This is a genomic window from Bradyrhizobium sp. SZCCHNS1050 (assembly GCF_032484785.1).
GTDB lineage: Bacteria > Pseudomonadota > Alphaproteobacteria > Rhizobiales > Xanthobacteraceae > Bradyrhizobium.
The window spans coordinates 3,850,653-4,075,242 of record NZ_JAUETR010000001.1; the positions used below are offsets into that span (position 1 = coordinate 3,850,653).

The following is a 224,590-nucleotide window of genomic DNA, read 5'->3' on the forward strand; positions in this document are numbered from 1 at the left end:
CTGATGCCGCGGTCGCGCATGCGCTGCGGATCGAGCACGACGTTGTACTGCTTGACGAAGCCGCCGATGCTCGCGACCTCGGCGACACCCTCGGCCTTGGCGAGCGCGAACTTCAGGTTCCAGTCCTGGATCGTGCGGGTGTCGGCGAGATTCAGCTCCTTCGACATGACGGCGTATTGGTAGACCCAGCCGACGCCGGTCGCGTCCGGGCCGATCGTCGGCGTGATCCCCGCCGGAAGCCGCGAGGCCGCGCTGTTCAGGAACTCCATCACGCGCGAGCGGGCCCAGTAGATGTCGGTGCCGTCCTCGAAGATGACGTAGACGAACGACACGCCGAAGAACGAGAAGCCGCGCACGACCTTCGACTTCGGCACCGTGAGCATGGCGGTCGTCAGGGGATAGGTGACCTGGTCTTCGATGACCTCAGGCGCCTGACCGGGATACTCGGTGTAGACGATCACCTGGGTGTCCGACAGATCGGGAATTGCGTCGAGCGGCAGGTGAATGAGTGCGTAGAGACCGGCTGCTGCGGCGAAGCCGGTCCCGAACAGGACCAGCAGCAGGTTGCGCGCCGACCAGGCAATGATGCGGGCGATCATTTGTGGTCTCCCATGCCGGCGTGGTCGCTGCCGGCGGATTGCGCTTCGTCGGAGTCCGCGAAGCTCTTCAGCGCGGCCTTCAGGTTGCTTTCGGCGTCGATCAGGAAGTTGGCCGAGGTGACGACCGCCTCGCCATCCGACAGGCCATCGCGCACCTCGACATAGCCGGCGCCGCGCCGGCCGAGCGTCACGGCGCGCGGCTCGTAGCGGCCGCCGCCCTTGTCGATGAGGACCGCCTGGCGCCTGCCGGTGTCGAGCACGGCATCAGCGGGCACGGCCAAGAGCGGCGCCGGGTCCGCCGTGTCGATCTCTGCATCGACATACATGTCGGGGAGCAGCGCGAGGTCCGGATTGGCGAGCTCGATCCGTAGGCGCGCCGTCCGCGTGTCCTTGTTCACCTGGGGATAGACGACTGCGATCGTGCCGGCGAAGGTTCGGCCCGCGAAGCTGCGCGCATGGATCGTCACGGGCTGTCCGACGGCGATGCTGCCGAGGTCGCGTTCGGCGACATCGACCAAGGCCCAGACCGTCGAGATGTCGGCGATCCGGAACAGCACGTCGCCCGGATTGGCGCGCATGCCTTCGGTCGCATTGCGCTCCAGCACGACGCCATCGCGCGGCGCCGACCATTGAACCGTGATCGGTGCGACGCGCGACCTCTCCATCGCCATGATCACCGGCTCCGGGACGTCCAGATTGGTCAAGCGCTGGCGCGCGCCGCGTCCGTAGGCTGCGTTGCCGCCGACGATGTTGGAATTGATGGTGGAGAGATACTCGGCTGCGGCCGCGGCCATCGCCGAGCTGTAGATCTCCATCAGCGGCTGGCCCGCCTTCACGCGCGTGCCCGTGGTCACGTCGGCGACCTTCTGCACGAAGCTTTCGGCCCGCATCGCGATCACGGAGACTCGGCGCTCGTCGAGCTGGATCGTTCCCGGTGCCTTGACGGCGATGCGGAGCGTGCGCCGCTCGACCGGCGTGGATCTCACGCCCGTCCGCTGGATCTTGCCGGGCGACAGCTTCACCACGCCATCCTCGGCATCGTCGCCCTCGTAGACGGGAACGTAGTCCATTCCCATCGGGTCCTTCTTCGGAGAAGGCGACGTGTCAGGTAGGCCCATGGGATGGCGGTAGTAGAGAATCCGGCGCGAGGAGTCCGCCTGCTGCTTCGGCTTGGCGGGGGCGGGCGCGGCTTGATCGTCGTCGTAGACCGGCAGGTAGTCCCGCCCGCGCTCGTCCTTCCTGGGGCCTGCCGACCAGGCAGGGGCGCCGCTGGGATCGCGATAATACAGCGGCATCCGCTCCGCCGCCGTGGCGGCAAGATGGGGGCGGAGCGACGGCGGCGATGTCTGGATCGACCAGAGACCACCCAAACCAAGGCCGGCGCCGAGCGTAACGGCCGCGAGCAGACGCAATGTGTTCATGACATCACCGTGAGGCGCGCGACGCGCGCGATCCGTTGGGAAGGGCGGGGCGCTCGTCGGGGAGCGCCCCGCAGGCTCACTTCGTCGCCTTGACGACGACCTTGCCGGTGACCGTCTCCGGCTCGCCCTGCACCTTCGCGGAGAGTGTGACCTGGTAGCGCCCGGCCATCGGCAGGTCGGTCTTGAAGGCGTAGACGCCGGGCTCCTTGGACGGCAGCGGCGCCACCTCCGACACCATGTCGGCCATCCCATCCGGCGCCATGTCGACGCGTGTCTTGAAAATGACCGCGTCAGTTACGGCCTTGCCGGTCTGCTTATGGGTGAGACGAACGGCGACCGTGACGTCGTCGCCCTTCTTCATCTCGGCCGTGACGGGCTCGAAGCTGTAGTCGGCGGCGCCGGCGATGGCGGCCGGTGCGGCGAGCGAAAGGGTGGCGGCGAGGGCCGCGGTGCTGATTCTGGAAAGCATGGTCCTGTCCTCATGAATGGATCTCGGCCGTGGCGCCCGCGGCGCGCACGTCAGTCATCGGCGCGCAGACATTGTGCGCGTCGGCTCGTGCGAGATCAGACTCGAGGAGGTCGGAACGGAGGACTGCCGCTGTGAAGAGAAGCGACCTGATCGGCGGGAATGGCGATCCTGGTCGCGCTCACGGCGAGGGGCGCGAAGGCAACGGCCCTGACATCGCCGAGCGCAACCGTCCCTCCCGCGCAGCAGAAACCCATGCTGCATTTGGTGTTGTGCGACGGGGAGCCGGTGCCCTTCATGTCGTCGGGGCAGCATTCGTCCATCGACATGCCGGCCCCGTCGTCCATCTGCATGCTCGTCTGCATCTCGTCCGACGACGCCATCACAGCCGCCGATGCGCCGATCGGCAGCATCGCCACGGACAGGGCAATCGCGAACGCCAGGATGGTACGGACGAGCCGCATCGAGATGGAGTTACCTTTCCGGTCGCAGAGCAAGACAGCTAACATAAGCCAGGCGCCGACGCAGTCGTTGATCCCGCTCAATCCTGCGTGACCATCGCGTCGCCGGAGGCATGACGACGGGCCAGACCAGCACAAGCGATCGCATGAAAGGAAAAGGATGGCGACGGCAAATGGTGGGCGCACAAGGGATCGAACCTTGGACCTCTCCCGTGTGAACCACAATCCCTAGATCACGATCAGCCCAATCCCGCCACAGTCGAAACCTAGAAAATGTACGTAATGGCAATGGCTTGTGTCCGTTTTGGCCACAGCAGGCCATAGCACGCCTTACTGCATTTTGTGTGCCCCTGTTGTGCCCCCGGCGGAATTTCCCCGGGGGCACACAAAAGAGGGAGAGTTTCAGACCCGGTTTGTTCTGGGGCTGTTTCGGCCTCGTCGCGGGGCACACGCGGGACATGGAAAGGACCGGGTTGATGGCGAAAGCAGCGAGCCAGCTGACACTCACGGATGCTCTCATTCGCACCGCCTCGTTGCCGGCGGGCAAGGCGCAGCATTATCTCCACGACGACAAACTGCCTGGCCTCGCCCTGCGCATGCGCGCCACTGGCGCCCGGACGTGGGTGTATCTTTTCACCAAGCCGGGTGTGAGGGGGACGCAGCGCAAGACGCTCGGTCCGTGGCCCAAGTTCAATGAGAAGGCCGCGCGCAAGGCGGCGACGATCGCCGCGGGCGAAGTCATCCGCGGTCTCGACCCGAACGACGACAAGCGTGAGGCGAGGCGGCTGCAGGCTGCTGAGAAGCAGCGGACCACTCTCGCAAACCTGATAGTCGAAGACGGACCCTACGAGACATCGTTGACTGGGCGGCAGGTCGTCAATTGGAGGCCGGCGATGTCCGCGCTGAGACGTGGGCTCAAGGATCATGTCGAGGGTAGCGCCGCGGATCTCACGCGCAGAAACATCATGGCGGCTGTCGACAAGATCGCCAAGACCGGGAAGCGTGGGGCCGCCAAGGACTTCCGTAAGCACGCGCACACCTTCCTCGAATGGTGCGTCGGCGAAGGCTATGTCGAGCATAATGTGCTGGCCGGCTATCGCGCGCCGAAGGAGACGCGAGCGCAACGGGTCGGAAGGCGAATGAAGGGGCGAGCTCTGACCGATGCCGAGATCGTCAAGGTCTGGCAAGCATGCGGCAATCTCGGGACTTTTGGACTCCTGACGCGCATGTGCCTCCTCGGCGGCGCGCGTCGCAGCGAGCCAACGATGATCGAGTGGAAGCGGCACGTTATGCAGGACCGCATCACCTTCGATGGCGCCTGGACGAAGATGGGTCTGCACCACGATGTGCCGCGCACTCATCTCATCGACGAAGTGCTGGCAGCTGCCAAGCATTTTCAGCGGGCAACCTCAGACTATGTGTTTCCCTCGCCGAAGACAGGCGGGCAGATGTCGGGCTTCACCAAGATGGTGAAGCGCCTCGTCAAGGAAGCCGAGGTGGATAAATTCACCATGCATGACCTGAGACGCAGCCTGCGCACCATCATGTCACGCTGCGGCTACGACAATGAGATCCAGCGGCTCTGTGTCGGTCAAAAGCCGGGCGGCATCGACCAAGTTTACAATCACGATGAGCAGTGGATCATCCGCAAGATGGCGTTCGAGGCTGCTCACGATTACATCGCGGAGCTCGTCGGCGCAGAACGTACCGGCAAGGTTGTACGTCTGCAGAGGACGAATCCGCTCGATCCCATCAAGACTGAGCTGCTCGGCCGTCTTCGTGAACATTTTGCGGCTGGGGGCGTTTAGCCGCGCTGGAGCCAGATAGATACTCGCGCACCGCGTCCACCCGATAGAGTGGGCGGCCATCGACGTATCGCCATTTGAGCGGATGGTCCGGATTGCGCCGCCACTGCTCAAGCGCGCCTGGCGTCCGCCGAATGACCGCCGCCGCCTCCAGCGCGGTCAGGTTCGAGCTGCCCGGTAAGGCATCGATGTCGAATCTGGCCGGCGGGGGTACGCCACGGTGCTTGCGCTTACGCCTAGGGGCGGTCGCGCTTTGATCCGGTCCTGTCGATCCAGTTGCTTCGACTGTGGTCGTATCGGTTTTGCCGCCCATACCGGTTTCCACGGTTGCGTTACGGCCGATAAGATCGCAGGCGGCTTGGAGAGCAAAGCAGCTGGCAATTGACGTAGGGGTGGCGGCGGCCTTGGCGTGCAAACGGATGGATCGAGATGGCCGATGGTTGCATCAAACCAGCGCGCCCGGGAACCGGCGGCAAATAGGACGGGTCAAATTCCAAGGCCTCGGCCTCTGCCGAGATCGATGCCATGAGCGAAGGCCAGTTCCTGGCCGAGCCGGCGGCCTGTTTCGAATGCGATGCCGAGGTCTTTCTTGCGACTGGCGAGGATAGATTCCAGTTGCGGATCGCGCTCGAGGCTTTTGGCCATATCGCACATCGCGGAGCGGGCGGCCTTATAGCCGGAGATGTCGCCAGCTTGATACAGGCGCTGGCTGGCGTGGTCGAGCTTCTGCCAATGTTCCACGAACCCGTCGGCCCGACGGCTCGGATCGATGCGTAGTTCGGTTTCGATCTGGAGCGCGCGAACCGCGCGGCTGACCTGGCCCCCAGCCGCCTCGCGAGCCAGTTCTGGGCTTTGCTTGTACGCGGCCTCAGCATCATGCGAGCCATAGGGCCGCACCGCCTCGAAGGCCTGGCGGGCCTTCTGTAGCTCTTTGACTTGGTCCGGACTTGCCACACCGCCTGTCTCCTTTGCCGTGAAGATCGCATCCACGGCGCGGGCATGGCGCACCAGCGCTCGGGTCCGCACGCGACGCAGTTCCTTGTCCGCCTCTTCGGCCACCTTCCTGTCCGCCGCTTCGGTGGCGCGTGGCTCGGCTCTTGCAACGCTGCTTTCCCTTTCCGGCGATCCGCGCTCGGGCCTCCGTCCGCCATCCCGGTCGCGCACCTCTCCAGGGACGCGAACGCCGTCGAACATCTCGCGCAGCTTCTCCGGCACAATCTTGCGCACGATCTCGGCCACGCGCTCGCGGAAGGTGATCCCACGCCGCTCGGCGTAACTCTGGACCGGATCGACGCGCTCGTAGTCCGAAGCCATGTCCTTGGCGCGATCGAGCGACAGGACTCGGCTGAGCCGGTCCTGACCCGCAAAATCGTCACGGCCATAATGCAGGTCTACGCCGTCGCGATGCCGCGACAGCGCGACATAGCTGCTGTGGGCGTCCATGCCCGGCGTCGCCAGCACATAGACGCGGTCCACCGTCATGCCCTGCGCCTTGTGGATCGTCGCCGCATAGCCATGGTCAATCCGGTTGTAATCCTTCAGGTCAAAGCGCACAGATCGGCCATCGTCGGTCTGCACGGTCAGGAACCGCGCGCTGACCTGTTCGACGGTCCCGAGGGTGCCGTTCTTCACGCCCAGGCCGCGCTCGTTCTGTAGGAACATGATGCGATCCCCGCAGGCGAAGGACCTCGCGCCGCGCTCGACCGCCACACGCACCTCGTCGCCGAGATCGCCGGCGGCCCGCATTCGCTCGCGCGCTGACTCGTTCAGCTCCCGCACTTCGTCGTTGGTGTGGGTGAGGATGATCCGACTCCGGTCCGGTGACGCCTGTCGGTCGCGGTCCCAGCGCGCGATCAGATCGTCGCGTGCCTGCTCGCGGGTCTGGACCTCATGCACCATCCCGTGGGAGCGGTAAGCTCCGAGCGCTTCCCCCACTTTGCCGGTCGCCAGATCGCGCGTGGCATCGCGCTGCCAGTCCTCCCGCTGACGCCGCACTTCACTGATTTCCGCCCCGCTGTGACGCTCATGGATAGACCGGAACGACGCGCCCGCTTCGATCGCCTGCAGCTGCTGCGGATCGCCGACCAGCACCACCTTGGCGCCAGCTTCCGCCGCATGAGACAGCACGCGATCGAGCTGGCGCGCGCCGACCATGCCGGCTTCGTCGATGACCAGCACATCGCTCGATTTGAGCAGATCACGGCCCTGTCTCCAGCCATGCTCCAGGCTGGCAATCGTGCGTGACGCAATGCCCGATCCGCTTTCGAGATTTTCCGCCGCAATGCCGGACAGCGCCACGCCACGAACCTCGAAGCCGGCCGCTTCCCACGCCTCCCGCGCCACCCCCAGCATCGCGCTCTTTCCCGTCCCGGCATGGCCGACGACGATGCTGAGGTCGCGTCCGTCCGTGACATGCGCCAGCGCCTCGGCCTGCTCGGATGACAGGACCAGGCCGCGCGCTTCCGCATGCGCCAAAGCTATCCTGCGCTCCGCGTCGCGCACCTCATGAAGCTCCCGGTCAGCCATCCGTTCAGCGGCCCTGTGCAGGCGCTGTTCGGCCTCGATCATTCCGCGGGTGGTGAACCGATCCTCGCCGCGGGCGTCCTTACCGAGTTCGACCAGATCGGGCGCTCCCTGCATCGCGCCCATGACCTGGTTGAACTGGTCGATCCCGTCACTGTGACGGTGGGCGAACTTGGCCAGGTCGCGTCGCGTGAAGGTCGATTGCTGCTGGGTGATCGCGTCCAATCCAAGCGAGGGATCCGCGATAATCCGCGCGCCATTGCCGCGCGCGATCTCCCGGTGCATCTCGGCCCGGTCCGCCTGACCGACTTCGCCCGCGGTGCCTCGGACCTCGATCCGTTGCGCCGGTGCGCCGATCTGAGTCTGTGGCTCCAGCGCGATGCCCTGGGCTTCCAGACTGCGATGGTCGATCCGCGCGTCGATGTCGAGCTCGGCCAGGCGTTCATTGGCAAGCTCAGCCCAACGCTTCCGCCAGCGCTCCACCATCTCGGTGCGGTTCCAGTCCCGGACCTTCTGACCAAACCCATTCCCGTCCACTGCGCGCATGGTCAGCATGACATGGGCATGGGGCTTGGGCATGCCGTCCTCGGCTCTGTCCCAATGCACATTGAGGTCGGCGATCATGCCAAGACCGACGAACTCGCTCCGAACGAAGTCCCGAGCCAGCTCGATCCCCTGCGCCTCAGTCAGCTCGCGAGGAAGGGCGAACTCGACCTCACGGGCCAGCTGCGCATCCTTCCGGACTTCGCACGCCTCGACATCGTTCCAGAGCCGAGCGCGGTTACTCCAGGCTTCCGGCGTGCCTTCAGGCAGCATCACCTCGGAATGGACGACGCCGTGCTTTCCGGAAAAGTCCTGCTCACGGCCCAACCGCTCGTCACGCAGCCGTGAAGCGGAGCGGTAGGCGGCCGACGCCACCGCGCTGCTCCCGGCCTTCCGGCCAATGATCTTGACGTGAAGATGATAGATCGCCATAGCGACCAGAGCATCTACACAGCGAAGCGTACGTCGGCACGACGTATAAGCGCGCCCTCCCTCGAAAAAATCTCGGGAGGGATTACCGCGTCCCAGGGTGTCCTGACGACCCTACAGCTTTGTGCTGGGTGTCGAGCTATCATTTCTCCATCAAAATTCACGGAGACTATGATGCGCAAACCACGAGACTTCGATGCAGATCTCAAGGCACTCGAGGACAAGGCGCGAGGCATGAAAGCCAGCAAAGTGCGACAGCTCGGCGAATTGGTCATCGCGACTGGTGCTGATACGCTCAGCGTCGATGAACTGGCAGGCGCACTGATTGTACTGGCCGAGACGAAAGATGCCGGAAAGAGAGAGGCATGGTCCAAGCGCGGGGCCGCATTCTTTCAAAGCCGGTCGCGGCGAACTGCGCCAGCAATTGTTCGCAACATCGATGGTGCTCCTGTGTGCCACTTCGTTGGCGATCGGGAGATTTAGGAGGCAAGCCTTTGTCTGGGTAGGCGCTAGGAGCGCTAGCTGTATCGGCCTTGGTCACGTTTCTCGTCTGATCAAGGGCTTGCCAGTTACAACAAGTCCACTTCGGACTTTCTCTTTTATGAGGCGTCGCCACTCGATGCGTCCTCTATCTGGTTCAACAATTTGGAGGCACGGACAAGGTCTTGCGTACCAAAACCTTCAGTAAATTCCCCAAAAATTGGAGTGAGCAATTGGACTGCGTCCTTCTCGCGGCCTGTCGTCGCCCAATGAGCCGCGAGGTCAGTGGCGGTCCGAAGTGCGAAAGTCAACGCGCCGATAGCGCGGGCCTCGGCAATCGCCTGCTTGAACAGCTTTTCAGCGCGGACAGTTTCGCCTGCGTGGAGAAAGATCGATGCATTGACACGAAGGAGTTCCGAGCGGCACCAGCGTTCGCCTTGGCGTTCCTGATAAGCGATCGCTCGCCTGACGGCGTCTCGCGCTTCGGCGACCCGTCCCTGCCGAAGATAGGCGCGAGCGAGGAAAGCCAGATAGCTGCCGATCCGCATCAAGAAGCGGCATTCAATCAGTTCATCGATCGCGTCGCGAATATCCTCCACCGCCCGCCGATCGCCGCGCAAGTTGCGCAGGCAGGCGGAGAAATAGCGCTCGACTGAAACCCAGCGAGAGATGCGCTCTCGTTCCAGGTTACGACGCAAACGTTCTGTGAAGAACGCGAGCGCATCAAGATCGCCAATTTCCAGGGAGATGGGAAGAGCGGCCAGCCCGAGTGCGTTCGACTGTGATACCCAATGGCCGCCGCGGTCTGCAGCATCCACGGCGTCGCGCGCCAGCTTGGCGGCGTAGTCGGCCTGCCCCTGCATCCACGCGACGAAGGGCAGGTTGAAGCGGACGGTGATGAAGCGGTAGACCTCATTTGCATCCTTGCGCGAACGTCCCTGGGCCAGCGAATGGGTGGACGCGAGACGATCGAGAACTGGGCGGCTTTTGCCTAATTCGCCTGCGAAGGCGTGGGCCCAGGCTAAGGCCCTGTCGGCTTCGGATGTGGCCGTTGAATCGGGGTCCCGGCCAGCCAGCGAGGTAGCCTGCTCAAGATAGGTTATGGCACGTGCGATTTCTCCGATCTGGAGCAGGTAAAACGCAAAACCTACCAGCGCGCGCTGCTGATAATCGACGTTGCCGGCGCGTGTCGCGAACGCGATGGCATCAAGCCAAGCGACCTCGTTCTCATTCGAACTCTTGCGGGCGTAGAACAGACTCCATCCGAGGGCACAGGCGAGCTTCGCTTTTGACAGATCGTCGCATGGGACGCACTTGGCCAAGGCGAGTGCGACCTCCAGCCGCGCCTGCGCCTCCGACAGGATGGAGGTTTCCGACCAGAGAGTGATAGCCGCAACCGCAAGCCTGATGCCGAGCGTGGGATCGCCTTGATCGCCGAACGACCATGATAGTGCGCTTCTCAGATCGGCAATGCGGCCGAGGTAGCGCTCGGTCCAATCGGCCGGCTCGCGCCAATTCCACTCCTCCTCGGACTGCTCGAACAGCGCTATCATGCGTTCCGCATGCCGGCGCATCGCCGAGCCGCACGCTGGATCGCCCCGACACCGCTCGGCAGCGTAGCGGCGTGTACTGTCGAGCAGCCGGTAGCGCAGGCTCGCGCCACGGGCCTGCGCGCTCAGCAGTGACTTGGCGACGAGGCTCCCGAGTGCGGTCACAACATCGATTGGCGTGAGCCCCGCCGCTTCTGCCACGAAGACCGCATCATCGTGCTCGAATCCGTCACTGAACACGGACAGTACGGCGAACAGCCTGGCTTCCTTCTGCGAGAGCAGCCGGTAGCTCCACTCAATCGTGGCCATCAAGGTTTCGTGACGGGGCAACGAGGTGGCGATCCCGGCCGCGGTAAAACCGAGCTTCTGATCGAGATTGACCAATAACTCCCGTGGAGTAAACCTGCCGATCTGGGCTGCAGCCAACTCGATGGCCAATGGAAGTCCGTCCAACGAATGGCAGACCGCGGCGATTGCGTTGCAATCGTCGTCGACGAACTCGTAGTCCGACCATTCGGTGGCGCGCCGGACGAACAGCTCCACCGCCGGAAACCTCACAGCGTGATCGACCGACAGCCCGAGATCGGAGCTCGGAAATGGGAGAGAGCCAATCCGAACGACATGCTCAAGGGTGGTGCCGAGCGGCTCGCGGCTCGTGGCAAGCAGCCTCGATGGCGATGTGTCCGTCATGAACTTGCTGGCAAAGATCGTGGTGGCGGGCAGCACATGCTCGCAATTGTCGAGGATGAGCAGCATTTGCCGCGGCCTCAGATAGTCGAGGACAGCAGCCAGACCAATGTCCGTATTGCCTCGGATACCGAGCGCCGTCACCAGCGCCGCGCCGAACAGAGTAGGATCGGAGATCGTCGCGAGATCGACGAAGCAGACGCCGTCGCGATATCTTGAACCGTACGCCTGAGCAACGGCTAAGGCGACGGTTGTCTTCCCTATTCCCCCGGCGCCGGCCAGTGTTATGTGTCTGTCCTTGGCGAGTAGATCGGCGATGGCGGCGATATCGGCTTCCCGGCCCACGATTCCGCGCGGCAATGGCGGCTGCGTAGGCGGGAGCGGATCGGCCAGCGTAGGCTCCTCCTCGATATCGCCGATCCCGACCCGGACATCGGCGATAAATTTGTACCCGCGCCGTGCAACGGTCGCGATGTAGATGGGCTCTATCTGGGTGTCTCCCAGCGAGCGCCGCAAGCTCCACATATTGACCTTGAGATTGCTGTCATGGACGAACGTGCCCGGCCAGGCGGCCGCCGTCAGGTCGTTCTTGCTGACGAGCTCGCCCCGGCGCTGCACCAGCAGCCGCAAGAGTTCGAAGGCCCGTCCGCCCAGTTTGACGGGGCGCTCGTCCAGTAAAAGGAGCTGACGGCCGGGGACAAGTCGAAAAGGACCGAAGCTGAACGTCAGCTCCTGTCGGGGGACGCCCAGTTTCTTTGTGGCGGTCCGCATTGAGCAAAGCCAATCGGTCGACGAGATCGACTGGTAATATCATGACCTGAAAAGTTGTTAAAGCGAACCATTTGCAATTGCACGAGTGCAGCGCAAAATTCCTCGTCCGAGGCCCAACTGGCTACTTTTTGGGCACACTGCGAACGGCCGTGCTTATCGGCCCGATGGCTCGTCATGGAGTTGCGGAAACTTGGCGGAGCACTCTTTCGAATTGCACTTCAGTGAGGAAGCGGAGCTGGGGGTTGAAGAGCGCTTCGGAGCGCAGCTCGCGCCAGATTCGGCGGGGATGACTTCCGCAAGCGCCGCGCCACCCTCGGCAAAGCGGCCTGGGCGGCTCGCGCGGGAATGACGGCTGCCACGACCGGGTTTGCCAGTGCGTACCGCAGACCCGACGCCTTGGCAGCAAATGAAAACGTAAGCAGTTTCATAGCTGGTCCTGATCCTTGGCGACATTGCCGTTTGATACGCTCTTTAGCGCGCGTGATCAGTTCCGATATTTCTCAGTCCTGCGCGACGATGATCGCATCTTCCTCATCTGCGGTGAGGGCAGCTTCCAGGCAGCGGCGCGCGAGTGCAACCTGTTGCTCGCCTTTAACCCCTTTTAACCGAGCCACGTCTGGACTTCGCTGTCGCGCCTTGTGAGAATTTCAGCATCGGCGTCGCAGTGGCCCGGGGCTGCACTCATTGACCGGACGGGATGATCGCTCTTGCGGTAGGAGGCCGGAAATCACCTCGCTTGCGCAGGCCGTGATGGCATTCGTGGCTCATGGAGATCAGAAGTACCGAAACAGCGAGAAACTCGCAGCGGCCGACGACTGGCCAGGGCTGAGCATAGAACATCGTAAGTTTGCAGCAGGATGCCAGGCGACGCCGATTCCCTTCTGCACCGAGCTGGTGATGCTGCTGTCAGGCGGCGGAATTGTCTGTCGCACCGGAAATGGAGAAATCCAGAAGAGCCTAGCGCGGCGCGGCATGAGCTACCTCGTCCCAATCGGGACGCAAGAAAGTCATGTCGAGCTTTCGGACTGGCCTGTCTCAGCCCCTATCATTTCTGCAGGCTGTTTCGCGAAGCGATCGGATTGTCACCGCACCGATACGTAACTGACCGGCGCGTTCGGGCTGCGCAGCACGAACTCGCGCGTAGCCGACCCTCCCTGGTGGAAATCGGCCCTGGAATTCGGTTCTGGCTCGCAAGCGAACTTCACGCGTGTCTTCCGCAAGGCTGCAAACCTCGCTCCGAGGCAGTACGCGAATTGTGCTTCGGCCAGATCGAGGCAATTGCCGATAGGCCTGATCCGAATGACCGCAGGGATTGCTCATGATCCCGCAGGATTCGCAAATACGGTTCTGGGACCAGGCGATAGTGTCACTGCGAGATCTTTCTTTATGGGCCTTACAGGAAGCCGATCATGACCCAACACGTCCTGTTTATCGTCAGCAACGCAGCAGTGATCGGCCCACAGAACCGCAAGACGGGCTTCTTTTTCGCCGAGGTTGCGCATCCGTTCGATGTTCTTGACAAGGCAGGCATCGCGGTTGAGTTCGCTTCCTTGAGAGGCGGATGGACGCCCTATGACGCCTACGACGAGAAAGATCCTGCGCAAAAAGCCTTCCTTGAAAGCAAGGCTTTTCGCCGTCTCAATCGCAGCCGCAAGCTGGCCGAGGTGGATGCTGCGGATTTTGATGCGATACTGGTGCCAGGCGGACTTGGGCCGATGGTCGATATCCAGCGAAACCCTACCGTTCATGATGCGGTTGTGCGTGCGTGGAGCACGGGAAAATTCGTGACGGCCGTTTGTCACGGTCCATGCGCGCTTCTCGGAGTAGACCTTGGCGACGGCAAGCCGTTCGTGCGGGGAAGAAAGCTAACATCGTTCTCGAAGAAGGAAGAGTACGACTACGCACGTGAAGATGTTCCTTACGAGCTTGAAGATGCTTTGAGGGCCGAGGGCGCTGAATATACGTCTGCGGAAAACTGGCAGCCCCACGTCGTCGTCGATGGGCGCCTCATCACCGGGCAAAATCCTGCATCGGCCGGGCTCCTGGCAAAGGAGCTGCTGGCGGCACTCAGAAGCAGCCGCGCATAGCTGGACCGCTGAGGTAGCAGTCTCAAAAAGAGGTCGGTTCAAACAATGCCGTCAAAGATCACTGCCATTCTGGTTGCCCACCCTGGCAAGGGCCTCGAGCTTAGAGAGCTACTTGTCGGGATGGCGCCACATTGCAGAGCAGAGCCAGGAAATCTGCGTTGGGACATTTGGCGCGACAGTGTGGATGATCATCGTTACGTTCTAGACGAACTCTATCGAGACGGTGCTGCGGTCGAAGCGCATCGGAACTCGCAGCATTATCAAGAGTACCTGGCCAGGGTGCCAAAACTGGCCGAACGTACGGCAGTCGTCGCGGAGGCCGTGGACGTCAGATAATCGCTGTAATCCGCATGTCGGCAATGTCGCGGAGCTTCAGTTGCCACAACGCGAAGACAGCCGAGCCGGACAGATCACGCACGCAATCGCGCTTCCTTCACGGAGTTGAAGGTCGACCGATAAGCAGATTAACGAGGTGATGTCGCTCACACTCGGCTATCGCGAAAGAACCCGGGTGTACGACCGAAGGAGTTGCGATGCGTCTGTCTTGCACGATTGTCATCGGCCTGATCATGGCGAGTGCACATCCATCGTTCGGGGAGTCCACAGCGTCCGAATGTGGGCCGGTTGCGTCTGCTCATCGCTGCACGTTGCCAATGCCGAGCTGCGCAGCCGGCGCTTCAACGGTTCACTACCACACGGCCGCTATCAACGGCGTGAACGTGTTCTACCGGGAGGCTGGGCCGGCAGATGGGCCGGTCGCTCTCCTTTTGCATGGCTTTCCGACGTCGTCACATATGTTCCGCGATTTGATCCCGAAGCTGGCTCACAGATACCATGTCATTGCGCCGGACTATCCTGGCTTCGGGCAGAGCGACGCTCCAGACCGCAGCCGGTTCTCGTATTCGTTTTCGAACTATGCCGAGATGATCGATGCTTTGCTGGATCAACTCGGTGCAAAGCGCTACGCCATGTACGTCATGGATTACGGGGCGCCGGTCGGCTATCGGCTCGCTCTCAAACATCCTGAGCGTGTGACTGCCCTCATCGTTCAAAACGGCAACGCCTACGAAGAGGGTTTGCGAGACGCTTGGGATCCGATCAAGGCGTATTGGAAAGAAGGCACGGAGGAGCGGAGGAATGCGCTTTCGTTCCTCGTCTCGGCCCCGTCGACAAAATTCCTGTACACCGACGGCGTACGCGATCCGACCCGCATCAGTCCCGATAATTGGGTCAATGACCAGGCACTCCTGGATCGTCCGGGCAACAAGGATATTCAGCTCGACCTGCTGTACGATCACGCGGCCAACGTCCCGCTCTATCCGGCCTTCCAGGCGTTTTTCCGCGAACGTAAACCTCCGACCCTGATCCTCTGGGGCAAGAATGACAAAGTCTTCGCTGAAGCAGGCGCGCACGCCTATCTGCGCGATTTGCCAGCAGCCGAGCTGCACATGCTCGACACCGGCCACTTCGCACTCGAGGACCAAATCGACGTGATGGCGCCGTTGATCAACGACTTTCTCGACCGAGTCTACAATTGATACCGATGCAAGGCGATCGCACGACGCCGACGTTAGCTGATTGTTTATGCCGCCCCAGAAGACGAAAGGAAAACATATGAAGTACCTGGCACCTTTGCTGGCCCTCTCCGCGCTTGCCATGACGTCGACCTCCTCGGGAGCTCAGCAGCAGAAAGCGACATCCGTCGTCCTCGTCCATGGAGCGTTCGTCGATGGCTCAGGCTGGCAGGCGGTCTACGATCTTCTCAAGAAGGACGGCTATGAAGTATTGGTGGTCCAGAATCCCACCATCACACTCGAAGGCGACGTCGCCGCCACAGAAGCGGTGATCGCAGCAGCCAAGTATCCCGTCGTGCTCGTGGGGCACTCCTATGGCGGCATGGTGATCACGCAGGCGGGCGAAAATCCGAAGGTCAAAAGCTTGGCTTACATCGCAGCTTTTGCGCCGGACACGGGCGAATCGGCCGCATCGCTAAATTCGTGGCCAGCAGAGCCTGGCGAAACGAAGGCGCCGCTGCTGCCCCCGCAGAACGGCTATCTACTGGTCGATCCCGCGAAGTTCCCGACCTCCTTTGCAGCGGATTCCCCCGTGGCGCTCACCGAGTTCATGGCGGTAGCGCAAGTGCCGTGGGGATTACAAGCCGTTGAAGCGAAGGTCACGAAGGTGGGCTGGAAGGCAAAGCCGAGCGTCTTCCTGATCCCGTCTCAGGATCGCATGATAACCCCGAGTTCGCAAAGAAAGATGGCCAAGCGAAGCGGTGCGCGAGTGGAAGAGATAAGCAGCAGCCATGCGGTGATGCTGTCTCATCCGCGGGAGGTCGCCGCGTTCATCGAGTCTGCCGACCGATGATCGAAGCGGAACAGATCATCTTTCGTTGTGACCCGCAGTGACTTCCGCTGCGGGTCGTCGATTGCAGGAGCACGCAGCTAGGCCGTCAAGTGAGCGGACGATCTCCGAAATCTTGCCAAGGGCGTCGGAAAACACTTGCCGGGTCCTGGCAGCTGAGCGCAGTTTCGTGCTGGTCTTTCCTACGATGTCATCTCGCGGGCTTGCCGCAGGAGGTGCGACGCTCTCACGAGATCCCGCGTAGCGAAACCCTCCCGGAACTGCCGATAGACGGGTGACAGAATGGAATTGGCCTTCTCTGGATAGCCAGCCTCGAGATGATGCGCCGCAAGTTCGCTGGCCGCGCGCAGTTCGAACGACAGCGCCTCGATGCTGCGGGCCTCGTCGATCGCGTCTAGGAGGAGACGGTGGGCGCGATCAGGCTGCCCAGAGGCGCGATGGATAAGGGCCTGGATTCGCATCAGCTCGGAGCGGCACCAGCGCTCATCCTGTTGGGCCTCATAGCGTGCCGCCACTGCGATCGCATCGCTCGCGTGGGCCAACTCTCCGCGAAGGAGATGTCGCTCGGCCGCGACACCCATCATCGCGGGAATTCGCATGACGAATCGTGTTTGAATGAGATCATCGATCGCCTGCCTGATCCCGAGTGTGGCGCCGGGATCGCCGCGGGAGTCTGCGAGGACGGCCGTGTAGAACCGCTGGATCGGCAGCCAGATTCCGATGGTTTCCTGCTCGAGAATGCCGCCGAGCTTTCGCGTGTAGCGTTCGAGGTCCGCAAGATTTCCGTTCAGAAGGGAGACCGGACAGCAGGCGAGCGCGAGCACGTTCGACTGCGACGCCAGGTGCCCCTCGGACAGCTCCGCCGCCTCGCGAGCAAGAGCTGCGGCGAGATCGGGCCGCCCGCTCACCCAGGCAAACCTCACCGTGTAATTGCGAATGCCGATCGAGCGGTCGACCTGGAAGCCAGCCATGCGCGAGCCCTTGCCGATCCCCGGGAATTGCGCTGCCAGCCGTTCGAGCGTCGCGAGACTGTCGGTCAGCGCTCCCGTGTGCGCCCGCGCCCAGGCCAAGGTCCGCTCGCCCTCGGGCGACAACGACCAGTCCTGGTGCTCATCGCAAAGCGCACGAAATTGCTCAAGTCGTTCGATCGCCGCGTGGATGCGTCCGACGTCCATCAAATAGACCGAGAGGCCAAGCAGGGCAAGCAGCTCCGAGCGGAGGTCGGAGGCCTTGCGCGAATACGCAACGGCCTTGATCCAATATTCTTCGGTCTCCGGCGGAAACTGGCGCGCATACATCATGCTCCAGGCATACGGGATCGTGAGTTTCGCTTTGGTGAGATCGTCGATCTGCAGCGCCTCGGCATGGTCGAGCGCCACTTTCACCCGCGCCTGCGTATCCGAGATGAGCGAGGTCTCGAACCACAATGGGATCGTCAACATAGTGAGGCGGACGCCGAGCGCGGTATCGCCACCGTCCGCGAAGGCCCAGGCCAAGGCCGCCTGCACGTCGGCGAGCCGGCCGCGATAGGTCTTCGTCCAATCATCGCTGTCACGCCAGCCCCATTCGGTCTCCGACTGCTCGAACAGAGCCGCGATGCGCTCGGCGTGCCAGCGGCGCGCCTGCGGCTGCAAGCCGGCGTCCTGCAGGCGCTTTGCGGCATATCGCCGCGTGCTGTCGAGCAGGCGGTAGCGAAGATTGGCGCCCTCGACTTGGGCTGTCAGCAACGACTTGATAACGAGACCGCCAAGGCCGATGGTCACATCGATGGGGGACAGGCCTCGTGGCGCCGCAATGGCGATCACGTCTTCCAGGTCGAACGCGTCGGCGAACACGGAGATCAGGCGGAACACCTCCACCTCGTGTGGCGACAGCAGGCCGTAGCTCCAGTCGATGGCCGCGAGCAGCGTGTCGTGGCGGCCCGGCGTCTTGGTGGTATCGTCGGCATGAAAGCCGAGATAATCGCTCAGCCGCGCGGCCAGCTCCTGCACGGGATGATAATCGAGCTCGCCCGCCAGCAGCTCGATGGCGAGCGGAAGCCCGTCCACCGAGCGGCAGATCTGACTGACCGCATCGCGATCGGCTTCGATGATCTGATAGCCGGTCCATTCCGAGGCCCTGCGCGCAAACAGCTCGACGGCGGGAAATTTTAGGAGCTCGTCGAGCGTGGACAGGTCGTGCGCTGGAAAGGCGAGCGGATCCAGCCACATCACGTGCTCGCCGGGGACGCGCAGCGGCTCGCGGCTCGTCGCCAGGAGTCTGGACCGCCCCGGCTGACGCGCAAAGCTGCGCGCGAAGATGGCCACGGCGGGCAGCACGTGCTCGCAATTGTCGAGCAGCACCAGCATCGCCCTGTCCTTGAGATGGGCGACGGCGGCGTTGAGGGGGTCGCCCATGTCGCCGCGAAGTCCGAGCGCTGCGACGAAGGCCGAGGGCAGCAGCGCGGGATCATCGATCCTGGCGAGATCGACGAAACAGACGCCGTCGGGATAGTGGCCTTCCAGGCTGTGCGCCGCGGAGATGGCGATGGTGGTCTTGCCGACACCGGCGGGTCCGATCACCGTGACCTGGGGATGCGTCTGCAGCAGCTCGATCAGGCGGGCGATCTCGCGCTCGCGGGCGATGACGTCCTCCAGCACCGGCAGACGGCTCGGGCGTGCCGCGACGGGGGCGGCAGCGACTTCGGCGGTAGCAGCGTCAGTTCTCTGCACCTGCGCCACAAAACGATAGCCACGCCGGGCGACGGTTGCGATATAGGTCGATTGCTCCTGCGTGTCGCCGAGCGAGCGACGCAGGCTATGCATGTTGACCTTGAGATTGCTCTCGTGGACGAACGTGCCAGGCCATGCATAGGCCATGAGCTCGTCCTTCGAGATCAGTTCGTTGCTGCGCTCGACGAGGAGGTGCAGCAGTTCGAATGCTCTCCCGCCGAGTTTGACGGTGGCGCCGTCACGCGTGAGCAGTTGCCGCTCCGGAAGCAGCCGGAACGGTCCGAACGAATACACGACCTTCTGACGCATGAGCTCCTTTGAGGTCGAACCTTGGATCGAGGCTCGCGGCCTCCGTTCGACCATCTATCAATTGAGCCGGTTATGCGCCAGTCGCGGCCGCCCTGGAGGCCGTCGGCTGGTTCGACGTGACGTCCGTCTCGTACAATGGAACCTCAGGCGATACAGGCGGCTGCCTTGCTTTGCCAAAGCTCGCCTTTCGCCGGGAATTCGATCATTGCCGCGGCGCGGCTAAAACCGTCATCCGCATGACATCGACGCCGCCATCGGCAAGCTCCGGCAGCTTGGCGAACCACGCCTTGACATAGGGCATGGCATTGTGGGCATCGAAATCGGCCTGGCTGGCAAAGACCTCGTAGAAGACGAAATGTCCCGGCTTGGCACGATCCTCCTGAAGGAAGTACACGAGGTTCTTCGGGTCGCCGCGGACCAGATCGATCAAGGGCAGGGTGGCCGCTCTCAATGCATCCTCCTTGCCTGGCTTTGCCCGCACCTGCGCCACCACGGAGTAGGCGCCGTTCGGAATGGCCGCATAGCTCGGCGACGAGGTCTGCTGGGCGGAAGCGGCCGAGCCCGTGAGCGTCGATGCAGCGACGAGGAGGGCAGTGAATAGCTGAGCGTGCAAGTAATTTGGCATCGAATGTCCTTTTCGCGTGGGATGTCCGCGATGAGCCGGTGCAGGCCGAACGGCCGTCGAACGCACCAGCAACCGGGTGGCTGCTGGTGCCTTTGGCGGATCAGCGCGTGATGGTCTGCTGGCGCTTGGCGAGCGCCTCGCTGAATCGCTGCTTGACCGGGCCGAGCGCCTTGACGAATTCGAGCTGCTCGCCCTCCGGTCCCTTGCAATAGATCAGCTCCCAGCCGTTCGACGGCTCCTCGGTCACCCGGTTGGTGTTGGCGCTGCGCGGCGCGGCCTTGCGCTCGGCCTCGGTCCGCACCCGCACGGTGCGGTTGGCCCTGACCTGCGTCATGCCGCGCTTGGCGGATTCTGCCTCGAGGTCGGCGATGAACTTGTTGAAGTCGACCTCGTCACGCACGTAGAAGCAGATGTGCATCATGCGCGGGAAGGCGGGGCTCATGTGCTGCACCGGCTCGGCGAAGCTGACGGCGCTGCCCATCGGCTGGTCGGACTCGCGATACTGCAACAGTTCCAGCACCATGTTGTCGAACTGGATGAAACGGACGTCGAGCCGCTGGGCGCCGCTGCGCAGGTCCGGAACGCCGATCGTCCGCGGATTGACGCTACGGCTGTTCGCCTCGATCTCCTGATCGGCGAGCAGGGTGTTCTGCACGCCGTCGCCCTGGAAATCGCCGTGGCGAAAGACCTCCGTGCCGCCGAGAACCTGGGTGTAGAACTCGTAGGCGCGCTCCATGTTCTGGACCGTCAGGCCGAAATGCTGCACGCCCTGCAGCCGCGCGCCCAGCGGAGCATCGTCCCGCGCACCGTCTGACGCGCCGGCGCCTTGAGCGGCGGTGGTGCTGACCGCAGCAACACTGCTCGCTGCAAGTCCGGTGATCACAGCAGCGCTGGCGGCACGAAGCATGGTCCGGCGTTCAATGTCGGCGGCATCGTTCAAATCGTTGGTCATCTGCAATCTCCTGGCTGTCAACGGGCTGTGTTGCGGCCGTGTGGGCGAGAGTGGGGGGCCGGCCGCAGATCAATGCCCCCAACTCGGAAGCTGGTTAGTTCGTCTCCGGGAGCGGAGCATCCGGATGGATGAGGCAGGCGGCGCGCAGCTCGCTCCAGAACTCGGTAGGAATGACTTCCGCGAGCGCGGCATGATCGGCCGCGATACGGTCGGGGCGGCTTGCTCCGGGAATGACAGCCGCAACGGCGGGATTAGCGAGCGCGAACTGCAGGCCGGCCGCCTTCATGCTGATGCGATGGCGATCGGCGATGGCCTTGATCCGTGCCACCTTCTCGATGATCTCAGCTGGAGCCGGCGCGTATTCGAAGTTCGGACCGCCAACGAGCGCCCCGGAACTATAGGGGCCGCCGACGATGAGTCCGAGCTCGTGCTCGGCCACCATCGGCATCAGCCGCTGCAACGCCTGGGTATGGTCGAGCAGCGTGTAGCGGCCCGCCAGCAGGCAGCCATTGGGGCGGGGCGCATCGAGGGCGAGCAGCAGTTCGATCGGCTCGACCCGGTTGACGCCGAGCCCCCATGCCCTGATCACGCCCTCGTCGCGCAGCCGGTCGAGCGCCTTGAACGCCCCTTTGCGCGCGGTATCGAACACGCCGAGCCAATCGTCGCCGTAGAAGTCCTGCGCGACGTCGTGAACGAAGACGATATCGATACGGTCGAGGCGCAGCCGCTTCAGGCTGTCCTCGATCGAGCGCAGCGTTGCGTCGGCCGAGTAGTCGTTGACGATCCTGTTCGGACGTCCATGCTTGAACACGCCGCCCTTCTCGCCGAGGTCACGCGCGTTCACGTCCTCGATCTCGTCGAGGATCAGACGGCCCACCTTGGTGCTGATGACATAGTCGGCCCGCGGTCGCCCAGCGAGCGCCGTGCCGAGGCGCAACTCGGCGAGGCCAGCGCCGTAGAACGGCGCGGTGTCGAAATAGCGGATGCCGCTGTCCCATGCGGCGCTCACCGTGGCCAGCGCTTCGTCTTCGGGAATGTCGCGGAACATGTTGCCGAGCGGTGCGGCGCCGAAGCCCAGTTTGCCGGGCAGGATGGTCTTGAGTGACATGCTCTCGTCTCCTTAGATTCCGGGCGACGCCGGCATGCGGCAAGGGGATTGACTGAGACGCACGATGACCTCCGATCGCGATTGTGGACGTGGCTGATTGGCTCAGCCTTCACTACGGCGGATTGGCGCGGACATATTTTCGGATTCTGCGCGATGACGGACCGATCTTGCTGATTGCAGCGCAGTTTCAACAATCGTCCGAGAAGAATGGGGTCGTCAGGAAGCCTTTGTGCTTATTGCGATTTACCTCTTTTAACCGCGCGCCCGCTGGACTTTGCCGGCGCTGTCGCGAACAAGTGGCAAGTCAATGCAGACGACCGGCAGCGTTAGTCGGGATACCTCAGACCGAGCGGAGGCCACGATGCCGCTCCCTACGCATGGGGATGAGAAATATCGGAACAGTGAGAAGCTCGCGGAAGCCAAGGATTGGCAACACCTCGGCATCGAGCATCGCAAGTTCGAGGCCGGTCGTCAGGAGACGCCCGTTCCGATCTGCAACGAACTCGTGCTGCTGCTTGCAGGTGGAGGCATCGTCTCGCGCACCGGCAATGGCGAAGCACAGACGAGTCTCGCCCGGCCGGGCATGACCTATCTCGTTCCGGTCGGCACGCAGGAGAGCCGTCTCGAGTTGTCGGACCGGATGGAGTGCCTGCATCTCTATCTTCCTCCAGCCCTCATTGATCACAGTGCGCTTGCCGATTTCGATGTCGATCCGGACAAGGTCGAGATCGTCTATGCCGACGGCCTCGCGGACCAAGTGATCTTCCAGATCTGCTCGCCGCTGCGCGATTTGTTGTATCGGCCGCGCCAGCCGACCGACGCGCTGTTTGTCGAGGGCATCCAGACTGCGCTTGCGGCCCATCTCATCGGCTGTTACACGATCGATCGCTGGCGGCCGCCCGAGAGATCGCCTTCGCTCGATCCGCGACGGCTGCAACGTGTGATCGACTTCATCGAAGCTTCGCTTGGCACCGATATCCGGCTCGACGAGCTTGCCGCGCAGGCCTGTCTCAGCCCGTTCCATTTCTCGCGCCTGTTTCGCGAGGCGACCGGCCTATCGCCGCATCGCTACGTCACCGATCGCCGAGTCCAGGCGGCGCGGCATGAGCTGGCGCACAACGACGCACCGCTGGTCCAGATCGCGCTCGACTTCGGCTTCGGATCGCAAGCCAATTTCACGCGCGTCTTTCGCAAGGCCACCGGCTTGACGCCCGGACAATATCGCGAGTTGTGCTGCGGCTCCTCGCTAGCGAAGTCGGGTCGTCGCGCACTCGATCGGCGCACAGATTGTCCATAATACCGCAGGATTTGCCAATACCGTCGCGTCCCCATGCGGCAGACTACATGCGTCAGCTTCGCCGAACTAACTGCCGGCCGCATCCCAATGCGGCTGCTTCTGTAACCGTCGGCTTCAGATCGCAAGTGCGGCAGGCATCTGAGAGGAGGAGTCATCGACATGATCGAGTTCACGGTCAATGGAACTAAGCGTCAGGTCGACGTCACTCCCGACATGCCTTTGCTTTGGGTGCTCAGGGATGAGCTTGGGATCACAAGTGCCAAATATGGCTGCGGCGTCGCGCAGTGCGGCGCGTGTACGGTTCACATCGACGGCTTGGCGGTCCGCTCCTGTCAGTCGCGGATCGGCGATCTCGCCGGCAAGTCGGTCGTCACGCTCGACGGCGTCGACGGACGCGATCAGCATCCGGTCGTGCAGGCCTGGATCGAGCATCAGGTGCCGCAATGCGGCTACTGCCAGACCGGGCAGATCATGCAGGCGATTTCGCTGCTGGACCTGATCCCTAAGCCGACCGACGAACAGATCGACCAGGTCATGTCCGGCAATCTTTGCCGCTGCGGCACCTATCCTCGTATTCGCGCCGCGATTCACGCGGCGGCCGCAAAGAAGATGGCGGAGAAGTAACATGGATATCGCGCAAGGTCTTTCCCGTCGGTCCTTCCTCATCGGGTCCGCGGCGCTGGCCGGCGGTGTTGCATTCGGCGGCTACGGCGCGGCCGTGCAGGCGGCTGAATCGGCCAGCGACAATCCGCTGGCCGCGGGCCTTGCGCCCGATGCGGTGACCTTCAACCCATGGGTCGAGATCAGTGCCGGCAAGATCACGCTGATTGCCCAGCATGCCGATATCGGCCAGGGCACCGGCTCGGTGCAACCGATGATGATCGCCGAGGAGATGGACCTCGATCCCGGTCAGTTCGAGATCCGGTTCGCCGGACCGCACCCCGCCTATTTCAATACGGGCTTCAAGGAAGAGCTCGCACCCTTCCTGGCTGCGGACCAGAGCCCTGCCGCCGAGAAGGCTCGCGCCGCCGCGCTCGAAGGTCTAAGGAAGTCCGGGCTGCAGATGACGGGTGGGTCGAGCACCATCCCTGACACTTATGAGAAGCTGCGGGTGGCCGGCGCCGTCGCGCGCGAGACGTTGAAGCTTGCGGCGGCCAAGCGCACGGGCGTGCCGCTGGCCGATCTCAGCACCCAGTCCGGTCATGTGGTGCTGCCGAACGCCACGCGGATCGCCTATGTCGATCTCGCAGCGGACGCGGCGCGCATTCCGCCGGTGCTCGACGCCAAGCCGCGCGATCCCTCGACGTGGAGGATTCTTGGCAAGCCGATGATGCGGCTCGACATCCGCTCGAAAGTGCTGGGCGAATTGAAGTTCGGCATCGACATGAGGATGGACGGGATGCTGTACGCCGCCGTCAAACTGAACCCCAACAAGGGGCAGCCGCTGAAATCCTACGATGCCTCCAAGGCACGGACAATGCCGGGCGTGAAGAAGATCCTGCGTTTGAAGAACGGCGTCGCTGCCGTCGCGACAAATAGCTGGTATGCCATGAAGGCGGTCGAGACGATCGACTGCGAATGGGCACCGTCGACCTATCCTGCCGAACAGGCCGATCATTGGAAGACGCTGGAGGCATCTTTCAAACCGGAGTTTCTCGGCAAGGAGTGGCGCAAGATCGGTGATGTCGAGGCCGGTCTCAAGCAAGGCAAGCGGGTCGAGGCCGAGTATCGCGCACCTTATGTCGGTCACCAGCCACTGGAGCCGCTCAACGGCGTCGCCGTCGTAACCGATGCGGGCATGGAGATCTGGGTCGGGCATCAGAGCCCGCAGGCGGTGCAGGCGATCGCGGCTGCCAATGCCGGCCTGAAGCCGGAGCAGGTGACGTTTCACAACCAGTGGACGGGCGGCAGCTTCGGGCATCGTTTGGAGTTCGAGAACGTCCGCGTGCTGGCGGAGATCGCCAGCCAGATGCGCGGCACGCCGATCAAGCTGGTGTTCTCGCGCGAGGAGGATTTCCGTCAGGATATCCCGCGCCAGATCTCGATCGCCCGCCACAAAGGCAGCGTGGCCAAGGGCAGGATCATTTCGGCCGACCTGAAGCTCGCGGGCACGATGCCCTATAACGGACTGCTCGAGCACATGGGCATGCCGACCAAGGATCCCGATCCGCAACTCGCCGCCGGGCTGTGGAACGTCTACTACGATATCCCGCACTTTCGCGCTACGACCTTCGAGGCGCGCAACCTGTCGCCGTGCACGACCTGGCGCTCGGTCGGTGCCTCCACGGCCGGCTTCTTCACCGAGAGTTTCATCGACGAGATGATTCATGCGGCGGGGCTCGACCCGATGAAAGCTCGCATCGAGATGTGTGTCGTGCCGCACTATCGCAAGGTGCTCGAGACGGTTGCGGAGATGTCGGACTGGAAGGGACCTCTCGGTCAGGGCAGGGGCCGCGGCGTCGCCTTCGTCGAGTCGTTCGGAACGCCGGTCGCCGAGGTCGTCGACGTGACGGCGACGCCGCGCGGCATCCGCGTCGACAAGGTTTTCGTCGCCGTCGATGTCGGCAAGATAATCGACCCCGTCAACTTCGAGAGCCAGGTGCAGGGCGGCGTCGTCTGGGGGCTCGGTCACGCAATGAACTGCGAACTGACCTACGCCAAGGGCGGGGTGCAGCAGACCAACTACAATCATCACGAAGCGATGCGAATGTACCAGTGTCCGGTGATCACCGTGCGCGGTCTCGAGAACGATCCGAAGGTGAGGGGCCTCGGTGAGCCGCCGGTGCCGCCCGTGGCGCCCGCCCTCGCCAACGCGATCTTCGCGGCCACGGGCAAGCGCATCCGCGAAATGCCCTTCAACAAGTTCATCGAATTCGTGTGAGGCAGGCCATGAAACGCTCTTTGACTGCGATGGTCGTCGCCACGTCAGCTATTGCGGCGCTCACTGGCATCGTTGCCGCCAAGGACGAGACCAACAAAGACGCGCTGCCGCCCGGCAGCGTCAGCCGCGCTGAAGGACTGAAGGCCTGGAGGCGGATCGAAGCGGTCATCACTCATCCGCGCTGCGCCAATTGTCACGTCGATGCCAGGGCGATTCCGATCTGGACGCCGGCGGGTGAAACCAAACCGCGCGTGCACGGCATGAACATCCATGGTGGCGACAGCCGCATCGGTGCCGAGGCGGTGCCGTGCTCGACCTGTCACATGACCTCGGCTATGCCGAATGATCCGGCGCCTGCGCCGCCGCACGCGGGCATTGACTGGCAACTCGCGCCAGTCGAGTTCATCTGGTTCGGCAAGAAAGGCGCCGAGATCTGCGCGCAACTCAAGGATCCCAAGCGCAACGGGGGCCGCGACGCCGTCGGTCTGCTCGAACATCTGCGCCATGACGCTTCGCAGAACGGCTTCATCCCGCGCGGCTGGGCGCCGGGCGCGGGACGCTCAACGCCGCCGGGCACGTTCGAGGATCACGTCAAGGATGTGGCCCTCTGGGGCGCGGCAGGACAGCCTTGTCCAAAGTGACACAGCCACGCGGCGGTTCCGAGGGCGTGAATAGCTGTGCGCCAGAGCTTCCGCAGCGCGGACGCGCTGACATCAACATGTGAACCGATTGCGAGATCGTCGCGCCGTGATCGCCGCGATCTGACCTTCCTTGTGAGTGGAGACAGTGATGCTCGAGAGCGCCTACCGAGCGCAATGCGCAGCCGTTGAGGACCATTGCACGGATGATGCCCAGCAGCGCAGGCGCGGCCTGACGCTGTTTGCGCTCGCGTTCGGAAGCTTCTGCATCGGCACGTCCGAATTCGCGAGCATGGGAATCCTTCAGTTGCTCTCGACCGGGCTTGGCGTCGACATTCCGGCCGCGACCTACGCAATCACGGCTTACGCGTTCGGTGTGGTGGTCGGAGCGCCTCTCGTGACGCTGATGGCCGCGCGGCTAAACCGGCGGACGCTGCTGCTCTGCCTCATGGCGCTGTTCGTGCTCGGCAACGCGCTGTCGGCGATTGCCCTCAATCTGCTGCTTCTAGCCCTCGCGCGTTTCGTGAGCGGACTGCCGCAAGGTGCCTACTTCGGCGCGGGCGCCATGGTCGCGTCCTACATCGTCGGTCCCGGTCAATCCGGCAGGGCGTTCGCGCAGGTCATGGGCGGACTGACGATTGCAACCATCATTGGATCGCCGCTGGCGACCTTCCTGGGTCAGGCGATTGGCTGGCGGCGGACCTATGCCGTCGTCGCATGCGTGGGGCTGCTTGCGCTGCTGGCTCTTTGGGCTTGGGTGCCGGTTAGTCGGGCGCTTCGCGGCCGTCCCTTGATGCAGGAGCTCGGCGCGCTGCGCCGGCCCGCCGTGTGGGGCACCATGCTGGTCGCGGCGCTCGGTGTTGCCAGCATCTTCGCGATCTACACTTTCATCGGTCCGCTGGTGACTGACCAGGCCGCACTTGATCGCGCCTGGATCCCATTCGCGTTGGCGCTGTTCGGGTTCGGCATGACCTTCGGCAACTTCATCGGCGGGCGACTCGCCGATGCCTATCCCGCGCGTGGCCTCGTCGTCGGATTCGGTTGCGCTCTCGTGGTGCTCGCTGTTCTGGCGATCGCAGGCAGCCATGTCTGGGTGCTCATGCCCGCCTTGTTCGGCGTGGGCGCCACGATGATGACCGCGATCCCGACCATTCAGGTCCGGCTTACGCGCCTGGCCCCGGAAGCGCCCACTTTGATGGGCGCCATGAATCTCGCCGCGCTCAACTTGTCTAATGCGATCGGCGCATGGGCCGGCGGCCAGGTGATCGCGTCCGGTCACGGACTGCTGTCATGCGCATGGGCTGGTTTCGGTTTGACAATGCTCGGGCTCGCCGTCTTCGCGCTGACCCTGGCAAAGGTGCCGCAGCTCGCGCGGGCATGAACGAAGCCGGCTTGGCTGCATGGAACGGGTGTTTGACGCCATGGCTATCAGTGAGACTCGCCGCGAGCAGATCTTCCCGACGCTTTCGGAGTCGCAAATCAGCGTGGCCCGGCGCTTTGCAAGCGAGGATGCACGCCGCTTCGACGCTCATGAGACGATCTACGACATCGGTGCCCGCAACATTCCAGCCTGGATGATCCTGGAGGGATCAGCCGATGCGCGCATGCGCGGCGCGGCGGGCAAGTCGTCGCTGGTGACGACCTACCGCCGCGGGCAGTTCACTGGCGAGACCAATCACCTGTCGGGCCGTCCAACGCTGATGTCGGTCGTCGCAGGCGAACAGGGGGCGCTGGCTGTTCCATTCGATGCGCCGCATTTGCGCGCCCTCGTCATTGCCTCGGCCGAGGTCGGCGAGATCATCATGCGGGCGTACATTCTTCGTCGCATCATGCTGATCGAGGAGGGGCAGGGCGGCAGTGCCGGCTCGGTCCTGGTCGGTCGCAGCGATGCACCCGAAATCGTGCGCCTCGCGGGCTTTCTGGCACGCAACGGCTATCCGTTCACCACGATCGATGCGTCGGAATCGGAGGGACGTGAACTGGTGCAACGGCTCGGCATCGCGGCCGACGATCTGCCGTTGATGATCTGTCCCAACGGCACGTTGCTGGCGAAGCCGAGCGATGCCGACGCGGCGTCCTGTCTTGGCATTTTGCCGGTGCTCGACCCGCAGACGGTGTACGATGTCGCCATCGTTGGCGCCGGGCCGGCGGGACTGGCGGCGGCGGTCTACGCCGCATCGGAAGGGCTCTCTGCCCTGGTGCTCGATTCCCGCGCCTTCGGCGGCCAGGCGGGTGCGTCCGCGCGGATCGAGAACTATCTCGGCTTCCCCACGGGCATTTCAGGTCAGGCCCTGGCCGGACGCGCGTTCAATCAAGCCGTCAAGTTCGGCGCCGAAGTCGCGATCCCGCTCACGGTCGACCGGCTTCACTGTCACGGGGATGAGTCGGGTGCCGACTTTACGCTGGAGCTCGGCGGCGGAAGCACGGCACGTGCGAAGACCGTCGTGATCGCGTCGGGAGCCCGGTATCGGCGGCCGGACATTGCCGGCTTGGGCGAGTTCGAAGGTGCCGGCGTTTCGTACTGGGCGTCGCCGATCGAGGCACGTCTCTGCGCGGATGCCAAGGTCACGCTGGTCGGCGGCGGCAACTCAGCGGGTCAGGCGGTTGCCTATCTCGCGCCCCTGGTCGAGCGGCTCGACCTCGTGGTTCGCCGGCCGCTGGCGCAGACGATGTCGCGTTATCTGATCGACCGGATTTCCGCGCTTCCAAATGTCGAGCTGCATCTTGGCTCGGAAGTCGTCGTCCTGCACGGTAACCGCGCGACGGGCGTGACCGCCGTGACGCTGCGCGACAACGGCAGCGGCACCACTCGGACGCAGGAGGCGCGCCATCTGTTCCTCTTCATCGGCGCCGATCCCAATTCGCAGTGGATCAACGGCTGCGTTGACATCGACGGCCGCGGCTTCGTGCTGACGGGCGAGCAAGCCGGACCGGGGCACAGATTGCCGCTCGAGACGAGCAGGCCCGGGATCTTTGCGATCGGCGATGTCAGGGCAGGTTCGACCAAGCGCGTCGCAGCCGCCGTCGGCGAAGGCGCCACCGTCGTCTCGCAGATCCATTCGGTCCTGACGCGAAGGCGCTGACCCGGCGGGAGCGAGCAGGATGGCTGCTGCGCCTCACAGAACGACTCGGCCGGTGTCGACACCGAGATCTACCGGCGCGAAGCCGCCCCGCATCGCCACGCGGCGCTCGAGGATTTCCGATTGCTTGCGCTCGCCAAGGCGATGTGAGCGCCTCGACGAGGCGACGGGCGGAGGCGTGGGGCTGAGGTCCGCCGGATCCGCTCGGCGAGCGCGTTGCCGGTGAGTTCGAGCAGGTTGAACAGCCGTTGATAGGCGATATGCCTGTGCAGCCGCCGCGTTGCGCGCAGCGGGCCGATGACGAACTGACCGCGCGGCGGATCACGATTGGCACGGCTTGACCGCTCGCGGCGACGGGAGCCCTGAGGGACGAAAGCGAGCAGGTGAAACAGATTGTCCAGCTTGGTCTGATCGTCGCTGGTGGATGGCGGCGTCAGGCGCTTCCCCGGGGTGCCAACCCGGTTCCCGCCTCTTGCCGAGCGCTTCCGCCTGATTGTCCCACAGCAGGTGCGCTCTGAGGAACCGAGGTATATTAGACGGTGCCGATTGCTCAATTTCCGGTGTGCCCAGATTGTGCCCCGGAGCAATGGGGGCACATCGTTAGGGAAAAGGCCTGCTAACCTGTTGGCATATCTTGCTTAATGGTGGGCGCACAAGGGATCGAACCTTGGACCTCTCCCGTGTGAAGGGAACGCTCTCCCGCTGAGCTATGCGCCCGGTTGCCGGTGGCGGTCGTGGCTGTGAGCCAGCGAGCCGCCGAAGCAGTCCGTCGGAGCCCGCGATTTACGAAGCGCGGGCAGGGGGTGTCAAGGATTTGCGGCGGAGATGGCGAGGAAAACTGCCGGGGTGCGGTGGCCCGTCCTCGATCGGGGCCGAAACCGGCCCTCTCGCGGGCCAGCCTCCATACTGAAGCGAGGGGCAGATATCCGCCGCACTCGGCTCCGATCCGGCGGCCTCAGGCCCCGAGCTGCCGTGCTCGCGAGGCATGAGACTGCAGCGCGCGGATGCGGTCGGCCAGGGTACCGCCCTGGGGCGCACCGCCGGCCGCAGCAGCCGGCGCCGCGGCAACGCCATTGGCGTTGGCAGGCTTGGCGGGGGCCGGCTCGGCGGCCAGCATGGCCTCGATCGTCGAGTTCGGGCCCTCGATCTGCATCGCGAGCTTGGCGACCTCGGCGGCGATGTCGTTGATACGTTCGCGCAACAGCGCGTTCTCCATCCGCTCCTGGGCCCAGGTGCTCTCGGCCTGCTGCTGGATGGCGTTCATCTCGCGCTGCAGCTTGGTGCGCTCGTCGCGGGCGGCCTGCAGCTGCTGTTCGAGGGCGGCCTTCTCGGATTTGAGCCGCTCGAACGCGGCCGACTTGCCGCTGCCCATGCCGGCCAGCTCCTCGCGCAGCTCCTTCAAGGCGCGGTCGGCGGCCACGTTGGCCTCGCGCAGCTGGTTGTTCTCGAAATCACGTTCGGCAAGCAGCTTGCCCTGGGTCGACAGCCGGCCCTCGAGGTCGGCGACGCGGCTCGCCAGCATCTCGGCTTCCTTGACCTGGACGATCAGCTGGCGGTCGAGCTCGGTGACGCGCTGGCTGAGATTCTCGACCCGCGCGCGGGCGTCGTTGAGCGCCTTGGTCGCGGTGTCGGATTCGTCGCGCTCCAGCGCGAGCCGCGTCTGGGTCGCGGAGAATTCCTTCTCGGCGTCGGCCACGCGGCTGCGCAGCTCCTCGACCTGGGTCCTGACCGACACCAGCTCGACCTGCCGGCTGTCGGCCAGCAAAGCCTTGTCGTTGAGCTCGGCAGTCAGGCGCACCTGCTCGGCCTGCTTCTCCTTCAGCGCCTGCTCGGCGGCGCGCAGCGCCTCCGTCTTGGCGGCGAATTCTTCCTCGGTGGCGCGCAGCTGATCCTTCAGCGCCTTCTCGCGCGCCTCCAGCGCAAAGATCGCGGCGTTCTTCTCGCCGAGCTCGATCTTCATGCGGTTGATGGCGTCGGTCTTCTTGCCGAGGTCGGCGAGCTGGCCGGTGGCCTTGTTCTTGAGCGCGTCGACGCTCATCTCCAGCCGCCGCGCCGACATCGCGAACTCCGCGCGCAGCTGGTCCTTGTCGGCCTGGATCTCGGCCATCGACAGCGGCGTCGCCGCCTCGAGCCGGCGCGTCGTCAGCCGCACCGCACGATTGTGCACCAGCGGCACGATCATCAGCGCACAGAGCATGGCGATCAGAAAACCGATCGCAAAATACATGATCGGCTCGACCATGACGCACAACTCCCGGTCAGAAATGATTAACGGAATCACAATGCACGGCGGGCTGATTCAACGCCAGCCCAATGCCGTGTTAACCTTGATCCGTCACGGGAGAACGTGTCCTCGCGGCATCAATTGGCGGTATCGGCGGCGGCCTCAGAACGGGTTCCAGGTCGCGCTCGGCGTGAACTTGAGGTAGCCGACATTGGCGCCGAGCCGCAGGCCGATGCCGGACCTGATCGGGACCAGCACGATGTTGTTGGCGGTGAGCGCCGTCATGCCGAAGCCGCCGACGATATAGGCCGAGCCGTCGATGCCGACGAAGCGCTGGTAGATCGCGCTGGTGGCCGGCAGGTTGTAGACCAGCGTCATGGTGCGGGCGCCGTCGCCGCCCCAGTCGAAGCCGAGCGAGGGGCCCTGCCAATAGACGCGGAGGTCGCCGGCGTTCTTGGTGTAGAGCGTGCCTTCGCCGTAACGGAGACCGGCGACGAAGGCACCGGCGCCTTCCTCACCCAGGATGTAGCCATTCGGCAGGCCCCATTGGCTGACGGCGCGCTCGATCACCGAGGCGAGGCCGCGCGAGACGTTGCCGAAGAAGCGGTGGCCGGCATTGACGAGCTCGTCCGGGTTGAAGCTGTCCGGGCTCGGCGCAGGGCGCGGCGGGGGTGCGGGCTGCTGATACGGCGGCGCGGCAGGCGGGGGCGCCTGCTGCGCGGCGACCGACGCGGTCATGGCCAGCACGGCCGCGAAAGTCGTGGCGGCAAGGCGGGATGCGAAACTCATCGATGGAAATCCCCTGCTATCGGCTGCCCGAGCCTCGCCTTAACCTGACGCCAACCACATCGGGCGATTGTCGGGCGAGGGGCGATGCCCCTGCGACTCCCATGTTATCGGCACCAACTATGACCGCACAACGGCAACAACCGCCCCAGACCGGGTCAAAGTCGCTGTTTCGCCTTGTAATTGCCGCTATCGCGCTCGCTGGGCTGCCGCCGGTCGGCGCGCCGGCGGCCACGACGCAGCGCATCATCTCCGACCGCTTCAGCGGGCTGGCGATCGACGGCTTCGACCCTGTTTCCTATTTCGTGGATGGCAGGGCCATGCCGGGGCTGCCGGATTTCGAGGCGTCCCAGGGTGGAGTGGTCTGGCGGTTTCGCAACGAGGGCAATCGCGCCTCGTTCCTGGCCCATCCGGAGGTCTACGGCCCGCAATTCGGCGGCTACGACCCGACCGATGTGGCTCGCGGCGTGACGGTGGCCGGCAACCCGCGCTTCTTCGTCGTGGTCGAGGAACGGCTGTTCCTGTTCAACCGAGAAGAGAGCCGCGACGCTTTCGCGGCCGACCCGAGCCGCTATCTGCCGGGTGCGGAGGCCCGTTGGCCGGCGCTCGAGGGCGACCTGCCGCAATAGCGCGGCAGCGCTGTCTCAAACCTTCACCGCAGCCGGGTCGCCCCAGGCGATGAAGGACGGCACGATGAAGCCGTCGGGGCGCTCGCCATAGCGCAACGGCGCGCCGGTCTCGCTGGTGACGGTGCCGCCGGCGGCTGCGACCACGGCATGGCCTGCCGCCACGTCCCATTCCGAGGTCGGGCCGAGCCGCGGATAGATGTCGGCCAGACCTTCGGCGAGCCGCCCGAACTTCACGGCCGAGCCGAGCGGCAGGCGCACCGCGCCCGGACGCGCCGCAATGAAGGCTTCGGTGCGGGCATCGCCATGCGACCGGCTGACCGCGGCGACCCATGCCGCGCCTTGCGGCGGCATCGGCCGGGTGCGGATCGGCTCGGCGGCCGCCAGACCCGCCTCCGTGAACGACAGCCGCTCGGCGCCACGGCCGACCAGGCCGCGCCAGATCTGGCCGATGGCCGGCGCGCAGACGATGCCGAGCAGCGGGCTGCCGTCGGTAACCAGCGCCAGATTGACCGTGAACTCGCCGCGCCCGGCGACGAACTCCTTGGTGCCGTCGAGCGGATCGATCAGGAAGAAGCTGCCCTCGAACGGTCCTGCGCTCGTTCCGACCCGCTCCTCCGACAGCGCGGGGATCGCGGGCGCCAGCCGCGCCAGCCCCTCGGCAATGACCCGGTCGGCGGCAAGATCGGCCTCGGTGACCGGCGAGCCGTCGGATTTGTCGGTGACGGCCATGGCGCGCCGGTTGACGGCGAGGATCGCGTAGGCCGCCTCGACGACGAGTTCCGTCAGAGGCGTCATCAGCGCCGCGGCGGCCTCGACCCCGACGGTTCCTGCAGTCGGTGCCGTCGTCATTGCGCGGTGCTCCTTCCGGCCATTCCGTACGCAGCTGGCATCATCGTATCCCTGTTCTGGCGCCCGGCGCATCCGGGTACGGCCGTTCGCACGTTCATTGCGGCTGCCGGGAAAACCGCTACGTACTTTCCCGTGTGCCGCTCTCAGTTCGGTGGCGGTCCATGCTTTCGCAGTGTATCAAGCGTTAACGCAAGCATGATTCGCCCAGGTTCGCGGATTTCAGGAACATCGAATGTCCGGCACGTCCTCTCCCGAGATCGCCAATCCGATACCCGCTCCCGATACGCTCGAACTTGCCGCTCTGCTCTGCTCGAAGGTCTGCCACGACCTGATTAGTCCGGTCGGGGCCATCGTCAATGGGCTCGAGGTGCTCGACGACAATCCGAAGCCGGAGGATCGCGACTTCGCGCTGGAGCTGATCCGCAAGAGCGCCAAGACGGCGTCGGCCCGGCTGCAATTCTGCCGCCTCGCCTTTGGTGCGGCCGGCTCTGCGGGCGCGCAGATCGATCTCGGCGACGCCCAGACCATGGCGCGCGGCCACATCGAGGACGCCAAGACCTCGATCACCTGGAATCTGCCGCGGCTGCTGTTGCCCAAGAACCGGGTCAAGCTGCTGCTCAACATGATGGTGGTGGCGCAGCAGACGATCCCGCGCGGCGGCATGCTGACCGTCGACCCGATCGGCGATGGCGAGACCATGAGCTTCCGCGTCGCCGCCACCGGGCTCAATGCCCGGCTGCCGCAGAACATCGTCAATCTGCTCGGTGGCGACTTGCAATCGACCATCGATGCCCACGCGGTGCAGCCCTACTACACCCGTCTGCTCGCCGATGCCTGCGGCCTCAAGGTGACGCTCACCGCCGACGGCAATGCGATGGTCGTGCAGGCGGCCTGATCGGGCGGACGTCCTGCCGCGTCAGTCCCTGCGACCTCGTGTCGTGGGACAGACGCAACAATCCCTTCACCATGGTTAATCAAGCCTTGCCGATGTGTCCGAACTTGTCCGGATGCATCTTATCTCTTTGTTGAGTCCGTTCATTTGCGCTTACTCAACTAATATTAAACGCTTTGCACCGAAACTGGCCACGGTTTGAAGGGCGCGTCATGTCGCGTTCCGTTGCGTGCGAAGGCCAGTTTCATGGATGACCTGTTGCGTGAGTTCCTGACGGAGACCAGCGAGAGCCTGGACACCGTCGATAATCAATTGGTGCGGTTCGAGCAGGAGCCGAACAACGCCAAGATCCTCGATAACATCTTCCGGCTGGTGCACACGATCAAGGGGACCTGCGGCTTCCTCGGCCTGCCGCGGCTCGAAGCACTGGCGCATGCCGCCGAAACATTGATGGGCAAATTCCGCGACGGCATGCCGGTGACCGGCGAGGCCGTCACGCTGATCCTGACCACGATCGACCGCATCAAGGACATCCTGGGACAGCTCGAGGCCAACGAGGCCGAGCCCGAGGGCGAGGACCGCGACCTCATCAGCGAGCTCGAGGCCATGGTCGAGCGCGGCATGGCGGCCATGGCCGCCGGCGAAGCGGCCCCGCCGCTGGTGCCGGCCGCGCCGCCCGCCCCCGCGGTGACGCACGGCTCGCTGATCGACCAGACGCTGGAGCGTCCGCTGCGTCCGGGCGAAGTGTCGCTCGACGAGCTCGAGCGGGCCTTCCGCGAGACCGCGATCGAGTTGCCGCCCGCGCATGAGAAGGCGCCTGAGCCCAAGGCCGCTGCCCCGGCGCCGGTCGCCAAGGCCGGGCCTGCCAAGGCGGAAGCAGAGGCCAAGGCCGAGCCGAAGAAGGCGGCGCGGCCGAAGGTCAATGCCGACGGCGAGGTGCACGAGAACGACAAGGTCGCCAACCAGTCGATCCGCGTCAACGTCGACACGCTCGAACATCTGATGACGATGGTCTCGGAGCTGGTGCTGACGCGCAACCAGCTCCTGGAGATCGCCCGCCGCAACGAGGACACCGAGTTCAAGGTGCCGCTGCAGCGGCTGTCCAACGTCACCGCCGAGCTGCAGGAGGGCGTCATGAAGACGCGCATGCAGCCGATCGGCAATGCCTGGCAGAAGCTGCCGCGCATCGTCCGCGACCTCGCCACCGAACTCGGCAAGCAGATCGAGCTCGAGATGCACGGCGCCGACACCGAGCTCGACCGCCAGGTGCTCGACCTGATCAAGGACCCGCTCACCCACATGGTGCGCAACTCCGCCGATCACGGCCTGGAGACGATGGCCGAGCGCGCCGCGGCCGGCAAGGCCGAGCAGGGCACCATCCGGCTGTCCGCCTATCACGAAGGCGGCCATATCATCATCTGCATCGCCGACAACGGCCGCGGCCTCAACACCGAGCGCATCAAGGCCAAGGCCTTGGCGAACGGCCTCGTCACCGAGGCCGAGCTCGAGAAGATGACGGAAGCGCAGATCCACAAGTTCATCTTCGAGCCGGGCTTCTCGACCGCGGCCGCCGTCACCTCGGTCTCGGGCCGCGGCGTCGGCATGGACGTGGTGCGCACCAACATCGACCAGATCGGCGGCACCATCGACATCAAGTCGGTGCTCGGCGAGGGCACCTCGGTCACCATCAAGATCCCGCTGACGCTCGCGATCGTCTCGGCGCTGATCGTCGAAGCCGGCGGCGACCGCTTCGCGATCCCGCAATTGTCGGTCGTCGAGTTGGTGCGTGCGCGCGCCAACTCCGAGCATCGCATCGAGCGCATCAAGGACACCGCGGTCTTGCGCTTGCGCAACAAGCTGCTGCCGCTGATGCATCTGAAGAAGCTCCTGAAGATCGACGACGGCTCGTCGACCGATCCGGAGAACGGCTTCATCGTGGTGACGCAGGTCGGCAACCAGACCTTCGGCATCGTGGTCGACTGCGTGTTCCACACCGAGGAAATCGTGGTCAAGCCGATGTCGACCAAGCTGCGTCACATCGACATGTTCTCGGGCAACACCATCCTGGGCGACGGCGCCGTGATCATGATCATCGATCCGAACGGCATTGCGAAAGCGCTCGGCGCCGCCGGCTCGGCCTCGCAGGCGGTGTCCGACGAGCACGCCGCGCATCACGCCATCGGCGGCGAGCAGCTCACCTCGCTGCTGGTGTTCCGCGCCGGCACGGCGCAGCCCAAGGCGGTGCCGCTGGCGCTGGTCACGCGCCTGGAGGAGATCGCGGCCGACAAGATCGAGATCTCCAACGGCCGCTACATGGTGCAGTACCGCGACCAGCTGATGCCCCTGGTGCAGATGGAAGGCGTGTCGGTGCAGACGTCGGGCTCGCAGCCGATCCTGGTGTTCGCCGACGAGACCCGCGCGATGGGCCTCGTGGTCGACGAGATCATCGACATCGTCGAGGAGCGGCTCAACATCCAGGTCTCCGGCGCCAAGGACGGCATCCTCGGCTCGGCGGTGATCAAGGGCCAGGCGACCGAGGTGATCGACGTCGGCCACTTCCTGCCGATGGCCTTCGCCGACTGGTTCATCCGCAAGGAGATGCACACCGACGCGCAGACGCAGTCGGTGCTGCTGGTCGACGACTCGCCGTTCTTCCGCAACATGCTGGCGCCGGTGTTGAAGTCGGCCGGCTACAAGGTGCGCACGGCGGCCTCGGCGATCGAGGGCCTGGCCACGCTGCGCTCCGGGCACAGCTTCGACATCGTCGTCACCGACATCGAGATGCCGGAGATGAACGGCTTCGAGTTCACCGAGGCGATCCGCGCCGACCAGAACCTGAGCCAGATGCCGGTCATCGCGGTGTCGTCGCTGGTGTCGCCGGCGGCGATCGAGCGCGGCCGCCAGGCGGGCCTCTACGACTACATCGCCAAGTTCGACCGGCCAGGCCTGATCGCGGCGCTGAAGGAACAGATCGAGGAACGGGCCCGCGCCGAAGCCAACCGGCGGGCCGCGTGACAGCAAGCGGACAGGAGTAGCGTGCGATGAGCAGCAAGATCGAAACCACCGAGGGCGCCGCCGTCGAATACGTCACTGCGATGATCGGCGGCCAGCTGTTCGGCCTGCCGATCTCCCGGGTACAGGACGTGTTCATGCCGGAGCGGGTGACGCGGGTGCCGCTGTCATCGGCGGAGATCGCCGGGGTCCTGAACCTGCGCGGCCGCATCGTGACCGTCGTCGACATGCGGGCGCGGCTCGGCCTTGCCCGCGCCGAGGACGGCAAGCCGCCGATGGCGGTCGGCGTCGATCTGCGCGGCGAGTCCTACGGTCTCCTGATCGACCAGATCGGCGAGGTGCTGCGGCTGCCCGAGGAGGGCCGGGAGGAGAACCCCGTCAATCTCGACCCGCGCATGGCGAAGCTTGCCGGCGGCGTGCACCGCCTCGACGGCCAGCTGATGGTCATTCTCGACGTCGATCGCGTGCTCGAGCTCGCCGCCGACAAGATGGCGGCCTGAACACTGCAACGTGCGGGCAGCGGCGCATCATGCGTCGTTGCATTGGATCCTGATCTCGTGAGGCTGATATGAGAACGTGTCTGGTAGTTGACGATTCCAGCGTCATTCGAAAGGTGGCGCGACGCATTCTGGAAGGTCTGGATTTCCAGATCGTGGAAGCGGAGGACGGCGAGCAGGCGCTGGAGATCTGCAAGCGGGGCCTCCCGGATGCGGTGCTGCTCGACTGGAACATGCCCGTCATGGACGGCTACGAGTTCCTCGGCAATCTCCGGCGCATGCCCGGCGGCGACGCGCCGAAGGTGGTGTTCTGCACGACCGAGAACGATGTCGCGCACATCGCGCGCGCGCTGCACGCCGGCGCCAACGAGTACATCATGAAGCCCTTCGACAAGGACATCGTGACGGCGAAGTTTCAGGAAGTCGGGCTGATCTGATCTCCGTCGCGTGCGTCGGTCCCGTGGTCGTCCGGGCTTGCCGTCACCCCGTGCCTCTGTCCTGTTGGTGAACTATGAGCGTCGCGTTGGCCAGTTCTTCGATCCCAAGTTCGACCAGGCAGGAACCTCTCCGCGTGATGGTCGTGGACGATTCCGTGGTCATTCGCGGCATGATCTCGCGCTGGATCGCGTCTGAGCCCGACATGGTCGTGGCGGCGTCGCTGCGCACGGGCCTCGAAGCCGTGAACCAGATCGATCGCGTCAATCCCGACGTCGCCGTGCTCGACATCGAGATGCCCGAGCTCGACGGCATCGCCGCCCTGCCGAAGCTGCTTGCCAAGAAGAAGAACCTCGCCGTCATCATGGCGTCGACGCTGACCCGCCGCAACGCGGAGATCAGCTTCAAGGCGCTGTCGCTCGGCGCGGCCGACTACATTCCGAAACCCGAGAGCACGCGCGAGGCGTCGGCGGCCGACAATTTCCACTACGATTTGATTCAGAAGATCCGCAATCTCGGCGCCAAGGCGCGCCGCGCCGCTCCCGCCCCGCATGCGCCGGCCGCCTCGCCGATCGTCCCGCAAGTCCAGGGGCTCCGGCCTGCGTCAACGGCGCGGCCGATGGTCGCTCCCGTGGCGCCCGCCGCGCCGACCCAGCTGGCGCGCCGCTCCTTCAGCACGCAGATGCCGAAGGTGCTGCTGATCGGATCGTCGACCGGCGGCCCGCAGGCGCTGATGTCGCTGGTGACCGAGCTCGGTCCCGTGATCGACCGCTTTCCGGTGCTGATCACCCAGCATATGCCGCCGACCTTCACCACCATCCTCGCCGAGCATCTGGCGCGCTCGAGCCGCAGGCCGGCCCATGAGGCCGTCGACGGTGAAGTGGTGAAGCCGGGTCAGATCTACCTTGCCCCCGGCGGCCGCCACATGCGTGTGGCGCGCCATGGCGCCGATGTGGTGATCGCGCTGGACAACGGTCCTCCGGTCAATTTCTGCAAGCCCGCCGTCGATCCCTTGTTCATGTCGGCGATCGAGGTCTGGCAGGGCTCGACCCTGGCCGTGATCCTGACCGGCATGGGATCCGACGGCATGCGCGGCGGCAAGGACATCGTCGCCGCCGGCGGCAGCGTGATCGCGCAGGACGAGGCGACCAGCGTGGTCTGGGGCATGCCGGGCGCAGCAGCCAATGCCGGCATCTGCGCGGCCGTCCTTCCCTTGAATCAGATTGGACCGAAGCTGGTTCGTCTGTTTGCTGGAGACCGTTCGTGACACCCCTGGACTATGAGTTCTTGCGTAAGGTCCTGAAGGATCGCTCCGGCCTCGATCTGTCGGCCGATAAGCAGTACCTGGTCGAAAGCCGGTTGCTGCCGCTGGCCCGCCGCTCCAACCTGCCGGGCATCACGGAGCTGGTGCAGAAGATCAAGAGCGGCGCGGAGCAGCTCACGACGCAGGTGGTCGAGGCGATGACCACCAACGAGACGTTCTTCTTTCGCGACAAGATTCCGTTCGATCATCTCCGTGAGGGCATCCTGCCGGCGCTGATCCAGTCGCGCGCCAATCGTCGTTCCCTGCGCATCTGGTCGGCCGCCTGCTCGACCGGACAGGAGCCGTATTCGATCGCGATGTGCCTGCGCGAATTCGGTCCCGCTCTGGCGGGCTGGCGCATCGAGATCGTTGCCACCGACCTGTCGCAGGAGGTGCTGGAGAAATCGAAGGCCGGCCTCTACAGCCAGTTCGAGGTGCAGCGTGGATTGCCGATCCAGCTGCTGGTGAAATATTTCACGCAGCTCGGCGAGCTCTGGCAGCTCAGTGCCGACATCCGCGGCATGGTCCAGCATCGCCAGCTCAATCTGCTGCAGGACTTCTCGCATCTCGGCAAGTTCGACATCATCTTCTGCCGCAACGTGCTGATCTATTTCGATCAGGAGACCAAGGCCTCGATCTTCGAGCGAATGGCCAAGGTGATGGAGCCGGACGGCACGCTGTTGCTGGGAGCCGCCGAATCGGTCGTCGGCATCACCGACGCGTTCCGGCCCAACCAGGAGCGGCGGGGTCTGTACCAGATCAATCCGGTGCGCAGCCCGCGCGGCGGCGCGGCGCTGCTGCCCGGCCTCAAGGTGGTCGCGGCGCGCTGACGCCGGCCGGAGCCGTCTGTGACCGGGGGGCGCCGGTCGGGCGGTCGGCCGTTCCGTCCCGCGTGCGTCCGTCCCGCGTGGGCGGCCGGTCCTTTCTGCGCCCGCAGCCTCCTTCCGAAGCAAATCTCGCCGACCCATGGAACTTTTCGGTTCCTGACGCGTCTATTCACGCCTTGGTGTGGACTCACGCGTGTTGAATTGGTGGCGGGGGATTGGATGAAAACGAGTGTGCGTCCTCGAATCGTGACGCGGGATCTCCCTGTCATCGCCAAATCGCCGACCGGGATCGACGGCCTCGACGAGGTCACCTTCGGTGGCCTGCCGCAAGGGCGGCCGACGCTGCTGTGCGGCGCGGCCGGTTGCGGCAAGACGTTGTTTGCGATGACGTTTCTCTACAATGGCGCGGTCGCCTACGACGAGCCGGGCGTGTTCATCGCGTTCGAGGAGCAGCCCGAGGACCTGATCAAGAACGTCGGCTCGCTCAGCTACGACATCGATAGGCTGATCGAGCAGAAGAAGATCGTGGTCGATCACATCCATCTCGATCGCAACGAGATCGAGGAGGCCGGCGACTACGATCTCGACGGCCTGTTCATCCGCATCGGCTTCGCGATCGATTCGATCGGCGCCAAGCGCGTCGTGATCGATACGATCGAGACCCTGTTCGGCGGCCTCGACAATCAGGCGGTGCTGCGCTCCGAGTTGCGCCGGCTGTTCGAATGGCTGAAGAGCAAGGGCGTCACCGCCATCATCACCGGCGAGCGCGGTGATGGTACGCTGACGCGCTACGGCCTCGAGGAATACGTCGCCGACTGCGTCATCCTGCTCGACAACCGCGTGCACGATCAGCTCTCGACCCGCCGGCTGCGCGTCGTGAAGTATCGCGGCACGGCGCATGGCACCAACGAATACCCCTTCATCATCGACCAGGAAGGCATCACGGTGATGCCGATCACCTCGTCGGGGCTCGCGCATGATGCGTGGACGGAGCGGGTCTCCACCGGCATTGCCGATCTCGACGACATGCTCGAAGGCCAGGGCTACTACAAAGGGTCGAGCATCCTGATCTCGGGCATGGCCGGCTCGGGCAAGTCGACGGTGTCGGCACACTTCGCCAATTCGATCTGCAAGAGCGGGCAACGCTGCATCTATTTCGCGCTGGAGGAATCCCCGCAGCAGATCATCCGCAACATGAAGTCGGTCGGTCTCGACCTGCAGCAATGGGTCGATCGCGGCCTGCTGCGGTTCTCGGCGCGGCGCCCCAATCTGTACGGACTGGAAACGCATCTCGCCGCCATGCATCGCGAGGTCAAGGAGTTCGATCCCGCCGCCGTCGTGGTCGATCCCATCTCGGCGCTCATGGGCGCCGGCATTGCCGGCGACGTGCATTCGATGACGTTGCGCCTCATCGATTTCCTGAAGGCGCGCGGCGTCACGGCGCTGTTCACCAATCTCGGCGCCGGCAGCGCGGAGACGGCGACCACGGAGATGCAGATCTCGTCGCTCACCGACACCTGGCTGCTGCTCTACAATCGCGAGAGCAACGGCGAGCACAACCGCCAGCTCTATCTGCTGAAGTCGCGCGGCATGGCGCATTCCAACCAGGTCCGCGAATTCCTGATGAGTGCCGACGGCATCTCGCTGCGCGAGGTCTATGTCGGCCCGGAGGGCGTGCTCACGGGATCGGCCAGGGTGGCGCAGGAGGCGAGAGATCGCGTCGAGCGCCTGCTGCGCACGCAGGATACGGAACGACGCGCGCGCGAGATCGAACGTCGCCGCCGCGACCTCGCGGCTCAGATCGAAACGCTCAAGGCTCAGCTGGCCAACGAGGAGAGCGAGATGGAGCTCATCAATCTGGAAGGCGCTGCCCGCGAGGATCAGCGCGCAGCCGCTCGCCTCGCGCAGATCGAGAGCCGCTCGTCCAGGCCTCGTCCGAGCTCCCCAGCCAACCCGCTGACATCCAGAAAATGACGGCGGCTCCGATGGAACAGGATGGCTACAATCTCCGGCTCTATGTCGCCGGTCAGACGCCGAAATCGCTGGCGGCGCTCGCCAACCTCAAGAAGCTGTGCGAGACGCATCTGCCGGGCCGCTACACGATCGAGGTGATCGACCTGATGAAGGATCCGGCCCTCGCACAACGAGATCAGATCGTCGCAATCCCGACCTTGATCCGTCAACTGCCCGAGCCCCTCAAGCGAATCATCGGCGATCTCTCCAATGCGGAGAAGGTGCTGGTTGGTCTGGACATCGCACCGAGCTGAACGGAGGACGCGTGGCATCAACAGACGCGATGCAGGCGGGACGGCCGCGTAACGAGGCGGAGGAGACGGTCGAGGCCATTCATCGCGGCAACGTCGATGCCGTGGTGGTGCAGGGCCCGACCGGACCCCAGGTCATCATGCTGCAGGGCGCGGACGCGCCCTATCATGTTCTGGTCGAGCGCATGAGCGACGGCGCTCTGACGCTCGATGCCGACGGCTGCATCGTCTATGTCAATTCCAGGCTGTGCGCGCTGACCGGCCTCGGCGTACAGCAATTGGTGGGACGCAGCTTTGCCTCGCTGTTTGCGGGAGCGGTGCCCGAGCAGCGCGCCGACGATGCGGCAACCGACGCTCAACTGTGCCGCGCTGACGGCGGCCAGCTGCCGGTGTCGGTGTGGATGCGCCAGATGGCGATGGGCGGCGTGGTGGCCACGCTCGTGACGCTGACCGACATGTCGATTCAGCGGCGCGCCGAGGAGGTCGCCAATGCCGAGCGCTTTGCGCGCTCGATCCTGGAGCAGGCGACCGATGCGGTCGTGGTGCTGGCGCTCGACGGCCGGATCACCCATGCGAGCTGGGTCGCGGAGCAGCTCGCGGAACGACCGCCGGTCGGCCAGTTGTTTTCTGAGGCGTTCCCGCTCGATGGGCAGAGCGCCAGCCAGCGAGGCACGTTGACGCGCTTCTCGCGCGAGAGCCTTGATCAGGCGCTGGCGACCAAGCCCTTCCATGGCGTCGAGGTCGCCTTGCGCAACGCGCAGGCGTCGGGGCGGTCGTTCCTGCTGTCCGGCGGGCCCCTGGTGAACGATCTCAAGGAGACGGTCGGCTCGATCGTCACCCTGACCGACATCACCGAACGCAAGCGCGCGGAAGAGCAGCAGACCGTGCTGGTCGCCGAGCTCAATCACCGGGTGAAGAACATCCTGGCGATCGTGCAGTCGGTGGCGGGGCAGACCTTGCGGACCTCACCGTCGCTGCCGGCCTTCAACAAGGCGTTCTCCGGGCGCATCCAGGCGGTCTCGATCGCGCATGACATCCTGACGCAGACCCGTTGGATCGGCATCGGACTGAACGAACTGCTCACCACCGTGCTGGCGCCCTACGGCATCGGCGAAGGGCGGATCGCCATCGACGGCCCTCCGGTGCTGCTGGAGGCACGGCTGGTGCTGCCGCTTTCGATGGTGCTGCACGAGCTTGCGACCAACGCCTCCAAATATGGCGCGTTGTCCGCCTCCCACGGCCAGGTCACGATCTCCTGGCGCCTGCGCGACGATGGCCGCCGGCTGGAGCTGGTCTGGCTCGAGCGCGGCGGACCGCTGATCGAAGGCGGCGGCGGGCGCGGCTTCGGCACCACGCTGATCGACCGCGTCGTCCGCTTCGATCTCGAGGGCGAAGCCCTGCTCGACTTCGAGCCCGCGGGCATTCGCTGCTCGCTGACCTTTGCGCTGACCGCGGAGACGACCCCCGAGCATCTGCCGGCATCGGCCGTGCAGCCGGACTGATCGGATGCCCGCCTCAGCGCGCGATCGGAACGGAGCGTGCCGCCTTGCGGCGCCAGACGTCGTGGTCCCTTTCCGTCGCCTCACGCGCGGCGCGCGCTGCTCGGCGCAGCCAGCCTGAACCGCGCTGCTTCAGGTCCGCCGCGATCCCGGCGCCGGCGCGGCGGTCGGCGGCATGGATGGAGGCGAGGTCGGTGCCCATGCCGCGCAGAAGCTCCAGCTTGAGATCGGCGCCGGCTTCCTCGCCGAGATCGATCTTGCGTGAATCCGCCGACAGGCGTCGGACCACGTAGTCCCCGTCATTGGTTCTGTGAACGTGCAGGAATGGATCGGGCGCGCGATAGGTCCCGGTCGACAGCTCGACGAATCTGTGCGGCGGCGCCGGCTTTGGTTGCATCCTGCCCTTCGTCCTGTTCTTGGCCCAGGTCCAGGCCGAAGGGACCAGCGCCTTGGCCTCGCGGACGACGCGGCCGCCGCGCCATGTCGCGACGACGACGTAGCGCGGACGTCCGCGGCTGCCGCCGCCGGCGAAGCGATGGAAGAATGCGGCATTCTTCGCCTGCTCCGGAAGGCTGGCGGTGAGCAGCTTCCGCACCGCGGATGGAATCGCATCGGCGGCCGCGAGGCCGTTGATCTCCTCCCAGAACGCGCGGCGGCAATCATCCGAGCATTTGACGTAGGGCCTGATCCAGATCTCGTGTTCGTCGAGCAGCGCCGGCCGCGGGTGTTTGAGACCGTCGCGATAGCCTTGGAGGATCGCGTCTGCGGCGTCGCGGCTGTCGATTGCCATGTCGGGCGCGAGCTCGATGCTGGTCGTGAGCCGGACCAGATCGAAGGCGTAGGGCATCCTCGCAGCCTCGTCGAAATCGTTGACGCCCCACACCCAGCGCCCGTCGGCATCACGCCACGTGCCGAAATTCTCCAGATGGATGTCGCCGACGCACAGCGCGACCGGCGCCTCGGCCAGCTCCGGGCAGATCTCCTCGATGCGCCGCGCCCAGCGATAATAGGTGGCGCGCAGCAGGGCGAACGGAGACTTTCGCATCCGCTGGTGCTTGGCGAGAAGGTCGTCCTCGACCACTTTGCATTGGCTGCGAAGCCAGGCCTCGTAGGCCGCGGTATCTTCGATGATGGACACGCGATGCCTCCCGATGCGCCGGGCGTGAGCGAGGCGTTATGAGTTGCGTTGACGCCGAACGAACGTGGCCTCGCACATCGCGCGCAGCGCGCGCTCGTCGAACGGCTTGGCGAGCCGGGCCAGGCTGCGGAACTCCGGCGGAAACAGCGTCGCATCGTCATAGCCGGAGGTGATCACGATCTTGAGCTCGCGCGCGATCAGCTGCGGCAGGACGGCGAAGATCTGCTCGCCGCGCAGGTTGACGTCGAGCAGCGCGCCGTCCAGGCCGCCGCGCTCGGCCTCGCGCAGCACGTCGCCGACGCGCGAGACGGGACCAACCACCTCGCAGCCGAATCCCTGCAACACCGTTTCCAGCTCGAGCGCGATCAGGCCCTCGTCCTCGGCGACCAGGATACGCAAGCCTTCGAGTTCGGGTTTGTCCGTCGCCATGCCTCGTCCCGGTCATGCGCGCCCATCGCGCAGGGAGTTCACCCTCGGTCTATCTAATCCTCTCGACCGGCGTGTCGAGGCGTTTTCGTCGGCGGTCGTTAATATCCTACAGGATTGCGTGCGGCAAAAAGCGCGAGCGGTTGCCCGTGATCGGGCTCGTGTCTTCGCGGATCGACAGGCCGCAGGGCTGATGGTCGACGAGCCAGCTGCCGATCACCGGGAACACACCGCCGAAATCCGGCAGCGGCGCCGGCGCCTGGCGGATGAAGCCTTCGGCGCCGTAGGGACCCTCCTGCGTAGAGACGGCGACGCCGTCGGACACCAGGCTGACATTGGCGCCCTCGCGCGAGTAGATCGGCTTGCGCACGAAGCTCGGGCCGAGGCCGGCGGCCTTCGGATCGTCCTCGAAATAGGCCGGCAGCAGGTTCGGATGGCCTTCGTGCATCTGCCAGAGCAGGGGCAGGATGCCCTTGTTGGACAGGATGGCCTTCCACGGCGGCTCGATCCATTGCGTCGGCGCCTGCGCGAGCTTGACGCCGAACGCATCGCGAAACATCCACTCCCAGGGATACAACTTGAAGGCGAGCGCGATGTCGCCGTTCTCGAGATCGACGAAGCCGCCGCCGCTCTCGCGCCAGCCGATGTCGGCGACGTCAAGGATGGTTGTCGACAGGCCCGCTTGGGCTGCCGTGTCGGCCAGATAGGCCAGGGTCGTGGCGTCCTCGGCGTTGGCGGTCAGCCCGGCCAGATGCACGCGGCGCCGCTTGCCGAGGGCGCGCCAGCGTTCGATCAGGCGCTCATGGATTGAGTTGTACTGGTCCGCGCGCCCCGGCAGGATGCGGCGCTCGATCGCTTGCTCGAGCCACGTCCATTGGAAGACGGCGGCCTCGAAGATCGACGTCGGCGTGTCGGCGTTGTATTCGAGCAGCTTCGCCGGCGTACGGCCGCCCTGATAGCTGAGGTCGAACCGCCCATAGAGGCTGCCGTCCCTCCGGCGCCAGCTCTCCGCCAGCAGCGGCCAGACCGCTTGCGGGATCTTCAGCTGGCGCAGCAGCGCCTCGTCACCGACGACGCGCGCGACCAGCGCGAGGCACATCTGCTCGAGCTCGGCCGTCGGCTCCTCGATGCCGAGCTCGATCTCGGCGATCGTGAATGCGTAGTAGGCGCGCTCGTCCCAATAGCGCTCGCCGTCGAGTTCGTAGAAGTCGAATCCGCATCGTGCCGCGGTCTCGCGCCAGTCGTCACGTTCGGGACAGGGGATGCGCTGCATCGGCGTCAGCCCAAGGCAGCAGCGAACAAGCCGTGCCCGTGGCAACAGGGCGCAGCACGACCGCGGCCGCCATCAATGATGCGGCCATGATCACGTCCGCGCGGTCCCGGCGCCATCCCGCGCCGGCGACCACGCGATCGCCTGCCAGCAGATTGCTGCGAGGCGGCGGCGGTCGCCGCAGCCCTCATCGTCGCCGGCACCATCAGGTGCCGACATTGCATCGGATCGCTTCCGATCAGTAGGTAGGCCAGTTTTTTATGATTTTGAGTCTGTGTCAAAGATCCGAATCCGAGATAACAGCATGAACGCGGTGTTTTCACGGCGCCGGCGCGACGAAAATCAGCCGCCGCCTCCGAAGCCGTGTCCGAACGAGCCAAAGCCGCCGCGCGAGACATGTGCGGAGGAGGCCTCGGCGACATGGCTCGATCCGCTGCTTCTGGAATCGCTGTCGCCGCTGGAAAATCCCCAGCGGCCGGAGCCGCTGCCGCCGCCACCACCGCCGCTCGAGCGGCGCGTCGTGCATTCGCTCGTCTGCGGCTGGCCGGCGATGGTCGGCGTCTCGGCGCCTGGCTGCGGGCAGCTCTGCTGCCGCGGCATCAGCGCATAGGCAGTGCTGCCGACGGCGAGCGTGCCCATCAAGAGCAGCGCGACATGGCCGGAGCGCTTCACCGGCGGCGTCGCGGGCGGGGGCGGCATCGGCCAGCGCTTGCCGAATTCGCGGCGTTTCTCGGCCATGGTCAGATGATCATCGAGGCGGCGTTCAGCGCGCCGGCGGAGAGCGACGCGAGACCGAGCCAGATCGCCGAAGCCAGCTCGCCGGCGACGATGCGCTGGGCGAGATCCGGCACCGGAATGCGGACGAGGTAATAGACGATCACCTGGACGATCAGCGCGACCAGCGCCCAGATCAGGCAGTCCAGCACGTTGGCGGAATGGGCGATGGCGCTGACCAGCGGCAGGGTGAAGCCGAGCAGACTGAGGCCGAGCGCGATCGCGGCCGAGGGGTGATTGTCCCGGATCAGCTGGAATTCATTGTAGGGCGTGACGCGGGTGTAGACGAACAGGTAGGCCGTCACCGCGGCCAGCGCGGTACAGAAGTACACCAGAAAGGCCGGCAGGCCGGCGAGCGATTGCAGGATCATGATCAGGCCAAGCGTGTGGAGCTCTCATCTGTCGCGATGCCAGCATGCCCGGTTCGACGTGAACAAAGTCTATCCGCCCTTCGCCAGATCCCGCCTGGCCTGGTCCAGCATCTGCAGCACCGAATCCCCGGTCTTGCGGGTGTGCTCGGAGAGCGCCTGCGCGAAGCCGTCGCCGTCTCGGGCCCGCAGCAACGCCATGAAGGCCTCGTGCTCCCGGATCGACTCGTCCCAGCGCCGCGCATCGTAATTGGCCACGGCGCGGGCGCGGAAGACGCTCGCGTGCAGCGTGCCCCACATGCTGAGCAGCACGGCGTTGCCGGCGAGCTTGGTGATCTCGGCATGGATCTGCTGGTTGAGCCGGAAATAGGCGGCGCGCTCGGCGGCATGATGCAGCGCCACCAGCTCGGCATGCATGGCGTCGAGCCTGGCAAGGTCGTCCGCCGTCGCACGCGCGGCCGCGGCGCGGCCCGCGGCGGCATCGAGCGACACCATCACGTCGAAGATCTCGGCGATCTCGCGGGCGTCGATCGGCGTCACCACGGGCGTGCGATGCGGCCGCAGCTCGATGAGGCCCTCGGCGGCGAGGATCTTGAAGGCCTCGCGCAGCGGCGTGCGCGACACGCCGAAAGTCTCGCATAGCATGCGCTCGGGCAAGGCAGCGCCGGCGGCGAGCTCGCCGTCCACGATCATCTCGCGCACCCTGGCGACGACCTGATCGTGCAGCGACAGCCGCTCGAGCGGCCGCTTGGAGTGGTCGGACGACAGCTTCAGCCGCGCCGGCTTGAAGCGCGTCTTCAGTCTGGGCCGGGGTGCTGGTGGGGTCATGTGGGCGCGGCTGCTCCGCTGCGAGATGCCTGAAATTCGGGCGATGCGCCCGCGGATCAGGCAGGTTCTTCAAAGTTGTTTGGTTATTACATATTGATTTTATTGTATAAAAGCAACGTCGCATATCGCATCCAGTTGGCATGTCGCTTGCTGATGAGAGCACAAGCCATGAGAGACAAGCCCGTGGATCGACCTGCCCTGGAGATGGATGTGAAACGTTTCATGCTGCTCATTCTCGCCCTGCTCGCGCTGCCCTCGCTCAGCTTCGCCGACGACGCGCCCAAGATCAAACTCGGCTACGCCAAATGCGCGCATTGCACGCCGATGTCGCTGACGCCGCAGTTCGCCGAAGGCGTCGCGATCGATGCCGTCAGCTTCAACACCGGCACGGACGCGCTGACCGCGCTGGTCTCGAAGAACATCGACGTCGCGCAGGTGACCTATCTGCATTACGCCATCGCGCTCGACAAAGGCTTCGACGTGGTCGCGATCTCCGGCCAGGTCAATGGCGGCTCGGCGATCCTGCTCGGCAACGATCTCGAGGTCGCGCCGGGCGATTGGAGCGCGCTGAAGGCGCTCATCGCCAAATACAAGGCCGACGGAAAGCCGTTCCGCGTCGCCGCCTCGCGCGGCAATGCGCAGGACATCCACATGCGCGGCGCCTTCGCCAAGCAGGGCATCGACATCAACAAGGACGTGCAGTTCGTCAACATCCCCAATCCGTCCGACCATCTGCAGGCGCTGCGCCGCGGCGAGGTCGAGCTGATCTGCACCGTCGAGCCGTTCGCGACCCAGATCATGCAGGCCAAGGCGGCGAAGTTCTTCGGTTTCCCTTACGACCAGGCCGCCGGCAAGCTGACCAACCTGATCCTGACCCGCTCCGACGTCATCGCGTCGAACCCGAAGGCGCTGGAGGGCGTGGTGCGCGCGGTCGTCAAGGTCGATGCGCACATCGCCGCCGACAAGCCGGCGCTGATCGAGGTCATCTCCAAGATCACCGGCCTCGACAAGGCGATCGCGACCGGCGCGGTCGAGAATCTCGATCCCGACCCGAAGATGTACCGCGCCTCGGCGCTCGCCATCGCCGCGATGATGCGCGACCTGAAATACATCAACTCGGACGTCACGGCCGCCGTCGAGAAGAACCTCGACTACCGCTTCCTGGAAGCGGCCACGGGCAAGCCGAAGACCGAGCTCGGCTACTGAGATGACGGCGCTCGCCCAGCTCAGGAAGCTCGATCGCTATATCGTGCCGGTGCTCGTGCTCGCCGGCTGGGAGGCGTTCTCGCGCTCCGGGGCGCTGCCGGCAGCGCTGCTGCCGGCGCCGTCGACGGTCGTGTGGGCGTGGGCGGACTGGCTGGTCGGCACCGACGGCAACACCCAGACCTACAGCGGCCATTGGCTCGCCGACATGCTGGCGAGCCTGTCGCGCGTTGCCGCCGGTTTTGCGATTGCCACCGTGCTCGGCGTCTCGCTCGGAGTCGCCATCGGGTGGTCGCGCAAGATAGAGATCGTGATCGAGCCGACGCTTCAGATGCTGCGGCCGATCCCGCCGGTGTCGTGGATCCCGCTCGCCATCATCTGGTTCGGCATCGCCAACAAGCCGGCGATCTTCCTGGTGTTCCTCGGCGCGTTCTTTCCGATCCTGCTCAACACCATCCACGGCGTGAAGACCTGCGACCGCAATCTGATCCGCGCCGGCGCCATGGTCGGCGGCAGCGAGCGCAAGCTGCTGCGCTACATCGTCGTGCCCGCGGCGATGCCGAGCATCTTTGCAGGGCTTCGCATCGGCATCGGCTCGGCGTGGATGCTGACGGTGACGGCCGAAATGGTCGCGGTGAAGAGCGGGCTCGGCTACGTGCTGTGGGATTCCTACTACTTCCTGCGCTACGATCTGGTGCTGGCGGCGATGGCGAGTATCGGCCTGCTCGGCTTCTGCAGCGATCTCGCCATCCGCTTCGTGATGGCGCGCGTGCTGCACTGGCAGCGCAACACCACGCTTCGTGGCGGAGAATGACGATGGCCACGATCGAGATCTCCGGCGTCTCCAAGATCTTCACCGACAAGAAGCGCAACGCCGACGTCACCGCGCTCGCCGACATCAATCTGTCCATTGCCCGCAACGAGCTCGTCTGCCTGCTCGGTCCCTCCGGCTGCGGCAAGTCGACATTGCTCAACATGATTGCCGGCTTCGAGAAGCCGAGCGCCGGCAACATCACCGTCGACGGCCGGCCGGTGACCGCGCCCGGCGCCGATCGCGGCGTCGTGTTCCAGCATGCCAATCTGATGCCGTGGCTGCCGGTGTGGGAGAACGTCGCCTTCCATCTCCTGCTCGGCGGCGGCCAGAAGGCCGAGCGCCGGGCGAAGGCGCAGATCTATATCGACATGGTCGGGCTGACCGGCTTCGAGAACCACTATCCGTCGGAGCTGTCGGGCGGCATGAACCAGCGCGTCGGCATCGCCCGGGCGCTGCTGATGAATCCGCAGGTGATCCTGATGGACGAGCCGTTCGGCGCGCTCGACGAGCAGACCCGCATGGACATGCAGACCGAGCTGGTGCGGATCTGGCAGCAGCACCAGGGCACGATCGTGTTCGTCACCCATGGCATCGACGAGGCGCTGACCTTGGGCACGCATGTTGCGGTGATGAGCGCACGGCCGGGGCGCATCGTCGAGATCATCCCGATCGATCTGTCGCGGCCGCGTGATATCACGTCACCGCAGTTCAATGAGTTGAAGCGGCATATCCTGGCGTTGTTGCGTGGCGAGCGGGCGGAGCAGGGGGCGAGTGCATGATTGCTGCTCAATCGCGCCCGCCCAAGCGCTGCATGTTCAGGTCAAGCCCTCGCCACAACGGCAGTGCGCCCCCTCTCCCGCTTGCGGGGGAGGGCTGGGGTGGGGGCGCCGCACGGCGCGCTGCCCGAGCGGATAGAGTTCCCCCATCCGGATCGCATCTGCGATGCGATCCGGCCTCCCCCGCAAGCGGGGGAGGCTTTCCCGCTCGCCATCCGCGATCGAACGAGGTCGTTCACCCATGACCAAACGCACGCTGCTCGGTATGCTCACGCCGTCGTCCAACACCGCGCTGGAGCCGATCACCTCGGCGATGGTCGCGAGCCTGCCCAACGTCTCCGCGCATTTCTCGCGCTTCAAGGTCACCGAGATCGCGCTCTCGTCCGACGCGCTCGCGCAGTTCGACATTTCCAACATCCTGCGCGCCGCCGAGCTGCTGGCGCATGCCAAGGTCGACGTCATCGGCTGGAACGGCACCTCGTCCGGCTGGCTCGGCTTCGAGGCCGACATCAAGCTGTGCGAGCAGATCACGGCCGCGACCGGCATCCCTGCGACCACCTCGATGCTGGCGCTGAACGAGATCCTGGCGGCGGCGAAGGTCACCTCGCTTGGCCTCGTCACGCCCTACCGCGACGACGTCCAGGCGCGCATCATCGCCAACTACGACAAGCTCGGCATCGCCTGCCGCGGCGACCGGCACCTCAACCTGCAGGACAATTTCTCCTTCGCGGAGGTGACGCCGTCCGAGATCGAGACCATGATCCGCGAGGTCGCGCGCGAGAAGCCGGATGCGATCGCGGTGGTCTGCACCAACATGCGCGCCGCGCCGCTGGTCGCGCGGCTCGAGCTGGAGACCGGCATTCCGATTCTCGATACCATCGCCACCGTGGTATGGAAATCGCTGAAACTGGCGGGCGTCGATGTCAGCGGCGTCAGCGGGTGGGGATCGCTGTTTCAGAAATTCGCTTGAATCTGGACTAGGGAGAGCGCGTCACATGGCTGCCTTCGACACCATCATCCGCAACGGCACCGTCGCCACCGCGAGCGATACGTTCAAGGCCGATGTCGCCATCAAGAGCGGCCGCATCGTCGCGATCGGCGAGGCCATCACCGATGCCGACGAGATCGTCGATGCCACGGGCCTGCTGGTGCTGCCGGGCGGCATCGACAGCCATGTCCATATCAGCCAGCCCTCCGGCCCCGGCATCGTCATGGCCGACGATTTCGAGAGCGCGACGCGCGCCGCCGCCTTCGGCGGCAACACGTTCGTCATGCCCTACTGCCTGCAGGAGAAGGGCCAGCCCTTGCGATCAGCGCTGAAGGACTATCACGCGCTCGCCGACAACGCCTGCTACGTCGACCACTCCTTCCATCTCATCATCGCCGATCCCACCGACGCCGTGCTCGGCCAGGAGCTGCCGGCGCTGGTCGCCGACGGCTATTCGTCGCTGAAGATCTTCATGACCTATGAGGGGCTCGCGCTGAACGACTACGAGATCCTCGGCGTGCTGCAGGTCGCGCGCGAGCAAGGCGCGCTAGTGCAGATCCACGCCGAGAACTATGACGCGATCCGCTTCCTCACCGACCGCCTCGAGCGTGCCGGCCACATCGCGCCGTACTATCACGGCAAGTCGCGCCCGATTCCGGTCGAGCGCGAGGCAACGCATCGCGCGATCTCGCTGGCCGAGCTGATCGACGTGCCGATCGTCATCGTTCACGTCTCCAACCGCGAGGCGATGGAAGAGATCCGCCGCGCGCAGGCTCGGGGCCTGAAGATCCATGGCGAGACCTGCCCGCAATATCTGGTGCTGACGGAGGAGGACATGCAGGGCCTCAACATGGAAGGCGCCAAATATGTCTGCTCGCCGCCGCCGCGCGACAAGGCCAGCCAGGAGGCCTGCTGGGAGGGCCTGCAGCAGGGCGTGTTCTCGCTGTTCTCCAGCGACCACTGCCCGTTCCGCTACGACGACGAGGCCGGCAAGCTGACGCCGAAGGGCCGCACCAGCTTTCGCTGGGTACCGAACGGCATCCCCGGCGTGGAGACCCGGCTGCCGATCCTGTTCTCCGAAGGCGTCAGCAAGGGCCGCATCACCCTGAACCAGTTCGTCGCCTTCACCGCCACCAACCATGCCAAGACCTACGGCCTGAAGGGCAAGGGCTCCATCGCCATCGGCTACGACGCCGACATCGCGCTGTGGGACCCGGCGAAGACCGCGAAGATCAGCCAGTCCGGCCTGCACCACGGCTCCGACTACACGCCCTATGAAGGCATCGAGATCACCGGCTGGCCGGTGGCGACCATGCTGCGCGGAAAATTCGTCGTGCGCGACGGCGAGTTGATCGGCGCCAAGGGCAGTGGCCGCTACGTCACCCGCGGCAAGCCGGGCGGCCTGGCCTGAGCGGCCTGAGCGCGCTCTCTCGACGCGTCATTGCGAGCGAAGCGAAGCAATCCAGAGTCGTGAACGGGACTCTGGATTGCTTCGTCGCTGCGCTCATCGCAATGACGAGTTGGACACAGGTGCCCACCCTCCCCTGGACGGCAGGGCGATCGCATATGACGAATGCGACAATCGCGGCAGCGACGCCTGCCGGCTAGTTACTCCGTCATGCCCGGGCTTGTCCCGGGCATCCACGTTGCTCCCAGGGCGCCGGACGACGTGGATGGCCGGGACGAGCCCGGCCATGACGACGTGGAAACAGACGAGAGCAATCCGTAGGGGGCCATATGCGATCGCTCTGCCCGGGAAGTTGAGGCTACGCGCGTCGTCCATCCGGAAGGCTTCCTCGCCAATCCATCTCATTCACCTCATGTGTGGGTAGTCTGTCCCCCACCCCGGCTCTCCGGAGGAGGGTGAGCAGCGATCCGGTCGAGCCACTGCCCTCCCGCACCGCACCATCTTCCCTCGCGACCTCCGACTAGCCACTTCTTGTTCCGGATGTGTCGAACCCTTGTCACAACCGCACGACATATCCTTGTCAGACAAGGAGTGCCGCCATGCCCGCGCTTGCCTTTTCCAACAATGATATTGCCGTCATCGCCTGGACCTTCGATCGCCGTCTCGACGGCTGTCTCGGCTTCGCCATTCATCGCATCGATCTCGCCGATCACACCGACACCGTGCTGCCGGCGCTGGCACGGTTTGCCGGGCAGACCGCGGACAAGCTCACCACCGAGCAGGCGCCGATCCAGAAGTTCTGGTGGAAGGATCTGTTCGCCAAGCGCGGCGGCACCTACAAATATCGCATCGTGCCGATGGCCGGCACGCCCGGCCAGGCGCTGACGCCGCTCGAAGGCGTCGCGCCGCTGGAGAGCAATCCGGTCACGCTGACGCCGGAGCGGCCGCCGTTCCACGTCTATTTCAACCGCGGCATCACCGCGACCCAGGCGCTCAGCCATGCGCTGAACGACAAGCCGAGCGTGTCGGCGCTGGCCCCGCACATCCTCGATCCTGCCGATCCCATTCGCATCCGCCTGATGGGCCAGCTTCAAGACGGCCTGACCTCGCTGCTGGCGCGCGCCGATGCCGGCGGCGGCGCCATCCATGCCGCCCTCTACGAGCTGAACGATCCCGACGGCCTCGAGAAGCAGCTGCACCAGAACCCGAACAGCCGCACGGTCATCCTCGGCAACGAGCAGGGCAAGGACACCGACGACGCCGACGCCGAGAACCGCGCCGACCTCAAGTCCGCCGGCGTCACCGTGATCGACCGCATCCTCGGTAAGGGCAGCATCCCGCACAACAAGTTCATGGTGCTCACCGAGAACGGCAAGCCGAGCGCGGTGCTGTCCGGCTCGACCAACTGGACCTCGACCGGCCTGTGCACCCAGACCAACAACGCGCTGGTGGTGGAGAGCCCAGTGTTGGCGCAGCGCTATCTCGGCTATTGGAACGCGCTGAAGGCCGACGTCGACGCCGCCGCCGGCGACAAGTCGGCGCTGCAGTCGAAGACCTTGCGCGACTTCGCCCGCGCCAACAATGCCGACGCGATCCAGGCGCCGGTCGACCTGGGCCACGGCGTCACCGTCGAGCCGATGTTCTCGCCGAACACCCACGGCAAGCTCGGCAAGAATCCCGATACGCCCGGTGACATGGGCCGCGTGTTCGAGCTGATGCGATCGGCCAAGCACGCCGTGCTGTTCCTGGCCTTCGATCCCGGCAACAACTCGATCCTCGACGTCGCCGGCCGGTTGCTCAAGGACAAGCCCGATCTGTTCGTGCGGGGCGCGCTGACCAGCCCGGTGCGCGCGACGAATTTCTCCGCCGCGCTGCATTCCGGCGGCCATTCGGAGGTGCCGGCGGAGGAGGGAGCGGACGACACCGCGCCCCAGGTGACGGTGGTCGGCGAGGCCGGCAAGCCGAAGAAGCCGGGCGCCAAGGGCAGCATCGATTTCCGCGCCGTGCCGGCCGGCGCGGTGCAGGACGCGTTCGGCAAGTGGGAGAGGGAGCTCGGCAAATACGGCTTCGCCATCATCCACAGCAAGATCGTGGTGATCGATCCGTTCAGCGACGACTGCGTCGTCGTCACCGGCTCGCACAATCTCGGCTTCCGCGCCTCGCACAACAACGACGAGAACATGCTGATCATCCGCGGTCACCGCGGTCTCGCCGAGGCCTATGCCTGCCACGTCCTCGACCTCTACGACCACTACGCCTGGCGCTTCCTCTTGCAGCAGCACCCGGAGATCTTCGGCAAGCCGCTGCAATCCGACGACACCTGGCAGGACCGTTACATCAAGGGCGCGGATGAGAAGTCGCCGGAGCTGCGGTTCTGGCTGTCGGCGGCGGGTGGCGGCGGGGCGGTCGAAACGCCACCGACGCCGAAGAAGCCCGCCAAGCCAACCGGCACCACCAAGCCGGCCAAGACACCGGCTGCGACGACGAAGCCCGCGAGGCCGTCGACCAAGCCGGCCAAGAAGGCCCAAAAGAAGACCGCCGCTGCAGCCAAGACCTCGGCCGGCCGCAAGACAAGCACGACAAAGAAGGTCGCGAAGAAGGCGTCGAAAACGGCAAGCCAGCGTGCCGCCTCAGCGAAGAAGGCGAAGGCCAAGGCGACCAAGACGGCGGCCAAGCGTCCGGCGAAGAAGACCGCGACCAAGACCGCCAGGCGAGCCAAGACGAGCGCCAAGAGGAAAGGGCGCTGAGCGTTGCGCCCGCGCTGAACCGTCGCCGCGCAGACGAGGCCATGGGATCGTGATGCGAGTCCGCGGGATCGCATCATGATCTCGTCTCTTGCCCGAAGCGGATCGCGGGCACACGAGCGTTCCAGTCCTCAGAGCATGATCCAAAAAAATGGAAACCGGTTTTCCGAAAAGATCATGCTCTAGCCGTCTTGAAGCGGGCTCAGTAGGCCGTCCATCCGCCATCCGTCGCGTAGAACGCGCCGGTCAGGTTCGACGCCTCGGGCGACAGCAGGAACAGCATCACCGCGACCTGCTCCCACACGGTGGCCGGACGATGCCTGGGATCGGCATAGCTGAGGATCGAGTTTGTCTTCAGCCGTCCCATGCCGCCGTCGGCCGGCGACCGCTGCATCTTGGCCGCGACGGCCTGCGCGGCCCGCGCGATCATCGGCGTGTCCGTCGCCGCCATGTTGACCGAGTTGATGCGAATGCCGTGGGGCGCGTAGTCGACCGCGGCGTTGGCGGTCAATCCGTTGACGGCGTGCTTGCTGGCGACATAGGCCGGATTGCCGGCCAGTCCGGTCAGGCCGGCGATCGAGGCGACGTTGACGATCGCCCCGCCGCGCTTCTGCGCGACCATCTGCCGCAGCTCGGCCCGCATGGCGCGGAACACGCCGGTGGCGTTGGTGGCGAGGACATTGTCCCAATAGGCATCGGAGGCTTCGTGGATCGGCGCGAACAGCAGGTCCTTCTGCTTGTCGTAGTCGAACGCCTCGCCGGAAAATACGCCGTCCATGACGCCGGCATTGTTGATGGCAAAATCCAGTCCGCCGAATTTCTCGACCGCCCGCCTGACCATCATGTCGCAGGTGTCGCCCTTCGCGACATCGCCGACGAGAAATTCGATCGCGCCACCCTCGCGCTGGATCATGGCCGCCGTCTCGCGCGCCGTGTCCGGCAGCCAGTCGATCCCGACGATGTTGGCGCCCTCGCGCGCCGCCCGCAGCGCGGCGGCGCGGCCCATGCCGCGGGCAAATCCGGTGATGGCGATCGTCCGTGACTTGAAGCGATCCTTGATGAAGTAGTCCGGATCGATCGGGCTGATCGCGAGGTTGGCCGGGCCGACGGGCTCAGCCGCCTCAGCGCCTCCCGGAAGCAGTTGCGCCAGCGGAATCGTCACGGCCCCCGAACCCAGGCTCTGCAACATGCTGCGGCGATCCATCGACATCTCCCCTCAGAAGCTGATCCGGGCCAGCGACATCGCGCTGAACCACGGGCGGGTGTTGCCGGCAACGGCCTGGCTGACGCCGGACAGCGGCGCCGTCAGCGCGACGCTCGACTGGAACATCACGTTGCGGCTCATGAAATACTTCACCGTCAAATTGACCTCGTAGCCGAGCAGATGCCCGGCCAGCGTCGAGGTGGTGCCGCCGATATTGTTGAGCTGCTGCGCCTGGAACAGCCAGGCCTGCGGCACGAGCTCCCATTGCGGCGCCGGCCGCAGGATCGCCTGCAGGCGATGGGCGATCAGGTTGGTGTCCTGAAACAGCTTGTAGTGGTTCAGCCCCTGCACCCATTCCTCGCCGGTGCCGCCCGACAACAGCGGATCCCAGCGCTCATAGGTCCGCGTCGCCGGATTGTCGCCGCTGAATCCGGACAGCCGATAGCTCAAAGTGGGGCGCCACAGCGCCTCGTTGAAGGTGTAGCCCGCCTCGACATAGCCGCCCCAGGCGCGCATCGGAAACGCGTTGCGGTCGTTCCATTGCAACGCCAGCTCCGTCTTCGCATAGGGACCGGACGCGCCGATGGCCGGCGTCCAGTAATAGCGCACGTCGGCGACCTGCAGCCCCTGGCGCGTGCCCTGCGCCGTCGCCGTGTACCAGCCGTAGTCGGAGCGCGGCACGGTCAGATAGGTCAGTCCGAGCTGATGCGGCGTGCCCAGGCCCGTCTCGAGGTTCGCACCGGCGATGACGGTGTGGGTATCGATCGCCGGCAGCTCGTCGGGGGCGAGACGGAAGGCCTCGAATTTCGTGGTGTTGTAGCGAGCCTGCGCGAGGAACAAACTGTCGGCAGCCCAGCGCGGATTGAGCTGCAGCGCGGCGCGGTCAAAACCGTTGGCTGCCGTGATCCTGATCAGCATGCCGTCGGCAATCTGGAACGGCTGCCGTCCGCCGGACAGGTTGATCACCAGCCGCGAGCCGTCGTCGCCCGTGATCCCCGTGACGAGGCCCGCATAGGCGTCCTCGATCGCGCCATGGCGGCGCGGGCCGGTGACGAACAGGTCCGTGCCGGTCGAGCCGCTGGCCAGATAGGAGAGGCTGCCATAGGCATAGATGTTGTTGCCGACCGGTCCGATGCCCTGCAGCCCGCCCTCCAGCGCGGCTTCGCCGAACGACGACCAGCCGGCGCCGGCCGGTCCCTTGGCGAGTGGATTGGCGCCGACGAAGGCCTGCGGCCGGCCATACCAGGCATCGTGATTGGCGTAGCCGAGCGTCGCGGCCGTCAGCTTGAGCTTCAGCAGGCTGTCGTCGCCCTGATGAAGATAGGGGAAATCGACGCGGCCCGGATCCGCCTGCAGCCGGTCGCCGACGACGACGCTGAGCTCGACCGCAACGCCGCCGGTGTTGCCGTCGACGTAGTTGATCGAGGCCGTGGCCACGCCGGGGATGCGCTTCACCTTGCCGAGCCCGAAATCGACCATCAGGTCGTGAAGCTGCGACCCCGGATAGATGTTGAGTGCCCGCCGAATGCGATCCTCGAACGCGACCCGCTGCGCCCCACTGGGCACCACGCCCGACAGCACCAGACGCACCGACTCGATCGGCCGGTTCTCGAACGTGGGCCCCAGTGCCTGGGCGCCGGCGGCAGAAACGAGCAGCAGCGAGAACAGCCACGCCGCCAGGTGCGGACCGAGGCCTCCGCGCATTGGGAGACGTCTGCCGTCCGGCATGGCTCTGCCACCAGCTCATTGCGTGGTCCGATGATCGGCGAGGCCAAGGTAGCGCGATTGATCTTGATCAACCAGAGCGAAATGTGCCGCAGGCCACCCATCCGGTCCGCGCCGCTGCAGCGAGAGCGACCGGACGGACTCATGGACGTGCTTTTGGCGAGGCTCGCCGTTGGAGGAGGATCGCGCGGTAGTTTTCCGATAGTTTTCTGCAGCGTCACCGTAATCAAGGAGTGCCGCTAGGTCCGCGGCTCTTCCGAGACTCTGAGATCATGATGCGGGTCCGCGGGATCGCATCATGATCTCGTCTCTTTGCTCGAAGCTGATCGTGGGTGAACGATCGTTCCAGTCCTCAGCGGACTGGAAGCGGGTTCAATAGGCCGTCCATCCGCCGTCCGTCGCGTAGAACGCGCCGGTCAGGTTCGACGCCTCGGACGACAGCAGGAACAGTATCTTTGCGACTAGCTCCTACATGGCGTCCGCGCGTACGGTGCCGCCAGCGCGACCGGCCAGACTCATGGGCCCGCCGTTACACAACGACCGAGATGATAGTTTTGTGCAGTCGAGCAGCGTCACCGTAATCGCTGTCGGTCAATGCAAGGACCGCTAGTTTTCGTGGACGTGAAAGCCCGGTGCGCGGAACGCTCCGGGCCAATCACGTGGTCGCAAGAAACGACTATTGATGCACCCGCAGGGTCCCGTCCGCGTTGTAGTCACTCTTGGGATTGTAACCGGAATCGCGGTGCGTTCTACGATGTAGGGCAGCGTTGCTGCCGCTTACGCCCGGAGTTCCGCTATCAACCCGCATGGTCCCGTCTGCATTGTAGTCACTCTTCGGCCCGTAGCCGGAATCGCGATGCGTTTTTGCATGTAGGGCAGCGTTGCTGCCGCTCAGGCCCGGAGTTCCGGGATTGACCTGCATATTTCCATATTGGTCGCGATCACTTTTGCTCGCCCCGACCTGCTGAGCCGCACTGGCTTTTGCATGAGTACCTTTTGCATGATGAGTACGATGTCCTGCCAAGGCCGCAGATGTAGAGACGGCGAGAATAGCAAGACCAACAGCAATGCTTCTAGCCATAGTGAACTCCTCACGTTGAAGGACCATTGATGACGGATACGCCGTCAATGCTAGCCTGCCACGGAAATTGTTGACCGTCTTTGATGCAACTCAAGGTAATAAGGCGGGTGCGACGTCACGGTCCGCACAACTTTTGGCATCATTTCTTCGGCTCTGGTGCGGTGCCCGGCGGAGCCGATGTCGCTCCGCAACATGCCTCTGACGACGGGTTTGACCGATGCCTTCACCGTACCGCTATCGACTTCGACTTGCGAAACGCCGGTCGTCATGTCGACCAGAAGCCGATCGCCGCTCAGCACGTTCCGGCAACTGGTCGACACCACCCCGCCGAGCGTGGTGATCAGAATTGGGACCGATCTCTGCGCCGCATGGGCATCGCAGGTGACTTGCGCGAAGCCGCACATGGCAGATCGTCGATCCGAAACAGGAGCGTTCGACAGAGTCTCGATCGGGAACGCAAGCCTTGACGGTGGCCGTTCGAACGGCTGGAAGAAATATGATTTCTGTTTATCGAAATTCTATTTTGTTTTTACGAAAAATGTGCTTTACTCCGCGCGTCCCGCCCCAACGAGGGGACGCTTCGCGGTCGTCACGGACGTCGGGTGTGGGATGCGATGGGCGCTTGGGATCGCAGCATGGTTCGCCGTGCCGACGAACGATCCCGGGCGCACGGTGAAGTCGCGTGGTCCTGGCCTCCCGGTGCTGAGGTCGAGCCTGTGGGCGTTGCTGATGAGCTGCCTGCGGGTGATGGGGGCAAGACAGCCGGTCCCCAGGGAGATCGCGTATAAATCGTAAAGCCATCGCGCAGGGAGGGCCGGGTGTTTCGGCCAGACCTGTGGTGACTGCCGCCTGCTTTCTTTTCTGCAGGCGGGCCACGGGCGCGGCCAGCGCCCGGCCTTCCCTGCGCCCTCGGTTAGGAGAGGGCGGTGAGAATGGCACATAGCTCGGGCGCTGGGCGCCGCGAGATCGCGAGGGTTTGTCCGCAGGGTCGCATAAGGTGCATCCGTAGATGTCGTGCGTGCTTCTCGGGTTGAACGTCGCCCCCGGGCGTCATTGCGAGCGCAGCGAAGCAATCCAGGGGCCAGGGTGGTACTCTGGATTGCTTCGTCGCTTCGCTCCTCGCAATGACGGAGATGGGGGGCAGCAGATCGCGCCCGACTGCCAGGCTTGCCCTGCCGGGACAGGCGATGCGCCGCAACCGCCGGAGAAGGGAGCGCAATGTTCGCGAAGCCGCAGCCTGTGCGCGACGTTCTTCGCCTCGATCGACCCAGCCCACAAACAAAAACCCCGCCATTCGCGGCGGGGCCCAGTCTGGGAGGAGCAAGCCGTGAGGCTCGCCGGTGGACCCAGTGAAAGCTCAGGCGGGGATGCGCTCGTCCATGTCGTGCGGCTCGCGCAGCACGTAGCCGCGGCCCCAGACGGTCTCGATGAAGTTGCGGCCTTCGGAGGCGTTGGCGAGCTTCTTGCGCAGCTTGCAGATGAAGACGTCGATGATCTTCAGCTCGGGCTCGTCCATGCCGCCGTAGAGATGGTTGAGGAACATCTCCTTGGTCAGGGTGGTGCCTTTGCGCAGCGAGAGCAGCTCCAGCATCTGGTATTCCTTGCCGGTCAGATGCACGCGCTGGCCGCCGACTTCGACCGTCTTGGTGTCGAGGTTGACGACGAGGTCGCCGGTCTGGATGACCGACTGGGCGTGGCCCTTGGAACGGCGGACGATCGCGTGGATGCGGGCGATCAGCTCGTCCTTGTGGAACGGCTTGGTCATGTAGTCGTCGGCGCCGAAGCCGAGACCCTTGACCTTGTCCTCGATGCCGGCGAGGCCGGACAGGATGAGGATCGGCGTCTTGATCTTCGAGACACGCAGCTGCTTCAGCACGTCGTAACCGGACATGTCGGGCAGATTGAGGTCGAGAAGGATGATGTCGTAGTCGTACAACTTGCCGAGGTCGACGCCTTCTTCGCCCAGGTCAGTCGTGTAGACATTGAAGCTTTCGGACTTCAACATCAGTTCGATCGACTGCGCGACGGCGCTGTCATCCTCAATCAGCAAAACGCGCATGCCAGTTCCCCATAGTCGCCGCTCCGGGCGTCAGGTCGGCCGCCATCTGCGGCACTCAAAACGCCTTTGAACAACTGATTCGGATCCTGACGAGAGATGGTTAACAAATCCTGATTCCCCTCCGCAAGCTCTATCCGTGCAATTTTTATCGAATCGCCGTAAGGTGTTGCGATGAAGCAGTTTTTCTTAGCCGCTCTCGTTCAAGCTCCATGTTAAGAGATGGACCTAACCGACTCTCGGATCTCACCGCTTTTTGAGGGCGGCAAAGCGAAGCACGTCAGTCACTCCAGACCATGACGTAATGATTAATGATGCGAGTAAACACAGAGTTAAGCCGACGACGCGAATCTGCCCCTACTTAAGGTTTTCGCAATGAAGGCTCTGGCCCAATGACAGCTCTCTCGCAATGAAGGCGCTTTGGCAATGAAGGCTCTGGCCGAGCAGATCAGCGACATCGACGCCGTGAACACCTATGGGCGTGTCGTCGGCGTGAAGGGACTCATGGTGGAGATCGCCGGGCCGATTCATGCGATGTCGGTCGGCGCGCGCATCGTGATCGAGACCGGCAACAATTACATCCCTGCCGAAGTGATCGGTTTCTCCGGCAAGAATGCCGTGGTGATGCCGTTCGCCGGGCTGGAGGGCGTGCGCCGCGGCTGCCGCGCCGTGATCGCCAATGCCGCCAATCAGGTGCGGCCGTCGCCGGCCTGGCTCGGCCGAGTCATCAATGCGATGGGCGAGCCGATCGACGGCAAGGGGCCGCTGCCGCAGGGCGCCTCACCGGTTCCTTATCGGAACAATCCGCCGCCAGCGCATTCGCGCCGGCGCGTCGGCTCGCCGCTCGATCTCGGCGTCCGCGCATTGAACACCTTTCTCACCTGTTGCCGCGGCCAGCGACTCGGCATCTTCGCCGGTTCCGGCGTCGGCAAATCGGTGCTGCTGTCGATGCTGGCGCGCAACGTCGACGCGGCGGTGTCGGTGATCGGGCTGATCGGCGAGCGCGGCCGTGAGGTGCAGGAGTTCCTGCAGGACGATCTCGGCGAGGAGGGCCTCGCGCGCTCGGTCGTCGTGGTCGCGACGTCCGACGAGCCGGCGCTGATGCGAAGACAGGCGGCGTATCTGACGCTCGCGATCTCGGAATATTTTCGCGACGAGGGCAAGGATGTCCTTTGTCTGATGGACTCGGTCACGCGCTTTGCGATGGCGCAGCGCGAGATCGGGCTGTCGGCCGGCGAACCACCGACCGCGAAGGGCTACACGCCGACGGTGTTCACCGAGCTGCCGAAGCTGCTCGAGCGGGCGGGGCCGGGCAGCGGCGAGGGCACCATCACCGGGATCTTCACGGTGCTGGTCGATGGCGACGATCACAACGAGCCGGTGGCGGATGCGGTGCGCGGCATTCTCGACGGCCACGTGGTGATGCAGCGTTCGATCGCCGAACGCGGCCGCTATCCGGCGATCAACGTCCTGAAATCGGTATCGCGCACGATGCCGAAATCGGCCGACCCCGTATTCTTGCCGACGATCATGCGCGCGCGCCAGGTGATGGCGACCTATGCCGACATGGAGGAACTGATCCGGCTCGGTGCCTATCGCGCCGGTTCCAGTCCGGAGGTCGACGAGGCGATCCGGCTGCACGAGCCGCTGGAGGCGTTCCTGCGCCAGCGCAAGGACGAGGTCTCGACGCTGCAGAACGGGTATCGGGAGCTGGAACAGATCCTGGGGCGCTTGGAAACGGAAAGCTAACTTTGTCGGGTAATCATCCCCTCCATGTAATGAGCCTAGTCGGCGAGCCCAGCAAGGGCGGCCGGCCCTGTCCCGCGCCGTACACGGGACTTCTGGGGAGTATGAGTCGATGAAGTCGCGCGAAACGCTGATCCGTCTGAAGAAATTTCAGGTGGATGAGAAACGCCGCCGGGTGACGCAGATCGAGGGCATGATCGCTGACTTCCAGCGCATGTCGGCCGAGCTCGAGCGGGAGATCCAGACCGAGCAGGAGCGGGCCGGCATCAACGACCCGACCCATTTTGCCTATCCGACCTACGCCAAGGCCGCGATCCAGCGCCGGGAAAACCTGACGCGCTCGGCCGACGAGCTGCGCACCCAGCTCGAGGACGCCAAGGCCGCGTTGTCCGAGGCGTTCGAGGAAATGAAGAAGGTCGAGCTGCTCGACGAGCGTGACCAGGCCCGCGAGAAGGCCGAGGAGAGCGCCCGCGAGCAGGCCGACATGGACTCTATCGGCCTGATGCGCGCCCGGCTCGGCGTCATCGCCTGAGCCTGTCGCCGTCACGGCTGTCGCTTTCGAAAACCCGGGCCGCGAGGTCCGGGTTTTTCGTCGTGCCCACCCCGGTGGAGAGTTGCCCAGGACTTGTGCTACGGGAGGACGTAGGCTCGAACGAGGGAGTGGGGCGATTTTCGGGGACGCTGAATGCTGACGCCGGCAGAGCTGGTCTGGTTGCTTGCCGCTGTTGCCAAAGGGGACGAGGCTGCCTTCGAGCGCCTCTACGCGGCGACGCGCGCGAAACTCTATGGCGTCGTGCTCCGTATCTTGCACCGACAGGACCTCGCCGAGGAGGTCGTCCAGGAGACCTATGTGAAGGTCTGGAACAACGCCGCACAGTTCAACCCGGCCGTTTCTTCCCCGATCACCTGGATGGCCGCCATCGCCCGCAACCGCGCCATCGATCTGGTGCGCAAGCGCGGTGAGCTGTCTTTGGAGGATGAGCCCTCCGCGCTGGAGGTTGCGGCCGAGACGCCGGATCCGCTGGCGCGCCGCGAGATGTCGGAGGAGCTCAAGCGTCTTTTGGAATGCGTCGGCCAGCTCGAGCCCGACCGCCAGAAGCTCGTGCTGCTTGCCTACTATAACGGCTGGAGCCGCGAGCAATTGGCGACCAAGTTCGAGGCGCCGGTGAACACGGTGAAGACCTGGCTGAGGCGGAGCATGATGGACATCCGCCAATGCCTCGGTCTCGGATGAGGTGCTGTTCGGACCGGCGAGAGACCTTGTAGGACGTGACCTGGACCTGTGATGGCGTATAGCGAAGACCATATCGCGCTGGCGGCGGAATACGCGCTCGGGACGCTCGACGCCGCCGAACGGGCGCAGGTCGAGACCATGATGGCGGTCGACAAGGATTTTGTCGCGCTGGTCCACGCGTGGGAATTTCGCCTCGGTCCGCTCAATCAGATGGTCGGGCTGGTCGAGCCGCGTCCCGAACTGTGGGAGCGCATCAAGGCCGAGATTGCGCGGTTGCGCGCGAACGCCGAGAGCGCGCCGGCTGCACAGGTGACGATCGTCGAGGCTCCGGTCGTTGCCGCTCAGCCCGAGCCCGCGCCTCCCGAGGTCCCGCTTGTCGAAGCGGAAGCTGCGCCGATCCATGCGTCTCCCGTCAGCGAACCAGAGCCTGAGGTCGCGGCGCCGGTCATCACGCCGACACGCAGCACGTCCGCGGCTGGCGAGATCGCGAACGACGACACCAATGTCGTTCAGCTCTCGTCCAAGGTCCGGCAATTGCGCGCGGTCGCCAACATCATGACCGCGCTCGCGGCCGTGCTGCTCGCGCTGGTCGTTGTCCAGGTTTACCGCCCCGACCTCCTGCCGCGGCCATTGCAGCCGAAGCCGCGGATCCAGACTGTCGAGGTCAAGGTGCCGGTCGCGCAACCCTCCGCCCAGTTCGTTGCCCTCCTGCAGAAGGACGCGGCGTCGCCGGCGTTCATCCTGACCGTCGATGCCGCCAGCAAGAGCTACACCGTGCGCCGGGTCGGCGCCGCGCCGGAGCCGGGCAAGAGCTTCGAGCTGTGGCTCGTGTCCGACAAGCTGCAGAAGCCGCGCTCGCTCGGCGTGATCGGCGGCAGCGACTTCACCAGCCGTCCCGTTCTCTCGTCCTACGACGCCGACACAGTCAACCGCGCGACCTACGCCGTCACGGTCGAGCCGGAGGGCGGGTCGCCGACCGGGCAGGCGACCGGGCCGATCGTTTTTACCGGCAAGCTGATCGAGACGGTGCCGTCGGCGCGGTGATTCAACGCCCAAAAGAGAAAACGCCCGTGGGGAGCGGGCGTTTTCAGTAGTCGACTTGGGGTTGGGTCTACTACATATCCACGCGGCCAGTTGGGGGGCTGTGAGAACCGCGTGAATTCCGGGAATTCCTGTCAGCGAACCACCGACATCTCCGAGCTCGTCACCACGACCGGCTTGCCGGCCTTGAGGACCTTTGCCGTCTGCGCGTAGTTCGGCTCCGCATTCAGTCGGGCGGAGATGCCGAGGCCGGCCACTGCGATGCCAGCCACGAGCGCAACCACCACAATCTTGAGGTGGGTCGTACGATCCGCGCTGTAAATCGAGTGGTTCATGGAAGCCTCCTGCCGTCTTCCGTCCTTCGCTGATTCGTGTGAGCCGGGGGCTTTCCGGTTCATCGTCTCGCGTGAACTAACGTAGGAAACCTCAATTCTGTTTCGTAGACCACATCACAAGTGTGTGATAAGGCGTGATGTCTCGCGATCGAAAGTCGATGAAATCCAAATTCATGTAGTTATATCAAAGGTTTGATTGGTTGTTCGGTATGCGGATGAAATTTCAGCCACCTAACGCAAAATTAAGAATTCGTTTGCCTGTGGCGGTAAAGCAAGGGGTGGTCCGCCGGTAAAAACGGCAAAAGCCGACGCCTCGCGCCGGCCCCGCCGATCAAACGCGCCCGGAATTCTGCGGTTCCGCAACGTCAGCCGTCACACGCTCCCCACCGTCTTCAGCCGCGCGCGCGGATGGATCTCGGCCTGCGACAGCACCGTGGTCTGGGCCCGGAAGCGCTCGACCAGCGAGCGGACGAACGGCCGGATCGCCGCCGACGTCACCAGCACCGGCGATTCGCCTTCGCGTGCGGCGCGCTCGAAGGCATCGCGCGTGGCGGTCATGAACTCCGACAGCTTCGACGGCTGCATCGCGAGGCTCCGCTCCTCGCCTTGGCCGATCAGCGATTCCGCAAACGCCTGCTCCCACCTGGCCGACAGCGCGATCAGCGGCAGGTAGCCCATCGGCGAGGTGTTCTGGGCGCAGATCTGGCGGGCGAGGCGGGCGCGCACGTGCTCGACGATCGTTGCCGGGTTGCGCGAGAACGCGAGCGCGTCGGCGATGCCTTCGAGGATGGTCGAGAGGTCGCGGATCGAGATGCGCTCCGACAACAGCAGTTGCAGCACGCGCTGGATGCCGGAAATCGTGATCTGCGTCGGCACGATGTCCTTGACCAGCTCGCTCTGCTCCTTCGGCAGCTCCTTCAGGAGCTTCTGCACCTCGCCGTAGGACAGCAGGTCGCTCATATTGGCCTTGAGCAGCTCGGTCAGGTGCGTCGACAGCACGGTCGCCGCGTCGACGACCGTGTAGCCCTTGAGCGTCGCCTCTTCCTTCAGGCCGGCGTCGACCCAGGTGGCGGGCAGGCCGAAGGTCGGCTCCGTCGTGTGGATGCCGGGCACCGCGACCTGGTTGCCGCCGGGGTCCATGACCATGAACTGGCTCGGCCAGATCTTGCCGGAGCCGGCGTCGACCTCCTTGATCTTGATGATGTAGGTGTTGGCCTCGAGCTGCACGTTGTCGAGGATGCGCACCGACGGCATCACGAAACCCATCTCGATCGCCAGCGACCGGCGCAGCGCCTTGATCTGGTCGGTCAGGCGGTCGGTGCCGTCGGGTGCGTTCACGAGCGGCAGCAGCGCATAGCCGAGCTCGATCTTGAGGTCGTCGATCTTGAGCGCGGCCGAGATCGGCTCCTCGGCGGCCGCGGCGGTGGCAGCCGCTGCCGGCGCTGCAGCCGCGGCGACCTCCTCGGCCTTCGCGACCTCCTTCTGCTTGCGCGCCTTGAGGGCGAGCGCGGCGGCGCCGCCGCCGAGCGCCAGGAACGGAAGGGTCGGGATGCCCGGCAGCAGCGCCAGCACCAGCATCACGGCAGCCGACATGCCGAGCGCCTGCGGATAGCCCGAGAACTGCTTGATCAGCGCCTTGTCGGCGGCACCGCTGACGCCGGCCTTGGAGACCAGGAGGCCCGCGGCGGTCGAGACGATCAGCGCCGGCACCTGGGTCACGAGGCCGTCGCCGACGGTCAGCGTGGTGTAGGTGCGGGCGGCCTCGGCAAAGCCGAGACCCTGCTGGGCGACGCCGATGATGATGCCGCCGATGATGTTGATGAAGACGACGAGCAGGCCGGCGACCGCGTCGCCGCGGACGAATTTGGAGGCACCGTCCATGGCGCCGAAGAAGCCGCTTTCGTCCTCCAGCTCCTTGCGCCTGATCTTGGCGACCTTCTCGTCGATCAGGCCGGCGGAGAGGTCGGCGTCGATCGCCATCTGCTTGCCGGGCATGGAGTCCAGATGGAAGCGCGCCGCGACCTCGGCGATGCGGCCCGAACCCTTGGTGATGACGACGAAGTTCACCGTCACCAGGATCGCGAACACGATGATGCCGATGACGAAATTGCCGCTCATCACGAAGTTGCCGAACGCCTCGATGACGTGGCCGGCGGCATCGGTGCCCTCGTGGCCACGCGACAGGATCAGCCGGGTCGAGGCCAGGTTGAGCGACAGCCGCAGCATCGTGGAGATCAGGAGGATGGTCGGGAAGGAGGAGAATTCCAGCGGCGCCTGGATGAACAAGGCGGTCATCAGGATCAGGATCGACAGGGTGATCGAGATCGCCAGGAACAGATCGAGCACCAGCGAGGGCAGCGGCAGGATCAGCACCACCAGGATGGTGAGGATGCCGAGCGCCAGCGCGATGTCGCCGCGCAGGACGGCTGTCTTGAGGTCAGCGAATGAGAACCCGCCGGCCGGAGATCCGACCCCCTGACCCGCCGTGACGTCGACCATGGCTTTCGCCCCTTCCCGCGGGCCGCGTGTGCCGGCCCCAAACGACTGCGCGACGGCCGCAGGGCCGCCGTTCCGAAACTGAGGTACCGCGCCGGCGTCCACGGAAGGTCTCCTCCGTCAACTGCACCCAACCACGACACGCACATTCCACCCGGCAATTTTTGCCCGGTGGTTGGTTAGCGTTCGGTTAATGGCGGTTAACAAAGGGTTGCGGGGGCAGGAGAGCGGGCGCACTTGGCAAGCTAGGCGCTGGTCTGCATCGGTCGGTCTCCTGCATCGGCTTGGTTGGCGTGCGCCCGCGGTCTCGCGGCGCCGCGCGCCCGAGTTGTGCGTCAGGTCTGCCCTCAAATCAGGTGGAGGGCGCAGGGAAGGCCGGGCGCTGGCCGCGCCCGTGGCCCGCCTGCAGCAAAAAAAGCAGGCGGCAGTCACCACAGGTCTGGCCGAATCACCCGGCCTTCCCTGCACGACGGTTGGAACGGCTTATACGTGGTCTCCCTGGTGCGCCGGGCTTGTTGGCCACCATCCCCACGCGAAGCGAAGCTTCGTCGTGAGTTGACACCAGCGTCGGGGTGTCGGGACCGCACGATTTCGCCGTGCGCAACGAACCGTTCGTCCGCGCGGCACGAGGCCACGCTGCGATTCGCTGCGCCCATCGCATCCCACCTCCCACGTCTCGTGACGGTCGCGACACGCCCCTCCGGCGGAAGCAGGACGGGAAGAGATATACACGGTTTCGGAAAAAATGAAAGAAGAAAATTCGGCAAACCAAAAAGTATGATCGATACGGGCTGCGGCGCGCCTTGAGGTCAGCCGGCCTGTTGTCGACGAGCCCCATCCGAGCGCGACGAAGTCCGGCGTTCGCCAGGCGCGCGTCGAGAGATGATTGGCCGAGTCAATGGGAGGAGAGTTTTCGCTACAGTCCGCAGACGTTAGACGGGGCGAGGGATGTGTGCGTGTCAGTGTGTCCGGCGCTGCTTCAGGACGAAGGCATCATCGATATAGTGCAGTTCTTGTCCATCGAACAGCCGCTCATCGTCCCGCGCGACGGCGAGCACGAACGCGAAGCCATCCTCCACGGTGATGTCGTCGATGATGTCGGCCCGATTGTCATAGAAGCCAATGACGACGCGGGATGTCGCGATATCTGGGTTCAAGTCGGCGTCGAGCCACATCACGGCCGGGATCACCTCGGGAAGTCCGTTCTGTCTCTTGAGCGCGTCGACCAGGGCCTCGATTCGACGTCTTGCGCTGGCTGCGATCGAGAATGCAATCTTCATGGTCGAAGCTTAGCCGTCGCTCAGGGCTGGGACAACCAACCTGGCTCGTTCGCTGTGACGTATCGAAATCGAGGAATACACGAATGCGTACGGTCTTTCTACTTTGGCACGCCCGCCCGTTCGATGATGACGAGAGGGAAGACAAGCTCGTCGGCGTCTACAGCAGCGCCGAAGAAGCCATTGCCGCCAAGATACGCAAGCTTCAGTTTCAAGGCTTTCGCGATTATCCTGATGGCTTCTTCGTCAGCGAATACGAAGTTGACAGGGATGCCTGGAGCGAAGGATTCACTGTACGGTAGGTTGGGATTATGCGCGCAAGACTGCCCCGTAGTTTCGCGGGCGTCACCGTTCGTGACATTTTGTAACGACGCCACATGCGGCCTTCTTTAAGCAACGCTTGCTGCTATCGTCTCACGACGATGGAGCTCTCGATGTTGCGTTCGATACCTGCTGTTTTGTTAGCTGCCGGCCTGTGGCTGCAGCAGCCCTTCTTTCTTTCACCTGCACTCGCAGGTCCCTTTCTGGCGCGGCTGCAGGCGCGCATGGCGGCGCGCGAGGCCGAGCGCCAAAGCGGGCCGGCCACCGAATATGCTTATGGCGCCGATCCGCTGCAGAAGCTCGACTTTTGGCAGGCGAGGGGAGGCAAGGCCGCGCCGCTGGTCGTGTTCGTACATGGCGGCGGATGGAAGCGCGGCGACAAGCGCAACGCGACAGGGGCCGCGAAGGTCGAGCACATGCTCGCGCAGGGTTACGCGTTTGCCTCGATCGACTATCGGCTGGTACCGGCCGCGACCGTCGAGCAGCAGGCGGCTGACGTCGCCGCGGCGCTCGCGTGGTTGCGCTCCAATGCCAAGCGTCTGGGCATCGACCCCGCGCGCATCGTGCTGATGGGGCACAGCGCCGGCGCGCATCTGGTGGCGTTGGTCGGGACTGATCCGCGCTACTTCACGGCGGCCGGGCTGTCGTTGCGGGACGTCAGCGGCATCATCGCGCTGGATGGCGCCTGCTACGACGTGGCGCGCCAGCTCGCCGACAGCGGCCGTTTCATGCTCGATACCTACATCCAGGCATTCGGCACCGACCCGGTGCGTCAGCGGGCGCTGTCGCCGACCCTCCAGGCCGCGAAGCCGAACGCGCCGGCGTTCCTGATCCTCCATGTCGACCGCGCCGACGGCAAGGCGCAGTCCGAGGCGCTCGGCGCCGCCCTGATGCAGGCGGGCACGCCGGCCGAAGTCCAGGGCGTCGGCGGCACCGGCCTGCGCGGCCACATGGAGATCAACCGTGAACTCGGCGATCCCAGCCATCCGGCGACCGCGATCGTCGACGCCTGGCTGCGCCGAAGGATCGGCGCCGAATGACGATCGGCGACTCGCCGCTGTCCGCAGGACTGCAGCGCCCACCGCACCTTCGTGTCGCGCCGGGGTCGCTGGCGTGACGCCAGGCAATGTGTCCGTATCGTGCGCGCCGCGCGGCGGATGGCATCAAGTTTTTCTGATCGCCGCGATCAGCGATTGCGATTGGCGATGCAGGATGTCGCTCTTTAGAAGGTTTCTAAATCTTTCTCAGGAGAGCCCAAGATGCATCGACCGAAGCTCCGCCATGGTCTGCGGCTGACAGCGACGGCCGCTGGCCTGGCCGGGGTTGCATCGCTGATCGCGATCGCCGCGCCGAGGGCGGAGACGCCGACACCCGCTCCGGCGCCGGCCTATCTGCCGACCGTCAGCGACCTGATGATCGCGACCATCCAGCCGCGCCATCTCAGGCTCTGGATCGCCGGCCATAGCGGCAACTGGGCGTTCAGCGCCTATGAGCTCGGCAATCTCAAGGGCGCGTTCAACCGCGTCAGCCGGGCGCAGCCACTGGTCGAGGGCAATTCGTTTGCCGACATGACGACGGCCGTGACGCAGCAGCCGTTCGACGAACTGGCGCAGGCCATCAAGCAGAAGGACATCGGCCGCTTCGAGCGCTCCTATGCCGACCTCACCGCCGCCTGCAACTCCTGCCACCAGGCGCTCAATCGCGCCGCCGTGGTCATCAAGGTGCCGCAGACCGCCAGCGTTGCCGACCAGGACTTCACGGCCGGCGCGGAGTGACAGCGGGCGGACGGTGAAGCAGGACCGGTCACGCGCCGTCCGGCGCTGCTGCCGGCCGGGGCCACGCGTGCGGATCAGCGAGGCGTGATCGACCCCTCGGTTTGTTGCGTGGGTTGATTCCAACCCGGAGAGACTTCCGGCCGCTCTTTGTTGGCAGGTGCCAACTCCGGGGGATGCGCTTTCTGGCATCGCAGATCGGCGAAGTGCTCACATCCTCTCGCCTATAGCTTCACAACGATCTTGCCGAAGTGCGAGCCGGACCGGAGAAGGGCGAACGCTTCGGGAGCGTCGTCAAAGTCGTAGACCCGATCGACGATCGGGTGGATCGCGTGTTCGGCCAGGAATCGATTCATGGCCGTGAAATGTTCGACCGAACCCACGGTGACGCCGATGATGTCGGCATTCTCCCACTGCAGGCGGGCGAGGTCGGGCTTGGGGCCGAACCCCGTCAAGACACCGATCTGGACGATCTTGCCACCCGAAGCGACCGACCGCAGCGATCGGTCGTAGGTGCCGGGGCCGCCGAGCTCGAGGACATGCGTGGCGCCTTCGCCGTCCGTCGCTTTCATCACGGCGACATCCCAATCGGGCGTGTCGCGGTAGTTGATCAGGATCGAGGCGCCGAGCGCCTGGGCGCGGGCGAGCTTCTCATCCGAGGACGAGATGACGATCGCGCGCGCGCCCAGCGCGGCCGCGAACTGAAGGCCGAACAGCGCGACGCCGCCGGTTCCCTGGACCAGCAGCGTGTCGGCCTTGCCCATTCCGCCACGGGTGATGAGGCCGTGCCAGGCCGTGACGCCGGCACAGGGCAAGGTCGCGGCTTCGATCGACGTGAGGTGCGCCGGCACGGGGACCAGCGCCGTCGCCGGCAGCACCACGTACTCCGCCAGCATGCCATCCATCGTGCTGCCGCCGAGGGCTGACGGAACATAGCTCGCCTTGAACGGCCCGGAAATCCAATCGCGAAAGAACGATGCGGCCACACGATCGCCCGGGCGCCATTGAACGACATCGGAGCCTACGGCATCAACGATGCCTGCGCCGTCAGAGAGCGGGACGCGGCGGTCGAAACCGCCTTCACCCGCTCGGTCGAGGATCAGGAGGTCGCGGTAGTTGAGACTTGCCGCCTCGACCCGAATGCGGACCTCGCCAGGGGCGGGTTCAGGTTTGATGACGTCGGTGCGCACCAGGCGACCCGCGCCCGCATGGCCATTCAAATGATAGGCTTTCATCGTTGCTCCCGTCACAAGGGGACTCCACTTGGATGAGCACGATCTGTAAGGTCTGACAGCGCTGTCAGGGTCAAGAGGTTTTCAGTGAAGATCGGCGAACTTTCCCGGAGGACGGGAGTCAGCATCCGGATGCTGCGTTACTACGAGGACGAAGGCTTGCTTGCGCCGCACCGAACCTCGTCCGGTTACCGCGACTACGGGCCGGCGGACGAGGAAGCCGTGCGCCGGATCAAACTGCTCGGCTCAGCCGGCATGACGCTCGAAACGATCAAGCAGTTGCTCCCCTGCGTGCGCAACAACCGTCCAGATTTCAGGCCTTGCGACAATTTGCGAAGAATACTGGCGCAGCAGGTCGGCCTCATCGATCAACGCATCGAGGCACTCAGCCAGAGCCGGACGATTCTCGCAGGCTTCATCTCGAGCGTGAACTGATCGCCGGATATCGAATGTCGACCGTGGGCGACGGATCGATCGAAGACGTCGACATTCACTCGCCTGCCCAGGGGGGACCCGCATGAAGCTCTATTCGTTCTGGCAGTCGCTGGCGAGCTTTCGCGTGCGCATCGCGCTCAACCTCAAGGGCATCGCCTATCAGCAGGTCGCGGTCGATGTCGACCGGCAGCAGCATCGCGACGAGGCCTATGCCGCGCTCAACCCGCAGATGGCGCTGCCGGCGCTGGTGCTCGACGACGGCACCGTGCTGACGCAGTCGCTGGCGATCCTCGAATATCTCGACGAAGCCTGTCCGGGCGCTGCGCTGCTGCCTGCCGATGCCAAGGGGCGCGCGCGGGTGAGGGCGCTGGCGGCGATGATCGCCTGCGATGCGCATCCGCTGACGACGCCGCGGGTGCAGCGCTATCTCACCGAGGTGCTGCACGTGGACGACGCGGCGCGCGCGGCCTGGCTCAGGCACTGGGCGTCGGAGATGCTGGTCGCGATCGAGGCCCAGCTTGCAGGCCATGTCGCGACCGGCCGGTTCTGCCATGGCGATGCGCCGACGATGGCCGACATCTGCCTCGCCGGCCACGCCGTCTTCGCGCGCAATAAAGGCCTCGACCTCGCCGCGACGCCGACGGTGCAGCGCGTCGTCGAGGCCGCGATGGCGCTGCCGGCGTTCGCGTCCGCCCATCCGCTGGCGCAACCCGACACGCCGGCGGCGCTGCGCCGCAAGCCGGCGGTGTCGTAGTCGACGCCACGACCATCGGCGCTATCGCGCCGGCTGGCCGCCGTCCCGCTTCATCCAGTCGCGGAACTGCTCGAACAGGACCCTGGTCTCGTCCTCGCTCATCCGCCGGCCGCCGGTCGGCGCCCGCGTGCTCATCCACTCGTCGAACTGCTGCTTGACGGCGGCGCCGTCGGCCTGCGGCGGGCGCGTGCTGGCCAGCAGCTCCTCCGCGGCGCGGAAGCGGGTCCAGCCGGGCAGCGAGGAGGCGAGGTTGATCTCGTTCCATTTCGGATGGAACGGCGGCTGCTTGAACTGGTCGAACCGCTTGAACAGATAGTCGACGAAGCGCGCGACGCGGCGGTAGCGCTCGGTCTCCGGCGGCCAGTTGTAGACCGCCAGCACCTGCGGCACGCCGATGGTCTCGACGCTCTCGCCGGGCTTGAGCAGATTGGGGTAGTCCTGCGAGGTCAGCTTGGTCGGCACGTAGTAGTCCTGCAGGCTGCGCGCAAACGGAATCGGAAGGAAGTGGAAGCCCGGCTCGGGCTTGAACTTGGCGAACAGGTCGGTCGGCTTGCCCGTGACGTGGACAACGCCGGCGATCTCGCCACTGCGCATCTTCTCCAGCGCCACCGAATTGTTGATGAACACCTTTTCCGCGCCGATCTTGAGCCGGTCGAACACGATGCCGCCGGTGAGGTTGGCGGCGCTGCCCACGGTGTTGAAGGAGACCTTCTTGCCGGCGAGATCCTCCAGCGTCCTGATCTCCGGGCGGACGTAGACATGCATCTCGTTGATGTAGAACGAGCAGATGTAGCGGATCCGGTTCTTGATGTTGGCGAGCGTGCCGTTGCGGACGAACTCGTCGAGCACGTCCGCCGAGGTGATGGTGACGTCGACGCCGCGCAGATACAGCAGGTCCTCGATGTTGCCGAGCGCGCCGTAGGTCACCATCGGCAGCACGCGCAGGTTCGGGCGGTCGTCGAGCACCTTGGCCATCTCGGCGGCAAAACGGATGTTGGTGCCTTCGAGCAGGCCGCCGGCGACGCCGACCGTCCATTCGTTGGACTCCTGCAGCTTGCCGCCTTCGCCGGCCGCAGCGGCCGTTGCCGCCGCCGGCCTTCCGGTCCGCGCCGTCTGTGCCATGGCCGGCAGCAACGGTGCCGCCAGACTCAATCCCGCCGCAACGACGCAACTCAACAACGCGACCCGCATGCCCCAAATTCCTCCGTTGCCGGCCACACGGCGATCGTGAGGCGCGGCCGATTTTCGCGCATTATCTCCTTGGTTGAGGAATGAGGTCTACTACTCGCCGGTTGGGCGCAACCGGAGCTGCTGCGAGGCGCATCCTCGCCACCAAAAAGCCATGGGCTTGATTGCGCCTTGGTGTGGACGGAGAAACGCCGTGGTATCAGTCCGAGAGTCGCGCGAGATTGCACGCGGCCAAAATGGCATAGCGGAAATCGATGCAGCTTGCGGTTGCAGGGGGGCGGTCGAAGCCGGACGTTCGTGCGATCGGTCGTCGAGGGCTGCTGCGAGATCGAGGCCTTGGCACGGCGCGATCAGGCGCCGGCCTTGCTTCCCTTGGCGCAATAGTCCCGCCAGAACTGCCGATAGCCGGCTTCGACGCAGCGCGTGTAGTTGGCGACGTCGCCAGCCGCCGAGCGCGCGACCAGGCCGGGCAGTTCGGGCCGCAGCTTCACCAGCAGCTCGGGCCGCGCGGCAAAGCTCTTGGCGATCCGGATGTAGCCGTCATCATCGCCTGCGACCCAGTCGGCGAGGCCGGCCGCGGTCAGGATGCCGCCGGCGGCGCGCGAGGCCGCGCCGGCGCCGAGCTTGGCGACGACCGGCACGCCCATGTAGAGCGATTCGAACGTCGAGATGCCGCCGTTCTGCGGGAACGGGTCGAGCGAGATGTCGATGCGCTCGTAGGACTTGAGATGCTCGACGCGCTCGCTGGCGCCGAGGCAGAGGATGCGCGCCTCGGGCACGCCGTGTGCGACGAAGCGGGCGAGCAGCCCGTCGCGCACCGCGGGATCGTTCAGCGCGAGATGCTTGACGACGAGCTTCGCGTCAGGGATCTCGGCGAGCAGCCGCGCCCACAGCGCGATCGCCGCGTCGGAGATCTTGTCGATGCGGTTGTAGACGCCGAAGGTGACGTGGCCGTTCGTCAGCATCGGCAGCGGCGACGGCGGAACGTCGAGCACCGGATCGATCGTGATCACCGAGGGCAGGTCGTGGACGTGCTCGGCGAACAGCGGCCGGACGCTCTCGGGCACCGTGACCGGATCGGCGAAGAAGTAGTCCATGGTGGCAAGGCCCGTGCCGGTGCCGCTGCCCCAGGCCGTGACCTGGATCGGCGCCGGCTTGCGCGCGAACACCGGCATGCGCGTGCCCGTGGTGTAGCCGGAGAGATCGACCAGGATGTCGACGCCGTCGGCCTGGATGCGGTCGGCGAGCTCGTCGTCGGACAGGCTCGAGGCCTCGACCCAGACGTCGGCGATCGATTGGAACGTCGCGGTGTAGGAATCGTGCCGCGGCGAGGTCGAGTAGCAGTTGACCTGGACCTGCGTCTTGTCGTGGCCGCGCAGCACGGGCAGGAAGGCGAAGGCCGCCGAATGCATGCGGAAGTCGGCCGAGACGTAGCCGACGACGATGCGCCGGTCGGGATCGAGCGAACGTGGCGCAAGCTTGCGGCGCGGGAATCTGGAGCCGACCGCCATCCACCAATATTGCCGCGCCGCCTGCTGGACCGCGAAGTCGGCGCCGGGCAGGAAATCGAGATAGAAGATCTTCTTGGTGATCGCCTCGTCATAGTCCGGCTGCACCGCGAGCGCCTGGTCGAACTGGGCGATGGCGCCTGCGACGTCGCCGAGCCGGCCGCGACAGGCGCCGAGCAAAGTGAGCGCGACCTGCGCCTTCGGATTGGTGTCGAGCACGCGCTTGCAGGCGGCCATCGCCTGCGCGACGTTGCCGTTGAGGATGCAGATCTGCGCCTTGCCCTGCCATCCCAGTTGCAGATTGGGATCGAGCGTCACGGCGGCGTCGAAATCGGCTTCGGCTTCCGCCGTGCGTCCGGAGATCATGTAGAGCCGGCCGCGATGCGCCCGCAGCTCGGCGTGGGCCGGGCGTGCCGCCAGTGCCGCATTGAAGGTCGCTTCCGCCAGCTCGAAATGGTGCAGCTCGAGATGGGCGAGGCCCTTGTTGACCGTGGCCTCGAAATGGTTCGGGTTGAAGGCCAGCGCGCGCTCGGCGCTGGCGGCAGCGGCGTCCCACCGCCGCAGCATCAGCTCGGCGACGCTGCGATTGCACCAGGCATCGACGTCGTCCGGCTTGAGCTCGAGGGCACGGGTCGCGGCCGCGAGCGAGGCCTCGCCCTGTCCGAGCCGCAGCAGCGCGATTGCGAGGTTGCGCAAGGTGATCGGCGCATTCGGGCGCAGCGCCAGCGATCGCTCCAGCGCGGCGCGCGCCTCCTCGTAGCGCTCGCAATTGATCAGCGCCCAGCCGAGATTGGACTGCGCGTCGGCGGAATTCGGCTCCATCGCGACGGCCTGCGTCAGGAAGGCGGTGGCCTCGGCGAAGCGCGCCGATGACACCAGCGACACGCCGAGCAGATGCATGGCATCGAAGCAGCCGGGGACCTCCTGCAGCAGCTTCGCGCACAGCGCCTGCGCCTCCGCCTGGCGTCCGGCCTGGAAGGCCTTGTACGCCGTCGTCAGCTGCGTCTCGACGAGCTTCTTCTGCTTCTTTTCCTGCCGCGCCTTCTGGAAGGCGCGCGAACCGACGGTGCTCAAGGACTTGGGTCTCCGGACAGACAGGACGGCATGGCGTCGGACGCCGCAGCGGCGCGCTGCGGCCGGCAACCGGGCCGCCGCCATGCCCGGCGGCAGCAAAGCCCAGGATGTCCTGTGGTCGTCCGGTCGCCGGCCACGCGCAGCGCGACGCGGCGAAGCTTGCCCGCGCCATGGTTAGCAAATGGTTAACGGGAGGACGGAGGGAACTTGTCGCGCCCGCGAATGCCCAGGGAGCGACGGGGCAGTTCGCGCAGGGCGGATCAGCGCCGCGTGATCCGCCAGCTGCGGATGTCACGCCGACGATAGGGCGCCTCCTTGGCTCGGCACAGCCTTCCGGCACAACATTGCAGCGCTCACTCCGCGCAGCCGTCGACCAGCACCAACCGGCTCGACGTGGTGCGGTGACGGATCGCGAACAGGTCCTGGATCTCGGGATCACCAAGGAAGTCGGTGGCGTTCTGGCGCGACGGGAATTCCAGGATCACGATGCGCTCTGGCGTCCAGCCGCCTTCGACCGGCGTGGGCACTGCGCCCTGGACGATGTAGCGGCCGCCATGCCTCGCGATGAAGGCGGGGATCCGTTCGATGTAGACCTTGAACGCCGCGAAGTCGTGAACGGCGAGATCGAGGACGAGATAGGCTTTCATGGCATGCTCCGCGCAGGGAGCCGCGATCATACGATCCGAACTTGGAATGCAAACCCATCCGGCCGCCGGTTCGTGGCCTGATCCATCCGCACGTCATTCCGGGCTCGCGCTGTCCGGCGACGTCGTCGCCGCGCGCGCCCCGGAATGGCGGTGGAGAAGGGGACGGCTCGAAACGCTGCCGCCTACTTGCCCTTCTCGATCTTGGTCACCGTGTAGCCGGAGGCGTCCTCGACCGCCTCGAACTTCACCTTGTCGCCGGCCTTGAGGCCTTTCAGCAGCGCAGCGTCCTTGACGCGGTAGACCATGGTCATGGCCCCGTCCATGCCAAGACTCTTGGCCGGGCCGTGGTGGAGGGTGATCTTGGCGTTGGCCTCATCGACCTTCTTGACGTCGCCGCTGATGGCCTCGGCGGCGAGGGCAGGGGTCGCGAGAGCGAGAACCAACGCGGCGGCGGTCGTGAGCTGAGAGAACGACTTCATGATGTGTTTCCTTCTACTGGTGAACTCATGGCGAGGCGTAGGGCGAATGACGCGGCGATGATCCGCCCTACGCGTTGTCAAGACGGCTTCATCCGTCACTTCACGGCAACGTGGCCGGTCATGCCGAACTCGCGATGATCTGGGATCAGGCAGGAATATTCGAACGTGCCGGGCTTGGTGAACCGCCACAGCAGCTCGGCGGTCTTGTTCGGCGCGAGCCGGGCGCCGTTGGGCTCGTCGTGCTCCATATGCGGGTGCTTCTTCATGACCGCGGCGTGCTTCAGGTTCTCGGCCTTGGTGGCGAGCAGGAACTCGTGATCCTCCTTGCCGGTGTTGCGCAGCACGAAGCGGATCTGCTCGCCGCGCTTCACCTCGATGCGCGCCGGCGTGAACTCCATCTCGCTCAGCAGCACCTCGATGGTGCGTGACGGCTGTTTGGGATCACCCGGCTCACCGGCGGAATAGCCGCGCGATCCGTGCTGCTCATGGCCACGGGCCGGTGCTACGATCAGAGCGGCCGCCGCCATTGCGCTGATCGCGAATGCAGTCTTCATGGATATCTCCTGATGGTGGTCGTCGGTTGATGCGGTGTTTGGTGAATTCAGCGCTGGGTGCGGACCTGCGTCGGTGCGCCGTCGCTTCGCCGCACCGGCTCCGGCGCGCTTGCGACCTCGTAGGCCACGGTGCCCTTGGGGAACTGATACGGGCCGGGATCGCGGTAGTCGTCGCGGGCGAGGCCCTCGCGCACCTTCACGGTCGTGAACATGCCGCCCATCTCGATCGGCCCGAACTGGCCGCTGCCGGTCATCATCGGCAGCGTGTTGTCGGGGGCCGGCATCTCCATGTTGCCCATCGCCATGCCGGTGTTGCCCATCACCATGCCGTCGGGCGCGAGCTTGCCGACGGCGGCGGCCAGCTCCTTGCGCGGCACGCCGATCAGGTTGCGCATGTCGTGGCCCATCGCATTCATCGTGTGATGCGACTTGTGGCAATGGAACGCCCAGTCGCCGGGGTTGTCGGCGGTGAAGTCGAGCACGCGCACCGCGCCGACCGGCACGTCGGTCGTGGTCTCCGGGAATTGCGCCGTTTCGGGAAGCCAGCCGCCGTCGGTGCCGATCACCTTGAACTTGTGGCCGTGGAGGTGGATCGGATGGTTGGTCATGGTGAGATTGCCGATGCGGATGCGGACGCGATCGCCGAGCCGCACCGGCAAGGAATCGATGCCGGGAAACACCCGCGCATTCCAGGTCCACATGTTGAAGTCGGTCATCTCGTTGACCTTCGGCAGATAGCTGCCGGGCTCGATGCGGTAGGTCGACATCACGAATACGAAGTCGCGGTCGACCGGCGGCGGCAGGTTGTCGCGCGGATGCACGACGATCATGCCCATCATGCCCATCGCCATCTGCACCATCTCGTCGGCGTGCGGGTGATACATGAAGGTGCCGGCATGCTTCATCTCGAACTCGTAGACGAAGGTCTTGCCGGGCTTGATGTGCGGCTGCGTCAGTCCGCCGACGCCGTCCATGCCGCAGGGCAGGATCACGCCGTGCCAGTGCACGGTGGTGTATTCCGGCAATTTGTTGGTGACGAAGATCCTGAGCTTGTCGCCCTCGACCGCCTCGATGGTCGGGCCCGGCGATTGGCCGTTGTAGCCCCACAGATGCGTGGTCATGCCGGGCGCGAACTCGCGCGTGACCGGCTCGGCGACGAGATGGAATTCCTTCCAGTCGCCGTTCATGCGGAACGGCAGCGACCAGCCGTTGAGCGTGACCACCGGCTGATAGTCGGGGCCGGCGCTGGGATGCAGCGGCGGCTGCATCACGGTCTTGTCCATGGTCGGCGCCTCCGGAATGGAAGCAGCCTGGACGCGGCCGGAGACGGCGGAGGCGCCGGCCAGCGCCGCGGAGCCGAGCAGGGTTCGGCGGGACAACATGTTGGCTCTCCTCTCAGTCGTTGCTTGGCGCGAGCGCGCTCGCGGTCTGCTGTGCGCTGTCTTCGCCGCTCGCGACTCCGCCGTTGACGGCGGCCGACAGCTCGGCCTCGGCGAGGAAGAAGTCTCTGACGGCGTCGATCGCGGCGCGGCGCGAGGCCAGGCGCTGCCGCGCCTCGAGCAGCAGCGCGAAGATGTCGACCTGCATGCTGGAATAGCGCAGCTGCATCTCCTCGCTGATGATCCGGCGCAGCGGCAGCACCTCGCGGGCGTAATGGCCGGCGATGTCGAAGGCCGCGCGGTAGCTGCGATAGGCGTCGCGCGCCTCGGAGCGGACGGTGACGGCGCGCTCGGTCAGGCGGTTGAAGGCGATGTTGTAGGTCTCGGCCGCCTGCCGCACGCGGACCTCGCCGCCGTCGAAGATCGGGATCTGGAACTGCACGTCGTAGCCGCGTTCGCGGATGACGCGGCCGTCGGGCTCGACGGTCTTGCGGTCGAGGCCGGCGAGATCGAGCAACGTGACGAAGCGCGTCGCCTCGCTGAGCTGCAGCGCGGTGGCGAGCGCCGTGAGCTCGAGGCGGGCGACCTGCAGATCGATGCGATGGCCGACGGCATCGGCCTCGACGAAGGGCTGGCTCAGCGGGCGGCGCGGCAGCGCCGGCAGCCGATCGGGCAGGCGGAAATTCAGATCGTCGCCCCACAGGCCCATCAGACGGATCAGCCGCTCGCGGGCGCTTCCTGCGGCACGGCGGGCGGTGGCGAGCTCGGCCGTGGTCTCGGCATAGAACACCTGCTCGCGCGCCTGATCGAGCCGGTTGAGCGCGCCGGTCTCGCCGAGCTTCGAGGCGAGCTTCGCGGTCGCCTCCGCGGCCGATTGCGCCTCGACGAGAAGGCCGACCAGCTCGTTGGCGGCGACGGCGCGGACCTGCGCGCGGCGGACCTCCGCGGCGAGCCGCAGTGTCGCCAGCGCGGCCTTCAATTGTGCCTGGCGAAACCGCTCGCGCGCGATCTCCGAGCGCAGCGGCAAGGTGGCGAGCGCGAGGATGTCGCCGGCGACCTGACGCTCGGCCTCCAGCGCGCCGTCGCCGCTGATGCGCATGAGGGAGAAGGTCGGGTTGGGCGGCAGGCTGGCCTCCACCATGTCCGCCTCGCTGAGCGCGAGGGCGCTGTAGGCGGCCTGCAGGCCCTTGTTGTTGAACAGCGCGACCTGCACGGCGGCATCGGCCGACAAGGGCCGGGCGAGCAGCCGGCGCGTCGCAGCGCGGACGCGCTCAGCGTCGTCATCGCCTCTCACCGAGGCGACCTCCTTGCCGGTGATGTGGCCGGCGATGTCCGCGACGGCGCTCATGCCGCCGTCCGCCGAGAACGAGGCACAGCCTGCGAGCGCAAGTGCTGCGGCGAGCGCCGCGAGCCTGATGGTCCCCTGCATGTGGCGCTCCTTAGCGGCTCGGCTCAGGGCGCGGTGCGCCGGGGTCGGCGCGCTGGCCCCATGCGGCCGGCGCGGCCGGGCGCAGCGGCGTGTAGGGTCCGACGACGCCCGACATGCGCACGGGCGCAGCGTTCGCCGCCGGATCGGCCGGATCAGCCCCGGCTAACGCGACCGTGCGCGGCTGGCAGGCGGCGAGGCTCGTCGCGGCAAGCAGCGTCAATGCGCCGGCGACGACGGAGAATGGCAGGCTGCGCCGCGCCGGACATGCGGCAGCGGGCGTCGCCCTGGATTGCGACAACATGAGGTATCCTTGGTCTGATGAAACGCGAGCGGCCGCGCGTCGTTTGCGCGCGAAGCCGGGATCGTTCGCTCAGGCCAGGACGATGGGGGGACGGTACAGGCGCGGCGGCGTGCGGCCGGGCAGGCCTTCGTCGCGCGCAACGACGCCGGTGGCAGCGAGGCGGGCGGGGAGGGCGACTGCCGGCAGCGTGGCGGCCAGGCCCACGGCGCACATCATGGCGCAGCACGGACCCGGCATCTTGCCATGATCGTGGTGCGACGGTGCGGGAGCTGGAGCGTGCATTCCGGCGTCGGCGACAGGATGAGCATGATGATGGGCGTGCGCCGCAATTGTCTGCGGCATCGCCGTCATGACCATCTCGTGGCGAGCCGCGTCGTGAGGCGAGACCACGGCGCCAACGACGGTCTCGTCGAGACAGGGCGCCGCCCCCGCGCCGAGCGCGAGCGCCACGCCGGGGCTGACCACGCAGACGAGGTAAGCAAGGACGAGCAGCCGTCCTGCCACCATCAGCATCTTCCGTGTCAGTCCCAACGACATGCGCGGCCAATCACTCCAATCCGGCGCGCAACCTAATGATAAAGCGTTGCGCCGCCAAGAGGGCCGAACCGTGATCGTGCAGATCCCTCCTGTTGCGCTGCTTCTGCATGCCCATTGCCGCAGCAATGTGGCTTGACCTGATGCGGTGCGGCAACGAAGTTGCTGAAATCGTGCACGGACCCAATACAAGATTCGAGCAAGCGCCTCATTTCATTCCGGACTCGCGCCAGGCCTGGGCGCGGCTGGCGCTTGCGCTCGTCATCGGTTCCATCGGCGGCGCGGGGATGTGGACCGTCGTCGTCGTTCTGCCGGTCGTGCAGGCCGAGTTCGCCGCCAGCCGCGGCGCGGTCTCGCTGGCCTACACGCTGACGATGTTCGGCTTCGGCCTCGGCGGCGTCATCGTCGGCCGGATCACCGACCGCTTCGGCATCGTCACCGCAATGGCGCTCAGCATCGCGACGACGGCCGCGGCCTATCTGCTCGCCGGCGCCTCGGTGACGCTGTGGCAGTTTCAGGCGGTGTATTTCCTGGTCGGGCTCGGCTCGTCCGTCACCTTCGCGCCGCTGATGGCGGAGGCGTCGCACTGGTTCGTGCGCTATCGCGGCCTCGCCGTCACCATCGTCGCCTCCGGCAACTACGTCGCCGGCACGGTATGGCCGCCGCTGGTGAATTGGGGCGTGCAGCAGATCGGCTGGCGCGCCAGCCATGTCGCGCTCGGTGTGTTCTGCGCGGTGACGATGAGCGCGCTGCTCCTGGTGTTGCGCGCCCGCATGGATGGCGCCGGCGCGCAGAATCATGCCAGCGCGGCGCCGCCGCAACTGGAGCTGCCGATCTCCACCAATGCGCTGACGGTGCTGCTCAGCGTCGCCGCGATCGCCTGCTGCGTGGCGATGGCGATGCCGCAGGTGCACATCGTCGCCTATTGCGGCGATCTCGGCTACGGCGTCGCCATCGGCGCGCAGATGCTGTCCTTGATGATGGCGCTCGGCATCGTCAGCCGGATCGGCTCCGGCTTTCTCGCCGATCGCATCGGCGGCGTCAGAACCTTGCTGATCGGCTCGCTGGCGCAGGGTTTTGCGCTGCTGTTCTATCTGTTCTTCGACGGCCTGACGTCGCTCTATCTGATATCGGGCATGTTCGGCCTGTTCCAGGGCGGCATCGTACCGAGCTATGCGATCATCGTGCGTGAGGCGATGCCGGCGCGCGAGGCCGCCACCCGAGTCGGCATCATCATCTTCGCCTCGGTGTTCGGCATGTCGTTCGGCGGCTGGGTCTCGGGCGTCATCTTCGACGCCACGGGGTCCTATTCGGCGGCCTTCGCCAACGGCATCGCGTGGAATGGCCTGAACTTGGCCATCGTCGTGACGCTGCTGATCCTGGCACGACGGCAACACCGGCTGGCAGCCTGAAACAAGAGGCGTTGCACGAGAGCCACAGCCGGAGCCCAATATCCGGCTTATATGCACGTCGTCATACAAAATCCCGGCGGCCGCCGCAAATCGATCGAATCACGTCACGCAACTATGGAACTCGATCGGAGCCGATCGCGGCCATTTGGCCTCGGGCGCGCTCCGCATCGCGAGGTTGGTTGTCGCGAGGTCTCAGCCGAGGCCGCGGTCGCCCGTCGCATGCCTGACGCAGGCAGGCCTCGAGGTGAATGCTCCGGACGGGTCGAGAACGCTGCGGCGGCATCGCGATGGTGCAGGAGGCCGTTGCGCTATGTCCATCGTCACGAAGGCAGCTTCGCAAGTCGCGCTCGCCGCGCTCGCAGCCGGACTCATGCTGAGCCAGGCATCGGCGCAGGCCTGGCCGCAGCTGCAACAACAACCGCCGCAGCCGCCGCGCCCGGCAGCGACCCGCTCCATCATCGTGCCCGTCGCCCCGGCCGCCCGGCCGAACGGCGCGCCCGTGATCCCCGCGCCGCCACGTCCCGCCGGCCTGCCGGCGTCGCTGTCGCCCGCGCCCGGTAGCGGGCCGGACGTGTGGCGGCTGCCCAACCCGACCGACGTCAACGACGGCACCGTCACCATCATCACCGCGCCGGCCGGCGGCGCCACCTCCGTGTTCGGCTCGGACATGGCACGCGTGCTCGATGATCAGACCAACGTCCGCGTGCTGCCGGTGCTCGGCAAGGGACCGGTGCGCAACGTCTCGGATATTCTGTTCCTGAAGAGCATCGACATGGGCGCGGTCGCCGCCGACGTGCCCGAATTCTATCGCCTGCAATACGGCATTCCCGACATCACCTCGCAGCTCCGCTACATCGCGCGGCTCTATCACAACGAGATCCATGTCATCGCGCGCTCCTCGATCCGCTCGATCTTCGATCTCAACGGCAAGCGCGTCATCGCGCCGACCGATGTCGGCTTCTATTCCGCGCGCGTGATCTTCAACCGGCTCGGCCTGACGGCGTCGTTCGACTACGCGACCGATGACGCCAAATCGATCCAGAAGCTGATCGATGGCGACGCCGACGCCTACATCGTCTCCACCGGCAAGGTGTTCCAGCTCGCCCGCAACATCAGGAACGACAACCGCGCGCTGCACCTGGTGACGATCCCCTACGACCGCCGGCTGCAGGACCTCTATCTGCCGACGACATTGTCCTCCGAGGAATATCCGAACCTGCTCAACCCCGGCGAGACGATCGAGACGGTGGCGATCGGCATGCTGCTCGTCAGCTACAATTGGCCGGAGAATACCGAGCGCTACCGAAAGGTGGCGCGCTTCGTCGAGGCGTTCTTCGCCAACTACGACGAGTTCATGAAGCCGCCGCGGCATCCGAAATGGCGGGAGTCGAGCATCGTCGCCGCGATCCCGAACTGGAAGCGGTTCAAGGCTGCGGAAGAGTGGCTGCTGGCGCACAACATGGTGCCGCGGCCGCAGGTCGCCGACGTGCGCCAGACCCAGTTCGAGAGCTTCGTGCGCCAGAGCGGGGGACAGCTGTCGAACGATCCGGCTGAGCGCAGCGCCCTGTTCCGCCAGTTCCTGCAATGGCGCCAGCAGCATGGCGGGCCGCCGACGCCGTCGCGCTGAGCTGTCAGCTCGCGGTTGTCTACTTCGCGAGCTCTTTCGAACGCGCCGTGGCCGCCGCGACCGCCTTGGTCAGCAGCGGCTGGAAGCCGTCGGCTCCCATCAGCACCGACAGCGCCGCCGCGGTGGTGCCGCCCGGCGAGGTGACGTTCTGGCGCAGGGTGGCGGACGGCAGGTCCGATTGGCGCAGCAGCTCGCCGGCGCCCGACACGGTGTGGCGCGCGAGCTTCGTCGCCAGGGACTCGGGCAGGCCGGCGGCGACGCCGGCGCGGGCGAGCTCCTCGGCGAGCAGGAACACATAGGCGGGCCCCGAGCCGGACACGGCAGTCACCGCGTCCATCAGCGCCTCCTCGTCGACCCATTCCACCGCGCCGGTGGCACGCAGCAGCGCGTCCGTCAGCCCCCGCTGCGCGGCGCTGACGTTGCCGGCCGGCACGGCCACGGTGATGCCCCGGCCGATCGCGGCGGGCGTATTCGGCATCGCGCGCACGACCGCGCCGCCGATCGTTTGCTGCAGGCCGGCGATCGTCGTCCCCGCCATGATCGACAGCACCAGCGTCGCGTCGCCGACCCACGGCTTCAAGGCGGGGCCGGCGTCGGGGAACATCTGCGGCTTGACGGCAACGATGACGACCTCGGCCGGCGCGGTCGCCGTCGGATTGAGGCGGACGCCTCGGGCCTTTAGCGCCGTGATCTCGGCCGACGGCATCGGCTCGATCACGACCACGCGCGCGGGATCGAGCCCGCCGGCCAGCCACCCGGTCAGCATTGCCCCGCCCATCTTGCCGGCGCCGGCCAGCACGATGGTGCCGGTGAGCTGATGAAGCAGGTTGTTGTCCGCTGATGTCACGACGCACTCCGCTGTCGTCCCTGCGAAAGCAGGGACCCATAACCACCGGCGGTTCTAGTGGAGCAGGGGCAGAGCGACAAGTGTCGCGCGCCACACGGACATCACGCGGTATGGGTCCCTGCGTGCGCAGGGACGACACCGCGTGTCAGGAAGCGGCGGCGGCTACGCCTCGCCCTCTGTATCGAACAGCGCCGCCGCCATGGCCTCCTGGGTCGACTTGCCGGCCCAGACCACGAACTGGAAGGCCGGGAAATAGCGCTCGCAGGCGTGGATGGCGCCCGCCAGCATGCTCTCGCATTGCAGTCCCGACGCGGTGATCCCGCCGGGCAGCACCAGGGCCTGGCGGTGCATCACCATGCCGGTGTGGGTCCAGATGTCGAAATGACCGAGCCAGAGCTGCTCGTTGATCGCGGCGATCAGCCGCTGCACCTCGGCGCGGCGCGCCTCGGGAATCTTCATGTCGAAGGCACAGGCCAGATGCAGCGCCTCGATCTCCGCCATCCAGGTGAAGGAAAGCTGATAGTCGGTCCACTGGCCCTTGGAGGCGATCGTGATCTCGTCCTCGCCGGAGCGCTCGAACATCCAATTGTTGTCGGCCGCAATGGTCTCGACCACGCTCAGCGGATGATCTGCGGAATCGATAGTGCTTTCGAGCAGGGACATGCCGTCTCGACCTCGTCTTCTTGATCTCGTTGGTACATACGCGGCGACCCGGCCCACGCCCTCTCGGCGCTTCGCGACCCGGCTTGCAGTCCCGGAGGTACCCCGAGGCGTGCGAGGACAAACTGATGTGATTTGCGGAATCTGCGCAACGGGGGGGCGAGTCCGTCCACAGCCAAACACCGCTTCGTCCACAACTCCTGTCCGGCCTGTGGAATCATCGGCGAACGAGAACAAAACGGAATCGGACTCGCCGCAGCCGCTCGGTCTGAGGTGATTTGGCCGCGGGAACGACCGTGAGCGTCTGCATGGCCGCCCGTCGCGGACCGCGGGCGTGAGGCCTTGCCGCAGCCGCCGACCGCCTGCATAGTTCATTCAGGCCGTCCATCCGGGCGGCCGATGTTCTCAGGGCGGGGTGAAATTCCCCACCGGCGGTAAGCGTTCTCGGTCGAGCGCGAGCCCGCGAGCGCCTTCTCGGCAAGGCACGGTCTGGAGAATTCTGTTCTCCGGAACGCGTCGCGCAGAGAAGGGTCAGCAGATTCGGTGCGATTCCGAAGCCGACGGTCACAGTCCGGATGAAAGAGAACGGGTCCCGGCACCCCGCGCAATCCCGCGTGGGGGCGTCGTCGTTCCGTGTGCCCTGATTCTGGTCTCTGACGAGGACAACCATGAATCAGATGTTGCAAGACGCGCCTACTGATACGCCCACCGACACCATCGCTGTAGGAACGTCGCCGCCGGCGGATACGCCGGTCGCGTTACCGCCCGACGAGTCGCCACCGGCGCCGTCGCATCCGCGCTTCAGCAAGCCGCAGCGCGTCGCCTTCGTGCAATCGGCCTGGCATCGCGACGTCGTCGCCGAATGCCGTCTGGCCTTTCTCGACGAGATCGAGGCGCGCCACATCCCGCGCGATCGTGTCGACATCTTCGAGGTGCCAGGCTCGTTCGAGATCCCGCTGCATGCGCAGCTCCTGGCCAAGACGCGGCGCTATACCGCGATCGTCGCGGCCGGCCTCGTCGTCGACGGCGGCATCTACCGCCACGAATTCGTCGCCGACACCGTCATCAAGGCGCTGATGGACGTGCAATTGCGCACCGAGGTGCCGGTGTTCTCCGCGGTGCTGACGCCGCAGCAATTCCACGAGACGCAGGCGCATTTCGAGTTCTTCCGCAAGCATTTTGCGACCAAGGGCATCGAGGTGGCGACCGCCTGCGCCGAGACGCTGCTGAGCCTGGAGCGGCTGCGCAGCCAGGTCGCGGCGGGGATTATCTGAGGCGGACGGTGTGTGGCCGGTCACGGCCGGCCACACATGCTTCAGTGTCGGGAGCCGAGGTCTCACCGCGACGGCGGCCTGCTCCCCTCCCCGCAAGGGGGAGGGGAACTCACCGCGTTCGCCGCTCCAGATCGAATCCAACGTCTGGCGCCACGCCAATCAAGCTTGCCGCCCTCGCTTGTCCCCCAGCGACAACGCGCCCCCTCACGCTCCCCGCCTTGTGTTGTCAATTTCCTCGCCACCCCTGTAAAATCTCCCTTGGGAGGAGGCTGGCCCGTGGCGACGGGCGGCCGACAAGGATGATCGAAGGATACGATCCTTATCTCGTCGCGCTCTCGGTCGTGATCGCGAGCCTGGGTGGCTATACCGGTTTCAGTCTCACCGCGCGCATCCGCAGCGGGCCGGGAGAGAATGCGCGCGTGCTGCTGTCCGGCGCCGCCGGGATTCTGGCCGTGGGCATCTGGACCATGCATTTCGTGGGCATGATGGCGGCGCCACTGCCGCCTGATGCCGTCTATCTGGTGCTGCCGACCATCATCTCGTTCCTGATCTGCGCGCTCGTGATCGGCATCTCGCTGTTCTTCGTCAGCATCGGCGATCCCTCCCCCCGGCGCGTCGTCCCTTCCGCGCTGCTGCTCGGCGCCGGCATCGCCAGCATGCATTATGTCGGCATGCACGGCCTGTCCGGCTCATTCGGGCTGACGCATGATCCGGCGCTGGTGGCGCTGTCGGTGGCGATTGCGATCGGCGCCGCCTATGGCGGCCTGCGCATCTTCCTGGCGCGGCAGGACGGGCTGCGGCTCGCCATCAGCGCGGTTGCCTTCGGCATCGCCGTGTCCGGCATGCATTACACGGCGATGCTGGGAATGCATGTCGTGCCGATGGGCGAGGGACACGATCACGCCGCACCAGGACTTGCTGCGTCGCCGCAAGCGCTCGCGATCGTCGTCGCCGTGCTGTGCTTCGTCATCGCCGCCGGATTTTTGCTGTCGCTGGTGCCGGACCCGCGCCGTCAATCGCAGCCGATGCCGGCCGTTGCCGAGGCTGCGCCGCAATTGGCGCCGGAGCCGGCCGCGACGGCGGCCGAGCCGGTGGTCGAGGTCGCCGCTATGAGCCGGGCGACGGCGGCGCCGCTGGGGGGCATCGGCCAGCCGCCGCGCGCGACCGCGGCGCGATTGCCGCTGGAGGGCGCCAACGGCACCCATTTCATCGATGCCGGGGACGTGCGCAGCGTGCGCGCTGATGCGCACTACACGCGGATCCACGACGGCACCCGCGAGCGGATGTGCCCATGGTCGATCTCCGAGGCTGAGGCGCAGCTCGATCCCGGCCGCTTCATCCGCGTGCACCGCAGCCACATCGTCGCGATCGAGCACGTGATCTACGTCGGTCGGGAAGGCGAGGGCGCGATCATCGAGCTCGATGGCCCCTCGAAGCCGCGCGTGCCGGTGAGCCGCGCCAAGGTCGCCGAGGTCAAGGCGCGGCTCGGGCTGCGGCGGCCGGCCTGAGTTCAGCGCTCGTTTCGCTGCTGCAACAGAGCGCCGCCATTCTCCCCAACGCATGCAACACCGCGTGCGCGTCTTGCGCGGCCGCTCACGCCGTCACTCGCGCGATTGGGTCGCCCTCGCTGACGCAATTCGTGCGCGACCAGCCGCATTTCGTGCGATTTCGCCGCTCTCCGTGCCGGCTTCGTTGCGCGGCCAGCGATCCCGATCGACGCTCCGCGCCAATCCGCGATGCGTCCGCGTTCGCACTTCGCTCTCGCAGCACGAACGCCCGCCGCAACAACGCGACGGCCTTGCCGATAAGGCAGGCCAGCACAGGAGAGGAAACGTCATGATTCCTGGCCCGTTCGACTATCACCGGCCGGCGAGCGTCAGCGATGCGATCAAGCTGCTCACCGACCTCGGCGATGACGCGCGACCGCTCGCCGGCGGCCACAGCCTGCTGCCGATGATGAAGCTGCGACTGGCGACCCCGGCGCATCTGATCGATCTGCACGGCATCGCCGGGCTCAAGGGCATCCGCCGCGATGGCGACCGCATCGTCATCGGCGCGATGACCACGCAGGCCGAGCTGCTGGCCTCGACCGAGATCGGAGCCAACCTGCCGATCCTGCACGAAACGGCGCTTTTGATCGCCGATCCGCAGGTGCGCTACCGCGGCACGCTCGGCGGCAACGTCGCCAATGGCGATCCCGGCAACGACATGCCGGCGCTGATGCTGGCGCTCGATGCAAGCTACCGTCTGGAGGGGCCGAACGGCGCCCGTGAGGTCGCGGCGCGCGAGTTCTACCAGGGCGCCTATTTCACCGCGCTGGAGCCGGGCGAGATCCTCACCGGGATGAGCATTCCCGTTCCGCCTGTGGGACACGGCTACGCCTATGAGAAGCTGAAGCGCAAGGTCGGCGACTACGCGACCGCCGCGGCGGCCGTCGTGCTGACCATGGCCGGCGGCAAGGTGGCGAGCTGTGTGATCGCACTCACCAATCTGCACGAGACGCCGCTGCTCGCGACCGACGCGGCGAACGCCGTGATCGGCACGGCGCTCGACGATGCCGCGCTGAAGGCCGCTGCGAATGCAGCGCGCGCGATCATGCAGCCGGCGTCCGATGCGCGCGGCCCGGCCGAGTACCGCATCCATGTCGGCGGCATCATGGTGATGCGCGCCCTGCAGCGCGCGGCGAGCCGGTCGAAGTAACAGCGTTAGCGGACACCGCGGCCCGGCATGCGGTGCTACCTCGCCACGCGGCGAGCTCTCTCATCTCCCTCCCCCCTTGTGGGGGAGGGGCGGGGAGGGGGGTAGCCCCAAGCGATACTTCCGCCGTGGACCCCCACCCCCGACCCCTCCCCGCAAGGGGGAGGGGAGCTCACCGCCCGGGAGGCTGATAGCCGGGCCAAAGCTCAAACAAATTTCAAGGGAGCACCAAATGCCCAAAACCCATATCACGATGAAGGTGAACGGCAGCGAGGTCGAAGGCCTCGCCGAGCCGCGCACGCTGCTGGTTCATTTCCTGCGCGAGCAGGCGCAGCTCACCGGCACCCATATCGGCTGCGAGACAAGCCATTGCGGCGCCTGCACCATCGACATCGACGGCATGAGCGTGAAGAGCTGCACCATGCTCGCGGTGCAGGCCAACGGCTGCGAGATCACCACGATCGAGGGCATGGCCAACGCCGACGGCACACTGTCGCCGCTGCAGGAAGGCTTCCGCATGATGCACGGCCTGCAATGCGGCTTTTGCACGCCCGGCATGATTTTGCGCGCGCATCGGCTGCTGCGGGAGAATCCGTCGCCGACGGAGGCGGAAATCCGCGCCGGCATCTCCGGCAACATCTGCCGCTGCACCGGCTACCAGAACATCGTCAAGGCGATCCAATACGCCGCCGCCAAGATCAACGGCGTGGAATTCCAGGAGGCCGCGGAATGAACGACCTGACTCCCACGCGGGAACAACGCGAAGCCGCGCTCGAAGGCATGGGCTGCCGGCGCAAGCGCGTCGAGGACATCCGCTTTACCCAGGGCAAGGGCAACTACGTCGACGACGTCAAGCTGCCGGGCATGCTGCACGGCGACTTCGTGCGCTCGCCGCATGCGCATGCGCGGGTGAAGGCGATCCACACCGAGGAGGCGCTGAAAGTGCCCGGCGTGCTCGCGGTCATCACCGCCGAGACGCTGAAGACCGTCAACCTCGCCTGGATGCCGACCTTGGCCGGCGACGTGCAGATGGTGCTCGCCGACGGCAAGGTGCTGTTCCAGAACCAGGAGGTCGCCTTCGTCGTCGCGACCGACCGCTATGCCGCCGATGACGGCGTCTCCAAGGTGGTGGTCGAATACGAGCCGCTGCCGGTGCTGGTCGATCCGTTCAAGGCGATGGACCCGGACGCCCCCGTTCTGCGCGAGGATCTCGCCGGCAAGACCACAGGCGCACACGGCCCGCGCAAGCATCACAACCACATCTTCGAATGGAGTGTCGGTGACAAGGAACTCACCGACGCCGCGTTCAAGAAGGCCGACGTCACCATCAAGGAGATGATCTCGTATCACCGCACCCATCCGTCGCCGCTCGAGACCTGCCAGTGCGTCTGCTCGTTCGACAAGATCAAGGGCGAGCTGACGATCTGGGGCACCTTCCAGGCGCCGCATGTGATCCGCACCGTGGTGTCGCTGATCGCCAAGATCCCCGAGCAGAAGATCCACGTCATCGCGCCGGACATCGGCGGCGGCTTCGGCAACAAGGTCGGCGCCTATCCCGGCTATATCTGCGCCGCGGTGGCCTCGATCGTCACCGGCAAGCCGGTGAAATGGGTCGAGGACCGCATCGAGAATCTGACCGCCACGGCGTTCGCGCGCGACTATCACATGACCACCGAGATCGCGGCGACCAAGGACGGCAAGGTCACCGGCCTGCGCGTCCACGTGCTCGCCGACCACGGCGGCTTCGACGCCTGCGCCGACCCGTCGAAATGGCCGGCCGGCTTCTTCAACATCGTCACCGGCTCCTATGACTTCCCGGTCGCGCATCTCAGCGTCGACGGCGTCTACACCAACAAGGCGCCGGGCGGCGTTGCCTATCGCTGCTCGTTCCGCGTCACCGAGGCGGCCTATTGCATCGAGCGCGGCATGGACATTCTCGCGCAGAAGCTCGGTATGGACCCGGCGGAGCTGCGCCTGAAGAATTTCGTCAAGCCGGAGCAGTTTCCCTATCACTCGGCGCTGGGCTGGGAGTACGATTCCGGCGACTACCACACCGCCATGCGCAAGATGATGGAGAGCGTGGACTACGCCGGTCTCCGCAAGGAGCAGGCCGAGAAGCGCGCCGCCTTCCAGCGCGGCGAGACCCGCGAGATCATGGGCATCGGCGTCTCCTTCTTCACCGAGATCGTCGGCGCCGGTCCGTCGAAGAACTGCGACATCCTGGGGATCGCGATGTTCGATTCCTGCGAGATCCGGCTGCACCCGACCGGCGCCGGCATCGCGCGGATGGGCACCAAGAGCCAGGGCCAGGGGCACGAGACCACCTGGGCCCAGATCATCGCCAGCGAGATCGGCATTCCCGCCGACAACATCATGGTCGAGGAGGGCAACACCGACACCGCGCCTTATGGCTTGGGCACCTACGGCTCGCGCTCGACGCCGGTGGCCGGCGCGGCCATCGCGATGGCCGCGCGCAAGATCAAGGCCAAGGCGCAGATGATCGCGGCCTACAAGCTCGAGGTCCATGAGGACGATCTCGAATGGGACATCGACGGCTTCCGGGTCAAGGGTCTGCCCGAGAAGGTGATGTCGATGAAGGACATCTGCTGGGCGGCCTACAACTCGGTGCCGCCCGGCATGGAGCCGGGGCTGGAGGCGGTGAGCTACTACGATCCGCCCAACATGACCTATCCGTTCGGCGCCTATCTCTGCGTGATGGACATCGATGTGGATACGGGCGTGTACAAGGTCCGACGCTTCTATGCGCTGGATGATTGCGGCACCCGCATCAACCCGATGATCATCGAGGGCCAGATCCATGGCGGCCTCACCGAAGCCTTCGCCATCGCGATGGGCCAGGAGATCCGCTACGACGCCGAGGGCAATGTCGTCACCGGCTCGTTCATGGACTTCTTCATGCCGACCGCGGTGGAGACGCCGCATTGGGAGACCGACTTCACGGTGACGCCTTCGCCGCACCATCCGATCGGCGCCAAGGGCGTCGGCGAAAGCCCCAATGTCGGCGGCGTGCCGGCGTTCTCCAATGCGGTCAATGACGCGTTCTCGTTCCTGGGCGCGACGCACATCCAGATGCCCCACGACTTCTGGCGTAACTGGCAGGCGGCGAAGAATTTGGGTGTGGTGGCGTAGACTGAAGGCGCTGGCGTTTACCGCGCGAGCGGTGCGTTCCCTCCCCCCTTGTGGGGGAGGGCTAGGGAGGGGGGTACCCCACGGGCAGTGTGCCGTGGAGACCCCCACCCCCAACCCCTCCCCACAAGGGGGAGGGGAGTTTACCTCCGATGACGCTGCAGTCGAACTTGACATGAAAGCCCGCGACGACATCGCACAATCGCTCTCCGCCTGCGGTTATATCGCCGACGGCGAGCTCGCGACTGCCATCACCTTGATGCAGCTCCTCAGGCGGCCGCTGCTGCTGGAAGGCGAGGCCGGGGTCGGCAAGACCGAGGTCGCCAAGGCGCTCGCCTGCGTGCACGGCACCGAGCTGATCCGTCTGCAATGCTATGAAGGCCTCGATCAGAGCTCCGCGCTCTACGAGTGGAACTACCAGCGCCAGCTGCTCGCGATCGAGGCGCATCGCGGCCAGCCGGACACCATCGAGGACCAGATCTTCTCCGAGAAATATCTGCTGGAGCGGCCGCTGCTTGCGGCGATCCGCCGCGCCACGCCGCCGGTGCTGCTGATCGATGAGATCGACCGCGCCGACGACGAATTCGAGGCGTTCCTGCTGGAGCTCCTGTCGGACTTCCAGGTCTCGATTCCCGAGCTCGGCACCATCAAAGCAATCAGCATCCCGCACGTGGTGCTGACCTCCAACGGCACCCGCGAATTGTCCGACGCGCTGCGCCGGCGCTGCCTCTATCACTACGTCGACTATCCCGACGTCGATCGCGAGGCCCGCATCATCCTGGCGCGGATCGACGGCGCCTCGGCGCAACTGGCCCTGCAGATCGCGCGCCTCATCGACTCCTTGCGCAAGGAGGAACTGCGCAAGGTGCCCGGCGTCGCCGAGACGCTGGACTGGGCGGCGGCACTGGTCGGGCTCGACGTGCGCGATCTCAAGGACCAGCCGGAGATGGTGCATGACACCTTGATGTGCCTGCTCAAGACCCATGAGGACCGCGCGCGGATCACGCGCGAGGTCACGGCGCGGCTGCTGGGGAAGGTCGCATGAGCTGCTGTGGCACCACACCCGACCACGAGGACATGAACGCGGTCGCGCGGCTGGTCGCGGGACGCCTCGGTGCATTTCTCAAGACGTTGCGCGACAACGGCTTTGCGGTCGGCCTGTCGGAGGGGCAGGACGCGGCGGCCGTGATGAGTGCGGGCTATGCCGATAAGCCCGGCCTGTTGCGCTCCGCCTTCAAGCACCTGCTTTCGGCGCGCAAGAGCGAGTGGGATCGCTTCGACGGCCTGTTCGACGCGTTCTGGCTCGGCAAGCGCGTGCGCTCGCGCTCGCTGGTCGCCGGCGCGACGGCGAGAGCGAACAGCCCGTCGCTGAAGAGTCTGCGGGATGCGAATGCCGGTCAGCCGGAGCCTCACGGCGCGACCGATCAGATTCCCTCTGACGAAACCCCACGCGACGCGGGCGGCGAGGGCCTGCGCGAAGGAGCATCGCGCGTGGAGTCCATCAGCGATACCGACTTCCGCAAGCTCGCAGATCCTGACCAGGTCGCGCTGGCGCACGAGGCCGCGGCGCGGCTCGCCCGGGCGATGCGGACACGGCTGACGCGCCGCGATCAGTTGCGGCGCAAGGGCGAGCGGCTCGACCTGCGCCGCACCATCCACCGCAACATCAGCCATGGCGGCGTGCCGATTGCGCTGGTGCACCGGCGACGCAAGCACAAGCCGCTGCGGCTGGTGGTGCTGCTCGACGCCTCCGGCTCGATGAGCCCCTACACCGCGGTGTTCCTGCGCTTCATCCACGGTGTGCTCGACGCCTTTCATGAGGCCGAAGCGTTCCTGTTTCACACCCGGCTTGCCTATGTCTCGGATGCGATGAAGGAGAAGGATGCCGCGCGGGCGCTCGACCGTCTCTCGATGATGGCGCAGGGCGCCGGCGGCGGGACGCGGATCGGCGAGAGCCTGCAGACCTTCAATCGCTGGCACGCGCCGCGCGTCATTCATTCGCGGACCTGCGTGATGATCGTCTCCGACGGCTACGACACCGGTGACCCAGCCTTGCTCGGCCGCGAGATGGCGCAGCTGTCGCGCCGCTGCCGCCGCATCGTCTGGCTCAATCCGATGCTCGGCTGGGACGGCTATGCGCCGGAAGCGCGCGGCATCAAGGCCGCGCTGCCCTTCGTCGATCTCTACGCGCCCGCGCATACGTTGAGCTCGCTCGCGGCGCTGGAGCCTTATTTGGCGAGGTTGTGAGGATGCGGATGCGCGGCATCGTTGTGAGCTCAAGGCGCGCTGTCGCAGCATCGGTGGTGCGCTCCCTCCCCCCTTGTGGGGGAGGGCTGGGGAGGGGGGTACCCCGACATCGGTGCAAGACGCCCCCCTCCCTAGCCCTCCCCCACAAGGGGGGAGGGAACATACCTTCTCTGTCGAAGCAGTGTGCTTCCGACAGTCCGCAGAGGAGGCAGTCATGACCGCTGCTCCCGAACTGCTCGATCTCGCCGCGCAACTGAAAGCCAACGACGAGAGCTTCGTGCTCGCCACCGTCGTCCGTACGGTGTCGGTGACCGCCGCGAAGGCCGGCGCCAAGGCGATCATCCGCCCCGACGGCAGCATCGTCGCGGGCTGGATCGGCGGCGGCTGCGCCCGCGGCGCGGTGCTGAAGGCGGCGCGCGAGGCGCTCGCCGACGGCATCCCGCGCATGGTCTCGGTGCAGCCTGAGAACCTGCTCGCCGAGCTCGGCGTCAAGCCGGGCGAAACCAGGGAGGGCGTGCGCTTCGCCGCCAACATGTGCCCGAGCAAGGGCACCATGGACATCTTCGTCGAGCCGGTGCTGCCGCATCCCGCGCTGGTCATCCTCGGCGCGAGCCCGGTCGCGATCGCGCTCGCGGCGCAGGCGCGGCCGCTCGGCTATCACGTGACGCTGGCGGCGCCGGCGTCCGATCTCGTCACGACACCGGAGGCCGATGTGCTGATCGATGGCTTCGCGCTGGATCAACCGGCCGGGAGCAGCCGCTTCGTCGTGGTGTCGACGCAAGGCAAGGGCGACGAGGCGGCCTTGCGCGCCGCGCTCGCCTGCGATGCGGCCTACCATGCCTTCGTCGGCAGTCGCCGCAAGATGGACAGCCTGCGCGACAAGCTGATCAGGGCCGGCATCGACGCCGCGCTGCTCGACAAGGTCAAGGCACCGGCTGGCCTCGATCTCGGCGCCATCACGCCGGAGGAGATCGCGATGTCGATTCTGGCCGAGATCACGCAGGTGCGCCGGCGCGGCCAGCGCGGCTGACTTCCGTCATGGCGCGAGCGGCAGGTCGAACGAGACCCTGAGCCCATCCGGCGCGAAGTCGCGCGTGACCTCGCCTTTCAGGGCCGCGCCGAGAATGCGCTCGAACAGCAGCGAGCCGAAGCCGTTGCTCGCAGGTGGTGAGACCTGCGGCCCGCCGTTCTCCTCCCAGGACAGCTTGAGCCGTCCGTCGGCATGGGTCCAGCTCAGCGTCACCCCTCCTGCATCGTTCGACAGCGCGCCGTATTTCACCGCGTTGGTGACGAGCTCGTGCAGCCCCATCGACAGATACAGCGCGACGCCCGGCGGAAGCGGCACGCCAGGACCGTCGACCGTGACACGGTCGCCTTGCAGCGGCGCCAGTTCGGCGCAGACCAGCTCATCGAGCGCGATCGCCTCGCGGCCGCGATCCAGCGCCAGCGCGTGGCTACGGGTCAGCGCGGCAATGCGGCCGCGCAGCACCTCGCCGAACGCGGCCAGCGCCGAATCGGCGCGGATGCTGAGCGCGATCACGCTGTCGACCAGCGCCAGCGTGTTCTTGACACGGTGATTGAGCTCATGGACGAGCACGCGATGGTGCTGCTCGATCGTGCGCCGCCGTGCATTCTCGGTGCGCAGCGCGATCTCGTCCATCACGATCTCGCTGAGCTCGGTGAGCTGGGCGATGTCGTCGTCGCTCCACGGCCGCGGCTCGTGATCGATGGCGCAGAGCGCGCCGATCACCTCGCCGCTCGGCAGCCGCAGGGGGACGCCGAGATAGGCGATCACGCCGAAAACCGGCACCGCGAGATTGTCCTTCACCAGCGGATGCTCGTTGGCGTCGCTGATCACCAGCGGCTGCGCCGAGGTCACGACGTGCTGGCAGAAGGAGTGGCTGAGCGGCGTCTCGCGCAGCGACGCCCACGGCTCGCACAGGCCGACCGAGCTCTTGAAGAACTGCCGGTCGCGATCGACCAGCGCGATGATCGCCGCCGGAGCCTGCAGCAGCCGCGAGGTCAAGCGGGTGACGCGATCGAAGCCCGGCTCCGGCGGCGAGTCGAGCAGCTCGGTCTGCAACAGGGCAGTCAATCGGTCTGGCGCGGAGGCGTCGCGATCGGACGTCATGCAGCTTTCGTCGGTCGGGCGTTCAGCCAGTGACAGGTTGCAAGACGGACCGGACGGAGCGCAAATCCGGAGCCGGTCGATCGTGCGGCGCAGTGGTATTCGGCTGGAACGAAGCCGGCGCAGAGACGAGATGAAGCCATCAACGCGGCCATCGCCGCGCCTCAGGGGCGGGGCGAATCCCGGTTCCACGCAGGTAACCAAGTGGCAGACTATGGCCTGACCAAGGCAAGCTTGGCATTCCGCCGCAGGTTCTCTTTGGTATCCATTATATCCGTCAGCCCCCCTTGACCGCACCCGCCGTCAGGCCGGCCACGATCTGCCGCTGCGCGAACACGGTCAGCAGCAGCACCGGCAGGGTCACGATCAGCGCGGCCGCCGCGAGCGGCCCCCAAGAGAGCTGATCGAACGAGATCATGTTGTAGACCGCGACCGGCAAGGTGCGGGTCTCGCGTCCGGCCAGCACGATGCCGAACACGAAATTATTCCAGGAGAAGATCACCGCGAGGATGAAGGCGACGGCGAGGCCGGGCTTCGCCACCGGCAATGCCACGTGACGGAAAACCTGCCAGCGTGTCGCGCCATCGATACGCGCGGCTTCTTCGAGCTCGATCGGCGTGGTCTCGAAATAGCCGATCATGATCCAGATCACGATCGGCACGGTGACGACGAGATGGATGATGATCTGCGGCCATAGCGTGCCGAGCAGGCCGAGCCACTGGAACAAGAGGAACAGCGGGATCAGATAGGACAGGCCCGGCGTGATGCGCGCGATCAGGATCACGATCGCGGACTTGTGCGCGGCCATGCGGGCGATGCCGTAGCCGGCGGGCACGCCGACCAGCATCGCGAGCGCCGTCGCGCCGCCGGTCACCACCAGGCTGTTCTTGAAGTAGGTGAAGAAGCGGTTGGACGACAGCACGTCGGCATAGTTCTTCCAGGCGAAATGCTCCGGCCAGAACACCGGCGGATACGCGGCGTTGTCGACCTCGTACTTCACCGACAGCGAGATCATCCAGAGGAAGAACAGGATCGCCGGCGAGACGATGAGGAAGACGCCGAGCGCGAGCCCGAGCCGGCCGAGGATGGTCTGCGCGCTCATGTGTCGCTCCCCAGCGCATTCCACTGCGCGCGGCGGCGCAGCACCAGCAAGAGCGCAGTCAGCGCGATGATCAGCGCGAAGAACACCACCGCGATCGCCGACGCATAGCCGAGGTCGTAATAGACGAAGGCGACGCTGTAGAGATAGAGGTTGATGGTCTCCGACGCCGAGCCGGGCCCGCCTTGGGTGATCGCGAAGATGATGTCGAAGCTCTTGATCGCGTCGATGGCGCGGATCATCGCGGCGATGAACAGGAACGGCATGATCAAGGGCAGGGTGATGTAGCGGAACATCTGCCAGGTGCTGGCGCCGTCGATCTGTGCGCTCTCGTACGGCTCCGTCGGCAGCGAGGCGATGCCGCCGAGCACGATCAGCATCACCAGCGGCGTCCACTGCCAGGTCTCGACCAGCACCAGCGAGGGGATCACCGTACCCGGATGGAATACCCAGAGCTGCGGCGGCAGGCCGACCAGCGACAGCAGGTAGTTGAGGATGCCGAGCTGCGGATGGAACATCATCGTCCACACCAGGGCGATCGCCACCGGCGTCGCCATCATCGGCATGATGAACAGCGCCCGCAGCAGTCCCCGGCCGGGGAAGCGGGCATGGAAGATCACCGCCGCGAAGGTGCCGAGCACCAGCGGCAGCAGCACCGATAGAGCCGTATAGGACAGCGTGTGCCCGACCGACTCGACGAAGCGGGGATCGGCCGGCAGCCTGAGATAGTTCGACAGCCCGACGAATGTCGTTGGCGAACCGACCTTCCACTCCTGGAAGCTCATCCAGATCGTGAACAGCCAGGGGAAGATGATCACCGCCAGCACGGTGACCAGCGCCGGGATGACGAACGGCCAGTACGACGGCGGCCGCAGCGCACGTTCCGGCGCAGCCGCCTCCGCTGCCGCGCCGGCCTGTTCGACGATCGTGCTCACGCTTTCTCGCTGCGCTCCAGGATGGGGCGGAACTGTTCGTGCGCCTTCTTCAGCTCGGTGGCGGGATCGGCGCCCGACAGCGTCGCGGTCAGCGCCGCACCGACGAGATCGCGGAATTCGGCGACCGGGATGATCACGGGCAGGCCGAGCTTGGAGATCTTGCCGGAGTCGATCGCCGACTGCAGCCACTCCTTCGGCATCTTCACGCCGCCCTGGACCCCGGGGTCGTTGAGCACCGAGTTGCGGAACGGCACGCCGCCGCCGGCCTGCACCAGGCGGGCGCCCTGCGGCTTCGACACCAGCCACTGGCACAGCAGCCAAGCGGCTTCCTTGTTCTTGCTCGCGGCCGCAATGCCGATGCCGTCGCCATAGGTCGCCGAGTACTGCCCCCTCGGTCCTGCGGGCACCACGGTGTAGCCGACCTTGCCGACCACGCGCGAGGCGTTGGGATCCTCCAGCGGCGGCGCCCAGCCGACGCCGTCGATCCACATCGCCGAGCGGCCTTGCGTGAACGAGGCCATCGACTCCATCCAGTTGAAGCCGGCCACGCCCGGAGGCGCGCAGGTCGTCAGCAGCTTCTGATACAGCTTGGTGGCCTCGATTGCCTCGGGGCCGTCGGTCAGGATGTTGCCCTTGGCGTCCAGGAACTCGCCGCCATAGTTGAGGAAGAAGTTCGTCCACAGGGTCATGTTGGCGTTGCGCAGGCCGCGTCCGACAAATCCGAACGTGCCGTCCTTGGCATCGGTCAGCTTCTGCGCCGCCGTGACCATCTCGTCGAGCGTCTTCGGCACTTCGACGCCCTTCTTCGCGAACAGCTCCTTGTTGTAGTAGAGGATGAAGTAGTCGACCGACCATGGCAGCGAGAACATCCGGCCCTTGTCGTTGCTGGCGTAAGTCAGGCCGGCGGCGGAGAAATCGCTCTGCACGAGGTCCGGCGCCGTGAGGTTAGGATCCTTCATGAAGTCGGTGATGTCGGCGAGCCAGCCGGCCTTCTCGAACTGCCGCTTCTGCACGTGATAGCTGAGATGGACGACGTCGAAGCTCGGCTTGCCCGACGACAGCTCGATCACGACCTTCTGCCGCTGCTGCTGCTCCGGGATCTGCTCGGATTCCACCTCGATGCCGGTCAGCGCGGTGAATTCCTTGATGTTCTTCTGCAGATTGTCGCCGCGCGGGCCCTTGGCCAGGATCACCTCGAGCTTGGTGCCGGCATATTTCTTCCACTGCGGCTCGGACCAGGCAGGCTGGCCGGTGAGCGCCAGCGCGCCTGCTGCTGCCGTGCCTGCAAGCATGTTGCGGCGCGTGATCGCGGTCATTCGTATCCTCCCCAGGATCATTCTTCTTTGATCTGGAAGTGTAGCGTGATCTGGCGGCGCTGCAACAGCGCGTTGCCGGTTCGGCTGGGGATGCGATGACGCAGCGTGGTGCGATGCGGCAAGCAGCTCACGTATCGGCCTCGGCCGCGAAATCCGCGCGCTCCAGCAGCCACGACAGCGCGAAGCCGGCGACGAGTCCCCAGAACGCGGCGCCGATATTGAGCAGCGGCACGTCGGCCACCGTGACGAGAAAGGCGATCAGTGCGCCCAACGAGAACCGCGTCTTGAACGCGGTCACGAACGCCGTTTGCAGCACGCGCAGCATGGCGAGGCCCGCCAGCGCGGTGATCAATGATTTCGGCGCGATCAGCAGCAGCGTGGTGAAGGTCGGCGCCAGCAGGCCGAAGCCGAGCGCAAGCACGCCCACCACCATCGCCGCGGTATAGTGGCGCTTGCGCTCGCCGCCGGAGACGACGATCGCGTTGGTCGGTCCGGTCAGGCAGGTCGAGACGCCGCCGACGACAGCTGATAGCACCGAGCCGAGGCCGCAGGCCACGGTGACGAGATTGACCGGCGGCTTGTGACCGGCGGCGGTCAGCACCGCAAAGCCCTGGCCGTTCTGCACCACCAGCACGGTGACCGCGAGCGGCACGATCAGCTCGATCATGGCCGCGAGCGACCAGGATGGCGTCGGGATCACCGGATGGATCAGCGCGATCTGCAGCGACGCATTCTGATCATACTTGCCGAACAGGAGAGCCGCGAGCGTGCCGATGACGAGCGCGCCGATGATTGGCGGGCAGCGCCGGCCCAGCGCAGGGAGTGCGGTCAGCAGCAGCCAGAGCACGACCATCGGCCCGGCGATGGCAAAGTCGGCGAACACGGCGCGGACGAGATCGAGGCCGAAGCGCAGGAATACGCCGGCGACCATGCCCATCACGATCGGCATCGGCACCAGCTGCATCGCGCGCTTGACCCAGCCGGTGAGCCCGAGCACCAGCATCAACAGCGCCGTACCGTAGAACGCGCCGACCACCTGCGGGAAGCTGAGATGCGTCAGCGACTGGCCGACCAGGACGGTGCCCGGAATGGTCCAGAACAGCACCAGTGGCTCGTGATAGCGCCACGACAGCAGCAGTGTGATCAGGCCGTTGATGAAGAACACGCCGAAGATCCACGACGCGATCTCCGCCTGCGACAGCCCGCCATTGGCGCCGACCGACAGGATGATGGCGACCGGTCCGGTGATCGCGAACAGCCAGCCGATGAAGCCGTGCGAGGCGTAGAGCGGACCGAAGTCACTGGAGATCTGGCCGAGGCTGGGCGGCGGTCCGGCGGGACGTTCGATGGCGCTGAACATGAGGGCGGGGCTCGGGGCTGGGGTTCTTGTTTGCTCGCATCTCCAGGGGATGCTGGCCGAACAGGACGGCCTGTGCAAGGCACGGGGCTGATCGGCGGATTACGCTTCGCTAATCCGCCCTACAGGTTCGAGCGTAGGGCGGATTAGGCGAAGCCGTAATCCGCCGCAAATCTTGAATTCATGCATCCGCTGCGAGTAGGCTTACGTTGGTTTCGACTCGAAGCTCGATCCATGCCCAACTATCGACGCGCATTCGTTCCAGGCGGTTGTTGGTTTTTCACGCTGAATCTGCTCGATCGGCGTCAGAGCTTGCTGATCGATCACATCGACGTCCTGCGCTCCGCGGTCGCCGCCACGAAGCGGCGTTTTCCTTTCGAGATCGATGCCTTCGTGGTGATGCCCGATCATCTTCATGCCGTCTGGACCTTGCCGCCCGATGACGCCGACTTCTCGATGCGCTGGCGGCTGATCAAGAACCGCTTCGCGCGGGCGCTTCCAAGGACAGAAAATCTCAGCCCCACTCGTGTGGTGCGGCAGGAGCGCGGCATCTGGCAGCGCCGATTCTGGGAGCATCTTATCCGCGACGAAGAAGATTATGCCCGTCACGTGGAGTATTGTTACATCAATCCGGTGAAGCATAGCTTCGTCAGCCGCGTCGCGGACTGGCCGCATTCTTCGTTTCATCGCGATGTGCGCGCAGGAATGTTTCCTGCGGACTGGGCGGGTGATGTCGAGGTCAGCGGAACGTTCGGAGAGCGTTGACGGAGTCAAGTTTGTCTCGAAATCCCGTGCTGTGTGGTGGCGGATTACGCTTCGCTAATCCGCCCTACGCTCGACCCGTAGGGCGGATTAGGCGCAGCCGTAATCCGCCGTATGTATCCGCGCTAAAGGGGCAATCTTCTGCCCGTCGACCAAATCACCTCATTGCTGCAAATCCTGTCCACCCCTTCGGATAAAAATAAATCGCTTGACGATTTCGCAAAATCAGCATTATGGTCCCGCTCGTTCCGTTGCGTCGGAGGGGACGTACCGCGGTCGTCATGGACGTCGGCAACGGAATGCGATGGGCGGGTCGGGTCGCAGCGTGATTCAGTTCGCGTCGACGAACGATGCGGCCCGCACGGTCAAGTCGCGCGGTCCTGGCACCCCGAAGCTGGTGTCCCGCGTAACGCGCGCAAGCGCGTTGCGCGCACGGTGGCCAACAAGCCGGCGCACCGGGGAGAACGCGAAGCAGCCGTCAAAACCGTCGCGCAGGGAGGGCCGGGTGTGTTCGGCCAGACCTGTGGTACCTGCCGCCTGCATTTTTTTCAGCAGGCGGGCCACGGGCGCGGCCAGCGCCCGGCCTTCCCTGCGCCCTTCATCTCGTGAGGGCGGCACGATGAGCAAAGCTCGGACGCAAAATGCGTCGCGAGATCGCGGAGCTGCATCGCCAGATGTCGGCAGACAATGTTGCCATGAAAGACACCGCGGGCGTCGTTGCGAGCGCAGCGACTTGTCCGCCGGAACTCGGAGAGCGTAGGCGGAAGCAATCCAGGATCTCTCCGTTGAGGCACCCTGGATTGCTTCGTCGCTGCGCTTCTCGCAATGACGGCGTATGGGGCAAGCTGCCCACCCTCCCCTGGAGGGGGAGGGTCGCCTCACGACGAGCGAAGCGAGACGTGAGGCGAGGTGGGGTGATCTCTCCACTTGCACCAGAGCCTGCGGAGAGATCACCCCACCCCGCTCGCCCGCTTCGCGTGCGATCGACCCTCCCCCTCCAGGGGAGGGTGGGCCAAATCGAGTTCTAGCGCGAGAAGGATGAGGCGACGTTCGCAGACAACCGAGGTCAGTCGAACAGGCTCGACACCGATTCTTCCGCCGCCGTCCGCCCGATCGCCTCGGCGATCAGCGGGGCGATCGCCAGCGTGCGGATGTTGGGGGCGTTGCGGACCGCTTCGGTCGGCATGATGGAGTCGGTGATGACGAGCTCCTTCAGCCGCGACGAGGTGATGCGGGACGCGGCACCGCCGGAGAGCACGCCATGCGTGATGTAGGCGTAGACGTCCTTGGCGCCGTATTTGAGCAGCGCATCCGCCGCGTTCACCAGGGTGCCGCCGGAATCGACGATGTCGTCGATCAGGATGCAGGTGTGGCCGGAGACGTCGCCGATCACGTTCATGACCTCGGACTCGCCGGGACGCTCGCGGCGCTTGTCGACGATGGCGAGCGGCGTGTTGATGCGCTTGGCCAGGCCTCGGGCGCGCGCCACGCCGCCGACGTCCGGCGAGACGACCATGAGGTTGGAGAGATCGAAGCGATCCTTGATGTCGCGCACCATCAGCGGCGAGGCAAAAAGGTTATCGGTCGGGATGTCGAAGAAGCCCTGGATCTGGCCGGCGTGCAGATCCAGCGTCATGACGCGGTCGACGCCCGCATGGGTGATCAGGTTCGCGACGAGCTTGGCCGAGATCGGCGTGCGCGAGTTCGATTTGCGATCCTGCCGCGCATAGCCGAAATAGGGCACCACGGCGGTGATGCGGCGCGCGGAGGCGCGGCGCAGCGCATCGGTGATGATCAGGAGCTCCATCAGCAGGTCGTTCGCCGGATAGGACGTCGATTGAATGATGAAGACGTCGGAGCCGCGGACGTTCTCCTGGATCTCGACGAAGATCTCCATGTCGGCGAAGCGCCGGACCACCGCTTTCGTCAGCGGCAGCCCGAGTTCAGCGGCGATGCCGGCGGCGAGAGCCGGATTGGAGTTGCCGGCGACGAGTTTGATGGAGCCGTTCTTGGCCGACATCGTGAATTCTCCTCGCGTCTCGCTGGAGACCTTGTTCAGCATATCGGGCTATCCATGGAACCGGCAGTTTTGCACGGGCGAGGTGATATCAAGGACACCGCGCGCATGGCAACCCGCCGCGGGTGTTTTTCCCGGCCAAAAACGGCGCAAAATGCGCCTCTTTGCCTAATGGTCGGTGTAGCCGAGGGCCGCGACGCTGGTGCCGCCGGACGCCGGCGACGCGGGCTCGGCCACGGCGACCGCGGGGCCGCGGGTGGCCGGTGCCGCCGGTGGCGCGCCGTCGGCGGGCGCGGTGCCGTTCAGCATGTTCGAAAGTCCGCTGAAGCCGGCCTGCGCGATTTTCCGAAGGACCATGTCGTCGACATTGTTCCACGGATCGCGGCCGCCGCGTCCGACCGGCTCTTCGCCCGACAGCCGCAGCGCGCGCTGCTGATTGCGATCGTAGACGTCGAACACCCAGGCGATCACGCTCTTGCCGCTGACGACCTGGGCGGAGAGATAGGTGCGGACACGATAGGCCGCCGGAGCCTCGCGCGACACGATGGCGAGGCTACGCAGCTTGGACTCGCTGTCGAGCACGCTGACCATGCGGTCGAAGATCTGCGGCGGCGGGCCGTCGATCTGCTCGAAGGCGATCGTGGCGCTATCCGATGCAGGCGCCATCGCATAGGCGTTGGACGCACCACCGCTGCTGGTCGCGCAGCCGCCGAGCGTTGCAGCGGACGTCATCAGCAAAACGGCAACGCAGGCGTGCTGCGCAGCGCGGCTGATCCGTCGAAGTGGTGTCGGCGCTCCCCTCATCGTCGGGAGCGATATCGTTAAAATCGATTAACGTCTAGGTCGCGGCTGCCACAGATTAGGACAGAGTGCACTCAGTTGTACAGAAAGGGTTAAGCAATCCACATGCGGCCACAATGGCGCCCCGCTTCAGCCTTCGAGCATGATGGCATGGACGTGCCGGCCATAGTCCGGCTCCCTGCGATGCACAGAGCGGCGGTAACTGAAGAAGCGCTCATCGGCATAGGTGTCGAGGCCGAGGTCGTCGATCAGCAGCACGCCGGCGTTTTCCAGCCGCATCCGGATGAAGCCGGCGAGGTCGAACATTGCGTGGCCGTCGCGCGTCGAGGGCAGGAAGAAGCGCGCGTGCTCGGCGTCGTCGTCGAGGAAGCGCGTGACGAACTCGGCGCCGACTTCATAGCTCGGCTGGCGGATCAGGGGGCCGACGGCGGCGACGACCTGCCCGCGCTCGGCGCCAAGCTCCTCCATCGCCTGCAGCGTGGCTTCGAGCACGCCGGTGAGCGCGCCTTTCCAGCCGGCATGGGCGGCGCCGATGACGCGCCTCTCGGGGTCGGCGAACAGGATCGGCCCGCAATCGGCCGTGGTGACGCCGATCGCGAGATTCGGCGTTGCGGTCACCAGCGCGTCGGCCTTCGGCCTGACCGGGCTGTCCCAGGGCCCGGTCGCGACCACGACGTCGGGCGAATGGATCTGGTGCAGGCTGAGGAACTGGTCGGGCGCGACGCCGAGATGGGCGGCCATGCGGCGGCGGTTTTCCCGGACGTTCTCCGGCACGTCATTCGATCCGAGCCCGCCATTGAGGCCGGCATAGATGCCGTCGGAGACGCCGCCCTCGCGGGTGAAGAAGGCGTGGCGCAGGCCAGGGATCGCGGACATCACATCCGATGATACCAGCATCACGCGCCTCCCGTGTTCTCGTTGGTGTGTTCGTCGCTGATGCCCGCCAGCACCGGAATGGCCGGATCGGAGATGCCGAGCACCTTGAACAGCGACCCCATTCCGCCGCGGCCGCCGCCGGTCAGGCGCTTCAGCCCGCTCGCGATGTCCTGCGAGACTTCCGGCGACGCCTTCTGCATCAGGGTCAGCGCGCGGGTTTCGATGCCGAGCCGCTGCAGGAACTCGCCCTGCGTGACCGGGCCGTGAACGCGCGCGCCGACGGCTTCCGCGGCCCGCGCCAGCGCGTCGAAATCGACATGGGCGGTGATGTCGGCAAGCCCCGGTGTCTTGAGGGGATCAGCGAAGCTATGACGGGCGATGGCCTGGAAGGTGTCGCCGACGTCGCTGCGCACATGGCCGTAATCGATGATTACGGCGGCGCCGCGCTGGTCGCGGATGCGCCTGGCGATGGCCATCATCTCCATGTTCGGCCGCCATTCGAAGATCGCGCCGGCCGGCGCGGCGCGCACCAGCGGCGGCAGCAGCAGCTCGAAGCCGGGCGTCGGATCGGCGGCCGCGCCGTAGACGAAGTTCTCCTCCTCGTCGAGCTCGACGACGCGCTCGTGCCAGCCGGTCTCGCGCCTGATCATCTGGTGGATCGGCAGCACGTCGAAATACTCGTTGGCGAAGATGACGCTGGGGCCCTCCGGCACCTCGTCGAAGCTCTCGTGCCAGTTGACGTTGCGCAGGCCGGTCAGCGTCGCCTTCTGCTTTTCGCGCAGGACAGGATTGACCTCGACCAGGTGGACCGAGATCGTCTGGTACAGCGGCGGCAGCACGCGCAGCGCCCGCAGCGCATCCGACATCATGGTGCCGCGGCCGGGGCCCAGCTCGATCAGCCGGAATTGCTGCGGCGATCCCGTCGCCTTCCAGATCGAGGCCGCCCACAGCCCGAGCAACTCGCCGAACATCTGGCTCACTTCGGGGGCGGTGGTGAAGTCGCCCTCGCGTCCGAGCGGATCGCGCGAGATGTAGTAGCCGTGCTCCGGATGCATCAGGCACAGCTCCATGTAGCGCCAGACCGGCATCGGGCCGGACGCCTTGATCAGCCGCTTGATCTCGGTGTGGAGCGGAGAGGTTTCGATCACGGATTGGCCTGCAGCGGGGGAGTGGCTTGATGTGTCCCGTGCTTGCGCAGCGCCCGCGCCACCAGGATGGCGCCGATGATCAGCATCGGCACCGACAGCACCATGCCCATGGTCAGGCCACCCCAGAGAAAGCCCAATTGCTTGTCGGGCTCGCGGAACAGCTCGCTGGTGATGCGCGCCGCGCCATAGAGGGTGATGAAGCTGCCGAGGATCAGGCCGGCCCGTTTCAGCGCGCCGAACCGGATCATGATCGCCAGCACGATGAACAGCACGATGCCTTCGAGGCCGGCCTCGTAGAGCTGGCTCGGATGGCGCGGGAGATGGGTCGGATCGCGCGGGAAGATCATCGCCCAGGGCACGCTTGCATCGGCGGCACGGCCCCACAGCTCACCATTGATGAAATTGGCGATGCGGCCGAGCAGCAGGCCGATGGGCGCGACCGCAGTGGTGACGTCGCCGAGCGAGAGGATCGGCAGGCCGTTGCGGCGGGCGAACCAGATCACGGCGAGCACGCAGCCCATGAAGCCGCCATGGAACGACATGCCGCCGTTCCACAGCTCGAAGATCTCGAGCGGATGATCGATGAAGAACGGCAGGTTGTAGAACAGCACGTAGCCGGTGCGGCCGCCGAGGATGATGCCGATCGTGACCCACAGGATGAAGTCGTCGAGCTGGACCAGCGACACCGGCGCCGGGCCGCCCCACAGCCGCTCCTTCTTGAGCAGCGAGCGAGCGTAGAGCCAGCCGATCACGATGCCGCAGATATAGGCCAGCGCGTACCAGCGGATCGCGAACGGGCCGATCGCGATCGCAACCGGATCGAACACGGGGAAATCGATGAGGAGAGGCGTCATTCACTGGCTTTCGTGGACACGGCGTCCCGCTTCCGGAAGCCCCCGGGCGATGCGGGCTTCGAACGAGCCCCGCCACATGAACGGGCGCGGCGCGATGTGATCTCAGGGCTGCTCATACCAGCGCCGCGGGCCGGCGCAACAAGTACGATGACAAGGAAACCAAGGCATGACAAGACGGCCCATCTTGCGGGCGGCGACAGGGATCGCCATTCTGTCTTCCATTATCTTGCTCGTCGCGGGACGCGGAGTTTCTCACATGACCCAGACCAACAACCGGTTTTTCGACGAACTCGGCCGCCTGATGAACGATGCCGCAGGTGCCGCCCAGGGCATGAAGCGGGAGGTCGATTCCGTCATCCGCAACCAGGCGGAGAAGATCCTGAACGACCTGGACATCGTGAAGCGCGAGGAGTTCGAGGCGGTCAAGGACATGGCCCGGCTCGCCCGCGAGGAGAACGAGGCGCTGAAGGCGCGGATCGCGGCGCTGGAAGCCAAGCTGGGTGGTGCGGCCGGCACGCCGCCGGGCGCCGGCAGCGCGGATGGCTGACGCCGCGGCCGGGTCGCCCTGGGACGGGAGGGGCAGGCGGCCCCTTCATTTCCTTGTCATTTCCCGGGTTTGCCGCTAGAACGCCGCCACGTCCGCGGCCCCCGCACCCCTGGAGGCTTGCCGAAGGACGTCCAGCAACGGGCCGCATTGCGGCCTTTAACTTTTTAAAACAAGGACTTAACACGATGGCGACCGTCAGAGAACTGAAGGCGACCGCCCGTCCGTCAGTCGGCAAGGGGGCCGCACGGGCAGAGCGTCGCGCCGGGAGAGTGCCCGGAGTGATTTATGGAGACAACCAGCCCCCGCTGCCGATCTCGGTGGAAGACCGCGAGCTGCGCCAGCGCATCCTCGCAGGCCGGTTTCTGACCACGATCTTCGACGTCACCCTCGACGGCAAGAAGCACCGGGTGATCCCGCGCGACTTCCACCTCGATCCGGTCAAGGACTTCCCGATCCACGTCGACTTCATGCGGCTCGGCCAGGGCGCGACCATTCGCGTCAGCGTGCCTCTGCATGTGGTGGGCTCGGAAGGCGCGCCGGGCGTCAAGCGCGGCGGCACGGTCAACATCGTGACCCACACGCTCGAGCTCGAGTGCCTCGCGGAGAACATTCCGCAGTACATCGAGGCCGATGTCAGCGCGCTCGAGATCAACCACTCGCTGCACATCTCCGATGTCAAGCTGCCGACCGGTGTGAAGACGCTCTCGCGCGACGACGCGACGCTCGTCACCATCGTGCCGCCGTCGGGCTATGGCGAGGAGCAGAAGGCGGCTGCTGGCGCCGCAGCGGCGCCCGCTGCTGCTGCTCCGGCTGCCGCTGCGAAGGCTCCCGCGGCCGCTGCCAAGGCGCCGGCTGGCGGCGACAAGAAGAAGTAAGCCGTTCCGCTTCTGGGAAGCACGGGCGGGTCCCGTGCTTCTCGAAGCGACGGCGGGGGCGGATGCCGCGTCATGCTGCTGTTTGTCGGCCTCGGCAATCCCGGCGCGAAATATGCGCGCAACCGGCACAATATCGGCTTCATGGCCGTTGACGAGATCGCGCGGCGTCACCGCTTTTCGCCGTGGCGACGCAGGTTTCAGGGCGAGACCTCGGAAGGCACGCTCGACTCCGAGCGCGTCATCCTGCTCAAGCCCACGACCTATATGAACGAATCCGGCCGCGCCGTGCAGGAAGCGGCCAGCTTCTTCAAGCTCGGCGTCGGCGACGTCACGGTGTTTCAGGATGAGCTGGAATTGTCGCCGGGCAAGCTGCGCGTGAAGGTCGGCGGCGGCATTGCCGGCCATAACGGGTTGCGCTCGATCTCGGCGCATCTCGGCAACGACTATCGCCGCGTCCGGCTCGGCATCGGTCATCCCGGCGTCAAGGAATTGGTGCACGGCCATGTGCTGTCGGACTTCGCCAAGTCCGACATGCCCTGGGTCGAGGCGCTGTGCGAGGCGGTGGCCGACAATGCGGGTTTGTTGACGGGCAAGCGCGACTCCACCTTCGCCAACAAGGTGCATCTGGCGCTGCAGGCCAAAGGTTTTCTGGACAAGGGCGATGCCGGCGCCGCGTAAGGCGCCCCGGGCCCTCGCCTCAAGAGGATGCGAGACGGATCATGGGATTCAAATGCGGGATCGTCGGCTTGCCCAACGTCGGCAAGTCGACGCTGTTCAACGCGCTGACGGAGACGGCGGCGGCGCAGGCCGCGAACTATCCGTTCTGCACCATCGAGCCGAATGTCGGCGAGGTCGCGGTGCCAGACCCCAGGCTCGAGAAGCTTGCGGCGATCGCCAAGTCGGGCCAGATCATTCCGACGCGGCTGACCTTCGTCGACATCGCCGGCCTGGTGCGCGGCGCCTCCAAGGGTGAAGGCCTCGGCAACCAGTTTCTCGCCAACATCCGCGAGGTCGACGCGATCGCGCATGTCGTGCGCTGCTTCGAGGATTCCGACATCACCCATGTCGAGGGCAAGATCGCCCCGCTCGCCGACATCGAGACCATCGAAACCGAGCTGATGCTGTCCGATCTCGACAGCCTCGAGAAGCGGGTCGACAACCTCGCCAAGAAGGCCAAGGGCGGCGACAAGGACGCCAAGGAGCAGTACGAGCTGGTCACCCGTGCTCTGGTGCTGCTGCGCGACGGCAAGCCCGCGCGGCTGCTGGAGCGCAAGCCGGAGGAGGAGCGCGCCTTCGGCATGCTCGGACTGCTCACCTCCAAGCCCGTGCTCTACGTCTGCAATGTCGAGGAAGGCTCGGCCAAGGACGGCAACAGCTTCTCAAAGGCGGTGTTTGAGCGCGCCAAGGAGGAGGGCGCGGTCGCCGTCGTGATCTCGGCCAAGATCGAGTCCGAGATTGCGACGCTGTCGCGCGAGGAGCGAGTGGATTTCCTGGAGACGCTCGGGCTCGAAGAGGCAGGTCTCGATCGGCTCATCCGCGCCGGCTATCAGCTGCTCGACCTGATCACCTACTTTACGGTCGGTCCGAAGGAAGCGCGCGCCTGGACCATTCACCGCGGCACCAAGGCGCCGGCGGCGGCCGGCGTCATTCACACCGATTTCGAGAAGGGCTTCATCCGCGCCGAAACCATCGCCTATGCCGACTATGTCGCGCTCGGCGGCGAGGCGGGCGCCCGCGAGGGTGGCAAGCTGCGCCTCGAAGGCAAGGAGTATGTCGTCGCCGACGGCGACGTCATGCACTTCCGCTTCAACAACTAAGGCCGTGCGGGGCGGCTACATCCGCCCCTGCTCGCGGATCGCGCCGAGATGCTCGTTGATGCGGAAGACGATCAGCACGAACTCGGCGATGATGCGCGAGAACACCATGCCGACGATGATGCCGGCGAGCGACGACAACAGCATCAGGAAACCGCCGAACGGGCTGATCGCCATTTCGGAGAGGCCCGTGAAAATGCCGCGAATTCCCGACAGGATGATCAGCGCAATCACGAGCCAATAGAACGTCTTGATGATGGTGGGCGTGATGAAGCGGTCCCACTGGAACAAATCGCGAAATTCCAACATCTTGATCCCCCGGCCACGTCCGAATCGGTCGTCAAATCCGTCTTTAAGTCGTGTTCGAATTGCGCGCCAGACGGCATCGGCGGCAGCCGAATTCGTTCCGGTATATGGCGCCTTCTGGCACTCTCTTGCGACTGGACCGGGCGTCAGCCATGCGAGCGGCCCGGTTGTGATTGCTGCAAAGTGCGGCCACAATCGGGCTTCTTTCAGCCATTCCCAACCTCATGACCCTCACCTTCGAAGATTTTCCGCAAGGCCCGTTCGGCAGCTTCGGCCCGCGACACGTCACCCGCGACGAGATCATCGCCTTCGCGTCTGAGTTTGATCCGCAGCCGATGCATCTGGACGAACTGGCTGCCTCGCAGTCGATGCTCAAGGGTCTGTCCGGCTCGGGCTGGCACCTCTGCTCGCTGATGATGCGCATGATGTTCGACGGCTTCATCGGCCGCACCGCTTCGCTCGGCTCGCCGGGCGTCAACGAGGTCCGGTGGCTGTCGCCGCTGCGTCCTGACGATGAGCTGATGCTCGATGTGGAGGTTCTGGAAGCGCGGGTGTCGCGGAGCCGTCCGTCGACCGGGATCGTCACCTTCAAATGCAGCGTGCGCAACAAGGCTGGCATGAGACTTTGCGAGATGGTTTCTCCCATCATCGTCGAGCGCCGTGAGAGCCGCGGGCAGGTGGGCTGATGCGCTTTTTCGAGGATCTTCAGGTCGGCCAGCGCCGCGAGCTCGGCTCCTACACGTTCACTGCCGAAGAGATTAAGCGCTTTGCCATTCAATTCGATCCGCAGCGCTTTCATCTCGACGAGGAAGAGGGCCGCCGGTCGCTGTTCGGCGGGCTCGCGGCATCGGGATGGCACATCGGCTCGGTCTGCATGAAGCTGATCGTCGCGGACAATCAGCGACTGCTGGAGATCGCGCGCACGCGTGGCGAGCCGATCGCTCTCGGAGGTCCTTCTCCCGGCTTCCGTGATCTGCGCTGGCACAAGCCGGTGCTTGCAGGAGATACGATCAGCTTCTCGAGCGAGATTGATTCGCTTCGCGAGTCGGCCTCGCGCCCGGAGTGGGGCATCCTGCAGGCGCGCAATACCGGCATCAATCAGCGCGACGAGCTGGTGTTCTCTGTGCTTGCGTCGGCCTTCGTCCCTCGACGGAACAACGGTTGAGGCGAAAAGGTCACGCTTCGTAGGATTGTCGGCGCGGAACGAACTTCGCGCTAACGCATTCTGAACTCCGACTCTATAAGACAGCCAATCAGGGATCAGGATGTGGGGGATGAGTATGGCAGATCGCGGTGGTCTGAAACTCCTCGGCTTTATCTTTGCCAGCGTGACGCTCGCGGTGATGCTCGCGACGGGAATGGTCGTGAAGGGCTACGCGGACGGATCGTATTCGCTCGAGACGTCAGCGACGATCAACGAGTGACGGTTTAACTACTCGTTAACCAGAACGGACCACGCGGTCCTGTTCGTAGAGGCGATCTAGCGGCTCCAGATGAGCACCATGATCGCCATCGCCACCACCAGCAAACCGACGAAACTGACCATGATGGTCCCGATCCGCTGAGGCTTGGGCCGCAGAGGAATCGGATCGGTGTTGTGCGGCCGGATCGTTTCCATGAGAGCGACATCCCCCTGACGCAACCTGCCCGCCACGAGAGCGGCGGAAGTTGGTCGCGGGAGGGCCGGAGCGCGTTCAAGGACGCGGCGCTGCAAAGACGAAAACCGCCGCGCGATGCCTCGCACGGCGGTCCTCTTCAAGATCCGGCAAGAACGTTCAGCTGCTGCGCAGGCCGTCGGCGGCGCGCTTCCACTGCGTGACGTTCTCGGCGATCGCCCGGGTCGACTTCATCGCCGCCTGGCTGAGCTGCGCATAGCTCGCGATCTCGCGCTGCACCCGCTGGCCCTCGGCATGCAGCAGTTCGCGCAGGCTCTCGAGCTCTCCGATCAGGTTCTCGATCTCCGACAGCGAGGTGCCGGCGACGCGCTGGATCAGCGTGGTGACGCTGTTCACTGCTGCATCGGCATCGATCGAGGCCTCGGCCGTGGCGGCCGCATTGGGGCGGCGCAGATAGGCGATATCGTTACGGACGAAATCACGAATGCCGGCCTCGACTTCGGAGACCGCGGCCAGATCCGTATCCAGCTCGGCTTCAGTTCCATCGATCTTGTCCGGACGAATGACATTCATCGGCTAATTCCTCATTTCGCGTTCAAGCGAGCGCGGTGTCCCCGCACGACGAACTTCTCAAAGCCTATCAGTGCGGCCAAATTGGGCCGCACCGCGGCGAAGCTGCGGCGAACGTTCGATCATTCGTGGCGGGCTGCCGCAATGGTGAACGTCACCAGCTCCGCTTGAAGCCGGCCGAGATGCTCTTGCTGGTGCCGCCCTGCGCGGTCTCGCTGACTGAGCCGGAGATGCTGAGACCATCCGACAGCTTCTGCTCCGCGCCGACCTTGCGCAGCCATTTGTCGTCGCTCGACGACAGGGTCTGGCCGGCGGTGACGCTGGTGCCGGTGTCGCCGATCGAGAGCTTGGCGGACTGCTCGGTGTCGAAGCTGCGGCTGGTGGTCTTCGGCGCCGCGCCGGGAATCGGCACCATGCCCTGCTGGGTGACGTTGTAGCCGTTCTGCAGGGTCAGATTGTAGTGATCGATCGGCACCGCCTTGGTGATGGTGGTGCCGAGCCGGCTGTGATCGGATCCGGGATCGACGCGGGCCTCGATGGCGGTCTTGTCCCAGATCGAGCCGGCCCCCGGCGCGGTGACGGCCGCCCAGGCCGAGCCGCCGGATTCCGGAGCATTGCCGCCGTTCTCGGCCTTCTCCGCCAGCAATTCCGACATCGTGGTCGGCTGCCGCGCGACCGTCATGTCGGCGCCGACGCGGGCGTCCCAGAACGGCGATACCGACTGCTTGACCGACACGCCCGAGGCGAGGCTGCCCTTGTTCTGGTTCGACCAGTCGAGCGCGGCGGCCTTCTCTGCGGCGGCCTTGCGCTTCGCCGCCGCGGCGGCTTCGGGACGGTCGAGGAAGGTGGTGTCGTCGATCGCGAGCTGGCTCCAGTCGAGCTTCTCGACGTCGATGTCCTTCATCGGGTCGGCCGCTGCCTGGTCCTCGGACTTGTCCTCGTCCTCCGGCTCCGGCGCGATCTGCTGCCAGGGTGTGATCTGCAGCGGCTGCGGCGCCTGCATCAGCGTCTGGGCCGGCGCGGCGGACGCAAGAAGGCCGAAGCCGGCCGTGAAAACCGCCAGCGCGCAACCATACGATGTCATGAGAGCAACCCCCGCCGCCCGAACCTGTGTGCCGGAATATGGTGGAATCTTGGCGCAAAATTATGGCTGCGCCAGTCACGATCTGTTGGGTTGCCGGTGAGTGTGACCACAATCCAACACGCCGGCGGGCTCAGGCGAAGCTGCCGATGCGCGGCAGGTCGATGGGGCGGCCGAGCGTCTGCTCGACCAGATCGAACGTATCGATCAGGATCCGCAGCCGCGCGAGCTTGCCGGCGCGGAATTGCATGAATTGCGCGAGCCGCGCCGTGATCGGCTTGTCGGAATCCTGCGCCGTCATCGCGCAGCGGACCATGGTCGCCGCGCTGGTCTCGTCCAGCATCAAGGTCTCGCGCTCCAGCCGGCGGATGCTCACATTGTCCGCGATCTGCCTGACGGCGTCGAGCACGGCGGCGCGGCCGTGCCGCGCGCCGAGGAAGGGAAACATGTCGATCGGGCCGTAGATGGCCCAGTCGATGTCGTCATCGAGAAGCTCGGCGAAATCGTCGAAACGGCGGTCGTTGATCGCGCCATGCAATGCGCGCGACAGACGCCAGAGGCTGTGCTCCGTCATCGGCTCGGGATCCTGAACTGGCTTGCAAGGAGGCGCGCCGGCCTCAAGGCGACGTCGCAACGGACGTCGCGCCGGGGCGCCGAATCTATCTCTCTTGAGCCTCACATAAATCAACCACCTGCGCGCGCAACGGCTGTTTTTGCATTGCACAAATGCGCGCGACCGCCGGTCGCCGCGCCCTAACGCCCTTCATGCTGCATGCGCTGCTGCGCGATCGCGACCTCGTGGTCGCGGAAGGCGGCCATGCCGAACAGGGTGGCGCCGGCGAGGCCGCCGATCAGGGCGCCGAGCGGCATGAAGGTGAAGAACACCAGCATGCCCGCATAGCCTTCGAATTCGCTGGTGTTGAACAGCTCGATCCAGGCCAGTCCAAGCCCTACTCCGATCGTCGCGCCGCCGACGACGCCCATCACCAGTCCGGCCATCGCCAGGAATGCTATTCTCATGTCACCGATGCCCCGTATACCACCGCTCATGGGGTGCGGAGCCCGGGCCACAGGTTCAAGGCGACGAGGCCGCCGGTGGTGACGTTTGCGTGATCGGCTGGTCCAGGCCCTGGTCCGCCACGGCCGTGCCGGCCTCAGGGCCGGGCGGCGCCCGCGATCAGCAGCCGGCTGAGATCGCATTCCAGCACCTGCTGCACCAGGTCGTAGGTGTCCATGATCTCGCGGATGCGGGCGATGCGGCCGTCGCGCAGCGTGTAGAAGGCGGCGAGGTCGTATTGCACGATGCGGTCGTTGTCGCGCTTGCGCAGGAAGATGCGCAGATCCACGGCGACCTGGTCGCCTTCGCAGATCATGGTCTTGATCTCGTGCCGGACCTCGGCATAGCGGCTGCGCGCCGTCTCCCACATCTGCCGCACCTCGGCCTTGCCCCGGCGGCCGCCGAGATGGGGGAAGATGTCGATCGGCGCCGAGGCGAAGTGCTCGAGGTCGTCGGTGCAATGCGCCAGCACGTTGTCGAAATCGCCGGCGGCATGGGCCTCGAGCAGCTTGCGCACGCGCTGCTTGTTGATGTGCTCGATCATCCTGTCTCCACTGACGGGAATGTCCGCGTCGGCGATCTCGTTCTGGAGATGCCGGCGGACGGCCGTCAACCACCTGTGTGACCGTCGGCCGGCTCAATGCGCCGGTACGGTGAACGGAAGCTTGGCGAGTGATCGCGTCACGATCATGTCTCAGCCCACTCTCGGCTCATCTCTCAGCTCATTTCTCAGCTCTTGGGTCATCACCGCGCGCGATAAGGTTCGCGCAATGCGTCATGCCGGTTGCGAGGCGGGAACCGCCCCGCCGCGTCGCCGTTACCTCGCACCATTCTTGCGGAGCTCGATCATGACGATGTCGATCACGAAGACCATGCTGGCCGCCTCCGTCGCAGCGCTGGCGCTGCTGTCGACGCAGGCCGCCGAGGCCAAGGGGTGCATCAAGGGCGCCATCGTCGGCGGCGTGGCCGGCCACTATGCCGGTCATCACGGCGTGCTCGGCGCCGCCGCCGGCTGCCTCTATGGCCGTCACCGCGCCAAGGAGCAGGAGCGTCAGCAGCAGCAGGGCCAGGTGAACGGGCAGGGCCGGACCTAATCGATGCCGCGCGTCGACCGTCCTCGGCGTGCCCTCATCCCAGCCGGCGGCGATGGCCTCGCGTGACGGGGCTCACGGTCCTCCTCCGGCGTGCCGGTTAGACGGGAGCGGTCTGGTCCTCGCCGAGGACCGCCGCAACCGGATGTCCGGGCCATGCTCACCGTCGCCTCTCCCAGCACCTCCGCGCCGAAGGCGCCGCTGCTCAACCTCTTCGAAGGCATGGCGCTGACCGCGCTGTTCCAGGCCATTCCAACCTATGCCGGCGCCGCGCTGATCCTCAAGCTGGCGCACAGCACGGCGCTGCGGCCCGGCATCATCGGCTTCGTCGCGAGCGCGACCATCATCCACGTGCTGATGACTTCCGCTGCGGGGCCGCGCTTTCAGCGCGTGCTCAAGCAGGCCTACGCGGCTGATTTCTACGACGCGACGCTGGGCCTCGCCGACAAGGTGCTGCGCTGGCGCACGCAGCCCGAGGCATCGCTGCAGCTCCTGGGCTCGACCGTGATGCTGGCGCTGCTGTCGGTCGCGGTGCTGGCGATGGGATGAGCCGGCATCGCCTCCTCACGATGGATGGGCGCGGCGCTGTCGCTCGTCGCAGCTTGCCTAGGACGACGGCGGAGGGGAGAACTCATTTACGATTCAAACAGCCGAAGAGAGTCCGGGACATGACGGCGCGGTCTCGCGGCATGGGATGCCCGAGTGATGCGATCCGCGTGGCCCTCGTGAGTGCAGAGGGCGCAGGGAATGCCGGGTGAAGGCCTCACCCATGGCCCGCCTGCGAAAAAAATGCAGGCGGCAGGTACCACAGGCAAAGCCGATTCAACCGGCATTCCCTGCGCGACGGTCTTCACGCTTATACGCAGTCTCCCTGGTGCGCCGGGCTTGTTGGCCACCATCCCCAGCGCCATGCGCTCGCATTGCGCCGGGTTGATACCAGCGTCGGGGTATCAGGACGCTGCGACTTCACGTCCGCAAGCGATCGTTCGTCGGCACCCTCGTCGAAGAGAATGCTGCGATCTCTCGCGGCCATCGCATCCCCGCCTCGCGTGTCGTGACGATCGCGCGCTACGCCCCTCTGCGGTGAGGCGGGATGCGAGGAGATAATCATGATTTCTGATAATTCGCAAGAAGTTTATTTTTTCCGGAATATGCGCGCTTCATCTCTCGCGTTGTCTGGCGGGCCGTCTGATGGATTTCGTGAAGGGCACCCCTAATTTGGGTCCGACGCCGCGAGAAATTCTTCCGCTTTGGCTCGGCTCGAGAACCGCCCGAGCTCTTCATAGGACGGCTCGTCCTCGGCGTCATCAGCCGATCGCAGGACGACAAAGCAATCCTCATTTCTCAAAATCAGCTCTGTCAGGTCCTCGCTCCGGGACGGAGACATGTCGCGGGCGCCGCAATGAGGACACTCGTCGTCGCACATGCACGACCATTCATCGGTCCAGGCCTGCGCGCAACGTTCACAGCGATAGAAGTTCAAGAACCAGGCCATTGCCGGACCTCATGTCTTCAAACGATAGCGGCCGCGCGCTACGAACTCCAGGAATCCCTGATCGCGCAGGACCTGGAGCTGCTGGCGGATTTTTGGCCGGACGTTCTGGTTGCCGGGATAGAGCAGGCTGAGATGGCGGTCGAAAGCGTAGACATCATCGAGCGTGAATTCCGGCTTGCCGAGCGACTCGACGCATTTCAGCACCTCGATCAGCCATCCGCGCGCATCCAGGGATTCCTTGCGGAGGAAGAGCGTCCGGCTCCATTCCTGCAGCACTAGCTCCTTGGCGCGGACGACGCCATTCTGCACGATGTGAATCTTGCCCGACTCGGGAACGCGATCGAGAAGAATGTTCGAGCCGACCCACCCCGCGCGCCGCGCGGTCGCCGCGAGCGGCTTGCGCTGCTCGATGATATCGCGGACGAAGAAATGCTTCGGCACGACGAAGAGGTTGATGACCGACCGGGTGTCACGGTCATAGTTCATCAGCAGGAGATTGGGATTGTTGCTGGCGGCCAGCCGCTCGCACTTCGTCCCATAGGCGCCGTCGGCGACCTTGGCGCCGAATGCCTTCTTCTGGCTCTTCAGCTCGAATTCTTCGCTGCAGGCTTTACAGAGAAAATCCGCCAGCGGGCTGTTGTTTGGAAACTGCGTCATGTTCGACTGGCCGCAGTTCGGACAATAGGCTTGCGCGCCAACCCACGCCTCGGTCCACGCCCGCGCCTTCTGCGTGCCGCTGGTGTAGGCGGTCTGGGATTCTTCGAAGCCGAGTTTCATGTGAGCAGAGTAGCTCAACATCATATGTATTCCAGTCGAGATCGCGGGACCGGAGGTCATTGCGAGCGAAGCGGCGAAGCGAAGCAATCCAGATCAGGCCAAGTGCATGGACTGGATTGCTTCGTCGTTGTCGCTCCTCGCAATGAGGCGGCGAGAAGGTTTACACCTCACCGCTTCTTCCACCCGCCGCGCTTTCCCGGCGCGCCACCGGTCGAGCGCGGAGCCGGGCCGAATTCGGGGCCGGACTCGCGGGAGTTGGTGGGCTGGATGATCTTGCTGCTGCTGCCGAATGGCTTTGGCGGCAGCTTGGCGTTGGGGCGGTAGGGCAGGGATTCCGGGCCGTGCATCTCGTCGAGATGCGGCTTGTGGACTTTGGAGCCGGTGCTTGGGCCGCCGCTGATGATGTCGTCGAGGGACGGCGCGAGCGGGTCGCGGGGCTTCACCCCACCCCGGCCGCCTTTGGCGGCCGACCCTCCCCCTCCAGGGGAGGGTGAAGAGGAGCCGCCAGCGCGTGCCGCAGCGCCACGGCCCTTCATCGCCGTGGTCGGGAGATTGGCGGCGTCGCCGTATTTCTTGGCGCCGGCGTAGCTGCCCGCCTTGCTCTGCACGGTGCGCTGCTTGGCGGTGGGGTCGTCGACGACGGCGAGCTCGGTGGCGCGGAGGCGCTTGACCTCGTCGCGGAGGCGGGCGGCTTCCTCGAAGTTCAAATCGGCGGCGGCTTCGCGCATCCGGGTTTCGAGATCGGCCAGCACCGCCTCGAAATTGTGGCCGATCGAGATGACGTCGTCGGTGGTGGTGCCGCCGCCGGTCTCGATCAGCACGTGGTCGCGCTCGTAGACCGAGTTGAGGATGTCGCCGATCGACTTCTTGACGCTCTCCGGCGTGATGCCATGGGCCGTGTTGTACTCCACCTGCTTCTCGCGGCGGCGGTTGGTCTCGGCGATGGCGCGCTCCATCGAGCCGGTCATCTGATCGGCGTAGAGGATCACCTTGCCGTCGACGTTGCGCGCGGCGCGGCCGATGGTCTGGATCAGCGACGTCTCGCTGCGCAGAAAACCTTCCTTGTCGGCGTCGAGGATCGCGACCAGCGCGCATTCGGGAATGTCGAGGCCCTCGCGCAGCAGGTTGATGCCGACCAGCGCGTCGAACGCGCCGAGGCGCAAGTCACGGATGATCTCGATGCGCTCGATGGTGTCGATGTCCGAATGCATGTAGCGGACGCGGATGCCCTGCTCGTGCAGATATTCGGTGAGGTCCTCGGCCATGCGCTTGGTCAGCACCGTGATCAGCGAGCGGTAGCCGGCCTGCGCGGTGGCGCGGACCTCGCCGAGCAGATCGTCGACCTGGGTGCGCGCGGGGCGGATGTCGACGGGGGGATCAATCAGTCCGGTCGGGCGGATGACCTGCTCGACGAACACGCCGCCGGCCTCGTTCAGCTCCCAGCCGCCGGGGGTCGCCGACACCGCCACGGTCTGCGGCCGCATCATGTCCCATTCCTCGAAGCGCAGCGGGCGGTTGTCCATGCAGGACGGCAGGCGGAAGCCGTATTCGGCCAGGGTCGCCTTGCGGCGGAAGTCGCCGCGGAACATGCCGCCGATCTGCGGGACCGTGACGTGGCTCTCGTCGGCGAACACCAGCGCATTGTCGGGGACGTATTCGAACAAGGTCGGCGGCGGCTCGCCGGGCAGCCGGCCGGTGAGATAGCGTGAGTAGTTCTCGATGCCGGCGCAACTGCCGGTCGCCTCCATCATCTCCAGATCGAAGGTGGTGCGCTGCTCCAGCCGCTGCGCCTCGAGCAGGCGGCCCTGCGCATGCAGCTGGTCGAGCCGCATCTTCAACTCGGATTTGATCGACTTCATCGCCTGCACCAAAGTCGGGCGCGGCGTTACATAGTGCGAATTGGCGTAGACCTTGATGAACTCCAGTTCGTCCTGCTTGTGGCCGGTGAGCGGATCGAACTCCTCGATGTTCTCCACGGTGTCGCCGAACAGGTTCACGCGCCAGGCGCGGTCCTCATAGTGCGCCGGGAAGATGTCGATGACGTCGCCCCGCACGCGAAAGGTGCCGCGGGTGAAATCGTGCTGGGTGCGCTTGTATTGCAAAGCGACGAGGTCGGCGATGAGCTGGCGCTGGTCGATGCGCTCGCCCTTCTTCAGCGCGAAGGTCATCGCGGTGTAGGTCTCGACCGAGCCGATACCGTAGATGCACGACACCGAGGCGACGATGATGACGTCGTCGCGCTCGAGCAGGGCGCGCGTCGCGGCGTGGCGCATCCGGTCGATCTGCTCGTTGATCGAGGAATCCTTCTCGATGTAGGTGTCGGTGCGCGGGACGTAGGCCTCGGGCTGGTAGTAGTCGTAATAGGAGACGAAATACTCGACCGCGTTGTCGGGGAAGAAGCTCTTGAACTCGCCATAGAGCTGCGCGGCGAGCGTCTTGTTCGGCGCCAGGATGATGGCCGGGCGCTGCGTCGCCTCGATCACCTTCGCCATGGTGTAGGTCTTGCCGGAGCCGGTGACGCCGAGCAGCACCTGGGTGCGGTCGTTGCGCGCGATGCCCTCGACCAGCTCCTTGATCGCCTGCGGCTGGTCGCCCTTCGGCTCATAGGCCGACTTGATCTCGAAGCGGACGCCGCCTTCCGACTTCTCGGGGCGCGGCGGCCGGTGCGGCGTCCACACTTTGACCGAGCCGTCGTCCTTGCGGAACTCGGGACGGCCCTCGCGGATCAGCGACTCCAGCGCTTCCGCCGTGGCCTTGACGCCGAGCGCCTCCATCTTGTTGCGCGGCGGCCGGGCGAGCGCCTCCTCGTCGTCCTCGGCGGTGGGCAGGCCGAGCTGCCGCGCCAGTTCCGGATCGAGCGTCGGGATGGTGGCGGCGGTGCCGTAATTGGCTTGCGGCGCTTCGGCGAGTCCGGAGGCTGAGGCGGCGTCATCCGCCCCGAGGGGGTGATGCTGCGGAGGGAGGCCCCCACCCTGGCCCTCCCCCGCACGCGGGGGAGGGGACGCTAGCGGCGCAGTCTCGGCATCATCGCTGGCGCCGGCACGCGGCGCCTGCCGCCTGGAGCCCTCCCCCGCGTGCGGGGGAGGGTTGGGTGGGGGCGGGCCATGCGACGGATCGTTGTTTGACGATGAACGTCCACCCACCGGCTGCGGATTCGGCCGCAGCGGCATGGACCGCGCCGAGGCATCGCCCGTCGCAACCTCAGCGCTCTTGCCGCGCGTCGACGCCCGCGCGCGGTGCGCGGCGGCCTCGCCGCCGCTGCGGCGGTCCCAGGAATTGTCCGGCGGCGGCTTCAGTCCCGTTGAGGAACCGATGCCGCTCTCGCCGCGGTTGATGGCGGGATTGAGCAGCTCGGCGAGCGCGGGCGCGATCGGCTGCACGTCGGGCCGGTGCGCTTTCGATTTCGGGGTTCGGCCTGGCTTCTTGGGAGTGTCGGGGGTCTTCGCCATGGCCCGAATATGGGACGGATGGCGCCGAGTTGAAAGAGTGATCGGGCGCCGCGCACCAGCCTTGCTGACAGCATGGTGGCAGCAGCAGGCATCGAGACGCACTGCTCCCGAAAGGCCACACGAGATCAGCGGGCGACTCGCGAGCCATGGCGCGCACGATGGCGTTGCCGCGACGCCACGCTGCCGTTCAATGCCGCGTCGGCTGCTCGACGATGTCGAGATGCACGCCGTGGCAGGCGACGCATTGCAGGGCCCAGTACTCGGAACCGCCGCGGCCGTTGATGACGCTCAGGACGCTCAGCTCCGCATCGCAGTCCGGGCATCGCGTACGCACCGAAAAAGCGAGGTGTTTGACGGCAGGCTCAGCCATGAATTGCAGTCCGCATTACGAATACACTCGGCATTTCGAATTGGCGTTTGATGTTGGCTTGGAACCGTCTGGCCGCGCGAGGGGACTCTCGGGGACTTCACTCTCGGAGATTGTTCCACGTCGCGCTATCCGTCTTTTCCCGGGGGTCGGTCGATATCCTCCGTCGCGTGCTTCAAAGTGCTGCGATTCGGTCTGCAGTTGTCAGCGCCACCGCTTGCGAAAGCGGTCGATATGGCTTTTCGCGTCGGCAATCGCCATGTCCGCATCGGACCAGGCGAAGCCGACTTCGAGCGAGGGGAACGAAACGCCATTGATCACCACCGGGGTCATGTCCGCGCGGCGGATCCGCGCGTGCCACAAGCCGCGTCCTGCTTCGAACGGCTCGATGGCGAAGTCCTCGTACAAATACGTCATTGCGCAGTCCTGGATGTCCCGAATGGCAACGACAGCATGAATTGGTCCGGGCATTTGTGAACGGGTTCACACGTCAGCGTCTTTTTTGATGGCGTCCCTGCGCTGGGAATTCCGGGTCGCGGGCTGTGACGCCGCGCGCATGATCCAGCGTCGGAACGCGGCGAAATCACGTTGGCCGGCCTGGAAATGGCGGTAGACAAGATACCAGCGCTCGCCTTTTGGGACGGTCAATGCAAACGGTGCAACCAGGCGTCCCGCCGCGAGGTCGTCGTCGATATAGGGACGGATGCCCATGGCGACGCCGAGCCCGTCGATCGCGGCCTGCAGCGCATGTCCATAGTACTGGAACTCGGTGCCGCGCGCGCTGACGCGCGTGACGCCCGCGGCCTTCAGCCACAACGCCCAGTCCTCGGCGGCATGCGACACCCGCAGCAGGCTCGAGCCCTTGAGATCGGCAGGCTTCTTCAAGGTCGCGGCGAGCCGCGGCGTGCACACCGGCACGAGATCCGCGGCGAACAGCGGCTCGGCGACGAGGCCCGGCCAGGCGCCGTGGCCGAGCTTGATGCCGCAGCTCCAATCGTCGCCGAACGGCACCGCCGCCCCGCCGGTGGTGATGCGGACCTCGATGTCCGGCTGCTCGGTGCTGAAATCGGCCAGACGCGGGATCAGCCATTTCATCGCGAACGTCGGCCCGACGCCGAGCGTCAGCACCCGCATCGATGACGGCGCCATGATCTGCGCGGTCAGGCTCGACAGCGCGTCGAAGATCGGCGTCAGCCCGCTCTGATAGGCGCGGCCGGCGGCGGTGAGCGCCAGGCGGTTGGCCTTGCGCTCGAACAGCACGACGCCCAGCCGCTGCTCGAGCAGATTGACCATGCGGCTGATCGCGGCCGCGGAGACGTTGAGCTCGCTGCCTGCCGCGGCGAAGCTGCCGGTGCGCGCCGCCGCCTCGAACGCCTTGATGCCGTTGAGGAACAGCAGCCGTCTCATCGCGCCCTCAGGAAAACTGATGGAGGGCAAGATAACTCGGTTTGTGCGGATATCGCCAGTGCGACAAATTGCATGGCGAGGAGATCAGCCATGACACCCGCCCTGATTGCAGCGCTCGGATTGCTGATGGTGGCGACGGCGTTCCTGTCGGGCCTGTTCGGCATGGCCGGCGGGCTGATCCTGATCGGCGTGCTGCTGGCGATCATGCCGCTGCCGGCGGCGATGGTGCTGCACGCGGCGACGCAGATGGCGTCCAATGGCTGGCGTGCGGTGCTGTGGCGCCGGCACATCCGCTGGCGGCCGGTCGCGGTGTATCTCGTCGGCTGCGCGCTGGCGCTCGGCCTGTGGGCGCTGGTGCGCTACGTGCCGGACAAGCCGGCGGCGCTCCTGCTGCTCGGCGTCACCCCGTTCATGGCGCGGCTGATGCCGGCCGGCCTCAAGCCCGATCCGGACAGCGTCTGGCAGGGCGCGATCTACGGCACGATCTGCATGGGGCTGATGCTGATGACCGGCGTGTCGGGGCCGCTGCTCGACACGTTCTTTCTCGGCGCGCGGTTCGACCGCCGCGCGATCGTCGCCACCAAGGCGACGTGTCAGGTCGCGAGCCACCTCACCAAGCTGATCTATTTCGGCGGCATCATCGACCAGGCCGCGGGCCTCGATCCGGTGCTCGCGCTCGTCGCCGTCGGCGCGTCGATGCTCGGCACGAGCCTGGCGCGGCGGCTGCTCGAGGCGATGAGCGAGCAGCAGTTCCGCACCTGGGCCAACCGCATCATCACGGCGGTGGCGAGCTACTACATCCTCTATGGCGGCTGGCTGCTGCTGGCCGCGCAGAGCTCGGCGGCGGCAGAGTGAGGCGAGCATGGCCGTATCGGCAGACCCCCTGGTGCTGGACTTCGTCGAATGGGTCGCGCGCGCGCCGCGCAGCCATGCCGAAGTGGTCGCGACCTGGCGAACGAGCTGCCCGCGGCTGACGGTGTGGGAGGACGCCGCCGATCTGGGCTATGTCACGCGCGAGGCGATCGCGGGCGCCGGCCTCTTCATCATCGTCACCGATGACGGTGCGCGGCTGCTGCGCGACAACGGCCGCGTCGTGCGCTAGAACGGTCCGGATTTGGAGGAAGGACCGGGAATGGCCGTGAAACTGTATGAACTCGTCGGGACCGATGCGAGCCGACCGTTCAGTCCCTATTGCTGGCGCACGCGGATGGCGCTGGCGCACAAGGGGCTGAGCGCTGATACGATTCCGTGGCGCTTCACCGAGAAGAGCGCGATCGCGCCGCATGGATCGGAGAAGGTGCCGGTCATGCTCGACGGCGACCGCGCGGTCGCCGATTCCTGGGCGATCGCCAACTACCTCGAGGACACCTATCCGGACCGGCCCTCGCTGTTCGGCGGCGCCGGCGGCCGCGCGATGGCGCGCTTCCTCAATGCCTGGGGCGATATCGCCATCGTCGGCGGCATCTTTCCGCTGATCATCGCCGACATTCCGAAGAACCTCGCCGCCGAGGATGCCGACTATTTCCGCAAATCGCGCGAGGCGCGGTTCGGCAAGAGCCTCGAAGAGGTCATGGCCTCGCGCGACCAGGCGGTCATCGGCTTCCGCAGGTCGCTGGAGCCGCTGCGGCAAACCCTGAAGACGCAGGCCTTCATCGGCGGCGATACGCCTGACTATGCCGACTACATCGTGTTCGGCGGGTTCCAATGGGCGCGCGTGGTGAGCCCGTTCCGGCTGCTCGAGGAGAGCGACAGCGTCCATGCCTGGCGCGAGCGGCTGCTCGATGCATTCGATGGGCTGGCGCGCAAGTCGCCGGGCCATCCGGTCTAGCAACGCGGCGGCCGGCGCTCGCGCCAGGCCGCCAGCCCATCGGTGAGATCGCGGCTGCCGACCAGGCTCGCGAACTGTTCGCTCTCGACCTGTAGCCCTTCGCCGATCGCCATGTTGAGCCCGCGCGTCGCGGCGGTGATGATGCCGGCGACGGTGTCCGGCCCGTGGCGGATGATGCGCTGTGCCAGCGCGCGCGCCGCCGGCAACAGCTCGTCGTGCGGCACGACGGCGTTGACGAGGCCGATCTCCAGCGCGCGCTGTGCCGGGAAAGAATCGCCGGTCAGCAGCAGCTCGAGTCCGCGCTTGCGGCCGACCAGCCGCGGCAGCCGCTGCGTGCCGCCGAAGGTCGGCGGCATGCCGAGCCTGATCTCGGGCTTGGCGAAGCTGGCGCGCTCGCTGGCGACCGCAAGATGCACGGCCTCGGTGATCTCGCAGCCGCCGCCGAAGGCGAGCCCGTTGACGGCGGCGATGACCGGCTTGCGGAACGCCTCCAGCCGCGCCGTCATCGCCTGGCCACGCCGGACGAAGTCGCGCAGCGCGGCAGCGCGCCCCTGGCGGACGCTTGCGGTGAATTCGTCTATGTCGGCGCCGGCCGAGAAGGCGCGTTGTCCCGCACCGGTGAGGATCACGGCCCTGACGCCGGCATCGGTCTCGATGCGGTCGAGCGCGGCCATCAATCGATCGATCAGCGCGTAGCTGAGCGCGTTCAGCCGCTGCGGCCGGTTCAGCGTGATCACGGCGATGCGGTCGGAGATGTCGAGCAGGATGAGGTCGGTCATGGTGTCTCGCAGGCTGGCGGTTGGAGCAGGCGAAGACTAGGCGCCGCGGCAGCCGAGGTATATTCACTGGTCAGTATACATTGACCGAGCGCCGCCATGCCCCGTTCCTCCGATCCCACGCCCGCCCGCATCGTCGCCGCCGCGAGCAGGCTGTTCTATGCCGAGGGCATCCGCGCCGTCAGCGTCGACGCGGTGGCAGAGAAGGCGGGGGTTACCAAGAAGACGCTGTACTATCATTTCCGCAGCAAGGACGATCTGGTCGCGGCCTATCTCGCCGCGCGCGACCAGCCGAACCTGACGCTGTTCAAGCGCTGGTTCGACGAGACCGAGGGCGGGCTGCCCGACAAGATCGCCGGGATCTTCAACCAGCTCGCGCGCGCCGCGCGACATCCGAAATGGCGCGGCTGCGGCTTCCTGCGCACCACCGCAGAGCTCGCCAATCTGCCCGGCCATCCCGCGATCAGGATCGGCGCCGCCCACAAGAAGAAGTTCGAGGCCTGGCTGCAGGCGATCTTCGAGGAGCAGGGAATTGCCGAAGCCGGCGGGCTCGCGCGGCAGATGCTGCTGCTGCTCGACGGCGCCTTCGCGGTCGTGCTGCTGCATCGGGACGCCAGCTACATGGAAACCGCGGGCGCGGCGGCACGGACGCTGGTCGCGGCGGCGCTGCCAAAGGGGAGGCGATACGCTCCCCGCAGCACTGTCAGCCGGCGCAGCCGTGTCCCCTGACCTGCTCGCCGCGAACGATCGTTGCGACCATCCGGCTCGCCATGCCGTCGAAATCGGATGGCTTGATGTAGCCGGCGGCGTAGGCTTCCTGGGTGAGCCGTTCGATCCTTCGATCCTCGGCGGTGGTCCATACGCCCGCGATATAGGCGGCGCCGGCCGGACCATAGGTCTCGGGATAGCGCTCGTTCTGGTTCTGCCGGTGATAGTAGTAGTGGTTGAGGCCGCTGATGAAGCTGTCGCGCTTGGCGCCGCAGCGGTCGCTCCAGGCGAGGTCGAGCGACTTCAGCGCGTCTTCGCGCTGCGAACGCCGGGCGTCCTCGGTGTATTTCTCGTGGTCCTGAAACTCCGCGCCGGTGACCGGCGGAAACGCCGCCGCGGTCGGCGCTTCGGTCAGGAACAGGCGTCCGCCAACCTGCCAGACGACGATGGCCGCAATGATGAAGATCAGCCGGTTCATGGCAGCGCTCGTTTGCTATCGCCGGTCCCGTTGCGCCTGCCGCGTCCGGCACACCGCCGACTCGTCGGACCAGAAGGCGGGTCCGGCGAATTGCGGGACCTCCTCGCGCACATCGGCCGGAAAGTCCGCCTTGGTGATTCCCTTCTCCTCGAAGGCTTCGAACAACGCCTCCTTCACGCGCTGATCGAGCGGCGTGCCGACGCTGTCGGCCGCCTCCTGGAGCGATTTGTCGGTGCAGATCTTTGCGCCCCAGAACTGCCGCTTGCAATCCAGCTTGGCAACATAGGCGCGGGTGTAGGCCGTCAGTGCGTCCACCAGGTTCTGCTTCATGGTCTTGTCGCACGGCGACAGCTTGTAGGCCGTGGCGGCCTGCAACGCGTCCATCCGCAACGCGTCGAGCTTGGGATTCTTGTCGCTCTGCGAGGTGTGCTGCGCGAGCCACGCCTTGCGGTCGAACTCCTTTGCCTCCGGGCCGTCGAAGGTCATGTCGACCGTCGGGGATAGGGGAGCCACGACAGCCACGACCCCCGGCGCCGGCGCAGCAAGGTTTGAGACCGTTTCAATCGAAGCTGTCCGCATCATGCCCCGCCACGGTCCATCCGGAAGCGGAAATCCCCTGACCGCCCAACTCACACCTGCGAACGCAGCCAAAAATGCCGCACCCGCGGCGCCAATGAATCGCAACATGAAATGAGCCCATCCGCCAACGCCCAGCAAAGTAGTGCGTGCGGGTTAATGCATCCGATAGGACTGCGGACGGCGCGCAACGACGTGAACCTATCGTGACCGTGTTCGGCCGCGTTTGAAGAAAATGGCTCATGAGAAGGCTGCACGGCGATTCACGGCCTGCCGAGGTGACGTCACGTCCTGACGGGCAACACCGAACGGCGCGCGAGCAGCGCGATGGCGGCATCGAGATCCGGCAGCACGGCCGCCGCATTCGCCCGCGAATGATCGTTCGGCGGCACGATGTCCGGCACCATCAGGGTGATCGCGCCGGCGGCGTGCGCCGAGGCGACGCCGGGATTGGAATCCTCGATCGCGACGCAGGCCGGCGCGTGCGTCCGCAGCCGTTCCGCGGCGAGCAGATAGAGGTCCGGATGCGGTTTGGCGCGGGCCACGTCGTCGCGTGTCAGGACCGCATCGAAGCGGTGATCGATGCGGGCGAGGCGGAGATGCTCCGCGGCCGTGCGGCGCGAGGACGAGGTGACGACCGCCTTGGGCAGGCCGACCGCGTCGATCGCATCGAGCAGCGCGATGACGCCGGGCTTCAGCGGCATGCCCGCCTGCAGGATCTCGACCGTCTTGGCCGCGAACAGGCGGTTGACTTCGGCCAGCGGAAAATCGTCGCCGAAATGGTCGCGCAGGGTCTGCTCGTTGTCGGGTCCGGGAATGCCGATCATCGCATGGCAGAGCTCGACGACGCCGTCGCTGTAGCCGAGCGCATTCAGCGCCGCGATCGCAGCTTCGAGATAGACCTTCTCGGTGTCGAGCAGCGTGCCATCCATGTCGAGCAGGACGGCTTCGACGTGCCAGCGCGTCACGAGCCCGGCTCCGGTTTGCCGGCCAGTCTCTTGAGGCAGTTGGCGCACAGGCAGTCCTTGAAATTGCTTTGTCCGGTCTTGGGCAGCGGCAGGCGCACGGTCTCGTCGAAGCACCAGCAGGAGCCGCCCGGATCGCAGCTGAACGCCGTGCCGCACGACTCGCAGATGAGTTGCCGCGCGGTCATGTCCGCTAAACGATTTGTCACCTTCGGAACCACGTCCGACCAGCCCCTTTTCATGTCCGGTTCATCTGCTGGGGCAAGTATAGTGCGTGACAATCTGCCGCGCCATCGCAGTCTGCGGTCGCGGCAACACAGCGTTTCGGGAGCTCCCGCGATGACGGGCTCGAGGATGTGGCATGGCGCGTGATGCTCGAGCGGCTCTTGTCGCATTGAATCGCTTCGGCTTCGGCGCGCGTGGCGGTGCCTCGGGCGATCTCGTCAATGCGGCGTCGGACCCGCGCGGCTTCGTCAAGGCCGAGCTCGGCCGTCCCGATGGAGCGCTGCTGGAGGCCCCGGGTCTGCAGCCGACGGCAGCACTCGCCGCTGCCGTCTTCGCCTATCAGGACGAGGTCAAGCGGGCCCGCGAGGCCGCGAAGTCTGAGGCTGCGCCGCAGGACCCGTCCAGCCCCACGCGCGGCCTTTCGACGAACGGCGCGGACAAAGCCATGGCCGCAACGCCCTCGGCGGCCCCAGCGGCCGGTGCCGACTCCGCATCCGCGATGCAGGGAGCGCCGGCAAAGCCCGCGCAAGCCCAGCAGCCGCCCAACGTCGTCCAGAAGACGTTCCGTGCCGAAGCGCTGGCGCGGCTGCAGCGCGCGGTGCTCGCCGATTGCGGCTTCACCGAGCGGCTGGTGGCGTTCTGGTCGAATCATTTCTGCATCTCCGCCGGCAAGGGCGAGTTGGCGCGAATGTGGGCCGGCGCGTTCGAGCGCGAGGCGATCCGGCCGCACGTGCTCGGGCGCTTCGTCGACATGCTGAAGGCGGTCGAGCAGCACCCGGCGATGCTGTTCTTTCTCGACAACCAGGAATCGCTCGGACCGGACTCGCGCGCCGGCCAGAACCGCAAGCGCGGCCTCAACGAGAATCTCGCGCGCGAGATCATGGAGCTGCACACGCTGGGTGTCGGCGGCGGCTACGGCCAGGAGGACGTGACCTCGCTGGCGCGCATCATCACCGGCTGGAGCTTCGCCGGCCGCAACGCCCGCAACGCGGCGCCCGGCAGCTTCGTGTTCAATGCCAATGCGCATCAGCCGGGGCCGCAGACGTTGCTCGGCAAGGTCTATGCGGATGATGGCCTCGCCCAGGGCGAAGCGGCGCTCGCGGACATCGCGCGGCATCCGTCGACCGCGAAGTTCATCGCCGCCAAGCTCGCACGTCATTTCATTGCCGACGATCCGCCGCCCGCGCTCGTCGCGCGACTCGAAGCCGTGTTCAGGAGGAGCGATGGCGACCTCAAGGCGCTGACTTTGGCGCTGGTGGACTCCGACGATGCCTGGTCGGCGCCGCTCACCAAGATCCGCTCGCCCTATGAGTTCCTGGTCGCCGGCGGCCGGCTGCTGGCGCGCGTGCCGGAGGATCCCGGCTTCTATCTCGCTTCCCTGAACACCCTGGGCCAGCCGTTGTGGACGCCCGCGGGACCAAACGGATTCGCTGATACCAATGCGGTGTGGGCCGCGCCGGAAGGCATGAAGCTGCGGCTGGACATCTCGTCGCAGCTCGGCGGCCGACTCGGCAACAATCTCGATCCGCGCGAGCTGCTCGAGCTCGTCGCCGGCGATGCTGCGTCGACCGAGACACGCCGCACCATCGAGCGCGCGGAGTCGCGCCAGCAGGCGCTGGCGCTGCTGCTGATGTCGCCGGAATTCCAGAGGAGATGACGATGGACCGGATCGCGACCTCGCTGTCGACCTCGCGACGCCACTTGCTGCTGGCAGGCGCGTCATTCGCCGCGTGGGGCTATTTGCCGAAATTCGCCCGCGCCGCCGACCAGCGCGATCCGCGGCTGATCGTCGTAATCCTGCGCGGCGCGCTCGATGGTCTCGCCACCGTCGCGCCGGTCGGCGATCCCGACTACGCCGGACTGCATGGCGCGATCGCGCTGACGACGACGGGACCAACTCCGGCGCTGCCGCTCGACTCGTTCTTTGCGCTGCATCCGTCGATGCCGGAATTCGCGCGCATGTATCGTGACAAGCAGGCTGCCGTGGTTCACGCGGTCGCGACACCATATCGCGAGCGCTCGCATTTCGATGGCCAGGACGTGCTCGAAAGCGGCTTCGCCGGTCCCGGCCGCGTGCAATCGGGCTGGCTGAACCGCGCAGTCGAGGCGCTGCCGCGCGGCCCCCGCGTCACGGGCGCGCTCGCGGTCGGTCCGACGGCACCGCTGGTGCTGCGCGGCGCAGCGCCCACCGTCGGCTGGGCGCCGGTAACCTTGCCGCAGGCCGATGACGACACCGCGACGCGGCTGGTCGACCTCTATGCGCATCGCGATCCCGCATTGGCGGCTGCGCTGTCGCAAGGGCTGAAGCTCGAGAAGGTCGCGTTCGGTGACGACATGAAGCCCAAGCCGGGCGGCAACCAGATCGCGGCGATGCGCCAGGTCGCGCGCGGCGCGGCGAAGCTGATCGCGGCGGATGATGGTCCGCGCATCGCGGCGCTGGCCTTCGACGGCTGGGATACGCATGCCAATGAAGGCGGCGCAATCGGCCGGCTGGCGCAGCTGTTGTCGGGTCTCGACGGCGCGCTCGCCGAGTTCGAGAGCGGTCTTGGCCCGCGCTGGCGGGATACGGTCGTGGTGGTCGCAACCGAGTTCGGGCGCACGGCGAAGATCAACGGTACCCAGGGGACCGATCATGGCACCGGGACGATTGCGCTGCTCGCCGGCGGCGCGGTGAAGGGCGGGCGGGTGATCGCCGACTGGCCGACGCTGAAGATGGCGAGCCTCTACCAGGGACGCGATCTTGCGCCGACGACGGATCTGCGCGCGGTGTTCAAGGGCGTACTCGCCGATCATCTCGGCGTCGGCGAGCACGCGCTCGGCGGCGCGGTGTTTCCGGACAGCGCGGCCGTGAAGCCGATCAAGGGGCTCGTGGCCTAGGGCTCGCTTGCGCCCTGTCCTGATCGGGGCTCTGAAGCATTCCACATCGCGGCATCAGCGGCCACCGCCGCTGGCGCATTGCACCGCGAAGTCTGCTACTCCTCGACCTGCGGCATTCACCCCTCAGGAGATCAGCATGTTCATCGCCATGAATCGTTTTCGCGTCGCCAAGGGCTCGGAGGCCGCCTTCGAGCAGGTCTGGCTGTCGCGCGACAGCCATCTCGACAAGGTGCCGGGCTTCGTCGAGTTTCACTTGTTGAAGGGACCGGAAGCGGAGGACCATACGCTGTATGCCTCGCACACGATCTGGGCGTCGAAAGCTGCGTTCGAGGACTGGACCAGGTCCGAAGCCTTCCGCGTCGCGCACCATCGGGCCGGCGACACCAAGGTGCACTATCTCGGCCCGCCGCAGTTCGAGGGGTTCGAGGTCCGCCAAACGGTGGGCAGCAAGACGTAGGACAAGGACAGAGTCCACCATTCAGACGAGATCCGTCTCCGCGGCCCGTCTTGGCTGAGCACGGCCGAGCGGACGCTTGATTTGCGCTGAACGACACGGCGGCCGACAGGACCCGGACGGTCGCCGGTCGTGCGCCCTCGGAAGCTGCTCGCGCCGGGCCTCGCCGGGCAAGCCGTACCGCCGAACCTGCTGACATCAACAAGGACGACGCCCCAGTGAAGCTCCGGCTGAGTCGCGGAGATGCGACGGTGTGCCGACGCTGACCAGTCGTCGCCGTCGGCAGACGCGCATGCGACCTCAGGCGCTCTCGGGAACTGGAGCCTCACGAGGCTGTTATCGCGTGTCTGAAACAGGAAGCCGAATGTCCGGCAGGGCGGGCAGCGCCAGCCAGCGCCCTCGGTCGTTCTGTTCTAGCGAAGGCCCGGATGGTTGCTCGGATCGAGGACGAACCTTCCGGCATATGACCACCGGCGCCGGCGACATCGTCAGAAGCTTCCCTCCGTTGCAACGCGCCACCTTCGTCGACGTTGACAGCCTGACCGCTTGAGCGACGCGCGCCGCCCTTCCTCGTTCGGAGAGAGATTCGATGATCATCAGACAGCCGCTCAAGGTCCGCACCCCAGAGGAAGTTCTCGGGCTGATCAGCGCGCTGGCCGTCGCCATTTTTGCGGTCATCATCATCGCGCTGCTGTATTTCGGTCGCGATATCCTGGTCCCCGTGGCCCTGGCCATCCTGCTCAGCTTCGTATTGGCGCCATTGGTCGCGCAACTGCAGCGGCTTCGTGCCCCGCGCGGACTGGCCGTCGTCAGCGTGGTCGTTCTCGCATTCGTCGTGATCTTTACACTGGGCAGCCTGCTCGCCACCCAGCTCACCCAGCTTGCCAGTGAGCTGCCGAACTATCAATCGACGATGAGCAACAAGATCCAGTCGTTCCGCGACACCAAAGCCGGCAGAGGGACGCTCGAGCGTGCATCGGACATGCTCAAGGATCTGGGCAAGGAACTCGACAAACCGAATGAGCCGGAAGCGGCTCGGCCGCCGAGCGGACTGCGAACGAATTCCTCAGTCCCTGTGACCCCGATCCCGGTGGAGGTCCGGCAGCCCGATCCCGGAGCGCTAGACAGTCTCCGCACGCTGATTTCGCCGCTCATTCATCCGCTGGCGACGACCGGCATCATCATCATCTTCGTGATCTTCATATTGCTTCAACGCGAGGACCTGCGGAATCGGCTCATTCGCCTTGCGGGCTCATCCGACCTGCAGCGCACCACGGCGGCGCTCGATGATGCGGCTTACAGGCTCAGCCGGCTGTTCCTCACCCAGCTCGCCCTGAACGGCGGATTCGGCGTCGTGATCGGCGTCGGCTTGTGGTTCATCGGCATCCCCAGCGCCCTCCTTTGGGGGATCCTCGCCGCAGCGCTTCGGTTCGTGCCCTATATCGGCGCCGTCATCGCCGCGGCGTTTCCGCTTGCTCTGGCGGCAGCGGTCGACCCTGGCTGGTCGATGCTGATTTGGACCTTGGCCCTGTTTCTCGTGGTCGAGCCGTTGCTCGGCCACGTCATCGAACCGATGGTCTATGGGCGCAGCACGGGCCTGTCCCCCGTGGCGGTGGTCGTTTCAGCCGTGTTCTGGACCGCGCTGTGGGGCCCAATCGGGTTGGTGCTCGCGACGCCGCTGACGGTCTGCCTGGTCGTCATCGGACGACATGTGGAGCGCCTGGAGTTCCTCGACGTCATGTTCGGTGATCGTCCAGCGCTGTCTCCTCCCGAGATCTTCTACCAGCGCATGCTTGCGAACGATCCGACGGAAGCGGCCGAGAAGGCAGAGGAGTTCTTGAAGGAGCGCTCGTTGATTGCCTATTGCGACGAGGTCGCGGTGAAGGGACTGCAATTGGCCCAAGCCGACGCCGACCGAGGGGCGCTCGCCTATGATCGCCTTGCAACGATCCGTGACGCCGTCGCCGAGTTGACCGCCGATCTTTCCGATCAAAATGATGGTCCGCTGGCGAAACGCGAGACCACCAGCGATCCGGAAGCTGCATCGGCCGTCGACAGCTCGGCCAGCAGTGGGGCAATCGACACGATACCCATCCTCAGCAAGGACAATCTCGCCGAAGGATGGCGGAGCGAGCAGCCGGTCCTGTGCGTGGCCGGGCGAACCCCGATCGACGAAGCGGCGGCGGTGATTCTCGCGCAACTGTCGTCGGTGCACGGGTTGGGCGCGAAGGTCTCAGGAGCGGAGGCGCTCTCGACGGCGAACGTCATCAAGCTCGAGCCCGCAGGTGTTGCGATTGCCTGCCTGATCTATATCGGCAATTCCGGCGTTGCACATATGCGCTACTCCGTTCGTCGCTTGAAGCGACGACTCCCCAAGGCAAGAGTGATGTTGGTCTGCTGCGCGGCCGACGTCGATCAGGAGGCCGCGAAGGTGCTGCAGGAAGCCACCAAGGCCGATCTGGTCGCGGCGAGCATGGGTGAGGCTGTCAGAATGTGCGTCGAAGTCGCGCAGGCGAAGGCTTCTCAGCAGGTCCCATTGAAGCAGCAGAACACGACGACCAACGTAGCGTGAGACGCGCCACGTCCAACGACCAAGGCCAGACAAAAAAATGCGGCCCCGGTCAGAGACGGCGACTGACGGGGACCGCTGAAACGCGTGACCGGTGACGGGGGATGATCAGGCGCTCGATGGAGCGTAGGCCTGCCCCGTGACGGCGGCGTGACACCGCCCGTTCACAGCGCCTTGCGGTAGACGATGAAGCCCGAGCGCTCGGCGATCTTGTCGTAGAGCACCTGTGCCGTGGTGTTGGTCTCGTGCGTCTGCCAATAGACCCGCGGCGCACCGGCCTGACGCGCTTCGCGGTAGACCGCCTCGATCAGCGCCCGTCCGACGCCCTTGCCGCGGGCGGCCTCGCTCGTGAACAGGTCGTTGAGATAGCAGAGCGGCCCGATCGTGGTGGTGGCGCGATGAAACAGGTAGTGCGCCAAGCCGATCAACTCGCCACCGCTCTCGGCGACCAGGGCATGGACCGGCTCGTCGGCATCGAAGAAGCGCGACCATGTCATCGCGGTCACCTCGGCCGGCAGCGCCGTCGGCCCCGAACGGCCGTAGAAGGCATTGTAGCCGTCCCAGAGCGGCAGCCAGTGATCATGGTCGTCGCGCGCGATGGCGCGCACAGTGAGTGCTTCGTGCATGAAGGCTTCGCCGTCCGTTTGAATCTCGACGGACCTTCGATACGCGCAGCCGCGTTGGCGATCAATCCGGGACGGGCTGCACCGGTTCGGCGGCGGGCGGCCGTACCAGCTCGACATAGACGGACCGATCTTCCTCGGTCAGCGGCGAGAGCGAGAGCTCGCCCCGCCGCTCGATCAGGATCAGCAGTGACGCCGCCAGCAGGATCGCGAGTGCCAGGGTCACGGCAACGATTACGACCGTTGATTTCATCGCCATTTTGTGCGCGAGACAATCATCGCCTGTTGTCGCGAAAACCGCGAAGGGTTGTCAAAATGGCTTCCTGTTAAGCGGGCATCGACAAGACGGCGCGGATCGACACCACCGCGATGGTGACGCTGACACCCAACGAGAGCGTGCTGGCCGCGATCGTTGCGACCACGGCGGTGGTCAGGCTGGGCGAAAGGGTGAGCGTTGCGTGGTCGTGAAAGCCGCTGACGGGCGTACGGAGCCCTCTACGGTGGTTCGACTCCTGCGGCGACGCATGGCCGCGGACCCAACTGAACCTCGGAACGGAAGCAAGACGCCACCCGGACATGAAGTCGAAATCCCTTACCCATACATCCGCGAGCGAATCACTCGCAGAGGTAAATTCTAAGGTCGCGCTGGGCAGGATTGCGGCGGCAAATCGGAAAAAAAGGCAGGAACATGGCGCTGGCGGTGTTTGTTCCCGCCGATGCGTGTATTTTCCCCGCTGTTCTACGGACAGCCAGTAGTTTTACGGTGAATGCCTCACCCGTAGTCGGCGGCGATGCCGGCTGAATCGATCAGTGCCGGCTGCCAATCCATCGCGACGAAACCGGGTGTCTGTTCGACGCGGCGCAGCCAGTTGCGGATCTTCGGGAAGGTCGACAGATCGAAGTCGCAGCGATCGGCGACGTGGGTGTAGCCGTAGAGCGCGATGTCTGCGACCGTCAGCTGCTTCGCGGCAAAGTAGTCGTTGCTCTTGAGATGATTCTCCATCACCTGGAGCGCGGCGTAGCCGCGCTCCATCCAGTCCTCGAGCGCATGTGTCTGCAGGTCGCGCCCGCCCTTGACCAGCAGCAGCCAGAAATAGGCGGCGCCGATGTTCGGCTCCAGCGCATGCTGCTCGAAGAACATCCACTGCAGCGCTTCGGCGCGCTCGATGCGCTGCTCCGGCACCAGCGGCGTGCCGCCGGCGACATACCAGAGGATCGCGTTCGATTCGGCGATGAAGCGGTCCTCGCCGACCTCCAGCAGCGGCACCTGGCCGCTGGGATTCTTGGCGAGAAAATCCGGCGTGCGGCTCTCGCCGCGCAGGATGTCGATCTCGATCGCCTGATAGGGCGCGTTCAGAAGCGCGAGCGCAAGGCGGACCTTGTAGCTGTTGCCTGACCGCTGCATCGAATAGAGCTTGTACATCCGGCCGATTTCGAGTTCGAGGAATCAAAGGTTGGACGCATCGCACATCCAGACGCCAGATCGTCCCGCAATGCGGCCAGACAATGATGCCGATGGGCGCAGGCTGCAAGAGCCGGCGGATGGAAAAAGTCGAAATGCGCTACTGCACTGCACTCTCGAATAACAACTTTCCAATAGATTCAAACAATCGAGATCACGCCTGCGCGATGCGTGCGTGTCCACCGATCTCGACGGCGCGATCGGTGAGAGCGCGGCGCAGGGTCAGCGTGAACAGGGCCATCAGAACGATGAGGCCCAACGGTATCGTCGTCAGCCCGGCGACGCTGCGCGAGAGTAGCGGCACGATCCAGGCGGCCGCGAGCACGCTGAGCTCGTAGTCGCGAAAGCCGTTCGCGAGGCCGTGCCGGACGAAGAAGATGATCGCGACCGCGACGACGACGAGGTCGTAGTCGAGCACGTAGGGCGTCGCCAGCAGGCTCGCGCTCGCCAGTGCCGAAGCCTTGAGATCGAACGCGGCCTCGCTCTGCCACAGCCATGCAAGTCCGGCCGCGAGCGACAGCGCCAGCAGGCTCTGCAGCGCATAGGCGGACCTGATATCGGCGCCCCAATGACGCGCGGCCGAGAACACCGACTGGATCTTCTCCCAGCCGGTGCCGCCTTGCTCAAGCACGACGCTCTGTGTGAAGGTCATCGACTGGAAGAAAGCGTGCCAGACGTCGCTGCCGAGCGCGGCGAAGCTGATCGCGACCAGCGCGGCCACCGTGGCGGCTGCCGCAGCAATCGTCGGCCAGCGCGTGCCTGCGAGCAGCGCCACGGGAATGAGCACGCCGAATTGCGGCTTGTAGGCGAGCAGGCCGATCAGGAAGCCGGCCGCCCACGGCCGGCCGCGCTCCATCAGCAACAGCGCGCCGCCGAGCAGCGCCGCGGTGAAAAACGCGTTCTGGCCGTGACCGATGTTGACGAACACGGCGGGAAAGGCGGTCGCGACCAGCAGGGTCCCGGAACGCGGCAGGATTGCGCGCATGACCGCGAGGTATGCGAGCAGGCTCGACACGACCCAGAGCGCGAGCCCTCCGGCATAGGGCAGCAGGGCGGTGATGGCGGCGATCGCGAAGAAGAAGGGCGGGTAGTGCCAGCCGAAGAACGGCACGTCGCGGCCGTCGAATACGGCCTTTTCCGTCGCATGCTGCAGCGGCGGATCATAGGCATCGGCCGCCTTGCCCTGAAGGGTCAGCACGCCTGCCGCATAGACATTGGAGAAGTCGGTGCCGATCGGCTTGCCGTTGCGGTCGACCAGGCCATCGGACAGCGCGATCCAGCCGGCGATTGCCGCGATCGTGACCGCGAGCAGAATCCAGCTGTAGGACTTGATCCGCGTGGCCGTCAGCCAGTCGCCGGATCGCAGGGCGTACCCGATAGTGGTCATTTCGGCCTGAGACTCTGGATAATCGTCGGTCCACGCTAACGGGGCGGCTTTAACGTTCTCTAAAGTCTTGGGAGCCATGTGCCCAAGCTTCTTGCGATGCAGCGCTGGGGGCCCTACAAATGGGCGTTTCCCTGACATGACTGGTCGTGGCCCCGAGGGGGTGATCCACGACGCCTGCATAGGAGCTGATGATGTCCTTTCTCGCCGCTGCGCTCGACCGTGTGAAGCCGTCCGCGACCATCGCGGTCACGGATAAAGCGCGCGTCCTCAAAGCGGCGGGCCGCAACGTCATCGGCCTCGGCGCCGGCGAGCCGGATTTCGATACGCCCGACAACATCAAGCAGGCCGCGATCAAGGCGATCCAGGACGGCAAGACCAAGTATACCGCGGTCGACGGCATCCCCGAGCTGAAGGAAGCCATCATCGGCAAGTTCCAGCGCGAGAACGGCCTCACCTATAAGCCGAACCAGGTGATCGTCGGCGTCGGCGGCAAGCAGGTGCTGTACAATGCGCTGATGGCGACCATCAATCCCGGCGACCAGGTGATCATCCCGGCGCCGTACTGGGTCAGCTATCCCGAGATGGTCGCGCTCGCCGGCGGCGAGCCGGTGCCGGTGGTCTGCACCGCCGCCCACGGCTTCAAGCTGCAGCCGGAGGCGCTGGAGAAGGCGATCACGCCGAAGACCAAGTGGCTGATCCTGTGCTCGCCGTCGAACCCGACCGGCGCGGCCTACACCAAGGCCGAGCTGAAGGCGCTCACCGAGGTGCTGGTCAAGCATCCGCATGTCTGGATCATGACCGACGACATGTACGAGCACCTCGTCTATGACGACTTCGTGTTCACCACGCCGGCGCAGGTCGAGCCCTCGCTGTTCGACCGCACGCTGACCGTGAACGGCGTCTCCAAGGCCTATTGCATGACCGGCTGGCGCATCGGCTATGCCGGCGGTCCGGCGCACCTGATCAAGGCGATGGCGACGATCCAGTCGCAGTCGACCTCGAACCCGTGCTCGATCGCGCAATGGGCGGCGGTGGAGGCCCTGAACGGTCCGCAGGACTTCATCCCGGCCAACAACAAGGTGTTCAAGGAGCGCCGCGACCTCGTGGTGTCGATGCTGAACCAGGCGAATGGCATCGAATGCCCGCGGCCGGAAGGCGCGTTCTACGTCTATCCGTCCTGCGCCGGGACGATCGGCAAGACCGCGCCGTCGGGCAAGGTGATCGACAATGACGAGGCCTTCGTCACCGAGCTGCTGGAGACGGAGGGCGTCGCCGTGGTGCAGGGCTCGGCCTTCGGCCTCGGCCCGGCCTTCCGCATCTCCTACGCGACCAAGACCTCCGACCTCGAGGACGCCTGCAAGCGAATCCAGCGCTTCTGCGGCAATCTGAGGTAATCGGGCAACATCCTTCTCGAAACACCAGAAGCCAATTTCCAGGCCGAAAGGCGCCATGTTTTGAACATGGCGCCTTTCTTTTGTCGGCCGACAAGTCTGGTGGCGTAGGGTTGGAGTTCGATGCGGCTGCTTCTGCTGTCGATCGCGTTGATGGTGATGATCGTGCCGCTCGCGCAGGCCCATCAGGGGCGGCCGATGCGCGCCGGCGTGCTCGAATGCGAGGGACGAAAGACCTCCGGCAGGCTCGTGATGTCCCAGTCCCGCCTGCGCTGCGTGTTTCGCAGTCAGGGCCGCCAGCCGGAGCGCTATGTCGCCAAGGTCCGGCGTTACGGCCTCGATCTCGGCCTGACGGATGTGACCAGGATGGCGTGGGCGGTCAGCGCACCGGTCAACGATTTCGGCCGCAGCGAGCTGCGCGGGCGCTATGGCGGATTGTCCGCCAACGCTGCCGCTCTGGTCGGCTTCGGCGGCAGCTTCCTGGTGCGCGACACCGATCGCGCCGCGGCGCTGCAGCCGATCAGCCTGCAGGGGCAGACCGGCTTGAACCTCGCTGCCGGAATCACCGAGGTCGAGCTGGTGCCGCTGCTGCCGATCCACCCGAGCCCGAGCCGTTCATCGTCCTACTTCTCGCGTTTCTATCGCTGAGGCGCTCGATCGGAGAGACTCGGACACGTTCAGGCGAACGCGTCGCAATCGCTGCCTGCGTCGGCGCGCCGGCTCGTGCCGACGGCGCGCCGAATCTGGTGCGACTGTAAGGCTTGTGGCATAGACGTGGTGCCCTGTGATCGTGCGTCCGATCGACGGGTCTGCATCACACGTTCATTTCAGCCGGAGTTTTATTCATGCGCTCGACCATCCTCGCCGGGCTCGCCGCTGCGGTCGTCCTCTGCACCGGCACCGGCGCTGCCCAGGCGCAAGATCGCGTGCGGGTCGGTGTCCTCGAATGCCGCGGCGGCGCCAGTGTCGGCTTCATCGTCGGCTCGGTGACCCATCTCGGCTGCGTGCTGCGCGCCGACGGCCTGCCCGAGGACCGCTACGTCGCGACCATCCGCAAGGTCGGCCTCGATCTCGGCATCACCCAGGAATCGCTGCTGGCCTGGGTGGTCTATGCACCGGTCGCGCGGCTCGGGCCGGGCGATCTCTCCGGCGACTATGCCGGCGCCCAGGGCTCGGCCGCGGTCGGCGTCGGTGTCGGCGGCAACGTGCTGGTCGGCGGCTCCGCCAACTCGATCGCGCTGCAGCCGCTCAGCGTCCAGGGCCAGGTCGGCCTCAGCGTCTCGGCGGGGCTGCAAAGCCTCGAATTGCGCCCGGGGCGGTGATCTTCCCTTTGCCGTGAACAGCGCTCTTCCCGCCATCGTGCGGGAAGACGGCGCGATCCCCCGCACTGCAGCAACGTTTTTCGCAGGCCGCCTGCTTGCCAAAGCGGCAGCCGAGGCAGAGCATTCGGCTTTGCCGACCCAATCAAGGGCCGAGCTCCACAACGAGGAGGCGGCGAATGGGACAAGACCTGAGAAGTCCCCGAGGTCCACGGTGCATCGCGCTGGTGGGCCCTTTCCAAAGCGGTAAAACCACTCTCTTGGAGGCGATCCTGGCGCGGACCGGCGCGATCCCGCGCGCGGGCAGCGTCGACGCCGGCACCTCCGTCGGCGATGCCAGCCCGGAGGCGCGTCAGCACAAGATGAGCGTCGCCATGACGGCGGCGACCACGACCTTCATGGGCGACAGCTACACCTTCCTCGACTGTCCTGGCTCGATCGAATTCATCCACGACATGCGCGCCGCGCTGCCGGCGGTCGATGCCGCCATCGTGGTCTGCGAGGCGGACGAGAAGAAGCTGCCGCAATTGCAGATCATCCTGCGCGAGCTCGAGGAGCTGCGCATTCCGCGCTTCCTGTTTCTCAACAAGATCGACCGCGCCAATGCGCGGATCAGGGAGACGCTTGCCACATTGCAGCCGGCCTCGCGCGTGCCCCTGGTGCTGCGCCAGATCCCGATCTGGAACGGCGAATTGATCGAAGGGTTCGTCGACCTCGCGCTGGAGCGCGCCTTCATCTATCGCGAGCATAAGGCCTCCGAGGTGATCGCGCTCGAAGGCGGCGATCTCGACCGCGAGAAGGAGGCGCGCTTCTCGATGCTGGAGAAGCTCGCCGATCACGACGATTCGCTGATGGAGCAGCTGCTGGAGGACATCCCGCCGCCGCGCGACGCCGTGTTCGACGATCTGGCGCGCGAATTGCGCGAGGGATTGATCTGCCCGGTGCTGCTCGGATCGGCGTTGCGCGAGAACGGCGTGCTGCGGCTGATGAAGGCGCTGCGCCACGAGGCGCCCGGAATCGCCGAGACCGCGCAGCGGCTCGGTGTGAAGGACACCAAGGAGGCGCTCGGCTATGTCTTCAAGACGCTGCATCTGCAGCATGGCGGCAAGCTGTCATTGACGCGGGTGCTGTCCGGCCATCTCGACGACGGCGCGACGCTGCATGCCGCCTCGGGCGAGGCGGCGCGCGTGTCCGGCATCCTGGCTGCCACCGGCGCCTACGACAGCAAGCGCGCGGGCGCCCAGGCCGGGGACACGGTGGCGCTCGGCAAGCTCGATGCGGTCAAGACCGGCGATACGGTTGCGACCGGCAAGACGGCACCACCGCCGCTGGCAAAGGTGGAGGCGTGCCCGCCGGTGCTGGCGCTCTCGATCGCCGCCGTGGACCGCAAGGATGACGTCAAGCTCGGCCAGGCCTTGCAGCGGCTCCACGAGGAGGATCCGTCGCTGACCATGGTGCAGAACCCGCGCACCCACGACACCGTGCTGTGGGGGCAGGGCGAGATGCATCTGCGCGTCGCGCTGGAGCGGCTGCGCGACCGCTTCGGCGTCAACGTCAAATCGCACCAGCCCGCGATCGGCTACCAGGAGACCATCCGCAAGCCGATCACGCAGCGCGGCCGCCACAAGAAGCAGTCCGGCGGCCACGGCCAGTTCGGCGACGTGGTGCTCGACATCAGGCCGCTGCCGCGCGGCGAAGGCTTCCGCTTTGCCGAGAAGGTGGTCGGCGGCGCGGTGCCGCGCAACTATATCCCGGCGGTGGAGGAGGGCGTCGTCGACGCAATGGCCCGCGGCCCCCTGGGCTTTCCGGTGATCGACGTCGAGGTGACGCTCACCGACGGCTCCTATCACAGCGTGGATTCGTCCGACCTCGCGTTCCGCACCGCGGCGCGGGTCGGCGTCGGCGAGGGGCTGCCGCAATGCCAGCCGGTGCTGCTGGAGCCGATTCACACCGTCGAGATCGTCTGCCCGACGGAGGCGACCGCCAGGATCAATGCGATCCTCTCGGCGCGGCGCGGCCAGATCCTGTCCTTCGATACCCGTGACGGCTGGCCGGGCTGGGACTGCGTCCGGGCGATGATGCCGGAGGCGGAGATCGGCGAGTTGATCGTCGAATTGCGTTCGGCGACGGCCGGCGCCGGCAGCTTCACCCGCCAATTCGACCACATGGCCGAGGTGACCGGCCGCGCCGCCGACCACATCATCGCCTCCCATCGCGACGCCGCCTGAGCCGAACGCTCCGCGCCGAACAGCGCCGGCCCGTCATCCTCTCTCGGGATGGCGGGCCGGATCGCGTCGGGACCTTTGCTCGCGCGCGCAGGGAACAAACGGCGAGGGCCGGGTTCCAGCTTGCGTCCGAGATCAGTTTGTGATGTATTTTACATCATTGTCTTTGTCTCAGACATCATTTATGGTGTCTGCCACGTGAGGCCAGCGTGATCACGTCGTTCCAGATGCGGGCAGCGCGAGCGCTGCTCGGGATAGATCAGAGAACCTTGGCCGAGCTGGCCGGCGTGTCGCTGCCGACGATCCAGCGGATGGAAGCCTCCACGGGCAACGTCCGCGGCGTGGTGGACTCGCTGACCAAGGTCGTCGATGCGCTCAATCGCGCGGGCGTGGATCTGATCGGTGAGCATTCCCGCAGCGAGAACGGCGGGCGTGGTGTTCGCCTGAAGGACCCGGGGCCGCCCCGCCGCATGGGCCGTCAAACTGACATCGCGCGCGATGACGCAAGCTAGGCTCATCGCGCGGGCACGGGGCCCCTGGGCGCTTCGTGTGGGACGCATCGTCGGCTGCGCCGCGGCCCGATGAGGCGACGGGAGCGTGATGGGCATGAGCATCGCAAACGAACACCGTTCGCACGGGCGGGTCGGACATCATGAGCCGACCTTCGCCGAGCTTTATTCCCCCAAACTCCTGACGGTCTTGCGCGAGGGCTACGGCCTCAGCGACTTTCGCGCCGACGCGCTGGCGGGCCTGACGGTGGCGATCGTGGCGCTGCCGCTGTCGATGGCGATCGCGATCGCCTCCGGTGTCTCGCCGGGGCGTGGTCTCTACACCGCCGTGATCGGCGGCTTCCTGGTCTCGCTGCTCGGCGGCAGCCGCTTTCAGATCGGCGGTCCCGCGGGTGCCTTCATCGTGCTGGTCGCTGCGACGGTCGATCGCCAGGGTCTCGATGGCCTGCTGATCGCGACGATGATGTCCGGCGTGATGCTGGTGATCGCCGGATATCTGCGGCTCGGCACCTACATCAAGTTCATTCCCTATCCGGTCACAGTCGGCTTCACCGCGGGCATCGCCGTCATCATCTTTGCCAGCCAGCTGAAGGATCTGTTCGGTATCACGCTTGCGGGCAAGGAGCCGGGCGAGCTGCTTCCGAAGCTCACGGCGCTCGCGCATGGCGCGCCGACCGCGAGCATGTCTGCGGTCGTGACGGCCGCGCTGTCGATCGCGATCATCATCGGCCTCAAGCATCTGCGGCCGACCTGGCCCGGCATCCTGATCGCGGTGGTGGTCGCGGCCATCATCACCTTCGCGCTGCAGCTTCCGGTCGAGACCATTGGGACGAAATTCGGCGGTATCCCGCGCGAGCTGCCGGCGCCGGCGTTGCCGGCGTTCTCGCTCGCCAAGGTCCAGGCGGTGTTCCCCGACGCGATCGCCTTCGCACTGCTCGGAGCCATCGAATCGCTGCTGTCGGCCGTCGTCGCCGACGGCATGACCGGCCGTCGCCATCGCTCCAACTGCGAGCTGGTGGCGCAGGGCTTTGCCAATGTCGGCTCGGCCTTGTTCGGCGGCATCTGCGTCACCGGCACCATCGCGCGCACCGCCACCAATGTTCGCGCCGGCGCCCGCGGACCGGTGTCGGGCATGCTGCATTCGCTGTTTCTTTTGGTGTTCATGCTGATCGCGGCGCCGCTGGCGAGCTACATCCCGCTGTCGGCGCTCGCCGCGGTGCTCGTCGTTGTCGCCTGGAACATGGCCGAGAAGCACGAGTTCGCCACCCTGATCCGATCGTCCTGGGGCGATGCCACGGTGTTGCTCGCGACCTTCGGGCTGACGGTCTTCCGCGATCTCACCGAGGGCATCCTGGTCGGCTTCGCGCTCGGCGCCGTGCTGTTCATCAACCGCATGGCGCAGATGACCGGCGTCGAGGACGGGTCGCCTCTGGTCGCAAAGGACCGCGCCGACTTCGAGGATGAGGCGCGGGTGCCGTACAATCCGAAGCTCAGCGCCGACAAGGACGTGCTGGTCTATCGCATCACCGGTGCGTTCTTCTTCGGCGCCGCCTCGACCGTCGGCACCGTGCTCGACTCGATCGCCGACCGCCGCAAGGCCTTCGTGGTCGATTTCGCAGCGGTGCCGTTCCTGGATTCGACGGCCGCCAACGCCATGAGCCGCGTTGCCGCCAAGGCCAAGCGCCAGGGCATCCGCCTGTTCATCACCGGCGCCTCGCCGACCGTGCGCCGGGCGCTGCTGACCCATGGCGTGCGGCCGCCGCTGGTGCGCTACCGCGAGACCATCGAGCGCGCGGTGGCCGACATCAAGGGCAAGGAGACGGCACCGGCGGACGTCGCCGATGGGCTCGCCGCGAGCTGACACGCGGCCCCAACGCCGCGTCGCCGTTTGGGCCATGGCGCCTGGGGGCGACTGCCGCGCCCCAGCATTGACTCCAGCCGGGGCTTGTCCGATGTCACGGCCATGACCCTTGCCGCCAAACCCCGCGCTGCGTGCCTGATCGGCTGGCCTGCCGCGCATTCGCGCTCGCCCTTGATCCATCATCATTGGCTGCACGAGCTCGGCATTGCCGGCGGCTACACCATCGAGGCGGTGCCGCCGGAAGAGCTGGCGGACTTCGTCATGCATCTCGACCGTCGCGGCTTCGTCGGCGCCAACGTCACGATCCCGCACAAGGAGCGCGTGCTGGAGCTGAGCGAGCCGGACGCGCGTGCCCGCGCCGTCGGCGCGGCCAACACGCTCTGGTACGAGGACCGCATCCTGCGGGCCACCAACACCGACGTCGAAGGCTTCATCGGCAATCTGGACGCCGCTGCCCCAGGCTGGGACCGCACCGACGAGGCGCTGGTGCTCGGCTCCGGCGGCTCGGCGCGGGCCGTCGTGTTCGGCCTGCTCGAGCGCGGCATCGGCCGCGTCCACATCATCAACCGCACCGCGGCGCGCGCACAAGCCCTGGCTGATCAGTTCGGCAGCCATGTCGTTGCCGAAGGCTGGGACCGCGTCGGCGCGCTGCTGCCGCGCGCGGGCCTGTTCGTGAACACCACCTCGCTCGGCATGCACGGTCAGCCGCCGCTCGAGCTCGACGTCGAGCTGTTGCCGCAGCAGGCCGTCGTCGCCGACATCGTCTACGTGCCGCTGGAGACGCAGTTGCTCGCGGCGGCGCGGGCGAGGGGGCTGCGCACTGCCGATGGACTCGGCATGCTGCTGCACCAGGCCGTGCGTGGCTTCGAATTGTGGTTCGGCCGCCGTCCGCAGGTCACGCCCGAGTTGCGCGCGCTGGTCGAGGCCGATCTCACAAGGGCTTGAGCGCGGAATAAGCGCAGATGGTCGGCGTCTCATTGATCGAGCGTCCGCGTAGCCCCGCATTGGACGCGGATGATCTTCTCTCGCCCTCGGAGCCATGCATGTCCCCTCGTCTCATCCTGTTCCGTTCCGTCGCTTCACTCGCCATGGTTGCGGCTGTATCCGCGCTCGCCATCGCCCAGCAGGCCCCCGTGCCGACGCGCGTGCGCGGCGCCATCGAAAGCGTCGACGCCAATACGATGACGGTGAAAGCCCGCAGCGGCGAGATCTTCAAGCTGCGCATGGCCGGTGATCTGCGCGTCTCGGGTGTCGTCAAGGCGCAGCTTTCCGACATCAAGCTGGGCTCGTTCATCGGCGCCACCACGGTGCCCGGCCCGGATGGCGCGCCGAAGGCGGTCGAGATCCACATATTTCCCGAGGACATGCGCGGAACGGGTGAAGGCTCGCGGTCGTGGGACCTGAAGCCGAATTCGAGCATGACCAACGCCACCGTGTCCGAAAGCTCGGTCTCGACCGACGGTCACTCGCTGCTCGTCAAGTACAAGGGGGGCGAAAAGCGCGTCGACATTACGCCGGACACGCCGATCGTCACCTTCGTGCCCGGCGACAAGTCCGAGCTGAAAGCCGGCGCCAAGGTGATCGCCACCGTCAAGCAATTGCCTGACGGTTCGCTCGAGACCAGCCGCGTCAGCATCGGCCGCGATGGGCTGACGCCGCCGATGTGACCTGCCTTTCTCTGTGTGCTCAACTGCGTCTCCGTTGCCGGTGTCGTCCCTGCGAACGCAGGGACCATACCCCCAGGGAGGAGTTTAAGGCGCAGTGGCAATTGGGCTTTTGCCCAACACGACGGCCACGGAGTATGGGTCCCGGATCAGCGCCGCGCCGCGCTGACGCGCGTCACGGCTTGTCCGGGACGACAGCTTTTGCATGGTGGAAGTCGGGGGCGCGTAAGCTGATTAGTCCGAGCACCTTGCTCGCCGATTCTCGAGCTAATCCGCCAGCACCTTCCGGTCGATCTCGGCCACCGTGTTGACGCCGCACAGGCCCATCGTCGTCAAGAGCTCGTTGCGGATGATGTCGATGGCCTTGGCGACGCCGGCCTGGCCGCCGGCGCCGAGGCCGTAGGCATAGGCGCGGCCGAGCATGCAGGATTTGGCACCGAGCGCGAGCGCACGCATCACGTCCTGGCCGGAGCGGATGCCGCCATCGAACATGATCTCGATCTTGTCGCCGACCGCCTCGGCGATGCCGGGCAGGACGTGGATCGAGGACGGCGCGCCGTCGAGCTGGCGGCCGCCGTGGTTGGAGACGACCATCGCCTGCGCGCCGGTCTCGACCGCGAGCTTGGCGTCCTCGATGTCGTGGATGCCCTTGATGATCAGCTTGCCCGGCCAGATCGAGCGGATCCAGTCGACGTCCTTCCAGTTCAGCGAGGTGTCGAACTGCGCGGCGGTCCAGGCCGAGAGCTTGGTGAGATCCTCGGTGTTCTTCACGTGGCCGGCGATGTTGCCGAAGGTGCGGCGCTTGCCCTGCAGCACGCCCTGCACCCAGGCCGGCTTGGTGGCGAAGTCGAACAGCTTCGACAGCGTCCATTCCGGCGGCACGCTCATGCCGTTCTTGATGTCCTGGTGGCGCTGGCCGATCACCTGCAGGTCGACGGTCAAGCATAGTGCGCTGCACTTCGCAGCGATCGCGCGCTCGACCAGGGCCTTGATGAAGCCGCGGTCCTTCATGACGTAGAGCTGGAACCAGAACGGCTTCTCGACGCTGCCCGCGATGTCCTCGATCGAGCAGATCGACATCGTGCTCTGCGTGAACGGGATGCCGGCGGCCTGCGCCGCGCGGCAGGCGTGAATCTCGCCGTCGCCGTGCTGCATGCCCAGGAGGCCGACCGGCGCCAGGATCAGCGGCATCGACGAGGGCTCGCCGAGGATCGTTGTCGACAGATCGCGCTTGGAGACGTCGACCAGGATGCGCTGGCGGAACTTGATCTTCTGCAGATCCTCGCGATTGGCGCGCAGCGTCTCCTCGGCATAGGAGCCACGATCGGCGTAGTCGAAGAAGGCTTTGGGCACGCGGCGCTTGTGCAGCAGGCGCAGGTCTTCAATGCAGGTGACGTGTTTCATCGCGGTCTTCGGCTCCCCACCGGCGTCTCGTTTCTTAGGGCTGGGGCAGTCCTCTAGCATCTTTGCGGCGCCTGCCAAATCCAACTTGGGAACCGCCACGGCGGCCGGGCAAGACACGCAAACTGCGAGCGTGCCGCAACAACACGACGTCAGGGCTGCCGGAGCGAGCACCTTCCTGCTGCGGCGGGGCTCCGACGGGTGAGCCCTCCAGAGCCGTCAGGTCGAATGAAAAATTAGTCTTAACAACGGCTTACAGAGGTCATGGCGGTTTCGTGGTAATGATTCATCACATTTTTTGAAGCCATCTTAGCCTTAAGGCGACTATAACCCGCGGGCTGACCGGCAGGGCGGGTCCTGTGATTCGCGCCCGCCGGTAACGAAATCCAGAAGCCGTTGCTGGGGGTCATATGAGCCGTAACTATTTCGGGACCGATGGGATTCGTGGCCGCGCCAACGGCCTGATCACGCCGGAACTCGCGCTCAAGGTCGGGCAGGCCGCAGGTCTTCTGTTCCAGCGCGGCGAGCATCGCCACCGGGTGGTGATCGGCAAGGATACACGCCTTTCCGGGTACATGATCGAATACGCCATGGTGGCCGGCTTCACCTCGGTCGGCATGGACGTGCTGCTGGTCGGCCCGATGCCGACGCCCGCGGTCGCCATGCTCACCAAGTCGATGCGCGCCGATCTCGGCGTCATGATCTCGGCCTCACACAATCTGTTCGAGGACAACGGCATCAAGCTGTTCGGGCCGCAGGGTTTCAAGCTGTCCGACGATGTCGAGAGGCAGATCGAGCAACTGCTCGATGAATCGCTCGACAAGAAGCTGGCGCAGAGCGCGAGCCTCGGCCGCGCCCGCCGCATCGACGGCGTGCACGATCGCTACATCGAATTCGCCAAGCGCACCCTGCCGCGCGATCTCTCGCTCGACGGTCTTCGCGTCGTGGTCGATTGCGCCAACGGCGCGGCCTACAAGGTCGTGCCCGAGGCGCTGTGGGAGCTCGGCGCCGATGTGATCTCGATCGGCGTGGAGCCGGACGGCTTCAACATCAACAAGGAATGCGGCTCGACCTCGCCGGAGGCACTGTGCCGGAAGGTACGGGAAATGCGCGCCGACATCGGCATCGCGCTCGACGGCGACGCGGATCGCGTGATCCTGGTCGACGAGCGCGGCCACATCGTCGATGGCGATCAGCTGCTCGCGGTCATCGCGCAGAGCTGGAAGGAAGACGGCCGCTTGGCGCGCGCCGGTATCGTCGCGACGGTGATGTCCAATCTCGGCCTCGAGCGCTTCCTGCAGGGGCTGGGGCTCGAGCTGGTGCGTACGCCGGTCGGCGACCGCTATGTGCTCGAGCGCATGCTGGCCGACGGCTACAATCTCGGCGGTGAGCAGTCGGGCCATATCATTCTCTCGGATTACGCGACGACGGGCGACGGCTTCGTCGCGGCGCTGCAGGTGCTGGCGACGGTGCAGAGGCTGCGCCGTCCGGTCTCCGAGGTCTGCCATCGCTTCGACCCGCTGCCGCAGATTCTCAAGAACGTCCGCTATCGCAGCGGCAAGCCGCTCGACGCGGACGAGGTGAAGTCGGCGATCGACACCGGACAGAAGCGCCTCAACGGCCATGGCCGACTGCTCGTACGCTCCTCCGGAACCGAGCCGGTGATCCGCGTGATGGGCGAGGGTGACGACCGCGATCTGGTCGAAGAGGTCGTCGACGAGATCGTCGCTGCCGTCGGCAACGCTGCGGCTGCTGCTTGATCGCGGACGGGAATATATCAATCTCTGCGGCCTGCCATCGACGTCGGATGGCAGGCCTTTTTGTTGGTCCCTTCTCTGCTCGCAAGCTGATGGGAGCGGATGTGCCTGAGCGAGCAGGGCGCGTCGGACTGCCGGACGCGATCGCCTGCGCGCCAGCGCCTTGGCTGCGACCGATTGAGATGGGACTCAACTAATTAGTTGTTCTTCATCCTGCGGTCAAAATTGTCGCTAACGAATTGTTAGGAGGGGTTGCTTGGCCGTTAACGACTCCGCGCGCTCATGAAAAATCAACCTTAATTATTAGGGTTAAGCGCTGCTTAAGCATTTGGCGTGATAGTGTGGCATCAGCGTGATGTGGAAGCAATTCTCCGATTGCTTCACCGGCCAAAGGGACGAAAAAATGCGTAGCGTTAAGTTTCTGATCGCCGCCGGAGCGGCCACTCTGTTTTCCACTTCGATCTTCGCTGCCGACATGCCCATCATGCCCCCTCCGGTCTACGCGCCGCCGCCGGCGGCCGATTTCGGTGGCTGGTATCTGCGCGGCGACATCGGTTTCAGCAATCAGAAGGTCAAGGACGTCCATTACTCGCGCGAATCCGCCTATACGCCGATGACGTCGTTCAACCAGACCTCGGCGTTCGATACCGCGGGCATCTACGGCGTCGGCGTCGGCTATCGCTTCAACAGCTGGTTCCGCGCCGACGTCACCGGCCAGTATCGCGGCAATGCGAACTTCAAGGCCACCGACCGCTTCAATGCAACGGCGGGCGGCGTGCCCTACAGCGGCATCGACAATTACAGCGGCAGCAAGTCCGAATGGCTGGTGCTCGCCAACGCCTATGTCGATCTCGGCACCTGGTGGTGCGTGACGCCGTTCATCGGCGCGGGTGTCGGTGGTGCGCGGGTGACGATTTCGAATTTCACCGACACGGGCATCAACAACCTGCCGTTCACGACCACGAGCTTCGCGACGGCGCCGACCTCCTCGAAATGGAATTTCGCATGGGCGGCCCATGCCGGTCTGGCTTACAACGTCAATCCGAACCTGGTGCTGGAGCTGGCCTACAGCTACGTCGATCTCGGTCACGGGCAGACCGGTGTTCTGTCCGACTACGTCGGCAACACCACCGGCAACGTCTTCAAGTTCAAGGACATCACCTCGCACGACCTGAAGCTCGGCGTGCGCTGGAATTTCGACAATCCTCCGCCGCCGCCGATGCCGGCGCTGATCCGCAAGGGCTGAATCGAGCGCTCGCCCTCACTGCAAATCGAACGAACGGCGCGGGCCTCCCGCGCCGTTTCGCGTTTCTGATCGGGCGAAGCGCGCGCTCTCGCTGAAAGAATTTCCGTGCAGAGCGCTGCGACAACGAATGATTAAGGTTAACGCGCGATGATCGGAACAGAGAGTCAAGTGCTGATTGGAGCGTTGCGATGCGTAGCCTGGTGGTGGCGGTTTCGGTGTGCGGCATGGTCTCCGCGGCCCAGGCCGCGGACTTGTCCGACCTTCCGATCCTGCGCGGCGGCCTGACCGAGGGCCTGAACAATTCGCGGGTCATCTGGGACGGTTACTATGTGGGCGTCCAGGGCGGCTACGGCTCGTCCGATGAGAATTTCAACGGCTCGACCAAGAACATGACGGCGGCGGTGTTGGCCAACACGCTGATCGAGAGCCAGATGCAGGTATCGTCCTGGAACCCGAATCTCGGCAAGCAATCCTCGCGCGCATCGGGCTTCGGCGCCTTCGTCGGCTACAACAGTCAGTGGGACGACGTCGTGCTCGGCGTCGAGGCGAGCTATCTGCACGGCAAATACGGCGGCATGGCCTCTTCGAGCCGCACGCTCGTCAGCACGGCTGCACTGACCGACGGCAACTTCCACGCCGTGACGTCGACGCAGTCCTCGCAGATCTCGATCACCGACATGGCGACGATCCGCGGTCGTGCCGGCTATGCGATGGGTTGCTTCCTGCCCTACGCATTTTTCGGCCTTGCACTCGGCAACGCAGATATCGGCCAGTCCGTGACGGTTCAGGACCGGGTCAGCACGACATTTCTCGGCACCTACACGCCGCTTGCGCCGCTCAGCGCCAACAACCTTCAGCACAATCACCTGATCTACGGCTACAGCGCCGGTCTCGGCGTCGACGTCAATCTGGTCGGCGGCCTGTTTGCGCGGGCCGAATACGAATACGTCCGCTTCACCTCGACGGTCGACACCAGCATCAATACGGTGCGCGCGGGCCTCGGCTACAAGTTCTGAGCTGATTGCAAGCCTGTCCTGTATGCCGATGTCCGTCAGCATCCGTCCTGCGCAGCGCGACGACGTCGCTGCCATTGTCGCCATGCTCGCCGACGATCATCTCGGCCGGGCGCGCGAGCGCCTCGAGCAGCCGTTGCCGCAGTCCTACTACGACGCGTTCGAGACGATCGCGCGGGATGGGAACATCACCCTGATCGTTGCCGAGGAGGCGGGCCGGGTGGTCGGCTGCCTGCAACTCTGCATCCTGCCCGGGCTCAGCTCGCAAGGCGCGTCGCGCGCGCTGGTCGAGGATGTTCGGGTCGCCACCGACCGCCGCAGCCGCGGCATCGGCGAGCAGCTGCTGCAATGGGCGATCGCCGAGGCGCGCAAGCAGCGCTGCAATCTGGTCGAGCTGATGACGCATCAAAGCCGCACCGACGCGCAACGCTTCTACGGGCGGCTCGGCTTCGCCAAGAGCCATTTCGGCATGGTGATGCGGTTCTGATCAGCGCGGCAGGCGGTAGGCCGCGACGGCGTTCGGGCCGAACGCCTTGTCGCGGATGTCCGAGCCGAGCTGTGTCAGGCAGCGCTCGAGCGCCTGCTTGATTTCACGGTAGCTGCCGGCGAGCAGGCAGACCGGCCAGTCCGAGCCGAAGATCAGCCTGTCGGCGCCGAAGCAGCGCGCCACATGTGTCACGTACGGCTGCAGCCGCTCCGCGTCCCAGTCGGTCCAGACGGCTTCCGTGGCGAGCCCCGACACCTTGCACCAGACATTGCTGCAAGCCGCGAGCTCGGCGATGCGATCGGCCCAGTCCTGATCGAAGCCGGTTGCGATCGGCGGCTTGGCGGCGTGGTCCAGCACGAAGCGCGCTCTTGGAAAGGCGCGCACCGTCGCAATCGCCGCTGGCAGCTCTCGCGTGCGCACCAGCAGATCGTACGTCAGGTCGTGCGCGAACACGCTGTCGAGGCCGCGCCTGACGTCGCCGCGAAAGATCCACGCCGGATCGGCCTCGTCATGGACCTGGTGGCGGATGCCGACCAGCCTGTCGCCGCCGGGCAGGCCGCGCAGCCGGTCGATCGTCGACCCTACCGACGGATCGCTCAGGTCGACCCAGCCGACGACCCCGCCGACGAATGGCGTCGCATGGGCGATGCGCAGGAATTCCTCGGTCTCGTCGAGCGACGAGCGGGTCTGCACCAGGATGCTGGCGTCGAGAGCGTTCTCGGCCAGCAGCGGGGCGAGGTCGGCGGGACCGAACGGACGGCGGATCGGCGCCAGCGCGTCGCCGGCCATCCACGGATAGTCGGCGCGACCGGGATCCCAGAAGTGCTGATGCGCATCGATGACACGGCTCATGGCGCGTCTCCCGGCAGCGGCGCCCGGGCATCGACGAGATTGCTGGCACGCAGGTCGCGCCAGAAGGCGGGCGGGATCGGAGCTTGCGCCATCGCGATGTTATCGGCCGCCTCCTGCGCATTGCGGGCGCCCTGCAGGCCGACGGTCACGGCGGGATGGGCCAGGCAGAACTGGATCGCGGCAGCCTTGAGCTCGGTGCCGTGCTGTCTGCACAGCGCATCGAGCTGGCGCGCCCGCGCCACCAGCGCGGCATCGGCATCTTCGTAGTTGAACTTCGCCGGCCCGTGAGGGTTGGCGAGAATGCCGCTGTTGTAGATGCCGCCGAGAATGATGGCGATGTTGTTCTCGCGGCAGATCGGAAAGAGCGTCGTCAGCGCGCCCTGGTCGAGCAGCGTGTAACGGCCCGCCAGGAGAAAGCAGTCGACCGGAACGGCCTGCGCAAAGCGCGTCAGCATCTCCGACTGGTTCATGCCGGCGCCGATCGCCCGGATGCTGCCGTCGTCGCGCAGCCGCTGCAGCGCGCGAAAGGCGCCGGCCACGGCCTCGTCATAGTGATCGTCGGGATCGTGCACGAGCAGGATGTCGATGCGATCGAGGCCGAGCCGGACCAGGCTCTCCTCGACCGAACGCATCACGCCGTCATAGGAGTAATCGAACCGCGGCCGCAGCGGCGGCGTGCCCTTGTAGTGCGGATCGTCGCCCGAGGCGGTCGGGTCCGGCCGCAGCAGCCGGCCGACCTTGGTCGAGATCACATAGCTGTCGCGCGGCTGCCGGCGCAGAAATGCACCGAGCCTCTGCTCGGCGAGGCCGAAGCCGTAGAGCGGCGCGGTGTCGTAGAAGCGCACGCCGCGCGCCCACGCCGCGGCGATCGTGGCTTCGGCATCGCCGTCGCTGACCGGTTCGAAAAGACCGCCGAGCGGCGCCGTCCCGAGACCGAGTCGGGTGATGTCGAGCGGGCTCCTCCCGAGACGGACGCGTTCCATTCTTCTATCCTTGTTGTTCGGCGCGTGCAGATCGCGTCATTGTGCATGGATGCGTTCGACGAAACAATGACGTCGCATGGTGCAGTACAACGAGGAGGAGGGGACGATGTCGGCGATCAATCCACTGACGGCCTTCGGTGTCGTGCTGGCGACGGCAGCCACCGACGCGGTCTACGTCATGTTCACGTCGGCGGTCGTTGCCAAGCGACGGCTGTCAGCGGCGACCTGGAGCTCGATCTGGTACATGCTGTCGTCATTCGCGGTGATCAGCTACACGGAGAACTGGATCTACGTCGCATTCGCGGCGGTCGGCTCCTGGATCGGCGCCTACGGCTCGATGACCTTCCTGCATCGTCCGCCGGCCGGTCAGGCACCGGTCGGCGCCGCGCCGGAATGAATTGCATTCGCTTGCATGCCAGCACGACCGCGTGAACGCAGACAGGCGGCGCGCGAAGTTCCTTGACGCGGAACGACCCTTCCCGTATTCACGCCAGCGGGACACCTCCCCCCAACGGGAGGCTTACTATCTGGAAGGATAGACGATGACTGCAGCGAAACCATCGCAGCGGCCTGCCGTGCCGCACTTCTCCTCCGGCCCCTGCGCCAAGCGCCCCGGATGGACCTCCGAAAACCTCAAAGACGCTCCCCTCGGCCGCTCGCATCGCGCGAAGATTGGCAAGGCGAAGCTCAAGCAGGCCATCGAGCTGACGCGCGACGTCCTCGAAGTGCCCGCCGACTACAAGATCGGCATCGTGCCCGCGTCCGACACCGGCGCGGTCGAGATGGCGCTGTGGTCGCTGCTCGGTGCGCGGCCTGTCACCACGATCGCCTGGGAATCCTTCGGTGAGGGCTGGGTCAGCGACATCGTCAAGGAGCTCAAGCTCAAGGATGTCACCAAGCTGCACGCCGGCTATGGCGAGATCCCGGATCTGTCCAAGGTCGATCCGGCCAGTGACGTCGTCTTCACCTGGAACGGCACCACGTCAGGCGTGCGCGTGCCGAATGCCGACTGGATCAGCGCGAGCCGGGAAGGCCTGACGATCTGCGACGCCACCTCGGCCGCATTCGCGCAAGCCCTCGATTGGCCGAAGCTCGACGTCGTCACGTTCTCCTGGCAGAAGGCGCTCGGCGGCGAGGCCGCGCATGGCATGCTCATCCTCTCGCCGCGCGCGGTGGCGCGTCTCGAGACCTACAAGCCAGCCTGGCCGCTGCCGAAGATCTTCCGCCTCACCAAGGGCGGCAAGCTCAACGCCGGCATTTTCGAGGGCGAGACCATCAACACGCCCTCGATGCTGTGCGTCGAGGACTATCTGGACGCGCTGAACTGGGGCAAGTCGATCGGCGGCCTCAGGGCGCTGATCGCCCGCGCCGACGCCAACACCAAGGTCCTCGCCGACTGGAAGGCGCGGACGCCGTGGATCGACTTTCTCGCCCAGGATCCCGCCATCCGCTCCAACACCTCGGTGTGCCTCAAGGTCGTCGATCCCGCGATCACATCGCTTTCGGCCGATGCCCAGGCGGAGTTCGCCAAGAAGCTGGTGTCGCTGGTCGAGAAGGAGAACGCCGGCTTCGACTTCGCGCACTATCGTGATGCACCGGCGGGGCTGCGCATCTGGTGCGGCGCGACGGTGGAAGCCAACGACGTCGCGCTGCTGACGCAGTGGATCGACTGGGCGTTCGCCGAAGCCAAGGCCGCGCTGCCGAAGGCGGCGTGACGCACGCTCTTCGTGCCGTCATTGCGAGCGCAGCGAAGCAATCCAGGGCCACGAAGAAAGTCTGGATTGCTTCGTCGCTCCGCTCCTCGCAATGACGAAATTCAAGACGCGTAGGGTGGGCAAAGGCGCGAAGCGCCGTGCCCACCATCAACGTCAACCGACGCGAAAGACCGGTGGGCACGCTGCGCTTGGCCCACCCTACGATTCGATTGCTTCCACCCATTCCGGCGCCGATGCGCTGTCCCTCTCTCGCGAGAGGCGTGAAGGAACATCGTCATGTCCAAACCCAAAGTTCTCATTTCCGACGCACTTTCCCCGGCTGCCGTGCAGATCTTCAAGGATCGCGGCATCGAGGTCGACTTCCAGCCCAATCTCGGCAAGGACAAGGACAAGCTCGCCGACATCATCGGCGACTATGACGGCCTTGCGATCCGCTCCGCGACCAAGGCCACGGCCAAGATCATCGAGCGTGCCAAGCGGCTCAAGGTGATCGGCCGCGCCGGCATCGGGGTCGACAATGTCGAAATCCCCGCGGCGACCGCCAAGGGCATCATCGTGATGAATACGCCGTTCGGCAATTCGATCACGACCGCCGAGCACGCGATCACGATGATGCTGTCGCTGGCGCGCGAGATTCCGCAGGCGGACGCCTCGACCCAGGCCGGCAAGTGGGAGAAGAACCGCTTCATGGGCGTCGAGATCACCGGCAAGACGCTGGGCGTGATCGGCTGCGGCAATATCGGCTCGATCGTCTGCGACCGCGCGCAGGGCCTGCGCATGAAGGTGATCGGCTTCGATCCGTTCCTCACCGAGGAGCGCGCCCTCGATCTCGGCGTCGAGAAGGTCGAGCTCGAGGAGCTGCTGAAGCGCGCCGACTTCATCACGTTGCATACGCCGCTCACCGACAAGACCCGCAACATCATCGATGCCGCGGCGATCGCCAAGATGAAGCAGGGCGTGCGCATCATCAATTGCGCGCGCGGCGGCCTGGTCGACGAGCAGGCGCTGCTCGAGGCCCTCAACAGCAAGCATGTCGCGGGCGCGGCCCTCGACGTGTTCGCCGAGGAGCCGGCGACCAGCAATCCGCTGTTCGGCCATGCCAACGTGATCTGCACGCCGCATCTCGGCGCCTCGACCACGGAAGCGCAGGAGAACGTCGCGCTGCAGATCGCCGAGCAGATGTCGGACTACCTGCTCACCGGCGCGATCTCGAACGCGATCAACTTCCCGTCGATCACCGCGGAAGAAGCGCCCAAGCTGACGCCGTTCATCGCGCTCGCCGAGAAACTCGGCTCGTTCGCGGGCCAGCTCACCGAAAGCAGCATCACCAAGATCCAGATCACCTATGAAGGCCACGTCGCCGAGATGAAGACCCGGGCGCTGACCTCGGCGGTGCTGGCCGGGCTGCTGCGGCCGATGCTGGGCGAGGTCAACGTCGTGTCGGCGCCGGTGATCGCCAAGGAGCGCGGCATGATCGTCGACGAGGTGCTGCGCGCCGGCGAGAGCGACTATGAGAGCCTGATCACGGTCGCGGTCACCACCGAGCATCAGGAGCGCGCGGTGTCGGGCACGGTCTACGCCGACGGCAAGCCGCGCCTCGTCGACATCAAGGGGATCCGTGTCGACGCCGAGTTCGGCAAGTCGATGATCTACGTCACCAACGAGGATAAGCCGGGCTTCATCGGCAAGTTCGCAAGCCTCCTAGGCGACGCGAAGATCAACATCGCGACCTTCCATCTCGGCCGTGTCGCGCCGGGAAGCGACGCGATCGCGCTGGTCGAGGTCGACGGTGCGGTGCCGGCGGATCTGCTCGCCAAGATCCAGGCATTGCCGCAGGTCAAGCAGGCCAAGGCGCTGGCGTTCTGATTGCCTGGCCGTATCGGCCGAGCAAAGAAGGCAACGCGGCGTTCCGGCCGCGCTGCCTTTTTGCATTCTCGACTGCATTCGAATGATCGCCTTTCCCCGGGGGCTTCAATTGAACCGGGCTATCTCTCGTCGCGTCTAAAGCCGGGCAAGGGACCGGCTGGTCCGGTCCTGCGGGTGCTGGAAGTGCGGAGGGAGCGATGACGATGCGAACAATATGTCTGGCGACCACGGGGCTCGTTCTAGGCGCGGCCCTGACGGCAGCCCCCGGCCATGCCGCAAACCTGGATGCGAGCTCGACCGTCGATGCCGTCACCGTCTATCCGGACGGCGCGACCGTAACCCGCATCATCTCGCTCGATCTTCCCGCCGGTGACACGACGGCGATCGCCAGGGACTTTCCGCTCGGGCTCGATGTCGCCTCGCTGCGGGTGGAGGGCGAGGCCGGGGCCAAGCTCATGATCGGCTCCGTCGATGCCAAGCCGCCGCGTGCGGTGCCGCCGGGCAACCTGCCCGAGATCGACCGGCGCATCGAGGCCTTGAAGGACGAGCGCGCCAACATCGACGGCGCGATTGCCGCGGCGCTCGCCCGCAAGAAATTCGTCGAGCGGTTTGCGGACGGATCGACCGCGGCGTTGCGGGACAAGGGCGAAGCACGCCCGATTGCGGAATGGCGCACCGCGTTCGCGGCCGTCGGCGAAGAGGTCGGCCAGGCCGATGCGACCATTCGCGAAGCCGAGCGCAAGCAGCGCGACCTGGATCGCGAGATCGCCCGCCTGCAAGCCGATCGCGCGGCTAAGCCGCCGAGCCGGCTGGAAGTCCAGGTCGAGCTGTCGGCTGCGGTCGCAACCAGGGCGACCTTGCGCGTGACCTACGTCGTCCGCAACGCCCGCTGGGTGCCGGTGTACGACGCCCGTCTCGATACCTCGGCAAAGGATCGCAAGTCCGCATTGGAGCTGGTGCGTCGTGCGGAGATTCAGCAGAGCACGGGTGAGGACTGGTCGGACGTCGCCCTCGCGGTCTCGACGGTCCGCACCGATCGCGGCAGCAGCGCGCCGGAACTCAGGACGATGATCGCGCAATATCCGCCGACGGTGCAACTCGGGACATTGTCCGACAGGGCCATGAGGCGCGTGGCCGAACTGCCGGCACCGGCACCGGAGGCTGCAAAGCGCGCCGAGGAGCGTGAGACGACGGTCGAGATCAGCGCCTTCCAGACCGTCTTCCGCGTGCCCGGACGCGTCAGCGTCGCCGCCAATGAGGGCGCGAAGAGCCTGCGCATCTCGACGGCGACGATCACGCCGGAGCTCGTCATTCGTACGGCCCCGGTCGTCGATCCCACCGCCTATATCGAGGCGAGCTTCGTGCTGGGCGATGACGCTCCGCTGCTGCCGGGCAAGGTCTCGATCTATCGCGACGGCATGTTCGTCGGCACTAGCAGATTGGCGTCGGCCGGCAAGGACGAGGTCGTTCATGTCGGCTTCGGGGCCGACGACAAGGTCAAAGTCGAGCGCAGTGTCGTCAAACGGAACGAAGGTTCGGCCGGTCTGATCGTGACGACGGCGAAGATCGACGAGCGCGCCTTCAAAACCACGGTCCGCAACGCGCATGATTTCCCGATCAAGGTCGCGATCCAGGATCAACTGCCGGTCAGCGAGAACGAGGAGATCACGGTTGAGATGCTTCCCGCGACCACGCCGCCGGCCTCGACCAACGTCCGCGACCGGCGTGGTGTCGTCGAATGGGTGATCGACGCCAGACCCGGCGAGGCCAAGGATATCGCCTTCGCCTGGCGTGTGCGCTGGCCGAAGGACAAGTCGATCGTGTTGCAGCCGTCGGGCTGATTGCCCGGCGTGGGATCGGCGCCGTTTGATCCATGACAAGCCGCCCGGTCCCGGCCCTGTTATGCGCGAGTGGGACCCCGTTCGATCACGTCCTGTCCGGCCGTGATCGATCTCGACCGAGAGCGCCGACATGGAATCCGACCCGAACACCCGCAAGCAGGCCGTCGCCGTCGGCTACATCTTCCTCGCCGGCGTCGGCATGCTGCTGCTGCAATGGCTTCTGACGACCTACAACACGGTCGAGACGATTCCCTATAGCCAGTTCGAGCAGCTGATCGAGCAGGGCAAGATCTCCGAGGTGTCGGTCAGCCAGGACACCATCCAGGGCAAGTTCAAGGACAAGCAGTCCGACGGCAAGACGTCGTTCATCACCGCGCGCGTCGATCCGCCGCTGGCCGCGAAGCTTGCCGCAAAGGGCGTGACGGTGACTGGTGTGCCCTCGGGCGGGCTGATTCAGGCGCTGCTGTCCTGGGTCGTGCCGGCGCTGATGTTCTATCTCATCTGGGTGTTCCTCGGCCGCAAGGTGATGGATCGCCAGGGCTTCGGCGGTCTGATGTCGATCGGCAAGTCGCGCGCCAAGGTCTATGTCGAGACCGACACCAAGGTCACCTTTGCCGATGTCGCCGGTGTCGACGAGGCCAAGTTCGAGCTGCAGGAGGTGGTGCAGTTCCTGAAGGATCCGAAGAGCTATGGCCGGCTCGGCGCACACGTGCCCAAGGGCATCCTGCTGGTTGGCCCGCCCGGCACCGGCAAGACCCTGCTCGCCCGCGCGGTAGCGGGCGAAGCGGGTGTGGCGTTCTTCTCGATCTCCGGATCCGAGTTCGTGGAGATGTTCGTCGGCGTCGGCGCTGCCCGCGTGCGCGATTTGTTCGAGCAGGCCCGCAAGGCCGCGCCTTGCATCATCTTCATCGATGAGCTCGACGCGCTTGGCCGCAGCCGAAGCGTCGGCGGCCAGTTTGGCGGCTACGACGAGAAGGAGCAGACGCTCAATCAATTGCTGGCGGAGCTCGACGGCTTCGACCCAAGCTCCGGCGTCATCCTGCTCGCCGCGACAAACCGGCCGGAGATCCTCGATCCCGCGCTCATGCGCGCCGGCCGCTTCGATCGCCAGGTGCTGGTCGACCGCCCTGACAGGGGCGGGCGGCTCGCAATCCTCAAGGTGCATGTCCGCAAGATCACGGTCGCCGACAGCGTCGATCTCGACAAGGTCGCGGCACTGACGACCGGCTTCACCGGCGCCGACCTCGCCAACCTGATCAACGAGGCCGCGATCGCGGCGACCCGCCGCAAGGGCCACGAGGTGACGTTCGACGATTTCACGATGGCGATCGAGCGCATCGTCGCCGGCATCGAGAAGAAGAGCCGCGTGCTCAGTCCCGCCGAGCGCCGCCGTGTCGCCTATCACGAGATGGGTCACGCGCTGGTCGCGGCCAATCTCGTCGGCGTCGATCCGGTGCAGAAGGTCTCGATCATTCCGCGCGGCGTCGGCGCGCTCGGCTACACGATGCAGCGCCCGACCGAGGATCGCTTCCTGCTCGCGGTCAGCGAGTTGAAGAACCGCATCGCCGTGCTGATGGGCGGACGGGCTTCCGAGCAGTTGATCTTCGATGGCGATGTCTCGACCGGCGCCGCCGACGATCTGCAGCGCGCGACCGAGATCGCGATCGAGATGGTCACCAAATACGGGATGGATGCGACCGTCGGGCAGCGCACCTACGCGCCGCGTCCACAGGTGTCGTTCCTGCAGCCACAGGATCAGATCGTGTCGGCCGCGGAGGAGACCGGGCGCGAGATCGACCTCGCCGTCCGGGATCTGATTGCAGACGGCGATGCCCGTGCCAGGGCGATTCTCGAAAGCCATCGCCCGGACCTCGAGCGCGGCGTCGCGCTCCTGATTGCCAAGGAGACGCTGACCGCCGAGGAGTTCGCGCCGTTGCGGCCGGCCTCCGCTGCGGTCCCGGTCCGGGATGCCGTTGCCCCGAGCTGATCCGGGATTCTACGGAGGGCGTTCGCAACCGAACTCTAACCATCGCCTGATCAGTTAACCAGCGGCTCACCTTGACAGATCGAGGTCGTCGATCGGGGACCGGGCGGAGTTCGTTGCGTGCTGCTGAACAACCTGAAGATTGCCCCCAAGCTCGCCATCGTCGTCGGCGTGGCGATGCTGGGCCTTGCCGCGGCCGGTACGTTTGCCGGCACTCTGATGCAAAAGGAGATGGTCAATGCCCGCATCGAACAGTGCCGGGCGATCGTCGAGACCGCGCGTAACATGGCCCTCGGCCTCATCAAGGATGTCGAAGCCGGCAAATTGACGAAGGAGGCCGCGCTCGACGAGTTCGTCAATCGCGGGAGAACGATGACCTTCGACAAGGGCACGGGCTATCTGTTCGCCTATACGATGGACGGCAATGTGGTGCTGTCCCAGGATCCGAAGCAGCGCGGCTCGAACGTGATCGATTTCGAGCTCAACGGCCGTAAGCTCGTCGTCGAGCTGCGCGACGGCGTTGCCAAGGATGGCGAAGTCACCTTGCACTACGAATACCTGCGCCCCGGCCAGGAGCAGCCGACCCGCAAGATCTCCTATGCCGTGATGATTCCCGGTTGGAATACGTTCGTGGGCACCGGCGTCTATGTTGACGATCTCGACGCGAAGATGAAGCCGCTGAAGTGGCTGATCTGGGTGGCCTGCGCAGGCATCGCGGTCGTCGCCGGCGGGATCGCCTGGCTGATCAGCCGCAGCATCAGCGTGCCGCTCGATCGTCTCGGCGTCCGCATGCGCGAGATCGCCGATGGCCGGCTCGAGGGCGAGATTCCCGGTGTCGGCCGCGGCGACGAGATCGGCGGGATGGCCTCCACTGTCCAGATCTTCAAGGACAACGCGCTGCGGATGCGCGAGCTCGAGCAGGCCGAGGCCGCCACCCAGCAGCGTGCGGCCGCCGAACGGACCGCGGCCATGCAGAATTTGGCCGCCGACTTCGAGCGCAGCGTCAACGGCATCGTCCGCTCGGTGGCGTCGGCGGCCGAGGGCATGCAGCACACCGCGCAATCGATGACCTCGACCGCGAGCGATGCCAGCTCGCGCGCCTCGACCGTCAGCGCCGCCACCCAGAGCGCCAATGACAATGTCGGCACGGTCGCGGCCGCGGCCGAAGAGCTGTCGAGCTCGGTCAATGAGATTTCGCGCCAGGTCGCCCGTTCCAGCGAGATTGCGAGCAAAGCCGTGGGCGATGCGGAGCGCACCAATGCCACCGTTCAGGTGCTGTCGACCGGCGCCGAGAAGATCGGCGAGGTCGTCAAGCTGATCCACTCGATCGCGGCGCAGACCAACCTGCTGGCGCTGAACGCCACCATCGAAGCCGCGCGCGCCGGCGAGTCCGGCAAGGGCTTTGCCGTCGTCGCCTCGGAGGTGAAGGCACTCGCCAACCAGACGGCGAAGGCGACCGAGGAGATTTCGGCGCAGGTCGCGGCGATGCAGACCTCGACCCAGGATGCGGTCACCGCCATCAGCGGCATCACCCAGACCATTGCGCAGATGAGCGAGATCACCAATTCGATCTCGACCTCGATCGCCCAGCAGGGCGACGCGACGCGCGAGATCGCGCGCAACATCCAGTCGGTCGCCGCCGGCTCGAACGAGATCAGCGCGCACATCGGCGGCGTGACCAAGGCGGCGGAAGCGACAGGCATGGCTGCCGCCGAAGTGCTGTCGAGCGCACGTGAGCTCGACAGCCAGTCGAGCCTGCTGCAGCGGGCCGTCGATGGCTTCATGGCGAAGGTGCGCACGGCCTAGTCGCAGCGGTGATGGACCGGGCCTGGCCTTGAAAGCACGGCGTGAGCTTGCAGGCGCTCACGCGACCTTGGTGCGGCCGGTGCGGGAGGCGATGATCACGCCGGCGATGACCAGCGCGTAGCCGATCAGATGAAACGGCTTCAGCTCCTCGCCGAGCAGCAGGATCGCCAGCACCGAGCCGAACAGCGGCACCAGATGCAGAAACGGCGCGGCGCGGTTCGGCCCGATCAGGCCGATGCCGCGATTGAAGAACAGATAGGCGAGCGTCGAGGCGAACACCACGACGTAGCCGAGGGTCAGGAGCGATAACAGATCGAGCTGCAGCACGAAGCCGGACGCGTATTCCCACGCGGCCAGCGGCAGCAGCAGCAGGGCGCCCAAGGCCGTGCAGCACGAGATCAGCGACAGCTGGTGCACGGCCGGCCGCCGCGTCATGACCGCCGAGTAGATCCCGAACACCAGCAGCGCCCCGGCGAACATCAAGTCACCGCGGTTGAACTGAATGGCGGCCAATGCGCCGAGGTCTCCGCGCAGCAGAATGACCAGCACGCCGGTCAAGGATATCGCGATGCCGGCGAACTGCGCCGCCGTCAGCCTGACCCCGAACAGCACGAGCGACCATAGCGCTACGAACAGGGGGGCCGAGGATTGGATCAGCAGCCCGTTGAGCGCCTGGGTGTACTGCATCGCCCAGTAGGACAGCGCATTGTTGATGGCGAAGCCGGTCAGCGCCAGCACCAGCAGCAGCGGCCAGCTGGCCAGCAAGGTACGCCAGTCGCGTACGAGATGCGTCCGCGCGAACGGCCACAGCATCAGGAAAGTTCCGATCCAGCGGATGCAGGACAGGGTCAGCGGCGGCACGTGCCCGGCGACATAGCGCGCCAGCACGATGTTGCCGGCCCAGAACAGCGAGGCCAGCGTCAGAAGCAGATAGGGCTGGTTGTTGAGCCAGGCCAGCGGCGAGGTCGGATGCGATGCGGTGGGCAAGGAATCGGCTTCTCTTGTTGACCGGAGCTTGTGCCCGAAATGGCGGGCGGGACAAGAGCGCCGGGCGGAAGGCCGCCATGTCGAAACACCAATGGGCCTCCTTTACAAAACGAATATTCGTTTTGTATGCTCATCGCAGACGGGAACGCCATCGAGCCGACAGCCGCAACCCTGCAACGGCTCGGCAGGAGCTGCGCATGCCGAAACTCAAGCCCGAGACGATGGCCGCGCGCCGGGACGAGATCCTGCAGGCCGCCGAGGCCTGCTTTGCCCGGCAGGGATTCCATCAGACCACGATCGCCGATGTCATTGCGCAATCTGGTTTGAGCGCGGGCTGCATCTACGGCCATTTCGCCAGCAAGGAAGAGCTCATTCAGGCGATCGGCGAGCATCGCCATGCCCGTGATGCCGCCCTGTTGGCCACGGCGCGTGAGATTTCTGATCCGTTGGAAGCGTTGCGCGCCATCGCGCGCGCCTCGTTGGCAGACATGCAAAAGGAAGAGGGCCTGCGCCACCGGCGCATCGCGCTGCAGCTCTGGGCCGAGGCGCTGCGGGACGATGATATCCGCGCGCAGGTGACGGACGGTGTGCGCAAGCCGGCCGTCTTGATCACCGAGCTGCTGCAGCGGGGCCAGCGGCTCGGCGTCATCGACCGCTCCGTTCATCCACGCAGCATGGCCCGCACGATCGTCGCGATGTTCCAGGGGTTCGTGCTGCAGCGATTGTGGGGCGAGCCGTTCTCGTCATCCGAAGCGATGGCCGCATTCGAGACGCTGCTGACGGGACTCACGGCGCGGCGATGACCTGAAGCGACTGCCTCTCCAACCGTACCGGGCGGGTCTCAATGACGAGCGTTCCTGATCTCATTGCCGGTCTCGGCACCGGGCTGGTCGGCGGCTTCACTTCGGGGCTGCTCGGCGTCACTCCCGGTGGTGGGCTCGTCGTGTTCGCGGTCATGCTGCTCGGCGCCGAGCAGCACACCGCGCAAGGGCTCTCGCTGGTCGCGCAGATCCCGCCGACCAGCGCGGCCGGCATCAGGCGCTATTGGGATAGCGGCAATCGGGTGACGGCTGCGGTGTTGCTCTGGCTCGGCCTGGGATTCCTGGTCGGCGGCATCGTCGGCGCACTGATCGCGAACTGGACGACGGCGGCGGTCCTGCAATGGGCCTATGTGATCTACCTATTCTTGCTCGATGCTCTGCTGCTGCGCAGGCGACGGGCGAAGGAGTCCGCCGAAGCAACCGGCGCCGCGCCGGATCCACATCGAGCAGCGCTCCTTGCAGTTGGCTGCGCGGCCGGCGTGTCCTCAGGCTTTCTTGGGATCGGCGGCGGGCTCGCCACGGTGGTTGGCTTGAGCGCGGTGCTGGGCATGGCACAGCACCGCGCCCAGATGATCAGCCTGGCGCTGACGCTGGTGCCCACGACGCTTCCATCCGCCTGGATCTACTGGCGGCACGGCGCCATGCCGGCCTGGCCCACGCTCGTCGCGGTGATCGTCGGCCTCGCGGTCGGCACCGATGTCGGCGCGCGTCTCGCGAACCGCGTTCCGCCGGAACGGTTGCGCGTCCTGCTGGTGGGCTTTGTGTCGCTGATGGCCGTGTGCATGACGCTCAAGGCGCTCGGATGAACCGTTCGCCTCATGTCGCCTGCTTGCGCGAGGCCGCGTAGACGCCGCTCAGCACCAGGGCGAAGCCGATCACGTGGAAGATCTGCGGCCGCTCGCCGAGGAAGACGAACGCCATGATCGAGCCGAACACCGGCACCACGTGGAAGAACGGCGCGGCGCGGTTGGCGCCGATCAGAAGAACGCCGCGGTTGAAGCACAGATAGGCGATGGTCGAGGGAAAGATCGCGACGTAGAGCAGTGACAGCAGGTTCTGGGTGTCGAGCGCCATCACCGGGCGCGTGTTGAGCTCCCAGATCAACAGCGGGATCAGGCTCGCGGCTCCGCAGCCGAAGGTGAAGGCGACCATCGACAGGCCATGGATCTGCGGCCGCTTGATCGTCAGCACCGAATAGAAGCCGAACACCGCCATCGCGACCAGGAAGATCAGGTCGCCCTTGTTGAAGCTGATGTCGGTGAGCGCGGCCGGATGGCCGCGCGTGAGGATCAGCAGCACGCCGACCATCGACAGCACGATGCCGATGGCCTGCGCCAAAGTGAGATGCACGCGCAGCAGCAGCATCGACCAGAGCGCCACGATCAGCGGGCCGCCGGATTGCAGCAGCAGCGTGTTGAGCGCCTGGGTGTATTCGAGCGACCAGTACTGCAGCGTGTTGAAGGCGCCGATGCCGGTCACCGACAGCGCGATCATGACGCCGAGCTTGGAGCGGATCGCCGGCCAGTCCTGGCGAAGCTGCTTCCAGGCCAGCGGCAGAATGATCAGGAACGCCAGTGACCAACGCAGGAACGACAGGGTGACAGGCGGAATGTGCCCGGCAGCCAGCCGGCCGACGATCGCGTTGCCGGCCCAGCACAGTGCGGTGATGCTGAGCAGCACATAGGGTTGGTTGGCGATCCAGGCGCGCGCGGGCGCGGCGGACGCGGTGGGATCGGCGGCAGACATGCGGCGGTGTTGGCCCCGGTTCGTGCGCCGCGGCATCCGGCCCGGTCATCCCGGCCGCTGGTCCTCCCCGGCCTCGTCGACAGACACCAATTGCAGCTGCCTATCAAGAGGGCAGATGCATCGCGACTATGCAGCGGCGCTGGTCATGAACCGCGGTGGTGATGCCGCCGGTGAGTTCGCAAGGTCGTGGACTGTACGGCGACCGATTTGAGACCTTCGGCGCAGACCAGATAGGCGATAACGAGAGCCGCGATGGTGGCCAGCACGGCGATCGGCGGCACCACGAAGCCGAACCAGGCGCCGGCCGGGGTGAAGGGCACGACGAGCGCGACGGCGAGCGCGGTCAGTGACGACGCAGTCAGCATCGGATCGGCGCGGTTGCTCCATGGCCGTCCGTTGGTCCGGATGATGAAGATGACGAGGATCTGGGTCGCCATCGATTCGAGGAACCAGGCGGTCCGGAACTCGTCGGGCGTCGCATGGAACAAATAGAGCAGGGCGCCGAAAGTGAGAAAATCGAACAGCGACGACAGCGGGCCCATGATCGCGGCAAAGCGCAGCAGCCGCTTCATGTCCCAGCGCTGCGGCCGCGCGGTGGCCTGCGGACTCACACGATCGAACGGGATGCCGAGTTCGGAGAGATCATAGAGCAGGTTGTTGAGCAGGATCTGCGTCGGCAGCATCGGCAGGAAGGGCAGTATGATCGAAGCGAGCGCCATGGACAGCATGTTGCCGAAATTCGAGCTCGCGCCCATTCGCACGTATTTCAGGATGTTGGCGAAGGTGCGCCGCCCTTCCTCCACACCGTTGGCGACAACCTCGAGATCGGAGGCGAGCAGGATGATGTCGGCGGCGGATTGCGCCACGGCGGTGGCGCCGTCGACCGACAGGCCGATGTCGGCCACCTTCAGCGCCGGCGCGTCGTTGATGCCGTCACCCAGGAAGCCGACGACGTGGCCCGAGGCCTGCAGCGCCTTGACGATGCGCGATTTCTGATCGGGGGCGAGCCGGCCAAACGCGTCGGCCGAGCGCACCTGCACCGCGAGCGCGTCATCGCTGAGTTCGGCGATGTCGCTGCCGGACAGCACGCGATCCGCCCTCAGTCCGACCAGCCCGGCCAGTCGCTTGACCACGACCGGATCGTCGCCGGAAAGGATCTTCAGCGCGATGCCGGCGCGCGCAAGCTGTGCGATGGCCGCGGCTGCGGTCGGCTTGGGCGGATCGGCGAACGCGCACAGACCCTCGAAGATCAGTTCCTGCTCGTCATCGGTCTCGATCTCGCGCGGCGCGCCGGTCCAGGGCCGTGACGCGATTGCGACCGTGCGCAGGCCCTCGCGCGCCAGCGCGTGAACGCGCGCGCACATCTCGTTGCGGCCGCTGGTGTCGATCGGCGTAGTCGCGCTGCCCTGCCGTTGCTGCGTGCAGAGCTCGATCACCGCCTCTGGCGCGCCCTTCACGATCAGGATCTGATCTGCCCCGCGGATCGCCAGCACTGAGCCGAGCCGGCGCGAGAAGTCGAAGGTCTGCTGTCCGCCCAGGGTCCATCCTGCTGCCGCACGGTCCGCGCCGGCGATGAGCGCGGTGTCGAGCGAGCCCCGATCGCCGCCGAGCGCGGCAGCGATCGCGCCGAGCTCCGCGGCTCGCGGGTCGTCGCTGCCGTCGGGCGCGATGCTTCGGGCGAGCGTGATCTCTGCTGAGGTCAATGTTCCCGTCTTGTCGGTGCACAGCACCGACATCGCGCCGAGATCATGGATCGCCGCGAGCCGCTTCACGATCACCTTGCGGTTGGCCATGCGAAGCGCGCCGCGCGACAGGGTCACGGTGGTGATCATCGGCAGCAGCTCGGGCGTCAGTCCGACGGCCAGCGCCACCGAGAACAACAGCGAGTCGAGCACATCACGGCCGAACACGACGCGCACCGCGAGCACGATCACGACCAGCGCCAGCGTCAGCCGCGCGATGACGAGGCCGAACTCGTGCAGGTCGCGCTCGAACGGCGTGCGGGCCTGCGCTTCGGCCAGCGCCGAGGCGGCAGCGCCGAACATCGTGTTCGGCCCGGTGTTGACGACGAGCGCGACGGCCTCTCCGGTCTGAGCCACGGAGCCGCGAAACAGCGCATTCGACGTGTCGTTCTCATCGCTGGGAATACCGGCCTGTTTCGTCACGGGATAGGGCTCTCCCGTCAGCGCCGCCTCGCCGGCAGTGAAGGCCTTGCTTTCGATGATCAGCGCATCGGCAGGAACGATGTCGCCCGCGCGGACGCGCAGGATGTCTCCGGGAACGACGGCGTCGACGTCGATCTCGCGATAGGCGCCGTCCCGCTTGACCTCGGCCTTCAGGGCCACGGAGCGGCGGAGCTCCTCGGCCGCCTTGACGGCATGCCCCTCCTGAACCGTATCGAGTCCGATCGACAGCGTGAGGATGAGGACGATGATGGCGCCGCCGATCACGTCGCCCGTCACCATCGAGATGATGCCGGCCACCAGCAGGATCAGCGATAGCGGCTCGAGCAGGCGGCGGAGCACGGCGCGCATCGGCCCCACGACATGCGATGGGGAGTCGGCATTCCGGCCGTAGCGTTGCAGCCGCTGCTCGGCGTCGGCTCTGCCGAGGCCGTCCAGGTCGCAGCCCAGCGCTGCGCCTGCCTGCGCAGGCGACAGGCGCCAGAACCGGTGTAGGCCGGGGGTCGTATCAGTGCTCACATGCGTCCGTTCATGTTCGTGGATGATTGGTAATGGTCATCATGCCTGATTTGCATGAACGATCGTCCGCCGGTTGACCTAGCGCAACATCCTGCTGTCGCGATCCCCTAGCTTTGTGTGCAATGCGCCGCGGGCTGACGGCCGCACTCAAGGAATGGATGGCGCGTCACTGGGCATCATCCGCATTGACGAGTTTGTGTTGACGACCATGGCCGATCATGCCGCAGCTCTCCCGTCCCCTACGAAAGCCGCCGTTGGTCCGACCGTCCTAGCGGCGGTCTGGGCGCATCGCTGGTTCGCTCTCGCCATCATCGTGCTGCTCGGCCTTGGCGGCTGGCAAAGCGTCCGGGTCATGCTTGGGCCTGCCATCGTGGTCGATCAGGTCCGGCGCGGCGACCTCGTCGAGACCGTCGTTGCCAGCGGTCACGTCGAGACGCCGTTCCGCGTCGAGATCGGCAGCCAGATCACCGGCACCGTCGAGGAGGTGCTGGTGCTGGAAGGCCAGCACGTCACCAAGGGCCAGCCGCTGATCTCGCTGGAGTCGCGCGAGCTGAAGGCTGCGGTGGTGCAGGCACAAGGGCAGGTGGCGCAGGCCGAGGCGCGGATGCGCCAGCTCGCCGAGCTGACCTTGCCGTCGGCGAAGGAGGCTTTGCGCCAGGTGCAGGCGACCTTGCTCAATGCTCAGCAGACCTATGACCGGACGTCGCAGCTGACCGGCAACGGCTATGCCACGCGCGCGGCGCTCGACGAGGCCCAGAAGACGCTCGACGTTGCGCTGGCCCAGAAGCGTGCCGCCGAATTCCAGGTCTTCACGGCGAGCCCCGGCGGCAGCGACTACGTCATGGCCGAGACGCAGCTGAACCAGGCGCGCGCCAATCTCGACACGGCGCAGTCGCGTCTCGGCTATGCGACGATCTCGGCGCCGCGCGACGGCGTGCTGATCACGCGCAGTGTCGAGCGCGGCACCGTGGCGCAGCCCGGCAAGACGCTGCTCGTCCTGGCGCCTGCCGGCGATCTCCAGCTCGTCCTGCAGATCGACGAGCGCAATCTCGGCAAGCTGGCGCTCGGCCAGACGGCGCTCGCGTCGGCCGATGCCTACCCCGACAGGCGCTTCCCCGCTGTGGTCAGCTACATCAATCCCGGCATCGATATTTCCCGCGCGTCCGTCCAGGTCAAGCTGATCGTCAAGGACCCGCCCGACTATCTGCGCCAGGACATGACGGTGTCTGTCGACATCGAGGTCGCCTCCCGCAAGGATACGCTGGAGCTGCCGGTGCGCTCGGTTCACGATATCACCTCGGGACAGCCCTGGGTGCTCGGGGTGAAGGATGGCCGCGCCGCCAAGCAGCCGGTGCGCGTCGGCATCCGCGGCAACAGCCATGTCGAGATCGTCGACGGCTTGAACGCCGGTGACATCGCCGTGCCCCAGAGTTCCGGCATCCTGACCGGCCAGCGCTTCCGCCCGGTGCTGCCGTGAACCGCTGGCTGCCCTTCGAGTGGATCGCGGCGGTGCGTTTCCTGCGCGAGGGCCGGCTGCAGACCTTGTTCATCATCGGCGGCATCGCGATCGGCGTCGGCGTCATCGTGTTCATGTCGGCGATGCTGGCCGGCCTCGAAGCCAATTTCATCAAGCGGGTGCTGACCTCGCAGCCGCAGATCCAACTGCTGACGCCGGATCAGGTTGCGCGTCCCCTGCGCAACGACAATGGCGTGATCGAGGATGCCATCGTGCAGCGTCCGAGCCAGCGCGTGATCTCGATCGATCAATGGCCGAAGATCCGCAATCAGATGCTGGCGATGCCGGAGATATCGGCGGTGTCGCCGACCATCTCCGGCTCCGCCCTCGCCATTCGCGGCGACGCCAGCCGCGCCGTGACGCTGTCCGGCATCGAGCCGGAGAGCTACTTCACAATCGTGCGCGTGCCGGACTACATCGTCGCCGGCGAGCCGCGGCTGACCAGCGAGGACATCATCATAGGTACCGAGCTCGCCAGGGATCTCGGCGCGATCGTCGGCGACAAGCTCAATGTTCAGGCGGCATCCGGCGCCAACCGCGTGCTGATCGTGACTGGTCTCGTCGATCTCGGCAGCAAGGGCGCCAATCAGCGCTCCGCCTATGTCGCGCTGCGCACGGCGCAGTCGCTGCTCGGCATGGTCGGCGGCGTCACCACGATCGACATCACCGTACGGGACATCTATGCCGCTGAGGACATTGCGCAGCGCATCCAGGCCGCCAATCGCGTCAAGGCCGACAGTTGGATCAAGACCAATGCGCAGTTCTTCACGGCGGTGCGCGCGCAGGCGACATCCAACACGCTGATCCGCGTCTTCGTCGCGCTCTCGGTCGCGTTCGGCATCGCGGCCGTGCTGATCGTCTCGGTGATCCAGCGCTCCAAGGAGATCGGGATCCTGCGTGCGATGGGCACCTCGCGCGGACAGATCTTGCGCGTGTTCCTGCTGCAGGGCGGGCTGCTCGGCTTCGTCGGCTCGCTGTTCGGCGCGGCAATGGGCGCGGGTGCGCTGATCTATTGGCATGCGGTGCAGCGCCAGGCCGATGGCTCGGAGTTGTTTCCGTTGATCCTCGAACGCCGATTGTTTCTCATCACGGCCCTGCTCGCGACGGTGACGGGCCTGCTCGCCGCGACCGCGCCGGCGCTGCGCGCGGCCAAGCTCGATCCGGTGGTGGCGATCCGTGGCTGAGGTCCTGCTGCGACTGGAGAAGGTCTGCAAGGCCTACAATGTCGGGCTGCCGACCGAGACCGAGGTGCTGCACGACATCGACATCGAGGTCGACCGCGGCGAGTTCGTCGCGCTGATCGGTCCGTCCGGCTCCGGCAAGAGCACTCTGCTGAACATCGTCGGTCTCTTGGACCGGCCGACCTCCGGCCGGTTGACGATCAAGGGCCAGGATACTGCGTCGCTCAGTGATACCGAGCTCACCCATCTGCGCGGCCATACCATCGGTTTCATCTTTCAGTCTCATCTCCTGATCTCTGCCTTCACGGCCAAGGAGAACGTGATGATGCCGCTGCTGGTCGATCGCGGCTTCCCGGGCCCCGAGATCGAGGCGCAGGCGTCGAAGCTGCTCGACCAGGTTGGGCTGGCGAAATTCGCCGACCATCTCGCGAGCAACATGTCGGGCGGCCAGCAGCAGCGGGTCGCGGTGGCGCGGGCGCTGGCGATGAACCCCGATCTGGTCCTGGCGGACGAGCCGACCGGCAACCTCGACACCAAGTCTGCCGAAGCGGTCTTTGGCCTGATGCGCGACGTCAATCGGGAGGTCGGCACGAGCTTCCTGCTCGTCACCCACAACCTTGATCTGGCCCGGCGCTGCGATCGCATCATCGAGGTTGTCGACGGCCGCATCCAGAGCTGAGGGCGGGCCGCTTCGATCGTAGATTCGCCGCCGTTCGGAGGCTTAATGGAACTGCCCGGGTCGATGCGCCGCCAGAAGCGCACGGCCGGGTCGCCCGATCCGCAGCCGGGGCGGCTTGAAATTTTGGGGCTTATCAAAGGCTTGGTGGCGCTCTTGTGTGCTCCGAAGGCCCGTTCTCGCTTGCCTAGCCCGGCGGCTTCCTTTATCCGGTGGGTCGCCTCGCAAGCGAGCGGTCCTGGCCGCGATTTGGGCTGGGCGCATGGTTGGCCAGGCTGGCCCCTCATCGGAAGCGATTTCGTCCGAACCGATCGTGCTGTTTTGGATCTTGGCAGAGGAAAGAGCTGCGAATGGCTAACGTCGTCGTCGTCGGCGCCCAATGGGGTGACGAGGGGAAGGGCAAGATCGTCGACTGGCTGTCGGAGCAGGCCGACATCGTCGTTCGCTTCCAGGGCGGCCACAACGCCGGTCATACGCTTGTCATCAACGGCGCGACGTACAAGCTGGCGCTGCTGCCGTCGGGCGTGCTGCGCACCGGCAAGCTGTCGGTGATCGGCAATGGCGTCGTGTTCGATCCGCAGGCCTTCCTGGACGAGGTCGGCAAGCTCCAGTCGCAGGGCGTCGCCATCAGCCCGGACAATCTGCGCGTTGCCGAGAACGTCACGCTGATCCTGCCGCTGCACCGTGAACTCGACGCGCTGCGGGAATCCGCGAGCGCGGCGACCGCGATCGGCACCACCCGCCGCGGCATCGGCCCGGCCTATGAGGACAAGGTCGGCCGGCGCGCGATCCGGCTGATGGACCTCGCCGATCTCGATACGCTGCCGCACAAGATCGACCGCCTGCTCGCGCACCATAATGCGCTCCGCCGCGGCCTCGGCCTCGAGCCGATCGACGGCCAGCAGATCCTGCGCGAGCTGACCGCCTTCGCGCCGAAGCTGCTGCCCTATGCGGAGACGGTCTGGCGGCTGCTCGACATCAAGCGCCGCGAAGGCAAGCGCATGCTGTTCGAGGGCGCGCAGGGTGCGCTGCTCGACGTGGACCACGGCACCTATCCCTACGTGACCTCGTCCAACACGGTGGCGGCGCAGGCGGCCACCGGCGCCGGCCTCGGGCCGGGCGCGATCGGCTACGTGCTCGGCCTGTGCAAGGCCTACACGACCCGGGTCGGGCAGGGGCCGTTTCCGACCGAGCAGGACAACGAGACCGGCCGCAAGATCGGCGAGCGTGGCCGCGAATTCGGAACGAATACCGGCCGGCCGCGTCGTTGCGGCTGGTTCGATGCGGTCCTGGTCCGTCAGGCGGTCCGGACCTGCGGCATTAACGGTCTTGCGCTGACCAAGCTGGACATTCTCGATGGTTTCGACACCATCGATGTCTGCACCGGCTACAGGCTGGACGGCAAGGAGATCGATCATTTCCCGGCAGGTGAGGGCGCGCAGTCCAGGGTCGAACCGATCTACGAGACGATCGAAGGCTGGAAACAGCCGACGGCGAACGCGCGCTCCTGGGCCGATCTGCCGGCACAGGCCATCAAATACGTCCGGCGCATCGAGGAACTGGTGGGTTGCCCGATCGCGCTGCTTTCCACCAGCCCCGAACGCGAGGATACTATTCTGGTCCAGAATCCCTTCGAGGCGTGACGGGACCCGACAGCTGAGCGCGCGAATTGAGTTGATATGGCCGACTACTACCCGCTGATAGCCCGTGCCATTGCCGGATTGGACCCCAACGCTCCCGGGGAAAGCCGGCGTGCGCTTTACGAGCGGGCCCGGGCGGCGTTGATCGCACAGTTGCGCAGCGTCCAGCCGCCGCTCAGCGAGTCCGAGATCACGCGCGAGCGGCTGTCGCTCGAGGAGGCCGTTCGCAAGGTCGAGGCGGAAGCAGCCCAGCGTGCCCGCGAGGCGCAGCGGGCGTCCAGTGGCGCTGCCCGCCCAGGCGATGCCCTCCGGCGGGCCGGTGCGCGCAATTCGGATGCTCCGGCAGCCCCCTCGGCTCAGCCCACTCCGACTCCAGACCAGGCCGCCACTGCCGCCCCCCGGCCACGACCGGCGGGCCCGGCTGCTGCCCGGGCCGAGCGGCCGCCGCTCGGCGCCGAGACGGCCGAGCTGCGTCCGGCGCGCAATCCGCGACCGGAAGCGCCGCCGGCTGCCGCTGGCGCACCAGCTGTGCCACCGCGGCCCCAGCCGCCTCAAACGCCTCCACAGGATGGGGCGGCGCCTCCCGTGCGCGAACGTCCGGCTGCCGCCCGCCGCGGTGCTCAGGACAACGGCAATCCGGCAACGCCGCCCGCCATGCGCGGCTTCCGCGACATCACCGCTGATGTCGACGATCTCGGCAAGGCCACCGCGCAGGCCAACCGCGCGGCGCGCAAGACCTACGCCAACGTTCCGGCCACCGATCTCGATCGGCTCGAGGGCGACGACGATGACCGGCCGCCGCTGCCCGAGGCGCCGTACTCCTATGACGAGTCGGTCCAGGAGGCCGAGCGCTACGCGCTGCCGGCCACCTCGACCCGCCAGCGTGGCGCCGCTCCGGATCGCGAGGGCAAGAAGAAGCCGGAGCGCAGCGGCTCGACCTTTCCGTTCAAGGCCGCCATCGCCGCCGGGATCGTGCTGATCCTGATCGGCGCCGGAATTCTGTGGGGCCGGCCGCTGGTCGGGATGGTCAACGGCCTGTTCAAATCGTCCTCGACGGTCGAGGCGCCCAAGGACACCGGCGCGCCGCTGAGCAAGCCGAAGATCACCGACCGCGTCGGCCAGTCGCCGTCCTCGGACCAGATCGCGCCGGTCGCACAGCGCGTCGTGCTGTATGACGAGGATCCCGCCGATCCGAAGGGCAAGCAGTACATCGGCTCGGTGGTCTGGCGTACCGAGCAGATCAAGGCGACGGGCACGCAGAAGGCCGATATCGCGGTGCGCGCCGACATCGAGATTCCCGATCGCAAGTTCAAGATGACGATGTCGTTCCGCCGCAACACCGACACGTCGCTGCCGGCGAGCCACACCGCCGAGCTCACCTTCATCCTGCCGCAGGACTTCTCGGGCGGCGGCGTCGGCAACGTGCCGGGCATCCTGATGAAGTCCAACGAACAGTCACGCGGAACGCCGCTGGCGGGCCTTGCGGTGAAGGTCACCGACGGCTTCTTCCTGGTCGGCCTGTCCAACGTCGACGCCGACCGGACCCGCAACGTGCAGCTCCTGAAGGAGCGCTCCTGGTTCGACGTTCCCTTGGTCTACACCAATCAGCGCCGGGCCATCATCGCGATCGAGAAGGGCGCGCCGGGCGAGCGCGCGTTCAACGACGCCTTCGCGCTGTGGGGTGACTGAGCAGGCCGCACGCGCCTCGCGCGTTCGGCGAATCGCCGAGGCAGGAGATTGGGCATGAAGCGATATCTCATCTTCGTTGCCGTAGGCCCGGCGCTGGGCGGCTTCGCGCTGCTCCTGGTCACGACCTACATGTCCGGTTATTGGACCAACACCAATCCGGGCGAAGTGGCCAAGCTGTTCAAGGTCTTCGTCACCTCGCTGCAATACAGCTACCTGTTCGGCTTCTTGCCGGCGCTGATGATGTGCGCGATCGACGACATCCTGTTCCACGTCAGGCGCATCGGGCCGACGTTGCGGATGCTGCTGGTGGGCGGCATCGCCTTCCTGCTCGCGGCCTTCAACTACGCCTCGCATGGCTCCGAATACGGCATCGTGCAGTGGATCCTGTACGGGCTGGTCGGCTTCATCCCGGCGACGGTGTCATCGTGGCTGGTGCACAGATTCGTTGAGGAGCCGCAGCCGGCGGTCGTTACTGAGCCGCCGACTGCGTAAGCCGATCGCACGAGCCGATCAGCCCTACCTGCCGTTGCCGCGGCAGCGGCCGCCGGGGCCGATGTGAAAGCCGCGCGGGCAGGCGTGCGCCGCCGGATTGGCGTAGTTGCGCAGGCATCCGCCATAGGGACCGCGGTGCCAGCCCGGGCCGCAGCCGCCGGCGACCTGGATCACCTCAGGCTTGGATCCGGCGTCGATCGGAGCCAGCGGCATCGCAGATGCGCCGACGGTGAGAACTCCCAACAGGAGCGCGCTGGTGAGGATGGTTCGCATCGATGGTCTCCCTGGTGTGATTTGCGAAAGGGTCAGCCGCCGGCAGCGAAGGCGATGCCGGCACGCACCTCGGTGATGGCCTGATCGATCAGCCCCAGCGCGCGCTCGCGATGGCCGCCCTTGTTCGGTGTCGCCTGAGCCAGCTCGGCCCGCGCCGATTGCAGCATGGTGATAGTCGCGGTCATGTGCGGCTGCGCGCCGAGCGCGTAGCCGATCCCGATGCAACCCGCGAGGGCGGCGCCGAGGCAGAGCTTGCGGGCCGCGGAAGACATGGTCATTTCAATCTCTCCTCGTACTCATGGCTGTTCGACTTGAAGGGTGCAGGCCGCAACGCATGTCCGCGTGCGTCCATCGGCATCGCTAGTTGAACCCGTTGCCGCTGTCTTGGACTCATCGGCATGAACGGTCGCGCGACTTGGACTGATCGGCGCTCCCGATCCCGTCTCGATGAGCTCTGCCGACTTCAGCGGCCGTTCATCCCGCCGCTGCCACATTGATCGCGTTGCTTCGGAAATTCCTTTGCCTCGGGTCCGATTTCGATGACCATCGTCAGGAAAATGCTGTCGACCGACATGCTGCCGAAAGGGCTCGACGACAGGCAGCGCTTCTTGTGCTTTGCGGAATTGTTCGAGCACTTCTCCAACACGGGTGAGCTCGATCCGGCCGAGGACGTGCCGTTTCGCGCCGCAATGAACGCGATCCACATCGGGACCACCCTGCTCGGGCGCTGCGACGGCACCTTCACCCGTGTCAGGCGCGAACGGCGCCAAGTGCTCGCGACCAATGACGACCGCTATTGCCTGGCGCGCAACGCCGGCAGCCGCGAGGCGATGGTCGTCCATCGCGGACGCGAGTTCGTTCTGCGCCCCGGCGCAATGGTGCTGCTCAAGCTCGATGAGCCTTTCTTCAGCGCCGACGGCGCCAGCCACAAGCGCTTCGTCAACGTGCATCTGCCGATGATGACGCTGCGCTCGATGGTCTCCGGTGTCGATGATCTGGTCGGACGCGAATTGGCGCCGGGCGGCGCGCTGTCGCTGGCGATGGATTACAGCGAGCTGCTGCTCGCCCATCCCGCCGCGGCCGACGAGGCCGGCCCGGCGATCGCGCAGCATCTGCTCGATCTGGTGGCGCTCGGGCTCGGTGTGCGCGGCGACGCGATGCGCAAGGCCGGCCGCGGCGGCCTGCGCAGCGTTCGCCTGGCGGGGCTGCTGACCATTCTGAACAGCCGCTTCACCGAGCCGGATTTTTCGGCGCAGAAGCTCGCCGTCGCGGCCGGGCTGTCCGAGCGCTACGTCAATGACCTGCTGCATGAGGCCGGCGCCGGCTTCTCGGCCCGGCTGAACGAGCTGCGCCTGCGCAAGGCCATGGACCTGCTGGCCGGCGGCGGACGCCGCATCAGCGACATCGCGTTTGCCTGCGGCTTCAACGACCTGTCCTATTTCAACCGCTGCTTCCGGCGCCGCTTCGGGCTGACGCCGACCGGCGCCCGGGGCCGCTAGGCGAGACAAGGCGACGGTTCGACGCAACTTGTGCCGAGCCCCGCGCGTTGCCATCTCATGGGTATGCAAGACCACATGGCTCCCTCGCCCCGCCGCGGACGCGCCTCGCAGGCGCACTTCGACGCCAATGAGGCGCGCGGACCGATCATCGACCAGGACGGACGTGAGATCCCGCAGGGCTCCTTCCGGTCCTCGTTCAACGGCGCCTTCGTCGGTCCGGACGGTGTGCGCTTCGATTTCAACACCGCCAATCCCTTCGGCAATCTGACCCGTGAGCAGCGCATCGCGCGGCTGGAGGCCGTGGCGAAGCTGCTCGACGTCGCCTTCGTCCTGCCCGGCACCAACATCCGCTATGGCATCGACGGCATCATCGGCCTGATCCCGGTGGTCGGCGACCTCATCGCGACCGCGCTGTCGCTGTGGCTGGTGCGCGAGGCCCGTGCGCTGGGCGCGCCCTGGCACGTCATTACGCGGATGCTGGGCAATGTCGCGGTCGAGGGGGTGATCGGCATGGTCCCCGTCGCGGGCGACGCCTTCGACGTGCTGTTCCGCGCCAACATGCGCAACGCCAAGATCCTGCGGCGGTGGCTGGATACCCAGTCGCGTTGAGGCGCTGCGAGACCGGGCCAAAACCTCGCAAACCGACCCCCATAAAAAAACTGCCCCGCGCGAGGCGGGGCAGGGTGTTGAAGACTGGTCTGGCAGCCGTCAGGCCGCATCGGCGTCCTGCGCCTTGTCGACCCCCCGGCGCGGCAACGGAAACGCCTCGCTCTCATACAAGGTGCGGATGCCGTTCTGGTCGAAGCGGGCTTCCTCGACCTGCAGGTAGGCGCCATTCAGCGAATCCGCAGGCAACTCCTCCATGGCGAAGCGCACGGCTTCAGCCGCGGTGCCGAACCGCCGGTAGGCGAAGCCCGCCCGCTTCTTCTTGCGGATGGCGGCGGGAAACAGTTCGGCAGAGGTGTTGAAGTTGAACGGACGCAGTGGACGCATGGTCTGAGACCTCTTCTTGTCGGCTGGAAGCGCTGACGCGAGCTTTCAAAACATTCAGCTTGGCAATGACGCCAGCGATTGCGGGGGTGGAGGGCGGGATTTGCCGCTCCAGGCGGCCCGGCCCTGCATAGTCAGTTACGGTCTCTAATATAGGCCGATTTGGCAGAAATGCGAATCCTGCACGCTCACATCGTAAATCCGGCCTGGTTCGGGGCCTACTGAAATATCCTATTTTTTCAATGGTTTAATCGATCCACAACTTGTGAATGCAGGAGAGCCCGATCTGCACGGCTAAAATCTCGCCCCTGGTGGCCGGTTTTGGCCCCCGGCGCCGCGCCGGCCGCCAGCCCAGCGGCCCCGATTACCGTCCGTGACGGAACCGGGGCCGATGGAGACGTCACCGCGGCTTCAGCTTCAGGGCCGCCGAGTTGATGCAATAGCGCAGGCCGGTCGGCCCCGGGCCGTCGGGAAAGACATGGCCGAGATGGCCGGAGCATTTCGAGCACAGCACCTCGGTGCGGACCATGCCGTGGGTATGGTCGGTCTCCTCGTCGATGTGGCTCTCCGTCGCCGGCTGGGTGAAGCTCGGCCAGCCGCAGCCGGAGTCGAATTTGGCGTCGGACTCGAACAGGGTCTGGCCGCAGCCGGCGCACACATAGGTCCCGGCGCGATGCTCATGCTCGTATTCGCCCGAGAACGGGCGCTCGGTCGCCTTCTCGCGCAGCACGGCGTACTGCATCGGCGTCAGCTCCTCGCGCCATTCCGCCTCGCTCTTGATGACCTTGTCGCTCGTCTTGGTGTCGCTCATCCCGTTGTCCTCCGGGCGGACCAAACTGGTCCGCTCCCTGTGATTGCGCTGATCGGCCTCGGTCGCGGCCGCAGGTCGTCGCCTCAGTTCGTTACCCAGTTAGTTCGTCGCCTCAGTTCGTTGCCTTGGCCTCGCCGACCAGCGTCGGCTTCTCGACATAGTTCTCCGCGAAGATCTTCTTCAGATTCTCGATCTTCGGCAGGTCGTTATAGGCAATATAGGGCTGGCTCGGGTGCAGCGTCAGGTAGTCCTGATGATAGGCCTCGGCCGGATAGAACGCGTCGAGCTTGCCGATCTTGGTGACGATCGGCTTGCCGAACACCTTGGCCTTTTCGAGCTGGGCGACATAGGCCTCCGCGACCTTCCTCTGCGCCTCCGAGGTGGTGAAGATCGCCGAGCGATATTGCGGTCCCGAGTCCGGGCCCTGTCGGTTCAACTGGGTCGGATCGTGCACGACCGAAAAGAAGATCTGCAGAATCTTGCCATAGGAGATCTTCTTCGGGTCGTACTTGATCTGGACCGATTCCGCGTGGCCCGTCGTGCCGCTCGAGACCGTGCGGTAATCGGCCGTGGCCTTGGTGCCGCCGGCATAGCCGGACACCGCGCTGACCACGCCGGCCGTGTGCTGGTAGACGCCCTGGACGCCCCAGAAGCAGCCGCCGGCGACGACAGCGGTTTCCAGCGCGTCGGAGGCCGCCTGGTCCTGGGCCGGCGGCGGGATCACAACGGCCTGCTCGGCGGCGTGCAGCGGCTGCCAGGCCAGGATGCCGGCCGCCATCGCACCGAGCACGGCTGTCTTGACGAAAAGGGAGCGGGTGAGGCGCATCTTCGGATCCTCGTGAGGGGTGGCTTGTCTCGTCTCGCCGGCCGGAAACACTGGCCCGGTCCGGCCTCTGCTGCAAGATACGTCGGTGCCCGGCCGGCGTTACGGGGGACGTGACACGACTGCGTGAACAGGCGGGTGGCGCGAGGCGTGCGCTATCGCCCAATGGGTGCCGGGACGGCGCTGGGAGTTGTGGCGAGAGCGTTCCAGGCATGGTGATCTGTTCTCGCGGCCCGAATTGCCCGAGGGATGCCGGTTCATTGGCCCTCCGAAAGCGGAGGGCGCAGGGAAGGCCGGACCTCGACTGAGGCCCGTGGCCCGCCTGCGGAAAAAATGCAGGCGGCAGGTACCACAGGTTCAGCCGGACAGATCCGGCCCTCCCTGCGCGATGGTTTTAACGCTTATACGTGCTCTCCCCGGGGACCGGCTGTCTTGCCCCCGTCGCCGGCGGATCATCACCGCCAGCTTGGCCTCAGCGTCGGGAGGCCAGGACCACACGCTTTCGCCGTCCGCGCCATGCCGTTCGTCCGCAGGCGCTTCGCCCGCTGCAACATGTCGCATCCATCGCATTTCGCTGCCAACGTCCGTGACGATCGCGATACGTCCCCTGCCGTGCAACGAAACGCAGGCATCATAAGCCTGATTTGGGCACGGCGCGAAATGATTTATGTTTTTCAGAAGACCTTGACAGCTTTTGTCGTCGCCGGCCGATTTGCCCGACGGGCCGAACGGCGCTGCCGCATGCGAGGAAGGTGCAGTGATTCATGCATGGGTGGGCAGCTACGAGATTCACCATCGTCGATATCGTCGACGGCGCGACGCGCGACGTCCAACCCGCCAGGTCACGATCCCATCACGCTTCGCCGATCCTCGAACCATGATGTCATTCCATTGTCGCGGTCGTGATGCCGGCGCGGCGGGACGCCGCGAATATTTCCTCCATCCGATGGTCAATACAGAGGCGGTCGCGCCTCGACCGGCAGGGCCCTGACCAGGGCATCGATCAATCGAGTGCGCGCTCTCCGCCCCTTGAGAACCTGGAGAACAATCATGACAATGTGGAAATCGAAGGCGGCAGCCGTGCTGCTGTCGATGGCGACTGCCGCGCCTGCATCGGCGCAGGGTTGGTTCTACGGCGAGCAGGAGCCGGGGGCGTTTCAGGCGATGTATCCCGATCGCGACGTGCTCAACGGCGGCGCACTGACGCCGGCGGGACGAATGGGCCTGGTGCGCGCCTCCGGCGCGGTGCTCGTGTTTCCGCCGCCGGCTCATCTCCGCCCGTATGATCGGCGGCCGCAGCGGCGATGACGCGTCGCCCGGAAGGCGCCCTATGATCGGCTGCCCGGACAGCGGCTGCCGCGCTACGTCTGAGCGATGGGCGCGATCACGAACGGCCGTCGGCTCGCGCGGTCGTGATTGGGATGCCGCTTTCGCCTGCCTACATCATCGCCTGCGTGAACTGGTGCGCAACAGGGAAGACCAATCATGATCGCATTCAGGAGCCTGGCGGCAGCTCTGCTGATGTCGACGCTGGCGGCCACCGCGGCATCGGCCCAATTCTCCGAGCCGGCGGCCTATGCGGCCATGCATCCCGAACGCGACGTGCTCAATGGCGGCGCGCTGACGCCGGCGGCGCAGGCGGAACTGGCCCGCCGTGGCACGTCGGCCTTTCCGAATGCAAATGCAGCGATGCCTCCGGCCGATCGCGTGGGGCCGCATCGGCGTCATCGGCGCTGAGCGCGTCGCCTCAGTTGGCGTGCTCCTCGCGCTCGTGGATGACGCTGGCGCGGCCGACGATGAGATCGTCGACCTGGCCGATGCGTGAGACGTCCTTGCCGGCATAGGGCAGCGAATGCAGCACGCAGCGCATCGCGTTCAGCCGCGCCCGCTTCTTGTCGTCCGACTTGATCACGGTCCACGGGCAGTCGGCGGTGTCGGTGGAGAAGAACATCGCCTCCTTGGCGCGGGTGTAGTCGTCCCATTTGTCGAGCGAGGCGGTGTCGATCGGCGACAGCTTCCATTGCTTCAACGGATGCGCCTCGCGCTCCTTGAAGCGGCGGCGCTGCTCCTCGCGGCTGACCGAGAACCAGAACTTGATCAGGTGCATGCCGCTGCGTACGAGGTTGCGTTCGAACTCCGGCACCTGGCGCAGGAACTCGTCATATTCGGCCTGCGAGCAGAAGCCCATCACGCGCTCGACGCCGGCGCGGTTGTACCAGGAGCGGTCGAACAGCACGATCTCGCCGGCGGTCGGCAGGTGCTCGACATAGCGCTGGAAGTACCATTGGCCGCGCTCGACGTCGCTCGGCTTGTCCAGCGCCACGACGCGGGCGCCGCGCGGATTGAGATGCTCCATGAAGCGCTTGATGGTGCCGCCCTTGCCGGCGGCATCGCGGCCCTCGAACAGCAGCACCAGGCGTTGCCGCGCATCCTTCATCCAGTTCTGCAGCTTCAGCAGTTCGGTCTGCAGGATGAATTTCTGCTCCTCGTAGTCCTTGCGATACATCCGGTATTTGTAGGGGTAGCCGCCCTGGCGCCAATTGTCGGCGAGCTCGTCGGAGGTGTGGCGCCTGTCGCGCTTGGCTTGTTTGCCTTCGATCAGCGCCTTCATCAGCTTGGCATCGTCGGGTGCTGCGCCGTCCAGCATGGCCCTGATCGGTGCGCTGTCGGCGTCGAGCGCCGGCGGTCCGTTCAGCACGGTCTCGAACGCCGACAGCCCGGTGATCTGCGCAGCCTGCATCTGTTCGTCGACCAGCGACTGGGCGATCGGATCGAGCCCCGCAGCCGATTGCAGGCGCGGGGCGTGCACGGTGGCGGCTGCGCGCTTCATGCGTCGGCCATTGGAGGCCTTGGCTTTCGTGGTCTTGGACTTTGCCATGCGATTCCGCTGCCTGCTGTTGGTTTAACAGAGATGTGAATCGATTTTTATCCGCCAAGGACCCTGCGTCAGGTTGACGTGGATCAACCGGCCGCAGGTGGGTACCAGCGAGGCGAGCGAAATCGTCTCGCGCGGTAAAGCCGGCGTTACACCACGATCGACAGCCGCTTCGCGGCCCGTGTGATTCCGGTGTAGAGCCAGCGGGCGCGGCTCTCCTGGAAGGCAAAGCTCTCGTCGAACAGCACCACGTCGTCCCATTGCGAGCCCTGCGACTTGTGCACGGTCAGCACGTAGCCGTAGTCGAACTCGTCGTAAGGCTTGCGCTGCTCCCACGGGATGTCCTCGATGCCGCCGCCGAAGCATTCGCCGCGCACCGAGACTTTCGTCACCTTGCGTCCGAGATCCTCGTCGGGCGCGACCCGCATCGTCACGATCTTGGATTTCGAGGTCGCGCGCGACTTCACCCGCCATAGCCCGCCATTGAACAGGCCCTTCTTGCGGTTGTTGCGCAGGCAGACCAGCTTGTCGCCGGCGACGGGGAGGGCGTCCTCGATGTCGAGGCGCTGTCGAAAGCGGTTGTTGTAGGCGCGGCGGGTGGCGTTGCGGCCGACCAGCACCTGGTCGGCCTCCATCACGCGCGACGGATCGAGCTCGCGGCGCTCCACCACCTCGCTCTCGCCGTAGCGGCCGATGTCGAGCGTGTTGCCTTCGCGCACGTCCATCGACATCCGCACGATCGGATCGTCCTTGGCCTGGCGATGCACCTCGGTGAGCATCACGTCGGGCTCGCTCTCGGTGAAGAAGCCGCCGCCCTTGACCGGCGGCAGCTGCGCGGGATCGCCGAGCACCAGCAACGGGCAGTCGAAGGACAGGAGATCACGGCCGAGATCGGCGTCGACCATCGAGCATTCGTCGATGATGATCAGCTTGGCCTTGGACGCCGGCGCGTCGTCCCACAATTCGAAGTTCGGCTGCTCCTCGCCGCTCTCCTGCGCGCGATAGATCAGCGAGTGGATGGTGGAGGCATTGTCGCAGCCCTTGCTGCGCATCACCAGCGCCGCCTTGCCGGTGAAGGCCGCGAACTTGACCTCGCCGTCGACGTCTTCGGCGATGTGGCGGGCCAGCGTGGTCTTGCCGGTTCCGGCATAGCCGAACAGCCGGAACACCTGCGGCGTGCCGTTCTTGCCCGGCTTGGCTTTCAGCCAGTCGCCGACGGCCTTGAGGGCGGAATCCTGATGCGGGGAGAAGGTGGTCATGGCTCAACGAAATGGAGCCGCGCGGCGACTCGGGGACATTCCGTGAACCTAAGGGCTGACGGGGAGAGATCAAGCGCTCGATGTGAATGGGTCCACGCCTCCCCCGCTTGCGGGGGAGGTCGCATCGCATCGGAAGATGCGATGCGGGTGGGGGAACGCTCCGGCGGGACTGCCCGTGTGGCGCCCCCCACCCCTAGCCCTCCCCCGCAAGCGGGGGAGGGGGCACAGCGTGCCTGCGGCGATCGCTCGTTCCCCTCCAGAGGAAGCCTACTGCCAGCCCGGCACGCCGCGCATGTCCGGCAGGTGATGCGCGATGCCCTTGTGGCAGTCGATGCAGGTCTTCTCGCCGGTGAAGAGGAAGCGCTGGTGGGCTTCGACGGCGCGCGGCGACTGCTTGGTGATGTCCATCGACTGCGCGCTGTGGCAGTTGCGGCATTCGAGCGAGTCGTTCGCCTTGAAGCGCGCCCATTCGTGCAACGCCAGTTCCAGCCTTCGGTCGGTGAACTTCTCGCGGGTGTCGATCGAGCCGAACAGATGGCCCCAGACCTCCTTGGAGGCCTGCATCTTGCGCGCGATCTTGTCGGTCCAGTTGTGCGGCACATGGCAGTCCGGGCAGCTGGCGCGCACACCGGAGCGGTTGGAGAAGTGGACGGTCGTCTTCAGCTCGGCGAACACGTTGTCGCGCATCTCGTGACAGCCGGTACAGAACTTCTCGGTGTTGGTGATCTCCAGCGCGGTGTTGAAGCCGCCCCAGAAGATGACGCCGGCGAGGAAGCCGGCGAGCACCAGCACGCCGAGCCCGAACACGGAGCTCGGCTTCAGCAGCACGTCGATGAGGTCGAGAATGAACTGCCAGGCGCGGCCGGCAAGGCCGAGCCGCTTTTCGGGGACGGGCGCTTTGGCGCCCTCCGGGATGTCGGCGCTGCTCATCGCTTGCCCCCCGGCCTGTCGTGCGCCAGCAGCGTGTCGATGTCGACGAAGTCGTTGCTGACCGGCGGATTGGCGACGCTCTGCGGCACGTGGCACTGGGTGCAGAAGTAGCGCCGCGGCGACACCGACGCCAGGAACTGGCCGTCGCGATCCATGAAATGGGTGATCGACAGCATCGGCGCCTTCGACTCCGCCGTGCGCGCCCGGGCGTGGCAGGACAGGCATTTGTTGCCCTGCATGTCGACCTGATAGCCGTCGATGGCATGCGGAATCACCGGTGGCTGCTCCGGATAGTTGCGCACCTCCTTCTCGGCGGTGTTCTTCATCGGCTGCATCGGCGGCGCAGGACCCTCGTCGTTGAGCGGCGCAGGACCGCGCAGCGAGGACGAGACGCTCTGGGCGAGCAGGGCGCTCGATCCGGCCGCAACGCTGGCCGCGATCAGCATGACAGCGATTTTTCTCATCATGATGGTCACACCCGCTCGATGCGCACGGCGCATTTCTTGTAGTCGGTCTGCAGCGAGATCGGATCGGTGGCGTCGAGCGTCACCTTGTTGATCAGCTTCGACTCGTCGAACCACGGCACGAAGACGAGGCCGCGCGGCGGCTTGTCGCGGCCGCGGGTCTCGACGCGGGCGCGGATGAAGCCGCGGCGCGAGGCGACCTTGACCTCGTCACCGCGCCTCAAGTTCGCGGCCTCGGCATCGTCCGGATGCATGAAGCAGACGGCTTCGGGGAACGCCTTGTAGAGCTCGGGCACGCGGCGCGTCATCGTGCCGGAATGCCAATGCTCGACCACGCGTCCCGTCGACAGCCAGAACGGATAGTCCTTGTCGGGCGATTCCGCCGGCGGCTCGTAGGGCAAAGCGAAGATGCGCGCCTTGCCGTCGGGGAAGCCGTAGAACTGCACGCCGGTGCCGGCCTTGACGTAAGGATCAGAGCCCTCGCGAAACCGCCAGCGCGTCTCCTTGCCGTCGACCACCGGCCAGCGCAGGCCGCGCTCCCGGTGATAGGCCTCGAACGGCGCCAGGTCATGGCCATGGCCGCGGCCGAACGAGGCGTATTCCTCGAACAGGCCCTTGTGGACGTAGAAGCCGAACGCCTTGGACTCGTCGTTGGCATAGCCCGGCTCGATCTGGTCGAGCGGAAACTTGTCGACCTGGCCGTTCCTGTAGAGCACGTCGAACAGCGTCTTGCCGCGCACGTCGGGCTTCTTGGCGATCAGCTCCTCGGGCCAGACCTCCTCGATCTTGAAGCGCTTGGAGAACTCCATCAACTGCCAGAGATCCGAGCGTGCCTCGCCCGGTGCCGACACGAGCTGGTGCCAGAACTGGGTGCGGCGCTCGGCATTGCCATAGGCGCCTTCCTTTTCCACCCACATTGCCGTCGGCAAAATGAGATCGGCGGCGAGCGCGGTGACCGACGGATAGGCGTCGGAGACGACGATGAAATTGTCCGGATTGCGGAAGCCCGGATAGGTCTCTTCGTTCGCGTTGGGGCCGGCCTGCAGGTTGTTGTTGACCTGCACCCAATAGGCGTTCAGCAGGCCGTCCTTCAGCATCCGGCTCTGCAGCACGGCGTGATAGCCCGGCTTGTCGGGGATCGTGCCTTCCGGCAACTGCCAGATGTGCTCGGCCTTGGTTCGGTGCTCCTTGTTGGTGACGACCATGTCGGCGGGCAGGCGGTGCGAGAAGGTGCCGACCTCGCGCGCGGTGCCGCAGGCCGAGGGCTGGCCGGTCAGCGAGAACGGGCTGTTGCCGGGCTCGGCGATCTTCCCGGTCAGGAGATGGATGTTGTAGACGAGGTTGTTGCACCAGACGCCGCGGGTGTGCTGGTTGAAGCCCATGGTCCAGAACGAGACCACCTTGGTCTTCGGATCGGCATAGAGCTCGGCCAGCGCCTTGAGCCGATTCAGCGGCACGCCGGACATCTCGGCGGCCGTCTCCAGCGTATAGTCGGAGACGAACTTGGCATACTCGTCGAACGAGATGTCGGTGGCGTCGTTGGCCTTGGCTGCGCCGGTGGCCTTCTTCTGCAGCGGATGCTCCGGGCGCAGGCCGTAGCCGATGTCGGTCTGGCCCTTCTTGAACACCGTATGCGCCTGGACGAACTCCTTGTTGACGCGGCCGGTCTTGATGATGTGGTTGGCGATCGCGTTGAGGAGATAGAGATCGGTCTGCGGCTTGAACACCATGCCGATGTCGGCGAGGTCGAACGAGCGATGCTCGAAGGTCGAGAGCACAGCGACCTTGACATGCGGCGCCGACAGGCGCCGGTCGGTGACGCGGCTCCACAGGATCGGATGCATCTCCGCCATGTTGGAGCCCCACAGCACGAACGCATCCGTCGCCTCGATGTCGTCGTAGCAGCCGGCCGGCTCGTCGATGCCGAAGGTGCGCATCATACCGGCGACGGCCGAGGCCATGCAGTGCCGCGCATTCGGATCGATGTTGTTGGAGCGGAAGCCGGCCTTGAACAGCTTTGACGCAGCGTAGCCTTCCCAGATCGTCCACTGTCCCGAGCCGAACATGCCGACGCCGGAGGGACCGCGCTTCTTCAGCGCGTCTTTGTACTTCGCGGCCATGACGTCGAACGCTTCGTCCCAGGAGACGGGGGTGAACTCGCCGTTCTTGTCGTACTTGCCGTTCGTCTTGCGCAGCATCGGATGCGTCAGGCGGTCATGGCCGTACATGATCTTCGAGAGGAAGTAGCCCTTGACGCAGTTGAGGCCGCGATTGACCTCGGCCTTGATGTCGCCATGGGTGGCGACGACGCGGTTGTCCTTGGTCGCGACCATCACGCTGCAGCCGGTGCCGCAGAAGCGGCAGGCGGCCTTGTCCCATTTCAGCTCGCTGGCTTCGCGCTCGGTGACGAGGTTCGCCGCAAGCGAGCTGCCGGGCATGCCGGCGGCGGCCGCGGCAATCGCGGCGGCTTCCAGCTTCAGCATCTGGCGACGATCGATCTTCATGTCGGTCATTGGTGTCTCGTGTGATTAGCCGGCGTCGATGGCGTGGAAGACGAGGCAGGCGGAGTGCACGTGCGGCAGCAGGCCGATCCGGTTCATGGTGGCGCCGAGCGCGCCGGCATCGGGCGCATCGACGACGACGATCAGCTTGCCGCGTGCGTCGCGGCCGTGAATCTCGCAGCCGGACAGCGCGAGGATGTCGGCTTCGACGCGGTCGAGCTGCTCGGGCCGGGTCTGCACGATGATGCTGGCGATCTCGCCCTTGGCCGGTGCGACGACGGGATCGGCGGTGAGGACTCGGCCGGTGATCAGAGCACGGCGGTCGAGGGAGGTGCGGTGTGAGAGCATGGCGGGGTCCTTCCGATCAGTGCGCCGCGGGCGGCCCGGGTGGCCCGGCCATCATCTGGTAAACCCAGACCGTGAGCCCGTAGGAGCCGACGGTGGCGACCGCGAGCGCGGGCATCAGCACAGCGGTGAGAAACAGGAAGGCAACAATTTCCATGCGTCTGCGACGCGCACGCGCGTTCGCATCGCCGCCAACGAGCGACATGAGAGAATTCTCTGCTAGGGGAGGTTCAGTTCAGGAGGGATTGCGGCATCCGGGCCGCGCCTGATCTTATGTTTAAGAAGGCTCCGGAAACCGGCGTTGACCTGGATCAAGCGGGCGGAACCCCGCGCACACCGGCGCACCGCCAGAGCGGAGTCGCGCCGGTCCCCACTGAGCTCTTGGTTGACGGGCTGTGAAGACGCGTGATCGCAGCTTTGCTTGCGAGAAATTCTCGCTGCTCTGCGCCGCGGTCTCGATACGAACATCCCCTCCGGCCGTAAGGCGATAGGACCCGCATCGCTATTTTTCCGGGACGCTCGACACGCGTTGCGCCTGCCACCATCATTCTGTGCATCGCATCAATGCGGATGCAGTCTTGGTCGGAGAGGGCAATGAAGCGTCGTGATTTTCTGAAATTGTCGTTGGCATCGGCTGCGGTGATGGCCTCAGCGGGGCCGCTGCGCGCCGAGGACAAGCCGAAGGAGATCCGCATCGGCACCCAGAAGGGCGGCTTCTTCCCGGCGGTGAAGGCGCGCCGCACCATCGAGGATACGTTCAAGCCTGTCGGCATCGACATCGTCTGGGTCGACTTCCAGTTCGGCCCGCCGCTGCTGGAGGCCATCAATGTCGGCAGCGTCGATTTCGGCTATGTCGGCGACGCGCCGCCGATCTTCGCGCAGGCCGCCGGTGCCAAGATCCGCTACGCGGCGGCCGTCAAGCAGAACGGCAGCAGCCAGGCGATCATCGTGCCCAAGGACTCGCCGATCAAGTCGCTCGCCGATCTCAAAGGCAAGCGCGTCGCCTTTGGCAAGGGCTCGAGCGCGCACAATCTCCTGGTCGCCGCGCTGGAGAAGGCGGGCCTGTCCTGGACCGACATCACGCCGGCGCCGCTCGCGCCCGCCGATGCCACCGCCGCCTTCGTCAAAGGCTCGGTCGATGCCTGGTCGATCTGGGATCCGTATCTCGCGCTTGCCGAGCTCAAGGAGAATGCGCGCGTGATCGTGTGGGACAAGGATGTCCACAAGCCGAACTCATTCTACATCGTCGGCTCCGACTTCGTCGAAAAGTATCCTGCCGTCGTCGCCAGGCTGAACGCGGCTTTCGCCGCCGAAGGCGTGTGGGCCAACAGCCATCACGAGGAGGTCGCCAAGGCGCAGGCCGAGGCCACCGGCGTCGATCTTGAGGCGGTCAAGCGCTTCGTCGACCGCTCGGTCTATAGCGTCGTGCCGATCGACGACGAAGTGATCAAGAGCCAGCAGGCCGTCGCCGACCGCTTCGCCCGTGTCGGCCTCATTCCCAAAGCCGTCAACGTCGCCGACATCGTCTGGAAATGGACGCCGTCCACCTGACGGCTGTCCCGCCACTCAAATCCGAAAGAGAACGACATGAGCAACGCTTCGTCGAAGCCCAATGTGCTTTGGTTCCTGCCGACCCATGGCGACGGCCGCTATCTCGGCACCTCGCAAGGCGGCCGCGAGGTCAACTTCAACTATCTGCGCCAGGTGGCGCAGGCCGCCGATCAGCTCGGCTATTACGGCGTGCTGATCCCGACGGGACGCAGCTGCGAGGATTCCTGGATCGTGGCGTCGGCCGTGGCGCCATTCACCGAGAAGCTGCGGTATCTCGTCGCGGTGCGTCCGGGTCTGCAATCGCCGGCCGTGGCCGCGCGCATGACCGCGACGCTCGACCGCGTCACCAACGGTCGCCTGCTGGTCAACGTCGTCACCGGCGGCGATCCGGTCGAGAACAAGGGCGACGGCATCTTCCTGTCGCATGAGGAGCGCTACGAGGTCACCCGCGAGTTTCTCACCGTCTACAACGCGCTGCTCGAAGGCGAATCCGTCAACTTCGCCGGCAAGCACATCAAGGTCGAGGATGGCCGGCTGCTGTTCCCACCGGTGCAGTCGCCACGCCCGCCGCTGTTCTTTGGAGGCTCGTCGGATGCCGGCATCGACGTCGCCGTCGATACGGTCGAGAAGTATCTTACCTGGGGCGAGCCGCCGGCAGATGTCGCGGCGAAGATCGCCAATGTGAGAGCAGTCGCCGACAGCCGTGGCCGCAGGCTGTCGTTCGGCATCCGCCTGCATGTGATCGTGCGCGAGACCAACGCGGAGGCGTGGGTCGCCGCCGACGACCTCATCAAGCACGTCACCGACGACACCATCGCCTCGGCACAGAAGATTTTTGCGCGGATGGATTCGGTCGGCCAGCAGCGCATGTCGCAGCTGCACGGCGGCCGGCGCGACAAGCTCGAGATCAGCCCGAACCTGTGGGCCGGCGTGGGCCTCGTCCGCGGCGGCGCCGGCACCGCGCTGGTCGGCGATCCCGATACGGTCGCGGCGCGCATCCGCGAGTACCAGGAGCTCGGCATCGACACCTTCATCCTGTCCGGCTACCCGCATCTCGAAGAAGCCTACCGCTTCGCCGAGCTGGTGTTTCCCAAGCTTGGGCTGAACGTGTCCGAGCAGGCCGGCAACGTGACCAAACTGCGCACCAACACCGGCCCATTCGGTGAGACCATCGCCAACGAGCATCGTCCGTTGCAGAGAGCCTCGCAGTCATGAGCCTGATCGAAAGTCTTCCCAAGGTCCGCAAGCTCGTGGTGCCGCGCGCGGATGCGCTGATCCCCTGGCTGGTGCCGCTCGCGATCATCCTGATCTGGCAGGCGGCCTCGGTCGCCGGCCTGGTGTCGCCGCGGGTACTGCCGGCGCCGACCGACGTCGCACGCGCCGGAGGGAAGCTGCTGCTATCAGGCGAACTCGGCCGCAACATCTGGGTCAGCTTCTGGCGCGCCTCGATCGGCTTCTTGATCGGTGGCGGCATCGGCTTCGCCTTCGGGCTCGCCAATGGCCTGTCGCAGCTGTCGGCGAAGCTGACGGACACCACGCTGCAGATGGTGCGCAACGTGCCACATCTGGCGCTGATCCCGCTGGTCATCCTGTGGTTCGGCATCGACGAGAGCGCAAAACTGTTCCTGGTGGCCCTCGGCGTGTTCTTCCCCGTCTACCTCAACACGCTGCACGGGATTCGCACCGTCGATCCGCAACTCATTGAAATGGGTCGCGTCTACGGCATGACCGACGGCGAACTGTTTCGCCGCGTGATCTTCCCCGGTGCGTTGCCGTCGATCTTCGTCGGTCTGCGCTTCGCGCTCGGCATCATGTGGCTCACCTTGATTGTCGCCGAGACGATCGCGGCTTCTTCGGGCCTCGGCTACATGGCGATGCAGGCGCGCGAGTTCATGCAGATCGACGTCGTCGTGCTTTCCATCCTGATCTACGCCCTGCTGGGCAAGGTCGCCGACAGCGCTTCGCGGGTGCTGGAACGGATGACGCTGTCCTGGCATCCGGCCTTCAGCAAACATTGAGGTTCGTAAATGCAGCAAGCGCTCCGAATTCCCGTGTCCGGCGTCGAGGCGATCGACGGCACTGACGTGATCGGGCATGCCGAGGCCTTCCGCCACGCGAGGAAGGCCGGCGTGACCCCGGCCAAACCCGCGACGCGCGGCCTGCCGCTGGTGATCCGCGACCTTCGCAAGGCGTTCGGCGACAACGAGGTGCTGCGCGGCATCGATCTCGAGATTCCGGGCGGTCAGTTCGTGGCGATCGTCGGTCAGAGTGGCTGCGGCAAGAGCACGCTGCTCCGCCTGATCGCAGGTCTGGACAAGCCGACGTCGGGCAGCATCAGCTTCGGTGAAGCCGCGGCGCGGCCCGAGGACGTCCGCGTCATGTTCCAGGAACCGCGGCTGCTGCCGTGGGCGCGGGTGCTCGGCAATGTCGAGGTCGGCCTCGGCCGCGAGCGCAAGGCCGCCGGCGCCCATGAGCGCGCGCGGCAGGCGCTGGAGGAAGTGGGTCTCGCCGACAAGCGCGACCAATGGCCGGCGGTGCTGTCCGGCGGCCAGAAGCAGCGCGTCGCGCTGGCGCGCGCGCTCGTCAGCGGTCCGCGCCTGCTGGCGTTCGACGAGCCGCTCGGCGCCCTCGATGCGCTGACGCGGATCGCGATGCAGCGGCTGCTGGAGCGGGTCTGGGCCGATCAAACCTTCACCGCAATCCTGGTCACCCATGATGTGGCGGAAGCCGTGGCCCTGGCCGACCGGGTTCTGGTCATCGAGAATGGCCGGATCGCCGAGGATATCATGGTCGATCTGCCGCGCCCGCGCCAGCGTGGCTCTGCGGAGCTTGCGGCGCAGGAAGGCTCGATCCTGGGCCAGTTGCTTGGACCGGGCGCGGCGGGTTAGGAGAGAATATCGCAATGAACTCCATCGTCCGCCTCATGCCCGACGCCACCGCGCTTCAGCCCGATTTCCGCTCCGCGATGCGCCAGCTGGTCGGGGGCGTGAGCGTGATCACCGTCGGGCGCGGCGATGAGGTCACCGGCATGACGGTGAGTTCGCTGTCATCGCTCTCCATCGAGCCGGCGTCCGTGATCGTGAGCCTCAATCGGAACGCCTCGTCATGGCCGATCCTGCAGCGGGAGCGTGTTTTCGGCGCCAATCTGCTCGCCGCGGACCAGATCGGCGTGGCGGAGCGGTTCTCGGGTAAAGGCGGTCTCAGAGGCGCCGAGCGGTTCGCCGGCGCGGAGTGGCGCAAGCACGTGACCGGCGTGCCGCTCCTGGTCGGGGCACTCGCCGCGCTGGACTGCGAGGTCGAGGAGATCATCGAGCGGCACTCTCATGGCATCGTGATCGGCCGCGTGGTGCATGTCGAGGTGGCGCCGCAAGCGGCAGCCCTGGCGTATTGGCATGGCGGCTATGTGCACGTGGACCGCGACGCGGACATCGCCCGACTTGCCCCCCTCGGCGGGGCCGATCCGCAGGACGTGCCGTAGGGGGTGAGCGGCGGTTGGTCGCAGGGTGGCGTCCCGAAGCTGGACGCCGTAAAAGCACCGCGGCCTTGAGGTGGTGTTTGCGGCGGAGCTGATGAAACGGATCGGGACCTGGGCGCTCTATGTGATCGGCACGGCCGCGATCCTGTATCTCGCGCTCTATGCCTATGCCGTGCTGACGCGACGCGAGTTCACGCCCGGCGATCCCATTCACATCTTCCGCAATCCCGAGGCGCCGAACTATTCGTGAGGCTGTGCCCGGCGACGACGCGCCGGCGTATTCTCGCGAACCCATGGATCCGGGGACTGTTCACAGTCCTGTAGCTGCATCCAATCGTCGGTCAGAAACTGCACGCGGCAGCGGCGCCACACTTTGATGTGTCCGCCATCCGGCGACGTCTCGACATCGGACAGCGACAGGGTGGGCGGCCGCCAGCGATAGCTGCGTTCATTGTCCCAGCCGTCGCAGCCCTCCTTGCCACAGGCAACCGTTCGCGAGATCAGCTTGCCCTTGCCTGCGAAGCACCAGCTCCGGGCGCCCCATTCCTGACCCGACGACGGATTGACGAGCGGCGCGTGCGACGTCTGCTCCCAGCAGCCTGACAGCACGCCGCGCGTTGCGGCATCAGCCGGCGAAACGGCAAGCGGCGCGCCGAGTGCCAGCGCGCCGCCGAGAACGAACCGGATGGGCAGATTATACGGGGCTCGGCATGCGAGGCGTGTCGCCGGAGCCCGGCGGCGGGATCGGCACGCCGCCGTCGGCATATTCGTTGAGCTTGTTGCGCAACGTGCGGATCGAGATGCCCAAGATATTGGCCGCATGTGTCCGATTGCCCAGGCAGTGCTTCAGGGTCTCCAGGATCAGGTCACGTTCGACATCGGCGACCGTGCGGCCGACCAAGGCGCGCGTGACCTGTTCCGCCGCCATCGTAGCATGCGCTACGGCGGGTTGGGTCTTGCCGATGTCGAGGCGGGCGCCGTCGGGCGTGAGGATGGCATCCGGCCCGATCTCATCGCCCTGCGCCATCAGCACCGCGCGATGCATCGTGTTCTCCAGCTCGCGCACGTTGCCCGGCCAGCGGTTGGTGGTGAGGATGCGCTTGGCCTCCGCCGAGATCGGCCGCAGCGGTACGGCATTGGCCTCGGAATATTTGCGCGCGAAATGCTGCGCCAGCTCGAGAATGTCGGCGGGGCGCTCGCGCAGGGGAGGGATCTTCAGGTTCACGACGTTGAGCCGGAACAAGAGGTCCTCGCGGAACGAGCCCTCGCGCACGGCGTCGGCCAGGTTGCGGTTGGAGGTCGCGATGATGCGGATGTCGACGGGGACGGGGCGGGTGCCGCCGACGCGGTCGATCACGCGCTCCTGGATGGCGCGCAAGAGCTTCGACTGCAGCCGCACGTCCATTTCCGAGATTTCGTCCAGCAGGAGCGTGCCGCCATTGGCCTCCTCGAACTTGCCGATGCGGCGGGCGACGGCCCCGGTGAAGGCGCCCTTCTCATGGCCGAACAGCTCGGACTCCAGGAGGTGCTCAGGGATTGCGGCGCAGTTGATCGAGATGAAGGGACGCTTGGCGCGGGCCGAGCGGGTGTGGACGTAGCGCGCCAGCACCTCCTTGCCGGTGCCGGACTCGCCGGTGATCATCACCGAGGCATCGGAGCCGGCGATCTGCTGGGCGAGCTTGATCACCTTCGCCATCGCCTCGTCGCGATAGACGAGGTCGCGGCTGTCATTGGCGACGGCGGCGAGCACGGCGGCGATCAGTTCGGGATCCGGCGGCAGCGGAATGTATTCCTTGGCGCCGGCATGGATGGCGGCGACCGCGGCGCGTGCATCGCTGGTGATGCCGCAGGCGACGATCGGCACGTGGATGTGCTCTGCATCGAGCCGCATCACCAGGTCGCGGATGTCGAGCGCGACGTCGACGAGGAGCAGGTCGGCGCCCTTGCCGCCGCGCAGCACCCGCATCGCCTGCTCGTTGTCCTCGGCATGGGTGACGGTGGCGCCGTTCTCCATGGCGATCTTGGTGGCCGTCGTCAGCTGGCCCTTCAGCGTTCCGACGATGAGAAGCCGCATGTTGGTCTCCTATTCGGTCGTGCCGCTCTCGATCGGCACGCAGGTCATGTCTGTCAGTTGCGGTCGGACTTGATGATTTCGGTCATCGTCACGCCGAGCTTGTCTTCGACCAGAACCACCTCGCCGCGTGCCACGAGCCGGTTGTTGACGTAGATGTCGATCGCCTCGCCGACCTTGCGGTCGAGCTCGAGCACGGTGCCGGGCCCGAGCTTCAGGAGCTCGCCGACATCCATCTTGGAGCGGCCGAGCACGGCCGAGACCTGAACCGGGACGTCGAACACCGCCTCGAGGTCGGCCGCGATGCGCGCGGCATGCTCTTCCTCGTTGTAGCCGACGTCCCCGCCCAGCGGAGGCGCGTCCGCCGCATTGAGGTCGGGAAGCGGGATCTCGTTGTCGCTCATGACTTAACTCCCTCGGCCACCACAGCGGCCTAGTTCTTCTTGGACGCCATGTAGCGTCCGACCAGCTCGTTGATCTTGGCGTCGATCGCAGCGCGCTCCAGCACGACGCCGCCATCGGCCCATTCGATACGGCAGTCGCCGGTCGCGATCTCCGGCTCGGCGAGGATCACGAGGCGCCCCTCGAAGCCGCTCTGCTTGGCGAGCTTCTCGATCTTCTCGCGGGCGAGCTCGTACAGCGTCTCGTTGATGCGCAGCACGAGGTGCGGCGTGGCAACCAGATGCGCGAAGCAGTCGTGCACGAGTCCAATGATCTCGCCGAGCGGCTCCGCCTCGACCAGCGCCGCGCACAGCTTGCGGGCGACGGCGACCGCGACATCGACGGCCTCGGTTTCCATCCGCTGCTCGATGCCTTCGAAGCGGGCGGAGATGCCCTGCAATTGGATGTTGATCTGCTCCAGCGCCGAGGCGACGCGGCGGTCGGCCTCGACCTTGGCTTCGCGCTGCGCCGCCTCGTAGCCGTTGCGATAGGCGGCGGCTTCGGCGGCCGCGACCTTCTGTGCGATTTCCGCGGACGTGGCCGCACGCTCCCGCGTCGTCTTCTCCGGCGCGGCGAAGTCGGTATCGAACAGGAATTTCGCAGGCTGAGCCATCAATACACCAGTTCGTCGTCGGCGCGGTTCTTGCTGAGCATGATCTCGCCCTTTGCGGCGAGGTCCTTGGCGAGATTGACGAGCAGGGCCTGCGCCTCGTCGACGTCGCGCAGCCGCACCGGCCCCATGGCGGCCATGTCGTCCTGCAGCATCTTGGCGGCGCGCGACGACATGTTGCCGAAGAAGAAGTTGCGCACCTCCTCGTTGGCGCTCTTGAGCGCCACGCCGAGCTTGTCCTTGTCGACATTGCGCAGCAGGGTCTGCGCCGAGGCGGAATCGAGCTTGATCAGGTCGTCGAAGGTGAACATCAGCGCCTTGATGCGCTCGGCCGATTCGCGGTTCTCTTCCTCGAGCGACGTGATGAAGCGGGTCTCGGTCTGGCGGTCGAAATTGTTGAAGATTTCGGCCATCACCTCGTGGGCGTCACGGCGGCGGGTCTGCGACAGGTTCGACATGAACTCGACGCGCAGGGTCTGCTCGACGCGCTCGATGACCTCCTTCTGCACCGCTTCCATGCGCAGCATGCGGCCGATGACGTCGAGCGCCATGTCCTCGGGCAGGATCGCGAGCACGCGGGCGGCATGCTCCGGCTTCAGCTTGGACAGCACGACCGCGATGGTCTGCGGATATTCGTTCTTGAGGTAGTTGGCGAGCACCTCTTCCTGGACGTTGGAAAGCTTCTCCCACATGTTGCGGCCGGCGGGGCCGCGGATCTCGTCCATGATGCCGTTGACGCGTTCCGGCGGCAGGTATTGCTGCAGCAGGCGCTCGGTGGCGTCGAAATTGCCCATCAGCGCGCCCGAGGCCGACATGCGCGAGACGAATTCGAGCATCAGGTCCTCGACCACGTCGGCTTCGATGGTCCCCAGCGTCGACATCGCCAGCGACAGTTCGCGCACCTCGTCGTCATCGAGCTGCTGCCAGATCTTGCCGCCATACTGCTCGCCGAGCGCGAGCATCATCACGGCGGCGCGCCGCGGGCCGCTCAAGGGCTCGGTCTTCTCGCGCTGCGCCTGGCGGCTCGCCAAGGTCGCGATGACCGTGGAAATGTCGTTGTTGTTGGCGTTGGCGTTCTGGGTCTGCGGCAGCGACATGGCGTCTACGTTCTTTTCAGTTCAGGCGGTTCACGTCGATCGGGTCAGCTCTGCGGCTCGGCGAGCCACTGGCGGATGATGGCGGCGGCTTCGCCCGGGTTGCGGTCGGCCAGCTCGCCCACCCGGTGGACGGACTGAGCGTGGACCTGGCCCTGGACCTGGGCGACGTCGATCATGTTGGCGGTCTGCTGGGCGTGAGCGGCTGCCTGGATGGTTTCGTCGGTGAGGGCCGGCAGGCCGCCGCCCGGGGCGGCGATCTCCTCGCTGGCGATGATCTTCTTCACCAGCGGCCGCACCACCATGAACACGACCACGATGCCGAGCAGCATCATCACCGCGAGCTCGATGACGTACATGACGTCATCCTTGGTGAAGTGGAGCATGCCGAGGAAGCCGGTGGGCTCGTTGATCTGCGGCACGGCGGGGGCGTCGGCGAATTTCAGGTTGACCACCTCGACCTGGTCGCCGCGCTTCTGGTCGAAGCCGATGGCGGAGCGGACCAGTGCGGCGATGCGGTCGAGCTCGTCCTTGCTGCGCTCTTGATAGACCAGCTCGCCCTTTTCGTTCTTCGAGTAGGCGCCGTCGACCAGAACCGCGACCGAGATGCGGTTGACCCGTCCGGCCTCGGTGACTTCGGTCTTGGTGGTCCGGGAGATCTCGTAATTGTTCGTCTCTTCGGTCTTCTTGCTCTGGTCCCGCGGCTGTTGCGGCGGCGCGTTCTGCTGGTTGCCCGGCAGCTCGTTGTTGACCGTGACCTGGCCGTTGTTCTCGTTGGTCGCCGACTGCTCTTCGCGGGTCTGGCTCGAGCGCAGCACGCGGCCTTCCGGATCGTAGCGGTCGGAGGTCTGCGTGATGCGGTTGTAGTCGAAGTCGGCGGACAGCTGGACGCGGGCGCGGCCCGCTCCGACCACCGAGGAGACGATGTCCTCGACCTGCTTGCGCATCCGCTTCTCGAAGGCGTTGCGGCGCTCGTCGCCGACCTGCTGGTCGATGTCGGTCTGGGTGCCGTCGGCAAGCAGCTGGCCGGCCTCGTCGACGATCGACACCCGCTGCGGCTTCAGGCCGTTGACGGCGGAGGCGACGAGGTGGCGGATGGCGCGGATCTGCGCCGGCTCGAGGGTGCCGCGCACGCGCACGACGATCGAGGCGGACGGCTCCGGGGTCTCGCGCGAGAACAGCGGCCGCTCCGGCAGGACGAGATGGACGCGCGCCGCCTGGACACGGTCGATGGCGCGGATGGTGCGGGCGAGCTCGCCCTCGAGCGCGCGGAGATGGTTGATGTTCTGGACGAAGCTCGTGGTGCCCAGCGCGTCCGACTTGTCGAAGATCTCGTAGCCGACGCCGCCGCCCTTGGGCAGGCCGCCCTCGGCGAGCTTCATGCGCAGCCGGGTCACCTTGTCCTTGGGCACCAGGATCACGCTGCCTTCATTGCGCATCTCGAAGGGAATGCCCTGCCGCTCCAGATCCTTGATGATGCTGGAGGAGTCTTCCATCGTCAGGTCGGTGAAGAGGGTGGTCATCTGCGGCGCGGTCACGCGCATGATGACGAAGCCGAAGAAGCCGATTAAGGCAGCGGTGACTGCGATCATGGCGGTGAGCCGCGCGGCGCCCAAACCCTTCAGGAAGTCCAAGAGACCTTGCAAGCAACTGCCCCATAGTTCGGCATTCGACGGGTGGCCGCTGAAAGGTGATTTGAGCTTCGCGGGCCTTTACGGCCGGTTGCATAGATCGCGAAATTCAATCCTTAACCTTCACCAGCACCCGCATTCCAGGTGGCGATCCGATGTCAGCCGCTGCCCCGCCATTCGCGGGACGGGGCGCGGAGGTTGAATCGAACCACTGGGCAATTATTGCCTATGGGAAGGTTTCGATATGGTTAACGGTGGTTAAAGGGTCCTAACAAAGTGTAGACATGCAAAAAATCGGCTTGGCAGGGCCAAGCCGATTTTCGAAGAAATCCCGTCGCGTCGGCAACGATCTATTGGCGATATTGCTGAATTCGGGTGGTGCGCAGGCCGGCGAGACCGTGCTGGTCGATCGAGAACTGCCACGACAGGAATTCGTCGACGGTCAGGGTGTAGCGGCTGCACGCTTCCTCGAGGGACAGCAAGCCGCCGCGAACGGCGGCAACGACTTCAGCCTTCCGGCGAATGACCCACCTCTTGGTGCCTGGCGCAGGCAAATCCGCGATGGTGAGTGGGCTGCCGTCAGGCCCGATGACGTATTTCACCCTCGGGCGATGGGGTTCTGTCATGGCGTACTCACAAACTCTTAACCACTGAACTCACGGTAAGACCCTACGCCGCCTCGCTTAAAATTTGCCTAAGCCGAGGGCGCGAATCCGGCGTTGCGCGCGAACGCCGCCACTTCCGGTGGCGCTGCGCCCCGGGAGCGGAATCGTGGTGAATGATTGGTTAAGAATTTCCGGCGCTTACGCTGACAGGTCGCCGTGGCGGCTGAGCTTGTTCAAGTCCAGCCGGGATCGGTTCAGATGGGGTGGGAGCTAGCTCACGATCCGCTGGATCTGGTTCACCGTGTAGGTCTGGCCGCCGATCGTCAGCAACGGCGGCTGCTGGGTCAGGTCGACCGAGGACACGGTGCCCTGGACCTGGGTCGAGATCGCCACCGGACTGCCATTGGTCACATCGGTCGCGACCGTCGTGATCTTGTACTGCCCGTCCGGCCATTGGGTGCCGTCATTGCCCTGGCCGTTCCAGTTGTAGGTCTGATTGTTGCCGGCGCTGGCGGTATATTTGCCGGTGAAGACGGTCTGGCCAACGCTGTTGGTGATGTTGACGGTGAGGTTGCAGTCCTTGGGGATGCTGAGGTCCCAACTCGCCTTTCCGCTGGCCATGGTCGTCGTGGAGCCGCTGACCACGGCGGTCTTGCCGACGAAGGCCAGCGCCTGGGTCGCCTGCGTCGCCTGCTGCATCGTGAGCAGCGATGCGAGCTGGTCGTTGGTCTTGAGCTGCTGCTCGACGCCGGCAAACTGCACGAGCTGCTGGGTGAACTGATTGGTGTCCAGCGGATCCAACGGATTCTGGTTCTGCAACTGCGTCGTCAGCAGCGTCAGGAAGGTCTGGAAATTGCCGGCAATCGTCGAGCCTGTGCTCGAGCCGAGGCTGTTGTTGCCGGTTGACGAATTGGTGTTGGTCGTGCCCGAGACTGGCGGGCTTGACGTGATCGCGTCGCCGATTGCCATGGAAGCCTCCTGTTAAACCCTGATATCCACGCCGCCTTGCGTGCCGAACATCCGTCCATAGGACCGTCCGGCGAGCTGGACCGGGACGTTTTCGTCCTCGGTCACGATCAGGCGTTGTGCGTTGCCATTCTGTTGATAATCGCCGCCATTCTGGCCGGACGAGTTCTGGTCGCGCAGCGAGAACTGCAATCCGCTGTTGTTGCTCTTGAGGCCGGCGTCCTGCAGCGCCTGCTGGAGCTGCGGCGCCGTCTGCTGCAGCATCGCCAGCGTCTCCGGCTTCTCGACCCGCAGATGCGAGGTCACCTGGCCATTGCGGTCGACGTCGATGCGGACGTCGATGCGGCCGAGCTCGGCCGGATCCAGTCGGATCTCGAAGCGGCTCTTGCCGTTGAGCGCCGAGGCTGCGATCTCGACGGCAAGCCCATGAAGCGGCACAGCGGCCGCCGTAGCGGCCGTCGCGGTCAGGTTGGCCGCGGTGATCTGGCTGGTCGATGCGGCCGGCGTCGACAGCTGGGGCTGCGCGGCGGCCGTGGCCTGTGCACTCGGATCGGGCGCCGGCGCGTTGGTCTGACTGGTCGTCGGCGCGGCGTTGCGATCATGTGAGGCCGGTGCCTGCAAATTGCCGTTCGCCTTCCCGTCGCCGGCCTCGACGGAGTCCGGCTTGGCTGCAACAGCGGGTTGTTGCGCGAGCGCGCCCTGGCCCGGCTGCTGAGTGGACTGGACGTTGCCATTGCCCGGTTCGGTGACCTTGCCGGCTGCGCCGTCGGCGAGCCCCGTCTTAATCTGTGTGCCCGGCTTGCCCGTCGTCTTGGTGCTGCCGGGAACGGCCGTATCGAGCGCGGCGGTGAAGGTCTGATCGGCAGACGCGGCAGCGTCGCCGGAGGCCGCCGCTGCCGTCTCGGGCGCCGTCGCGGTTGATCCGGCTCCGTCGGCATCCTTGGCCGCCCCGGTGGATTTGGCTGCGGCCGCCAGCAGACCTGCCGCGGCATCGACCGAACCCTGCGGGCCAACACCGGCTACTCCGACGGGCGCGGTCGCGCCGGGCGCATTGGTTTTGCCGTCGCCGCCCGCCGTGCCATCGCCGGTGGCGGGGTTGGCGAGGGTGATGTCGGGCTGGATGGCGACGGCGACCGGCGTCGGCACGGCCACGGTCTGCTCGGCTATAGCGGTCGTCGCAGCGCTCGCATCCGTGCTGGCCTGATCGCCGTCCTTCTTGTCGCCCGTCTTGCCGTCGCTGGTCTTTCCGTCGGCGGTCCCGGCCGCATCGGTCTTGGTCGGCGTGCCGGTGGTCGCGTCGGCCGTGGTATCGGGACCGCTGGCGTCGGCGCCCGCAGTGCTGCCGTCGGCCTTGTCCGCCGGCTTGTCCTGCGACCTGGCCTGGGTGGTGCGATCGGCGTCGCCGGCCCGCGCCGGCTCGCGGCTCGGGGTGGAAGCGCTGCCGGCGCGCGGTGACGGCGACGCGGAGGTGGGCGGCGACGCTGTCGACGGATCCGGAGTCGCGGCGTCGACCAGCGCCGAGAAGCTGTCGGACGGCTGCGGAGCGTCCTGACGGGACTGTCTCGGCGCCGTGGTCTTGAGAACCGTGCCTGCCTGGATGTCTGACGTGACGCTGAACACCTTGGACCCTCTCGCGATGAACTCGACCAAGCAGTTCAGCAAGGAGCGGGCCAAGCCGGCGCAACTGAAAATAGTCAATAAATTCAATTTCTTATGGAATCGATCGCGGCGCGGATCCGCCGCCGCGTCCTCGCCATTTCTGCCCGGCCGGCAAGATTTGCCGCCGGCATCTGCGACCGGCGCAATTGCTTCGCAGGAAGTGCGCCTATATTAGAGACAGATGCTTTCGTGTTGTTTCCGATCAGGACATCCTGTCCGGAGATCGCCCGAAGCAAGCCATCCGCAAAGACGGCGCATGCGAGGCGTTCCCGCGCCGGGAACCCGTTGCCTGACGCCGCGATCGCAGTGACCGGATCATGCTCAACAGTCTCGATCTCGAAGGCCGTCCTGAAGACACCAGGGTCGTCGTCGCCATGTCCGGCGGCGTGGACTCCTCGGTGACGGCCGCGCTGCTGAAGTCGGAAGGCTACGACGTCGTCGGCATCACCCTGCAGCTCTACGATCACGGCGCGGCGACGCACCGCAAGGGCGCGTGCTGCGCCGGCCAGGACATCCACGATGCCCGCAACGTCGCCGAGCGCCTCGGCATCCCGCATTACGTGCTGGACTACGAAGACCGCTTCCGCGAGTCGGTGATCGACAATTTCGCCGCCAGCTACGCTTCGGGCGAAACGCCGGTGCCGTGCATCGAGTGCAATCGCGCCATCAAGTTCGGCGATCTCCTGAAGACCGCGCGCGAGCTCGGCGCCTCCGTGCTCGCCACCGGCCACTACGTCGCCTCGCGGCGGCTGGCGGACGGATCGCGCGCGCTCACTTGCGCGGCGGACAGCGATCGCGACCAGAGCTACTTCCTGTTCGCGACCACGCGCGAGCAGCTCGATTATCTGCGCTTTCCGCTCGGCGACATGACCAAGCCGGAGGTGCGCGAGCTCGCGCGCCGCTTCGGACTGGAGGTCGCCGACAAGCACGACAGTCAGGACATCTGCTTCGTGCCGACCGGCCGCTACACCGACATCATCGGCAAGCTGCGCCCGAACGCGATGGAGCCGGGCGAGATCGTCGATCTCAATGGCCGCGTTCTCGGCGTGCATCAGGGCATCGCGAACTACACGATCGGTCAGCGCAAGGGCCTCGGCATCGCTGCCGGCGCGCCGCTCTACGTCGTCAAGCTGGACGTCGCCACCCGCCGCGTCGTGGTCGGCCCGCGCGAGGCGCTGCGCACGCATCGCATCACGCTGCGCGAGGTCAACTGGATCGGTGACGGCGCGCTCGACGCCGCCGCGCGCGAGGGCCTCGAATTGTTCGTGCGGGTGCGCTCGACGCGGCCGCCGCAGCCGGCTTGGCTGCGCGGTGCGGACGGCCGTTACGAGGTCGAGCTGGTCGCCGGCGAAGAGGGCGTCTCGCCGGGCCAGGCCTGCGTGTTCTACGATGCCGCGTCCGGCCGCGCCCGCGTGCTCGGTGGCGGCTTCATCCAGAGCGCTGTTGCGGAAAGCAGCAGCTTGGGCGGCAACGTGATCAGACCGCAGCGCGTGGCCGAGCCGGTCCGCGGCTGATCAGCATCCATCATTCAGGGCAGGGGCATGGGGGACATCGACCGCGCGGGGGTCGAAAAGGCCTATGAGCGCTGGGCGCCGATCTACGATCTGGTGTTCGGCAAGGTCTTCGATCAGGGCCGCCAATCGACCATCGCGGAAGCCGATCGCATCGGCGGCCGCATTCTCGACGTCGGCGTCGGCACCGGTCTGTCCTTGTCGGACTATGCCCGGACCACGAAGATCTGCGGCGTCGATATCTCCGAGCCGATGCTGCGGCGGGCGCAGGCCCGCGTGCGCGAGCTGAATCTCCTCAATGTCGAGACGCTCGCGGTGATGGATGCCAAGCATCTCGCGTTTCCCGACAATTTCTTCGACGCGGTGGTCGCGCAATACGTCATCACCGCGGTGCCGGATCCCGAAGCGACGCTCGATGATTTCATCCGCGTGCTGAAGCCGGGCGGCGAGCTGATCCTGGTCAACCATATCGGCGCCGAGAGCGGCCCGCGCCGCATCTTCGAGCTCGCCTTCGCGCCGATCGCGCGCCGGCTCGGCTGGCGGCCGGAGTTCCCCTGGGCCCGGCTGGTGAACTGGGCCGCAAAGCATGGCGGCGTCACGCTGGCCGAGCGCCGGCCGATGCCACCGCTCGGACACTTCTCGCTCATTCGCTACCGCAAGGGCTGACCGCCAGATCCTCTGGCCGTGCGCTTTGCCACGCCATACGCGCGGAACGCGAACGCGGGGTTTGCGTTGCCCCGCCATGAGCATCAGGCAATCCTTGTTCCTCTCCTTCGCACTGGTCTCGGCCGCGGCTGCGGCCCACGCCCAGGCGCCGCCGACGGCGGCCACACCTCCGCAGGCGACGGCGCCGGCCCCCGACGCGAATGCCGCCTGTGCGCCGAATGTCCGCGCGACGGCGACGCCCGACGGCATCACCACCGGCAGCGCCAGCGAGCCGCTCGGCGACAAGCTGGCGAAGACCAACGGCGTGTTGTGTCCGCCGAGCGGGGTCGATCCGGAGATGCACGCGCCGACCCCGGAGGGCGGCACGACGCCGGTGATCCCGCCGCCCGGCAGCCCCGGCGGCTATCCTAACGTGCTGCCGAAATGAGCCTCTTGTGATCTGCATTGCCGACCGCCGCTCTTGGCGCGCACATCGGCCTGTGGCCCTCGACGACCAGCGGATACATGCGCAAGGCCTTGGAGAGTCGTCCGGAAATCCCCTGGTCCGAAAACCGCTGCTGCCCGCGAGCTTTGCTTGACAGGGGCGGAGACGCCTCCTTATATGCCGCCCGTTCACAAGGCCCGGCGCCCGCTTCGACCGGTCTTGCCTTGATCGAACATCGTGGCGGGGTAGCTCAGCTGGTTAGAGCACGGGAATCATAATCCTGGGGTCGGGGGTTCGAGTCCCTCCCCCGCTACCACGCGTGACCCACTATTGTAGCTGCCGTCTGGGAACACTCCTTTCCCGAGTAAAGCAGCTAGCTTTCCCTTCACTTCGATCTCAAATCCTTCCCTGGGTCCCTTCGGGTAAATCGTGACGCTGTGCACGAGAGCCCGGAAATCGTCGATGAGCGTGCCTCGGTCGTCCTCGGCAATGGCGTGGTCCGCCAAGGTTTCCGCTAGCGCATCGACGGTTGCGACATATCGGTCCAAGGTTGCCGGGTGAAGGGCAACCGGAACAGGCGCTTCCTCGAGCGCGGCCAGTTCCGCCTCTACCCGCTCTCGCTCCTCTTTGAGCTCGGCGATGCGTTGCCGAGCGTCGTCCTCCGAAATGACGTATCGGACGACAAGATCGATGTTGCGCTGCCGCTCGCCCTCGATCCGATCGCGCTTCGCCTCCAGGCGCGTGCGTGTTGCGGCGGCGTCTCCGGCAAGGCGCTCTCGTTCACGATTATAGTTGCGCACATAGGTCTCGATCAGCCGAGGATCCTTCAGTTCTTCGGCCATGCCGCTGAGGACCAGATTTTCGACGTCGCGAAGGTACAAGATTCTGCGGTTCGAACAGCTGCCGCTTTCGCGCACGGCCGAGCAGCGGACGCGGGTCTTGCCCGTTTTGTCCCGGTCATGCACCGACAGGCCGGATCCGCAGCAACCGCAGCGAAGAAGTCCGGAAAGCAGATGTGGCGTTCGGCGCTTGACGTGGCTGGCGAGACGGCTCTTCTGCGACTTCAACAGATGAGCCTGTTCCCAAATGGACTGTTCGACGATCCGCAAATGGGGGGCTTCGATGCGCTGCCACTCGTCCGGCGGATTGGGCCGAGACAGCCGCTTTCCGGTGTCGGGATCTTTGACCATCCGGACCTTGTTCCAGACGATGCGACCCGCATACAGCTCATTGAAAATGAGGCCGTTCCCGCGCTGCGCGTTGCCGTTGATCGTCGATGCATTCCACCGCGGGCCTCGCGGCGGACGAATTTCCTCGCGATTGAGATCCCGCGCAATGTCGCGAGGTGTTCGTCCGTCGGCATAAGCGGCGAAGATGCGCCGAACGACGGCGGCCTCCTGCTCGACGATTTCGAGCTCGCCGGGTTTGCCGGCGACCGCACGATAGCCATAGGCGCGCCCGCCAGCGTGGCGGCCATCGCGTATCACGCCGGCCATACCGCGCCGGACTTTCTTCGCGCCATCCTCGCGTTGCATCTGTCCGACGAGACCGCGAATCCCTATCAGGATGGAGTCTGCCGTGCCGTCATGCACCGCTTGGATCTGGATCCCCTGAAAGGACAGCCTCTTGTGAATTCCGGCGAGATCCTCCATGTCGCGCGAGAGCCGATCCAACGCCTCCACGACTACGACATCGAATGTGTGCAGGCGTGCAGCATCCATCAGCTGCATCAAGCCATCGCGTCCAAAAACCGAGGCCCCAGACCGGGCCTTGTCCTCGAACGTAGCGACGACTGAGAGCTGATGACGCGCCGCATAGGTCCGACACAAAGCGATCTGATCTTCAGTCGATCTTTCGCTTTGGAGCTCGGTCGAGAATCTGGCGTAAATGGCTGCGCGCTTCATCATGAACACCATTGCTGCGGCACCGAGAGTTGACCGCATCAAGATGGCATTTTGTCAGCGGCTCTCTTTCCCGCAGATGATCGCGCCTCGCATCGGCAATCGCAAGCGCTTCAACGAATTTGGCCAGGGCATTGTCAGTTTCGGCAACACAGCCTGTTGCCCGATGCGATCCCTGTCCGGTCTTTTGTCGCGCCATCTCAACAGGATGCTGCGCGGGGAGAGCCGAGGCGAGATCGGGGAACGATGAAGCGTAGCATTGGATAGAATCGAGAACAGAAACGTCGTTTGGATGCGGATCGCTTTGACCTTGGGCACTGTGCCTGCCGTCGGCACAGTCAAAAGAGGGGTGTCCGGAAACGGAAGAGGATCGGAGACGCGCTCGCCGTTTAGGATGCGCTGGCGAAGGAAAGGGTCCGGGATCGAAAGTGGGCGGTGTATGAAGTGAGGATACGAGAGCACGAGTCTTTACGTTCTGCGGCCGGTTGAAGGATCGGAAATCGAGCTCACCGCGGCTTCCTCGAATCGACCTTCCGCACGCCATCCGGCTGGATCTGCGATCCATCGGTTTATATCGGATTCATGCCAGCCCGAACCGTTGCTGCTGATTTTGAGCTGGGCCGGGAACGTGCCCTCGGCGATCTTGCGGTAGATTGTGGACCGGGACAGCCCGGTCCTGGTGAGGATGGTCTTCAACCTGATGATCTGGTTCGCGCATGGCCGTGATGCCCTTCGCTGGTCGATTCTGAGGTGTTGTGAGACCAGAGAGGCCAAACAGATGCAGGCGGACAATAAGAGTTCGCGCGTTGCCAAGCGTGGCGTAGAGCCGGCGGCAAACGGGATGGGTCAAATTCCAAGGCTTCGGCCTCTGCCGAGATCGATGCCATGGACGAAGGCCAGATCCTGGCCGAGCCGGCGGCCTGATTCGAATGCAATGCCGAGATCGTTCTTGCGACCGGCGAGAATGGATTCCAATTGCGGGTCGCGTTCGAGACTTTTCGCCATGTCGCCCATCGCGGACCGCGTGGCCTTGTAACCGGACATGTCCCCGGCCTGATATTGTCGCTGACTGGTGTGCTCGAGCTTCTGCCAGCGCTCTACGAAGCGATCGGCGCGGCGGCTCGGATCGGTGCGCAGTTCAGTCTCGAGCTGGAGCGCGCGGATGGCGCGGTTGAGGCGTCCGCCAGCGGCCTCGCGGGCCAGCTCGGGGTTCTTCTTGTAGGCGGCCTCAGCGTCGTGGGAGCCATAGGGGCGCACCTTTTCGAAGGCCTGGCGGGCGGTCTGTAGCTCTTTGACCTGTTCGGGGCTCGCTCTGCCGCCCATCTCATGCGCTGCGAAGATCGCATCCACGGCGCGAGCATGGCGCACCAGCGCTCGGGTCCGCACACGACGGGCTTCCGCTTCGGGATCTTGCGCCACGGTCCTTGCCGGCACTTCGGCTTCGCGCCGGTCGGCTGCCGTGCCGCTGTTTTCTTTTTCGGGGGATCCCCGCTCGGGCCGTCGTCCGCCATCCCGGTCGAGCACCTCTCCAGAAACGCTAAGGCCGTCGAACATGCCGCGCAGCGTCTCTGGCACGGCCTTGCGCACGATCTCGGCCACGCGCTCGCGGAACGTGATCCCGCGCCGCTCGGCGTAGCTCTGGACGGGATCGGCACGGTCGTAATCCAAGGCCATGTCCTTCGACCGGTCGCGCGACAGAGCACGGTTGAGCCGATCCGCATCGGTAAAATCGTTGCGGCCATAATGCAGGTCCACGCTGTCGCGATGCCGCGACAGTGCGACATAGCTGCTGTGGGCGTCCATGCCGGGCGTTGCCAGTACATGGACCCGGTCGACCGTCATACCCTGCGCCTTGTGGATCGTCGCGGCATAACCGTGGTCGATCCGGTTGTAATCCTTGAGGTCAAAGCGCACGGACCGGCCATCGTCGATCTGCACGGTCATGGATTGCGCGCTGACCAGTTCAATGGTCCCGAGTGTGCCGTTCTTGACACCAAGCCCACGCTCGTTCCGCAGGAACATGATGCGGTCTCCGCCGGCGAAGCTTCTCGCGCCGCGCTCGACCGTTACACCCACCTCATTGCCCAGAGCGCCGGCGGCCCGCATCCGTCCGCGCGCCGCCTCGTTCAGCGCGCGCACCTCGTCATTGGTATGGGTCAGGATGATCCGGCTCCGGTCCGGCGATACCTGCCGGTCGCGGTCCCAGCGCGCGATCAGATCGCCCCGCGCCTGCTCGCGGGTCATCGCCTCATGCACCATGCCGTTGGCCCGATAGGCTTCTAGCGCATGGCCGACCTTGCCGGTCGCCAGATTGCGCGTGGCGTCGCGCTGCCAGTCTTCGCGCTGACGGCGTATTTCGCCGATCTCCGCCCCGCCGTGACGCTCATGGATCGACCGGAAAGCTGCGCCCGCCTCGATGGCCTGCAGCTGCTGCGGATCGCCGACCAGCACGACCTTGGCGCCCGCCTCGGCAGCACGAGACATCACGCGCTCGAGCTGGCGCGTGCCGACCATGCCCGCCTCGTCGATGACGAGCACCTCGCTCGATTTGAGTAGATCACGGCCCTGCTCCCAGCCATGCTCCAGACTGGCAATCGTGCGCGACGCAATGCCCGACCCGCCTTCGAGGTTTTCTGCTGCAATGCCGGACAGCGCCACGCCCCGGACCTCGAAGCCGGCTGCTTCCCACGCCTCCCGCGCCACCCCCAGCAGCGCGCTCTTTCCTGTCCCGGCATGGCCGACCACGACGCTGAGACCGCGTCCATCCGTGACGTGCGCCAAGGCGTCAACCTGCTCGGATGACAGCACCAGGCCGCGTGCTTCCGCACGCGCCAAAGCGGCCTGGCGATCCTCGTCGCGCACCTGGTGGCGCTCCCGTTCTGCCATCAGCTCAGCGGCCCGGTGCAGGCGCCGTTCTGCTTCGATCATTCCGCGGGTGGTGAACCGATCCTCGCCGCGAGCGTCCTTGCCGAGGTCGACTAGATCTGGCGCTCCCTGCATTGCGCCCAGCACTTCATTGAACTGGTCGAGCCCGTCACTGTGCCGATGCGCAAACTTTGCGAGGTCACGGCGTGTGAAGGTCGATTGCTGTTGGGTGATCGCGTCCAGTCCAAGGGAGGGATCGGCGATGATCCTCCTGCCGTTGTTTCGCGCGATCTCGCGGTGCATCTCGGCCCGGTCAGCCTCAGCGCCCTCGCCTCCGCCTCTCCGCCCCTCAATGCGCTTGGCCGGTGCGCCGATCTGGCTTTGCGGCTCGAGCGCAATGCCCTGGGCTTCCAGGCTGCGGTGATCAATCCGCGCGTCGATGTCGAGCTCGGCCAGCCGCTCGTTGGCAATCTCCGCCCAGCGTTCGCGCCAGCGCTCGACCATCTCCGTGCGGTTCCACTCTCTCACCTTCTGACCAAAGCCGTTCTGATCGACCGAGCGCATTGTCAGCATGACATGGGCGTGCGGCTTGGGCAGGCCGTCTTCGGCCCTGTCCCAATGCACATTAAGATCGGCGATCATGCCGCGACGGACGAACTCGCTCTGAACGAAGTCCCGAGCCAGCTCAATGCCCTGCGCCTCAGTCAGTTCTCGCGGAAGGGCGAACTCGATCTCCCGGGCCAGCTGGGCGTCCTTGCGGACTTCGAATGCTTCGACATCGTTCCAGAGCCGCTCGCGGTCACTCCACGCCTCCGGCGCATTCTCCGGCAGCATCACCTCGGAATGGACGACGCCGCGCTTGGCCGAAAAATCCTGCTCACGGCCCAACCGCTCGTCGCGCAGCCGCGAGCCCGAGCGGTAGGCCGCCGATGCCACCGCGCTGCTCCCGGCCTTCCGGCCAATGACCTTGACGTGAAGATGATAGATCGCCATCGCGAGCAGAGCATCTACACAGCGAAGCGTACGTCGGCACGACGTATAAGCGCGCCCTCCCTCGAAAAAATCTCGGGAGGGATTATCCCATCTCAGCTCGTCCTGACGACCTTACGGCAAGGCGCCGCTAGCCGAGTTATCATTTCTCCGCCGACGTAGGGAGACGACAATGCGCAAACCAAGGGACTTTGATGCGGACCTGAAGGCACTCGACGACAAAGCGCACGAGCTTAAAACCCGCAAGGTGCGGCAGCTAGGCGAGCTCGTCATTGCCACGGGAGCTGACGCGCTTAGCGCAGACGAACTCGCTGGTGCGCTGATCGTGCTGGTCGAGACCAAGGAGGCCGGAAAGAGGGAGGCATGGGCCAAGCGCGGCGTCTCGTTCTTTCAAGGACGGTCGATGCGGAATGCGCCAGCAACTGACCGCGACGCTAATGTGGTTTCGACGCAACCGAGCGGCGCGCAACCGGCAACAAGCCGCAAGGGCACGGCGTGACATGCGCTCTTGGCAGATCACGCGCCGAAAGCGCACCCGCCATCTCATCGAACTCGGTGGCCTCGTCGTCAAAGCCGGTGTCGTGGAGCAAACCGGCGATGATCGCGCCATCATCTATGGCGCGCTGCTCTGGGTTGCTGACAAACTCCAAAGTGATCAGCGCGAACGGGCGCGAGCGCTATGGATGGCAGAGGGGAAGCGGGTGTTTGAGGCGGAAGCGGCGACACCAGACAAGAACGATCAAAATGGCTCAACACCAAGCAAGAGCTGAAACTCTGCCTGCCCAATCGCCAGTGTCCTTGACGCGCAATTGGCGGCTGTGCGGTGTGAGCTTGAGCCGGCGAGAGGCATGGCAGCAATGCCGCTTAGCGCTCCGGCAAGCCGGCGGCGATCATCAGCTTGATCATCCGATCGGCGGCCTGGACGAAGACCGGGCTGGTGTTCTTCATCGGCGGTGCAACGTTGAGGGCCGTCGTGCCAGGCCGCAACCTCAGGCCCTCCTGCATGGCCGCCTTCGCCTCCTCGGTCCGGCCCAACTGCTGGTAGGCCGCCGCCAGATTCATGTGCGGTCGCCCCGAGGCCGCGGTCTGCGCCGCGACGGTGGTCGGCGCATCGTTGCTCAGGCTGCATCAGGGCCACGACGGTCTGATTGGCAACGACCTCGTCACCAGCAACGTCGCCATGCTTGAACATGTCTTCAAGCCAAGTGAGGATCACGGGCTGCGCGTAACAGCTCGCGTCTCAATTATAGAACCGAGCATCCCATTCCTGGAGCTGGACAGCTAGTTTGGAAACCCCTTGAGTTTTCCCCAACGGGATTGGTGTGGAGGCAAAAGGGTGAAGGGCGTAGCGCAAGCAAGTCCGCTAGGAAGCGAAGGCGAAGAATGCGACTCCGGCGTCAACGACACCAGCACGCGCCTTGGGAGCACGTCCGCTGAACGTGTATCGAGATCAGCCTGGATCGCGATCGCGCTCAGCTTCGCAGCGGTCCTGCTCGACGGGCTTGATACCAGTTCGATCGGCGTGGCGGCTCCCGTCATCGCAGCCCACTTCATGGTCTCGCCGGCGTCGCTCACACCTGCGTTCGTGCTGACGAGCGTCGGCGCCGTGCTCGGATACCTGGCGTCCGGCCCGCTGGTCAGCCGTTGGCAGGCGCGTCCTGTCCTGATCGCAAGCGTGGCGGCGTTTGGCGTTCTCTCGCTGGCAACGCCGCTTGCGGGTTCCGTGGAGCAGCTTGCAGCGCTGCGCCTGATCACGGCTATTGGGCTCGGTGCAGCGTTGCCGTCGGCGATTGCCATTGCGACGTCGCAATGTCCGCCAAGGCTGAAGGAGACGGCTGCCGTCATCGTCGGGACCGGGCTCGCCGCCGGCGGCATCCTGGGCGGTGTGCTCGGTGCAGTCCTGACCGCGCGTTTGGGTTGGCAGTCCATCTTCATCATCGGCGGTGCCCTGCCGCTCGGACTCTCCCTCGTTCTGCTGTTTTGGTTACCCAGGCTGACCGCCGCGCGCGATCCGTTGTCGACCAATCAACGCGACCTGCACCTGGGCGGTTTGAAGCTGATCGGAGATCTGCTCGCCACTGGCGTTGCGAGCCGGACCGTCAGCCTTTGGATATTCTCCTTTCTGATCTTCGCTGACGGCTACGCACTGGTGTTCTGGCTGCCGGCGCTGCTCGTCAAGCTCGGATTCTCGACCGAATATTCGCAGCTTGGCATCAGCTTCTTCAGCGCCGGCGGCCTGGTCGCCAACGTCCTCGTGATGCTCCTCGTGAGCAGGCTTCCGATTGCGCGTATCCTGGTGTCGGCCGTGACCCTTGGGGTCATGTCTGCGGCGGGGCTTGCGGCGCACGACGTGGTCCCGCTCGGTGTCTGGCTGCTGATTGCCGGAACCGGTGCAGGTCTGATCTCCTGCAGCGTGGGGCAGTCCGCTCTCGCTGTCGCGATCTATCCCGAAGCGCTTCGCACCCACGGTGTCGGCTTCTCCGCTGCCGCCGGCCGCATCGGCTCGATCGTTGGGCCCGCGTTCGCAGGTCTCCTCGTTTCGAAGGGTGTTGCGCCGAAAGCGATCTTGCTCGCGGCCACGCTTCCCGCATTGCTTGCGATCTTCGCTCTGCTTCCGCACTTGCGGACGACGGAGCGGTCATGATGCGGCGTTTCAAATCTGGAACGCTGCTCGCCATTTTCGGACGCTGGCTGCATTTGGTGAGAGAGCTTAAGCCGTGGGGCCGGGAAGTGCCTTGTCGGAATAGGAATGACCGCTGTGGAGCATGTTGAGCTGGAAACGCCGTTTGGTCGGCTGCGCGGCGCGCGATCAGAAGGAGTGACCGCGTTTCGGAGAGTTCCGTATGCGGAAGCCCCCGTCGGCCCATTGCGCTTTGAGATGCCGTCAGTGCCGCCGCGATGGGGCGGTGTTCGCGACGCCGTCGCGGCCGGGCCGATTCCTCCGCAGAATCCGTCGCGTCTCGACGTGGTGATGGGGACCTACGACGTCGAGCAAAGCGAGGATTGTCTCCATCTGGACGTCTGGACCGGTCATGCGGCAGGCGACCGCGCTCCGGTCCTGGTGTTCATTCATGGCGGCGCCTTCATGACCGGAGGCGGATCGCTGCCTTGCTACGACGGAGGCATCCTCGCGAAGGACAATGGCCTCGTCGTTGTCAACGTCAGCTATCGGCTCGGCATTCTCGGCTTCTTCCCGCATCCCGGCCTCGGCGGTCTGAACCTCGGCCTGCACGACCAGGTCGCAGCGTTGCGCTGGATAGCACAAGCCATCAGCGTGTTCGGCGGAGATCCGCAGCGGATCACGGTGATCGGCCAATCGGCGGGCGCATTCAGCATCGCGGCCCTTGCCGGCATCGAAGCTGGATCGGGGCTGTTCAACCGGGCGATCCTGATGAGCGCGCCGGTCGGCGTCAAGCTGCGTACCGTCGAACAGTCGCGACCGGTCGCCAATGCAATCCTCGATGTTCTCGGCATCGCCGCTGACGAGGTCGACAAACTCCGAACGATCCCGATTGGTCGCGCCCTCGAGGGCTTGCGCATGCTGCAAAGGCGGCCGCCGGCGACCCCGGGAGATATCACGCCTCCCTTCATGCCGGTTCTGGATGATGCCCTCGTGCACCGCGATCCCATCGAGTCAATTCGAAGCGGCGGCGCACGGTGGTGCGACATGATGATCGGCTTGACGCGCGAGGAGTATGCCGCGTTCTCGATCTCGAATCCGTCGCTCGACGAACTGTCCGATGATGCGCTCGAGGACGTGATCCGATCCCAGGGGGACGACGACGCAAGTGCGACGCTGGCACGGCTGCGTTCCTCGCGCGTGCCTGCGACACCTCGCATGCTCCTGGGCGACTTCTACAGCGAACGGATGTTCACAAAGCAGAGCCTGGAGATCGCCGCCACGCAGTCCAGCCTCGGTCGAAAGGCCTTCACCTATCTGTTCGACTGGCAGGCGCCCGTTCCGGGCCTGGGAGCCTGCCATTGCATCGATCTTCCCTTCCTGTTTGGCAACTTCAACATCTGGCAGTCGGCTGCCATGGTCAAAGGCGCGGACCGGCGCGAAGTGCAGGACCTGAGCCGCCTCTTCAGAGGCTCGATCGCCGCGTTCGCGGCAGCGGGAGACCCGAACGCGCGCGGTCTCCCGGAATGGCCCGCCCACGCGGCGGATCAGGCGGTCCTGCATTTTGATCGCCGCATCACGGCATCGCGATACATCGCCTGACTCGAGCAGGAACGGCCGGGAGTTCTCTCAACGCCTGGCCGGTCTGGGCCTGCGCTTCTTCACGGCGCGTTGGGATTTGCGCCTCACGGCGGACGCCGGACCCGATGGCTGCGGACTATCGGACGAGCGCAGCCTGTCCTGAAGAAATTTGGCGAGACCGGCGAGGAACAAACGGCCGGCGACCGTCAGGGATCGGCGCGAAGGATAGAGCGCATAGAACGTCACCGGTGGCGGCGCCCAGTCGGGAAGCGGCAGAACGAGCCGGCCATCGAGCAGGTCGGCGTCGCACATCGGCATCGGCAGTCGCGCGAGACCGAGGCCGCGTAGCGCAGCCTGGCGAATGATGTTGAGGTTGTTGGCTGAAAAGTTGAGCTTGACGTTGATCTCCGTCGTCGCGTCGCTTGCGCCTAACAGACGCCAGCGCGCCATGAAGCCGTCGGCGCCCCATCCGACGCCCGGGAGGCCTTCGAGGTCTGCGGGGGTCGTGCGCGGGCCGAGGCGCGCCATCAGGGCGGGCGCTGCGACTAAGCGGTAAGGCGCTGTCGCGAGCTTCTGGCAGATCAATTCGGAATCCGCCAGATCTTCGCGCACAGGATGGATTGCGAGGTCGTAGTGATCGATCTTCGGGTCGAACGTCCCTTTGGTGTTGTCCAAGGTCAGGCGCACATCCGGATAGGTCTCGGCAAACTGGATGGCAAAATCGGCGACCAGAATCTCGGAGAGGACGGCCGGGCAGGAGATGCGCAGCATGCCCGAGGGGCGGTTCGTGCGGTCCTCCGCAAGCGCCTTGATCGCAACCAGCTCTTCCCTGATCTTCTGGCTCCGCTCGTAGATAGAGAGGCCGATTTCAGTCGCCGCGAAGTTGCGCGGGCCGCGATGAACGAGATGCACGCCGAGCTGACTTTCGAGGTCGCCGATCCGTCTGCTCAAGCTCGACTTCGGAATGCCTGTCTTGCGGCTCGCCGCCGACAGGCTGCCGGCCTCGATGATTTCGACGAGAAGTGTCAGGTCATCGACCGTTCCCATGAGTAATCCTCTGCGGAGATCTCAGACAGAAGTCCGGATTCGATGAGACGATCGAAAGCGGCACTCCAGCAAGCAGGTCGTCGTTCCAATCCTGGAACGTGACTGTACCGATTGCCGGACTTTTTGTCCCGCGTCCACTGCCTATGCTGTTTCACCGAACTGAACGGGGCGGTTCGAGGGACAACACGCCGGACCACGACAGCGTCTGATGTCTTGGACCTGGGCTTAGAGGACATTGGAGGGGGACTTGAGGCATCATATTCAGCCATTACTCATGGCACTGGCTTTTGCGTCGTGCGCAAGCGCGGCAGCTGTCGCGGAGGATTTGCCGGTCAAGGCAAAGCCAGCGGCCTCCGGTCAGCCATTCTTTTCGCTGATCGATGATCGCCTCACCTTCTCCTATATCCCCAAGGCGACGGACCCCGGCGTGTTCTCCAGGAATCCGGACGGGTCGCTCAACAGCACGACCGCGATGCAGGTCTACTCGTTCACGCATTTCGACATCTGGCAGTACGGTACGAACTTCCTGAACATTTCGATGTTCAAGGCGGACCATAACGATCCCGCCAGCCCCTGCACGAACGCGGGCGTCGTGGTCAATCCGGGCACCGGTGT

At 65.8% G+C, this 224,590-nt stretch carries 217 protein-coding genes, 2 tRNA genes and 1 riboswitch (2 of these 220 only partly in view); of the genes, 114 read left to right on the forward strand and 105 right to left on the reverse strand.

From position 1 onward, the window contains the following. The 4 genes from QX094_RS17360 to QX094_RS17375 all read right to left on the reverse strand — a co-directional run. On the reverse strand, nt 1-599 hold the beginning of the coding sequence (locus tag QX094_RS17360; RefSeq protein WP_316185837.1) for an efflux RND transporter permease subunit. Its footprint begins 2,572 nt before the window's first position; only the first 599 of its 3,171 coding nucleotides appear in the window; it begins with the start codon at nt 597-599; its stop codon lies off the left edge, out of view. After that, nucleotides 596-2,020, reverse strand: coding sequence for an efflux RND transporter periplasmic adaptor subunit (locus QX094_RS17365; RefSeq protein WP_316185836.1), 1,425 nt, complete (start codon nt 2,018-2,020; stop codon nt 596-598). Before QX094_RS17365 ends, QX094_RS17360 begins: the two co-directional genes overlap by 4 nt. Before the next feature lie 76 nt (nt 2,021-2,096). Continuing rightward, nucleotides 2,097-2,489, reverse strand: coding sequence for a FixH family protein (locus tag QX094_RS17370; RefSeq protein WP_315714005.1), 393 nt, complete (start codon nt 2,487-2,489; stop codon nt 2,097-2,099). 95 nt (nt 2,490-2,584) lie between these two features. Continuing rightward, nucleotides 2,585-2,950 (reverse strand): hypothetical protein, encoded by a 366-nt coding sequence (locus tag QX094_RS17375; protein ID WP_315752732.1) that lies wholly within the window; start codon nt 2,948-2,950, stop codon nt 2,585-2,587. A 473-nt stretch (nt 2,951-3,423) separates the two neighbouring features. Between QX094_RS17375 and QX094_RS17380 the strand changes: the two genes are divergently transcribed. Beyond that, the gene (locus QX094_RS17380; protein WP_316188059.1) at nt 3,424-4,755 is read left to right on the forward strand and encodes a tyrosine-type recombinase/integrase; all 1,332 of its coding nucleotides are present in this window, start codon (nt 3,424-3,426) and stop codon (nt 4,753-4,755) included. 483 nt (nt 4,756-5,238) lie between these two features. On the opposite strand, the gene traA (QX094_RS17385) is transcribed toward QX094_RS17380, so the two are convergent. Then, on the reverse strand, nt 5,239-8,250 hold the full coding sequence (gene traA, locus QX094_RS17385; RefSeq protein WP_316188060.1) for a Ti-type conjugative transfer relaxase TraA: 3,012 nt from the start codon (nt 8,248-8,250) through the stop codon (nt 5,239-5,241). Between the two features lie 171 nt (nt 8,251-8,421). On the opposite strand from traA (QX094_RS17385), the gene QX094_RS17390 reads away from it, so the two are divergent. Then, the gene (locus QX094_RS17390) at nt 8,422-8,730 is read left to right on the forward strand and encodes a conjugal transfer protein TraD (RefSeq protein WP_284422220.1); all 309 of its coding nucleotides are present in this window, start codon (nt 8,422-8,424) and stop codon (nt 8,728-8,730) included. Nucleotides 8,731-8,846: 116 nt separating this feature from the next. On the opposite strand, the gene QX094_RS17395 is transcribed toward QX094_RS17390, so the two are convergent. After that, on the reverse strand, nt 8,847-11,735 hold the full coding sequence (locus tag QX094_RS17395) for an ATP-binding protein (protein ID WP_316188061.1): 2,889 nt from the start codon (nt 11,733-11,735) through the stop codon (nt 8,847-8,849). 750 nt (nt 11,736-12,485) lie between these two features. Between QX094_RS17395 and QX094_RS17400 the strand changes: the two genes are divergently transcribed. The 6 genes from QX094_RS17400 to QX094_RS17420 all read left to right on the forward strand — a co-directional run bounded on the left by QX094_RS17400 (nt 12,486) and on the right by QX094_RS17420 (nt 16,189). Further along, nucleotides 12,486-12,836, forward strand: coding sequence for a hypothetical protein (locus tag QX094_RS17400; protein ID WP_316188062.1), 351 nt, complete (start codon nt 12,486-12,488; stop codon nt 12,834-12,836). Continuing rightward, nucleotides 12,815-13,057, forward strand: a complete 243-nt coding sequence (locus QX094_RS34575; protein ID WP_410052932.1) for a hypothetical protein — start codon at nt 12,815-12,817, stop codon at nt 13,055-13,057. Before QX094_RS17400 ends, QX094_RS34575 begins: the two co-directional genes overlap by 22 nt. An 87-nt stretch (nt 13,058-13,144) precedes the next feature. Further along, nucleotides 13,145-13,822: a type 1 glutamine amidotransferase domain-containing protein gene (locus QX094_RS17405; protein ID WP_316188063.1), complete on the forward strand. Its 678-nt coding sequence runs from the start codon at nt 13,145-13,147 to the stop codon at nt 13,820-13,822. Between the two features lie 45 nt (nt 13,823-13,867). Then, nucleotides 13,868-14,158 (forward strand): putative quinol monooxygenase, encoded by a 291-nt coding sequence (locus tag QX094_RS17410; RefSeq protein ID WP_316188064.1) that lies wholly within the window; start codon nt 13,868-13,870, stop codon nt 14,156-14,158. Between the two features lie 197 nt (nt 14,159-14,355). Continuing rightward, nucleotides 14,356-15,360 (forward strand): alpha/beta fold hydrolase, encoded by a 1,005-nt coding sequence (locus QX094_RS17415; RefSeq protein ID WP_410052933.1) that lies wholly within the window; start codon nt 14,356-14,358, stop codon nt 15,358-15,360. A 76-nt stretch (nt 15,361-15,436) separates the two neighbouring features. After that, nucleotides 15,437-16,189, forward strand: a complete 753-nt coding sequence (locus QX094_RS17420) for an alpha/beta hydrolase (RefSeq protein ID WP_410052934.1) — start codon at nt 15,437-15,439, stop codon at nt 16,187-16,189. Nucleotides 16,190-16,368: 179 nt separating this feature from the next. On the opposite strand, the gene QX094_RS17425 is transcribed toward QX094_RS17420, so the two are convergent. The 4 genes from QX094_RS17425 to QX094_RS17440 all read right to left on the reverse strand — a co-directional run bounded on the left by QX094_RS17425 (nt 16,369) and on the right by QX094_RS17440 (nt 21,891). Then, nucleotides 16,369-19,206 carry an ATP-binding protein gene (locus tag QX094_RS17425; protein ID WP_316188065.1) on the reverse strand — a complete coding sequence of 946 codons (2,838 nt, stop codon included), beginning with the start codon at nt 19,204-19,206 and terminating at the stop codon, nt 16,369-16,371. Between the two features lie 202 nt (nt 19,207-19,408). Next, nucleotides 19,409-19,831 carry a putative quinol monooxygenase gene (locus tag QX094_RS17430; protein ID WP_316188066.1) on the reverse strand — a complete coding sequence of 141 codons (423 nt, stop codon included), beginning with the start codon at nt 19,829-19,831 and terminating at the stop codon, nt 19,409-19,411. Between the two features lie 100 nt (nt 19,832-19,931). Beyond that, a complete protein-coding gene (locus tag QX094_RS17435) occupies nt 19,932-20,783 on the reverse strand; it encodes a VOC family protein (RefSeq protein ID WP_316188067.1) in 852 nt (283 codons plus the stop codon). 94 nt (nt 20,784-20,877) lie between these two features. Then, nucleotides 20,878-21,891: an aldo/keto reductase gene (locus tag QX094_RS17440; protein WP_316188068.1), complete on the reverse strand. Its 1,014-nt coding sequence runs from the start codon at nt 21,889-21,891 to the stop codon at nt 20,878-20,880. A 361-nt stretch (nt 21,892-22,252) separates the two neighbouring features. On the opposite strand from QX094_RS17440, the gene QX094_RS17445 reads away from it, so the two are divergent. From QX094_RS17445 to QX094_RS17470, 6 genes are all read left to right on the forward strand, one after another. Further along, complete coding sequence (locus tag QX094_RS17445; RefSeq protein ID WP_316188069.1) at nt 22,253-23,188, forward strand: AraC family transcriptional regulator; 936 nt, start codon at nt 22,253-22,255, stop codon at nt 23,186-23,188. A gap of 159 nt (nt 23,189-23,347) precedes the next feature. Continuing rightward, a complete protein-coding gene (locus QX094_RS17450) occupies nt 23,348-23,812 on the forward strand; it encodes a (2Fe-2S)-binding protein (protein ID WP_284422228.1) in 465 nt (154 codons plus the stop codon). A gap of 1 nt (nt 23,813) precedes the next feature. Further along, nucleotides 23,814-26,069 carry a xanthine dehydrogenase family protein molybdopterin-binding subunit gene (locus QX094_RS17455; RefSeq protein ID WP_316188070.1) on the forward strand — a complete coding sequence of 752 codons (2,256 nt, stop codon included), beginning with the start codon at nt 23,814-23,816 and terminating at the stop codon, nt 26,067-26,069. Between the two features lie 8 nt (nt 26,070-26,077). Then, the gene (locus QX094_RS17460; RefSeq protein ID WP_284422230.1) at nt 26,078-26,710 is read left to right on the forward strand and encodes a hypothetical protein; all 633 of its coding nucleotides are present in this window, start codon (nt 26,078-26,080) and stop codon (nt 26,708-26,710) included. A gap of 148 nt (nt 26,711-26,858) precedes the next feature. Continuing rightward, the gene (locus tag QX094_RS17465; protein WP_316188071.1) at nt 26,859-28,088 is read left to right on the forward strand and encodes an MFS transporter; all 1,230 of its coding nucleotides are present in this window, start codon (nt 26,859-26,861) and stop codon (nt 28,086-28,088) included. A 40-nt stretch (nt 28,089-28,128) separates the two neighbouring features. Next, nucleotides 28,129-29,790 carry an FAD-dependent oxidoreductase gene (locus QX094_RS17470; RefSeq protein ID WP_316188072.1) on the forward strand — a complete coding sequence of 554 codons (1,662 nt, stop codon included), beginning with the start codon at nt 28,129-28,131 and terminating at the stop codon, nt 29,788-29,790. A gap of 639 nt (nt 29,791-30,429) precedes the next feature. Here QX094_RS17470 and QX094_RS17475 read toward each other — a convergent pair. The 3 genes from QX094_RS17475 to QX094_RS17485 all read right to left on the reverse strand — a co-directional run bounded on the left by QX094_RS17475 (nt 30,430) and on the right by QX094_RS17485 (nt 32,800). Beyond that, nucleotides 30,430-30,504, reverse strand: a tRNA-Val gene (locus tag QX094_RS17475). Between the two features lie 238 nt (nt 30,505-30,742). Continuing rightward, nucleotides 30,743-32,029, reverse strand: coding sequence for a hypothetical protein (locus tag QX094_RS17480; protein WP_315714006.1), 1,287 nt, complete (start codon nt 32,027-32,029; stop codon nt 30,743-30,745). Between the two features lie 144 nt (nt 32,030-32,173). Beyond that, nucleotides 32,174-32,800: a DUF1134 domain-containing protein gene (locus tag QX094_RS17485; protein ID WP_315714007.1), complete on the reverse strand. Its 627-nt coding sequence runs from the start codon at nt 32,798-32,800 to the stop codon at nt 32,174-32,176. A gap of 119 nt (nt 32,801-32,919) precedes the next feature. On the opposite strand from QX094_RS17485, the gene QX094_RS17490 reads away from it, so the two are divergent. After that, on the forward strand, nt 32,920-33,426 hold the full coding sequence (locus QX094_RS17490; RefSeq protein WP_315714008.1) for a YHS domain-containing (seleno)protein: 507 nt from the start codon (nt 32,920-32,922) through the stop codon (nt 33,424-33,426). Between the two features lie 15 nt (nt 33,427-33,441). On the opposite strand, the gene cysQ is transcribed toward QX094_RS17490, so the two are convergent. Then, nucleotides 33,442-34,275 (reverse strand): 3'(2'),5'-bisphosphate nucleotidase CysQ, encoded by an 834-nt coding sequence (gene cysQ / locus QX094_RS17495; RefSeq protein WP_315714009.1) that lies wholly within the window; start codon nt 34,273-34,275, stop codon nt 33,442-33,444. A gap of 232 nt (nt 34,276-34,507) precedes the next feature. Here cysQ and chpT point away from each other — a divergent pair, with 232 nt between their 5' ends. From chpT to QX094_RS17540, 9 genes are all read left to right on the forward strand, one after another. Next, a complete protein-coding gene (gene chpT, locus QX094_RS17500; RefSeq protein ID WP_315752676.1) occupies nt 34,508-35,170 on the forward strand; it encodes a histidine phosphotransferase ChpT in 663 nt (220 codons plus the stop codon). A 243-nt stretch (nt 35,171-35,413) separates the two neighbouring features. Continuing rightward, complete coding sequence (locus tag QX094_RS17505) at nt 35,414-38,182, forward strand: hybrid sensor histidine kinase/response regulator (protein WP_315714011.1); 2,769 nt, start codon at nt 35,414-35,416, stop codon at nt 38,180-38,182. 26 nt (nt 38,183-38,208) lie between these two features. After that, entirely contained in the window at nt 38,209-38,679 is a 471-nt protein-coding gene (locus tag QX094_RS17510) for a chemotaxis protein CheW (protein ID WP_315714012.1), read from the forward strand. 68 nt (nt 38,680-38,747) lie between these two features. Beyond that, nucleotides 38,748-39,113: a PleD family two-component system response regulator gene (locus QX094_RS17515; RefSeq protein WP_006613312.1), complete on the forward strand. Its 366-nt coding sequence runs from the start codon at nt 38,748-38,750 to the stop codon at nt 39,111-39,113. A 74-nt stretch (nt 39,114-39,187) separates the two neighbouring features. Further along, a complete protein-coding gene (locus QX094_RS17520) occupies nt 39,188-40,378 on the forward strand; it encodes a chemotaxis response regulator protein-glutamate methylesterase (protein WP_315714015.1) in 1,191 nt (396 codons plus the stop codon). Further along, entirely contained in the window at nt 40,375-41,244 is an 870-nt protein-coding gene (locus tag QX094_RS17525) for a protein-glutamate O-methyltransferase CheR (protein ID WP_315752677.1), read from the forward strand. Before QX094_RS17520 ends, QX094_RS17525 begins: the two co-directional genes overlap by 4 nt. Nucleotides 41,245-41,460: 216 nt before the next feature. After that, nucleotides 41,461-43,215: a circadian clock protein KaiC gene (kaiC, locus tag QX094_RS17530; protein WP_315826144.1), complete on the forward strand. Its 1,755-nt coding sequence runs from the start codon at nt 41,461-41,463 to the stop codon at nt 43,213-43,215. Then, entirely contained in the window at nt 43,212-43,508 is a 297-nt protein-coding gene (locus tag QX094_RS17535) for a circadian clock KaiB family protein (RefSeq protein WP_012046401.1), read from the forward strand. The genes kaiC and QX094_RS17535 overlap by 4 nt, the downstream gene beginning before the upstream one ends. Before the next feature lie 11 nt (nt 43,509-43,519). Beyond that, complete coding sequence (locus QX094_RS17540; RefSeq protein ID WP_315826145.1) at nt 43,520-45,007, forward strand: HWE histidine kinase domain-containing protein; 1,488 nt, start codon at nt 43,520-43,522, stop codon at nt 45,005-45,007. A 13-nt stretch (nt 45,008-45,020) separates the two neighbouring features. Here the strand turns inward: QX094_RS17540 and QX094_RS17545 are convergent, their stop codons facing one another. From QX094_RS17545 to QX094_RS17570, 6 genes are all read right to left on the reverse strand, one after another. After that, nucleotides 45,021-46,142, reverse strand: coding sequence for a DUF2252 family protein (locus tag QX094_RS17545; protein ID WP_315826146.1), 1,122 nt, complete (start codon nt 46,140-46,142; stop codon nt 45,021-45,023). A gap of 36 nt (nt 46,143-46,178) precedes the next feature. Further along, nucleotides 46,179-46,571, reverse strand: coding sequence for a hypothetical protein (locus QX094_RS17550; protein ID WP_315714020.1), 393 nt, complete (start codon nt 46,569-46,571; stop codon nt 46,179-46,181). 106 nt (nt 46,572-46,677) lie between these two features. Continuing rightward, entirely contained in the window at nt 46,678-47,841 is a 1,164-nt protein-coding gene (locus QX094_RS17555; protein ID WP_316188073.1) for a glutathionylspermidine synthase family protein, read from the reverse strand. 339 nt (nt 47,842-48,180) lie between these two features. After that, complete coding sequence (locus tag QX094_RS17560; protein WP_316188074.1) at nt 48,181-48,576, reverse strand: hypothetical protein; 396 nt, start codon at nt 48,574-48,576, stop codon at nt 48,181-48,183. 2 nt (nt 48,577-48,578) lie between these two features. Further along, the gene (locus QX094_RS17565) at nt 48,579-48,983 is read right to left on the reverse strand and encodes a DUF350 domain-containing protein (protein WP_316169364.1); all 405 of its coding nucleotides are present in this window, start codon (nt 48,981-48,983) and stop codon (nt 48,579-48,581) included. Nucleotides 48,984-49,052: 69 nt separating this feature from the next. Then, nucleotides 49,053-49,808, reverse strand: a complete 756-nt coding sequence (locus QX094_RS17570) for a GntR family transcriptional regulator (protein ID WP_316186705.1) — start codon at nt 49,806-49,808, stop codon at nt 49,053-49,055. Nucleotides 49,809-50,012: 204 nt separating this feature from the next. Between QX094_RS17570 and QX094_RS17575 the strand changes: the two genes are divergently transcribed. From QX094_RS17575 to QX094_RS17600, 6 genes are all read left to right on the forward strand, one after another. Beyond that, entirely contained in the window at nt 50,013-51,014 is a 1,002-nt protein-coding gene (locus tag QX094_RS17575) for an ABC transporter substrate-binding protein (RefSeq protein WP_316188216.1), read from the forward strand. Between the two features lies 1 nt (nt 51,015). Continuing rightward, a complete protein-coding gene (locus QX094_RS17580) occupies nt 51,016-51,825 on the forward strand; it encodes an ABC transporter permease (protein ID WP_316166476.1) in 810 nt (269 codons plus the stop codon). Between the two features lie 2 nt (nt 51,826-51,827). Beyond that, on the forward strand, nt 51,828-52,604 hold the full coding sequence (locus QX094_RS17585; protein ID WP_316188075.1) for an ABC transporter ATP-binding protein: 777 nt from the start codon (nt 51,828-51,830) through the stop codon (nt 52,602-52,604). A gap of 238 nt (nt 52,605-52,842) precedes the next feature. After that, nucleotides 52,843-53,571 (forward strand): aspartate/glutamate racemase family protein, encoded by a 729-nt coding sequence (locus QX094_RS17590; protein WP_316188076.1) that lies wholly within the window; start codon nt 52,843-52,845, stop codon nt 53,569-53,571. Beyond that, nucleotides 53,522-55,000 (forward strand): dihydropyrimidinase, encoded by a 1,479-nt coding sequence (gene hydA, locus QX094_RS17595; protein ID WP_316188077.1) that lies wholly within the window; start codon nt 53,522-53,524, stop codon nt 54,998-55,000. The genes QX094_RS17590 and hydA overlap by 50 nt, the downstream gene beginning before the upstream one ends. Before the next feature lie 596 nt (nt 55,001-55,596). After that, complete coding sequence (locus QX094_RS17600; RefSeq protein ID WP_315767798.1) at nt 55,597-57,744, forward strand: phospholipase D-like domain-containing protein; 2,148 nt, start codon at nt 55,597-55,599, stop codon at nt 57,742-57,744. A gap of 199 nt (nt 57,745-57,943) precedes the next feature. On the opposite strand, the gene QX094_RS17605 is transcribed toward QX094_RS17600, so the two are convergent. The 5 genes from QX094_RS17605 to ctrA form a co-directional block, all read right to left on the reverse strand. Beyond that, nucleotides 57,944-58,945, reverse strand: a complete 1,002-nt coding sequence (locus tag QX094_RS17605; protein ID WP_315752689.1) for an SDR family NAD(P)-dependent oxidoreductase — start codon at nt 58,943-58,945, stop codon at nt 57,944-57,946. 12 nt (nt 58,946-58,957) lie between these two features. Next, nucleotides 58,958-60,649 carry an alginate export family protein gene (locus tag QX094_RS17610; protein ID WP_315767796.1) on the reverse strand — a complete coding sequence of 564 codons (1,692 nt, stop codon included), beginning with the start codon at nt 60,647-60,649 and terminating at the stop codon, nt 58,958-58,960. 697 nt (nt 60,650-61,346) lie between these two features. Beyond that, complete coding sequence (locus QX094_RS17615; protein WP_315714033.1) at nt 61,347-61,751, reverse strand: hypothetical protein; 405 nt, start codon at nt 61,749-61,751, stop codon at nt 61,347-61,349. Nucleotides 61,752-61,801: 50 nt separating this feature from the next. After that, on the reverse strand, nt 61,802-62,155 hold the full coding sequence (locus QX094_RS17620) for a hypothetical protein (protein ID WP_315767794.1): 354 nt from the start codon (nt 62,153-62,155) through the stop codon (nt 61,802-61,804). 953 nt (nt 62,156-63,108) lie between these two features. After that, the gene (gene ctrA, locus QX094_RS17625; RefSeq protein ID WP_012046382.1) at nt 63,109-63,810 is read right to left on the reverse strand and encodes a response regulator transcription factor CtrA; all 702 of its coding nucleotides are present in this window, start codon (nt 63,808-63,810) and stop codon (nt 63,109-63,111) included. Between the two features lie 423 nt (nt 63,811-64,233). On the opposite strand from ctrA, the gene fliI reads away from it, so the two are divergent. The 4 genes from fliI to QX094_RS17645 all read left to right on the forward strand — a co-directional run bounded on the left by fliI (nt 64,234) and on the right by QX094_RS17645 (nt 67,831). Next, entirely contained in the window at nt 64,234-65,556 is a 1,323-nt protein-coding gene (fliI, locus tag QX094_RS17630; protein ID WP_315714035.1) for a flagellar protein export ATPase FliI, read from the forward strand. 109 nt (nt 65,557-65,665) lie between these two features. After that, the gene (gene fliJ / locus QX094_RS17635; RefSeq protein WP_315714036.1) at nt 65,666-66,085 is read left to right on the forward strand and encodes a flagellar export protein FliJ; all 420 of its coding nucleotides are present in this window, start codon (nt 65,666-65,668) and stop codon (nt 66,083-66,085) included. A gap of 153 nt (nt 66,086-66,238) precedes the next feature. Further along, nucleotides 66,239-66,787 carry a sigma-70 family RNA polymerase sigma factor gene (locus tag QX094_RS17640; RefSeq protein ID WP_315714037.1) on the forward strand — a complete coding sequence of 183 codons (549 nt, stop codon included), beginning with the start codon at nt 66,239-66,241 and terminating at the stop codon, nt 66,785-66,787. Between the two features lie 51 nt (nt 66,788-66,838). Continuing rightward, entirely contained in the window at nt 66,839-67,831 is a 993-nt protein-coding gene (locus QX094_RS17645; protein ID WP_315714038.1) for an anti-sigma factor domain-containing protein, read from the forward strand. Nucleotides 67,832-67,962: 131 nt separating this feature from the next. Here QX094_RS17645 and QX094_RS17650 read toward each other — a convergent pair whose 3' ends face one another. The 3 genes from QX094_RS17650 to QX094_RS17660 form a co-directional block, all read right to left on the reverse strand. Further along, on the reverse strand, nt 67,963-68,163 hold the full coding sequence (locus QX094_RS17650) for a hypothetical protein (RefSeq protein WP_315714039.1): 201 nt from the start codon (nt 68,161-68,163) through the stop codon (nt 67,963-67,965). 372 nt (nt 68,164-68,535) lie between these two features. Then, nucleotides 68,536-70,662: a flagellar biosynthesis protein FlhA gene (gene flhA / locus QX094_RS17655; protein WP_315714040.1), complete on the reverse strand. Its 2,127-nt coding sequence runs from the start codon at nt 70,660-70,662 to the stop codon at nt 68,536-68,538. A gap of 956 nt (nt 70,663-71,618) precedes the next feature. Beyond that, the gene (locus QX094_RS17660) at nt 71,619-71,939 is read right to left on the reverse strand and encodes a hypothetical protein (RefSeq protein ID WP_315714041.1); all 321 of its coding nucleotides are present in this window, start codon (nt 71,937-71,939) and stop codon (nt 71,619-71,621) included. Between the two features lie 83 nt (nt 71,940-72,022). On the opposite strand from QX094_RS17660, the gene QX094_RS17665 reads away from it, so the two are divergent. The 3 genes from QX094_RS17665 (at nt 72,023) to QX094_RS17675 (ending at nt 74,032) form a co-directional block, all read left to right on the forward strand. Further along, a complete protein-coding gene (locus tag QX094_RS17665; RefSeq protein ID WP_315714042.1) occupies nt 72,023-72,238 on the forward strand; it encodes a hypothetical protein in 216 nt (71 codons plus the stop codon). A 132-nt stretch (nt 72,239-72,370) separates the two neighbouring features. After that, nucleotides 72,371-73,297 (forward strand): alpha/beta hydrolase, encoded by a 927-nt coding sequence (locus tag QX094_RS17670; RefSeq protein WP_315714043.1) that lies wholly within the window; start codon nt 72,371-72,373, stop codon nt 73,295-73,297. A gap of 219 nt (nt 73,298-73,516) precedes the next feature. Beyond that, on the forward strand, nt 73,517-74,032 hold the full coding sequence (locus QX094_RS17675; protein ID WP_315826151.1) for a cytochrome family protein: 516 nt from the start codon (nt 73,517-73,519) through the stop codon (nt 74,030-74,032). 221 nt (nt 74,033-74,253) lie between these two features. On the opposite strand, the gene QX094_RS17680 is transcribed toward QX094_RS17675, so the two are convergent. Then, nucleotides 74,254-75,264, reverse strand: coding sequence for an NAD(P)-dependent alcohol dehydrogenase (locus QX094_RS17680; RefSeq protein WP_315826152.1), 1,011 nt, complete (start codon nt 75,262-75,264; stop codon nt 74,254-74,256). Between the two features lie 84 nt (nt 75,265-75,348). Between QX094_RS17680 and QX094_RS17685 the strand changes: the two genes are divergently transcribed. Continuing rightward, nucleotides 75,349-75,696, forward strand: coding sequence for a MerR family transcriptional regulator (locus tag QX094_RS17685; RefSeq protein ID WP_315714045.1), 348 nt, complete (start codon nt 75,349-75,351; stop codon nt 75,694-75,696). An 82-nt stretch (nt 75,697-75,778) separates the two neighbouring features. Further along, complete coding sequence (maiA, locus tag QX094_RS17690) at nt 75,779-76,450, forward strand: maleylacetoacetate isomerase (protein ID WP_315752695.1); 672 nt, start codon at nt 75,779-75,781, stop codon at nt 76,448-76,450. A 21-nt stretch (nt 76,451-76,471) separates the two neighbouring features. On the opposite strand, the gene QX094_RS17695 is transcribed toward maiA, so the two are convergent. The 9 genes from QX094_RS17695 to QX094_RS17735 all read right to left on the reverse strand — a co-directional run bounded on the left by QX094_RS17695 (nt 76,472) and on the right by QX094_RS17735 (nt 85,546). Then, nucleotides 76,472-77,641: a TAXI family TRAP transporter solute-binding subunit gene (locus QX094_RS17695; protein ID WP_315752696.1), complete on the reverse strand. Its 1,170-nt coding sequence runs from the start codon at nt 77,639-77,641 to the stop codon at nt 76,472-76,474. Between the two features lie 347 nt (nt 77,642-77,988). Next, entirely contained in the window at nt 77,989-80,220 is a 2,232-nt protein-coding gene (locus QX094_RS17700) for a tetratricopeptide repeat protein (protein ID WP_316186710.1), read from the reverse strand. A 353-nt stretch (nt 80,221-80,573) separates the two neighbouring features. Next, nucleotides 80,574-80,867 (reverse strand): DUF1330 domain-containing protein, encoded by a 294-nt coding sequence (locus tag QX094_RS17705; protein WP_316175454.1) that lies wholly within the window; start codon nt 80,865-80,867, stop codon nt 80,574-80,576. Between the two features lie 182 nt (nt 80,868-81,049). Further along, nucleotides 81,050-81,346 (reverse strand): copper-binding protein, encoded by a 297-nt coding sequence (locus tag QX094_RS17710; RefSeq protein ID WP_316175455.1) that lies wholly within the window; start codon nt 81,344-81,346, stop codon nt 81,050-81,052. A 95-nt stretch (nt 81,347-81,441) separates the two neighbouring features. Beyond that, a complete protein-coding gene (locus QX094_RS17715) occupies nt 81,442-81,900 on the reverse strand; it encodes a cupredoxin family protein (RefSeq protein ID WP_315752700.1) in 459 nt (152 codons plus the stop codon). A gap of 47 nt (nt 81,901-81,947) precedes the next feature. Then, nucleotides 81,948-83,282 (reverse strand): copper oxidase, encoded by a 1,335-nt coding sequence (locus QX094_RS17720; RefSeq protein ID WP_316175457.1) that lies wholly within the window; start codon nt 83,280-83,282, stop codon nt 81,948-81,950. Between the two features lie 13 nt (nt 83,283-83,295). Beyond that, complete coding sequence (locus tag QX094_RS17725) at nt 83,296-84,708, reverse strand: TolC family protein (protein ID WP_316175458.1); 1,413 nt, start codon at nt 84,706-84,708, stop codon at nt 83,296-83,298. A gap of 10 nt (nt 84,709-84,718) precedes the next feature. Further along, a complete protein-coding gene (locus QX094_RS17730; RefSeq protein ID WP_316175459.1) occupies nt 84,719-85,009 on the reverse strand; it encodes a hypothetical protein in 291 nt (96 codons plus the stop codon). A gap of 69 nt (nt 85,010-85,078) precedes the next feature. After that, nucleotides 85,079-85,546 carry a hypothetical protein gene (locus tag QX094_RS17735; RefSeq protein ID WP_316188078.1) on the reverse strand — a complete coding sequence of 156 codons (468 nt, stop codon included), beginning with the start codon at nt 85,544-85,546 and terminating at the stop codon, nt 85,079-85,081. Between the two features lie 170 nt (nt 85,547-85,716). Here QX094_RS17735 and QX094_RS17740 point away from each other — a divergent pair, with 170 nt between their 5' ends. Then, complete coding sequence (locus QX094_RS17740; RefSeq protein ID WP_315714056.1) at nt 85,717-86,955, forward strand: MFS transporter; 1,239 nt, start codon at nt 85,717-85,719, stop codon at nt 86,953-86,955. A 310-nt stretch (nt 86,956-87,265) separates the two neighbouring features. After that, nucleotides 87,266-88,582, forward strand: coding sequence for a TAXI family TRAP transporter solute-binding subunit (locus QX094_RS17745; RefSeq protein ID WP_315714057.1), 1,317 nt, complete (start codon nt 87,266-87,268; stop codon nt 88,580-88,582). Nucleotides 88,583-88,601: 19 nt separating this feature from the next. On the opposite strand, the gene proC is transcribed toward QX094_RS17745, so the two are convergent. Beyond that, nucleotides 88,602-89,429, reverse strand: coding sequence for a pyrroline-5-carboxylate reductase (gene proC, locus QX094_RS17750; RefSeq protein ID WP_315826166.1), 828 nt, complete (start codon nt 89,427-89,429; stop codon nt 88,602-88,604). A gap of 162 nt (nt 89,430-89,591) precedes the next feature. After that, nucleotides 89,592-90,092, reverse strand: a complete 501-nt coding sequence (locus QX094_RS17755; protein WP_315714059.1) for a YbjN domain-containing protein — start codon at nt 90,090-90,092, stop codon at nt 89,592-89,594. A gap of 394 nt (nt 90,093-90,486) precedes the next feature. Then, nucleotides 90,487-90,680: riboswitch (FMN riboswitch) on the forward strand. Between the two features lie 77 nt (nt 90,681-90,757). Between QX094_RS17755 and QX094_RS17760 the strand changes: the two genes are divergently transcribed. From QX094_RS17760 to QX094_RS17795, 8 genes are all read left to right on the forward strand, one after another. Beyond that, the gene (locus tag QX094_RS17760; protein ID WP_315826167.1) at nt 90,758-91,363 is read left to right on the forward strand and encodes a 6,7-dimethyl-8-ribityllumazine synthase; all 606 of its coding nucleotides are present in this window, start codon (nt 90,758-90,760) and stop codon (nt 91,361-91,363) included. Between the two features lie 299 nt (nt 91,364-91,662). After that, entirely contained in the window at nt 91,663-92,871 is a 1,209-nt protein-coding gene (locus QX094_RS17765; RefSeq protein WP_315826168.1) for an MHYT domain-containing protein, read from the forward strand. A 328-nt stretch (nt 92,872-93,199) separates the two neighbouring features. Beyond that, nucleotides 93,200-94,063 (forward strand): xanthine dehydrogenase family protein subunit M, encoded by an 864-nt coding sequence (locus tag QX094_RS17770; protein WP_315826169.1) that lies wholly within the window; start codon nt 93,200-93,202, stop codon nt 94,061-94,063. Nucleotides 94,064-94,292: 229 nt separating this feature from the next. Then, nucleotides 94,293-94,793, forward strand: coding sequence for a (2Fe-2S)-binding protein (locus QX094_RS17775; protein WP_315826170.1), 501 nt, complete (start codon nt 94,293-94,295; stop codon nt 94,791-94,793). Further along, a complete protein-coding gene (locus tag QX094_RS17780) occupies nt 94,790-97,210 on the forward strand; it encodes an aerobic carbon-monoxide dehydrogenase large subunit (protein ID WP_315826171.1) in 2,421 nt (806 codons plus the stop codon). The genes QX094_RS17775 and QX094_RS17780 overlap by 4 nt, the downstream gene beginning before the upstream one ends. Before the next feature lie 172 nt (nt 97,211-97,382). Further along, nucleotides 97,383-98,252: a MoxR family ATPase gene (locus QX094_RS17785; protein ID WP_315826172.1), complete on the forward strand. Its 870-nt coding sequence runs from the start codon at nt 97,383-97,385 to the stop codon at nt 98,250-98,252. Next, nucleotides 98,249-99,454, forward strand: coding sequence for a VWA domain-containing protein (locus QX094_RS17790; RefSeq protein ID WP_315826173.1), 1,206 nt, complete (start codon nt 98,249-98,251; stop codon nt 99,452-99,454). The genes QX094_RS17785 and QX094_RS17790 overlap by 4 nt, the downstream gene beginning before the upstream one ends. A gap of 214 nt (nt 99,455-99,668) precedes the next feature. Continuing rightward, on the forward strand, nt 99,669-100,484 hold the full coding sequence (locus QX094_RS17795) for an XdhC/CoxI family protein (RefSeq protein ID WP_315714067.1): 816 nt from the start codon (nt 99,669-99,671) through the stop codon (nt 100,482-100,484). Nucleotides 100,485-100,490: 6 nt separating this feature from the next. Here QX094_RS17795 and QX094_RS17800 read toward each other — a convergent pair whose 3' ends face one another. From QX094_RS17800 to QX094_RS17820, 5 genes are all read right to left on the reverse strand, one after another. Then, a complete protein-coding gene (locus tag QX094_RS17800; RefSeq protein WP_315826174.1) occupies nt 100,491-101,585 on the reverse strand; it encodes an HWE histidine kinase domain-containing protein in 1,095 nt (364 codons plus the stop codon). Between the two features lie 274 nt (nt 101,586-101,859). Further along, nucleotides 101,860-102,684, reverse strand: coding sequence for a carbohydrate ABC transporter permease (locus QX094_RS17805; protein ID WP_315714069.1), 825 nt, complete (start codon nt 102,682-102,684; stop codon nt 101,860-101,862). Then, a complete protein-coding gene (locus QX094_RS17810; RefSeq protein WP_315714070.1) occupies nt 102,681-103,616 on the reverse strand; it encodes a sugar ABC transporter permease in 936 nt (311 codons plus the stop codon). The genes QX094_RS17805 and QX094_RS17810 overlap by 4 nt, the downstream gene beginning before the upstream one ends. After that, entirely contained in the window at nt 103,613-104,932 is a 1,320-nt protein-coding gene (locus tag QX094_RS17815; RefSeq protein ID WP_315826175.1) for a sugar ABC transporter substrate-binding protein, read from the reverse strand. Before QX094_RS17815 ends, QX094_RS17810 begins: the two co-directional genes overlap by 4 nt. A 127-nt stretch (nt 104,933-105,059) precedes the next feature. Then, nucleotides 105,060-106,292: a benzoate/H(+) symporter BenE family transporter gene (locus QX094_RS17820; RefSeq protein ID WP_315826176.1), complete on the reverse strand. Its 1,233-nt coding sequence runs from the start codon at nt 106,290-106,292 to the stop codon at nt 105,060-105,062. 231 nt (nt 106,293-106,523) lie between these two features. Between QX094_RS17820 and QX094_RS17825 the strand changes: the two genes are divergently transcribed. Beyond that, complete coding sequence (locus QX094_RS17825; protein WP_315714073.1) at nt 106,524-107,054, forward strand: REP-associated tyrosine transposase; 531 nt, start codon at nt 106,524-106,526, stop codon at nt 107,052-107,054. 327 nt (nt 107,055-107,381) lie between these two features. Here the strand turns inward: QX094_RS17825 and QX094_RS17830 are convergent, their stop codons facing one another. The 6 genes from QX094_RS17830 to lgt form a co-directional block, all read right to left on the reverse strand. Further along, nucleotides 107,382-107,615 (reverse strand): hypothetical protein, encoded by a 234-nt coding sequence (locus QX094_RS17830; RefSeq protein ID WP_315714074.1) that lies wholly within the window; start codon nt 107,613-107,615, stop codon nt 107,382-107,384. Between the two features lie 502 nt (nt 107,616-108,117). Next, entirely contained in the window at nt 108,118-109,071 is a 954-nt protein-coding gene (locus QX094_RS17835) for a ribose-phosphate pyrophosphokinase (RefSeq protein ID WP_315714378.1), read from the reverse strand. Between the two features lie 165 nt (nt 109,072-109,236). Beyond that, nucleotides 109,237-109,800 carry a hypothetical protein gene (locus tag QX094_RS17840; protein WP_315826177.1) on the reverse strand — a complete coding sequence of 188 codons (564 nt, stop codon included), beginning with the start codon at nt 109,798-109,800 and terminating at the stop codon, nt 109,237-109,239. 198 nt (nt 109,801-109,998) lie between these two features. Then, the gene (pgeF, locus tag QX094_RS17845) at nt 109,999-110,745 is read right to left on the reverse strand and encodes a peptidoglycan editing factor PgeF (RefSeq protein ID WP_409977924.1); all 747 of its coding nucleotides are present in this window, start codon (nt 110,743-110,745) and stop codon (nt 109,999-110,001) included. Between the two features lie 20 nt (nt 110,746-110,765). After that, complete coding sequence (locus QX094_RS17850) at nt 110,766-111,893, reverse strand: class I SAM-dependent methyltransferase (protein ID WP_315714077.1); 1,128 nt, start codon at nt 111,891-111,893, stop codon at nt 110,766-110,768. Further along, a complete protein-coding gene (lgt, locus tag QX094_RS17855) occupies nt 111,890-112,747 on the reverse strand; it encodes a prolipoprotein diacylglyceryl transferase (RefSeq protein WP_315714078.1) in 858 nt (285 codons plus the stop codon). Before lgt ends, QX094_RS17850 begins: the two co-directional genes overlap by 4 nt. Before the next feature lie 256 nt (nt 112,748-113,003). Between lgt and QX094_RS17860 the strand changes: the two genes are divergently transcribed. The 4 genes from QX094_RS17860 (at nt 113,004) to ychF (ending at nt 115,986) form a co-directional block, all read left to right on the forward strand. Further along, on the forward strand, nt 113,004-113,294 hold the full coding sequence (locus QX094_RS17860; RefSeq protein ID WP_315714079.1) for an accessory factor UbiK family protein: 291 nt from the start codon (nt 113,004-113,006) through the stop codon (nt 113,292-113,294). 185 nt (nt 113,295-113,479) lie between these two features. Next, the gene (locus tag QX094_RS17865) at nt 113,480-114,169 is read left to right on the forward strand and encodes a 50S ribosomal protein L25/general stress protein Ctc (RefSeq protein ID WP_315714080.1); all 690 of its coding nucleotides are present in this window, start codon (nt 113,480-113,482) and stop codon (nt 114,167-114,169) included. Between the two features lie 72 nt (nt 114,170-114,241). After that, nucleotides 114,242-114,847, forward strand: coding sequence for an aminoacyl-tRNA hydrolase (gene pth / locus QX094_RS17870; protein WP_315714081.1), 606 nt, complete (start codon nt 114,242-114,244; stop codon nt 114,845-114,847). A gap of 41 nt (nt 114,848-114,888) precedes the next feature. Next, nucleotides 114,889-115,986: a redox-regulated ATPase YchF gene (ychF, locus tag QX094_RS17875; RefSeq protein ID WP_315714082.1), complete on the forward strand. Its 1,098-nt coding sequence runs from the start codon at nt 114,889-114,891 to the stop codon at nt 115,984-115,986. A gap of 15 nt (nt 115,987-116,001) precedes the next feature. Here ychF and QX094_RS17880 read toward each other — a convergent pair whose 3' ends face one another. Beyond that, a complete protein-coding gene (locus tag QX094_RS17880; RefSeq protein WP_315714083.1) occupies nt 116,002-116,292 on the reverse strand; it encodes a DUF4282 domain-containing protein in 291 nt (96 codons plus the stop codon). 221 nt (nt 116,293-116,513) lie between these two features. Between QX094_RS17880 and QX094_RS17885 the strand changes: the two genes are divergently transcribed. The 3 genes from QX094_RS17885 to QX094_RS17895 all read left to right on the forward strand — a co-directional run bounded on the left by QX094_RS17885 (nt 116,514) and on the right by QX094_RS17895 (nt 117,713). Next, complete coding sequence (locus tag QX094_RS17885; RefSeq protein ID WP_315714379.1) at nt 116,514-116,975, forward strand: MaoC family dehydratase; 462 nt, start codon at nt 116,514-116,516, stop codon at nt 116,973-116,975. Further along, the gene (locus QX094_RS17890; RefSeq protein ID WP_315826178.1) at nt 116,975-117,454 is read left to right on the forward strand and encodes a MaoC family dehydratase; all 480 of its coding nucleotides are present in this window, start codon (nt 116,975-116,977) and stop codon (nt 117,452-117,454) included. The genes QX094_RS17885 and QX094_RS17890 overlap by 1 nt, the downstream gene beginning before the upstream one ends. A gap of 109 nt (nt 117,455-117,563) precedes the next feature. Continuing rightward, nucleotides 117,564-117,713 (forward strand): hypothetical protein, encoded by a 150-nt coding sequence (locus tag QX094_RS17895; RefSeq protein WP_315714401.1) that lies wholly within the window; start codon nt 117,564-117,566, stop codon nt 117,711-117,713. Between the two features lie 56 nt (nt 117,714-117,769). Here the strand turns inward: QX094_RS17895 and QX094_RS17900 are convergent, their stop codons facing one another. The 6 genes from QX094_RS17900 to QX094_RS17925 all read right to left on the reverse strand — a co-directional run bounded on the left by QX094_RS17900 (nt 117,770) and on the right by QX094_RS17925 (nt 121,157). Continuing rightward, complete coding sequence (locus QX094_RS17900) at nt 117,770-117,907, reverse strand: hypothetical protein (RefSeq protein WP_315714085.1); 138 nt, start codon at nt 117,905-117,907, stop codon at nt 117,770-117,772. A 157-nt stretch (nt 117,908-118,064) separates the two neighbouring features. After that, the gene (locus QX094_RS17905; protein WP_315714086.1) at nt 118,065-118,478 is read right to left on the reverse strand and encodes a hypothetical protein; all 414 of its coding nucleotides are present in this window, start codon (nt 118,476-118,478) and stop codon (nt 118,065-118,067) included. A gap of 151 nt (nt 118,479-118,629) precedes the next feature. After that, nucleotides 118,630-119,559, reverse strand: a complete 930-nt coding sequence (locus tag QX094_RS17910) for a hypothetical protein (RefSeq protein WP_315714087.1) — start codon at nt 119,557-119,559, stop codon at nt 118,630-118,632. A gap of 130 nt (nt 119,560-119,689) precedes the next feature. Then, nucleotides 119,690-120,130 carry a nuclear transport factor 2 family protein gene (locus QX094_RS17915; RefSeq protein ID WP_315714088.1) on the reverse strand — a complete coding sequence of 147 codons (441 nt, stop codon included), beginning with the start codon at nt 120,128-120,130 and terminating at the stop codon, nt 119,690-119,692. A 179-nt stretch (nt 120,131-120,309) separates the two neighbouring features. Next, the gene (locus QX094_RS17920; RefSeq protein ID WP_315714089.1) at nt 120,310-120,576 is read right to left on the reverse strand and encodes a hypothetical protein; all 267 of its coding nucleotides are present in this window, start codon (nt 120,574-120,576) and stop codon (nt 120,310-120,312) included. A gap of 134 nt (nt 120,577-120,710) precedes the next feature. Further along, a complete protein-coding gene (locus QX094_RS17925) occupies nt 120,711-121,157 on the reverse strand; it encodes a nuclear transport factor 2 family protein (RefSeq protein ID WP_315714090.1) in 447 nt (148 codons plus the stop codon). Nucleotides 121,158-121,485: 328 nt separating this feature from the next. Here QX094_RS17925 and QX094_RS17930 point away from each other — a divergent pair, with 328 nt between their 5' ends. Then, nucleotides 121,486-121,707: a hypothetical protein gene (locus QX094_RS17930; protein ID WP_315714380.1), complete on the forward strand. Its 222-nt coding sequence runs from the start codon at nt 121,486-121,488 to the stop codon at nt 121,705-121,707. A gap of 153 nt (nt 121,708-121,860) precedes the next feature. Further along, nucleotides 121,861-122,253 carry a hypothetical protein gene (locus tag QX094_RS17935; RefSeq protein ID WP_315714091.1) on the forward strand — a complete coding sequence of 131 codons (393 nt, stop codon included), beginning with the start codon at nt 121,861-121,863 and terminating at the stop codon, nt 122,251-122,253. A 664-nt stretch (nt 122,254-122,917) separates the two neighbouring features. Here the strand turns inward: QX094_RS17935 and QX094_RS17940 are convergent. The 6 genes from QX094_RS17940 to QX094_RS17965 all read right to left on the reverse strand — a co-directional run bounded on the left by QX094_RS17940 (nt 122,918) and on the right by QX094_RS17965 (nt 129,199). Beyond that, entirely contained in the window at nt 122,918-123,199 is a 282-nt protein-coding gene (locus QX094_RS17940) for a hypothetical protein (protein ID WP_315714092.1), read from the reverse strand. A 9-nt stretch (nt 123,200-123,208) separates the two neighbouring features. After that, nucleotides 123,209-123,997 carry a DpnI domain-containing protein gene (locus QX094_RS17945; RefSeq protein WP_315714093.1) on the reverse strand — a complete coding sequence of 263 codons (789 nt, stop codon included), beginning with the start codon at nt 123,995-123,997 and terminating at the stop codon, nt 123,209-123,211. Between the two features lie 146 nt (nt 123,998-124,143). Next, nucleotides 124,144-127,425, reverse strand: a complete 3,282-nt coding sequence (gene uvrB, locus QX094_RS17950) for an excinuclease ABC subunit UvrB (RefSeq protein ID WP_316166506.1) — start codon at nt 127,423-127,425, stop codon at nt 124,144-124,146. A gap of 187 nt (nt 127,426-127,612) precedes the next feature. Then, nucleotides 127,613-127,795 carry a hypothetical protein gene (locus tag QX094_RS17955; protein WP_315714095.1) on the reverse strand — a complete coding sequence of 61 codons (183 nt, stop codon included), beginning with the start codon at nt 127,793-127,795 and terminating at the stop codon, nt 127,613-127,615. A 201-nt stretch (nt 127,796-127,996) separates the two neighbouring features. Continuing rightward, on the reverse strand, nt 127,997-128,209 hold the full coding sequence (locus QX094_RS17960; protein ID WP_035655128.1) for a hypothetical protein: 213 nt from the start codon (nt 128,207-128,209) through the stop codon (nt 127,997-127,999). A gap of 66 nt (nt 128,210-128,275) precedes the next feature. After that, nucleotides 128,276-129,199: a LysR substrate-binding domain-containing protein gene (locus QX094_RS17965; protein WP_315714096.1), complete on the reverse strand. Its 924-nt coding sequence runs from the start codon at nt 129,197-129,199 to the stop codon at nt 128,276-128,278. A 90-nt stretch (nt 129,200-129,289) separates the two neighbouring features. Between QX094_RS17965 and QX094_RS17970 the strand changes: the two genes are divergently transcribed. From QX094_RS17970 to QX094_RS17980, 3 genes are read left to right on the forward strand one after another with little or no spacing between them, the layout of a single operon-like run. Beyond that, nucleotides 129,290-130,054 carry a sulfite exporter TauE/SafE family protein gene (locus QX094_RS17970; RefSeq protein ID WP_316166507.1) on the forward strand — a complete coding sequence of 255 codons (765 nt, stop codon included), beginning with the start codon at nt 129,290-129,292 and terminating at the stop codon, nt 130,052-130,054. 7 nt (nt 130,055-130,061) lie between these two features. Continuing rightward, nucleotides 130,062-130,301, forward strand: coding sequence for a hypothetical protein (locus QX094_RS17975; RefSeq protein WP_316166508.1), 240 nt, complete (start codon nt 130,062-130,064; stop codon nt 130,299-130,301). Nucleotides 130,302-130,331: 30 nt separating this feature from the next. Next, nucleotides 130,332-131,027: a glutathione S-transferase family protein gene (locus QX094_RS17980; RefSeq protein WP_316166509.1), complete on the forward strand. Its 696-nt coding sequence runs from the start codon at nt 130,332-130,334 to the stop codon at nt 131,025-131,027. Here QX094_RS17980 and QX094_RS17985 read toward each other — a convergent pair. Further along, a complete protein-coding gene (locus QX094_RS17985; RefSeq protein WP_316188079.1) occupies nt 131,024-131,806 on the reverse strand; it encodes a crotonase/enoyl-CoA hydratase family protein in 783 nt (260 codons plus the stop codon). The two genes, QX094_RS17980 and QX094_RS17985, sit on opposite strands and share 4 nt — an antisense overlap. Nucleotides 131,807-131,902: 96 nt before the next feature. Here QX094_RS17985 and QX094_RS17990 point away from each other — a divergent pair, with 96 nt between their 5' ends. Then, nucleotides 131,903-132,532 (forward strand): helix-turn-helix domain-containing protein, encoded by a 630-nt coding sequence (locus QX094_RS17990; RefSeq protein ID WP_315827643.1) that lies wholly within the window; start codon nt 131,903-131,905, stop codon nt 132,530-132,532. Here QX094_RS17990 and QX094_RS17995 read toward each other — a convergent pair. The 4 genes from QX094_RS17995 to QX094_RS18010 form a co-directional block, all read right to left on the reverse strand. Next, complete coding sequence (locus QX094_RS17995) at nt 132,507-132,989, reverse strand: hypothetical protein (protein ID WP_315714102.1); 483 nt, start codon at nt 132,987-132,989, stop codon at nt 132,507-132,509. The two genes, QX094_RS17990 and QX094_RS17995, sit on opposite strands and share 26 nt — an antisense overlap. 15 nt (nt 132,990-133,004) lie before the next feature. Beyond that, nucleotides 133,005-133,502, reverse strand: a complete 498-nt coding sequence (locus tag QX094_RS18000; protein ID WP_315827644.1) for a hypothetical protein — start codon at nt 133,500-133,502, stop codon at nt 133,005-133,007. A gap of 347 nt (nt 133,503-133,849) precedes the next feature. Further along, nucleotides 133,850-134,533, reverse strand: a complete 684-nt coding sequence (locus tag QX094_RS18005) for an HAD family phosphatase (RefSeq protein ID WP_315714104.1) — start codon at nt 134,531-134,533, stop codon at nt 133,850-133,852. Beyond that, entirely contained in the window at nt 134,530-134,751 is a 222-nt protein-coding gene (locus QX094_RS18010) for a cysteine-rich CWC family protein (RefSeq protein WP_315714381.1), read from the reverse strand. The genes QX094_RS18005 and QX094_RS18010 overlap by 4 nt, the downstream gene beginning before the upstream one ends. Nucleotides 134,752-134,891: 140 nt before the next feature. Here QX094_RS18010 and QX094_RS18015 point away from each other — a divergent pair, with 140 nt between their 5' ends. From QX094_RS18015 to QX094_RS18030, 4 genes are all read left to right on the forward strand, one after another. Then, nucleotides 134,892-136,412, forward strand: a complete 1,521-nt coding sequence (locus tag QX094_RS18015) for a DUF1800 family protein (RefSeq protein WP_315827645.1) — start codon at nt 134,892-134,894, stop codon at nt 136,410-136,412. Then, the gene (locus QX094_RS18020; RefSeq protein WP_315827646.1) at nt 136,409-137,632 is read left to right on the forward strand and encodes a DUF1501 domain-containing protein; all 1,224 of its coding nucleotides are present in this window, start codon (nt 136,409-136,411) and stop codon (nt 137,630-137,632) included. The genes QX094_RS18015 and QX094_RS18020 overlap by 4 nt, the downstream gene beginning before the upstream one ends. Nucleotides 137,633-137,768: 136 nt before the next feature. Further along, on the forward strand, nt 137,769-138,089 hold the full coding sequence (locus QX094_RS18025; protein ID WP_315827647.1) for an antibiotic biosynthesis monooxygenase: 321 nt from the start codon (nt 137,769-137,771) through the stop codon (nt 138,087-138,089). 586 nt (nt 138,090-138,675) lie between these two features. Continuing rightward, nucleotides 138,676-140,658 carry an AI-2E family transporter gene (locus tag QX094_RS18030; protein ID WP_315827648.1) on the forward strand — a complete coding sequence of 661 codons (1,983 nt, stop codon included), beginning with the start codon at nt 138,676-138,678 and terminating at the stop codon, nt 140,656-140,658. A gap of 161 nt (nt 140,659-140,819) precedes the next feature. Here the strand turns inward: QX094_RS18030 and QX094_RS18035 are convergent, their stop codons facing one another. From QX094_RS18035 to QX094_RS18050, 4 genes are all read right to left on the reverse strand, one after another. After that, nucleotides 140,820-141,281 carry a GNAT family N-acetyltransferase gene (locus QX094_RS18035; RefSeq protein ID WP_315827649.1) on the reverse strand — a complete coding sequence of 154 codons (462 nt, stop codon included), beginning with the start codon at nt 141,279-141,281 and terminating at the stop codon, nt 140,820-140,822. Nucleotides 141,282-141,342: 61 nt separating this feature from the next. Continuing rightward, complete coding sequence (locus QX094_RS18040; protein ID WP_315714111.1) at nt 141,343-141,537, reverse strand: hypothetical protein; 195 nt, start codon at nt 141,535-141,537, stop codon at nt 141,343-141,345. Between the two features lie 513 nt (nt 141,538-142,050). Further along, nucleotides 142,051-142,701 (reverse strand): glutathione S-transferase family protein, encoded by a 651-nt coding sequence (locus tag QX094_RS18045; protein ID WP_315714112.1) that lies wholly within the window; start codon nt 142,699-142,701, stop codon nt 142,051-142,053. A 193-nt stretch (nt 142,702-142,894) separates the two neighbouring features. Further along, nucleotides 142,895-144,127, reverse strand: coding sequence for a glycosyltransferase family 87 protein (locus QX094_RS18050; protein ID WP_315714113.1), 1,233 nt, complete (start codon nt 144,125-144,127; stop codon nt 142,895-142,897). Nucleotides 144,128-144,318: 191 nt separating this feature from the next. Between QX094_RS18050 and QX094_RS18055 the strand changes: the two genes are divergently transcribed. The 8 genes from QX094_RS18055 (at nt 144,319) to QX094_RS18090 (ending at nt 153,099) form a co-directional block, all read left to right on the forward strand. After that, complete coding sequence (locus QX094_RS18055; RefSeq protein WP_315714114.1) at nt 144,319-145,521, forward strand: pyridoxal phosphate-dependent aminotransferase; 1,203 nt, start codon at nt 144,319-144,321, stop codon at nt 145,519-145,521. Nucleotides 145,522-145,641: 120 nt separating this feature from the next. After that, on the forward strand, nt 145,642-146,166 hold the full coding sequence (locus QX094_RS18060; protein WP_315714115.1) for a DUF992 domain-containing protein: 525 nt from the start codon (nt 145,642-145,644) through the stop codon (nt 146,164-146,166). Nucleotides 146,167-146,363: 197 nt separating this feature from the next. Next, on the forward strand, nt 146,364-146,840 hold the full coding sequence (locus QX094_RS18065) for a DUF992 domain-containing protein (RefSeq protein WP_315714116.1): 477 nt from the start codon (nt 146,364-146,366) through the stop codon (nt 146,838-146,840). A 176-nt stretch (nt 146,841-147,016) separates the two neighbouring features. Next, entirely contained in the window at nt 147,017-149,065 is a 2,049-nt protein-coding gene (locus QX094_RS18070) for an elongation factor G (RefSeq protein WP_315750067.1), read from the forward strand. Between the two features lie 206 nt (nt 149,066-149,271). Beyond that, complete coding sequence (locus QX094_RS18075; protein ID WP_315714118.1) at nt 149,272-149,574, forward strand: helix-turn-helix transcriptional regulator; 303 nt, start codon at nt 149,272-149,274, stop codon at nt 149,572-149,574. A 94-nt stretch (nt 149,575-149,668) separates the two neighbouring features. Next, nucleotides 149,669-151,432, forward strand: a complete 1,764-nt coding sequence (locus tag QX094_RS18080; protein ID WP_315714119.1) for a SulP family inorganic anion transporter — start codon at nt 149,669-149,671, stop codon at nt 151,430-151,432. Between the two features lie 102 nt (nt 151,433-151,534). After that, nucleotides 151,535-152,377 carry a shikimate dehydrogenase gene (locus QX094_RS18085; protein ID WP_315714120.1) on the forward strand — a complete coding sequence of 281 codons (843 nt, stop codon included), beginning with the start codon at nt 151,535-151,537 and terminating at the stop codon, nt 152,375-152,377. Nucleotides 152,378-152,520: 143 nt separating this feature from the next. Continuing rightward, a complete protein-coding gene (locus QX094_RS18090; protein WP_315714382.1) occupies nt 152,521-153,099 on the forward strand; it encodes a hypothetical protein in 579 nt (192 codons plus the stop codon). 264 nt (nt 153,100-153,363) lie between these two features. On the opposite strand, the gene QX094_RS18095 is transcribed toward QX094_RS18090, so the two are convergent. Beyond that, nucleotides 153,364-154,500, reverse strand: a complete 1,137-nt coding sequence (locus QX094_RS18095) for an alpha-hydroxy acid oxidase (RefSeq protein ID WP_315714121.1) — start codon at nt 154,498-154,500, stop codon at nt 153,364-153,366. 407 nt (nt 154,501-154,907) lie between these two features. On the opposite strand from QX094_RS18095, the gene glmM reads away from it, so the two are divergent. The 4 genes from glmM (at nt 154,908) to QX094_RS18115 (ending at nt 159,000) form a co-directional block, all read left to right on the forward strand. Next, nucleotides 154,908-156,257 (forward strand): phosphoglucosamine mutase, encoded by a 1,350-nt coding sequence (glmM, locus tag QX094_RS18100; protein WP_315714122.1) that lies wholly within the window; start codon nt 154,908-154,910, stop codon nt 156,255-156,257. A 400-nt stretch (nt 156,258-156,657) separates the two neighbouring features. Further along, a complete protein-coding gene (locus QX094_RS18105) occupies nt 156,658-157,500 on the forward strand; it encodes an outer membrane protein (RefSeq protein WP_315714123.1) in 843 nt (280 codons plus the stop codon). 188 nt (nt 157,501-157,688) lie between these two features. Further along, a complete protein-coding gene (locus QX094_RS18110; protein WP_315714124.1) occupies nt 157,689-158,516 on the forward strand; it encodes an outer membrane protein in 828 nt (275 codons plus the stop codon). Nucleotides 158,517-158,544: 28 nt separating this feature from the next. Continuing rightward, a complete protein-coding gene (locus tag QX094_RS18115) occupies nt 158,545-159,000 on the forward strand; it encodes a GNAT family N-acetyltransferase (RefSeq protein WP_315714125.1) in 456 nt (151 codons plus the stop codon). Here QX094_RS18115 and QX094_RS18120 read toward each other — a convergent pair whose 3' ends face one another. Both QX094_RS18120 and QX094_RS18125 read right to left on the reverse strand, forming a co-directional pair. Beyond that, on the reverse strand, nt 159,001-159,852 hold the full coding sequence (locus QX094_RS18120; protein WP_315714126.1) for an amidohydrolase family protein: 852 nt from the start codon (nt 159,850-159,852) through the stop codon (nt 159,001-159,003). It lies immediately after the preceding gene. After that, the gene (locus tag QX094_RS18125; protein WP_315714127.1) at nt 159,849-160,835 is read right to left on the reverse strand and encodes an aldo/keto reductase; all 987 of its coding nucleotides are present in this window, start codon (nt 160,833-160,835) and stop codon (nt 159,849-159,851) included. Before QX094_RS18125 ends, QX094_RS18120 begins: the two co-directional genes overlap by 4 nt. 106 nt (nt 160,836-160,941) lie before the next feature. Between QX094_RS18125 and QX094_RS18130 the strand changes: the two genes are divergently transcribed. From QX094_RS18130 to QX094_RS18155, 6 genes are all read left to right on the forward strand, one after another. Beyond that, a complete protein-coding gene (locus tag QX094_RS18130) occupies nt 160,942-161,232 on the forward strand; it encodes a hypothetical protein (RefSeq protein WP_315714383.1) in 291 nt (96 codons plus the stop codon). A 145-nt stretch (nt 161,233-161,377) separates the two neighbouring features. After that, nucleotides 161,378-162,550, forward strand: a complete 1,173-nt coding sequence (locus tag QX094_RS18135) for a phosphoserine transaminase (protein ID WP_315714128.1) — start codon at nt 161,378-161,380, stop codon at nt 162,548-162,550. A 276-nt stretch (nt 162,551-162,826) separates the two neighbouring features. Next, nucleotides 162,827-164,416, forward strand: coding sequence for a phosphoglycerate dehydrogenase (gene serA, locus QX094_RS18140; RefSeq protein WP_316166520.1), 1,590 nt, complete (start codon nt 162,827-162,829; stop codon nt 164,414-164,416). A gap of 197 nt (nt 164,417-164,613) precedes the next feature. Continuing rightward, nucleotides 164,614-166,257, forward strand: a complete 1,644-nt coding sequence (locus tag QX094_RS18145; protein WP_316166522.1) for a mucoidy inhibitor MuiA family protein — start codon at nt 164,614-164,616, stop codon at nt 166,255-166,257. Nucleotides 166,258-166,387: 130 nt separating this feature from the next. Then, entirely contained in the window at nt 166,388-168,244 is a 1,857-nt protein-coding gene (ftsH, locus tag QX094_RS18150; protein WP_316176089.1) for an ATP-dependent zinc metalloprotease FtsH, read from the forward strand. 117 nt (nt 168,245-168,361) lie between these two features. Then, nucleotides 168,362-170,047: a methyl-accepting chemotaxis protein gene (locus QX094_RS18155; RefSeq protein ID WP_316166523.1), complete on the forward strand. Its 1,686-nt coding sequence runs from the start codon at nt 168,362-168,364 to the stop codon at nt 170,045-170,047. 57 nt (nt 170,048-170,104) lie between these two features. Here QX094_RS18155 and QX094_RS18160 read toward each other — a convergent pair whose 3' ends face one another. Beyond that, entirely contained in the window at nt 170,105-171,034 is a 930-nt protein-coding gene (locus tag QX094_RS18160; RefSeq protein ID WP_315750076.1) for a DMT family transporter, read from the reverse strand. Nucleotides 171,035-171,111: 77 nt separating this feature from the next. Between QX094_RS18160 and QX094_RS18165 the strand changes: the two genes are divergently transcribed. After that, nucleotides 171,112-171,837, forward strand: a complete 726-nt coding sequence (locus tag QX094_RS18165) for a TetR/AcrR family transcriptional regulator (protein ID WP_316176090.1) — start codon at nt 171,112-171,114, stop codon at nt 171,835-171,837. Nucleotides 171,838-171,878: 41 nt separating this feature from the next. After that, complete coding sequence (locus QX094_RS18170; RefSeq protein ID WP_315714134.1) at nt 171,879-172,661, forward strand: sulfite exporter TauE/SafE family protein; 783 nt, start codon at nt 171,879-171,881, stop codon at nt 172,659-172,661. Nucleotides 172,662-172,671: 10 nt separating this feature from the next. On the opposite strand, the gene QX094_RS18175 is transcribed toward QX094_RS18170, so the two are convergent. Continuing rightward, nucleotides 172,672-173,601, reverse strand: coding sequence for a DMT family transporter (locus QX094_RS18175; RefSeq protein ID WP_315827652.1), 930 nt, complete (start codon nt 173,599-173,601; stop codon nt 172,672-172,674). A gap of 143 nt (nt 173,602-173,744) precedes the next feature. Next, nucleotides 173,745-176,303 carry a magnesium-translocating P-type ATPase gene (mgtA, locus tag QX094_RS18180; protein WP_315827653.1) on the reverse strand — a complete coding sequence of 853 codons (2,559 nt, stop codon included), beginning with the start codon at nt 176,301-176,303 and terminating at the stop codon, nt 173,745-173,747. 208 nt (nt 176,304-176,511) lie between these two features. Between mgtA and QX094_RS18185 the strand changes: the two genes are divergently transcribed. The 6 genes from QX094_RS18185 to QX094_RS18210 all read left to right on the forward strand — a co-directional run bounded on the left by QX094_RS18185 (nt 176,512) and on the right by QX094_RS18210 (nt 183,497). Further along, a complete protein-coding gene (locus QX094_RS18185; RefSeq protein ID WP_315827747.1) occupies nt 176,512-177,780 on the forward strand; it encodes an efflux RND transporter periplasmic adaptor subunit in 1,269 nt (422 codons plus the stop codon). Further along, on the forward strand, nt 177,777-179,003 hold the full coding sequence (locus QX094_RS18190) for an ABC transporter permease (RefSeq protein WP_315750080.1): 1,227 nt from the start codon (nt 177,777-177,779) through the stop codon (nt 179,001-179,003). The genes QX094_RS18185 and QX094_RS18190 overlap by 4 nt, the downstream gene beginning before the upstream one ends. Then, nucleotides 178,996-179,679, forward strand: a complete 684-nt coding sequence (locus tag QX094_RS18195; RefSeq protein WP_315714138.1) for an ABC transporter ATP-binding protein — start codon at nt 178,996-178,998, stop codon at nt 179,677-179,679. Before QX094_RS18190 ends, QX094_RS18195 begins: the two co-directional genes overlap by 8 nt. A gap of 347 nt (nt 179,680-180,026) precedes the next feature. Further along, a complete protein-coding gene (locus QX094_RS18200) occupies nt 180,027-181,319 on the forward strand; it encodes an adenylosuccinate synthase (RefSeq protein WP_315714139.1) in 1,293 nt (430 codons plus the stop codon). 36 nt (nt 181,320-181,355) lie between these two features. Further along, a complete protein-coding gene (locus QX094_RS18205; protein WP_315714140.1) occupies nt 181,356-183,005 on the forward strand; it encodes a hypothetical protein in 1,650 nt (549 codons plus the stop codon). A gap of 54 nt (nt 183,006-183,059) precedes the next feature. Beyond that, on the forward strand, nt 183,060-183,497 hold the full coding sequence (locus QX094_RS18210) for a DUF5413 family protein (RefSeq protein ID WP_315714141.1): 438 nt from the start codon (nt 183,060-183,062) through the stop codon (nt 183,495-183,497). A gap of 24 nt (nt 183,498-183,521) precedes the next feature. Here the strand turns inward: QX094_RS18210 and QX094_RS18215 are convergent, their stop codons facing one another. Together QX094_RS18215 and QX094_RS18220 are read right to left on the reverse strand one after the other, a co-directional pair. Beyond that, a complete protein-coding gene (locus QX094_RS18215) occupies nt 183,522-183,770 on the reverse strand; it encodes a GCG_CRPN prefix-to-repeats domain-containing protein (protein ID WP_315714142.1) in 249 nt (82 codons plus the stop codon). Nucleotides 183,771-183,802: 32 nt separating this feature from the next. Further along, the gene (locus QX094_RS18220; protein ID WP_315714143.1) at nt 183,803-184,048 is read right to left on the reverse strand and encodes a hypothetical protein; all 246 of its coding nucleotides are present in this window, start codon (nt 184,046-184,048) and stop codon (nt 183,803-183,805) included. A gap of 261 nt (nt 184,049-184,309) precedes the next feature. Here QX094_RS18220 and QX094_RS18225 point away from each other — a divergent pair, with 261 nt between their 5' ends. After that, the gene (locus QX094_RS18225; RefSeq protein WP_315714144.1) at nt 184,310-185,269 is read left to right on the forward strand and encodes an AraC family transcriptional regulator; all 960 of its coding nucleotides are present in this window, start codon (nt 184,310-184,312) and stop codon (nt 185,267-185,269) included. A 75-nt stretch (nt 185,270-185,344) separates the two neighbouring features. After that, complete coding sequence (locus QX094_RS18230) at nt 185,345-185,878, forward strand: DUF4112 domain-containing protein (RefSeq protein ID WP_315750086.1); 534 nt, start codon at nt 185,345-185,347, stop codon at nt 185,876-185,878. 99 nt (nt 185,879-185,977) lie between these two features. Here the strand turns inward: QX094_RS18230 and QX094_RS18235 are convergent, their stop codons facing one another. The 3 genes from QX094_RS18235 to msrA form a co-directional block, all read right to left on the reverse strand. Next, nucleotides 185,978-186,262, reverse strand: a complete 285-nt coding sequence (locus QX094_RS18235; protein WP_315714146.1) for a hypothetical protein — start codon at nt 186,260-186,262, stop codon at nt 185,978-185,980. Nucleotides 186,263-186,659: 397 nt separating this feature from the next. Continuing rightward, the gene (gene msrB / locus QX094_RS18240) at nt 186,660-187,070 is read right to left on the reverse strand and encodes a peptide-methionine (R)-S-oxide reductase MsrB (protein WP_315750087.1); all 411 of its coding nucleotides are present in this window, start codon (nt 187,068-187,070) and stop codon (nt 186,660-186,662) included. Between the two features lie 112 nt (nt 187,071-187,182). Beyond that, entirely contained in the window at nt 187,183-187,896 is a 714-nt protein-coding gene (gene msrA, locus QX094_RS18245) for a peptide-methionine (S)-S-oxide reductase MsrA (RefSeq protein WP_316176092.1), read from the reverse strand. Between the two features lie 1,047 nt (nt 187,897-188,943). On the opposite strand from msrA, the gene QX094_RS18250 reads away from it, so the two are divergent. Together QX094_RS18250 and QX094_RS18255 are read left to right on the forward strand one after the other, a co-directional pair. Continuing rightward, entirely contained in the window at nt 188,944-189,201 is a 258-nt protein-coding gene (locus tag QX094_RS18250) for a hypothetical protein (RefSeq protein WP_315714149.1), read from the forward strand. 177 nt (nt 189,202-189,378) lie between these two features. Next, nucleotides 189,379-189,630: a hypothetical protein gene (locus tag QX094_RS18255; RefSeq protein ID WP_315750090.1), complete on the forward strand. Its 252-nt coding sequence runs from the start codon at nt 189,379-189,381 to the stop codon at nt 189,628-189,630. 10 nt (nt 189,631-189,640) lie between these two features. Here the strand turns inward: QX094_RS18255 and ppk2 are convergent, their stop codons facing one another. From ppk2 to napE, 7 genes are all read right to left on the reverse strand, one after another. Then, complete coding sequence (ppk2, locus tag QX094_RS18260; protein ID WP_315714151.1) at nt 189,641-190,771, reverse strand: polyphosphate kinase 2; 1,131 nt, start codon at nt 190,769-190,771, stop codon at nt 189,641-189,643. 146 nt (nt 190,772-190,917) lie between these two features. Then, nucleotides 190,918-192,027 (reverse strand): ATP-dependent RecD-like DNA helicase, encoded by a 1,110-nt coding sequence (locus QX094_RS18265; protein ID WP_315733892.1) that lies wholly within the window; start codon nt 192,025-192,027, stop codon nt 190,918-190,920. A gap of 267 nt (nt 192,028-192,294) precedes the next feature. Beyond that, complete coding sequence (locus QX094_RS18270) at nt 192,295-192,957, reverse strand: NapC/NirT family cytochrome c (RefSeq protein WP_315714154.1); 663 nt, start codon at nt 192,955-192,957, stop codon at nt 192,295-192,297. Continuing rightward, nucleotides 192,954-193,424, reverse strand: a complete 471-nt coding sequence (locus QX094_RS18275; RefSeq protein ID WP_315714155.1) for a nitrate reductase cytochrome c-type subunit — start codon at nt 193,422-193,424, stop codon at nt 192,954-192,956. The genes QX094_RS18270 and QX094_RS18275 overlap by 4 nt, the downstream gene beginning before the upstream one ends. Nucleotides 193,425-193,429: 5 nt before the next feature. Next, nucleotides 193,430-195,934: a nitrate reductase catalytic subunit NapA gene (napA, locus tag QX094_RS18280; protein ID WP_316176093.1), complete on the reverse strand. Its 2,505-nt coding sequence runs from the start codon at nt 195,932-195,934 to the stop codon at nt 193,430-193,432. A gap of 15 nt (nt 195,935-195,949) precedes the next feature. Next, the gene (locus QX094_RS18285) at nt 195,950-196,270 is read right to left on the reverse strand and encodes a chaperone NapD (protein WP_315750094.1); all 321 of its coding nucleotides are present in this window, start codon (nt 196,268-196,270) and stop codon (nt 195,950-195,952) included. 16 nt (nt 196,271-196,286) lie between these two features. Further along, on the reverse strand, nt 196,287-196,472 hold the full coding sequence (gene napE / locus QX094_RS18290; protein ID WP_315714158.1) for a periplasmic nitrate reductase, NapE protein: 186 nt from the start codon (nt 196,470-196,472) through the stop codon (nt 196,287-196,289). Nucleotides 196,473-196,861: 389 nt separating this feature from the next. Between napE and QX094_RS18295 the strand changes: the two genes are divergently transcribed. From QX094_RS18295 to QX094_RS18320, 6 genes are all read left to right on the forward strand, one after another. Further along, nucleotides 196,862-197,818: an aliphatic sulfonate ABC transporter substrate-binding protein gene (locus QX094_RS18295; protein ID WP_315827659.1), complete on the forward strand. Its 957-nt coding sequence runs from the start codon at nt 196,862-196,864 to the stop codon at nt 197,816-197,818. 36 nt (nt 197,819-197,854) lie between these two features. Next, entirely contained in the window at nt 197,855-199,033 is a 1,179-nt protein-coding gene (gene ssuD, locus QX094_RS18300) for an FMNH2-dependent alkanesulfonate monooxygenase (protein ID WP_315827660.1), read from the forward strand. Next, nucleotides 199,030-199,836 (forward strand): ABC transporter permease subunit, encoded by an 807-nt coding sequence (locus QX094_RS18305; protein WP_316188080.1) that lies wholly within the window; start codon nt 199,030-199,032, stop codon nt 199,834-199,836. The genes ssuD and QX094_RS18305 overlap by 4 nt, the downstream gene beginning before the upstream one ends. A gap of 9 nt (nt 199,837-199,845) precedes the next feature. Then, the gene (locus tag QX094_RS18310) at nt 199,846-200,706 is read left to right on the forward strand and encodes an ATP-binding cassette domain-containing protein (RefSeq protein ID WP_316188081.1); all 861 of its coding nucleotides are present in this window, start codon (nt 199,846-199,848) and stop codon (nt 200,704-200,706) included. 14 nt (nt 200,707-200,720) lie between these two features. Further along, complete coding sequence (locus QX094_RS18315) at nt 200,721-201,296, forward strand: flavin reductase family protein (protein ID WP_315827663.1); 576 nt, start codon at nt 200,721-200,723, stop codon at nt 201,294-201,296. A 91-nt stretch (nt 201,297-201,387) separates the two neighbouring features. After that, on the forward strand, nt 201,388-201,543 hold the full coding sequence (locus tag QX094_RS18320) for a hypothetical protein (RefSeq protein ID WP_315827664.1): 156 nt from the start codon (nt 201,388-201,390) through the stop codon (nt 201,541-201,543). Here QX094_RS18320 and QX094_RS18325 read toward each other — a convergent pair. From QX094_RS18325 to QX094_RS18365, 9 genes are all read right to left on the reverse strand, one after another. Beyond that, nucleotides 201,534-201,902 (reverse strand): hypothetical protein, encoded by a 369-nt coding sequence (locus QX094_RS18325; RefSeq protein ID WP_316159488.1) that lies wholly within the window; start codon nt 201,900-201,902, stop codon nt 201,534-201,536. The genes QX094_RS18320 and QX094_RS18325 overlap by 10 nt on opposite strands. Before the next feature lie 85 nt (nt 201,903-201,987). Continuing rightward, complete coding sequence (locus QX094_RS18330; RefSeq protein WP_315827666.1) at nt 201,988-203,367, reverse strand: sigma-54 dependent transcriptional regulator; 1,380 nt, start codon at nt 203,365-203,367, stop codon at nt 201,988-201,990. Between the two features lie 53 nt (nt 203,368-203,420). Beyond that, nucleotides 203,421-203,768 (reverse strand): flagellar motor switch protein FliN, encoded by a 348-nt coding sequence (gene fliN, locus QX094_RS18335; protein WP_015669138.1) that lies wholly within the window; start codon nt 203,766-203,768, stop codon nt 203,421-203,423. A gap of 29 nt (nt 203,769-203,797) precedes the next feature. Continuing rightward, complete coding sequence (locus tag QX094_RS18340; protein ID WP_315714166.1) at nt 203,798-204,418, reverse strand: FliH/SctL family protein; 621 nt, start codon at nt 204,416-204,418, stop codon at nt 203,798-203,800. Further along, nucleotides 204,418-205,512 carry a flagellar motor switch protein FliG gene (fliG, locus tag QX094_RS18345; RefSeq protein ID WP_315714167.1) on the reverse strand — a complete coding sequence of 365 codons (1,095 nt, stop codon included), beginning with the start codon at nt 205,510-205,512 and terminating at the stop codon, nt 204,418-204,420. The genes QX094_RS18340 and fliG overlap by 1 nt, the downstream gene beginning before the upstream one ends. 44 nt (nt 205,513-205,556) lie before the next feature. Then, complete coding sequence (gene fliF / locus QX094_RS18350) at nt 205,557-207,155, reverse strand: flagellar basal-body MS-ring/collar protein FliF (RefSeq protein WP_315750101.1); 1,599 nt, start codon at nt 207,153-207,155, stop codon at nt 205,557-205,559. Nucleotides 207,156-207,490: 335 nt separating this feature from the next. Then, nucleotides 207,491-207,766, reverse strand: a complete 276-nt coding sequence (locus QX094_RS18355; protein WP_002714638.1) for a DUF1153 domain-containing protein — start codon at nt 207,764-207,766, stop codon at nt 207,491-207,493. Nucleotides 207,767-208,015: 249 nt separating this feature from the next. After that, nucleotides 208,016-208,714: a flagellar hook assembly protein FlgD gene (locus QX094_RS18360; RefSeq protein WP_315750102.1), complete on the reverse strand. Its 699-nt coding sequence runs from the start codon at nt 208,712-208,714 to the stop codon at nt 208,016-208,018. 12 nt (nt 208,715-208,726) lie between these two features. Beyond that, nucleotides 208,727-210,331 (reverse strand): flagellar hook-length control protein FliK, encoded by a 1,605-nt coding sequence (locus QX094_RS18365; protein ID WP_315827667.1) that lies wholly within the window; start codon nt 210,329-210,331, stop codon nt 208,727-208,729. Between QX094_RS18365 and QX094_RS18370 the strand changes: the two genes are divergently transcribed. The 5 genes from QX094_RS18370 to QX094_RS18390 all read left to right on the forward strand — a co-directional run bounded on the left by QX094_RS18370 (nt 210,318) and on the right by QX094_RS18390 (nt 213,287). Beyond that, complete coding sequence (locus QX094_RS18370; RefSeq protein WP_315750104.1) at nt 210,318-210,545, forward strand: hypothetical protein; 228 nt, start codon at nt 210,318-210,320, stop codon at nt 210,543-210,545. The two genes, QX094_RS18365 and QX094_RS18370, sit on opposite strands and share 14 nt — an antisense overlap. A 142-nt stretch (nt 210,546-210,687) precedes the next feature. Continuing rightward, a complete protein-coding gene (mnmA, locus tag QX094_RS18375) occupies nt 210,688-211,884 on the forward strand; it encodes a tRNA 2-thiouridine(34) synthase MnmA (protein ID WP_315714172.1) in 1,197 nt (398 codons plus the stop codon). A gap of 27 nt (nt 211,885-211,911) precedes the next feature. Next, nucleotides 211,912-212,547, forward strand: coding sequence for a class I SAM-dependent methyltransferase (locus tag QX094_RS18380; RefSeq protein WP_315750105.1), 636 nt, complete (start codon nt 211,912-211,914; stop codon nt 212,545-212,547). Nucleotides 212,548-212,623: 76 nt separating this feature from the next. Continuing rightward, entirely contained in the window at nt 212,624-212,974 is a 351-nt protein-coding gene (locus QX094_RS18385; RefSeq protein WP_315750106.1) for a hypothetical protein, read from the forward strand. A gap of 236 nt (nt 212,975-213,210) precedes the next feature. Beyond that, nucleotides 213,211-213,287: transfer RNA gene (locus QX094_RS18390), tRNA-Met, on the forward strand. Here QX094_RS18390 and QX094_RS18395 read toward each other — a convergent pair. Then, nucleotides 213,244-214,914 (reverse strand): recombinase family protein, encoded by a 1,671-nt coding sequence (locus QX094_RS18395; RefSeq protein ID WP_315714387.1) that lies wholly within the window; start codon nt 214,912-214,914, stop codon nt 213,244-213,246. The genes QX094_RS18390 and QX094_RS18395 overlap by 44 nt on opposite strands. Between QX094_RS18395 and QX094_RS18400 the strand changes: the two genes are divergently transcribed. Beyond that, nucleotides 214,859-215,122, forward strand: a complete 264-nt coding sequence (locus tag QX094_RS18400) for a hypothetical protein (protein ID WP_315707331.1) — start codon at nt 214,859-214,861, stop codon at nt 215,120-215,122. The two genes, QX094_RS18395 and QX094_RS18400, sit on opposite strands and share 56 nt — an antisense overlap. A 218-nt stretch (nt 215,123-215,340) precedes the next feature. Here the strand turns inward: QX094_RS18400 and QX094_RS18405 are convergent, their stop codons facing one another. After that, nucleotides 215,341-215,616: a helix-turn-helix transcriptional regulator gene (locus QX094_RS18405; protein WP_315707353.1), complete on the reverse strand. Its 276-nt coding sequence runs from the start codon at nt 215,614-215,616 to the stop codon at nt 215,341-215,343. A gap of 102 nt (nt 215,617-215,718) precedes the next feature. After that, nucleotides 215,719-218,730, reverse strand: a complete 3,012-nt coding sequence (gene traA, locus QX094_RS18410; protein WP_315714175.1) for a Ti-type conjugative transfer relaxase TraA — start codon at nt 218,728-218,730, stop codon at nt 215,719-215,721. 169 nt (nt 218,731-218,899) lie between these two features. On the opposite strand from traA (QX094_RS18410), the gene QX094_RS18415 reads away from it, so the two are divergent. Continuing rightward, nucleotides 218,900-219,226, forward strand: coding sequence for a conjugal transfer protein TraD (locus tag QX094_RS18415; protein ID WP_315706518.1), 327 nt, complete (start codon nt 218,900-218,902; stop codon nt 219,224-219,226). A 1-nt stretch (nt 219,227) separates the two neighbouring features. Continuing rightward, complete coding sequence (locus QX094_RS18420) at nt 219,228-219,497, forward strand: conjugal transfer protein TraD (protein WP_315706517.1); 270 nt, start codon at nt 219,228-219,230, stop codon at nt 219,495-219,497. A 94-nt stretch (nt 219,498-219,591) separates the two neighbouring features. On the opposite strand, the gene QX094_RS18425 is transcribed toward QX094_RS18420, so the two are convergent. Continuing rightward, entirely contained in the window at nt 219,592-219,789 is a 198-nt protein-coding gene (locus QX094_RS18425) for a tetratricopeptide repeat protein (RefSeq protein ID WP_315706516.1), read from the reverse strand. Between the two features lie 274 nt (nt 219,790-220,063). On the opposite strand from QX094_RS18425, the gene QX094_RS18430 reads away from it, so the two are divergent. Together QX094_RS18430 and QX094_RS18435 are read left to right on the forward strand one after the other, a co-directional pair. Further along, nucleotides 220,064-221,371 carry an MFS transporter gene (locus QX094_RS18430; protein WP_315706515.1) on the forward strand — a complete coding sequence of 436 codons (1,308 nt, stop codon included), beginning with the start codon at nt 220,064-220,066 and terminating at the stop codon, nt 221,369-221,371. A gap of 105 nt (nt 221,372-221,476) precedes the next feature. Beyond that, complete coding sequence (locus QX094_RS18435; RefSeq protein ID WP_315706514.1) at nt 221,477-222,949, forward strand: carboxylesterase/lipase family protein; 1,473 nt, start codon at nt 221,477-221,479, stop codon at nt 222,947-222,949. A 27-nt stretch (nt 222,950-222,976) separates the two neighbouring features. On the opposite strand, the gene QX094_RS18440 is transcribed toward QX094_RS18435, so the two are convergent. After that, complete coding sequence (locus QX094_RS18440) at nt 222,977-223,975, reverse strand: LysR substrate-binding domain-containing protein (RefSeq protein ID WP_315706513.1); 999 nt, start codon at nt 223,973-223,975, stop codon at nt 222,977-222,979. Nucleotides 223,976-224,249: 274 nt separating this feature from the next. Here QX094_RS18440 and QX094_RS18445 point away from each other — a divergent pair, with 274 nt between their 5' ends. Beyond that, nucleotides 224,250-224,590 carry the 5' portion of a hypothetical protein gene (locus QX094_RS18445; protein ID WP_315706512.1) on the forward strand. The gene runs 754 nt beyond the window's last position, so 341 of the gene's 1,095 nt are visible here — the first part of the coding sequence; it begins with the start codon at nt 224,250-224,252; its stop codon lies off the right edge, out of view.

Bases quoted from the DNA above. Each gene is read 5' to 3' on its own strand.
- QX094_RS17660 (WP_315714041.1), bottom strand. From the start codon at position 71,939: ATGAAGATTGCATTCTCGATCGCAGCCAGCGCAAGACGTCGAATCGAG.
- QX094_RS17940 (WP_315714092.1), bottom strand. From the start codon at position 123,199: ATGGCCTGGTTCTTGAACTTCTATCGCTGTGAACGTTGCGCGCAGGCC.
- traA (WP_315714175.1), bottom strand. From the start codon at position 218,730: ATGGCGATCTATCATCTTCACGTCAAGGTCATTGGCCGGAAGGCCGGG.
- QX094_RS18340 (WP_315714166.1), bottom strand. From the start codon at position 204,418: ATGGCTCAGCCTGCGAAATTCCTGTTCGATACCGACTTCGCCGCGCCG.
- uvrB (WP_316166506.1), bottom strand. From the start codon at position 127,425: ATGGCGAAGACCCCCGACACTCCCAAGAAGCCAGGCCGAACCCCGAAA.
- ssuD (WP_315827660.1), top strand. From the start codon at position 197,855: ATGAGCAACGCTTCGTCGAAGCCCAATGTGCTTTGGTTCCTGCCGACC.
- QX094_RS18045 (WP_315714112.1), bottom strand. From the start codon at position 142,701: ATGTACAAGCTCTATTCGATGCAGCGGTCAGGCAACAGCTACAAGGTC.
- QX094_RS17935 (WP_315714091.1), top strand. From the start codon at position 121,861: ATGCTCACCGTCGCCTCTCCCAGCACCTCCGCGCCGAAGGCGCCGCTG.
- QX094_RS17605 (WP_315752689.1), bottom strand. From the start codon at position 58,945: ATGGATCGCCGCAGCATGTTGCAGAGCCTGGGTTCGGGGGCCGTGACG.
- QX094_RS17860 (WP_315714079.1), top strand. From the start codon at position 113,004: ATGACCCAGACCAACAACCGGTTTTTCGACGAACTCGGCCGCCTGATG.
- QX094_RS18015 (WP_315827645.1), top strand. From the start codon at position 134,892: ATGGCGCGTGATGCTCGAGCGGCTCTTGTCGCATTGAATCGCTTCGGC.
- QX094_RS17390 (WP_284422220.1), top strand. From the start codon at position 8,422: ATGCGCAAACCACGAGACTTCGATGCAGATCTCAAGGCACTCGAGGAC.
- QX094_RS17680 (WP_315826152.1), bottom strand. From the start codon at position 75,264: ATGAAAGCCTATCATTTGAATGGCCATGCGGGCGCGGGTCGCCTGGTG.
- QX094_RS18130 (WP_315714383.1), top strand. From the start codon at position 160,942: ATGTCGGCGATCAATCCACTGACGGCCTTCGGTGTCGTGCTGGCGACG.
- QX094_RS18125 (WP_315714127.1), bottom strand. From the start codon at position 160,835: ATGGAACGCGTCCGTCTCGGGAGGAGCCCGCTCGACATCACCCGACTC.
- QX094_RS18315 (WP_315827663.1), top strand. From the start codon at position 200,721: ATGAACTCCATCGTCCGCCTCATGCCCGACGCCACCGCGCTTCAGCCC.
- QX094_RS18035 (WP_315827649.1), bottom strand. From the start codon at position 141,281: ATGCACGAAGCACTCACTGTGCGCGCCATCGCGCGCGACGACCATGAT.
- QX094_RS17400 (WP_316188062.1), top strand. From the start codon at position 12,486: ATGGCATTCGTGGCTCATGGAGATCAGAAGTACCGAAACAGCGAGAAA.
- QX094_RS18270 (WP_315714154.1), bottom strand. From the start codon at position 192,957: ATGAGCAGCGCCGACATCCCGGAGGGCGCCAAAGCGCCCGTCCCCGAA.
- lgt (WP_315714078.1), bottom strand. From the start codon at position 112,747: ATGACGCCTCTCCTCATCGATTTCCCCGTGTTCGATCCGGTTGCGATC.
- pgeF (WP_409977924.1), bottom strand. From the start codon at position 110,745: ATGTCCGCGATCCCTGGCCTGCGCCACGCCTTCTTCACCCGCGAGGGC.
- QX094_RS17370 (WP_315714005.1), bottom strand. From the start codon at position 2,489: ATGCTTTCCAGAATCAGCACCGCGGCCCTCGCCGCCACCCTTTCGCTC.
- QX094_RS18265 (WP_315733892.1), bottom strand. From the start codon at position 192,027: ATGACCACCTTCTCCCCGCATCAGGATTCCGCCCTCAAGGCCGTCGGC.
- QX094_RS17900 (WP_315714085.1), bottom strand. From the start codon at position 117,907: ATGGAAACGATCCGGCCGCACAACACCGATCCGATTCCTCTGCGGCCC.
- QX094_RS17925 (WP_315714090.1), bottom strand. From the start codon at position 121,157: ATGATCGAGCACATCAACAAGCAGCGCGTGCGCAAGCTGCTCGAGGCC.
- QX094_RS18215 (WP_315714142.1), bottom strand. From the start codon at position 183,770: ATGCGAACCATCCTCACCAGCGCGCTCCTGTTGGGAGTTCTCACCGTC.
- QX094_RS17550 (WP_315714020.1), bottom strand. From the start codon at position 46,571: ATGGCGACGGACAAACCCGAACTCGAAGGCTTGCGTATCCTGGTCGCC.
- QX094_RS17450 (WP_284422228.1), top strand. From the start codon at position 23,348: ATGATCGAGTTCACGGTCAATGGAACTAAGCGTCAGGTCGACGTCACT.
- QX094_RS18185 (WP_315827747.1), top strand. From the start codon at position 176,512: ATGGCCGATCATGCCGCAGCTCTCCCGTCCCCTACGAAAGCCGCCGTT.
- QX094_RS17910 (WP_315714087.1), bottom strand. From the start codon at position 119,559: ATGACATCGTATGGTTGCGCGCTGGCGGTTTTCACGGCCGGCTTCGGC.
- QX094_RS17725 (WP_316175458.1), bottom strand. From the start codon at position 84,708: ATGCAGGGGACCATCAGGCTCGCGGCGCTCGCCGCAGCACTTGCGCTC.
- QX094_RS17765 (WP_315826168.1), top strand. From the start codon at position 91,663: ATGATCGAAGGATACGATCCTTATCTCGTCGCGCTCTCGGTCGTGATC.
- QX094_RS17815 (WP_315826175.1), bottom strand. From the start codon at position 104,932: ATGACCGCGATCACGCGCCGCAACATGCTTGCAGGCACGGCAGCAGCA.
- QX094_RS18225 (WP_315714144.1), top strand. From the start codon at position 184,310: ATGACCATCGTCAGGAAAATGCTGTCGACCGACATGCTGCCGAAAGGG.
- QX094_RS18380 (WP_315750105.1), top strand. From the start codon at position 211,912: ATGGGGGACATCGACCGCGCGGGGGTCGAAAAGGCCTATGAGCGCTGG.
- glmM (WP_315714122.1), top strand. From the start codon at position 154,908: ATGAGCCGTAACTATTTCGGGACCGATGGGATTCGTGGCCGCGCCAAC.
- QX094_RS17825 (WP_315714073.1), top strand. From the start codon at position 106,524: ATGCCCAACTATCGACGCGCATTCGTTCCAGGCGGTTGTTGGTTTTTC.
- QX094_RS17535 (WP_012046401.1), top strand. From the start codon at position 43,212: ATGACGGCGGCTCCGATGGAACAGGATGGCTACAATCTCCGGCTCTAT.
- QX094_RS18435 (WP_315706514.1), top strand. From the start codon at position 221,477: ATGACCGCTGTGGAGCATGTTGAGCTGGAAACGCCGTTTGGTCGGCTG.
- QX094_RS18095 (WP_315714121.1), bottom strand. From the start codon at position 154,500: ATGAAACACGTCACCTGCATTGAAGACCTGCGCCTGCTGCACAAGCGC.
- pth (WP_315714081.1), top strand. From the start codon at position 114,242: ATGCTGCTGTTTGTCGGCCTCGGCAATCCCGGCGCGAAATATGCGCGC.
- QX094_RS17755 (WP_315714059.1), bottom strand. From the start codon at position 90,092: ATGTCCCTGCTCGAAAGCACTATCGATTCCGCAGATCATCCGCTGAGC.
- QX094_RS18425 (WP_315706516.1), bottom strand. From the start codon at position 219,789: ATGAATCTGGCGGCGGCCTACCAGCAGTTGGGCCGGACCGAGGAGGCG.
- QX094_RS17760 (WP_315826167.1), top strand. From the start codon at position 90,758: ATGAATCAGATGTTGCAAGACGCGCCTACTGATACGCCCACCGACACC.
- QX094_RS18205 (WP_315714140.1), top strand. From the start codon at position 181,356: ATGGCCGACTACTACCCGCTGATAGCCCGTGCCATTGCCGGATTGGAC.
- QX094_RS17835 (WP_315714378.1), bottom strand. From the start codon at position 109,071: ATGTCGGCCAAGAACGGCTCCATCAAACTCGTCGCCGGCAACTCCAAT.
- QX094_RS18230 (WP_315750086.1), top strand. From the start codon at position 185,345: ATGGCTCCCTCGCCCCGCCGCGGACGCGCCTCGCAGGCGCACTTCGAC.
- QX094_RS17980 (WP_316166509.1), top strand. From the start codon at position 130,332: ATGGCCGTGAAACTGTATGAACTCGTCGGGACCGATGCGAGCCGACCG.
- QX094_RS18135 (WP_315714128.1), top strand. From the start codon at position 161,378: ATGACTGCAGCGAAACCATCGCAGCGGCCTGCCGTGCCGCACTTCTCC.
- QX094_RS18060 (WP_315714115.1), top strand. From the start codon at position 145,642: ATGCGGCTGCTTCTGCTGTCGATCGCGTTGATGGTGATGATCGTGCCG.
- mnmA (WP_315714172.1), top strand. From the start codon at position 210,688: ATGCTCAACAGTCTCGATCTCGAAGGCCGTCCTGAAGACACCAGGGTC.
- QX094_RS18090 (WP_315714382.1), top strand. From the start codon at position 152,521: ATGGTTGCGGCTGTATCCGCGCTCGCCATCGCCCAGCAGGCCCCCGTG.
- hydA (WP_316188077.1), top strand. From the start codon at position 53,522: ATGTCAGCGGCGTCAGCGGGTGGGGATCGCTGTTTCAGAAATTCGCTT.
- QX094_RS18295 (WP_315827659.1), top strand. From the start codon at position 196,862: ATGAAGCGTCGTGATTTTCTGAAATTGTCGTTGGCATCGGCTGCGGTG.
- QX094_RS18050 (WP_315714113.1), bottom strand. From the start codon at position 144,127: ATGACCACTATCGGGTACGCCCTGCGATCCGGCGACTGGCTGACGGCC.
- QX094_RS18115 (WP_315714125.1), top strand. From the start codon at position 158,545: ATGTCCGTCAGCATCCGTCCTGCGCAGCGCGACGACGTCGCTGCCATT.
- QX094_RS18025 (WP_315827647.1), top strand. From the start codon at position 137,769: ATGTTCATCGCCATGAATCGTTTTCGCGTCGCCAAGGGCTCGGAGGCC.
- QX094_RS17710 (WP_316175455.1), bottom strand. From the start codon at position 81,346: ATGAAGTCGTTCTCTCAGCTCACGACCGCCGCCGCGTTGGTTCTCGCT.
- QX094_RS17905 (WP_315714086.1), bottom strand. From the start codon at position 118,478: ATGAATGTCATTCGTCCGGACAAGATCGATGGAACTGAAGCCGAGCTG.
- QX094_RS18070 (WP_315750067.1), top strand. From the start codon at position 147,017: ATGGGACAAGACCTGAGAAGTCCCCGAGGTCCACGGTGCATCGCGCTG.
- QX094_RS17645 (WP_315714038.1), top strand. From the start codon at position 66,839: ATGGCGTATAGCGAAGACCATATCGCGCTGGCGGCGGAATACGCGCTC.
- chpT (WP_315752676.1), top strand. From the start codon at position 34,508: ATGTCCGGCACGTCCTCTCCCGAGATCGCCAATCCGATACCCGCTCCC.
- QX094_RS17435 (WP_316188067.1), bottom strand. From the start codon at position 20,783: ATGACCAACGATTTGAACGATGCCGCCGACATTGAACGCCGGACCATG.
- QX094_RS18255 (WP_315750090.1), top strand. From the start codon at position 189,379: ATGATCGCATTCAGGAGCCTGGCGGCAGCTCTGCTGATGTCGACGCTG.
- QX094_RS18395 (WP_315714387.1), bottom strand. From the start codon at position 214,914: ATGCGGTCAACTCTCGGTGCCGCAGCAATGGTGTTCATGATGAAGCGC.
- QX094_RS17460 (WP_284422230.1), top strand. From the start codon at position 26,078: ATGAAACGCTCTTTGACTGCGATGGTCGTCGCCACGTCAGCTATTGCG.
- kaiC (WP_315826144.1), top strand. From the start codon at position 41,461: ATGAAAACGAGTGTGCGTCCTCGAATCGTGACGCGGGATCTCCCTGTC.
- QX094_RS18385 (WP_315750106.1), top strand. From the start codon at position 212,624: ATGAGCATCAGGCAATCCTTGTTCCTCTCCTTCGCACTGGTCTCGGCC.
- QX094_RS17970 (WP_316166507.1), top strand. From the start codon at position 129,290: ATGACACCCGCCCTGATTGCAGCGCTCGGATTGCTGATGGTGGCGACG.
- QX094_RS17565 (WP_316169364.1), bottom strand. From the start codon at position 48,983: ATGATCCTGCAATCGCTCGCCGGCCTGCCGGCCTTTCTGGTGTACTTC.
- QX094_RS18200 (WP_315714139.1), top strand. From the start codon at position 180,027: ATGGCTAACGTCGTCGTCGTCGGCGCCCAATGGGGTGACGAGGGGAAG.
- QX094_RS17600 (WP_315767798.1), top strand. From the start codon at position 55,597: ATGCCCGCGCTTGCCTTTTCCAACAATGATATTGCCGTCATCGCCTGG.
- msrA (WP_316176092.1), bottom strand. From the start codon at position 187,896: ATGCGCCTCACCCGCTCCCTTTTCGTCAAGACAGCCGTGCTCGGTGCG.
- QX094_RS18355 (WP_002714638.1), bottom strand. From the start codon at position 207,766: ATGACAGAACCCCATCGCCCGAGGGTGAAATACGTCATCGGGCCTGAC.
- fliI (WP_315714035.1), top strand. From the start codon at position 64,234: ATGAAGGCTCTGGCCGAGCAGATCAGCGACATCGACGCCGTGAACACC.
- flhA (WP_315714040.1), bottom strand. From the start codon at position 70,662: ATGGTCGACGTCACGGCGGGTCAGGGGGTCGGATCTCCGGCCGGCGGG.
- ftsH (WP_316176089.1), top strand. From the start codon at position 166,388: ATGGAATCCGACCCGAACACCCGCAAGCAGGCCGTCGCCGTCGGCTAC.
- QX094_RS17885 (WP_315714379.1), top strand. From the start codon at position 116,514: ATGACCCTCACCTTCGAAGATTTTCCGCAAGGCCCGTTCGGCAGCTTC.
- QX094_RS18415 (WP_315706518.1), top strand. From the start codon at position 218,900: ATGCGCAAACCAAGGGACTTTGATGCGGACCTGAAGGCACTCGACGAC.
- QX094_RS17375 (WP_315752732.1), bottom strand. From the start codon at position 2,950: ATGCGGCTCGTCCGTACCATCCTGGCGTTCGCGATTGCCCTGTCCGTG.
- fliN (WP_015669138.1), bottom strand. From the start codon at position 203,768: ATGAGCGACAACGAGATCCCGCTTCCCGACCTCAATGCGGCGGACGCG.
- QX094_RS17480 (WP_315714006.1), bottom strand. From the start codon at position 32,029: ATGGTCGAGCCGATCATGTATTTTGCGATCGGTTTTCTGATCGCCATG.
- QX094_RS18210 (WP_315714141.1), top strand. From the start codon at position 183,060: ATGAAGCGATATCTCATCTTCGTTGCCGTAGGCCCGGCGCTGGGCGGC.
- QX094_RS17920 (WP_315714089.1), bottom strand. From the start codon at position 120,576: ATGAGAATAGCATTCCTGGCGATGGCCGGACTGGTGATGGGCGTCGTC.
- QX094_RS17510 (WP_315714012.1), top strand. From the start codon at position 38,209: ATGAGCAGCAAGATCGAAACCACCGAGGGCGCCGCCGTCGAATACGTC.
- QX094_RS17775 (WP_315826170.1), top strand. From the start codon at position 94,293: ATGCCCAAAACCCATATCACGATGAAGGTGAACGGCAGCGAGGTCGAA.
- QX094_RS18105 (WP_315714123.1), top strand. From the start codon at position 156,658: ATGCGTAGCGTTAAGTTTCTGATCGCCGCCGGAGCGGCCACTCTGTTT.
- QX094_RS17695 (WP_315752696.1), bottom strand. From the start codon at position 77,641: ATGCGGGTCGCGTTGTTGAGTTGCGTCGTTGCGGCGGGATTGAGTCTG.
- fliJ (WP_315714036.1), top strand. From the start codon at position 65,666: ATGAAGTCGCGCGAAACGCTGATCCGTCTGAAGAAATTTCAGGTGGAT.
- QX094_RS18285 (WP_315750094.1), bottom strand. From the start codon at position 196,270: ATGCTCTCACACCGCACCTCCCTCGACCGCCGTGCTCTGATCACCGGC.
- QX094_RS17895 (WP_315714401.1), top strand. From the start codon at position 117,564: ATGAGTATGGCAGATCGCGGTGGTCTGAAACTCCTCGGCTTTATCTTT.
- QX094_RS17515 (WP_006613312.1), top strand. From the start codon at position 38,748: ATGAGAACGTGTCTGGTAGTTGACGATTCCAGCGTCATTCGAAAGGTG.
- napA (WP_316176093.1), bottom strand. From the start codon at position 195,934: ATGACCGACATGAAGATCGATCGTCGCCAGATGCTGAAGCTGGAAGCC.
- QX094_RS17955 (WP_315714095.1), bottom strand. From the start codon at position 127,795: ATGGCTGAGCCTGCCGTCAAACACCTCGCTTTTTCGGTGCGTACGCGA.
- QX094_RS18085 (WP_315714120.1), top strand. From the start codon at position 151,535: ATGACCCTTGCCGCCAAACCCCGCGCTGCGTGCCTGATCGGCTGGCCT.
- QX094_RS17990 (WP_315827643.1), top strand. From the start codon at position 131,903: ATGCCCCGTTCCTCCGATCCCACGCCCGCCCGCATCGTCGCCGCCGCG.
- QX094_RS17365 (WP_316185836.1), bottom strand. From the start codon at position 2,020: ATGAACACATTGCGTCTGCTCGCGGCCGTTACGCTCGGCGCCGGCCTT.
- QX094_RS17985 (WP_316188079.1), bottom strand. From the start codon at position 131,806: ATGACCGACCTCATCCTGCTCGACATCTCCGACCGCATCGCCGTGATC.
- QX094_RS17585 (WP_316188075.1), top strand. From the start codon at position 51,828: ATGGCCACGATCGAGATCTCCGGCGTCTCCAAGATCTTCACCGACAAG.
- QX094_RS18275 (WP_315714155.1), bottom strand. From the start codon at position 193,424: ATGATGAGAAAAATCGCTGTCATGCTGATCGCGGCCAGCGTTGCGGCC.
- QX094_RS17790 (WP_315826173.1), top strand. From the start codon at position 98,249: ATGAGCTGCTGTGGCACCACACCCGACCACGAGGACATGAACGCGGTC.
- QX094_RS17560 (WP_316188074.1), bottom strand. From the start codon at position 48,576: ATGGCCGAGAAACGCCGCGAATTCGGCAAGCGCTGGCCGATGCCGCCC.
- QX094_RS17615 (WP_315714033.1), bottom strand. From the start codon at position 61,751: ATGGCTAGAAGCATTGCTGTTGGTCTTGCTATTCTCGCCGTCTCTACA.
- QX094_RS17470 (WP_316188072.1), top strand. From the start codon at position 28,129: ATGGCTATCAGTGAGACTCGCCGCGAGCAGATCTTCCCGACGCTTTCG.
- QX094_RS17640 (WP_315714037.1), top strand. From the start codon at position 66,239: ATGCTGACGCCGGCAGAGCTGGTCTGGTTGCTTGCCGCTGTTGCCAAA.
- QX094_RS17665 (WP_315714042.1), top strand. From the start codon at position 72,023: ATGCGTACGGTCTTTCTACTTTGGCACGCCCGCCCGTTCGATGATGAC.
- QX094_RS18440 (WP_315706513.1), bottom strand. From the start codon at position 223,975: ATGGGAACGGTCGATGACCTGACACTTCTCGTCGAAATCATCGAGGCC.
- QX094_RS17430 (WP_316188066.1), bottom strand. From the start codon at position 19,831: ATGCCAAATTACTTGCACGCTCAGCTATTCACTGCCCTCCTCGTCGCT.
- QX094_RS17795 (WP_315714067.1), top strand. From the start codon at position 99,669: ATGACCGCTGCTCCCGAACTGCTCGATCTCGCCGCGCAACTGAAAGCC.
- QX094_RS17420 (WP_410052934.1), top strand. From the start codon at position 15,437: ATGAAGTACCTGGCACCTTTGCTGGCCCTCTCCGCGCTTGCCATGACG.
- QX094_RS17650 (WP_315714039.1), bottom strand. From the start codon at position 68,163: ATGAACCACTCGATTTACAGCGCGGATCGTACGACCCACCTCAAGATT.
- QX094_RS17590 (WP_316188076.1), top strand. From the start codon at position 52,843: ATGACCAAACGCACGCTGCTCGGTATGCTCACGCCGTCGTCCAACACC.
- QX094_RS17735 (WP_316188078.1), bottom strand. From the start codon at position 85,546: ATGTCGTTGGGACTGACACGGAAGATGCTGATGGTGGCAGGACGGCTG.
- QX094_RS17405 (WP_316188063.1), top strand. From the start codon at position 13,145: ATGACCCAACACGTCCTGTTTATCGTCAGCAACGCAGCAGTGATCGGC.
- QX094_RS17465 (WP_316188071.1), top strand. From the start codon at position 26,859: ATGCTCGAGAGCGCCTACCGAGCGCAATGCGCAGCCGTTGAGGACCAT.
- QX094_RS17580 (WP_316166476.1), top strand. From the start codon at position 51,016: ATGACGGCGCTCGCCCAGCTCAGGAAGCTCGATCGCTATATCGTGCCG.
- QX094_RS18030 (WP_315827648.1), top strand. From the start codon at position 138,676: ATGATCATCAGACAGCCGCTCAAGGTCCGCACCCCAGAGGAAGTTCTC.
- QX094_RS17840 (WP_315826177.1), bottom strand. From the start codon at position 109,800: ATGACGTCCGCTGCAACGCTCGGCGGCTGCGCGACCAGCAGCGGTGGT.
- QX094_RS18170 (WP_315714134.1), top strand. From the start codon at position 171,879: ATGACGAGCGTTCCTGATCTCATTGCCGGTCTCGGCACCGGGCTGGTC.
- QX094_RS17490 (WP_315714008.1), top strand. From the start codon at position 32,920: ATGACCGCACAACGGCAACAACCGCCCCAGACCGGGTCAAAGTCGCTG.
- QX094_RS18065 (WP_315714116.1), top strand. From the start codon at position 146,364: ATGCGCTCGACCATCCTCGCCGGGCTCGCCGCTGCGGTCGTCCTCTGC.
- QX094_RS18110 (WP_315714124.1), top strand. From the start codon at position 157,689: ATGCGTAGCCTGGTGGTGGCGGTTTCGGTGTGCGGCATGGTCTCCGCG.
- QX094_RS18305 (WP_316188080.1), top strand. From the start codon at position 199,030: ATGAGCCTGATCGAAAGTCTTCCCAAGGTCCGCAAGCTCGTGGTGCCG.
- maiA (WP_315752695.1), top strand. From the start codon at position 75,779: ATGAAGCTCTATTCGTTCTGGCAGTCGCTGGCGAGCTTTCGCGTGCGC.
- QX094_RS17610 (WP_315767796.1), bottom strand. From the start codon at position 60,649: ATGCGCGGAGGCCTCGGTCCGCACCTGGCGGCGTGGCTGTTCTCGCTG.
- QX094_RS17395 (WP_316188061.1), bottom strand. From the start codon at position 11,735: ATGCGGACCGCCACAAAGAAACTGGGCGTCCCCCGACAGGAGCTGACG.
- QX094_RS17505 (WP_315714011.1), top strand. From the start codon at position 35,414: ATGGATGACCTGTTGCGTGAGTTCCTGACGGAGACCAGCGAGAGCCTG.
- QX094_RS17575 (WP_316188216.1), top strand. From the start codon at position 50,013: ATGGATGTGAAACGTTTCATGCTGCTCATTCTCGCCCTGCTCGCGCTG.
- QX094_RS17975 (WP_316166508.1), top strand. From the start codon at position 130,062: ATGGCCGTATCGGCAGACCCCCTGGTGCTGGACTTCGTCGAATGGGTC.
- QX094_RS17915 (WP_315714088.1), bottom strand. From the start codon at position 120,130: ATGACGGAGCACAGCCTCTGGCGTCTGTCGCGCGCATTGCATGGCGCG.
- QX094_RS17485 (WP_315714007.1), bottom strand. From the start codon at position 32,800: ATGAGTTTCGCATCCCGCCTTGCCGCCACGACTTTCGCGGCCGTGCTG.
- QX094_RS18165 (WP_316176090.1), top strand. From the start codon at position 171,112: ATGTCGAAACACCAATGGGCCTCCTTTACAAAACGAATATTCGTTTTG.
- QX094_RS17820 (WP_315826176.1), bottom strand. From the start codon at position 106,292: ATGTTCAGCGCCATCGAACGTCCCGCCGGACCGCCGCCCAGCCTCGGC.
- ppk2 (WP_315714151.1), bottom strand. From the start codon at position 190,771: ATGGCAAAGTCCAAGACCACGAAAGCCAAGGCCTCCAATGGCCGACGC.
- QX094_RS17445 (WP_316188069.1), top strand. From the start codon at position 22,253: ATGCCGCTCCCTACGCATGGGGATGAGAAATATCGGAACAGTGAGAAG.
- QX094_RS17455 (WP_316188070.1), top strand. From the start codon at position 23,814: ATGGATATCGCGCAAGGTCTTTCCCGTCGGTCCTTCCTCATCGGGTCC.
- traA (WP_316188060.1), bottom strand. From the start codon at position 8,250: ATGGCGATCTATCATCTTCACGTCAAGATCATTGGCCGGAAGGCCGGG.
- QX094_RS17890 (WP_315826178.1), top strand. From the start codon at position 116,975: ATGCGCTTTTTCGAGGATCTTCAGGTCGGCCAGCGCCGCGAGCTCGGC.
- napE (WP_315714158.1), bottom strand. From the start codon at position 196,472: ATGTCGCTCGTTGGCGGCGATGCGAACGCGCGTGCGCGTCGCAGACGC.
- QX094_RS17380 (WP_316188059.1), top strand. From the start codon at position 3,424: ATGGCGAAAGCAGCGAGCCAGCTGACACTCACGGATGCTCTCATTCGC.
- QX094_RS17555 (WP_316188073.1), bottom strand. From the start codon at position 47,841: ATGCAGCGCATCCCCTGTCCCGAACGTGACGACTGGCGCGAGACCGCG.
- QX094_RS18020 (WP_315827646.1), top strand. From the start codon at position 136,409: ATGACGATGGACCGGATCGCGACCTCGCTGTCGACCTCGCGACGCCAC.
- QX094_RS17620 (WP_315767794.1), bottom strand. From the start codon at position 62,155: ATGTGCGGCTTCGCGCAAGTCACCTGCGATGCCCATGCGGCGCAGAGA.
- QX094_RS18320 (WP_315827664.1), top strand. From the start codon at position 201,388: ATGAAACGGATCGGGACCTGGGCGCTCTATGTGATCGGCACGGCCGCG.
- QX094_RS17880 (WP_315714083.1), bottom strand. From the start codon at position 116,292: ATGTTGGAATTTCGCGATTTGTTCCAGTGGGACCGCTTCATCACGCCC.
- QX094_RS17705 (WP_316175454.1), bottom strand. From the start codon at position 80,867: ATGAAAGCCTATCTCGTCCTCGATCTCGCCGTTCACGACTTCGCGGCG.
- QX094_RS17440 (WP_316188068.1), bottom strand. From the start codon at position 21,891: ATGTCACTCAAGACCATCCTGCCCGGCAAACTGGGCTTCGGCGCCGCA.
- QX094_RS18250 (WP_315714149.1), top strand. From the start codon at position 188,944: ATGACAATGTGGAAATCGAAGGCGGCAGCCGTGCTGCTGTCGATGGCG.
- QX094_RS18360 (WP_315750102.1), bottom strand. From the start codon at position 208,714: ATGGCAATCGGCGACGCGATCACGTCAAGCCCGCCAGTCTCGGGCACG.
- QX094_RS17945 (WP_315714093.1), bottom strand. From the start codon at position 123,997: ATGTTGAGCTACTCTGCTCACATGAAACTCGGCTTCGAAGAATCCCAG.
- QX094_RS17865 (WP_315714080.1), top strand. From the start codon at position 113,480: ATGGCGACCGTCAGAGAACTGAAGGCGACCGCCCGTCCGTCAGTCGGC.
- QX094_RS17805 (WP_315714069.1), bottom strand. From the start codon at position 102,684: ATGAGCGCGCAGACCATCCTCGGCCGGCTCGGGCTCGCGCTCGGCGTC.
- QX094_RS17770 (WP_315826169.1), top strand. From the start codon at position 93,200: ATGATTCCTGGCCCGTTCGACTATCACCGGCCGGCGAGCGTCAGCGAT.
- QX094_RS17960 (WP_035655128.1), bottom strand. From the start codon at position 128,209: ATGACGTATTTGTACGAGGACTTCGCCATCGAGCCGTTCGAAGCAGGA.
- QX094_RS17730 (WP_316175459.1), bottom strand. From the start codon at position 85,009: ATGTTGTCGCAATCCAGGGCGACGCCCGCTGCCGCATGTCCGGCGCGG.
- QX094_RS18145 (WP_316166522.1), top strand. From the start codon at position 164,614: ATGACGATGCGAACAATATGTCTGGCGACCACGGGGCTCGTTCTAGGC.
- ychF (WP_315714082.1), top strand. From the start codon at position 114,889: ATGGGATTCAAATGCGGGATCGTCGGCTTGCCCAACGTCGGCAAGTCG.
- msrB (WP_315750087.1), bottom strand. From the start codon at position 187,070: ATGAGCGACACCAAGACGAGCGACAAGGTCATCAAGAGCGAGGCGGAA.
- QX094_RS17780 (WP_315826171.1), top strand. From the start codon at position 94,790: ATGAACGACCTGACTCCCACGCGGGAACAACGCGAAGCCGCGCTCGAA.
- QX094_RS18400 (WP_315707331.1), top strand. From the start codon at position 214,859: ATGGCTGCGCGCTTCATCATGAACACCATTGCTGCGGCACCGAGAGTT.
- QX094_RS17715 (WP_315752700.1), bottom strand. From the start codon at position 81,900: ATGAAGACTGCATTCGCGATCAGCGCAATGGCGGCGGCCGCTCTGATC.
- QX094_RS18330 (WP_315827666.1), bottom strand. From the start codon at position 203,367: ATGCGGCTTCTCATCGTCGGAACGCTGAAGGGCCAGCTGACGACGGCC.
- QX094_RS17720 (WP_316175457.1), bottom strand. From the start codon at position 83,282: ATGTTGTCCCGCCGAACCCTGCTCGGCTCCGCGGCGCTGGCCGGCGCC.
- QX094_RS18080 (WP_315714119.1), top strand. From the start codon at position 149,669: ATGAGCATCGCAAACGAACACCGTTCGCACGGGCGGGTCGGACATCAT.
- QX094_RS18175 (WP_315827652.1), bottom strand. From the start codon at position 173,601: ATGTCTGCCGCCGATCCCACCGCGTCCGCCGCGCCCGCGCGCGCCTGG.
- QX094_RS18220 (WP_315714143.1), bottom strand. From the start codon at position 184,048: ATGACCATGTCTTCCGCGGCCCGCAAGCTCTGCCTCGGCGCCGCCCTC.
- QX094_RS18310 (WP_316188081.1), top strand. From the start codon at position 199,846: ATGCAGCAAGCGCTCCGAATTCCCGTGTCCGGCGTCGAGGCGATCGAC.
- cysQ (WP_315714009.1), bottom strand. From the start codon at position 34,275: ATGACGACGGCACCGACTGCAGGAACCGTCGGGGTCGAGGCCGCCGCG.
- QX094_RS17745 (WP_315714057.1), top strand. From the start codon at position 87,266: ATGTCCATCGTCACGAAGGCAGCTTCGCAAGTCGCGCTCGCCGCGCTC.
- QX094_RS17785 (WP_315826172.1), top strand. From the start codon at position 97,383: ATGAAAGCCCGCGACGACATCGCACAATCGCTCTCCGCCTGCGGTTAT.
- QX094_RS17670 (WP_315714043.1), top strand. From the start codon at position 72,371: ATGTTGCGTTCGATACCTGCTGTTTTGTTAGCTGCCGGCCTGTGGCTG.
- QX094_RS17800 (WP_315826174.1), bottom strand. From the start codon at position 101,585: ATGACGTCCGATCGCGACGCCTCCGCGCCAGACCGATTGACTGCCCTG.
- QX094_RS17675 (WP_315826151.1), top strand. From the start codon at position 73,517: ATGCATCGACCGAAGCTCCGCCATGGTCTGCGGCTGACAGCGACGGCC.
- QX094_RS17425 (WP_316188065.1), bottom strand. From the start codon at position 19,206: ATGCGTCAGAAGGTCGTGTATTCGTTCGGACCGTTCCGGCTGCTTCCG.
- QX094_RS17995 (WP_315714102.1), bottom strand. From the start codon at position 132,989: ATGAACCGGCTGATCTTCATCATTGCGGCCATCGTCGTCTGGCAGGTT.
- QX094_RS17520 (WP_315714015.1), top strand. From the start codon at position 39,188: ATGAGCGTCGCGTTGGCCAGTTCTTCGATCCCAAGTTCGACCAGGCAG.
- QX094_RS17965 (WP_315714096.1), bottom strand. From the start codon at position 129,199: ATGAGACGGCTGCTGTTCCTCAACGGCATCAAGGCGTTCGAGGCGGCG.
- QX094_RS17410 (WP_316188064.1), top strand. From the start codon at position 13,868: ATGCCGTCAAAGATCACTGCCATTCTGGTTGCCCACCCTGGCAAGGGC.
- QX094_RS17570 (WP_316186705.1), bottom strand. From the start codon at position 49,808: ATGACCCCACCAGCACCCCGGCCCAGACTGAAGACGCGCTTCAAGCCG.
- QX094_RS18235 (WP_315714146.1), bottom strand. From the start codon at position 186,262: ATGCGTCCACTGCGTCCGTTCAACTTCAACACCTCTGCCGAACTGTTT.
- QX094_RS18120 (WP_315714126.1), bottom strand. From the start codon at position 159,852: ATGAGCCGTGTCATCGATGCGCATCAGCACTTCTGGGATCCCGGTCGC.
- serA (WP_316166520.1), top strand. From the start codon at position 162,827: ATGTCCAAACCCAAAGTTCTCATTTCCGACGCACTTTCCCCGGCTGCC.
- ctrA (WP_012046382.1), bottom strand. From the start codon at position 63,810: ATGCGCGTTTTGCTGATTGAGGATGACAGCGCCGTCGCGCAGTCGATC.
- QX094_RS18055 (WP_315714114.1), top strand. From the start codon at position 144,319: ATGTCCTTTCTCGCCGCTGCGCTCGACCGTGTGAAGCCGTCCGCGACC.
- QX094_RS18040 (WP_315714111.1), bottom strand. From the start codon at position 141,537: ATGGCGATGAAATCAACGGTCGTAATCGTTGCCGTGACCCTGGCACTC.
- QX094_RS18420 (WP_315706517.1), top strand. From the start codon at position 219,228: ATGCGCTCTTGGCAGATCACGCGCCGAAAGCGCACCCGCCATCTCATC.
- QX094_RS17930 (WP_315714380.1), top strand. From the start codon at position 121,486: ATGCTGGCCGCCTCCGTCGCAGCGCTGGCGCTGCTGTCGACGCAGGCC.
- fliG (WP_315714167.1), bottom strand. From the start codon at position 205,512: ATGTCGCTGCCGCAGACCCAGAACGCCAACGCCAACAACAACGACATT.
- QX094_RS17415 (WP_410052933.1), top strand. From the start codon at position 14,356: ATGCGTCTGTCTTGCACGATTGTCATCGGCCTGATCATGGCGAGTGCA.